This window comes from Azoarcus sp. CIB, assembly GCF_001190925.1.
GTDB lineage: Bacteria > Pseudomonadota > Gammaproteobacteria > Burkholderiales > Rhodocyclaceae > Aromatoleum.
Genome location: NZ_CP011072.1, coordinates 3,871,081 through 4,099,037 on the forward strand (window position 1 = coordinate 3,871,081; position 227,957 = coordinate 4,099,037).

General features: G+C 66.1%; 211 protein-coding genes, 4 tRNA genes, 1 other RNA gene, 2 pseudogenes and 1 riboswitch (2 of these 219 only partly in view). Of the genes and pseudogenes, 99 read left to right on the plus strand and 119 right to left on the minus strand.

What is annotated here, in order from left to right; all coding sequences use genetic code 11:
* On the minus strand, positions 1-80 hold the 5' end (the start) of the coding sequence (locus AzCIB_RS17270) for an FUSC family protein (protein WP_050417013.1). The gene continues 1,015 nt to the left of window position 1, outside the view; only the first 80 of its 1,095 coding nucleotides appear in the window; it begins with the start codon at positions 78-80; its stop codon lies beyond the left edge, outside the window.
* A gap of 167 nt (positions 81-247) precedes the next feature.
* Here AzCIB_RS17270 and AzCIB_RS17275 point away from each other — a divergent pair, with 167 nt between their 5' ends.
* On the plus strand, positions 248-928 hold the full coding sequence (locus tag AzCIB_RS17275; RefSeq protein WP_050417014.1) for a hypothetical protein: 681 nt from the start codon (positions 248-250) through the stop codon (positions 926-928).
* 27 nt (positions 929-955) lie between these two features.
* Here the strand turns inward: AzCIB_RS17275 and AzCIB_RS17280 are convergent, their stop codons facing one another.
* Both AzCIB_RS17280 and AzCIB_RS17285 read right to left on the minus strand, forming a co-directional pair.
* Positions 956-2,035: a hypothetical protein gene (locus tag AzCIB_RS17280; protein WP_050417015.1), complete on the minus strand. Its 1,080-nt coding sequence runs from the start codon at positions 2,033-2,035 to the stop codon at positions 956-958.
* Between the two features lie 189 nt (positions 2,036-2,224).
* Positions 2,225-2,866: a LysE/ArgO family amino acid transporter gene (locus AzCIB_RS17285; protein ID WP_050417016.1), complete on the minus strand. Its 642-nt coding sequence runs from the start codon at positions 2,864-2,866 to the stop codon at positions 2,225-2,227.
* A gap of 96 nt (positions 2,867-2,962) precedes the next feature.
* Between AzCIB_RS17285 and AzCIB_RS17290 the strand changes: the two genes are divergently transcribed.
* Positions 2,963-3,922 carry a LysR family transcriptional regulator ArgP gene (locus AzCIB_RS17290; protein WP_050417017.1) on the plus strand — a complete coding sequence of 320 codons (960 nt, stop codon included), beginning with the start codon at positions 2,963-2,965 and terminating at the stop codon, positions 3,920-3,922.
* A gap of 31 nt (positions 3,923-3,953) precedes the next feature.
* Here AzCIB_RS17290 and AzCIB_RS17295 read toward each other — a convergent pair whose 3' ends face one another.
* From AzCIB_RS17295 to AzCIB_RS17345, 11 genes are all read right to left on the minus strand, one after another.
* On the minus strand, positions 3,954-4,832 hold the full coding sequence (locus AzCIB_RS17295) for a cache domain-containing protein (RefSeq protein WP_050417018.1): 879 nt from the start codon (positions 4,830-4,832) through the stop codon (positions 3,954-3,956).
* A 98-nt stretch (positions 4,833-4,930) separates the two neighbouring features.
* Entirely contained in the window at positions 4,931-6,271 is a 1,341-nt protein-coding gene (locus AzCIB_RS17300) for a TRAP transporter large permease (RefSeq protein ID WP_050417019.1), read from the minus strand.
* A gap of 25 nt (positions 6,272-6,296) precedes the next feature.
* On the minus strand, positions 6,297-6,845 hold the full coding sequence (locus tag AzCIB_RS17305; RefSeq protein WP_050417020.1) for a TRAP transporter small permease: 549 nt from the start codon (positions 6,843-6,845) through the stop codon (positions 6,297-6,299).
* Positions 6,846-7,040: 195 nt separating this feature from the next.
* Positions 7,041-8,039 carry a TRAP transporter substrate-binding protein gene (locus AzCIB_RS17310; RefSeq protein ID WP_050417021.1) on the minus strand — a complete coding sequence of 333 codons (999 nt, stop codon included), beginning with the start codon at positions 8,037-8,039 and terminating at the stop codon, positions 7,041-7,043.
* A gap of 77 nt (positions 8,040-8,116) precedes the next feature.
* Positions 8,117-9,553 carry an NAD(P)/FAD-dependent oxidoreductase gene (locus AzCIB_RS17315; RefSeq protein WP_050417023.1) on the minus strand — a complete coding sequence of 479 codons (1,437 nt, stop codon included), beginning with the start codon at positions 9,551-9,553 and terminating at the stop codon, positions 8,117-8,119.
* Positions 9,554-9,581: 28 nt separating this feature from the next.
* On the minus strand, positions 9,582-10,001 hold the full coding sequence (locus tag AzCIB_RS17320; RefSeq protein WP_050417024.1) for a nuclear transport factor 2 family protein: 420 nt from the start codon (positions 9,999-10,001) through the stop codon (positions 9,582-9,584).
* A 168-nt stretch (positions 10,002-10,169) separates the two neighbouring features.
* Positions 10,170-10,991, minus strand: coding sequence for a thiazole synthase (locus AzCIB_RS17325; protein WP_050417025.1), 822 nt, complete (start codon positions 10,989-10,991; stop codon positions 10,170-10,172).
* Between the two features lie 27 nt (positions 10,992-11,018).
* On the minus strand, positions 11,019-11,228 hold the full coding sequence (thiS, locus tag AzCIB_RS24480) for a sulfur carrier protein ThiS (RefSeq protein ID WP_050417026.1): 210 nt from the start codon (positions 11,226-11,228) through the stop codon (positions 11,019-11,021).
* Between the two features lie 13 nt (positions 11,229-11,241).
* A complete protein-coding gene (locus AzCIB_RS17335; protein ID WP_198149720.1) occupies positions 11,242-12,252 on the minus strand; it encodes a putative sulfate exporter family transporter in 1,011 nt (336 codons plus the stop codon).
* Positions 12,253-12,485: 233 nt separating this feature from the next.
* Positions 12,486-14,297: a sulfoacetaldehyde acetyltransferase gene (gene xsc / locus AzCIB_RS17340; RefSeq protein ID WP_050417028.1), complete on the minus strand. Its 1,812-nt coding sequence runs from the start codon at positions 14,295-14,297 to the stop codon at positions 12,486-12,488.
* 288 nt (positions 14,298-14,585) lie between these two features.
* Positions 14,586-16,013 (minus strand): amino acid permease, encoded by a 1,428-nt coding sequence (locus tag AzCIB_RS17345; protein WP_232299257.1) that lies wholly within the window; start codon positions 16,011-16,013, stop codon positions 14,586-14,588.
* 230 nt (positions 16,014-16,243) lie between these two features.
* Between AzCIB_RS17345 and AzCIB_RS17350 the strand changes: the two genes are divergently transcribed.
* From AzCIB_RS17350 to AzCIB_RS17365, 4 genes are read left to right on the plus strand one after another with little or no spacing between them, the layout of a single operon-like run.
* Complete coding sequence (locus AzCIB_RS17350) at positions 16,244-17,239, plus strand: AAA family ATPase (protein WP_050417030.1); 996 nt, start codon at positions 16,244-16,246, stop codon at positions 17,237-17,239.
* A complete protein-coding gene (locus tag AzCIB_RS17355) occupies positions 17,236-19,095 on the plus strand; it encodes a cobaltochelatase CobT-related protein (protein ID WP_083447051.1) in 1,860 nt (619 codons plus the stop codon). The genes AzCIB_RS17350 and AzCIB_RS17355 overlap by 4 nt, the downstream gene beginning before the upstream one ends.
* Before the next feature lie 52 nt (positions 19,096-19,147).
* Complete coding sequence (locus tag AzCIB_RS17360) at positions 19,148-19,501, plus strand: Lin0512 family protein (protein ID WP_050417031.1); 354 nt, start codon at positions 19,148-19,150, stop codon at positions 19,499-19,501.
* Positions 19,494-19,868 (plus strand): Lin0512 family protein, encoded by a 375-nt coding sequence (locus tag AzCIB_RS17365; protein ID WP_050417032.1) that lies wholly within the window; start codon positions 19,494-19,496, stop codon positions 19,866-19,868. The genes AzCIB_RS17360 and AzCIB_RS17365 overlap by 8 nt, the downstream gene beginning before the upstream one ends.
* Positions 19,869-20,070: 202 nt before the next feature.
* On the opposite strand, the gene AzCIB_RS24300 is transcribed toward AzCIB_RS17365, so the two are convergent.
* A complete protein-coding gene (locus tag AzCIB_RS24300; protein WP_157058523.1) occupies positions 20,071-20,724 on the minus strand; it encodes a hypothetical protein in 654 nt (217 codons plus the stop codon).
* 241 nt (positions 20,725-20,965) lie between these two features.
* On the opposite strand from AzCIB_RS24300, the gene AzCIB_RS17370 reads away from it, so the two are divergent.
* The gene (locus AzCIB_RS17370) at positions 20,966-21,460 is read left to right on the plus strand and encodes a tellurite resistance TerB family protein (protein WP_050417033.1); all 495 of its coding nucleotides are present in this window, start codon (positions 20,966-20,968) and stop codon (positions 21,458-21,460) included.
* Between the two features lie 31 nt (positions 21,461-21,491).
* Here the strand turns inward: AzCIB_RS17370 and AzCIB_RS17375 are convergent, their stop codons facing one another.
* The 3 genes from AzCIB_RS17375 to pta form a co-directional block, all read right to left on the minus strand.
* A complete protein-coding gene (locus AzCIB_RS17375; RefSeq protein WP_050417034.1) occupies positions 21,492-21,794 on the minus strand; it encodes a hypothetical protein in 303 nt (100 codons plus the stop codon).
* Between the two features lie 124 nt (positions 21,795-21,918).
* Positions 21,919-22,683, minus strand: a complete 765-nt coding sequence (locus AzCIB_RS17380; protein ID WP_050417035.1) for a sulfite exporter TauE/SafE family protein — start codon at positions 22,681-22,683, stop codon at positions 21,919-21,921.
* Between the two features lies 1 nt (position 22,684).
* On the minus strand, positions 22,685-23,719 hold the full coding sequence (gene pta / locus AzCIB_RS17385; protein WP_050417036.1) for a phosphate acetyltransferase: 1,035 nt from the start codon (positions 23,717-23,719) through the stop codon (positions 22,685-22,687).
* A gap of 352 nt (positions 23,720-24,071) precedes the next feature.
* Between pta and AzCIB_RS17390 the strand changes: the two genes are divergently transcribed.
* Complete coding sequence (locus AzCIB_RS17390) at positions 24,072-24,890, plus strand: IclR family transcriptional regulator (protein WP_050417037.1); 819 nt, start codon at positions 24,072-24,074, stop codon at positions 24,888-24,890.
* Positions 24,891-24,913: 23 nt separating this feature from the next.
* On the opposite strand, the gene AzCIB_RS17395 is transcribed toward AzCIB_RS17390, so the two are convergent.
* The 3 genes from AzCIB_RS17395 to AzCIB_RS17405 all read right to left on the minus strand — a co-directional run bounded on the left by AzCIB_RS17395 (position 24,914) and on the right by AzCIB_RS17405 (position 28,840).
* Positions 24,914-25,474, minus strand: coding sequence for a CDP-alcohol phosphatidyltransferase family protein (locus AzCIB_RS17395; protein ID WP_050417038.1), 561 nt, complete (start codon positions 25,472-25,474; stop codon positions 24,914-24,916).
* An 85-nt stretch (positions 25,475-25,559) separates the two neighbouring features.
* Entirely contained in the window at positions 25,560-27,422 is a 1,863-nt protein-coding gene (locus AzCIB_RS17400) for a sulfatase-like hydrolase/transferase (protein WP_050417039.1), read from the minus strand.
* Between the two features lie 122 nt (positions 27,423-27,544).
* Complete coding sequence (locus AzCIB_RS17405) at positions 27,545-28,840, minus strand: DUF445 domain-containing protein (RefSeq protein WP_050417040.1); 1,296 nt, start codon at positions 28,838-28,840, stop codon at positions 27,545-27,547.
* A 544-nt stretch (positions 28,841-29,384) separates the two neighbouring features.
* Between AzCIB_RS17405 and AzCIB_RS17410 the strand changes: the two genes are divergently transcribed.
* Positions 29,385-31,001, plus strand: a complete 1,617-nt coding sequence (locus AzCIB_RS17410; RefSeq protein WP_050417041.1) for a calcium-binding protein — start codon at positions 29,385-29,387, stop codon at positions 30,999-31,001.
* An 85-nt stretch (positions 31,002-31,086) separates the two neighbouring features.
* On the opposite strand, the gene AzCIB_RS17415 is transcribed toward AzCIB_RS17410, so the two are convergent.
* The 4 genes from AzCIB_RS17415 to AzCIB_RS17430 all read right to left on the minus strand — a co-directional run bounded on the left by AzCIB_RS17415 (position 31,087) and on the right by AzCIB_RS17430 (position 35,207).
* Positions 31,087-32,076, minus strand: coding sequence for a TerC family protein (locus AzCIB_RS17415; RefSeq protein WP_050417043.1), 990 nt, complete (start codon positions 32,074-32,076; stop codon positions 31,087-31,089).
* A 265-nt stretch (positions 32,077-32,341) separates the two neighbouring features.
* The gene (locus AzCIB_RS17420) at positions 32,342-33,733 is read right to left on the minus strand and encodes a sensor histidine kinase (protein WP_050417044.1); all 1,392 of its coding nucleotides are present in this window, start codon (positions 33,731-33,733) and stop codon (positions 32,342-32,344) included.
* Positions 33,723-34,412 carry a winged helix-turn-helix domain-containing protein gene (locus AzCIB_RS17425; RefSeq protein WP_050417045.1) on the minus strand — a complete coding sequence of 230 codons (690 nt, stop codon included), beginning with the start codon at positions 34,410-34,412 and terminating at the stop codon, positions 33,723-33,725. Before AzCIB_RS17425 ends, AzCIB_RS17420 begins: the two co-directional genes overlap by 11 nt.
* 231 nt (positions 34,413-34,643) lie before the next feature.
* Positions 34,644-35,207: an SRPBCC family protein gene (locus tag AzCIB_RS17430; protein ID WP_050417046.1), complete on the minus strand. Its 564-nt coding sequence runs from the start codon at positions 35,205-35,207 to the stop codon at positions 34,644-34,646.
* Positions 35,208-35,347: 140 nt separating this feature from the next.
* Here AzCIB_RS17430 and AzCIB_RS17435 point away from each other — a divergent pair, with 140 nt between their 5' ends.
* The 4 genes from AzCIB_RS17435 to AzCIB_RS17450 all read left to right on the plus strand — a co-directional run bounded on the left by AzCIB_RS17435 (position 35,348) and on the right by AzCIB_RS17450 (position 39,663).
* Positions 35,348-36,010: a response regulator gene (locus AzCIB_RS17435; RefSeq protein ID WP_050417047.1), complete on the plus strand. Its 663-nt coding sequence runs from the start codon at positions 35,348-35,350 to the stop codon at positions 36,008-36,010.
* On the plus strand, positions 36,007-37,317 hold the full coding sequence (locus tag AzCIB_RS17440) for an ATP-binding protein (protein WP_050417048.1): 1,311 nt from the start codon (positions 36,007-36,009) through the stop codon (positions 37,315-37,317). Before AzCIB_RS17435 ends, AzCIB_RS17440 begins: the two co-directional genes overlap by 4 nt.
* Before the next feature lie 103 nt (positions 37,318-37,420).
* Positions 37,421-38,884 (plus strand): DegQ family serine endoprotease, encoded by a 1,464-nt coding sequence (locus AzCIB_RS17445; protein WP_050417049.1) that lies wholly within the window; start codon positions 37,421-37,423, stop codon positions 38,882-38,884.
* 209 nt (positions 38,885-39,093) lie between these two features.
* Positions 39,094-39,663: a hypothetical protein gene (locus AzCIB_RS17450; protein WP_050417050.1), complete on the plus strand. Its 570-nt coding sequence runs from the start codon at positions 39,094-39,096 to the stop codon at positions 39,661-39,663.
* A gap of 6 nt (positions 39,664-39,669) precedes the next feature.
* Here AzCIB_RS17450 and AzCIB_RS17455 read toward each other — a convergent pair whose 3' ends face one another.
* From AzCIB_RS17455 to AzCIB_RS17470, 4 genes are all read right to left on the minus strand, one after another.
* The gene (locus tag AzCIB_RS17455; protein WP_050417051.1) at positions 39,670-40,284 is read right to left on the minus strand and encodes a cytochrome b/b6 domain-containing protein; all 615 of its coding nucleotides are present in this window, start codon (positions 40,282-40,284) and stop codon (positions 39,670-39,672) included.
* Positions 40,285-40,306: 22 nt separating this feature from the next.
* Positions 40,307-41,923 (minus strand): tetrathionate reductase family octaheme c-type cytochrome, encoded by a 1,617-nt coding sequence (locus AzCIB_RS17460; RefSeq protein ID WP_050417052.1) that lies wholly within the window; start codon positions 41,921-41,923, stop codon positions 40,307-40,309.
* Positions 41,924-41,939: 16 nt separating this feature from the next.
* The gene (locus AzCIB_RS17465; RefSeq protein ID WP_050417053.1) at positions 41,940-43,082 is read right to left on the minus strand and encodes a rhodanese-like domain-containing protein; all 1,143 of its coding nucleotides are present in this window, start codon (positions 43,080-43,082) and stop codon (positions 41,940-41,942) included.
* 77 nt (positions 43,083-43,159) lie between these two features.
* Positions 43,160-43,552, minus strand: a complete 393-nt coding sequence (locus AzCIB_RS17470) for a hypothetical protein (RefSeq protein ID WP_050417054.1) — start codon at positions 43,550-43,552, stop codon at positions 43,160-43,162.
* A 312-nt stretch (positions 43,553-43,864) separates the two neighbouring features.
* On the opposite strand from AzCIB_RS17470, the gene AzCIB_RS17475 reads away from it, so the two are divergent.
* Positions 43,865-44,923, plus strand: coding sequence for an RNA methyltransferase (locus AzCIB_RS17475; RefSeq protein WP_050417056.1), 1,059 nt, complete (start codon positions 43,865-43,867; stop codon positions 44,921-44,923).
* A gap of 7 nt (positions 44,924-44,930) precedes the next feature.
* Here AzCIB_RS17475 and AzCIB_RS17480 read toward each other — a convergent pair whose 3' ends face one another.
* Positions 44,931-46,091 carry an NnrS family protein gene (locus tag AzCIB_RS17480; protein WP_050418430.1) on the minus strand — a complete coding sequence of 387 codons (1,161 nt, stop codon included), beginning with the start codon at positions 46,089-46,091 and terminating at the stop codon, positions 44,931-44,933.
* Between the two features lie 357 nt (positions 46,092-46,448).
* On the opposite strand from AzCIB_RS17480, the gene AzCIB_RS17485 reads away from it, so the two are divergent.
* The 3 genes from AzCIB_RS17485 to miaA all read left to right on the plus strand — a co-directional run bounded on the left by AzCIB_RS17485 (position 46,449) and on the right by miaA (position 51,193).
* Positions 46,449-47,645, plus strand: coding sequence for an MFS transporter (locus AzCIB_RS17485; RefSeq protein WP_050417057.1), 1,197 nt, complete (start codon positions 46,449-46,451; stop codon positions 47,643-47,645).
* Positions 47,646-47,809: 164 nt separating this feature from the next.
* Positions 47,810-47,895: riboswitch (cyclic di-GMP riboswitch) on the plus strand.
* A gap of 56 nt (positions 47,896-47,951) precedes the next feature.
* Positions 47,952-50,132, plus strand: a complete 2,181-nt coding sequence (locus AzCIB_RS17490; protein WP_050417058.1) for a S8 family peptidase — start codon at positions 47,952-47,954, stop codon at positions 50,130-50,132.
* 113 nt (positions 50,133-50,245) lie between these two features.
* Complete coding sequence (miaA, locus tag AzCIB_RS17495; RefSeq protein WP_050417060.1) at positions 50,246-51,193, plus strand: tRNA (adenosine(37)-N6)-dimethylallyltransferase MiaA; 948 nt, start codon at positions 50,246-50,248, stop codon at positions 51,191-51,193.
* A gap of 134 nt (positions 51,194-51,327) precedes the next feature.
* Here the strand turns inward: miaA and AzCIB_RS17500 are convergent, their stop codons facing one another.
* The 4 genes from AzCIB_RS17500 to purM all read right to left on the minus strand — a co-directional run bounded on the left by AzCIB_RS17500 (position 51,328) and on the right by purM (position 58,093).
* Positions 51,328-52,566, minus strand: a complete 1,239-nt coding sequence (locus tag AzCIB_RS17500) for a hypothetical protein (RefSeq protein WP_232299258.1) — start codon at positions 52,564-52,566, stop codon at positions 51,328-51,330.
* A gap of 102 nt (positions 52,567-52,668) precedes the next feature.
* Entirely contained in the window at positions 52,669-55,743 is a 3,075-nt protein-coding gene (locus tag AzCIB_RS17505) for an efflux RND transporter permease subunit (RefSeq protein WP_050417061.1), read from the minus strand.
* 10 nt (positions 55,744-55,753) lie between these two features.
* Positions 55,754-56,899, minus strand: coding sequence for an efflux RND transporter periplasmic adaptor subunit (locus AzCIB_RS17510; RefSeq protein ID WP_050417062.1), 1,146 nt, complete (start codon positions 56,897-56,899; stop codon positions 55,754-55,756).
* 147 nt (positions 56,900-57,046) lie between these two features.
* Positions 57,047-58,093, minus strand: coding sequence for a phosphoribosylformylglycinamidine cyclo-ligase (purM, locus tag AzCIB_RS17515; RefSeq protein ID WP_050417063.1), 1,047 nt, complete (start codon positions 58,091-58,093; stop codon positions 57,047-57,049).
* 139 nt (positions 58,094-58,232) lie between these two features.
* On the opposite strand from purM, the gene AzCIB_RS17520 reads away from it, so the two are divergent.
* The 10 genes and pseudogenes from AzCIB_RS17520 (at position 58,233) to AzCIB_RS17565 (ending at position 66,137) form a co-directional block, all read left to right on the plus strand.
* Complete coding sequence (locus AzCIB_RS17520; protein ID WP_050417064.1) at positions 58,233-59,324, plus strand: AI-2E family transporter; 1,092 nt, start codon at positions 58,233-58,235, stop codon at positions 59,322-59,324.
* The gene (gene hda, locus AzCIB_RS17525; protein ID WP_050417065.1) at positions 59,321-60,025 is read left to right on the plus strand and encodes a DnaA regulatory inactivator Hda; all 705 of its coding nucleotides are present in this window, start codon (positions 59,321-59,323) and stop codon (positions 60,023-60,025) included. The genes AzCIB_RS17520 and hda overlap by 4 nt, the downstream gene beginning before the upstream one ends.
* Positions 60,026-60,060: 35 nt before the next feature.
* Positions 60,061-60,723 (plus strand): histidinol-phosphatase, encoded by a 663-nt coding sequence (locus AzCIB_RS17530; protein WP_050417067.1) that lies wholly within the window; start codon positions 60,061-60,063, stop codon positions 60,721-60,723.
* A gap of 157 nt (positions 60,724-60,880) precedes the next feature.
* On the plus strand, positions 60,881-62,245 hold the full coding sequence (pcnB, locus tag AzCIB_RS17535; protein WP_050417068.1) for a polynucleotide adenylyltransferase PcnB: 1,365 nt from the start codon (positions 60,881-60,883) through the stop codon (positions 62,243-62,245).
* Positions 62,242-62,755: pseudogene (gene folK / locus AzCIB_RS17540) on the plus strand (2-amino-4-hydroxy-6-hydroxymethyldihydropteridine diphosphokinase). The gene pcnB and the pseudogene folK overlap by 4 nt, the downstream one beginning before the upstream one ends.
* 24 nt (positions 62,756-62,779) lie before the next feature.
* Positions 62,780-63,142: a DMT family protein gene (locus tag AzCIB_RS17545; RefSeq protein ID WP_050417069.1), complete on the plus strand. Its 363-nt coding sequence runs from the start codon at positions 62,780-62,782 to the stop codon at positions 63,140-63,142.
* A 15-nt stretch (positions 63,143-63,157) separates the two neighbouring features.
* The gene (locus AzCIB_RS17550; RefSeq protein WP_050417070.1) at positions 63,158-63,799 is read left to right on the plus strand and encodes a deoxynucleoside kinase; all 642 of its coding nucleotides are present in this window, start codon (positions 63,158-63,160) and stop codon (positions 63,797-63,799) included.
* Positions 63,800-63,878: 79 nt separating this feature from the next.
* The gene (gene panB / locus AzCIB_RS17555; RefSeq protein ID WP_050417071.1) at positions 63,879-64,694 is read left to right on the plus strand and encodes a 3-methyl-2-oxobutanoate hydroxymethyltransferase; all 816 of its coding nucleotides are present in this window, start codon (positions 63,879-63,881) and stop codon (positions 64,692-64,694) included.
* A 29-nt stretch (positions 64,695-64,723) separates the two neighbouring features.
* A complete protein-coding gene (panC, locus tag AzCIB_RS17560) occupies positions 64,724-65,551 on the plus strand; it encodes a pantoate--beta-alanine ligase (RefSeq protein WP_050417072.1) in 828 nt (275 codons plus the stop codon).
* A gap of 133 nt (positions 65,552-65,684) precedes the next feature.
* A complete protein-coding gene (locus AzCIB_RS17565) occupies positions 65,685-66,137 on the plus strand; it encodes a CBS domain-containing protein (RefSeq protein ID WP_050417073.1) in 453 nt (150 codons plus the stop codon).
* 61 nt (positions 66,138-66,198) lie between these two features.
* On the opposite strand, the gene pepN is transcribed toward AzCIB_RS17565, so the two are convergent.
* The 5 genes from pepN to AzCIB_RS17590 form a co-directional block, all read right to left on the minus strand.
* Positions 66,199-68,895 (minus strand): aminopeptidase N, encoded by a 2,697-nt coding sequence (gene pepN / locus AzCIB_RS17570; protein ID WP_050417074.1) that lies wholly within the window; start codon positions 68,893-68,895, stop codon positions 66,199-66,201.
* Positions 68,896-68,968: 73 nt separating this feature from the next.
* Positions 68,969-69,484: an RDD family protein gene (locus AzCIB_RS17575; RefSeq protein WP_232299259.1), complete on the minus strand. Its 516-nt coding sequence runs from the start codon at positions 69,482-69,484 to the stop codon at positions 68,969-68,971.
* Positions 69,481-69,936, minus strand: coding sequence for a DUF3106 domain-containing protein (locus AzCIB_RS17580; protein ID WP_050417075.1), 456 nt, complete (start codon positions 69,934-69,936; stop codon positions 69,481-69,483). The genes AzCIB_RS17575 and AzCIB_RS17580 overlap by 4 nt, the downstream gene beginning before the upstream one ends.
* Positions 69,909-70,280 (minus strand): DUF3619 family protein, encoded by a 372-nt coding sequence (locus tag AzCIB_RS17585; RefSeq protein WP_050417076.1) that lies wholly within the window; start codon positions 70,278-70,280, stop codon positions 69,909-69,911. Before AzCIB_RS17585 ends, AzCIB_RS17580 begins: the two co-directional genes overlap by 28 nt.
* Positions 70,277-70,873: an RNA polymerase sigma factor gene (locus AzCIB_RS17590; RefSeq protein WP_198149724.1), complete on the minus strand. Its 597-nt coding sequence runs from the start codon at positions 70,871-70,873 to the stop codon at positions 70,277-70,279. Before AzCIB_RS17590 ends, AzCIB_RS17585 begins: the two co-directional genes overlap by 4 nt.
* A gap of 93 nt (positions 70,874-70,966) precedes the next feature.
* Here AzCIB_RS17590 and AzCIB_RS17595 point away from each other — a divergent pair, with 93 nt between their 5' ends.
* The 8 genes from AzCIB_RS17595 to AzCIB_RS17630 all read left to right on the plus strand — a co-directional run bounded on the left by AzCIB_RS17595 (position 70,967) and on the right by AzCIB_RS17630 (position 80,053).
* The gene (locus tag AzCIB_RS17595) at positions 70,967-72,676 is read left to right on the plus strand and encodes an acetolactate synthase 3 catalytic subunit (protein WP_050417077.1); all 1,710 of its coding nucleotides are present in this window, start codon (positions 70,967-70,969) and stop codon (positions 72,674-72,676) included.
* Positions 72,677-72,696: 20 nt separating this feature from the next.
* On the plus strand, positions 72,697-73,188 hold the full coding sequence (gene ilvN / locus AzCIB_RS17600; RefSeq protein WP_050417078.1) for an acetolactate synthase small subunit: 492 nt from the start codon (positions 72,697-72,699) through the stop codon (positions 73,186-73,188).
* A gap of 67 nt (positions 73,189-73,255) precedes the next feature.
* A complete protein-coding gene (gene ilvC / locus AzCIB_RS17605; protein ID WP_083447054.1) occupies positions 73,256-74,320 on the plus strand; it encodes a ketol-acid reductoisomerase in 1,065 nt (354 codons plus the stop codon).
* A 69-nt stretch (positions 74,321-74,389) separates the two neighbouring features.
* On the plus strand, positions 74,390-75,040 hold the full coding sequence (locus AzCIB_RS17610) for a phosphatidylserine decarboxylase (protein ID WP_050417080.1): 651 nt from the start codon (positions 74,390-74,392) through the stop codon (positions 75,038-75,040).
* 103 nt (positions 75,041-75,143) lie between these two features.
* Positions 75,144-75,947, plus strand: a complete 804-nt coding sequence (gene pssA, locus AzCIB_RS17615; RefSeq protein WP_050417081.1) for a CDP-diacylglycerol--serine O-phosphatidyltransferase — start codon at positions 75,144-75,146, stop codon at positions 75,945-75,947.
* Between the two features lie 164 nt (positions 75,948-76,111).
* Positions 76,112-77,992, plus strand: coding sequence for a sulfatase-like hydrolase/transferase (locus AzCIB_RS17620; protein WP_050417083.1), 1,881 nt, complete (start codon positions 76,112-76,114; stop codon positions 77,990-77,992).
* Between the two features lie 48 nt (positions 77,993-78,040).
* Complete coding sequence (locus tag AzCIB_RS17625) at positions 78,041-78,712, plus strand: response regulator transcription factor (RefSeq protein WP_050417085.1); 672 nt, start codon at positions 78,041-78,043, stop codon at positions 78,710-78,712.
* A 72-nt stretch (positions 78,713-78,784) separates the two neighbouring features.
* Positions 78,785-80,053 carry a sensor histidine kinase gene (locus AzCIB_RS17630; protein ID WP_050417086.1) on the plus strand — a complete coding sequence of 423 codons (1,269 nt, stop codon included), beginning with the start codon at positions 78,785-78,787 and terminating at the stop codon, positions 80,051-80,053.
* 72 nt (positions 80,054-80,125) lie between these two features.
* Here the strand turns inward: AzCIB_RS17630 and AzCIB_RS17635 are convergent, their stop codons facing one another.
* From AzCIB_RS17635 to AzCIB_RS17650, 4 genes are read right to left on the minus strand one after another with little or no spacing between them, the layout of a single operon-like run.
* Positions 80,126-81,076: a YcjF family protein gene (locus AzCIB_RS17635; protein ID WP_050417087.1), complete on the minus strand. Its 951-nt coding sequence runs from the start codon at positions 81,074-81,076 to the stop codon at positions 80,126-80,128.
* A gap of 56 nt (positions 81,077-81,132) precedes the next feature.
* The gene (locus AzCIB_RS17640; protein ID WP_198149555.1) at positions 81,133-82,491 is read right to left on the minus strand and encodes an ATP-binding protein; all 1,359 of its coding nucleotides are present in this window, start codon (positions 82,489-82,491) and stop codon (positions 81,133-81,135) included.
* The gene (locus tag AzCIB_RS17645) at positions 82,488-83,150 is read right to left on the minus strand and encodes a response regulator transcription factor (RefSeq protein ID WP_050417090.1); all 663 of its coding nucleotides are present in this window, start codon (positions 83,148-83,150) and stop codon (positions 82,488-82,490) included. The genes AzCIB_RS17640 and AzCIB_RS17645 overlap by 4 nt, the downstream gene beginning before the upstream one ends.
* Positions 83,150-83,485 carry a PepSY domain-containing protein gene (locus AzCIB_RS17650; protein ID WP_050417091.1) on the minus strand — a complete coding sequence of 112 codons (336 nt, stop codon included), beginning with the start codon at positions 83,483-83,485 and terminating at the stop codon, positions 83,150-83,152. The genes AzCIB_RS17645 and AzCIB_RS17650 overlap by 1 nt, the downstream gene beginning before the upstream one ends.
* 202 nt (positions 83,486-83,687) lie before the next feature.
* Between AzCIB_RS17650 and AzCIB_RS17655 the strand changes: the two genes are divergently transcribed.
* From AzCIB_RS17655 to AzCIB_RS17670, 4 genes are all read left to right on the plus strand, one after another.
* Complete coding sequence (locus AzCIB_RS17655; protein WP_050417093.1) at positions 83,688-84,101, plus strand: DUF1924 domain-containing protein; 414 nt, start codon at positions 83,688-83,690, stop codon at positions 84,099-84,101.
* Between the two features lie 20 nt (positions 84,102-84,121).
* Entirely contained in the window at positions 84,122-84,637 is a 516-nt protein-coding gene (locus AzCIB_RS17660; protein WP_050417094.1) for a diheme cytochrome c, read from the plus strand.
* Positions 84,634-85,218, plus strand: coding sequence for a cytochrome b/b6 domain-containing protein (locus tag AzCIB_RS17665; RefSeq protein ID WP_050417095.1), 585 nt, complete (start codon positions 84,634-84,636; stop codon positions 85,216-85,218). The genes AzCIB_RS17660 and AzCIB_RS17665 overlap by 4 nt, the downstream gene beginning before the upstream one ends.
* A 271-nt stretch (positions 85,219-85,489) precedes the next feature.
* Complete coding sequence (locus tag AzCIB_RS17670; RefSeq protein WP_050417096.1) at positions 85,490-87,025, plus strand: 2-isopropylmalate synthase; 1,536 nt, start codon at positions 85,490-85,492, stop codon at positions 87,023-87,025.
* A gap of 94 nt (positions 87,026-87,119) precedes the next feature.
* Here the strand turns inward: AzCIB_RS17670 and AzCIB_RS17675 are convergent, their stop codons facing one another.
* Both AzCIB_RS17675 and wrbA read right to left on the minus strand, forming a co-directional pair.
* Complete coding sequence (locus tag AzCIB_RS17675) at positions 87,120-87,479, minus strand: DUF2069 domain-containing protein (RefSeq protein ID WP_050417097.1); 360 nt, start codon at positions 87,477-87,479, stop codon at positions 87,120-87,122.
* Positions 87,476-88,078: an NAD(P)H:quinone oxidoreductase gene (gene wrbA / locus AzCIB_RS17680; RefSeq protein WP_050417098.1), complete on the minus strand. Its 603-nt coding sequence runs from the start codon at positions 88,076-88,078 to the stop codon at positions 87,476-87,478. Before wrbA ends, AzCIB_RS17675 begins: the two co-directional genes overlap by 4 nt.
* A 68-nt stretch (positions 88,079-88,146) precedes the next feature.
* On the opposite strand from wrbA, the gene AzCIB_RS17685 reads away from it, so the two are divergent.
* On the plus strand, positions 88,147-89,370 hold the full coding sequence (locus AzCIB_RS17685; RefSeq protein WP_050417099.1) for a YihY family inner membrane protein: 1,224 nt from the start codon (positions 88,147-88,149) through the stop codon (positions 89,368-89,370).
* Here the strand turns inward: AzCIB_RS17685 and AzCIB_RS17690 are convergent.
* A complete protein-coding gene (locus AzCIB_RS17690) occupies positions 89,367-90,893 on the minus strand; it encodes a cyclic-di-GMP receptor FimW-related protein (RefSeq protein WP_050417100.1) in 1,527 nt (508 codons plus the stop codon). The two genes, AzCIB_RS17685 and AzCIB_RS17690, sit on opposite strands and share 4 nt — an antisense overlap.
* A gap of 197 nt (positions 90,894-91,090) precedes the next feature.
* Between AzCIB_RS17690 and rpsP the strand changes: the two genes are divergently transcribed.
* The 4 genes from rpsP to rplS all read left to right on the plus strand — a co-directional run bounded on the left by rpsP (position 91,091) and on the right by rplS (position 93,126).
* Positions 91,091-91,342, plus strand: a complete 252-nt coding sequence (gene rpsP / locus AzCIB_RS17695) for a 30S ribosomal protein S16 (protein ID WP_050417101.1) — start codon at positions 91,091-91,093, stop codon at positions 91,340-91,342.
* Between the two features lie 21 nt (positions 91,343-91,363).
* Positions 91,364-91,870 carry a ribosome maturation factor RimM gene (gene rimM, locus AzCIB_RS17700; RefSeq protein ID WP_050417102.1) on the plus strand — a complete coding sequence of 169 codons (507 nt, stop codon included), beginning with the start codon at positions 91,364-91,366 and terminating at the stop codon, positions 91,868-91,870.
* A 7-nt stretch (positions 91,871-91,877) separates the two neighbouring features.
* A complete protein-coding gene (gene trmD / locus AzCIB_RS17705) occupies positions 91,878-92,666 on the plus strand; it encodes a tRNA (guanosine(37)-N1)-methyltransferase TrmD (protein WP_050417103.1) in 789 nt (262 codons plus the stop codon).
* Positions 92,667-92,748: 82 nt separating this feature from the next.
* The gene (gene rplS, locus AzCIB_RS17710; RefSeq protein ID WP_050417104.1) at positions 92,749-93,126 is read left to right on the plus strand and encodes a 50S ribosomal protein L19; all 378 of its coding nucleotides are present in this window, start codon (positions 92,749-92,751) and stop codon (positions 93,124-93,126) included.
* A gap of 111 nt (positions 93,127-93,237) precedes the next feature.
* Here the strand turns inward: rplS and AzCIB_RS17715 are convergent, their stop codons facing one another.
* The 3 genes from AzCIB_RS17715 to AzCIB_RS17725 form a co-directional block, all read right to left on the minus strand.
* Complete coding sequence (locus tag AzCIB_RS17715; protein ID WP_050417105.1) at positions 93,238-93,432, minus strand: NF038104 family lipoprotein; 195 nt, start codon at positions 93,430-93,432, stop codon at positions 93,238-93,240.
* Between the two features lie 209 nt (positions 93,433-93,641).
* Positions 93,642-93,735: transfer RNA gene (locus AzCIB_RS17720), tRNA-Ser, on the minus strand.
* A 51-nt stretch (positions 93,736-93,786) separates the two neighbouring features.
* The gene (locus AzCIB_RS17725) at positions 93,787-95,013 is read right to left on the minus strand and encodes an aspartate kinase (RefSeq protein ID WP_050417106.1); all 1,227 of its coding nucleotides are present in this window, start codon (positions 95,011-95,013) and stop codon (positions 93,787-93,789) included.
* 260 nt (positions 95,014-95,273) lie between these two features.
* On the opposite strand from AzCIB_RS17725, the gene AzCIB_RS17730 reads away from it, so the two are divergent.
* Entirely contained in the window at positions 95,274-95,576 is a 303-nt protein-coding gene (locus AzCIB_RS17730; protein ID WP_050417107.1) for a helix-turn-helix domain-containing protein, read from the plus strand.
* 24 nt (positions 95,577-95,600) lie between these two features.
* On the opposite strand, the gene AzCIB_RS17735 is transcribed toward AzCIB_RS17730, so the two are convergent.
* Positions 95,601-96,455 carry a radical SAM protein gene (locus AzCIB_RS17735; protein ID WP_050417108.1) on the minus strand — a complete coding sequence of 285 codons (855 nt, stop codon included), beginning with the start codon at positions 96,453-96,455 and terminating at the stop codon, positions 95,601-95,603.
* 105 nt (positions 96,456-96,560) lie between these two features.
* Between AzCIB_RS17735 and queD the strand changes: the two genes are divergently transcribed.
* On the plus strand, positions 96,561-97,016 hold the full coding sequence (gene queD, locus AzCIB_RS17740; protein ID WP_050417109.1) for a 6-carboxytetrahydropterin synthase QueD: 456 nt from the start codon (positions 96,561-96,563) through the stop codon (positions 97,014-97,016).
* Between the two features lie 13 nt (positions 97,017-97,029).
* Here the strand turns inward: queD and AzCIB_RS17745 are convergent, their stop codons facing one another.
* The 5 genes from AzCIB_RS17745 to purN are packed head-to-tail and all read right to left on the minus strand — an operon-like array spanning position 97,030 to position 102,071.
* The gene (locus tag AzCIB_RS17745; RefSeq protein WP_083447055.1) at positions 97,030-98,352 is read right to left on the minus strand and encodes a mechanosensitive ion channel family protein; all 1,323 of its coding nucleotides are present in this window, start codon (positions 98,350-98,352) and stop codon (positions 97,030-97,032) included.
* A complete protein-coding gene (locus tag AzCIB_RS17750; protein WP_050417110.1) occupies positions 98,349-98,939 on the minus strand; it encodes a phospholipase D family nuclease in 591 nt (196 codons plus the stop codon). The genes AzCIB_RS17745 and AzCIB_RS17750 overlap by 4 nt, the downstream gene beginning before the upstream one ends.
* Entirely contained in the window at positions 98,926-100,209 is a 1,284-nt protein-coding gene (locus AzCIB_RS17755; RefSeq protein ID WP_157058525.1) for an RsmB/NOP family class I SAM-dependent RNA methyltransferase, read from the minus strand. The genes AzCIB_RS17750 and AzCIB_RS17755 overlap by 14 nt, the downstream gene beginning before the upstream one ends.
* A gap of 9 nt (positions 100,210-100,218) precedes the next feature.
* Positions 100,219-101,412 (minus strand): DUF3108 domain-containing protein, encoded by a 1,194-nt coding sequence (locus tag AzCIB_RS17760; RefSeq protein WP_050417112.1) that lies wholly within the window; start codon positions 101,410-101,412, stop codon positions 100,219-100,221.
* Positions 101,391-102,071, minus strand: a complete 681-nt coding sequence (purN, locus tag AzCIB_RS17765) for a phosphoribosylglycinamide formyltransferase (protein WP_050417113.1) — start codon at positions 102,069-102,071, stop codon at positions 101,391-101,393. Before purN ends, AzCIB_RS17760 begins: the two co-directional genes overlap by 22 nt.
* Before the next feature lie 231 nt (positions 102,072-102,302).
* Between purN and mutL the strand changes: the two genes are divergently transcribed.
* The 6 genes from mutL to AzCIB_RS17795 all read left to right on the plus strand — a co-directional run bounded on the left by mutL (position 102,303) and on the right by AzCIB_RS17795 (position 112,936).
* Positions 102,303-104,201 carry a DNA mismatch repair endonuclease MutL gene (gene mutL, locus AzCIB_RS17770; RefSeq protein WP_050417114.1) on the plus strand — a complete coding sequence of 633 codons (1,899 nt, stop codon included), beginning with the start codon at positions 102,303-102,305 and terminating at the stop codon, positions 104,199-104,201.
* A 418-nt stretch (positions 104,202-104,619) separates the two neighbouring features.
* Positions 104,620-105,591, plus strand: a complete 972-nt coding sequence (locus tag AzCIB_RS17775; RefSeq protein WP_050418434.1) for a hypothetical protein — start codon at positions 104,620-104,622, stop codon at positions 105,589-105,591.
* 140 nt (positions 105,592-105,731) lie between these two features.
* Complete coding sequence (locus tag AzCIB_RS17780) at positions 105,732-107,705, plus strand: DNA topoisomerase IV subunit B (protein ID WP_050417115.1); 1,974 nt, start codon at positions 105,732-105,734, stop codon at positions 107,703-107,705.
* Between the two features lie 87 nt (positions 107,706-107,792).
* A complete protein-coding gene (locus tag AzCIB_RS17785; RefSeq protein ID WP_050417116.1) occupies positions 107,793-108,584 on the plus strand; it encodes a TIGR01458 family HAD-type hydrolase in 792 nt (263 codons plus the stop codon).
* A 125-nt stretch (positions 108,585-108,709) separates the two neighbouring features.
* Positions 108,710-111,088 carry a DNA topoisomerase IV subunit A gene (gene parC, locus AzCIB_RS17790; RefSeq protein ID WP_050417117.1) on the plus strand — a complete coding sequence of 793 codons (2,379 nt, stop codon included), beginning with the start codon at positions 108,710-108,712 and terminating at the stop codon, positions 111,086-111,088.
* A gap of 141 nt (positions 111,089-111,229) precedes the next feature.
* Positions 111,230-112,936, plus strand: coding sequence for a cation:proton antiporter (locus tag AzCIB_RS17795; protein WP_050417118.1), 1,707 nt, complete (start codon positions 111,230-111,232; stop codon positions 112,934-112,936).
* A 24-nt stretch (positions 112,937-112,960) separates the two neighbouring features.
* Here the strand turns inward: AzCIB_RS17795 and motD are convergent, their stop codons facing one another.
* The 11 genes from motD to rlmD form a co-directional block, all read right to left on the minus strand.
* Complete coding sequence (gene motD / locus AzCIB_RS17800) at positions 112,961-113,830, minus strand: flagellar motor protein MotD (protein WP_050417119.1); 870 nt, start codon at positions 113,828-113,830, stop codon at positions 112,961-112,963.
* Between the two features lie 10 nt (positions 113,831-113,840).
* Positions 113,841-114,581, minus strand: a complete 741-nt coding sequence (locus AzCIB_RS17805) for a flagellar motor protein (RefSeq protein WP_050417120.1) — start codon at positions 114,579-114,581, stop codon at positions 113,841-113,843.
* Positions 114,582-114,606: 25 nt separating this feature from the next.
* On the minus strand, positions 114,607-115,386 hold the full coding sequence (locus AzCIB_RS17810) for an RNA polymerase sigma factor FliA (protein ID WP_050417121.1): 780 nt from the start codon (positions 115,384-115,386) through the stop codon (positions 114,607-114,609).
* 110 nt (positions 115,387-115,496) lie between these two features.
* Entirely contained in the window at positions 115,497-116,312 is an 816-nt protein-coding gene (locus AzCIB_RS17815; protein WP_050417122.1) for a MinD/ParA family ATP-binding protein, read from the minus strand.
* 1 nt (position 116,313) lies between these two features.
* On the minus strand, positions 116,314-117,780 hold the full coding sequence (gene flhF, locus AzCIB_RS17820; RefSeq protein WP_050417123.1) for a flagellar biosynthesis GTPase FlhF: 1,467 nt from the start codon (positions 117,778-117,780) through the stop codon (positions 116,314-116,316).
* Between the two features lie 133 nt (positions 117,781-117,913).
* The gene (gene flhA, locus AzCIB_RS17825; RefSeq protein ID WP_050417125.1) at positions 117,914-120,016 is read right to left on the minus strand and encodes a flagellar biosynthesis protein FlhA; all 2,103 of its coding nucleotides are present in this window, start codon (positions 120,014-120,016) and stop codon (positions 117,914-117,916) included.
* Between the two features lie 38 nt (positions 120,017-120,054).
* Complete coding sequence (gene flhB, locus AzCIB_RS17830) at positions 120,055-121,194, minus strand: flagellar biosynthesis protein FlhB (protein WP_050417126.1); 1,140 nt, start codon at positions 121,192-121,194, stop codon at positions 120,055-120,057.
* 169 nt (positions 121,195-121,363) lie between these two features.
* Entirely contained in the window at positions 121,364-121,819 is a 456-nt protein-coding gene (locus AzCIB_RS17835; RefSeq protein ID WP_232299260.1) for a DUF192 domain-containing protein, read from the minus strand.
* Positions 121,820-121,882: 63 nt separating this feature from the next.
* Positions 121,883-122,491, minus strand: coding sequence for an rRNA large subunit pseudouridine synthase E (locus tag AzCIB_RS17840; RefSeq protein WP_050417127.1), 609 nt, complete (start codon positions 122,489-122,491; stop codon positions 121,883-121,885).
* Between the two features lie 60 nt (positions 122,492-122,551).
* Positions 122,552-122,639, minus strand: a tRNA-Ser gene (locus tag AzCIB_RS17845).
* A 35-nt stretch (positions 122,640-122,674) separates the two neighbouring features.
* Positions 122,675-123,976, minus strand: a complete 1,302-nt coding sequence (gene rlmD, locus AzCIB_RS17850) for a 23S rRNA (uracil(1939)-C(5))-methyltransferase RlmD (protein WP_050417128.1) — start codon at positions 123,974-123,976, stop codon at positions 122,675-122,677.
* Between the two features lie 143 nt (positions 123,977-124,119).
* On the opposite strand from rlmD, the gene AzCIB_RS17855 reads away from it, so the two are divergent.
* Positions 124,120-124,608, plus strand: a complete 489-nt coding sequence (locus AzCIB_RS17855) for a DUF7931 domain-containing protein (RefSeq protein ID WP_157058526.1) — start codon at positions 124,120-124,122, stop codon at positions 124,606-124,608.
* Positions 124,609-124,762: 154 nt separating this feature from the next.
* The gene (locus AzCIB_RS17860) at positions 124,763-125,050 is read left to right on the plus strand and encodes a hypothetical protein (protein ID WP_050417131.1); all 288 of its coding nucleotides are present in this window, start codon (positions 124,763-124,765) and stop codon (positions 125,048-125,050) included.
* Between the two features lie 162 nt (positions 125,051-125,212).
* Here the strand turns inward: AzCIB_RS17860 and bamC are convergent, their stop codons facing one another.
* The 3 genes from bamC to AzCIB_RS17875 all read right to left on the minus strand — a co-directional run bounded on the left by bamC (position 125,213) and on the right by AzCIB_RS17875 (position 128,294).
* On the minus strand, positions 125,213-126,352 hold the full coding sequence (bamC, locus tag AzCIB_RS17865) for an NlpB/DapX family lipoprotein (RefSeq protein ID WP_050417132.1): 1,140 nt from the start codon (positions 126,350-126,352) through the stop codon (positions 125,213-125,215).
* 24 nt (positions 126,353-126,376) lie between these two features.
* The gene (gene dapA, locus AzCIB_RS17870; RefSeq protein WP_050417133.1) at positions 126,377-127,255 is read right to left on the minus strand and encodes a 4-hydroxy-tetrahydrodipicolinate synthase; all 879 of its coding nucleotides are present in this window, start codon (positions 127,253-127,255) and stop codon (positions 126,377-126,379) included.
* Between the two features lie 112 nt (positions 127,256-127,367).
* On the minus strand, positions 127,368-128,294 hold the full coding sequence (locus AzCIB_RS17875) for a histone deacetylase family protein (protein WP_050417134.1): 927 nt from the start codon (positions 128,292-128,294) through the stop codon (positions 127,368-127,370).
* A gap of 135 nt (positions 128,295-128,429) precedes the next feature.
* Between AzCIB_RS17875 and AzCIB_RS17880 the strand changes: the two genes are divergently transcribed.
* The 4 genes from AzCIB_RS17880 (at position 128,430) to mltB (ending at position 133,294) form a co-directional block, all read left to right on the plus strand.
* The gene (locus AzCIB_RS17880) at positions 128,430-129,347 is read left to right on the plus strand and encodes an AAA family ATPase (protein WP_050417135.1); all 918 of its coding nucleotides are present in this window, start codon (positions 128,430-128,432) and stop codon (positions 129,345-129,347) included.
* 101 nt (positions 129,348-129,448) lie between these two features.
* Positions 129,449-130,345: a DUF58 domain-containing protein gene (locus AzCIB_RS17885; protein WP_353611523.1), complete on the plus strand. Its 897-nt coding sequence runs from the start codon at positions 129,449-129,451 to the stop codon at positions 130,343-130,345.
* Positions 130,338-132,287 carry a transglutaminase TgpA family protein gene (locus tag AzCIB_RS17890; protein ID WP_050417138.1) on the plus strand — a complete coding sequence of 650 codons (1,950 nt, stop codon included), beginning with the start codon at positions 130,338-130,340 and terminating at the stop codon, positions 132,285-132,287. The genes AzCIB_RS17885 and AzCIB_RS17890 overlap by 8 nt, the downstream gene beginning before the upstream one ends.
* Positions 132,284-133,294, plus strand: coding sequence for a lytic murein transglycosylase B (gene mltB, locus AzCIB_RS17895; protein ID WP_050417140.1), 1,011 nt, complete (start codon positions 132,284-132,286; stop codon positions 133,292-133,294). The genes AzCIB_RS17890 and mltB overlap by 4 nt, the downstream gene beginning before the upstream one ends.
* Before the next feature lie 29 nt (positions 133,295-133,323).
* Here the strand turns inward: mltB and rpoS are convergent, their stop codons facing one another.
* The 25 genes from rpoS to AzCIB_RS18020 all read right to left on the minus strand — a co-directional run bounded on the left by rpoS (position 133,324) and on the right by AzCIB_RS18020 (position 155,003).
* Positions 133,324-134,259 (minus strand): RNA polymerase sigma factor RpoS, encoded by a 936-nt coding sequence (gene rpoS / locus AzCIB_RS17900; protein ID WP_050417142.1) that lies wholly within the window; start codon positions 134,257-134,259, stop codon positions 133,324-133,326.
* A 10-nt stretch (positions 134,260-134,269) separates the two neighbouring features.
* On the minus strand, positions 134,270-135,217 hold the full coding sequence (locus AzCIB_RS17905; protein ID WP_050417143.1) for a peptidoglycan DD-metalloendopeptidase family protein: 948 nt from the start codon (positions 135,215-135,217) through the stop codon (positions 134,270-134,272).
* The gene (locus AzCIB_RS17910; protein WP_083447056.1) at positions 135,214-135,870 is read right to left on the minus strand and encodes a protein-L-isoaspartate(D-aspartate) O-methyltransferase; all 657 of its coding nucleotides are present in this window, start codon (positions 135,868-135,870) and stop codon (positions 135,214-135,216) included. Before AzCIB_RS17910 ends, AzCIB_RS17905 begins: the two co-directional genes overlap by 4 nt.
* Positions 135,867-136,610 carry a 5'/3'-nucleotidase SurE gene (gene surE, locus AzCIB_RS17915; RefSeq protein ID WP_050417144.1) on the minus strand — a complete coding sequence of 248 codons (744 nt, stop codon included), beginning with the start codon at positions 136,608-136,610 and terminating at the stop codon, positions 135,867-135,869. The genes AzCIB_RS17910 and surE overlap by 4 nt, the downstream gene beginning before the upstream one ends.
* A gap of 166 nt (positions 136,611-136,776) precedes the next feature.
* A tRNA-Pro gene (locus AzCIB_RS17920) sits at positions 136,777-136,853 on the minus strand.
* 48 nt (positions 136,854-136,901) lie between these two features.
* The gene (locus AzCIB_RS17925; RefSeq protein WP_050417145.1) at positions 136,902-137,282 is read right to left on the minus strand and encodes a MerR family transcriptional regulator; all 381 of its coding nucleotides are present in this window, start codon (positions 137,280-137,282) and stop codon (positions 136,902-136,904) included.
* The gene (locus AzCIB_RS17930) at positions 137,263-137,574 is read right to left on the minus strand and encodes an integration host factor subunit alpha (protein WP_050417146.1); all 312 of its coding nucleotides are present in this window, start codon (positions 137,572-137,574) and stop codon (positions 137,263-137,265) included. The genes AzCIB_RS17925 and AzCIB_RS17930 overlap by 20 nt, the downstream gene beginning before the upstream one ends.
* Before the next feature lie 7 nt (positions 137,575-137,581).
* The gene (pheT, locus tag AzCIB_RS17935; protein WP_050417147.1) at positions 137,582-139,960 is read right to left on the minus strand and encodes a phenylalanine--tRNA ligase subunit beta; all 2,379 of its coding nucleotides are present in this window, start codon (positions 139,958-139,960) and stop codon (positions 137,582-137,584) included.
* Between the two features lie 7 nt (positions 139,961-139,967).
* The gene (gene pheS, locus AzCIB_RS17940) at positions 139,968-140,999 is read right to left on the minus strand and encodes a phenylalanine--tRNA ligase subunit alpha (protein WP_050417148.1); all 1,032 of its coding nucleotides are present in this window, start codon (positions 140,997-140,999) and stop codon (positions 139,968-139,970) included.
* A 67-nt stretch (positions 141,000-141,066) separates the two neighbouring features.
* A complete protein-coding gene (gene rplT / locus AzCIB_RS17945) occupies positions 141,067-141,426 on the minus strand; it encodes a 50S ribosomal protein L20 (RefSeq protein ID WP_018988925.1) in 360 nt (119 codons plus the stop codon).
* 12 nt (positions 141,427-141,438) lie between these two features.
* On the minus strand, positions 141,439-141,636 hold the full coding sequence (gene rpmI, locus AzCIB_RS17950; protein ID WP_015437124.1) for a 50S ribosomal protein L35: 198 nt from the start codon (positions 141,634-141,636) through the stop codon (positions 141,439-141,441).
* 140 nt (positions 141,637-141,776) lie between these two features.
* Positions 141,777-142,301 carry a translation initiation factor IF-3 gene (gene infC / locus AzCIB_RS17955; RefSeq protein WP_083447057.1) on the minus strand — a complete coding sequence of 175 codons (525 nt, stop codon included), beginning with the start codon at positions 142,299-142,301 and terminating at the stop codon, positions 141,777-141,779.
* A gap of 28 nt (positions 142,302-142,329) precedes the next feature.
* On the minus strand, positions 142,330-144,246 hold the full coding sequence (thrS, locus tag AzCIB_RS17960; RefSeq protein ID WP_050417150.1) for a threonine--tRNA ligase: 1,917 nt from the start codon (positions 144,244-144,246) through the stop codon (positions 142,330-142,332).
* Positions 144,247-144,415: 169 nt separating this feature from the next.
* A tRNA-Val gene (locus AzCIB_RS17965) sits at positions 144,416-144,492 on the minus strand.
* Positions 144,493-144,594: 102 nt separating this feature from the next.
* The gene (locus tag AzCIB_RS17970; protein WP_083447058.1) at positions 144,595-146,187 is read right to left on the minus strand and encodes a nitrite reductase; all 1,593 of its coding nucleotides are present in this window, start codon (positions 146,185-146,187) and stop codon (positions 144,595-144,597) included.
* 12 nt (positions 146,188-146,199) lie between these two features.
* Positions 146,200-147,405, minus strand: a complete 1,206-nt coding sequence (gene nirJ, locus AzCIB_RS17975; protein WP_050417151.1) for a heme d1 biosynthesis radical SAM protein NirJ — start codon at positions 147,403-147,405, stop codon at positions 146,200-146,202.
* Between the two features lie 105 nt (positions 147,406-147,510).
* Positions 147,511-147,837 carry a plastocyanin/azurin family copper-binding protein gene (locus AzCIB_RS17980; protein WP_050418438.1) on the minus strand — a complete coding sequence of 109 codons (327 nt, stop codon included), beginning with the start codon at positions 147,835-147,837 and terminating at the stop codon, positions 147,511-147,513.
* A 93-nt stretch (positions 147,838-147,930) separates the two neighbouring features.
* A complete protein-coding gene (locus AzCIB_RS17985) occupies positions 147,931-148,800 on the minus strand; it encodes an ethylbenzene dehydrogenase-related protein (RefSeq protein ID WP_050417152.1) in 870 nt (289 codons plus the stop codon).
* Between the two features lie 47 nt (positions 148,801-148,847).
* Positions 148,848-149,456: a NapC/NirT family cytochrome c gene (locus tag AzCIB_RS17990; protein WP_050417153.1), complete on the minus strand. Its 609-nt coding sequence runs from the start codon at positions 149,454-149,456 to the stop codon at positions 148,848-148,850.
* 71 nt (positions 149,457-149,527) lie between these two features.
* The gene (locus AzCIB_RS17995) at positions 149,528-151,159 is read right to left on the minus strand and encodes a nitrite reductase (protein ID WP_198149725.1); all 1,632 of its coding nucleotides are present in this window, start codon (positions 151,157-151,159) and stop codon (positions 149,528-149,530) included.
* Between the two features lie 247 nt (positions 151,160-151,406).
* Entirely contained in the window at positions 151,407-151,913 is a 507-nt protein-coding gene (gene ahbB, locus AzCIB_RS18000; RefSeq protein ID WP_050417155.1) for a siroheme decarboxylase subunit beta, read from the minus strand.
* Complete coding sequence (locus AzCIB_RS18005) at positions 151,910-152,392, minus strand: Lrp/AsnC family transcriptional regulator (RefSeq protein WP_050417156.1); 483 nt, start codon at positions 152,390-152,392, stop codon at positions 151,910-151,912. The genes ahbB (AzCIB_RS18000) and AzCIB_RS18005 overlap by 4 nt, the downstream gene beginning before the upstream one ends.
* Positions 152,389-153,450, minus strand: coding sequence for a siroheme decarboxylase subunit beta (ahbB, locus tag AzCIB_RS18010; RefSeq protein ID WP_198149556.1), 1,062 nt, complete (start codon positions 153,448-153,450; stop codon positions 152,389-152,391). The genes AzCIB_RS18005 and ahbB (AzCIB_RS18010) overlap by 4 nt, the downstream gene beginning before the upstream one ends.
* A gap of 1 nt (position 153,451) precedes the next feature.
* Complete coding sequence (locus AzCIB_RS18015; RefSeq protein ID WP_050417157.1) at positions 153,452-154,639, minus strand: cytochrome D1 domain-containing protein; 1,188 nt, start codon at positions 154,637-154,639, stop codon at positions 153,452-153,454.
* 46 nt (positions 154,640-154,685) lie between these two features.
* The gene (locus AzCIB_RS18020) at positions 154,686-155,003 is read right to left on the minus strand and encodes a c-type cytochrome (protein WP_050417158.1); all 318 of its coding nucleotides are present in this window, start codon (positions 155,001-155,003) and stop codon (positions 154,686-154,688) included.
* A gap of 283 nt (positions 155,004-155,286) precedes the next feature.
* On the opposite strand from AzCIB_RS18020, the gene cobA reads away from it, so the two are divergent.
* Together cobA and AzCIB_RS18030 are read left to right on the plus strand one after the other, a co-directional pair.
* Positions 155,287-156,105 (plus strand): uroporphyrinogen-III C-methyltransferase, encoded by an 819-nt coding sequence (gene cobA, locus AzCIB_RS18025; protein WP_232299451.1) that lies wholly within the window; start codon positions 155,287-155,289, stop codon positions 156,103-156,105.
* A 69-nt stretch (positions 156,106-156,174) separates the two neighbouring features.
* Positions 156,175-157,905: a nitrite reductase gene (locus AzCIB_RS18030; protein WP_198149557.1), complete on the plus strand. Its 1,731-nt coding sequence runs from the start codon at positions 156,175-156,177 to the stop codon at positions 157,903-157,905.
* A gap of 81 nt (positions 157,906-157,986) precedes the next feature.
* Here AzCIB_RS18030 and AzCIB_RS18035 read toward each other — a convergent pair whose 3' ends face one another.
* From AzCIB_RS18035 to gyrA, 13 genes are all read right to left on the minus strand, one after another.
* The gene (locus AzCIB_RS18035; RefSeq protein ID WP_050417160.1) at positions 157,987-158,229 is read right to left on the minus strand and encodes a GlsB/YeaQ/YmgE family stress response membrane protein; all 243 of its coding nucleotides are present in this window, start codon (positions 158,227-158,229) and stop codon (positions 157,987-157,989) included.
* A 13-nt stretch (positions 158,230-158,242) separates the two neighbouring features.
* Positions 158,243-159,037 carry a 3'-5' exonuclease gene (locus tag AzCIB_RS18040; RefSeq protein ID WP_050417161.1) on the minus strand — a complete coding sequence of 265 codons (795 nt, stop codon included), beginning with the start codon at positions 159,035-159,037 and terminating at the stop codon, positions 158,243-158,245.
* Positions 159,038-159,059: 22 nt separating this feature from the next.
* Complete coding sequence (gene cysM / locus AzCIB_RS18045; protein ID WP_050417162.1) at positions 159,060-159,950, minus strand: cysteine synthase CysM; 891 nt, start codon at positions 159,948-159,950, stop codon at positions 159,060-159,062.
* Between the two features lie 114 nt (positions 159,951-160,064).
* Positions 160,065-161,387 carry a UDP-glucose dehydrogenase family protein gene (locus AzCIB_RS18050; protein ID WP_050417163.1) on the minus strand — a complete coding sequence of 441 codons (1,323 nt, stop codon included), beginning with the start codon at positions 161,385-161,387 and terminating at the stop codon, positions 160,065-160,067.
* Positions 161,388-161,461: 74 nt separating this feature from the next.
* Complete coding sequence (lapB, locus tag AzCIB_RS18055) at positions 161,462-162,637, minus strand: lipopolysaccharide assembly protein LapB (RefSeq protein ID WP_050417164.1); 1,176 nt, start codon at positions 162,635-162,637, stop codon at positions 161,462-161,464.
* A 5-nt stretch (positions 162,638-162,642) separates the two neighbouring features.
* Positions 162,643-162,960, minus strand: coding sequence for a LapA family protein (locus AzCIB_RS18060; protein WP_050417165.1), 318 nt, complete (start codon positions 162,958-162,960; stop codon positions 162,643-162,645).
* A gap of 92 nt (positions 162,961-163,052) precedes the next feature.
* On the minus strand, positions 163,053-163,337 hold the full coding sequence (locus tag AzCIB_RS18065; protein ID WP_050417166.1) for an integration host factor subunit beta: 285 nt from the start codon (positions 163,335-163,337) through the stop codon (positions 163,053-163,055).
* A 12-nt stretch (positions 163,338-163,349) separates the two neighbouring features.
* On the minus strand, positions 163,350-165,026 hold the full coding sequence (gene rpsA, locus AzCIB_RS18070; protein ID WP_050417167.1) for a 30S ribosomal protein S1: 1,677 nt from the start codon (positions 165,024-165,026) through the stop codon (positions 163,350-163,352).
* A 141-nt stretch (positions 165,027-165,167) separates the two neighbouring features.
* Positions 165,168-167,102, minus strand: coding sequence for a bifunctional 3-phosphoshikimate 1-carboxyvinyltransferase/cytidylate kinase (locus AzCIB_RS18075; protein ID WP_050417168.1), 1,935 nt, complete (start codon positions 167,100-167,102; stop codon positions 165,168-165,170).
* A gap of 2 nt (positions 167,103-167,104) precedes the next feature.
* Positions 167,105-168,007: a prephenate dehydrogenase gene (locus AzCIB_RS18080; protein ID WP_050417169.1), complete on the minus strand. Its 903-nt coding sequence runs from the start codon at positions 168,005-168,007 to the stop codon at positions 167,105-167,107.
* Positions 168,008-168,120: 113 nt separating this feature from the next.
* Complete coding sequence (gene pheA / locus AzCIB_RS18085; protein WP_050417170.1) at positions 168,121-169,185, minus strand: prephenate dehydratase; 1,065 nt, start codon at positions 169,183-169,185, stop codon at positions 168,121-168,123.
* 40 nt (positions 169,186-169,225) lie between these two features.
* Positions 169,226-170,323: a 3-phosphoserine/phosphohydroxythreonine transaminase gene (gene serC, locus AzCIB_RS18090; protein ID WP_050417171.1), complete on the minus strand. Its 1,098-nt coding sequence runs from the start codon at positions 170,321-170,323 to the stop codon at positions 169,226-169,228.
* A gap of 25 nt (positions 170,324-170,348) precedes the next feature.
* Positions 170,349-172,961 (minus strand): DNA gyrase subunit A, encoded by a 2,613-nt coding sequence (gene gyrA / locus AzCIB_RS18095; RefSeq protein ID WP_050417172.1) that lies wholly within the window; start codon positions 172,959-172,961, stop codon positions 170,349-170,351.
* A gap of 258 nt (positions 172,962-173,219) precedes the next feature.
* Between gyrA and AzCIB_RS18100 the strand changes: the two genes are divergently transcribed.
* The 4 genes from AzCIB_RS18100 to ssrA all read left to right on the plus strand — a co-directional run bounded on the left by AzCIB_RS18100 (position 173,220) and on the right by ssrA (position 176,670).
* On the plus strand, positions 173,220-174,539 hold the full coding sequence (locus AzCIB_RS18100) for a TRZ/ATZ family hydrolase (protein WP_050417173.1): 1,320 nt from the start codon (positions 173,220-173,222) through the stop codon (positions 174,537-174,539).
* A gap of 102 nt (positions 174,540-174,641) precedes the next feature.
* Positions 174,642-175,364 carry an OmpA family protein gene (locus AzCIB_RS18105; RefSeq protein ID WP_050417174.1) on the plus strand — a complete coding sequence of 241 codons (723 nt, stop codon included), beginning with the start codon at positions 174,642-174,644 and terminating at the stop codon, positions 175,362-175,364.
* Between the two features lie 105 nt (positions 175,365-175,469).
* The gene (gene ubiG / locus AzCIB_RS18110; protein ID WP_050417175.1) at positions 175,470-176,171 is read left to right on the plus strand and encodes a bifunctional 2-polyprenyl-6-hydroxyphenol methylase/3-demethylubiquinol 3-O-methyltransferase UbiG; all 702 of its coding nucleotides are present in this window, start codon (positions 175,470-175,472) and stop codon (positions 176,169-176,171) included.
* 122 nt (positions 176,172-176,293) lie between these two features.
* Positions 176,294-176,670, plus strand: a transfer-messenger RNA (tmRNA) gene (gene ssrA / locus AzCIB_RS23900).
* A gap of 127 nt (positions 176,671-176,797) precedes the next feature.
* Here the strand turns inward: ssrA and AzCIB_RS18115 are convergent.
* On the minus strand, positions 176,798-177,328 hold the full coding sequence (locus AzCIB_RS18115) for a hypothetical protein (RefSeq protein ID WP_050417176.1): 531 nt from the start codon (positions 177,326-177,328) through the stop codon (positions 176,798-176,800).
* A 259-nt stretch (positions 177,329-177,587) separates the two neighbouring features.
* Between AzCIB_RS18115 and AzCIB_RS18120 the strand changes: the two genes are divergently transcribed.
* Genes AzCIB_RS18120 through AzCIB_RS18145 form a run of 6 tightly spaced genes read left to right on the plus strand, consistent with a single transcriptional unit; the run spans position 177,588 to position 185,729 of the window.
* Positions 177,588-178,430 (plus strand): M15 family metallopeptidase, encoded by an 843-nt coding sequence (locus AzCIB_RS18120; RefSeq protein ID WP_232299261.1) that lies wholly within the window; start codon positions 177,588-177,590, stop codon positions 178,428-178,430.
* Positions 178,431-178,481: 51 nt separating this feature from the next.
* Positions 178,482-178,748 (plus strand): PAAR domain-containing protein, encoded by a 267-nt coding sequence (locus AzCIB_RS18125; RefSeq protein ID WP_050417177.1) that lies wholly within the window; start codon positions 178,482-178,484, stop codon positions 178,746-178,748.
* A gap of 17 nt (positions 178,749-178,765) precedes the next feature.
* A complete protein-coding gene (locus AzCIB_RS18130) occupies positions 178,766-180,196 on the plus strand; it encodes a hypothetical protein (protein WP_050417178.1) in 1,431 nt (476 codons plus the stop codon).
* 3 nt (positions 180,197-180,199) lie between these two features.
* Positions 180,200-183,970, plus strand: a complete 3,771-nt coding sequence (gene tssM, locus AzCIB_RS18135; RefSeq protein ID WP_050417179.1) for a type VI secretion system membrane subunit TssM — start codon at positions 180,200-180,202, stop codon at positions 183,968-183,970.
* Entirely contained in the window at positions 183,967-184,950 is a 984-nt protein-coding gene (gene tagF / locus AzCIB_RS18140; RefSeq protein WP_050417180.1) for a type VI secretion system-associated protein TagF, read from the plus strand. The genes tssM and tagF overlap by 4 nt, the downstream gene beginning before the upstream one ends.
* Complete coding sequence (locus tag AzCIB_RS18145) at positions 184,947-185,729, plus strand: OmpA family protein (protein WP_050417181.1); 783 nt, start codon at positions 184,947-184,949, stop codon at positions 185,727-185,729. The genes tagF and AzCIB_RS18145 overlap by 4 nt, the downstream gene beginning before the upstream one ends.
* A gap of 15 nt (positions 185,730-185,744) precedes the next feature.
* Here AzCIB_RS18145 and tssA read toward each other — a convergent pair whose 3' ends face one another.
* The 6 genes from tssA to ffh form a co-directional block, all read right to left on the minus strand.
* The gene (gene tssA, locus AzCIB_RS18150; RefSeq protein WP_050417182.1) at positions 185,745-186,809 is read right to left on the minus strand and encodes a type VI secretion system protein TssA; all 1,065 of its coding nucleotides are present in this window, start codon (positions 186,807-186,809) and stop codon (positions 185,745-185,747) included.
* A 74-nt stretch (positions 186,810-186,883) separates the two neighbouring features.
* Positions 186,884-187,267 (minus strand): lactoylglutathione lyase, encoded by a 384-nt coding sequence (gene gloA, locus AzCIB_RS18155; RefSeq protein ID WP_050417183.1) that lies wholly within the window; start codon positions 187,265-187,267, stop codon positions 186,884-186,886.
* A 14-nt stretch (positions 187,268-187,281) separates the two neighbouring features.
* On the minus strand, positions 187,282-188,055 hold the full coding sequence (locus AzCIB_RS18160; protein ID WP_232299262.1) for a M48 family metallopeptidase: 774 nt from the start codon (positions 188,053-188,055) through the stop codon (positions 187,282-187,284).
* The gene (locus AzCIB_RS18165; RefSeq protein WP_050417185.1) at positions 188,052-188,804 is read right to left on the minus strand and encodes a competence/damage-inducible protein A; all 753 of its coding nucleotides are present in this window, start codon (positions 188,802-188,804) and stop codon (positions 188,052-188,054) included. The genes AzCIB_RS18160 and AzCIB_RS18165 overlap by 4 nt, the downstream gene beginning before the upstream one ends.
* Positions 188,805-188,807: 3 nt before the next feature.
* Positions 188,808-189,578, minus strand: a complete 771-nt coding sequence (locus tag AzCIB_RS18170; RefSeq protein WP_050417186.1) for an EI24 domain-containing protein — start codon at positions 189,576-189,578, stop codon at positions 188,808-188,810.
* A gap of 13 nt (positions 189,579-189,591) precedes the next feature.
* A complete protein-coding gene (gene ffh / locus AzCIB_RS18175) occupies positions 189,592-190,950 on the minus strand; it encodes a signal recognition particle protein (protein ID WP_050417187.1) in 1,359 nt (452 codons plus the stop codon).
* Positions 190,951-190,992: 42 nt separating this feature from the next.
* Between ffh and AzCIB_RS18180 the strand changes: the two genes are divergently transcribed.
* From AzCIB_RS18180 to nudB, 11 genes and pseudogenes are all read left to right on the plus strand, one after another.
* The gene (locus AzCIB_RS18180) at positions 190,993-191,820 is read left to right on the plus strand and encodes a cytochrome C assembly family protein (protein ID WP_050417188.1); all 828 of its coding nucleotides are present in this window, start codon (positions 190,993-190,995) and stop codon (positions 191,818-191,820) included.
* A 103-nt stretch (positions 191,821-191,923) separates the two neighbouring features.
* On the plus strand, positions 191,924-193,639 hold the full coding sequence (gene pilB, locus AzCIB_RS18185; RefSeq protein WP_050417189.1) for a type IV-A pilus assembly ATPase PilB: 1,716 nt from the start codon (positions 191,924-191,926) through the stop codon (positions 193,637-193,639).
* Between the two features lie 16 nt (positions 193,640-193,655).
* Positions 193,656-194,887 (plus strand): annotated as a pseudogene (locus AzCIB_RS18190) (type II secretion system F family protein).
* Between the two features lie 54 nt (positions 194,888-194,941).
* On the plus strand, positions 194,942-195,793 hold the full coding sequence (locus AzCIB_RS18195) for a prepilin peptidase (protein ID WP_050417190.1): 852 nt from the start codon (positions 194,942-194,944) through the stop codon (positions 195,791-195,793).
* Between the two features lie 126 nt (positions 195,794-195,919).
* The gene (locus AzCIB_RS18200) at positions 195,920-196,183 is read left to right on the plus strand and encodes an FmdB family zinc ribbon protein (protein ID WP_050417191.1); all 264 of its coding nucleotides are present in this window, start codon (positions 195,920-195,922) and stop codon (positions 196,181-196,183) included.
* Positions 196,184-196,198: 15 nt separating this feature from the next.
* On the plus strand, positions 196,199-196,825 hold the full coding sequence (locus tag AzCIB_RS18205) for a DUF502 domain-containing protein (RefSeq protein ID WP_050417192.1): 627 nt from the start codon (positions 196,199-196,201) through the stop codon (positions 196,823-196,825).
* Between the two features lie 45 nt (positions 196,826-196,870).
* Entirely contained in the window at positions 196,871-198,670 is a 1,800-nt protein-coding gene (aspS, locus tag AzCIB_RS18210) for an aspartate--tRNA ligase (RefSeq protein ID WP_050417193.1), read from the plus strand.
* A gap of 177 nt (positions 198,671-198,847) precedes the next feature.
* Positions 198,848-200,470: a response regulator gene (locus AzCIB_RS18215; protein ID WP_050417194.1), complete on the plus strand. Its 1,623-nt coding sequence runs from the start codon at positions 198,848-198,850 to the stop codon at positions 200,468-200,470.
* Positions 200,471-200,528: 58 nt separating this feature from the next.
* Complete coding sequence (locus tag AzCIB_RS18220) at positions 200,529-200,894, plus strand: guanyl-specific ribonuclease (RefSeq protein ID WP_157058527.1); 366 nt, start codon at positions 200,529-200,531, stop codon at positions 200,892-200,894.
* A gap of 14 nt (positions 200,895-200,908) precedes the next feature.
* Positions 200,909-201,352 (plus strand): barstar family protein, encoded by a 444-nt coding sequence (locus AzCIB_RS18225; protein WP_050417195.1) that lies wholly within the window; start codon positions 200,909-200,911, stop codon positions 201,350-201,352.
* Between the two features lie 8 nt (positions 201,353-201,360).
* Positions 201,361-201,816, plus strand: a complete 456-nt coding sequence (gene nudB / locus AzCIB_RS18230; RefSeq protein ID WP_050417196.1) for a dihydroneopterin triphosphate diphosphatase — start codon at positions 201,361-201,363, stop codon at positions 201,814-201,816.
* 22 nt (positions 201,817-201,838) lie between these two features.
* On the opposite strand, the gene AzCIB_RS23905 is transcribed toward nudB, so the two are convergent.
* Positions 201,839-202,048: a cysteine-rich CWC family protein gene (locus AzCIB_RS23905; protein ID WP_232299263.1), complete on the minus strand. Its 210-nt coding sequence runs from the start codon at positions 202,046-202,048 to the stop codon at positions 201,839-201,841.
* Positions 202,049-202,167: 119 nt separating this feature from the next.
* Between AzCIB_RS23905 and AzCIB_RS18235 the strand changes: the two genes are divergently transcribed.
* Positions 202,168-202,587 (plus strand): Hsp20/alpha crystallin family protein, encoded by a 420-nt coding sequence (locus tag AzCIB_RS18235; protein WP_050417197.1) that lies wholly within the window; start codon positions 202,168-202,170, stop codon positions 202,585-202,587.
* Positions 202,588-202,702: 115 nt separating this feature from the next.
* The gene (argB, locus tag AzCIB_RS18240; RefSeq protein WP_050417198.1) at positions 202,703-203,605 is read left to right on the plus strand and encodes an acetylglutamate kinase; all 903 of its coding nucleotides are present in this window, start codon (positions 202,703-202,705) and stop codon (positions 203,603-203,605) included.
* A gap of 70 nt (positions 203,606-203,675) precedes the next feature.
* Here the strand turns inward: argB and cysN are convergent, their stop codons facing one another.
* Positions 203,676-205,583, minus strand: coding sequence for a sulfate adenylyltransferase subunit CysN (gene cysN, locus AzCIB_RS18245; RefSeq protein WP_050417199.1), 1,908 nt, complete (start codon positions 205,581-205,583; stop codon positions 203,676-203,678).
* Entirely contained in the window at positions 205,583-206,482 is a 900-nt protein-coding gene (cysD, locus tag AzCIB_RS18250) for a sulfate adenylyltransferase subunit CysD (RefSeq protein WP_050417200.1), read from the minus strand. The genes cysN and cysD overlap by 1 nt, the downstream gene beginning before the upstream one ends.
* A 98-nt stretch (positions 206,483-206,580) precedes the next feature.
* On the opposite strand from cysD, the gene cysQ reads away from it, so the two are divergent.
* Together cysQ and AzCIB_RS18260 are read left to right on the plus strand one after the other, a co-directional pair.
* Positions 206,581-207,378: a 3'(2'),5'-bisphosphate nucleotidase CysQ gene (gene cysQ, locus AzCIB_RS18255; protein WP_050417201.1), complete on the plus strand. Its 798-nt coding sequence runs from the start codon at positions 206,581-206,583 to the stop codon at positions 207,376-207,378.
* Positions 207,375-209,102 carry an SLC13 family permease gene (locus tag AzCIB_RS18260; RefSeq protein WP_050417202.1) on the plus strand — a complete coding sequence of 576 codons (1,728 nt, stop codon included), beginning with the start codon at positions 207,375-207,377 and terminating at the stop codon, positions 209,100-209,102. Before cysQ ends, AzCIB_RS18260 begins: the two co-directional genes overlap by 4 nt.
* A 6-nt stretch (positions 209,103-209,108) precedes the next feature.
* Here AzCIB_RS18260 and AzCIB_RS18265 read toward each other — a convergent pair whose 3' ends face one another.
* Positions 209,109-209,360 (minus strand): acyl carrier protein, encoded by a 252-nt coding sequence (locus AzCIB_RS18265; protein WP_050417203.1) that lies wholly within the window; start codon positions 209,358-209,360, stop codon positions 209,109-209,111.
* A gap of 153 nt (positions 209,361-209,513) precedes the next feature.
* On the opposite strand from AzCIB_RS18265, the gene AzCIB_RS18270 reads away from it, so the two are divergent.
* Both AzCIB_RS18270 and AzCIB_RS18275 read left to right on the plus strand, forming a co-directional pair.
* Positions 209,514-211,115, plus strand: a complete 1,602-nt coding sequence (locus AzCIB_RS18270) for an acyl-CoA ligase (AMP-forming), exosortase A system-associated (protein ID WP_050417204.1) — start codon at positions 209,514-209,516, stop codon at positions 211,113-211,115.
* Between the two features lie 44 nt (positions 211,116-211,159).
* Complete coding sequence (locus AzCIB_RS18275; RefSeq protein ID WP_050418443.1) at positions 211,160-212,365, plus strand: pyridoxal-dependent decarboxylase, exosortase A system-associated; 1,206 nt, start codon at positions 211,160-211,162, stop codon at positions 212,363-212,365.
* On the opposite strand, the gene AzCIB_RS18280 is transcribed toward AzCIB_RS18275, so the two are convergent.
* A complete protein-coding gene (locus AzCIB_RS18280) occupies positions 212,362-212,775 on the minus strand; it encodes a hypothetical protein (RefSeq protein WP_050417205.1) in 414 nt (137 codons plus the stop codon). The genes AzCIB_RS18275 and AzCIB_RS18280 overlap by 4 nt on opposite strands.
* Before the next feature lie 222 nt (positions 212,776-212,997).
* Between AzCIB_RS18280 and AzCIB_RS18285 the strand changes: the two genes are divergently transcribed.
* From AzCIB_RS18285 to AzCIB_RS18335, 12 genes are all read left to right on the plus strand, one after another.
* Positions 212,998-216,582: a VanZ family protein gene (locus AzCIB_RS18285; RefSeq protein ID WP_083447062.1), complete on the plus strand. Its 3,585-nt coding sequence runs from the start codon at positions 212,998-213,000 to the stop codon at positions 216,580-216,582.
* A gap of 167 nt (positions 216,583-216,749) precedes the next feature.
* Positions 216,750-217,565, plus strand: a complete 816-nt coding sequence (locus AzCIB_RS18290; RefSeq protein WP_050417206.1) for an ABC transporter permease — start codon at positions 216,750-216,752, stop codon at positions 217,563-217,565.
* A 2-nt stretch (positions 217,566-217,567) separates the two neighbouring features.
* A complete protein-coding gene (locus tag AzCIB_RS18295; RefSeq protein WP_050417207.1) occupies positions 217,568-218,824 on the plus strand; it encodes an ABC transporter ATP-binding protein in 1,257 nt (418 codons plus the stop codon).
* A 47-nt stretch (positions 218,825-218,871) separates the two neighbouring features.
* Positions 218,872-219,933, plus strand: coding sequence for a class I SAM-dependent methyltransferase (locus AzCIB_RS23910; protein ID WP_232299264.1), 1,062 nt, complete (start codon positions 218,872-218,874; stop codon positions 219,931-219,933).
* Between the two features lie 77 nt (positions 219,934-220,010).
* Positions 220,011-220,943 (plus strand): hypothetical protein, encoded by a 933-nt coding sequence (locus AzCIB_RS18300; protein WP_050417208.1) that lies wholly within the window; start codon positions 220,011-220,013, stop codon positions 220,941-220,943.
* Positions 220,944-220,993: 50 nt separating this feature from the next.
* Positions 220,994-222,844 carry a hypothetical protein gene (locus AzCIB_RS24485; RefSeq protein WP_198149561.1) on the plus strand — a complete coding sequence of 617 codons (1,851 nt, stop codon included), beginning with the start codon at positions 220,994-220,996 and terminating at the stop codon, positions 222,842-222,844.
* On the plus strand, positions 222,841-224,004 hold the full coding sequence (locus AzCIB_RS18310) for a glycosyltransferase family 4 protein (protein WP_050417210.1): 1,164 nt from the start codon (positions 222,841-222,843) through the stop codon (positions 224,002-224,004). The genes AzCIB_RS24485 and AzCIB_RS18310 overlap by 4 nt, the downstream gene beginning before the upstream one ends.
* Positions 224,001-224,954, plus strand: a complete 954-nt coding sequence (locus tag AzCIB_RS18315; RefSeq protein WP_083447065.1) for a glycosyltransferase family 2 protein — start codon at positions 224,001-224,003, stop codon at positions 224,952-224,954. The genes AzCIB_RS18310 and AzCIB_RS18315 overlap by 4 nt, the downstream gene beginning before the upstream one ends.
* Complete coding sequence (locus AzCIB_RS18320) at positions 224,951-225,748, plus strand: polysaccharide deacetylase family protein (RefSeq protein ID WP_050417211.1); 798 nt, start codon at positions 224,951-224,953, stop codon at positions 225,746-225,748. Before AzCIB_RS18315 ends, AzCIB_RS18320 begins: the two co-directional genes overlap by 4 nt.
* A complete protein-coding gene (locus AzCIB_RS18325) occupies positions 225,745-226,716 on the plus strand; it encodes a glycosyltransferase (protein WP_198149562.1) in 972 nt (323 codons plus the stop codon). Before AzCIB_RS18320 ends, AzCIB_RS18325 begins: the two co-directional genes overlap by 4 nt.
* A gap of 28 nt (positions 226,717-226,744) precedes the next feature.
* Entirely contained in the window at positions 226,745-227,701 is a 957-nt protein-coding gene (locus AzCIB_RS18330; protein ID WP_050417213.1) for a sulfotransferase family protein, read from the plus strand.
* Positions 227,685-227,957, plus strand: partial view of a glycosyltransferase family 2 protein gene (locus AzCIB_RS18335; RefSeq protein WP_050417214.1) — the start only. It continues 633 nt past the right edge of the window; only the first 273 of its 906 coding nucleotides appear in the window; its start codon is at positions 227,685-227,687; its stop codon lies beyond the right edge, outside the window. Before AzCIB_RS18330 ends, AzCIB_RS18335 begins: the two co-directional genes overlap by 17 nt.

The following is a 227,957-nucleotide window of genomic DNA, read 5'->3' on the forward strand; positions in this document are numbered from 1 at the left end:
CTCGGCTTGATCGTCATGAGCTGGCGCAGTTCTTCACGGAGCAGCGCCGCGAGCCTGCTCCACCTACCGGGGACTGTCATGAGTCGGGCTTTTCGAGTGCGGACGTAAGGGTGCAAGGGTAGCGCAATTCCAGCGTTAAGCTGATGCCGCCGCCGGGGCACTGCAATACGCCCATGCACATGTCCCGCGAACCGATCCGAAGACATTCCATCTAAATGCTTCCACCAACCCCAGGAAGGAGGAATTCATGCAAAACACGAAGAAGACGGTGAGGATTCTGGCGGGAACCCTGGTCATGTTGGGCGCGTCGCTGCCTGCCGCGGCGATCGACATGTCCTTCTTCGTCACCAGCGCGGGCCCCGGCAATGGTGCGAATCTCGGTGGCCTGGAAGGTGCCGACCGGCATTGCGAGAAGCTCGCCGCGGCGGCCGGTGCCGGAAAGCGCAGCTGGCGCGCCTATCTCAGCACGCAGGCCCCGGCGCTCAATGACACCAATGTCGTGCACGCGCGCGACCGCATCGGCACCGGCCCCTGGTTCAATGCCAAAGGCGTGCTGATCGCGCGCAATGTCGACGAACTGCACTCGCCGCATTCCAACCTGACCAAGGCCACCCTGCTGGATGAGAAGGGACAGATGGTGAACGGCCGCACCGAGAAGCCCAACCGCCATGACATCCTCACCGGCTCGCGCCCCGACGGGACGGCCTTCCCGCCCAGCCCGCCGTTCGATGACATGACCTGCGGAAACTGGACGAAGGGCGGCGACGAGGGCATGGCGATGACCGGCCACCACGACCGCGCCGGCCCGACCGGAGACGCGTGGGCGACATCGTGGAACTCGGCCCACCCGACGCGCGGCGGCTGCAGCCAGACGGCGTTGCAGAGCACGGGCGGCGACGGGCTGCTCTACTGCTTCGCGGAGAAGTGAGCGCAGCGGCAGGCTGACGGCCAGCGCCTACGGGCACAGGCAACCGGGGATGATCTGCTCTTCGTAAGTGCAGCATCCCCGGTCGGTCGTCCCGTCTGCCAATAGGCAGAAACGCCCGCCAAAGCCGATTCTTGCCCGCAGCCGGGCATTGTCTGCGTTGCTACCGCAACCCACGGACGACAGCCTGCCCGCCGCGATGTCCGACGGCGAGCCGTCGCCGTTCAGGCACGCGCGGTTGGCAATGACGGCGCTCACGGCACATTGTTCCCACGACGGCCGCTCCGACTCCGCCGCCAGCAACGCACACCCCCGAAGTTCCTCGCGCCGCATCACGTCCACGTCGTCGCGCTCGGCGCGGGTCGCCTGAGTGCACCATTCCCGGTGCACGGCGGGATTGCCCTGCCAGTGCGCTCCCGAGAAGCCACAGCTACGCGCGGCCATCTCGTTGTAGCGGGCAACGGCCTCCTCGGCATAACGGTCGCACGCCCCGCCGAGCGTGCGCGCGCGTGTTTCGTACGCGCGATTGTCGGCATCGGCCTGCTCCCGCTCCGCCGGCTCGACGCACACGTGGTCGGTTGGCGATGCTTCGCGCCACACGTATCCGGGCAGGCAGGCACGGCTGCCACGCGTGTTCGCGGCGTTGGCGTTCTCGTCGCGCACGCGCTGCCGCGCGGCAGGATCGACGCAGACGAAATCCGTCGGCGACGCCTCGCGCCACACGAAGCCCGGCAGGCAGGTGTCCAGGCCGTCGGGTCCGCCCCTGCGGTTGCGGCGCCTGTCGGCCAGTTCGTTTTCACGGCGCGCCCTGTCGCGCCCGGACGGCGTGACGCAGGTGGTGTCGCCGGCATAGGCCTCGCGCGCGACGAAGCCCGGACTGCAGGCCCCCGGATTCAGGCTTCCCGGCGCCCGACGCGAGGTCGCGAGGTCGTTGTCGCGCCGCACGTTGTCGCGCACGTCTGGCGTCACACACACGTAGTCGCCGGGGAAGGCATCGCGCCATACGTATCCGGCATCGCATTGCCAGTCGGCCGCCGCTGCCGTCGGGACGGCAAGCGGGCACAGTGCCAGGCACGCAGCGATGCGCACCACCAAGCGCAGGCTCGCCAAGGAATCCCCTCCTCGTAGTCGCACAGATGTCGCGGCGGGGGCGTACGCGTCACGCCGCCGTCGGATTCATATCGAAGAATAGACGACTGGCATGAAATGTAATCCGCCCACCGTGGAAATCCCGGCACCGCGCCACGAAGCGTAAGTTTGTCGCCGGCAACGAACCAGCACGCCCCCAACGCCGCGCCCCTATCGCCCGGCGCCGACCTCAGCGATGGCCGCAACGCCGTTTTCCTGCAGCAGGCTGGCCGCCAGCACGAACATGACCAGCGCCATCAAGGCGTCGAGCACGCGCCACGCCAGCGCGCGTTCGAAGAGCGGGGCCAGCACGCGGGCGCCGTAGGCCAGCGCGAAGAACCACAGCAGGCTGGCGGCGGCCGAGCCGGCGCCGAAAACCCAGCGCCCCTGCTCGCCGTGCTGGTTCGCGAGGCCGCCGAGGAGAACCACCGTATCGAGGTACACGTGGGGGTTCAGGAAGGTGAAACCGAGGCAGGTGACCACGGCCGTCGCCAGCGGCACCGGCGCCCCCGCCTCGACGTGCAAGCGCTCACCGTGCCACGCGCGCCGGGCGGCGAGCGCGCCATAGATGAACAGGAAGGCCGCACCGCCGTAGCGCGCAAGGGCCAGGAGGGCCGGGCTGGACTGGATCAGGGCGCCCAGGCCCGCAATCCCGGCACCGATCAGCAGCGCATCGGACAACGCGCAGATCAGCGTGATCGGCAACAGGTGCTCGCGCCGGATGCCCTGCTGCAGCACGAAGGAATTCTGCGCGCCGATCGCGACGATGAGCGCCAGCGAGGCGAGGAATCCGGCCAGAAATTGGGTTTCCATGAAACGGGCTCGACGAAGGTTGTCGAAGCCACTCTAGCGGGCGACAATCGATCAGAAAAACTAAACTTTTTACGTTATCGTTAATTTTTCTAAATCATGAACATCGACAACGCCCAGCTTGCGGCCTTCGCCATGGTGGTCCGCGAAGGTTCGTTCGAAGCGGCCGCCCGCAGGCTGCACGTCACGCCCTCGGCGGTGAGCCAGCGCATCAAGCTGCTGGAAGAGCGCCTCGGGCAGGTGCTGATCCGGCGCGCCACCCCCTGCCAAGCGACGGATGCCGGAAAAACGCTGGTGCGCTACACGGAAGAGCTGGCGTTGCTCGAGTCGGAAATGCTCGGCATGCTGGGCGGCGCGGACACCACAATACAGGCGCCCCTGCGGATGCCCATCGCGGTCAATGCCGACTCGCTGGACAGCTGGTTCCTGGCGGTCTTCGACGCCATGCCGGCCGAGCCGCCGATCAGCTTCGACCTGCGCGTCGAGGACCAGGACCATTCGGCCGCGCTGCTACGCGAGGGCACCGTGATGGCAGCCGTGAGCGCCAACGCGGCGCCGATCCAGGGCTGCACGGTCGAGCCCCTCGGCGTGATGCGCTACCTCGCGGCGAGCTCGCCGGCATACGTTGCCCGCCATTTCCCGACCGGTGTCGATGCCGCCACCCTCGGCAGCGCGCCGATGCTGCGCTTCAACCTGAAGGACGCGCTGCAGCAGCAGTTCATCGAACTCTTCACGACGGAGACGCTGCAGCCGCCGACCCACATGGTGCCGTCGGTACATGGCTTCGTCGCGCTCGCGAAGCGCGGGCTGGGCTGGGGCATGGTGCCCGAGCATTTCGCGCAGTCGGCCATCGCGGCGGGCGAACTCACCGAGATCGCGCCCGGCCACTACCTCGACGTGCCGCTCCACTGGCACCGCTGGCGCCTGGGATCACAGGCCCTGAATGCGCTGACGTCCGCGGTGCGGGCGGTCGCCCGGAATGCCTTGCGCCAGCAAGCGCGCGAGATCACGGAATGCGAGCTGTCACCCGACGGAGGCCGGCCGTCACCGTCGTCGTAACCTATCCGGCACGGGCGGCGTCAGGTCATCCTCAGCGTTGGAAATAACCGACGCCGACCAGCTTTCCATCCACGGTGCGGAAGTAGCTGTGCTTCTTTTCGATCTTGCCCGTGGTCGGGTTTCGCCAACTGTAGTCGAGTTCGCCCTCGCCCTTCTTCGCCGCGAGCCTGACCATCTCGGTGACGACAGGCTTGCCGTTCGGGTCGCGCACCTCGAAGCCGTTGCTGCCCACCAGCGCGGGGGTGGCGCCGTGCGCAAGAAAGCGGCCATCCGCCGTGTCGATGACGAAGACGTAGAGGTCGTCATGGACGAATGGTCCGTCGAGACGCTGGAACTGAGCCAGCGCGCCCTTCACATCCGCCGTCATCGCCTTGACCGCATCCTTGAGCAAGGCCCTGGCCTGCACCGGCGTGGCACGAGGCGGGTAGAAACCGACGGCGACGACAATCTCGCCGACCTTGCGGAACATTGTCATCTTCGGCTCGCCGCGGCTGTCGGCGGGATTGAACCAGCGGTACTCGACCTGACCGCCCCCCTTCGCTTTCGCCAGTTCGATCATCTCGCGAAAGAACGCCTTGCCTTCGATGTCCGTGTAGTCGAGCACGTTGTCGCCAATCAGCGCAGCCGACGATCCACCGCTGGCGAGGAAGCGGCCATCCATGCGCACGGCGTAGGCGTAAAGATCGCGATCGACGAAAGCCGCCTGGCGACTGAAGTCGGCGGCACCTTTTTCGCCCGTTTGTTCGATGTGCCTGACCGCGCGTTCCAGCAGCGCGGTGGCACGCTTGCCGAGTTCGCTGTCGAACAGGCGGATCGATTCGGCGTCGGCCGCACATGCGGCTGACGGCAGTAAGCCCGTGCCCAGGGCAAGGCCTAGCGTAAGAACGAGTACGCGGACTGGAGCAGACATCGTCGAACCTCTTGAGAATGCCGTTTCGGTTGTTGTGTTCGCCCGGCAACGCAGGCGTGCGCGATGCATTCTTGCGTTGCCGGGCGGAAGGGACTCGCTCAGTAGCCGAGCAGTTGCGGCAGCCACAGCGAGAGTTGCGGCACGAAGGCGATCAGGAAGATCGCGGCCGTCGAGGCGAGCACGAAGGGATGGATGCGCGCGACGATTTCCTCGACCGTCGAACCGCCGATTCCGGATGCGACGAACAGGTTCTCGCCCAGCGGCGGCGTCTGGAAGCCGACCGACAGCGTGCAGATCACGACAATGCCGACGTGGGTAGGATCCGCGCCCATCATGTACATCACCGGCAGCAGCACCGGCACCAGGATCATGATCGCTGCGAGCGTTTCCATGAACATGCCGACGAAGAGCAGGAACACGATGATCAGTGTCCAGATCATGTAGACGTTGTCGGTGAGGCTCAGCAGCGATTCGGCGATCGTCGCCGGGATGCGCTGTTCGACCAGCAGACGCCCGAACACCACTGCCGCGAACAGGATCAGCAGCACCCGCCCGGTGATCCACGTCGTGGTCTTCAGCGAGTTCAGGATCGCGGCGAACTTGAGCTCGCGGTGCAGCACGAGGCCGACGAAGAGCGTGTAGAAGATCGCGACGATGGCCGACTCGGTCGGGGTAAACAGGCCGGTGTAGATGCCGCCGAGAATAATCACCGGCGCCAGCACCGACCATATCCCCCTGCGCAGCGCCTGGCCGATGTCACCGTACGACCATTTCTCGGTCAGCCCGCGGTAGCCGCGCTTGTTCGAGATCAGGTAATTCGTGATCAGCAGGGCGATGGCCATGATGATGCCGGGGATGACGCCGGCCACGAACAGCTTGGGAATCGACAGCGACGCGAACTCGCCGTATTTCTCGATGGCGTCGGACGGAGGGGCCATGCCGAGCGCCGAGATGCCGAAGATCACCATCGGGATCGACGGCGGGATGATGATGCCCAGCCCCCCCGAGGCAGCCGTGACCGCCGAAGCGTAGCTGCGCTCGTACTTGCGGTTGACCATCGCCGGGATCATCAGCATGCCGACAGCGGCGGTCGTGGCCGGCCCCGAGCCCGAGATCGCGCCGAAGAACAGGCACGCGAGCACCGTCGCCGCCCCCAGGCCGCCGGTGATCGGCCCGGCCAGGGATTCGGCGATGTCCACCAGTCGCTTCGAGATACCGGCGGCCTCCATCAGCGCACCGGCGAGCACGAAGGCCGGCAGCGCCATCAGCGGGAAACTGCCCACCGACGTGAAGGCGATCTGCACGAAGGCGATGGGGTTCTTCCCCAGCACCAGGAAGGCGACCATCGCCGCGCCGGCCAGCGACACCGTGATCGGCGCGCCCAGCAGCAGCAATGCAAAGAAGCCGCCGAACAGGATTTCTACCACATACGCTTCCATTGTCTTGTCTCCGCGGAGGTCCGTGTCAGGCATTCGCCGCGGCGGCGGCACGCTTCAGGTTCTCGATTTCCTCGGCTTCCGGATCGAGGATCTCGACGCCCTTGAACAGCGACAGGTAGTTGTTCCAGACGATGCGGATCGACATCAGCGTGAAGGCGATCGGCAGGATCATGTAGAAGTACTTCATCGGCAGACCGATGGTCTGCGACTTCCAGAACAGGTTCATGCGGTTGAAGACGAAGTCGTAGCTCAGGAAGACGAAGTAGAGGTTGAAGCCGACCCACAGCAGGTCCGCGATCGCTTCACTGACCTTCTTCACGATCGGCGGGAAGAACTTGAAGTGAAAGGCCACGCGGTTGTGCGCCGACATCTTGGCCGCGACGCAGGCGCCGAGGTAGGCGAACCAGACGAAGAGATAGGTTGCGAGTTCTTCACCCCAGGGCAGCGAGTACTGGAAGAACTGGCGCAGCAGGATCTGAACGAAAAGCAGCACGACGAAGAACGCGAGCAGCGCCTCGCACAGATACTCTTCGATGTTGCTGATGAATTTGAGGAAGATGCGCCCTACGGCCATGACAAACTCCAGAATATCCGGTGCGCCCGATTACGCCGGGACGGCCCCTGCCGCCAGCTGGAGTCGTCCGGAATCGTAGCGACGTGTTGTGCGCGAGATCGGCGGTCGTCGCGGCTCAGGCGTCGGCATGCGGCATGAGCCGTGGCTCGTGCACCGCATGCCTTGCTGCCGGAAGCCGCCTCCGCCCGCGGTGGTTCAGCGGCCGAGCACCTTCTGCGCGCGGTCGAGCTTTTCCTTGCCGCCGATGCTCTTGTAGTACTTAGGCCACACCGTGGTGGTCGCCTTGGCAATCCACGCCTTCTCGCCATCGGCCGGGTCGGTGATCTGCATGCCGCGCGCCGCGAGATCCTTCTTGATCTTGTCTTCGGTTTCGAGCAGGTACTTGAAGCTGTGCTCGGTGGCTTCCTGGCCGGCTTCGAGAATGGCCTTCTGCACGTCGGGCTTCTGCGACTTGAAGACCGACTCGCTGACCACCAGCGGCTCGAGCGAGAAGATGTAGCGGATGTTGGTGATGTACTTCTGCACTTCGTAGAACTTCATCGCCGACACGGTGATGTAGGGGTTGTCCTGCCCGTCGACGACGCGCTGCTGCAGGCCGGTGAAGGTTTCCGACCACGACATCGGGGTCGGGTTGATGCCCCACGCCTGATACGACGAAATCATGATCTCGTTCTTCGGTACGCGGATCACCAGGCCCTTGAGATCTTCCAGCGTCTTGACGGGACGCTTCGAATTGGTGAGCACGCGGAAGCCCGAATAGGCCCAGCCGACGATGCGTACGCCGGCGTCGCGCACCGTGTTGTCGGTCAGTTCCTTGCCGACTTCACCCTGGGTCAGCTTCTTCGCTTCGTCGGCGCTCTGGATCAGGTAGGGCATCGTCAGCAGACCGACCGTCGGCGAGAACGGCGTGATGTTGTTCACCGCCAGGATCGAGAAATCCAGCGTCCCCATCGCGGCGTTGTTGATCGTGTCTTCCTCGCTGCCGAGCTGGCCGTTGGGGAACAGGTCTACCTTGTGCTTGCCGCCGGTCTTTTGCTGGAACAGCTTGGCGAAAGTCGTGCCGAGCTCCCACTGCGTGCCGCCCGCGGCGTCGCCAACGGCCATCTTGAAAGTCTCGGCGAGCGCGACAGGCGCGGCCACCAGCAGGCTGGCGGCGGTGACGAGCGGCATCAGTACGTTCTTGCTGAATTTCATTTTTGTCTCCTCGATCTCGTTATGTTTTGGCAGGTCGTGCTGCCGAGGGGTATCAAGGTGCTGCTTACAACGGTTTGTTACAGGACTTCATCCTTCATGTGGTACCAGCGGTACAACCACCACTGGCCGAAGCGGCGGAAGGGCGCGAACATTTCCGATTCGACCATCTCGCGCACGTTCGGGAAGGGCAGCTTCGAGCGGAAGATCGGCAGCTCCGGCGTGCGGATGCCGGCGATGTTCTCCGCCAGCCGCCGGCCGGCCTGCGCCGAATACATGACGCCATTGCCGCCGTAGCCGAGCGCGTAGTAGATCGTTTCCTTCGGGTCCGGCTGGTAGATGCGCGGCATCATGTCGTGGCTCACATCCACCCAGCCCCACCACGAGTAGTCGATCTGGATGCCTCCGAGCGCCGGGAACTTGCGGTGCAGGTCGCGGATGAGGAACTGCTTGTACTTGTCCTCGGGCGCGTCGCGGCCGCTGATCGCGCTGCGGCTGCCGATCTGCACGCGGCCGTCGGGCATCAGGCGGTAGTAGTGGCGCAGGATGCGCGTGTCGGTGATGACCTGGGTCGTGCGGAAATTGCACGCGTCGATCTCGGCCTGGGTCAGCGGGCGCGTGACGATCGAGTTCGACAGGATCGGCAGCAGGCGATTCTTGAGCTCGCGGTGCAGGCCGTTCGACGTGTAGCCCCCCGTGGCGATGCCGACCGCGCGGGCGCGTACGATGCCGCCGGGCGTGCGCAGGTAATGCACGCCGTTCTTCGTCTCCCAGCCCATCACCGGGCTGGCCGGGTGCACCTTCACGCCCAGCGCGCGCGCCTTCTTCAGGTAGCCGAAAGCGAGCTTGCCGGCGTGGATGCCGATGCCTTCGGGTTCGTGCATCGCGCCCGCGGCTTCCTTGTCATCGACGTATTCGCGCTTCACGGTGTCGGCATCGAGGATGCGCGCGTCGTACTTGAAGACCTCGCGCAGGATCTTGGCTTCTTTCTCCAGCACCGGCATGACCTTCGGGCGATGCGCGATGTAGAGATGGCCGCCGGGCTGCGGCTCGCAGTCGATGTCGCGGATCATCTCCTTGAAGTACGCCATCGCATCGCACACTTCTTCGTGCAGGCGCAGCGCGGTGTCGAGGCCGTAGCGTGCGATCCACTGCGAGCGCTTCAGTCGCCCGGAGGCGCACTGCGCCTGGCCGCCGTTGCGCGTGCTGCAGCCCCAGGCCGTGCGGTTGGCTTCGAGCACGGTGGCCTTGATGCCGTGCTTTTCCGCGAGCGAGATCGCCGCGGTCAGGCCGGTGAAGCCGGAGCCGATGATCGCGACATCGACGTCGATGTCGTGGGTGATCGGACCGTCGTCGGCGGGCGGCGCGCCGGCGGTGCCGATCCAGTAGGTCGGCGCATAGTCGCGCCCCTGCCCCGGCGTGGTCGATACCAGCGGGTCGTAGGCCGGATCGTAAGGCTGCGCCGGCGCCGTGGCGCGCTCGCTCGTTACGGTCCGCTTTTCTGCAATGGCTTCCATGTCCCGACTCCTGATGTGTCCGGGGGGCTCAGTTGCTTCCCGTGGCGACCGGCGGGCGGTCCTTGCGGTAGGCGTTCTTGACCGCGATCTTGCCGTCGCGGAAGGTGAAGACATCGACCATGCGCGCCTCGATGCGCGTGCCGTCGGCCTTGGTGCCGCTGAAGGTCGATTCCGATACGCCGCGGTCGCCGCAGACGAAATGGTCGCCGTCGAGCCAGGCCGCATCGGGGAAGGTCTGCCACGCGAGCTGGAAGCCGGCGCGTACCACTTCGCGGCCTTCGAAACTCTTGCCGAGGAGGTCGGGGCCGGCGACCGCATGGAATACGCAGTCCTCGGCCATGAAGCTCATCAGGGCCTCGATGTCGTGACGGTTCCAGGCGTCGGCGAAGGCCTTCAGCGTGTCGACGGTGGCTTCGCTGCGGATCGGGGTGGCGGTGAGGCTGCTCATGAAAGTCGGTCTCCGAATATCTGTTTTTTGGTTAATACGAAACGTCTTGTACCGTTTTTTGAAACTTGATTTACATTAGGACTGCGCCGATACGCTGTCAAGCAATATTTCGAATATCGGTACGAATTTCTATATTTTTTGAAATTCAATCGACTTTGCGCGCAGCGCTCACGCGATGCGACCGGCCATCGGCGACGACGGCGAGGCGGCGAAGCGGCGCGGCATGCGTCCCGCGAGGAAGGCCTCGCGCCCGCCCTGCACCGCCAGGCGCATCGCCCGCGCCATGCGCACCGGCTCGCGCGCATGGGCGATCGCGGTGTTCATCAGCACCCCGTCGCAACCGAGCTCCATCGCGATCGCCGCATCGGACGCGGTGCCCACGCCGGCATCGACGATCACCGGCACCCGCGCCTGCTCGATGATGAGCGACAGGTTCCACGGGTTGAGGATGCCCATGCCCGAGCCGATCAGGCTCGCCAGCGGCATCACCGCGACGCAGCCGATGTCCTCGAGGATGCGCGCCTGGATCGGGTCGTCGCTGCAATACACCATCACCTGAAAACCGTCCTTCACGAGAGTCTCGGCCGCCTTCAGCGTCTCGGGCATGTTCGGGAACAGGGTCTTGTCGTCACCGAGCACCTCGAGCTTGCACAAGCTGTGGCCGCCGAGCAGTTCGCGCGCGAGCTGCAAGGTGTAGACCGCGTCCTTCGCGTTGTAGCAGCCGCCGGTGTTCGGCAGGATCGTGAAACGGTCGGGCGGCACGGCGTCGAGCAGGCTCGGCTCGTGGGCGTGCTGGCCGATGTTCACGCGGCGGATCGTCACGGTGACGATGTCGGTGCCGCTCGCGTCGACCGCGGCGCGGGTCTCGTCGAAATCGCGGTACTTGCCGGTGCCCACCAGCAGGCGCGACGCGTAGGTCCGCCCGGCGATCGTGAGCCCCGCGTCGGTCGCGGCGGGCCGGGTTTCATCCGGGGTGTCGTTCAAGTTCATTCCGTTCGCTCCTCATCTAATTGCTTTTTAGCCGCCGCCGATCGCGACGACGACCTCGACGCGATCGTCCGGCTTCAGGATCCGGCCCGGCCAGCGCGGCGACGGGACCACTTCGCGGTTGATCGCGACGGCGACGCGCTTGCCCAGCAGGTCGAGGCTCGCGATGAGGTCGTGCAGCGTGCGGCCGGCGCGCAACACATGCGCAGCGCCGTTCAGTTCTATCGTTACGCTTACCACGGTCAGTCCTCCGTCATTGCACCGCGATCAGGCGGGCGGCGAAGACCACTGCCAGCATGTAGGCAGCGACGAACAGCGCTTCGCCCGACAGCAGCACGATCGGCTTCCAGCCCAGTTCGGCGAGCTTCTCCAGCGACGTCTTCACGCCCAGCGCGGCGATCGAGATCACCAGGCACCAGCGCGACAGCGTCGAGCTCGCCTCGACCACCTCGTGCGACAGCAGGCCCAGGCTGTTGAGCGCCGCCAGCGCCGCGAAGGCGACCAGGAAGAGCGGCAGGATCGGCGTCTTTCCGGCCTTGCCGCCGTTTTCCTTCTTGCGCTCGGCGTGGAACACCAGCGCAAGCACGACGACCACCGGCATCAGCATCGCGACACGGAACATCTTCGCCAGCGTCGCCGCGTCGCCCACTTCCGGCGAGATGATCAGGCCCGCGCCGACGACCTGCGCGACGTCGTGGATCGAGCCGCCGAGGAAGAGCCCCGCCTCGCTCACCGAGAGGCCCGCGGCCTTCACGACCAGGGGGTACAGCACCATCGCGACAGTCGAGAAGATCGCCACGCCGATCGCGGTGAGCAGCGTGTAGCGCTCGGTCTCGCGGGTGGCGGGCAGGGTCGAGGAGATCGCGAGCGTCGCCGAGATGCCGCAGATGCCCGTACCGCCGCCCGACAGCAGGCCCAGCAGCGGCGGCAGCCCGAGCACGCGGGCGAGCAGCAGGCCGAAGCCGATGGTCAGCACCACCGCGCCGACGAGCGCACCGACGCCGATCAGACCCAGGTCGCTGACGTCGCTCGCGACGATGCGCGCCCCGAGCAGCGCGACGCCGAAGCGCACGAGCTTCTTGGCGGAGACCTCGATGCCGGGGATGCACTTGTCGTTGTCGGAGAGGAAATGGAACGCGATGCCCAGCAGCAGCGCGTAGAGAAACTGCGGTCCGCCGTAATGCTCGGACACGAAAGTTGCCGCGACCGCGATCACGGCGCACAGCATGAATCCCGGCATCAGCACACGCACCTCGCTGAACATCGCGGGCGGCGCAATTGTCGTTTGAGTGGTCATTGGATCGGGGTCCGGTGGGGAGTCAGTTTGAGAGCTGCGCGTGCTCCCTCCCCTTCAAGGGGAGGGCTGGGGTGGGGATGGGTTACGCAGGCGTCGGCCGAAACCCATCCCCCTCCTGACCTCCCCCTTGAAGGGGGAGGAACGCCATGCCCGGCAGACTCACATCCTTGTTTGCCGGGTCAGTCGTCAGGCTCTACGAATCACACGTAGTCCTTGTACTTATCCAGGAACCGCACCGGCTTCGACAGCGCGTCGCGGCGGAACGGGTCGCCCAGTTCGCGCGTGCACATGATCTCGATGATGCAGGTCTTGCCGTGGTTCATCTGCAGGTCGATGGCCTTCGTCAGCGCCGGGCCCACGTCCTCCAGCCGATCCACGGTGATGCCTTCGGCGCCCATCGCCCGCGCGATCTCGGCGAAGCTCTGGTTGTCGAGCTCCCCGGCAACGAAGCGGCGGTTGTAGAAGTCCACCTGGTTCTTCTTCTCCGCGCCCCATTGGCGGTTGTGGAACACCACCGCCGTCACCGGGATGTTGTGCCGCACGCAGGTCATCGTCTCCATCAGGCTCATGCCCCAGGCGCCGTCACCGGCGTAGGACACCGCCGGACGATGCGGCGCAGCCACCTTGGCGCCGATGATCGTCGGGAACGCATAGCCGCAGTTGCCGAAGCTCATCGCGGCAAAGAAGCTGCGCGGCTTCTCGAAACGCAGATAGCTGTTGGCGACCGAGTTGATGTTGCCGATGTCGGTCGACACCATCACGTCGGGCGGCATCGCCTTTTCGAGCTCGCGCAGCACCTGGCGCGGATGCAGGTATTCGCCGCCGGAGAAGGGCTTCTCCTTGGCGTTCTCCTCGATCATGTCGAGACTGAAGGGGTCGCGCTCGTGCGTCCACTCGTCGAGCTCGCGCTCCCAGGCTTCCTTCTCGGCCTGCACCTTGGCGAAGCGCTGCTCGCGCGTCGCATCGCATTCCAGCGTGCGGCCGGTCAGGCGCCAGGTCAGCGCCTTGGCCGCGGCCTTGGCGTCGCCGCAGATGCCCACCGAGATCTTCTTCACCAGGCCGAGCATCTTGTTGTCGGCGTCGATCTGGATGATCTTGGCGTTCTTCGGCCAGTAGTCCATGCCGTGCTGCGGCAGCGTACCGAAGGGGCCGAGGCGCGAACCGAGCGCGATCACGACGTCGGCTTGCGCCATCAACTTCATCGCCGCCTTCGACCCCTGGTAGCCGAGCGGGCCGCACCACAGCGGGTGGCTCGCGGGGAAGGAGTCGTTGTGCAGGTAGCTATTGACGACCGGCGCGCCCAGGCGCTCGGCGAGCGCCTTGCACTCCTCGATTGCGTCGGCCATCACGACGCCGCCGCCGGAGATGATCACCGGGAACTTGGCGGTTGCCAGCAATTCGGCCGCTTCGTTGAGGCTCGCTTCGCCACCGGCACCACGGTCGAGGCGGCTCGGCTTGGGGATCTCGCAGGTGATCTCGCCGTAGAAGTAGTCGCGCGGGATGTTGAGCTGGGTCGGGCCCATCTCGCTCATCGCGCGGTCGAAGCAGCGCCCGGTGTATTCGGCCATGCGCGCCGGGTGGGTCACGTGACCCTGGTACTTGGTGAACTCCTGGAACATCGGCAGCTGCTTGCATTCCTGGAAGCCGCCGAGACCCATCGTCATCGTGCCGGTTTCGGGGGTCACGATCACCACCGGGCTGTGCGCCCAGTAGGCCGCCGCAATCGAGGTCACGCAGTTGGAGATGCCCGGGCCGTTCTGGCCGATCACCACGCCATGGCGGCCCGACACGCGCGAAAAGCCGTCGGCCATGTGGCCGGCGCCCTGTTCATGCACCACCGGGATCAGGCGGATGCCGGCCGGCGCGAAGATGTCCATCGCGTCCATGAAGGCCGAGCCCATGATCCCGAACATGTCGGTCACGCCGTTGGCCACCATGGTTTCCACGAAGGCTTCGGACGGGGTCATCTTGTGCGGGCCGCTGACGACGGTGCGGCGGTCTTGTTCGCTCATTGCTGCTGTCTCCTTGTCGAGTATTCGCGAGGGCAAGATATCGTTTTCGGTACGTTTTGTTCCGATTTTCGATACTTGAATTCAATGTACGTCGACATTTTCGAGACGTCAACACGAATTTCGTTTTTCTGAACTTTTTGTCTCTTTTATTGAAATTAATTCGATCGCAGCAAAATCTGCGCGGCGCAGACGTGAAAACGGCATCCGTGCCGATCGGCGCCGGATGCCGTTTTCCGCGGGTGCGGCGACGTGAGGCCGGTGGCGGCCCCTGCCCCGCGCGCGAGGGGATCAGGACTTCTCGAAGGCCTGTGTATCGATCATGACGGATGTGAGATCTGGTTTCGCCCTCCACAGGCTTTTCATGCCGTACAGGGCGAGCAGGATGGCCAAGCTCACGACGCCCAGCAGGAGCGGTGTGCGCTGCTCGGGGATGAAGGCCATCGCGACGACGATCGCGAGCATGCCGACGATCGCGACCCAGGTGAGGTAGGGGTAGCACCACATCTTCACGCGCAGCCGGCTGGGGTCTTCCTTCTCCAGTCGCGCGCGCAGGCGCAGTTGCGAGATGGCGATCGACACGTAGACAAAGATCGCGACCGTGCCGTAGGAATTGACGAGGAAGGCGAATACCGTGTCGGGCGAGACGTAGGACATGACGACCGCCACGTACCCGAACAGCGTGCCGAGGAGGATCGCGCGCACCGGTACGCCGTTGCGGCTCACCTTTGCAAGGCCCTTGGGCGCGTCGCCGCGACGCGTCAGCGCGAAGAGCATGCGCGAGGAAGCGTAGAGGCCCGAATTCAGCGCCGAGAGCACGGCCGTCAGGACGATTGCGTTCATGATCTGCGCAGCCGCCGGAATGCCGATTGCGTTGAGCGCGCTGACATAGGGCGTCGCCATCGCGGCGGAATTCCACGGTACGAGACATACGACCAGCAACACCGAGCCGACGTAGAAGAACAGCACGCGCGTGATCACGGAGTTCGTCGCCTTCGCCACGGCACGCTCGGGCTCTGCCGTTTCGGCCGCTGCGACCGTGACGATTTCGGCGCCGAAGTAAAAGCCCGTCGCTGCAACCGCTCCGGTCAGCACCGGTACGATGCCGTTCGGCATGAAGCCGCCGTGCTCGGTCAGGTTGGCGAGGCTGGCCGTGGCGTCCGGCCACATCCCCAGCACGTACAGGCCGCCGAGGAACAGGAACACGACGATCGCCGCGACCTTGATCGACGCGAACCAGAACTCGAACTCGCCGAAGGACTTCACCGATATCAGGTTGGTCATCGTGAGGGTTACGAGCAACACCAGGCTGATGATCCAGGCAGGCACGTCGGGCAACCAGTAGCGCACCAGGTCTGCGCCGGCAACGGCTTCGAGCGCGACGACGATGACCCAGAAGTACCAGTACATCCAGCCCGTGAGGAAGCCGGCGAGATCGCCGACGGCCGGCCTGTCCGCCCAGGCGGTGCGCGCGAACTCATAGAAGGCGCCGACTGAAGGCATCGCGACGGCCATCTCGCCGAGCATGCGCATCACCAGCACCACCAGCCCGCCGGTGATCAGGAAGGACAACACCGCGGCCGGACCGGCCGACTTGATCACCACGCCGCTGCCGACGAAGAGGCCGGCGCCGATCACGCCGCCCAGCGCGATCATCGTCATGTGCCGCTGCTTGAGGCCGTGCTGCAGCCCGCCTGAATTTCCAGATTCCGCTTTCACGTCCGTCTCCTCCGTTGGCGCGGCCATCTCGGCCACGACAGGTGCTTGTCGTCTTGTTGTGCGTCCGGTTGTGGCCCAGCCCATCCAGCCTTATGCACCGATTCGCTGTTTTGATCTGAATGTAGGATCAAGCCTCGACGACGTCAAGACTTATTTACGTTTCCGGAACTCCTTGTATCTTTTATTGGAACATGTCTATCATGAATTGCACAAAACCCAAGGAGACTGCCGTGACGGAACTCGCGCTCGACACCCCGGACCAGCTGGTTCCGGTCCGCTCGCTGTTCGGAATCGATTCCGACCTGAAGGTGCCGGCCTTCGCTACCCGCGACGACCACGTGCCCGAGATCGACGCGGCCTACCGCTTCAATCCGGACGTGACGCTCGCGATCCTCGCCGGCTTCACGCGCGACCGCCGCGTGATGGTGCAAGGCCTGCACGGCACCGGTAAATCGACCCACATCGAACAGGTCGCCGCACGCCTGAACTGGCCTTGCGTGCGCGTGAACCTCGACGGCCACATCAGCCGCCTGGACCTCGTCGGCAAGGATGCGATCGTCGTGCGCGACGGCCGGCAGGTCACCGAATTCCAGGAAGGCATCGTGCCGTGGGCACTACAGCGCCCCGTCGCGCTGATCTTCGACGAGTACGACGCCGGCCGCCCCGACGTGATGTTCGTGATCCAGCGCATCCTCGAGCGCGACGGCAAGTTCACGCTGCTCGACCAGAACCGCGTGATCCGCCCGCATCCCTTCTTCCGCCTGTTCGCGACCTCGAACACGGTGGGCCTGGGCAACCTCACCGGCATGTACCACGGCACCCAGGTGCTCAACCACGCGCAGATCGACCGCTGGAACATCGTCGCGACGCTGAACTACCTGCCGCGCGACGAGGAGGTCGCGATCGTGCTCGCGCGCGTGCCGGCGAAGAACTACGACAAGGGCCGCCAGCTCGTCGCGTCGATGGTCGCCGTGGCGGCGCTCACGCGCCAAGGCTTCGCCGCGGGCGACCTGTCGACGCTGATGTCGCCACGCACCGTGATCACCTGGGCCGAGAACTGCGAGATCTTCCGCAATCCCGCGCTCGCCTTCCGTCTCTCCTTCCTCAACAAGTGCGACGAGGTCGAACGCCCCATCGTCGCCGAGTACTACCAGCGCTGCTTCGGCGAGGAGCTCGACGAATCGTGGAGCGGTGAATCAAGAATCGGCGAAGCGGCGGCGAAGTGACGCAGAGCGCGCAACAGAAGGCGAGGCGCCAGCAGAAGGTCGAGGAACTGTGCGCGGCGACGCTGCGCGCGCTCACCGGCCGGCCCGCCCTGCACTACCGCGGCCGGCGCCTGTACGCCGGCGAGCGCCTCGTGCCGCAGCACGCGCCGCACCTGCGCGTCGATCCCGGCGAAGACAGCTTCGCGGACTGCCGCGCCGCCGCCGACGGCGCCGCGCTGCGCCTGCTGCACTCCGACGCCGGCCTTCACGCGCGCCTGTGCCCCGACGACCCGGTCGAGCGCCTGGTGTTCGAGCTCCAGGAACAGCTGCGCGTCGAGACCCTCGCGCCCGCCGACATGCCCGGCATGGCGGCGAACCTGCATCATCGCTTCGAGAACTGGTCGCGCGCCTTCTACCGCTCGGGCCTCACCGAGGGCAGCGTCGGCATCCTGCTGTACACGGTCGCGCAGATGTGCTGGTCGCGCCTCACCGCGCGGCCGGTGCTGGAAGACACCGAGGACTACATCGAGAGCACGCGCATGGGACTCGTCGCGGCGCTCGGCACCGCGCTCTCCGGCATCCGCCGCCATCGTCACGAACAGCACGCCTTTGCGCGGCACGCGCTGGAGATCGCGCGCGTCGTCGGCGACCGCGTGCGCGCCGAGCGCGCGGCGCAGGACGACGAATCCGGCGAGAAGGACGACAAGGACGCCGACGCACAGGCCGGCTTCGCGCTGCTGCTGGACTTCGACGACGCCGCGGACGGCGGCGACGGCATCGCGGCCGCCACGACCGGCGCCAGCAAAGTCTTCACCGACGCCGCCCTCGCCTACCGCGTCTACACCACCCGCTTCGACACCGAAGTCGCCGCCGGCACGCTGGTGCGCCGCGCGCTGCTGCGCGAATACCGCGAACGGCTCGACCGCCGCGTCGCCGAACAGGGCGTGAACCTCTCCCGCCTCGCGCGCCAGCTCGCCACCGTGCTCACCCGCCCCGCCCCGGACGGCTGGCGCTTCGGTGAGGAGGAAGGCCACATCGACGGCCGCCGCCTCGCCCAGCTCATCAGCTCGCCCGCCGACCGCCGCGTGTTCCGGCAGGAGCGCCACGTCCCGCAGGCCGACTGCGCGGTGAGCTTCCTTGTCGACTGCTCGGGCTCGATGAAGGGGCACATCGAACCGGTCGCCGTGCTGCTCGACCTGCTGATGCGCGCGCTGGAGACGATCGGCGTCGCCACCGAACTGCTGGGCTTCACGACCGGCGCGTGGAACGGCGGCCGCGCCTACCGCGACTGGATGAGCCGCGGGCGCCCGCCCCACCCCGGCCGCCTCAACGAGGTCTGCCACCTCGTGTTCAAGGGCGCCGACCGCCCGTGGCGGCGCGCGCGCGCGGACATCGCCGCGCTCCTCAAGGCAGACCTCTTCCGCGAAGGCATCGACGGCGAGGCCGTCGACTGGGCGTGCAACCGCCTGCTCGCGCGCAGCGAGGCGCGCCGCATCCTGATCGTCGTCTCCGACGGCTGCCCCTCCGACGGTGCCACCGGACTCGCCAACGCCCCCTTCTATCTGGACAATCACCTCAAGGACGTCGTCGCGCGGCGCGAACGCGAGGGCGCGGTCGAGATCCTGGCGCTGGGCGTCGGGCTCGACCTGAGCCCCTTCTACCGCCGCAGCCTCGCCACCGACATGACGCAGGGGCTGGAGAACTCACTATTCACCGAAATCGTGCAGCTCATCGGCGGCACCTGGTTCCTCCCCCTTCAAGGGGGGAGGTTAGGAGGGGGATGGGTTTCTGCGGCGCATGCTAAACCCATCCCCACCCCAACCCTCCCCTTGAAGGGGAGGGAGCAAACGTACATGACTCAACCTGACATCGCGTAATTGATTGTCGGGCTAATAATTCCGCCAATTTCGCACAGGAGGAACACACGCAATGGCCAAGACCCGCATGGCCGTGCAGTTCGGCATGGGGACCTCGATCCGCAGCCAGGACTACACGCAGGCTGCAGCGCGCGCAATCCGCGACGCGTTGTGGCACAACTCCCTCAATATCGCGAGCGCCTTCGGCTTCCCGAAGGAGGAAATGCTGATCGACGTCGAGATCGGCATCCAGAAGCCCGAAGCGGTCGACATCGCCCCGCTGCTGGAGGTATTCCCCTACGGCAAACCCTCGATCAAGGTCGTCCGCGGCGGCCTCGACATTCCCAAGCACGACGGCACCGGCGTCACCGTAATCGCCAACGCCGCCGTCATCGTTTCCTTCGACCTGGAGCCCGGCCATGCCTGAAAAGCGCCTGATCCTCGAAATGGGCACCGGCAACGACCTCCTCGGCGGCGACTACACCAAGGCCGCCTGCCGCGCCGTGCAGGACGCCCTGCATCATTCCGTGCTGTCCTTGTTCCGCTCTCTCGCCTACGACACGCAGGACATGCGTGTGCAGGTCACCATCGGCGTGCAGCAACCCGACCAGGTCGACGCCGAGGTCGTGCGCGCCGAGTTGCCGCGCGGCAGGCCCGAGGTAAAAGTGGTCTTCGGCGGGCTCGACGTGCACGACCCCGAGCAGGGCACGAAGCACGTCATCGCCACCGCTGCGATCGAGGCCTGGCTGCCGATCGAATCGGATGCGTGGCGGTTGGCTCCAGCGCAGACTTAACGGCGGGCGTCCGGCGGCGGGGGTTGCCGGTGCCCGCCGGCTGCTCGCTCCTGACGACCCCGAGCGGTCATTCCGGCCTGTCGAAAGCTGACGCCCAACTCGTCGGCTAACCAGCGCGAGGCGCGCACCACTTGATGTCCAAGCGCAACGGACAGTTACGTCACGCCCCCATCGTAAGTGTCTTTCTCCTATTGGAATTAATTTAGTGACCGTTGCACATACGCAAGTACCACTGCGGTTCCATGCGACGATAGATACACTGGAACTCACGCCAGCGAATTGGAAATCGATTTAGCGACGCCCGCACTGGGCTGCGGAAGGTATACTCTCCGCCACTATTGACGGGCCCCAGCAACTCTCCATTTTCTATACGAGGCACTTCGGGAAAGAAATGGAAATCCTTCCAAACCCAGCCATGTCGGAGCGTAAATGCGTAATAGAGATTGGACGGTTCAGGCTTAATGCGCAGCGATCCGTATTTGTGCAATCGCGAAAGATCACCTCGATCACCTTCTACGCGCTTTCCTGTCTCCATCAAATAGGGATTTGAATACCACGGATACCCGATTGCGCTGTAGGAAACGTCGTAAACCTTGGCCCGCGTAATCAACCCCCTAGTATCTCCCTGTTCCAGCCAACCGGTATGCGATTGATTGGAAGGGGGTTCAAACTCGCGATAACGTCGCACTATTTCTTCCAGGTCGCTGCGATTTTCGTGGAAAGTGGAAATCATCGATTCGTCAGACGGTAATGGGTTTCGGGTCCAGGCCAACCATCCAACGGTAAGCAAAAAAACGACGATCAGTATCGTCCGCGCCAAATTCCGTTTAATCGCACCTTGAATGTACATCATCATTCCGCCACACGGACATCGAAGAAATGCGCCTTTGTCGCGCGGTTCTCACATTCTAACCGATCAGCATGTGCACTTCGTGCGCGGATGGCTGCTTCGGGCGCTCTGCCTGACCGACTGCTCGTGACCGATAACGGCCCCGCAACATCACTCGCCACATGGCCGCCGCAATGAAACAGGAACTCTTCACCGCCCGCGCTACACTCATCCCTCAATCGCATTCGAATTTGGATGATCCGCAACGATGTTTGCCAGCCTGAAGGACTTGTTCAACGCCCTCACCGCTACGCCGGCCGGTGGCGCAACGACGTCGGGCGGTGCGGATCACGCTCTCCAGCTCGCGGCCGCGGTGCTCTTGGTCGAGGTGATGCGTGCGGATGCGGACTACTCGGCGGCCGAGCGCACCACCGTGGTCCAGGCCCTGCGCGACAAGTTTGCCCTTCGCGACGACGAGGTCGCGCGTCTGGTGGAACTCGCCGAGACCACCTCGCGTGATGCGCCGGATCTCTACAGCTTCACATCACGGCTCAACAAGGGCTTCAGCGTCGAGCAGAAGCTGCGCATGGTCGAGTACCTGTGGCAGGTGGCGTATGCAGACGGCACACTGAGCCATCATGAGAACCACCTGATGCGCAAGCTCGGCGGCCTGCTCTACATTCCCCGCGCGGACTTCATCGCGGCAAAGCAGCGGGGACGGACGGCAGCCGGGGCGAGCGCACCGGGCAACCCGGCGCCCTAGCCCCGCCGCCAGCGCTTGCCCGCGCGCAGCGCTAACGCAAACGCGCGAGCGCGCCGCGATCCTCCGCCGACAGCCGCAGCCCGAGGGGCGCGAGGCGGCGCAGCGTCTCCTCGACCTCCCACGGCGCGGCCACCATGCGCTTGCAGCCGTTTCGGAACTCCACGTGCAGCCAGTAGGCATCCACGTCCGAAGCCCGCCTCAGGTAGAGCCGCGCGACGTCCTGCGGCCGGCTCTCCAGCCACGCCAGCCCTTCCTGCTTGCGCGCGCGACCGAGCACGTACGCGGCGGACACGAAGGTGAGCGCTGCTGCAGCGACGACGACGAGTTCGGACATAGCGGGACCTCCACGAGCGATGAAACATCGAAGTGGAGGATACCCGCTCCGGGGTTATTAGAACCCCATATCCTTATTGCCAATTACCATATAAGCATTGACCTGCGAGCGCGCCGCACGGACGCTACCAACCCACTACGATCGCCGGCAGGGCCGACATCACCAGATAAGCGCCGATCGCCATCAACAGCGCGAAGACGAGGCGGCGCATCGTACGGGCGGCGAGCGGCGGCGGATACCGGCGCCCGATTACGGTCGCGAGCGCCACGACGGGCACCGCCACGGCGAACAGCGTCCAGATCTCCGCATCGAGCCGCCCCTGCACGCCGAGGTAGAACGAGCGCGCGGCCGAGGTGATCGTGAACAGCAGCAGCAGGATGTTGCGCACGCCGACCGGGTCCATCGGCTGGCGATAGAACTGGAAGATCAGCGGCGGGCCGGCAACACCGAAGAGGCCGCCGCTCAGGCCGGAAAAGAAGCCGCTCGCGGCGAAGCTGATGTCCGACGAACGTTCGTCGAGCTGCACTGGACGCAGCGCGAAGCCCACGCTGCCCTGCACGATCACGATGCCGAGGATCAGCTGCAGCACCCCGGCCGCCGCACTGCTGAGGTATTCCAGCAGCATCACCCCGCCGACGATGGCCGGCAGGCTGCCGAGCGTCGCCGCCCGCGCCGCGCGCCAGTCGATGCCGTGCAGGCGTCCGGGCAGCGCGACGGCGCTGTTGGCGAGCGTCACCAGGCTCACGATCGCGGCAACGGTCGCCACCGGCAGGAGGTTCATGCCGCTGGTCGCCCCCATGACGATCATGCCCAGGCCGAAACCCGTCACCGTCTGGAAATAGGTCGCCGCCGCCAGCACCAGGATCAACGGCAGAGCCTCGGCGCTCATGTCACACCGACACCGCAGAAGAGGCCAGGCGGGCCTCGGCGGCGGCCTGCGCCTGCACCACCGTCACCGCGATCACGTAGAACACGTCCTCGGCGCTGCAGCCGCGCGACAGGTCGTTCGCCGGCTTGTCCAGCCCCTGCAACAGCGGCCCGATCGCGACCGCGCCGCCGACGCGCTCGGCCAATTTGTAGCCGATGTTGCCCGCCTCGAGGTTCGGGAACACCAGTACGTTCGCCCGCCCCTTGACCTGCGAATCCGGCAGCTTGCGGTTCGCGATCTCGGCGACGATCGCCGCGTCGAGCTGCACGTCGCCGTCGATCGCGAGTCCGGGGCGCATCTCGCGCACGCGCTGCGCGGCGGCCACCACCTTGTCCACGGCCGCATGCTTCGCGCTGCCGCTCGTCGAGAACGACAGCATCGCCACGCGCGGCTCCTCCATCAGCAGGCTGCGCGCGCTGTCGGCCGCCGCCATCGCGATCTCGGACAGCTCCTCGGCATCCGGGTCGACCACCAGCCCGCAGTCCGAGAAAACCAGGCCGCCCTTCAGGCTGTGGAAGGGCTCGCACAGCATCATCAGGAAGAAGCTCGACACGAGCTTGAACGCCTTGTTCGGGCCGATGATCTGGATCGCGGTGCGCACCACGTCGGCGGTCGTGCGCACCGCGCCCGACACTGATCCGTCGGCATGTCCCAAGCGCACCATCAGGTTCGCGAAGCACAGCGGGTCGAGCACGTCGCGCTGTGCCTGCTCCAGCGTCATGCCCTTGTGCGCGCGCAGGCGCAGCAGCACCCGCACGAACCCCTCGGTGAGATGCGAACGCGCCGGATCGACCAGCTCGATGCCCGCCAGATCCAGCCCCTCACGGAAGGCACACGCCTCTATCGCGGCGCAGCTGCCGACGAGGATGATCTTCGCCGTGCCTTCGCGCGTCGCGCGTACCGCGGCCTGCAGCACGCGCGGGTCGTCGCCCTCGCTGAGCACGATCCGTCGGGGTTCCGCGCGTGCCGTCTCGATGATGCGGTTGATCGCTTTCATTCCATTCACCAAAAAAATGCCGGAACCGCAGGGGTTGGGAGAAGACGCGGTTCCGGCCAGGTAACGGCCCCGTCCGGGTAAGCGGGGCCGTGGAGGGAAATGCCAAGGATGGAGCACCGCCGGAGGAGCGACGCAGGTCACGCGCCCGCCGGCGTCGCCGCCCACATGCCGGTCAGGCGCGGGGGCGGCAACACGCATCAAGGACTTCAGATACAATCAATTTCGATACGATTCGTTCCGTTATTCGAAACTTGATCGAACTCTAGATGCAAAACCGGGCACGGTCAACTAGTATTCTTATAAACCGGTACGTGGTGTATTATTTATCGAAATCCATCTCAGCGAGGTCACCATGAAGATCACCCGCAGCTCCGGATCGGAGCCCGCCCGCATCGATGGAGACACCCCGACCATGCGGCTTTTCAGCCTGCTGGAAGTCATCGCGGCCAAGGACCAGACCTTCTCGCTGCAGAGCCTCGTCGAGGAAACGGGACTGCCCAAGCCCACGCTGCACCGCATGCTGCAGCAGCTCGAGTCCGAGGGCCTGCTGCACCGCGAAGGTGACGGCCGGCACTACAGCACCGGGGTACGCCTGCGCCGCCTCGCGGAGAACCTGCTCCTCAACAGCACCACCCACGGCGCGCGCCATGTCGTCCTGCGGCAGCTGGTCGAAGAGGTCGGCGAGAGCTGCAACATCACGGCCTTCTCGGGCAGCGAAGTGATGTACCTCGACCGCCTCGAATCGACCGCGCCCCTGCGCTTCTACCTGCATCCGGGTTCGCGCGTGCCGGCCCACTGCTCCGCCACCGGCAAGCTCTTCCTCGCCCAGATGACGCCCGCCCAGCGCCGGCGCCTGCTCGCCTTCGCGCCGCTGGAAAAATTCACGCCGAACACGATTACGGATCTCGATGCGCTCGAACGCGAGATCGAGGACGTCAAGCGCAACGGTTACGCGCTCGACAACGAGGAATTCCTGCCCGGCCTGCTGTGCATCGGCGTACTCGTTCCGACGCAGCGCAAGCAGTCCAACATGGGGCTTGCGATCCAGGCCCCGATCATGCGGCTCACGCGCGAAAAGGCCTTGCAGTTCCTGCCCGCCCTGCAGCGCGCCGCGACGGCGCTCGCCAGCATCGAAGGAAACGAACCGGATGCGCAGGAGGCCGAAGCCTGAGGCCTCTCCCGCGGGCCGGACGGTCAGTATCGCGCGGATCGATGGCGTCGCACCTGCGACGCCCGTCGGCTCCACACGAACACGTACTGGGTGCCCGACCACACGATGGTGACGAAGGTCGCCAACGTCAGGACGGTGATCCACATCCCGCCGTCCACGAAGCCCGCACCAATCGCGAGGATGCTCGCGAGCAACAAAAATTCCAGCGCGGTATTGAGCTTCGACACCGCGCTCGGCGCCATCTCCACCGCCCCGATCAGATAGTGATAAGCCAGCGCGCCGCCGACGATCAGCACGTCCCGTGTCACCACGGCCGCGGCGAGCCACCACGGCAGCCGCCCGTCGAAGGCCAGCAGCAGCGTCACCGTGAGCATGGTCAGCTTGTCGGCGACCGGATCGGCGATCGCGCCGAAACGCGTGCGCAGGTTCCAGCGGCGCGCGATCACACCGTCGGCGAGATCCGACAGCGCCGACACGATGAACAGCAGCAGCGCGATCCCGAACTCGCCCTGCCGCAGCAGCGCGGCAAGCGGCAGGATCAGCGTGACACGCAGCAGCGTGATGGTGTTGGGGACGTTGGGCATGTGGCCGGACCACCGTGGGCTCGTCGCCCACATTATGCATGGTCCGCCGGCGCACGCTTCTGATGCAGCGGCGCGGTCCCCGGTACTAACGCACGAAGCGCCTGCTCTCGCGCACCACGTCGTCCAGCAGCGCCTGCTTGTCCGCCAGCACCTGCTTGCCTTCCTCGCGCGCAACCGGGTGATCCTGCGCGTCGAACACGCTGTAGCGGAAGAAGGAGCTGCGCGTGTAAGGGAATGAGATCTTGTGCTCGCCGTCGAAGATGCCCATGAAGTCGTACTCGCCCAGCACGAGGTTGTCCGCGGTGTGATCGAGCGTATCGGCGGAGCTGTAACTGCGCGACGGCGCGGTGACACCCAGGTATTCCAGCAGCGTCGGCGAAATCTGCAGATGCGAGGTGCGGTGCGTGACGACCTGCGGCTGCTGGCCCGGCAGGCGGATCACCAGCGGCACGCGGATCTGCTCCTCGGGGAAGGTGTTGCCGTGGCCGTGGCCCCAGTGGCCCTTCTCCATGAATTCCTCGCCGTGGTCACCGGTGAACAGGATCACCGTGTTATCCAGTTCACCCTGCGCCCGCAGATGGTCCAGCAGGCGTCCGATCTGCGCGTCGACATGATGCGCGGCGTTGATATAGCGCGCGTGGATCGCGTCGATGTTGTCGCGCAGGTCGAGCTTCATGTAGTCGAGCTGGCGCAGGTAGTCCTGGCGCAGCGCGGTTTCCTCCGGGAAGGTGTAGGGCGCGTGCGTGGACTCGAAGAACATGAAGCCGTAGAAGGGCTTGTCGGCATGGCGGTGGTCGAACTTACCGATCAGGTCGTCGATGTTCTGCGCGTCGCGCCGCCACGGCTCGCCCTTCTGCAGTTCCTGCAGGTTCGCCTCGGGCACGCCGGTGAACACCGTATGGCGCAGCTCCGGGTAGTCGAAGCTCTGGCTGGTGTGGATCGCGAGCTGGTAGTCGTGGTCGCGCAGGAAGTTCATCAGCGCGGGGGCGACCCGCTGCTGCTCGAAGCTGTACCAGTACGGCGCATACAGGCCGTAGAACATCGAGAACAGGCCCATGCGCGTGCGGTTGCCGCCGCTGTAGTGCTGCTCGTAGCGCGTACCCTGCTGCGAGAGCTTCCACAGGTTGGGCGTGATCTCCGGGCTCAGCAGATCCCAGCGGAACGATTCGCCGACCAGCATGATCACGTTGGGCCGCTTCGCGACCTCCTTCGCGGGGAGATCGTGGCCGGGATAATCGACGGTGCCGCCCGCGAGACGCAGCTCCTTCACCGCCGCCTGCTCGATGCCCATGCGCTTGAACACCTTGCGCGCGCCGGTGTGCAGGTGGAAGGGGATCGCCTCCGCCGCCTGCAGGTAGTCCTCCTTGCCGACGTGCTCGCTGTAGGCATACACCACCTCCTCCACCGAGAGCACCGAAAACAGCACCATCACGGCGGTGACGAGGGTGCGCGGCGACGGCGCCCAGCCATGCGTCGCGTGGCGGTACAGCAGCACCAGCGCGGCGGCGCACAGGACCGGGAAGACGGACACCTGCATCGCCAGCGAACGCGTCGTCGCCTCGGTCGCGCCCAGCGCCTCGACGCCGCCCGGCGTCGTGAGCAGGTTCCACACGAAGGCGTTGAAGTGGAACTGGTACAACTCGTACAGACGGTAGTCCGCAAAGATCGCCAGCAGCACGGCGCTGCCGCCGACGAAGGCCACCGCGTAGGGCAACCGCACCCGCCATCCGGGGACGCTGCGCAGCAGCCGGGCCAGCGCCGAGCTGAGGATCCACAGTGGCGCAACGTACAAGGCCGCGTAGCCCGCCGTCGCCGCAACGAGGAACATGCGTGCGCTGGACGACGCCACTTCGGCATGCGGCCAGAAGAGCACGATCATCGCGAAAACCGCGACGTAGAGCAGCGCGTAGTAGCGTCGCAGCACGAGCTGGGTCTGGGTGAAAGGCATGTAGGGTTTCCCGGTACGTGGTTCGGACGGATTCACAATCGCAACAGGATGGAGCGGGCGCCGTCAAACGCCCGTCGAACCCATGTCAAGACATCGTGAAACTCGCCCGCACGGGACGCGCCCTATCCCGCCCCACCCGCCATCACTGTCAGCGCATGCAGCAACACCCCGATCGCCCCGCCCACCAGCGTGCCGTTGAGGCGGATGAACTGCAGGTCGCGGCCCACGCTCAGCTCCAGCTCGCGCACCAGGTCCTCGTCCTTCCAGCCGCGGATGGTCGACGCGATGTGGTCCGCCAGCCCGTCGCGGAAGTCGTCCGCAAGCGCAACGACGGCCGACTGCAGGTGGTCGTCGAGCGATTCGTGCAGCGCCGGATTGGCGGCGAGCGTCGCCCCGAAGGCCATCGCGGCGCCGCGCAGCCGGATCGCGAGATGCGAGTCGGCACGCTGCAGGTCGCTGCGCAGCCACGTCTTCATGTCGTCCCACAAACCGTTCAGGTACTCGGCCATCGCCGGGTGCGCGAGCATGTCGCGCTTGGCGGCCTCGATGCGCGCCGCCAGATCCGCGTCCGTCTTCAGGCGCTCGATGAATTCCGCGACCGATTCGTCGAACGCCTGCCGGCGCGGATGCTGCGGGTCGTCGCCGATGTCGTGCAGCCAGCCATTGATGCCGCGCACGAGGCTCCCCGCGATACGGCGCGAGAACTCGTCGGTGTCGGTCACCATACCCACCGTCCGCAGCACCTTCGGATACTCCTTGCCCGCCACCTCGACGATCATCGCCGCGAAGGCCGCCTGCACGTCCGCGTCGTCCAGCCAGCGCGCCAAGCGCGCGAGCGCCGCGTCCAGCACCTCCTGATGGCGCCCGTCGGCCGTCAGCGCGTCGAGGATCTTCCCCGACATCGCCGACAGGTCGACCTTCTTCAGCCGCCCGCGGATCGCCGCGGCGAGAAAGCGCCGCACACGCGCATCGTCGATGAAGTCCAGCCAACCGGCGAGCGCCGACGCCAGCTTTCCGGCGATCAGCGCGGCGTTGTCCGGCTGCTGCAGCCACAGCGCGAGGCGGCCGGCCGGATCGAAAGCGCGCAGCTTGCGCACGATGGTGTCGGTGGCGAGGAACTTGTCGCGGATGAAGGTCGCCAGGTTGCCCGCGATGCGGTCCTTGTTGGCCGGGATGATCGCCGTGTGCGGGATCGGCAGGCCCAGCGGATGGCGGAACAGCGCAACGACGGCGAACCAGTCGGCGAGCGCGCCGATCATCGCCGCCTCGGCGAAAGCGGCAACCCAGGCCCAGATTCCCGCGCCGTGCTGCAGGCGCGCCAGCACGAACAGGAGCGTCACCGTCGCCAGCAGCGCGAGCGCCACGCGCTTCATCTTCGCCAGCTCGCGGGCCTTGACCGCGGCCGAAGGCCCGCTCATTCCGCCGCCTCCGGCCCGATCCCGGAACACACTTTCACAGCCGTGGAAAGCACACCTGCCATACTTCCGCGCTCCATGCTCCGCACCATGCATTCAGCTTACACGCGCAAGCGCCGCACCGGACAGCAGCCCGGTTGCGCGACCCCGAAACGGATCACGCCGCCGCCCTTCCTTGCGTCGCGCGCCGCGCGCCATTCGTCGGCGGTGAAGTTGTAACAGAGTCCCTTCGCGCTACATAGCGAGCGCTGCAGGCCGCGCTCCACAGGTTTCTCACGCAGCCGGCACCGACGTCGGAGGGGGAAACCGTATGGTCGCAGGACGATTGAAACAATTACTCACAACCTCACCTACCCCCCAACGGAATGAGGATTACACTAGCACTTGCAAATACGCGGGAATTTTTACCACGCAGATGTGTTCACGGTATGGGGCCCGACCATTCGCCCCGCGCCAGAAACGCACAGGCTGCGCGAACGGTGAGCATTCCCGCAACGACGCAACGACGTCCCGAATTACCCTGTAGAAGCCCGTTAGGAGACTGCACATGGCAACGATTACTACCACCCTGACCCATGACCAGGTTGAAGACCTGGTCGGCGACATCAGCGCGACCACCGTCCAATCGGCCTCGACGACGGCGATCACCCTCGGCCTGACCTATCAGGGCGACGACCTGCCGCATGCGAGTACCCTCGTGATCACCGGCACCTTCCCGACGAGCGACCTCAGCAGCGGCACGATCGCCAGTCTGGACTTCCGCGATGCGGGCGGTGCCTCGCTCCTTCTGGTCGCCGACCTGTCGCTGTCGACGACTGATCTGAACGCAATGATTACCAACACCGAACTGTTCGAGGACTTCGTGGATCACATGGTCCCCGGCCTTGAATTCGACGATCACGGCGGCCAGCGCGACGACGACACTTACAACGGCACCGGCGGCGATGACACCGTCCACTACGACGACTCGGCGAAGAAAGTGACCGTTAACCTCACGAGCGGCAGTTCCCGCGGCCAGGGCAACGACACGCTTGTCGGCATCGAGAACATCGTCGGCTCGCGCGGCAGCGACAGCATCACCGGCAGTGACGACAACAACGAAATCGACGGCAACGACGGCAATGACAAGGTCTTCGGCCAGGCCGGCGACGACGACCTCCTTGGCGGCAAGGGCAACGACCAGCTCGATGGCGGCACCGGTGACGACGTCATCGAGGGCGACGACGGCAATGACAAGCTGTTCGGCCGCGAAGGCTTTGACGACCTGATCGGCGGCAAGGGCAACGACCACCTCGACGGCGGCGCCGATGACGACTTCCTCGACGGCGGCGACGGCAACGACAAGCTGACCGGCGGCGACGGCAACGACGAGATCCTCGGCGGCAGCGGCAACGACAACATCATCGCCGGCAGCGGCCTTAACGTGATCTCGGCCGACAGCGGCAACGACAAGATCACCGCCGGTGACGACGCCGACATCATCGACGGCGGCGACGGCAACGACGTTATCATGTCCGGCGGCGGAGATGACGAGATCCAAGGCGGCTCCGGCAAGGACAACATCAAGGCCGGCGCGGGCGATGACCTGATCGACGGCGGCGCCGATGCCGACAACATGGCCGGCGGCGCGGGCAACGACACCTACGTGGTCGATAACGCCAAGGACAAGATCGTCGAGAAGGCCGGCGAAGGTTCCGACACGGTCGTATCCTCGTCCGACTTCACCCTCGCCAAGCTGGTCAACGTCGAGAACATCACACTAACGGGTTCGGCGGACAGCGACGCCACGGGCAACGCCGGCGCCAACGTGCTGAACGGTAACGCCGGCTCCAACGTCCTGACCGGCGGCGCCGGCGCAGACGTCTTCGTGTTCGACGACCTCACCGGCACCGACACGATCACCGACTTCGTCCACGGCACCGACGAGATCTGGATCGACAACAGCGTGTTCACCGCGCTGACGACCGATGGCGCACTCGCGACCGGCAACTTCGTCAGCGGCGCAGGTGCCGTCGCCCTCGACGGCGACGACTTCCTCGTCTTCGACAGCGCCAACGGCGCGCTGTACTACGACGCGGACGGCAACGGCGCTGGCGCAGCGGTGCAAATCGCCAACGTGAACGTTGGTTCGGGCCTCGCCTTCGACGACGTCACCGTCATCTAAGTCGCATCAGGCTCACCCCGGGGCAAGCCCTCCCGCCGCATCCGGCGGGGCGCTTGCCCCGTTTCCGTTCACGCCGGCACCGTCCTCAGGCCCCGCGCCCCTCGGCCGCAGTCTTCGCCGCTGCCGCGCCACGGCGCAGCGACAGCACGATCGCGCCGCCGATGATCGCCGCCACGACGGCGAGCGACACCGTCGCCGGGATCTTGATCACATCGATGAGCAGCATCTTCGTGCCGATGAACACCAGCACCAGCGCCAGGCCGTACTTCAGCAGCGAGAAGCGGTCGGCCATGCCCGCAAGCAGGAAGTACATCGCCCGCAGGCCCAGGATCGCGAACACGTTGGACGTCAGCACGATGAAGGGGTCGGTCGTGATCGCGAAGATCGCGGGGATCGAATCGACCGCGAAGATCACGTCGGAGACCTCCACCAGCACCAGCGCGAGGAACAGCGGCGTCGCGTAGCGCACGAGGCGCCCGCCTTCATGGCGCATGACGAAGAAGCGTTCGCCCTCGAGATGCTCGGTGATGCGCATGTGCCCGCGCAACCAGCGGATCAGCGGGTTGTTCGCGAGGTCCGGCTGCGCCTCCGCGAACCACCACATCTTCACGCCGGTAAACAGCAGGAAGGCGCCGAAGACGTACAGGATCCAGTGGAACTTCGCGATCAGCCACACGCCGGCGAAGATCATCACCGTGCGCAGCACGATCGCCCCGATCACGCCGTAGGCCAGCACGCGCTTCTGCAGCTCCAGCGGCACGGCGAAGAAGCCGAACAGCATCAGCCACACGAACACGTTGTCGACGGCGAGCGATTTCTCGATCAGGTAGCCGGTGAGGAACTCCAGCGTCTTCTGGTTCGCCACCTCACGCCCGAGCGAACCGTCGAGATAGCCCCACAAACCGGCCGCAAACGCGAGTGAAACGGCCACCCAGACTGCCGACCACGTCCCTGCCTCGCGAAATCCCACCCGATGCTGCCGGCCGCCGCCGACGACGAACAGGTCCACCGCGAGCATCGCCAACACGATGCCGAAGAAGCCCGCCCACATCCACCATGTACCAATCGTTTCCATGAGGTTCCCTCCTAGTCGGATCCACCAGTCCGTCCTGCCGCGCCGCAGGCGCACAAAACAGAACGGCCCTTTGTCCAGCGAGGACGAAGGGCCGTGGATCTGACAAGGGGACCTCCGCCATCGCGGCAAAGGTCTTGCTCGCAGCCGTCAGGAACCGACTGCCCGGGCGCCGGGCAACCCCCGCACGGGGACTGCCGAATTGACGACGCCGCGGCGGAGAGCTACTCCCCCTTGGGACGTAGGAAAAATAGAACGTCCGGAGCCATCAGTCAAGGGGCGCCGCCAGCGCTCCGCCGACGGGAAGCTCCAGCTCGACGGCGAGGCCCGGATCGACATTGCGCACGGACACGCGCCCGCCGTGGGCTTCGACGATTCCCCGCACCAGCGCCAACCCGACGCCGGCCCCGTCGGCCGCGCTGCGGCTCTCGTCGAGGCGGAAGAAGCGCTCGAACAGCCGCGGCAGCGCGGCGTCGGGAACACCCGCGCCGTGGTCGCGCACGCTCAGCACGACGCTGCGCTCACCGGCCGCAAGATCCAGCGCGATACTCCCCGCCCCATGCTTGAGCGCATTCTCGATCAGATTCTGCAGCACCTGGAACAGCAGGTCGGGGTCGCCGCGCACGGTCGCCGGTGCCAGCGTGCCGACGAGCGCCCTGCCCTCGGCCGCGGCGAGCGGTTCGTAGAGTTCGATGGCATCGGCGGCGAGGGCGGCGAGATCCACCGGCCGCCACTTCGGCCCGAGCGCGCCGGCCTCGATGCGTGCCAGGCTCAGCAGCGCCGCGAAGGTGCGCAACAGGGCATCCGTCTGCGCCCCCAGCCCCTCGAGCCGCTCACCCAGGACCCGGTCCGCGGCAGCGGCCACGCGCGCCTCGTCAATCGCCCGTCGCAGTGCGATCAGGGGCCGGCGCATGTCGTGCGCGATCGCGCTGGAGACGTGCCGCGACGCGTCGACAAGCCGCTCGATCTCGTCGAAGGCGCGATTGAAGCGCCGCGCCAGCGCGTCCAGCTCGTCATTGCGCGCACTGAGGCTCAGACGCTGCGCGAGGTGGCCTTCCTGGATGCGGGCCGCCTCGCGCGCCAGCGTCTCGAGCCGGCGATGCAGGTGCTGCATGAAGAACCAGCCGATCGCAGCCGCGACGACGATGATCAGCACCGCGGATCCCCACAGGCGGGTGGTCATGTGCTCCTGGTAGGACTCCAGCGGCGAGTGGCGCCCGACCAGCAGGCGGTCGCCGCCGAACAGTACGAACACCTGCCCTTCCAGCGTACTGCCGTCGGCCGCGCCGACGTGGAACCACGCCTCGTCCACCACCGGCACGCCGTCGGGCCAGCCGGCCAGGTTGCCGACCACCACCCGCCCGTCGCGCTCGGTCAGCAGATACACGGCGTCGCGGTCCGCCGCGGCATCGACGCGGCGCTGCAGGGCGTCGCGCAGTCCCGCCAATCCGCGCTCGTGGAAGTGCTCATCCAGACCGTTGATCTCGAGCGCGATCGCCGCGCGCACTTCGTTGCGGATATGCCCTTCGGCCTCGCGGAAGAGCGGGTAGAACAGCGCCCCGACGATCAGCGCGATCGCAGTCGGCAGGGCGATGGCGAAGCGGTGGAACGGGCTGCCGAACCAGGCGCGCAGTCCGCCCGGCCGGGCCTCATGCGACATCGGCACTCAGGCGATAGCCGGCGCCACGCACCGTATGGATCAGCGGCGGCAGGCCCGGCAGGTCGATCTTCGCGCGCAGGTTGGAGATATGCACGTCGATGACATTGGTCTGGGGGTCGAAATGGTAGTTCCACACCGCCTCGAGCAGCATCGCGCGCGTCACGACCTGCTCCGAGTGGCGCAGCAGGAATTCCAGCAACTGGAACTCCTTCGGCTTGAGGTCGATCTTCCGTCCGCCGCGTGCGACGCTGCGGCGCAGGAGATCCATCTCCAGGTCGGCGACGGCGAGCCGCGTGTTCGGCGCCCCTTCCCGGGACACCGCCCCCCTGCGCGCCAGCGCCTCCAGGCGCGCGACGAGCTCGATCAGCGAAAACGGCTTCACGAGGTAGTCGTCGCCGCCCGCGCGCAGGCCGGCAACCCGGTCATCGACTTCACCCAGCGCGCTGAGGATCACGACCGGCGTCGCGACATTCGACGCGCGCAACGTGCGCAGCACCGTGAGGCCGTCCACGCGCGGCAACATGCGGTCGAGGACGAGGACATCGTAGCTTTCGGTGGTGGCGAGAAACAGCCCGTCGCGCCCGTCGGCGGCGACATCGACGATGTGCCCCGCTTCCTGCAGCCCCTTGCGGATGTAAGCGGCCTGCTGCGGATCGTCTTCGACGAGGAGTATCTTCATTGGCTTCTGCGCGGTCCGGCGTCGTGGATCAGGCGGACGACCACGCCACCGTCCGGGGTGATCGCACGCGCGCGCAGTTTATTCCGGTCGGCGCGCAACAGGCTATCGATCGCGCACTCGGCCGCAGGGAAAACCATCCAGTCAGGGGCACCTGCCTGAAGCACGAGCGCCCCCAGCAGGGCAAGCCTCGACGAGGCAGCCGTAAGGCGCTCATGATCCGGACGGCGGCATTCACTGCCGCCGGACCATCTCGCGGATGATCGCAGAAAACTGCTCGGCGGTTTCGTGCCGCACGAAGGACGGGCCCAGCAGCGGCGGCAGCCAGAAATCCGGCTGCACTTCGGCGTGGTAGCGCAGCAGCGTGCCGCCCGGTTCGGCCTCGAGCCGCATCAGGCTCTCCATGCGTTTCACGTTGCCGCCGACCCCCTGCGCGCGGATTTCTTTCGGCGGGGAGACGCGGATTTCGCGCACCGATTCGAAATTCGTCCAGAACACGCCGTAGCGCGCGACTCCGGTCTGGTGCACGCGCATGAAGGAATCACCGCGCTCGGTCACCCGGCTCGTCCGCAGGTTCGGCACGAAACTCGCCATATGGTCGAAGTCGGTCAGGACTTCCCACGCCAGCGCCGGGCTGACTGGCGCGTGGGCGAGCATATCGACGGTGAAGCCGCCCGCATTGCGTTCGACCCGCACGTCCTTGTCCGCGACCGCCGCCGCGTCGTCGACCGCCGGCGCACACGGCACCCAGGACAAGATCAGCACGAGCGGCAGCGAGCGACGGAAGAGACGGAACATGGCGGACGTCCGGTTGGAAGGTGGGCTGCCCATGACGCCGGGCATGGGGAAACACCGGCAAGCGTAGCGCAGTGCCTCGATGTGCGGCAGTACGATGGCTTAGAATATTCCAAACGCACCCGCCGCCCCCAATTGCGACCATGAGACTGCTGCTGATCGAAGACGACCCGATGATCGGTGCCGGCGTGCAGCAGGCGCTGCGCCAGGACGGCTATGCCGTCGACTGGGTGCGCGACGGCGTCGCCGGCGAACTCGCGGCACGCGACAACCCCTACGAGCTGCTGCTGCTCGACATCGGCCTGCCGCGCCGTGACGGCATCGAGCTGCTGCAGCGCCTGCGCACGGCCGGCCATGCGATGCCGGTGCTCGTGCTCACGGCGCGCGATGCCGTCGCCGACCGCATCCGCGGGCTGGATGCCGGCGCGGACGACTACCTCGTCAAGCCCTTCGACCTCGACGAACTCTCGGCGCGCGTGCGGGCGCTGCTGCGCCGCCAGCGCGGCCAGGCGAATCCGGTGCTGACGCTGGGCACGCTGCAGGTCGATCCCGCAAGTCACGCGGTGACGCTCGCGGGCGAGCCGGTGCGGCTCTCGGCGCGCGAATTCGCGCTGCTGTCGGCGCTGCTGGAACACCCCGGCCGGCCGCTGTCGCGCAGCCAGATCGAGGAGCGCGTCTACGGCTGGGACGAAGAGGTCGACAGCAACGCCGTCGAGGTGCATATCCACTCGCTGCGGCGCAAGCTCGGCGCGGACTGGATCCGCAACCTGCGCGGCGTCGGCTATTACGTGCCGGAGCGGCCATGAACTCGCTGCGCCGCACGCTGCTGTTCTCGCTGCTCGGTGCGTTGGTGCTGGTGTTCGCGATCGGCGGCATCGCGACCTACCGCATGGCGCACAACGAGATCGACGCGCTGATGGACTACAACCTGCGCCAGTTCGCGCTCTCGCTGCGCGACCGGCGCCTTGCCGGGCCGAACGTCGGCCCCCTCGCGCCGCCCGAGGAGTCCCTGGATCTGGTGATCCAGATCTGGGACGACACCGGCGTGCGCCTCTACCTCTCGCACCCGCACACGGCCCTGCCCGCCCGCGCGCAGCTCGGCTATACGACCGTCACGACGGCGGAGGGCGACTGGCGCGTGTATTCCATTCCGCTGCTCGACCACGTGATCCAGATCGCCCAGCCGATGGCCGTGCGCAGCCGTCTCGCAGCCCATGCGGCACTGCGCACGCTGATCCCGCTGGTGGCGCTGATGCCGCTGCTGGGCGCGTTGATCTGGTATCTGGTCGGCCGCGGCCTGCGCCCCCTGGAACGGCTGGCTCGGGAGGTCGCCACGCGCCGCGCCGATTCGCTCGACCCCCTGCCGCTCAAAGGCATTCCCGACGAGGCGCAGCCGCTGGTGCGGGCGCTGAACGAACTGCTCGAACAGCTACGGCACGCGATCAGCGCGCAACGCGCCTTCGTCGCCGACGCCGCGCACGAGCTGCGCACGCCGCTGGCGGCGCTGCAGATACAACTGCAGCTGTGCGAACGGGCCCGCGATGAAACCACACGCGCCGAAGCGCTCGGGGAATTGCGCACGGGCCTGACACGCGCAGCACATCTCGTGCAGCAGCTGCTGACGCTGGCCCGCCAGGAGCCGGGAGAGGGCGCTGCGGAGACGCACGAGCGCGTCGCGCTCGCCGACATCGCGCGCAAGTCGCTCGCCGACCACACCGTCCAGGCACACGAGCGGGGCATCGATCTCGGCGCCGACCTGCTCGACGACGACCTCGCAGCGCAGGGCGACCCGGCTGCGCTGCGCACGCTGGCCGGCAACCTGATCGACAACGCGATCCGCTACACGCCCCGCGGCGGCCGCGTGGACGTGTCGGTCGGCAAAGGGGAAGGCCGGTGCTGGCTGCGCGTCGACGACAGCGGACCGGGCATCCCGCCCGAGGAACGCGAGCGCGTGCTGGACCGTTTCTACCGCCCGGCCGGCCAGCAGGAATCGGGCAGCGGCCTCGGGCTGGCGATCGTCGACAGCATCGCCCGGCGCCATGATGCGCGCGTCGTCCTGAACGCCTCGCCGCTCGGCGGCCTGCGCATCGCGGTGGGATTCCCGCCCGCGTGACGCACGGCAATTTAAGCGCTTTCTTAAGTTTGGTTTAAGTCAGGCGCCGGTAGAGTGCCAACATCGTCCCGCACCGTGCATGCGGGATGGGAGGAACCGGATCATGTCATTACAGGCGCTCAAGTTACCCGTCATTGCCGCGGCAATCGCCGCGACGGTGTGGGGCGGTTATGAAATCGGCCGCTCCGTCGACCCGTCCCCTGCCGCGACCACCCCCACGGTCGCGCGCAAGGCGGGCCAGCCGTACGCGGCGACGTCGCTGCCGGACTTCGGCAGCATCGTCGAATCCTACGGCCCCGCGATCGTGAACATAAGCGTCGAGGGCACCGTGAAGACCGCCGCGCGCGGGCGCACGCCCTTCGGCCAACTCGACCCGGACGACCCGTTTTCGGAGTTCTTCCGCCGCTTCGCGCCACGCGGGCAGGGCAAGCCGGGTGAGCAGATCACGCACGGCCAGGGCTCGGGCTTCATCGTCAGCACGGACGGCATCGTGCTCACCAACGCGCACGTCGTCGCCAATGCCGACAATGTCACCGTGAAGCTCACCGACAAGCGCGAGTTCATCGCCAAGGTGATCGGCATCGACAAGCCGACCGACATCGCGGTACTGCGCATCGACGCGCAGGACCTGCCGACCGTGCCGCTCGGCGACCCCACGGATATCCGCGTCGGCGACTGGGTGCTGGCAATCGGCTCGCCCTTCGGCTTCGAGAACAGCGTCACCGCCGGCATCGTGTCGGCGAAATCGCGCTCGCTGCCCGACGAAGGCTATGTGCCCTTCATCCAGACCGACGTCGCGATCAACCCCGGCAACTCGGGCGGACCGCTGCTCAACCTCAAGGGCGAAGTCGTCGGCATCAATTCGCAGATCTACAGCCAGTCCGGCGGCTATCAGGGGCTGTCCTTCGCGATTCCGATCAGCGTCGCGGCGCATGTGAAGGACCAGCTGCTCGCGCAGGGCAAGGTCACGCGCGGGCGTCTGGGCATCGCGATCCAGGATTTGAACCAGGGCCTGGCCGATTCGTTCGGGCTGTCCGTCGCGCGCGGCGCGCTGGTGAGCCATGTCGAGCCGGGGAGCCCCGCCGCAGCGGCCGGAATCGAGCCGGGTGACGTCGTGCTGAAATTCAACGGCGAGGCGATCGCTTCGTCGGCCGAGCTGCCGCCGCGCGTCGCCCTCATCACCCCCGGCAAGCCGGCGAAACTGGAGATCTGGCGCAAGCGCAAGGCGCAGGAGATCACCGTCATGGTGGGCGAGCAGCAGCCCGAGAAGGTGGCGGCCACGGAAACGCCGCCCGACGACGGCGGCCGGCTCGGCGTGTCGGTGCGCCCGCTGACGGCCGACGAACAGAAAGAGGTGGAAACGCGGGGCGGACTTCTGGTGCTAGACTCGTACGGACCGGCGGCCCGCGCCGGCATCGAGGAAGGCGACGTGATCCTCGCGGTGAACGGCAAGCATGTGAATCGCGTGGACGAGCTGCGCAAGCAGCTCACCGACGCCGGCAAGCACGTCGCGTTGCTGATCCAGCGCGGCGACGCGCGCATCTTCGTGCCGATCGAACTAGGCTGATCCGCCACGATTGCCGACTGTCGCCCTGCGTCAGTGCCCCGGGGGACGACAGGCTGTCAGCCTGAGGGGCACCGCATGGACGGCCGGGCAGGCGTCGCCCCCCCTGACACCTGCCCGGCCGAGTCCTGCTGCTCGCGAGCGGACGGTGCGGGCAGGCGCCGGCACGGCGCCCCTCTTGCCCCCTACCCTCCTCCCATCCGATTTCCCCCATGTTCTTCGCCCGCATCGAGGCCCTGCTCTATCGCATCCTGCGCTTCGCCGAGGCCGGACATCGCCTGCTGCTCGCCTGCGTCGCGCTGTCCTTCCTCGGCACGCTGACGGCGGCTTGGCCCGTGACCGCGGTGGTCGTTCCGGCAACGCTGATGGCGGCGGGGCGCTGGCGCGCGATCACTGGAGTGTCGGCGCTGGGCAGCGCGATCGGTGCAACCGTGCTGATGCTGGTCTTTCACCAACTCGGCTGGACGCAACTCTACGAACACTTCCCGGACCTTGCGACCGATCCGTCCTGGGCGCGGGTCGTCGACTGGGGGACGCGCTACGGCACCGCCGCGCTGTTCCTGATCGCCGCATCGCCGCTGCCGCAGACCCCGGCGCTGATGTTCTTCGGCGCAATGCGCCCGGATTACGCCGGCGTGTTCGCCGCAATGCTCGCCGGCAAACTGCTGAAGTACGGCGCCTTCGCGTGGGTTTCCAGCCATTTCCCGGAGCGCGTCGGCAAGTCGCTCGGCGCCCTGCTGCGGCGCGGCCGCAAACAGGGCACGGACAACGGCGACGTATAGCGCGCCTCAGGACTTCGCGCCCTGCTGCGGATCCTCGATCTCCTCCCAGCCGGTGATCATCGCCTTGAGATGGCTGCTCCAGGTGTGGCCGGTGGTGATCACATACACATGCACGACGAGGAAGGCGAGCATCAGGAAGGCGCCGATCGTGTGCACAAGCGCGACGACGCCCAGCTCCAGCCCGAAACCGACGGCGTTGATCTCGTTGTAATAGAGATACGCGAGCCCGCTCAGCCAGATCAGCGGGTTGATCATCAGCTTCACCCCGAGGTAGGCGAGGCGCTGCAGCGGGTTGTGCTTCCGCAGCTGCGTCAGGCGGAACGGATGCGCCGCATGCGTGAAGATGCCGCTCATGTAGTAGCGCAGCATCGCGACGAGGTTCTCGGTCGTCGGGATGTACTGCCGCCATTCGCCGGTCGTGAAGTGCCAGAAGATCGCGAACACCCACAGCGCGATCAGCGCCCACGCCGCGCTGGTGTGCAGTTCGCTGGCGTCGCCGTAGCCCAGCAGGGTGTAGGTGCCGTGGATCTCGAAGCCGGTGACCATCATCAGGATGATCAGCAGCGCCTGCGACCAGTGCCAGAAGCGTTCGAAGCGCTTGAAGATGTAGATGCGTTCCATGGTGATCTCTCCTTGGCTGCGTTCAGCCGTTGCGCCGCACGATGCGCAGCCCGCCATGCACCAGCGCGCCCAGCAGCGCGCCGCCTGCCATCAGCCAGCCGAAAAGGTCGATGAGGGGGTTGGCGTCACGCCCCGGGATGTACACGCCCCCGATATTCTCGAGGCGGCCGCCCTTCATGTGGCATTCGCCGCAGCGCACCGCGTTTTCCTTCGGCGCGACCATGTGCGTGATCGGCCACGACATCTCGGTTCGGACGAAGTCCACCTGGCCCGAGAACGCCGAGCCCGACACCTGCATGCCGGTCTTGATCGCCTTCTCCCAACCGAAGTTCTTCCAGTAGGCGGTGTCATCGTTGCCTGCGGTGTGCGGGGTGACCAGCGTGCGGTTCACCGGGTCGTAGGGCTGCACGCCGACGAACACCTTCATCGGCCAGATCAGGGACTTTCCATCCTCCGCGCTGCCGCCGAGGCGGTTGATGCGCGTCACGCCCTCGCTCTTGTCGACCTTGTCGCCCAGCAGTGTGTAGGTGACCTCGCCGTTGAACCAGCGGTATTCGGGCACGACGTTCTCGCCGAGCACGAAGTCGCCCTTCTTCGAGTCGTAGATCACCCGCCCCGCCTCATCCTTCTTCAGCATCGGCTTGCCGTCGGGCCCCATCTGTCCCGCGGTCGACCAGTCCCAGCTCATCTTGGTCGCGACGCCGCCGCGCGCGATCTGCGGGATGTGGCAGGTCTGGCATGCGACAACGTCGGTATGGTCGTTGAGCTTCGCCGCATGCCCGCCACCCTTGTGCGGCGCCTGGCCGTGACACGCGGGACAGGTCGCCGGCAGCGAGTCGTCCTGCCGGCCCGGGATGTGCGCACCTTCGGTGTCGCGCGCGACCGGCGTGTAGCGGCTGCCCGGAACGTCGTGGCTCGACGTGCGGTGGCAGGTGCCGCAGGTGAAGTCGAGGCCCGTGGCGTCCATGTGCACATCCAGCTCCCGGTCGGGTGCCGCCAGCGACGAGTCCATGTCACCGTGCTTGACGCCGTCGCCGCCGCCGCCGAAGAAGTGGCACGCGCCGCAGGTGTCGCGGCTGGTCCGGCCGACCTTCTGCGCGACCTTGGTCAGGTCCACCGCCTTCGCGAACTTGCCCGATCCCGGCGGGATCTCGGTGTCCTGGTAGGGCGGATGGCCGGCAAGGCCCGGCAGCTTGCGGTAGCTGCCGGTGGTGTCGTGGCACACCAGGCAATCGACGTTCTCCTCGGCCGTGAAGTCGAAGTTCGCGTCCTTCCAGCCGTAGCCGACGTGGCAGCTCGTGCAGAAGGGGTAGTTCGACGGCACCGAGATGCAGAAGTTGTTGATGACGTTCTTCTTGCCAAGCTTCTGGTCGGTGGCGGGATTGAGGAATTCCCAGCTCCAGTGCTTGGTGCTGTGCACCTGCTTGGCGGCTTCAGTGTGGCAGATCAAGCAGGCCTTGGTGACCTCGGGGCCAGACGCGAAGCTCTGCTGCAGCTCCTTGAACTTGCCGTGATCGGCGGTGCTGGCCTTCCCCGCGGCGAGCGCCCCGCTCCCCGCGAGCGCAGCGCCGGCGAGCGCGACGGCGAGCACCAGGCCCCGCCACGGCGGGACGCGACGGATGGATCGATTCGTTGTCATGGCTGCTCCCCGCGGCTCAGTTCTTCTCGACGATCGTGTAACTGCCGTCGCGCGCCCACTTGATGTCGGCGTTGAGGAAGAAGGTCTTCAGCGCCGGCTTGTACAGCTGCACCATGTCGTGCGCCTCGCCGCTGCGCCCGCCGGCGCCGCAGAAGAACACGATCGGCTTGTCGGCCGGCAGCTCCTCGATGCGCTTCTCGAGCGCATTCACCGGGACGTTGATCGCGCCCTTGAAGGTGCCCGCGGCGAACTCGTTCGGCTCGCGCACGTCGACCAGATGGACCGTGGCGGGCGCCTCCTTGTAGATCTTCTCGAAGGACGCGACCGTGATCGTGCCGCTCTCCTTGCCCGCCTGGATGGCCGGCTTCGCCGCCGCGCCTGCCGCGGTCGGCCCGGCGCCGTACAGGCGCTCCCATTCGGGATAGCCTTCGGGCACCACCTTCACCTGCGTGTAGCCGAGCTTCACCGCCTTCGCTGCCGAATCCGAACTCAGCTTGCAGGTGAGGCCCTCGCAGTAGAAGTACAGCGGGCTCGCCTTGTCGGCCGGCAGGCGGTCGACGAGCTTGTCGAACTGCGAGTCAGGCAGGCTGATCGCACCGGGGATGTGACCCTTGTCGTACTTGCGCTCCTTCGGGCGCGAGTCGATCAGCGTCAGCGGTGCGCCTTCGTCCATCAGCTTCTTCAGCTGGGGCACCGAGATCGCCGCCATGTGGCCGGCATTGACCCAGTCCGGGAAGCCCGCCGCATACACGCGGATGTTCGTGTAGCCGAGCTTCTCCGCGCGGAAGGCCGAGTTGTGGCTCAACATGCATTCCAGCCCGTCGCAGTAGAAGATCAGCAGCGTGGCCTTGTCCTGCGGCAGCTTGTCGACGAGCTTGTCGAACTGGCTGTCGGGGATGCTGAGCGCGGTCGGGATGTGGCCCGGATCGTATTTGCGCGCGGTCGGACGCGAGTCGATGATCTGCACCCCTTCCGGCTTGGGCAGCACGGCATGGCGGGCGACGAACTCGGCATCGACGAGCTGGCCGTACCAGCCGGCCTTCGCCTCCGCGGCGGCCGGGGCATCCGCGGCGATCGCCACGCCGCTCGGGAACGGGGTCGGGGCGGCGCCAAGCGCCGCAAGCAGGGCCGCGAGGGCCAAGGTGCGTTGGAGTTTCATGATGGCTCCCTGAACGATGGCGGGCGCCTCCCGCGGCACGCGCGGGCGGACGTCCGAAGATGCGTTAAAGCGGGTGGTCAGCTGCAGCTGGCCGGGGCGTCGCCGTCCTTGGCGCCCTTGATGACGAAGGCCTTGACGTCCTCGAGCAGCTCGGCGTCGGGCACGTCGGCGAACTTGTCGGCCGCCTTGTTCTGCGAGCGGATGCTGGCGCGGTAGTCCTTGCCGACGTACTTCTTGAGCGAGTCCTTGCCGGCGGCGTGCTTGTCGGCCTTGAGGTAGCTCTCCCACTGCGCCATCGTCATGGTGCTGGGGGCGATGGAGCCGCCGGTCTGGGCGGCGTGGCAGGCCGTGCACACGCTGCGGTAGTAGATGCGGCCGCGCTTCCAGTCGGCGTCGTAGGCGGCGGCGCCGAAACTCGCGCCGATGAGGCCTGCCGCGAGGGCCGTGAGCAATAGTTGACGGGTTTTCATGACATGACACTCCGGTTTGCGGAAACTGTCTTCGCCTGCCCGTCGGCCCGCTTCCAGGTCGCAGCCCGGGGAACCCAAGGGCATACGAAATCTGGAATGATTCTATCAGCATTAAATTCGCATTTAATGATTCTCTTATTTAACTGTGACCCAGATCACTTCGCGGCGCGTTTTCGCGGCAAGCCCGGGGGATCAGGTGTAAACTTTCGGTTTCCCGTGCGCCGCAACGAGTCCGCCGGGGCGGCATCCCGGCACAGCCGGGCCCGACCCGATTCATCCGCGGCACCGGCCGTTCCCTGCTCCGCCCCTTCCATGCGTATCGAACAACTCCGCCAGCGCCTGCGAGACCTTGGCGCCAAGCCCTGCCACGAACAGGCGATCCTGCGCGCATGGGCCCAGGCGCGACCGCTCGACAGCGGCCGCAAGCGCGCCGACGGCTTCCTCTCGCCGCGCATCCTCGGCGCCCTGCCGGCGCTGAGCGAGGAACTGCAGGGGCTGGCGCGCGTGCTCTCGGAGCATCCCGGCGAAGACGGCTCGGCACGCCTGCTGGTGCAGCTCGCCGACGGCCAGTCGGTCGAAAGCGTCCTGCTGCCGCGCGACGGCGTGTGCGTGTCCTCGCAGGTCGGCTGCGCGGTCGGCTGCACCTTCTGCATGACCGGCCGCGACGGCCTCATCCGCCAGCTCGGCAGCGCCGAGATCGTCGCCCAGGTGGTGCTCGCGCGCGCCCGCCGCTTCGTCAAGAAAGTCGTGTTCATGGGCATGGGCGAGCCGGCGCACAACATCGACAACGTGCTGGAAGCGATCGACTTCCTCGGCACCGAGGGCGGCATCGGGCACAAGAACCTGGTGTTCTCGACGGTGGGCGACCACCGCGTGTTCGAGCGCCTGCCGCAGGGGCGCGTGAAGCCCGCGCTCGCGCTGTCCCTGCACACGACGCGGCCCGAACTGCGCGAAGCGCTGCTGCCGCGCGCCCCGCGCATCACCCCCGAGGAGCTCGTCGAGCGCGGCGAGGAGTACGCACGCGCGACCGGCTATCCCATCCAGTACCAGTGGACCCTGCTCGCCGGCATCAACGACACCGACGAGGAGATCGACGGCATCGTGCGCCTGCTCGCGGGCAAGTACGCGATCATGAACATGATCCCGTGGAACAGCGTCGAAGGTTTCGGCTTCGCGCGCCCCGAACGCGAGCACGCAGAGGCGATCGCCCGTCGGCTGCACGAACGCGGCGTGCTCACCAAGCTGCGCCAGTCCGCGGGGCAGGACGTCGACGGCGGCTGCGGCCAGCTGCGCGCACGCAAGGTCGTGCCGCGCACGCCGGCCGTGCTGCGGCGCTTTTCCGCATCGGACGCGGACCTGCGGGCGGACTGATCCGGCCTCAGTGCTCCTTGCCGTCGACGCGCGGCGCGAGCAGGAACGGGATGTAACGCCAGCCGAGGATCGCGAAGCACGCGGCCCACGCCAGGGCGGCAAGATGGATCCAGCCCGTGTAGGCAGCGGGCACGAGCTGCGGCAGCACGACGCGCGCGACGAAGGCGGCGATCATGATCCACAGCACGAGTTTGTCGCCCGCGTCGAACACGACCTTGCGCCCGGTATGCCCCTTGGAGATGCGCACCAGCATCGCGGGGATGATCAGCCCCATCACACCGAACGTGAACACGTGCACCGACAGGCTCCCGACCCAGGCCGGCGTCGCGCGCAGGGCGCTGAATTCGAGCAGCAGCTGCATGACGATCGCCGCGTAACCGAGGTACATCACCGCCAGATCCAGCCGGCGCATCGCGAGCTGCGGTTTCCAGAAGACCAGTCGCGCGACGAGCAAGAAGGCTAGCACGACCAGCAGGGCCCCGGCCATGGGCTTGGGCATCCAGGCGACAAAGACCAGCGACAGTGCGGTCAGCTTGATCGGGTTGTCCAGCAGCGGATGGCGCAGGATCTCCGCCTGGAACACGCCCTTCATGAACTGCGTCAGCGTGCGTTCGAGCATCACGAGGAAGGCGACGCGAAAGAGCCCGATCGCCATCGTCACGCCGGACTGGAAGCTGTCGCCTCCCAGCATCAACAGCTTCGCGGCGATGAAGAGCGGCAGCGCGACGAGGAAGAAGTAGTTGTCGCGGAAACTGTCCCGGCTGCGAAAGCGGATCAGCGTCCACAGCAGCATCGCGACGATGCTGCCGAGAAAGACCGTGTTCGACAGCCAGAACAGCGCCGCGGGCCATGCGCCGCCCCAGGCCATGCCGATGCGCTCGAACAGCCACGCCGCAACCAGCCACATCAGCGCCGGGCCGTGATAGCCGCGGATCTGCACCCAGTTCTTCGACGCCGTCAGCAGGAAACCGCCCATCACGGCCCAGCCGAAGCCGAAGAACATCTCGTGCGCGTGCCACTGCACCGGCGTGAACCGCCCCGCCGGCGCAGGCAGGGCGCCGCTGAACATCAGCGCCCAAATGAGCGGCAGGCTCAGCCCCGCAAGGCACGCGAGGCTGAAGAAGGGGCGAAAACCGACGAGCCAGAGGGGGTGGGAGACGAGCTTCATGTGCAGGGTAAATAAGGCGGCAAGCAAATACTTGAAGGCTGCACGGGACAGCGTTCCTCCCCCTTCAAGGGGGAGGTCAGGAGGGGGATGGGTTTCTGCAGCGCCTGCCTAACCCATCCCCACCCCAACCCTCCCCTTGAAGGGGAGGGAGCTATCGTGCGGCACTCAACCCGACATCACCTCATTGCTTGCCGGTTAATAAAAGCACCGAAAACGGATGACCGAACGAAACCGGGGCCGATTGTGGGCGAGGTCGGCAGGCATCTCCTTGATCTTCGACATTTCGCGCACCTGTCATTTCAACGCCCCGCAGCGCATGCCAGAATGCCGGCATCGGATTCGCCCCGGAACCGGACCATGAAAGACGCACCGCCAGCCCCACTCGTGGCCGCGGCCCGCCCGAAACTGCCAGCCGCGATCTGGATGCTCGGCTTCGTCAGCCTGCTGATGGACGTTTCGTCCGAGCTGATCCACAGCCTGCTGCCGGTGTTCCTCGTCACCTCGCTCGGCGCCGGCGCCCTCGCGGTCGGCCTCATCGAGGGCGCGGCGGAGGCGACGGCGCTGATCGTCAAGGTCTTCTCCGGCGCGCTCTCGGACTACTGGGGCAAGCGCAAGCCGCTCGCGGTGCTCGGCTACGGGCTGGGCGCGATCTCCAAGCCCTTGTTCGCGCTCGCGACGAGCTCCGGCATGGTGCTCGGGGCACGCCTGATCGACCGCGTCGGCAAGGGCATACGCGGCGCGCCGCGCGATGCGCTAGTCGCCGACATCGCCCCGCCGCAGATGCGCGGCGCGGCCTTCGGGCTGCGCCAGTCGCTCGACACGGTTGGGGCCTTCCTCGGCCCGCTGCTCGCGATGGGGCTGATGCTGCTGTGGGCGAACGACTTCCGCGCGGTGTTCTGGGTCGCGATCATCCCGGGCTTCCTTTCGGTCGCGCTGCTGTTCTTCGGCGTGCGCGAACCCGAACGCCCGCCCGGCATCCCGGTGCTCAACCCGATCCGCCGCGAAAACCTGCGCCTGCTGCCGCGCGCCTACTGGTGGGTCGTCGGCATCGGCGCGCTGTTCGCGCTGGCGCGCTTCTCGGAGGCCTTCCTCGTCCTGCGCGCGCTCGACGCCGGCCTGCCGGTCGCCTACACGCCGCTGGTGCTGATCGGCATGAACGTCGTCTATTCGCTCACCGCCTACCCCTTCGGCCGCCTCGCCGACGGCATGAGCCACGCGCGCCTGCTCGCGCTCGGGCTCGTCGTGCTGATCGGCGCCGACCTCGCGCTGGCCCGCGGCGCCGACTGGCCCTGGCTCGTCGCCGGCATCGCGCTGTGGGGCCTGCACATGGGCATGAGCCAGGGCCTGCTCGCGACGATGATCGCCGACACCGCGCCGGCCGCGCTGCGCGGCACCGCCTACGGCGTCTTCAACCTCGTCAGCGGTATTGGCCTGCTGCTCGCGAGCGCGTTCGCCGGCCTGCTGTGGGAGCAGTTCGGCGCCTCGTGGGCCTTCATCGCCGGGGCCGCGCTGGCGGGCGCGACGCTGCTCGTCGTGCTCATGCGAGTGCGCTGAAACGTCTGCGCCGATCCGCGTCCTGCCTGCGTCTCCAAGGGGCCTGAATTCGGCCCCCGCGCGCCCTTGACGACCATCAATATCCCTTTCCGAACAAGCCCCTACAGTTGCCGCACGACCTGCCGTTAATGCAGGAGTCGCAGCCTTTGCGGTGCGACGGTTTCGCGCGTCAAGGGCACACCCGTCGAAAGGCGGGGCCGCAAATCCTCCGGGCTAAATCCTCCACGGACATGCTAGCGGGGTTGCCGTAACGATCACCGGATCGAGCGCTCTTGGCGTTTCACGCAGCACCAGGAGACGCGCATCATGCAACACTGCCCCACCCTTCTCGCGATCGCGCTGGCGACCGCCTTTCCCCTGTCCGCGCTTGCCGAGGACGCCGTCCTGCAGGGGGCTCCGCTCACTTCGGGCGAGATCGCCTGGAACCGGGTCCATGTGCAGGTGAAATCGGATCTCGCCCACGCCGCCGGTCGCACCGGCCGCGGTGCGACGGTCGCGGTCCTCGACACCGGCGTGCAGGGCAACCACATCGAACTCGACACCCAGCTCTCCGGCACCCGCATGTACGACGCGACGATCCGCAAGTGGATCGCGCCGACCGACGGCGGCGGGCATGGCACCCACGTCGCCGGCATCATCGCCGGCTCGACCGGGACTGGCTACAGCTACGGCATCGCCCCCGATGCGAAGATCCTGCCGATCAAGGTGTTCGCCAGCGACACCGGGACGGCCAGCAGCACCTCCCTCGCGGCCGGCCTCAAGACCGCGGCGGGCACGCGTGCCGTGGCGGTGATCAACCTGAGCCTGGGCGCGGGCGGTCCGCTCGGCGGCAGCGTCGAGAACGCATTGCGCTCGGCGATCGCCGCCGACAAGCTGGTCGTGGCGGCAGCCGGCAACGAGGGCGGCAGCGCCCCGATCTGGCCCGCGCGCTACGCGAAGGAGAGCTGGGCGAAGGGCCAGATCATCGCCGTCGGCGCCGTCGACGCGAACAACCAGCTCGCGAGCTTCTCCAACCGTGCCGGCGACACCGCGAACTGGTACCTCGTCGCGCCGGGCGTGAGCGTGCTGTCGTCCTACAACGACGGCGGCTACGCGTTCATGAGCGGCACCTCGATGGCGACACCGGTCGTCGCCGGCGCGGCCGCGCTGCTCGAAGGCAGCTGGCCGCAGCTCAAGGCCGGCCAGGTCGCCTCGATCCTGTTCCAGACCGCCACCGATCTCGGCGATCCGGGCGTCGATGCGACATATGGCCGCGGCCTGCTCAACGTCGAGCGCGCGATGCAGCCGGTCGGCACGCTCGCCGTGCCGCTGGCAACTTCGTCGAAGAAGCCTCGGCGCTCGAGCGCCGCCCTGCGCGCCTCGGTCGCGTCGTGGAGCGGACTGCGCGCCGCGGTCGTCGACGGCCGCTTGCGCGGCATCGCGGTCGATGACTTCAACCGCGACTTCGCGACCGACTTCGGCACCGGCATCCGCGCGCCGGCCGTGGAACGCATCTCGGACGCGCTCGACATGGCCGGCCGCTCGCTGCAGTTCACCGAGCAGGTGCACGCCGACGGCTCGCGCTTCGTCGCCGCAGTCGAGGAGCGACGTCCCCAGGGGCTGCGCGCGGCGCACGACGCCCACCTCAGCCTGATCGCCAGCAGCGCGGTGTTCAGCCTTGCCGGCGGGCAGGAGCTGGCCTTCGCGACCGGCAGCCTTGCCGGCAGCTATTTCGGACTCGCCGGCACCGACCACAGCCTGGCGAATCCCTACCTCGGCCTCGCACGCACCTCCGCCCAACTGGCCTTCGGCCTCACGCGCGACGCGCTGAGCTTCAAGGCGGGCGTGCTCGACGCGGGACTCAACGCCGCAATGGTCCGCCAGCACGAATGGTCCGAAGTCAGCGGCGGCCGCGCAGCGATCACCGAGCTGAACTACGCCCTCGGACGCGACAGCCTGATCGGCATCCAGTACGCCGACGTCGCCGAACGGGAATCGTGGCTCGGCAGCGTCGCCGGCGATGCCCTGGCGCTGGAGCAGGCCGGGACGCGCACCGTCACGGCGCACGCGCGTTACCGCGTCGGCCGGGACACACTGCTCGCCGCACGCTACTCGGCCGGCCGCACCGCCGACACGCACGGCAAGGCCCTGCTCGGTTCGGCGGAGGGCGTCCGCTCCGAATCCTTCGCGCTCGGCCTGATCGGCCATGATGGCCTCACGCGCGGCGACCGCTTCGCCCTCACGCTGTCGAGCCCGCTGCGCATCACTGCCGGTACTGCGAGGATTTCGATGCCGGTCGCGATCACCGCCGCCGGCGACACGGTGTTCGAATCGCGGCGCATCGCGCTTGCCGCCACCAGCCGCGAATTGAAGCTGGGCCTCGACTACGTGCGTCCGCTGTCGGCCGCGTCCAGCCTGTCGGTGCTCCTGGCGACCCGCGACAACGCAAATCACGTCGCCGGCGAGCGCGACATGCAGGCCGGCGTCGTGTATCGCACGGCATTCTGACGCACGGCGTCCTGTCCGCGGAGCGCATCCGCGGGCTCGCCCGCGTTGCGGACATATCGGGGGCGACGGGCTTGTCGCTACAATCGCGGCCTGAATTCACGAGCCCCCGATCGATGCATCCGCCCGCCCTGCTCCTCCTCGGCCCCACCGCCAGCGGCAAGACCGCATCGGCGCTCGCGCTCGCACGCATGCTCCCGGTCGAGATCGTCAGCGTCGATTCTGCCCTCGTCTATCGCGACATGGACATCGGCACCGCCAAACCGACCACCGAGGAACGGGCGGCCTGCCCGCATCACCTGATCGACATCGTCAGTCCGGAAGAGAACTACTCGGCCGCGCAGTTCCGCGCCGACGCGCTGCGCCTGATGGACGAGATCACCACGCGCGGCCGCATCCCGCTGCTCGCGGGCGGCACGATGCTGTACTTCAAGGCGCTGCGCGACGGGCTGTCCGACCTCCCTGCCGCCGACGCGGCGCTGCGCGCGGAGATCGACGCGAACGCGGCAAAGCACGGCTGGCCCGCGCTACATGCGGAACTCGCGCGCCTCGACCCCGACGCCGCAGCGCGGCTCGAACCGACCGACTCCCAGCGCATCCAGCGCGCGCTCGAGATCGTCCGCCTCACGGGCCGCCCGCTCGCCGACAGCTACGCAAAGCGGGAGATGGCGCCGCCGCCCTTCCGCCTGCTGCCGATCGCGCTCGCGCCGTCCGACCGCGCGGTGCTGCACGCGCGCATCGAGCAGCGCTTCGACGCAATGCTCGCCGCCGGACTCATCGACGAGGTGCGCCGCCTGCGCGAACGCTACCGGCTCGATCTGTCGATGCCCTCGATGCGCTGCGTAGGCTACCGGCAGGCCTGGGAATACCTCGACGGCACGGACGACTACGCCACGATGCGCTTCAAGGGCATCGCCGCGACGCGCCAGCTCGCGAAGCGCCAGCTCACCTGGCAGCGCCAGTTCCGCGAAACCTGGCCGGAACTGATCGAACTCGACTGCCTGCGCCCCGACCTCGCCAAGGCCGTCGCCGCGACCGCGCAACGCCTGCTCGCCACCGCGTAGCAACCGCGGGCTCTGTCGTAGGGCGGAAAAGCGAAGCGCCTTCCGCCGCATGCAGGTCTACCGCTGTGGGAGCGGCTTCAGCCGCGAATGGGCGCCGATTCGCGGCTGAAGCCGCTCCCACACAGGACCTGCATTCACAGTATCCCCCTCCACGCCCCCACGACAATCAGCCACAGCGACGCGAGCACATAACTCGCCAGGCAATAGCGCAAATTTCCCCGCGCCAGCCCCAGCGCCGACAGCCCGAAGCGCCCCTGCAACGACAGATGCACGCCCGCCATCGGATTGAGCGCGAGGCCGATGCTCCAGGCCATCAGGAAGACCTGCGCCAGCAGCATCGGGTCGGGCGACAGCGGCGCGAGCCAGGTCGCCGCGATCACGATCGTGATCACCGTATGCACGCCGATCGCCGCGAGCGCCACCATCGCGCCCAGCACCAGCGCCGCCTCCACCGGACCGAAGCGGTCAAACGGCGTCCAGCCCGCGTCCCCCTGCATCAGCGCCTGCAGCCCCGTCGCGAACACCCCGGCAGCCAGGAACAGCATCAGCTCGCCCGACATCGCCGGCAGGCGGCGCAGCGCATGGGCGGACAGGCGTTCGACGCCATCGACCGGCCCGTTCGTCACCAACACCGACACGACGCTGATCGACAGCGCCGAGCCGCTGATCACCGCCAGCGATGACCAGCCGGGCAGCCAGACGAGCCCCGCCGACACCATCGCCGTCAGCACCAGCGGCAACCAAAGCGAGGACGCGCGCATCGGAAAGCCGACGAAGCCGCGCTCGTCCCCGTCCGCCGCCACCGGCAGGGTCCGCGTGACCAGCCAAAGCAGCATCGCCGCAAGAGGCAGGCCAGCCAGCACGAGATCCTCCAGTCGCGCGCCCGGCGCATAGGTCAGGGCCACCGCCATCGCGCCGAAGAACGGCGACCACAACGCCGCGAGGAGGAAGCCGCGCGCGAGCAGCGCCGCCTGCCCCGCACTCAGGCGCCCGCCCTGCGCGATGCGCTCGGCGATGATGAACACGACCGACATGTTGATGACCGCCCCGAGCACATGCACCCCTGCGAGGGTCTGCCACAGCGCCCGCCGCCCGCGCGGCAGGGGCCGGTCGCCGTCCTTGCCGAATCCCACCAGCTGCAGGAAGCTGACCGCGGCCAGCATCCCGAGCAAGGCGGTGTTCTGCGTCAGCAGCGCACTCCAAGCCGGCGCGGCTCCGCGCCACACCGCAGCGAGCAGGGCGAGAGCGCCCAGTCCGCACAGGATCAGCGCGAAGCGTCGCTGCTTGCCGTCGAGCCGCGGCCACAGCGCGACGCCCCCCCCCCCATGCGGCAAGCCCCGCCGGCCACGCCGGCAGCCCCGTGCGCGCGCCATGTGCGAACGACAAGAGCACGAGCCCCGCCATCAGCCAGGCGGCGAGGACCGTGCGCGGGCGGGAAAGCGTCTGGAGATGCGCGTCGGACACGTCGCGGACGATCAGGCCGAAGCGGGCGCGCCGTCCTCGACCGCGAGCCGGTTGCGCTCGCGCCGCGCGAGCAGGGTATAGACGGTCGGCACCACGAACAGCGTGAAGAAGGTCCCCAGCAGCAGGCCGCCGACGATCACCCAGCCGATCTGCTGGCGGCTTTCCGCCCCGGCGCCGGTCGCGAGCGCGAGCGGGATCGAGCCCAGCACCATTGCGCCGGTCGTCATCAGGATGGGACGCAGGCGCAGCACCGACGCCTCGACGACCGCGTCGCGCAGGGCCGTCCCCTGGTCGCGCAACTGATTCGCGAACTCCACGATCAGGATGCCGTGCTTGGTGATCAGGCCGACCAGGGTCACCAGCCCGATCTGGCTATACACGTTGAGCGTGCCCCCGGCCAAATACAGCGCCGCGAGCGCCCCGGTCATCGACAGCGGCACCGTCAGCATGATGATGAAGGGATCGCGGAAGCTCTCGAACTGCGCCGCCAGCACGAGGTAGATGAAGGCCAGCGCGAGCACGAAGGTCAGCGCGAGGCTCGCAGAGCTGGTCCTGAACTCGCGCGACTGGCCGTCGTAATCGACCGCGTAGCCGGCCGGCAGCACGCGCGCGGCGGTCGCGTCGAGCCATGCCAGCGCCTCGCCCATCGCGAAGCCGGGCGCGAGGTTCGCCGAGATCGTCACCGAACGCCGCTGGCCGAAGTGATTCAGTTCGCGCGGGCTGACGCGGTCATGCACCTTGACGACGTTCGCCAGCGGCACCATCTCCCCGTTCCTGGCGCGCACGTAGATCTCCCGGATGTCGCGCGCGACCGCCCGGCTCGGCGCCGCCACCTGCACGATCACGTCGTACTGCTCCGCATCCTGCTTGTACCGCGTCACCTGCCGCCCGCCCAGCATCGTCTCCAGCGTGCGCCCGATCACATCGACGGGGATGCCGAGATCGGCCGCCTTTTCGCGATCGACGTCGACCGCCAGCTCCGGCTTGGTCAGCTTCAGGTCGGTGTCCGGCGACACGAAGCCCGGCTGCGTACGCATCTCGTCGAGGATCAGGTCGGTGTAGCGCGCCAGCTCGTCGTAGGATTCCGACGTCGTGATCACGAAGCTGATCGGTCGCGTGCGCGGACTCTGGCCGAATGACGCCGGCAGCACCGGGAAGACCTGCAGGCCGGGAATCGCCGCAAGCTTCGGTCGCATCTCTCCGGCAATGGCGCTCGAATTGCGCTGACGCTCCTTCCAGTCCGTGAATCCCGCGAACGAGATGCCCTGCGACACCGTCGGATTGCCCGAGATCACGAGATAGCGGTCGACCTCGGCGGTTTGCGCGTAGATCGCCTCCAGTTGCGTCGCGTAGCGCGCCATGAAGTCGATCGTCGCCCCTTCCGGGCCGGAGAAGATGCCCACGACGCGCCCGCGATCCTCGACCGGGGCGAGCTCGGTCTTCAGCGCCTTCAGCAGCACCAGCGACGTGCCCGCGACCAGCGCGAAGGCGAGCATCACGAGCCAGCGCCGGTTCAGCGCGACCCCGAGCACGCGCCGATATCCCGCCGTCAGCCAGCCGAGGAAGTCCTCGATGGCGTTATACACGCGGCCATGCTTCTTCTCGTGGCGCAGGAGCTTCGAGCACATCATCGGCGACAGCGTCAGCGCGACGAAGCCCGACACGATCACGGCCCCCGCGAGGGTCAGCGCGAACTCCGTGAACAGCTTGCCCGTGCGCCCGGTCATGAACGCCACCGGCGCATACACCGCCGCCAGCGTGATCGTCATCGCCACCACCGCGAAGCCGATCTCCCGCGCGCCGCGGAAGGCCGCCTGCAGCGGCTCCATGCCCGCCTCGACGTGACGGTAGATGTTCTCCAGCACCACGATCGCGTCATCGACGACGAGGCCGATCGCCAGCACCAGCGCCAGCAGCGTCAGCGTGTTGATCGAGAAGCCGAACACCAGCATCAGTGCGAACGCCCCCACCAACGACACCGGGATCGTCACCAGCGGCACCAGCATTGCGCGCCAGTTGCGCAGGAAGAAGAAGCAGATCACCGCGACCAGCAGCACCGCCTCCCATATGGAGCTGAACACCGACGCGATCGAGCGGTCGATGAACACCGTCGTGTCGTTGGCGATGTCCATGCGCATGCCTTCGGGCAGTTCCGCCTGCAGCACCGGCAGCATCTCCACGAGGCCGCGCTTGAGATCGAGCGGATTCGCCACCGACTGCTTGATCAGCCCGATCGACACCGCCGGCTTGCCCATGAAGCGCACCAGCGTGCGCTCGTTCTGCGCCGCCACCTCCACGCGGCCGATGTCGCGGATGCGCACGGCGTAGCCGCCCGCCGTCTGCGGCTGGCGCACGACGATCGACTCGAATTCCTGCGGCGTGGCGAGATCGGTCTGCGCGACCACCGCGAATTCGCGCTCGCGGCTCTCGATGCGCCCCGCCGGCAGCTCCACGTTCTGCCGCCGGATCGCGTCCTCGACGTCCTGCGGCGTCAGGCGGAAGGCCGCCAGCCGGTCGCGGTCCAGCCAGATGCGCATCGAATAGCGGCGCTCGCCGAACATGCGCGCGTCGGCCGCGCCGGACAGCGTCTGCAGGCGCGGCTTGACCACGCGGCTGGCGAAATCGGAGAGTTCCAGCGGCGAATGACGGTCCGACGAGAACGCGATCCAGATGATCGGGTTCGCGTCCGCCTCGACCTTCGAGATCACCGGCTCCTCGATGTCGTCCGGCAGGCGCCGGCGCACGCGGGAGACCCGGTCACGCACGTCCGCGGCGGCGCTGTCGGCGCTACGCTCGATGCGGAAGCGCACCGTGATCTGGCTGCGCTCCTGGCGGCTGATCGACTGCAGCACGTCGACGCCCTCGATGCCCGCGAGCGAGTCCTCCAGCGGCTTGGTCACCTGCGACTCGACGATCTCCGCGCTCGCACCGGTATAGGTCGTGTCCACGGTCACGACCGGTTCGTCGATGTTCGGGTACTCGCGCACCGTCAGGCGCGAATAAGACATCAGCCCGATCAGCAGCACCAGCAGCGACAGCACGGTCGCAAACACCGGGCGCTTGATGCAGATTTCAGACAGGACCATCGCCCGCCCCTCAGCTTGCCGGTTTTGCCGATCCGGCTGCGGGGGCGGCCTGCGCTCCGCCCGCACCCACGATCCTCACGGCCGCACCGTCGCGCAGCTTCAGTTGCCCGGCCGTGACGACAACGTCGCCCGCCTGCACGCCCTTGACGATCTCCACGCGGGCGCCGCGCCGCGCCCCGGTCTTCACCTCGACGCGCTGCGCCTTGCCGTCGACCACGCGATACACGAACTGCACGTCGCCCGGTGCAGGCACCAGCGCCTCCTCGGGAACCACCGCAACGTTCGCGCGCTCCTCGAGGATCAGCCGCACGCGCGCGAACATCCCGGGACGCAGGCGCTGCCCCTCGTTCTGCAGCGTCGCGCGCATCACCACCGCCCGCCCCTGCTCGTCGACGAGCGGATCGATCGCGCTCACCACCGCCGCGAACAGCCGGCCCTCGACGGCATCGGACGCGAGTTCCAGCTTCTGTCCCGGCCGGATCTGCGCGAGGTAGGTCTCGGGCAACCGGAAATCCACCTTCAGCGTCGCGATGTCCTCCAGATTGACGAGATCTTCGCCTTCCTTGACGTAGTCGCCGACGCTCACGTTGCGGATGCCGACGATGCCGGCGAAGGGCGCGCGGATACGCATCTTGTCCAGCCGCGCCTCGGCGAGCGCCATGTTCGCGCGCGCCACCTCCAGCCGCGACGCTGCCTCGTCGCGCGCGCTCTGGCTCAGGAATTTGCGGTTGAAGAGGTCTTCGGTGCGGCCGAAATTGGCCTGCGCCAGCGCGAGGTTCGCCTTCGCCTGCTGCACCTCGGCCCGCTGCACGGCCGCATCGAAGTCGACCAGCACTTCACCGCGACGGACGGGGCGGCCCTCACTGAAGCGGATCGCATCGATGCGCCCCGCAACCTCCGGGCGCAGGACGACGGACTCGTTCGAGCGCAGCGTTCCCACCGCCGTCACATCGTCCGCCATCGCCTCGGCCAACACCGTCACCGTTTCGACCTCGGCAGGCCCCTGCGCGGCCGCCGCATTGGCGCCCGCCGCCGGCTTCGCGCCGAACACCGGCTGCACCGTGCCGACACTGCGGTTCGCGTAGTACGCATAGCCCGCAAGGGCGGCGATTCCGGCAAGGCTGACGGCGGCAATCAGGCGACGACGGACGGGCATGTTCGGCGAGCACTCAAGCTGGGACGGGATCCGGAAAAAAAACGAGCGCACCCCATTCGGTGCGCTCCCTGCATCCTGCTGACAACCCACCCGGCAACAAAGTTGCACGGGCGGCGGGGCCCCGCATCGCACGCGGCCCCGGAAAACTCAGGCGACCGTCGTCTGCGCCACGCCTTCCGCGCGCGCCTCGATGCGGCCGAGGCGATACACCGTCTCGCCCGCGGCCTCGAGATTCGCGACCGCTGCATCGGCCTGCTCCGCCGACACGATCACGACCATGCCGACGCCGCAGTTGAACACGCGGTACATCTCTTGGTCGGCGACGTTGCCTTCCTGCTTCAGCCACTGGAACAGCGGCGGCAGCGTCCACGACGACGCGTCGAGACGCGCGGTCAGGTTGTCGGCGAGGATGCGCGGCACGTTCTCCAGCAGGCCACCGCCGGTGATGTGCGCCATGCCCTTCACGACGCCCGGGATCGCGCGCATCAGGCCCAGCATCGACTTCACGTACAGGCGGGTCGGCTCCAGCACCACGTCGCGGAAGGGGCGGCCGTGGAAGTCCGCATCCAGGTCCGGGTTCGCACGCTCGATGATCTTGCGGATCAGCGAATAGCCGTTCGAATGCGCGCCGCTCGACGCCAGTCCCAGCACCACGTCACCCGGCACGATGCGCGAGCCGTCGATGATCTCGGACTTCTCGACCGCACCGACCGCGAAACCGGCCAGATCGTATTCGCCGTCCGGGTACATGCCCGGCATCTCGGCGGTCTCGCCGCCGATCAGCGCGCAGCCCGACAGCTCGCAGCCGCGCGCAATGCCGCCGACGACCGCAGCCGCGGTATCGACATCGAGCTTCCCACAGGCGAAGTAATCGAGGAAGAACAGCGGCTCGGCGCCCTGCACGAGGATGTCGTTCACGCTCATCGCAACGAGATCCTGGCCGACCGTGTCATGCTTGTTCAGCTGGAACGCGAGCTTCAGCTTCGTGCCGACACCGTCGGTGCCGGACACCAGCACCGGCTCGCGGTACTTCTTCGACAGCTCGAACAGCGCGCCGAAGCCGCCGATGCCGCCCAGCACCTCGGGGCGCATGGTGCGTTTCGCGAGCGGCTTGATGCGGTCGACGAGGGCGTCGCCGGCATCGATATCGACACCGGCATCACGGTAGGAAAGCGAAGGTTTTGCGGAGCTCAAGATCGTTCCTCAGGCTTGCGGAATGCGCGTTGGGGCCGGCCCGGCAGACGGCCGAACTTGAGACCGCAACGCCAAGTGGCTACATTTACGGGTTTCGCAGCCGCCCTGCGGCCGCGCCAAGTACTCGATTTTACTCGAAATGAACCCTTCTCGCGCCGACCGTCTGCAAACCGCCGCCTGGGCCGGCGTCGCCCTGGCGCTGGGGGCACTGTTCTACGCCCTGTCGCCCATCCTCGCGCCCTTCGCGATCGCCGCCGTGTTCGCCTACATCTGCGATCCGGCGGTGAACTGGATGGTCGCGCGGCGCATCCCGCGCCCGGCCGCCGTGCTGCTCGTGATCCTCGGCGCCGGCCTGCTGCTGGTGCTGCTGTTCCTGATCCTCGCCCCGATGATCTGGCGCGAGGCGATCGCGCTGATCCGCCGCCTGCCCGATCTCATCGAACTCCTCAACGCCCGCGTCGCCCCGGTGCTGCAGGCGCGCTTCGACATCGACGTCCAGCTCGACGCCGCCTTCGTGCGCACCTGGATCGCCGAACACTGGGACAGCGCGCAGGATCTCATCCCCGTGATTCTCGGCCAGCTCCGCCAAGGCGGCCTCGCGCTGCTGGGCGCCGCCGCCAGCGTGTTCCTCGTGCCGGTCGTGATGTTCTACCTGCTGCAGGAATGGCCGCGCATCCTCGACAGCCTGCAGACCGTGATCCCGCGCCCGATGCTCGAACGCACGATGCGCATCATCAACGACATCGACCGCGTGCTCTCGGAATTCCTGCGCGGCCAGCTCTCGGTGATGCTGCTGCTGGCCGTCTACTACAGCGTCGGCCTGTGGATCGCCGGCCTCAAGTTCGCACTCCCGGTCGGCGTCATCACCGGCCTGCTGGTCTTCATCCCCTACGTCGGCTTCGGCGGCGGCCTGCTGCTCGCGATCCTCACCGCGCTGCTGCAGGCCGAAGGCTGGTCGCCGCTGATCGGCGTCGCGATCGTGTTCGGCCTCGGCCAGCTCATCGAAAGCTTCGCGCTCACCCCCTACCTCGTCGGCGAGCGCATCGGCCTGCACCCGCTCGCCGTGATCTTCGCGCTGATGGCCTTCGGCCAGCTCTTCGGCTTCGTCGGCATTCTCGTCGCCCTGCCCGCCAGCGCCGCCATCCTCGTCGGCCTGCGTGAAGTGCGCACAGCCTGGCTCGCAAGCCGCATCTATCTCGGCGACACCCCTGCCGACGGCCCCCCGCAATGAAACAGCTCGTCCTCGACATCCGCCCCGACGCGCCGCCCACCCTCGACAACTTCGTCGTCGGCGGCAACGAAGAACTCGTCGCCGCGCTGGGCGCCCTCGCCGCGCACTCAGAGGCCCCCTCAGTGGCCCCCTCAGGCACTCCCCAGCCCGGCCACCTCTACCTGTGGGGTCCGGCCGGCAGCGGCCGCAGCCACCTGCTGCGCGGCACGCTCGCCGCCGCGGCCGGTCGGCCGACGGCCTGCATCGCCGCCGCCGAGGTCGGCCGCGAGCTGCCGCAGACTCCCGGACTGCTCCTCGCCATCGACGACGTCGACCGCCTCGGCGACGACGCCCAGATCGCCCTCTTCAACGCCTTCAACCGCTCGCGCGGCCTCGGCCAGACGCTGCTCCTCGCGGGCAAGGAAGCACCGCGCCAGCTCGCACTGCGCGAAGACCTGCGCACCCGCATCGGCCAATGCCTGATCTACGAGGTGCGCCCGCTCGACGACGAATCGCGCGCGGCCATCCTCGCGACGCTGGCTGCGCGCCGCGGCCTGCGCCTCGCCGACGAGGTCATCGATTTCCTGATGCGCCACGGCCGCCGTGACCTGCCCAGCCTGCTCGCGGTGCTCGACGCCCTCGACAACGCCTCCCTCGAACGCAAGCGCGCCGTCACGCTGCCGCTGCTGCGCGAAATGATGCAGGCCGGCCTCGACATCTGAGCCGGTCCGCACGCCCCACCCCCAAGGAATCACACGTGGATCTCGTCCTCTTCGACCTCGACAACACCCTGCTCAATGGCGACTCCGACTTCGCCTGGGCCCAGTTCCTCATCGCCAAGGGCGTCCTCGACCGCGAGGTGCAGGAAGCCAGGAACGTCACCTTCTACGAACAGTACAAGGCCGGCACGCTCGACATCTTCGAGTTTCTCGACTTCCAGCTCGCCCCGCTCGCGCGCCATTCGCGCGACCAGCTCGACGCCTGGCACCGCGAATTCATGGCGACAGCGGTCGCGCCGATGATCACCGACAAGGCGCGCGCGCTGGTGCGCGAGCACCTCGACAGCGGCGCGCTCGTCGCGGTAGTCACCGCCACCAACAGCTTCGTCACCGGCCCCATCGTGCGCGAATTCGGCATCCCGCACCTCGTCGCGACCATCCCCGCGCAGGAGAACGGCGCCTTCACCGGCAAGCCGCGCGGCATGCCCGCCTTCAAGGCCGGCAAGATCGAACGCGTGGACGCCTGGCTCGAATCCCTCGGCCTCTACACCGGCAGCTTCACCCGCTCGTGGTTCTACAGCGACTCGCACAACGACCTGCCGCTCATGTCGCGCGTCACCGACCCCATCGCGGTGGACCCGGACGACACGCTGCGCACCCATGCGCAATCGGCCGGCTGGCCGGTCATCTCGCTGCGCTGAGCCCGTCGCCTCGCGGGAGCGGCTTCAGCCGCGAATCGGTGCCCATTCGCGGCTGAAGCCGCTCCCACAGCGCGATCCAACCCACGATGCAATCCCTCCCGCAGCGCCGCATCGGTTATGATTCAGGGCTTATGTTGACCGTACCCCCTTTCATCCAATGATCCGCAAGCTGCTGCGCAAGGTCTTCCGCCGCGCCGCCTCGCCCATCAACACCGAACCTGCGCTGGTCCCCATCACCCAGCACGGCATCCGTCGCGAACAGATCTCGCCCGCCGCCCGCAAGGTGTGCACCGTGTTGCAGGAAAGCGGCCACAAGGCCTTCGTTGTCGGCGGTGCCGTGCGCGACCTGCTGGTCGGCCATCCGCCCAAGGACTACGACGTCGCCACGAGCGCGACCCCCGAGGAAGTGCGCGCGCTGTTCCGCCGCTCGCGCATCATCGGCCGCCGCTTCAAGATCGTGCACGTCATGAGCGGCCCGGAAACGATCGAAGTCTCGACCTTCCGCGCCAGCCAGACCGCCGAGGACGCCGACACCGACGAGCACGGGCGCGTGCTGCGCGACAACGTGTACGGTTCGCAGGCCGAGGACGCCACGCGCCGCGACTTCACCGTCAACGCGCTGTACTACGACCCGACCACCGAAACGATCCTCGACTACCACCACGGCGTCGCCGACCTCAAGCAGAAGACGCTGCGCATCATCGGCGATCCGCGGGCACGCTACCGCGAGGACCCGGTGCGCATGCTGCGCGGCGTGCGCCTCGGCGCCAAGCTCGGCCTCACGCTCGACCCGGCCGCGCGCAACCCCATCCGCGAGATGGCGGAACTCCTCGAGAACGTCCCCGCGGCGCGCCTCTTCGACGAGATGCTCAAGCTGCTGTTCTCCGGCTACGCGGTCAAATGCCTGAAACAGCTGCGCGAAGAAGGCCTGCACCACGGCCTGCTGCCGCTCCTCGACGTGATTCTCGAGCAGCCCATGGGCGAGCGCTTCGTGTGGCTGTCGCTGGAAAACACCGACGATCGCGTACGCGCCGACAAACCCGTGTCCCCCGGCTTCCTGTTCGCGACCCTGCTGTGGCACGAAGTGCTCGCCGACTGGGAAGCACGCAAGGCAAAAGGCGAACACACCCAGCCCGCGCTCTTCGCCGCGATGGACGAAGTGCTCGACAGGCAGGCCGGCAAGCTCGCGATCACCAAGCGCATCGTCGGCGACATCAAGGAAATCTGGGCCCTGCAGCCGCGCTTCGAGAAGTGCAGCGGCAAGGCGCCGTACCGCCTCATCGAACAGCCGCGCTATCGCGCCGCGTGGGACTTTCTGCGCCTGCGCGCCCAGTCCGGCGAGCTCGACGCCGCACTGCCCGACTGGTGGGACCGCTTCGCCCACGCCGGCCACGACGCACGCGAAGCGCTCCTCGCCGAGACGCCGACCGCCAGCGAGACCATCGAGCGCAAGCGCCGCCGTCGCCGCCGCAAGCCGTCCGCGGGCGCAGCGGAGGCCACGGCAAGCAGCGACGCATCATGACTGGTCGCCACCCGCCACCGGGCCCCGGCCCGGTGCGCGCGTTCGTCGCCCTCGGGCGCCAACCTGGGAGACGCCGCCGTGGCACTCGACAGCGCCTTCGCCGCGCTCGACGCCCTGCCCGGCACCTGCCTCGTCGGGCGCTCCAGCCTCTACCGCACCGCGCCGATCGGCGTCACCGGCCATCCCGACTACCTCAACGCCGTCGCTGCGATCGACACGACGCTGACCGCGCCGGACCTGCTCGCGGCCCTGCTCGGCCTCGAGAGTTCGCACGGGCGCCGGCGCGAGGCCGACCTCGCCCCGCGCACCCTCGACCTCGACCTGCTCCTCTACGGCGACGCGACGATCGCTTTGCCCGGCCTCGACGTCCCGCACCCGCGCATGCACCTGCGCGCCTTCGTGCTCGTCCCGCTCGCGGAGATCGCGCCCGACACCGACATCCCCGGCCGCGGCCGCGCGGCGGACCTGCTCGACACCGTGCGCGACCAGCGCATCGAGCGCCTTCCCTGATCCGCGCGCAACGCCGAATTGCCCATGACCGCCTGGATGCAGACCCTGCCCGCCTGGGTGCAGACCGCGATGCTGCTCACCGCATCGAACGTCTTCATGACCTTCGCGTGGTACGGCCATCTCAAGAACATGCAGTCCAAGGCCTGGTTCATCGCCGCCATCGTCAGCTGGGGCATCGCGCTGTTCGAATACCTGCTGCAGGTGCCGGCCAACCGCATCGGTGCGACCGAGCTGAGCATCGCCCAGCTCAAGATCATGCAGGAAGTGATCACCCTGCTCGTCTTCGTCCCCTTCGTCGTGCTGTACATGAAGCAGCCGATCAAGCTTGACTATCTTTGGGCCGCCCTGTGTATGCTTGGCGCGGTATATTTCATCTTCAGAAACTAAAGGCGACTTTCCTGCATGCTCGACAAGGCACGCTACATCGTGGTCGAAGGCCCCATCGGCGCGGGCAAGACCTCGCTCGCCCGGAGGCTTGCAGAACGCCTCGACGCCCGGGCGCTGTTCGAGCAACCGGAACTGAACCCCTTCCTCGGCCGCTTCTACCAGGACGCCGAGCGCTGGGCGATGTCCACCCAGCTGCACTTCCTGTTCCAGCGCTTCGACCAGCTCGCCATCGTCGCCGAGACGATGGATCAGCACCAACGCGTGGTGTCCGACTTCGTGCTGGACAAGGACCCCCTGTTCGCCGCGCTGAACCTCGCGCCCGACGAACTCGCGCTCTACCAGCGCGTGTTCGACGCGATGAAACCCGCTTCGCCGCCCAAGCCGGACCTCATCATCTACCTGCAGGCCAAACCCGAAACGCTGGTCGAACGCGTCCGCCGGCGCGGCCTCGACACCGAGCGGCGCATCACCGAGCAATATCTGGAACGCGTCGCCGAGCGTTACGCACGCTTTTTCTACCAGTATGATGCCGCGCCGCTGTTCATCGTCGATGCCGAAGTCCTCAACCCGGTCGACCACGATGATGACTTCGAACTCCTGCTCGATCGCCTGCGCAACATGCGCAGCTATCGCGAATTCTTCGGTTACGCCGCCTGAGCGAACGACCGGCGGACCACGAAACGGCTTGCACCTGCGCGGACTTCAAGAATAAACGCGCCTCTCCCGAGGAACCCCGATGAGCTACCTCCAGGACGAAAAACCCGTCACCCTGTCCGAGCTTGCCAAGATGCGCGCCGAAGGGCGCAAGATCGCCATGCTCACCTGTTACGACGCGAGCTTTGCCGCGCTGCTCGAACGCGCCGGCGTTGACGTCGCGCTGGTCGGGGATTCCCTCGGCAACGTCGTGCAGGGCCAGAAATCGACCCTGCCGGTGACGCTGGACCAGATGGTCTACCACACCGAATGCGTCGCCCGCGCCAACACCCGCCTCTTCATCGTCGCGGACATGTCCTTCGGCAGCTACCAGGAAAGCCCCGAGCAGGCCCTGCGCAACGCCGCACGCCTGATGGCGGCCGGCGCCCACATGGTCAAGCTCGAAGGCGGCGCCTTCATGGCCGAGACGGCCCGCTTCCTCGTCGAGCGCGGCGTACCCGTATGCGCACACATCGGCCTCACGCCGCAGTCCGTGAACCAGCTCGGCGGCTACCGCGTGCAGGGCCGCAGCGAAGCCGGTGCCGCACAGCTCAAGGCGGATGCGCTCGCGCTGGAGCAGGCCGGCGCCGCGCTGATGGTAATGGAGATGGTCCCCGCCGGCCTCGCCGGCGAAGTCACCGCCAGCCTCACCTCGATGGCGACGATCGGCATCGGTGCCGGCGCGTCCTGCGACGGCCAAGTCCTCGTGCTGCACGACATGATCGGCGTCTATCCCGGCCGCAAGGCGCGCTTCGTCAAGAATTTCATGCCCGGCGCCGCCAGCATCGAGGAAGCCGTCGCCAATTACGTCCGCGCGGTCAAGGACGGCAGCTTCCCCGCCGCCGAACACTGCTACTGACCGCCCGCCCCACCCGCAGGGAACACGCCATGCAGATCCACACCTCCATCGACAGCCTGCGCGCCGCGCGCAGGGCCGCCGGCAAGGTTGCCTTCGTTCCGACGATGGGCAACCTCCACGACGGCCACATCGACCTCGTGCGCCAGGCGGCCGAGAAGGCCGACAGCGTCATCGCCAGCATCTTCGTCAACCGCCTGCAGTTCGGCCCCAGCGAAGACTTCAACAGCTATCCGCGCACGCTCGTGGCGGACTGCGAACGGCTGGAGGCCGCGGGCGTCGCGCACGTGTTCGCCCCGGACGAGAAGGTGATGTACCCCGAACCGCAGCATTACCACGTCGACCCGGCGCCGGCGCAGATCAGCATCCTCGAGGGCGAATTCCGCCCCGACCACTTCCGCGGGGTCGCAACCGTCGTGCTGAAGCTCCTCAACATCGTGCAGCCCGACGTCGCGCTGTTCGGCAAGAAGGACTACCAGCAGCTGATGGTCCTGCGCAACATGGTGCGCCAACTCGCGATCCCCATCGAAGTGCTGCCGGGCGAGACCGTGCGCGCCGACGACGGCCTCGCGCTGTCCTCGCGCAACGGCTACCTCTCGCCCGACGAGCGTGCCGAGGCACCGCGCCTCTATCGCCAGCTCGCACGCATCTGCGACGCAGTGCGCCGCGGCGACCACGACTTCCTCAAGCTCGAGACCATAGCCGTCGCTGAACTCGCCGCACACGGCTGGAAACCCGACTACGTCGCCGTGCGCCGTCAGGCCGACCTGCAGCCCCCGGTCCATGCCGACGACCCGCTCGTCGTCCTCGCCGCGGCCAAGCTCGGTCGCACCCGCCTCATCGACAACCTCGAAATCTGACCCGTGCGGGGCCGGGACGGCCCTGCGGAGCACTGCACACTTGCATCCGCGCCCGGTTCGTTTCAAGCTATGCCAGCATGCTCCCGAACAAGCGGAGAGCCGCGTGAATGCCTAACACGAACGGAGGGACACGATGCTTGCGACAACTGTGACAGTGCGGCAGATTCTTGAACAGAAGGGCACGACGACGCACTCGGTGACGCCCGCCGTCAGCGTCCTCGACGCCCTGGCGATGATGGCCAAACACGATATCGGCTCGGTACTGGTGCTCGAGAACGATCGCTTGGTCGGCATCTTCACCGAACGCGACTACGCGCGAAAACTCGTCCTCAAGGGCCTCAATTCGCGCGAAGCCACCGTGGGCGACGTGATGACGCCCAATGTGTGCACGATCACCCCGTCGCTGGCGATCGACGCGGTGATGAACATCATGACGGAGAACCGCTTCCGTCACCTGCCGGTGGTCGAGCACGGGCACATCGTCGGCATCGTCACGATCGGCGACGTCGTCAAATCCATCATCGACCTGCAGGAAAAGACGATCAACCACCTGTCGAACTACATCGCCGGCGAGCTCACCACCTGAACATCCGGCGGGCCGCGGACACCGCGACCCGCCTGTCCTGTCGTGCCGATGCCGCGGGCACTCAGTCCGCAAGCGCCTTGCCGACGATCTCCGCGACGTCGGGCGACAGCCCCGGCGTCGCGGCGACCCGCGCGATCTGCGCGCGGATGCTCTGCCGCAATGCCGGCGTGAAGCGGCGCCAGTTCTCCAGCGCCCGCGCCATGCGCGCCGCGACCTGCGGGTTGCGGCTGTCGAGCGCGATCACCTGATCGGCCCAGAATGCGTGCCCGCTGCCGTCCGGAGCATGGAATTCGGCCGGGTTCGCACGGAAGAAGCTTCCCAGCAGCGCATACACCTTGTTCGGATTGGCGAGACTGAAGGCCGGGTCGTCCATCAGCGCCCGCACACGCTCCAGCACCGGCGCCGCCGCGGAATCCCAGCGCCAGGCCGAAGCCTGCAGCGCGAACCACTTGTCGAGCACCAGCGCATCGTCGCGGTAACGCTCATGGAAGCGCGACAGCGCCGCCTCACGCACGAGGCTCGCACTCTGCACCAGAGCCGCGAGCGCGCCGAAGCCCTCGGTCATGTTGCCGAAGCGCGCGAACTGCGTCTCCGCGCGCGCTAGCCCGTCGCTCACGCCACCGGCCGCGAGGTACTTCAGCGCGAGATTGGCCAGCGCACGCCGGCCCGCGTCGCCGGGCTGATAGCGATACTCGCCCGACACCTCCATCGCCACGCAGATCGCCTGCCAGTCCGGCGCCAGCCGGTTGCCCAGTTCGCGCATCAGATGCATCAGCGCAGCGCGCAGCGCGGCCGGATCGGCGGGCTCCATCCTTTCAAGGAGATAGGTCTCCGACGGCAGCGTCGCCGCCTGCGCGCGAAACGCCGGGTCGAGCGCCGCATCGTTCAGCAGCGTGCGGAAGGCCTGCGCGAAGGCCGCCGGCAACGCGAGCGCGCGCCCGGCGGCGGCGTCCACCGCGAGCGCGAGGATCACGCGCTCCGCATAGCGCTGCGCCGCGTCCCAGCGATTGAAGGCATCGGCGTCGTGCGCCATGCGGAAGGCGAGCCGCTCGTCGCTCTCGTCGAGCTCGAGGATCACCGGCGCCGAGAACCCGCGCAGCACCGAGGGCACGGGCTCGGCGACGAGGCCGACGAAGCGGAAAGTCTGCTCCGCTGCCGAAAGCACCAGCACGCGCGTCGTCGCGCCGCCGTGGTTTTCCCCGTCCAGACTCAGCGGCAGGTCCTTGCCGTCGGGCCCGATGAGGCCCACCGCGACCGGGATCACCAGCGGCGCCTTGTCGGCCTGCCCCGGTGTCGGCGGCGTGTGCTGCGACAGCGTCAGCGCGTAGCTGCCGCTCGCCGCGTCCCACGCGCCGGCCGCCTTCACGCGCGGCGTGCCCGCCTGGCTGTACCACAGCATGAACTGGTCGAGGTCGTAGCTGTTCGCTTCCGCCATGCAATCGACGAAGTCGTCGCAGGTCACCGCCTGGCCGTCGTGGTAGCTGAAGTACAGGTCCATGCCGTTGCGGAAGCCTTCCGCGCCCAGCAGGGTATGCAGCATGCGGATGACTTCGGCGCCCTTCTCATACACCGTCGCGGTGTAGAAGTTGTTGATCTCCTGGTAGCGCTCCGGCCGGATGGGGTGCGCCATCGGCCCCGCATCCTCGGGGAATTGCGCCGCACGCAGCACGCGCACGTCATCGATGCGCTTGACCGCACGCGCCGACGCCGCCCCCGCGTCGCCCGCGTCGCCCGCGGCGTGCGCGAGCATGTCCGCGGAGAACTGCTGGTCGCGGAACACCGTCAGGCCTTCCTTGAGCGTCAGCTGGAACCAGTCACGGCACGTCACGCGATTGCCGGTCCAGTTGTGGAAGTACTCGTGCGCGACGACGCTCTCGATGTTCTCGTAGTCGACATCCGTCGCCGTGTCGGGCTTCGCGAGCACGTACTTCGCGTTGAAGATGTTGAGGCCCTTGTTCTCCATCGCGCCCATGTTGAAGTCGCTGACGGCGACGATCATGAAGCGGTCGAGATCGAGCTCCAGGCCGAACACCTCCTCGTCCCAGCGCATCGCATGCACCAGCGAATCCATCGCGTGCGGCGTGCGGTCGAGATTGCCCTCCTCGACCCACACCTGCAGCAGCACCTCGCGCCCGGAAGCGGTCGTGACGCGACGTTCCTGCGCGACCAGCTTCGCCGCGACCAGCGCGAAGAGATAGGACGGCTTGGGGAAGGGGTCGACCCACTTCGCAAAGTGGCGACCGCCTTCGAGCGCCCCCTGCGCGACGAGGTTGCCGTTCGACAGCAGCACCGGGCACTCCGTGGCGTCGGCCTCCAGCGTCACGGTGAAGCGCGTCATCGCATCGGGGCGGTCCGGGAAGTAGGTGATACGGCGGAAGCCCTCGGCCTCGCACTGCGTGAAGAAACCGCCGCGCGACACGTAGAGGCCGGACAGCGTGGTGTTCGCCTGCGGGTTGATGCGCGTGACGATGCAGACCTCGGCCCTGGCGGCATCGAGCGCGATCTCGATCCAGCCCTCCCCCCGGGTGAGCTGCCCGGCCCCGGCCGGGACGCCGTCGATGCTCACACTCACGAGCTCGAGCTCCTCGCCCAGCAGGCGCAGGGGCTCCACTCGCGACGCGCGACGCGCACAGCGCAGCCGGCTCGTCACCAGGGTCGCCACAGGGTCGAGCGCGAAATGCAGCTCGATGTCGTCGATGGTCCACGCCAGTGGCGTGTAGTCGGATCGTTGAATGGTCGGGGCGTGTTCGCTTTTCATTATTTCTCCGGCTGTCCGGCCGCGTACGGGACAAACCGCGAGTATACGCCCCCCGCGCGGCCCGACGCCTGCGTCAGGGCAGCAGCACGATGCGCGTGCCGGCAAGGCGGTCGTGCAGGAACTGGCGATCGCGATCGATCAGCGCCCACGCGAGCCCCAGGCCGAAGCACAGCAGCGACGGCCACGCGAGCGTGTAGCGCAGCCAGCCGGTCGCCACGCCGGGCGCATGGCCATCCGCCGTCACCAGGCGCAGTTTCCAGGTCTGCATCGCGAGCGTCTGGCCGCGCCGGCGCCAGTACCAGATGAAATACGCACCCAGCACGACGTAGATGTGCAGCCATGCCACCCACCCCGCCGGCGCGATGCCGAACACGACGCCGAGCACGAGGTAGGGCACCAGGAAGGCAAGTGCGAGCACACCCAGCAGCAGCAAGCCCTCGTACAGCAGGCTCGCCAGCCGGCGGCGCAGGCCGGCGAGTTCAACGACCTGCGCGACGATCTGCGGGACGACCTGTGCGTGGTTTGCGGAACGGGATTCAGCGTTGCCGGACGGGGCCGGGGTATTGCGTCTGGGGTCTTGTTTCTTCATTCCTTGGAGCCGCGCACGGGCGGTCGCTGTAAGGGGCGCACGATGCGCGGGCCAGACTTGAGTTGGCGCTCTTGCGGCGGAATGCTGCGGTAGCGCTGCCATTGTTCCTGCAGCGACTCGCGCCGCTCGCGCGGAATGCTGCGCAACGCGCGGTACTGGTCACGCGCGCGCTCGCGCTGGTCCGGCCGCAGGTTCGCCCAGTCGCGCATGCGCGCACTGATGCGAGCCTGCTCTTCCGGTGTCAGGCGCGAGTAACGGTTGGCAACCCCCAGCCAGCGCTGGCGCTGGACTTCGCTCATCGCGTTCCAGTCGTCCGACAGCGGCGCGAGCACCGAACGCTGCCCGGCCGTCAGGCCGGACCACGACGGTGCGCCGATCGGCGCCACCGCGGCGGAGGCCGGACCGCTCAGGGCGGCCGCCAGGATCAGGATTGCGAGTCGTCCTGCAGCCATGCCTTGAAGTCCGAATCCAGATAGGCGTCGATCGGCAGGTCGTCGATCAGCAGCGCCGTATCGACCTCCTCCATCTCGCTCACGCGCAGCCAGGTGGTCCAGTAATCGCCCGCCAGCACCGCAACGAGGATCGCCGCCGCGACCGCCGCCGGACGCATCATGGGCGGAAACAGGCGCCGCAGCGCGCTGCCGATCTTCGCGCCGAACCCCGGCTGCGCCGGCCGATGCGCGGCGAGGGCGCGCTCGCGCGCGAGCCGCAGACGGTCCGCGACATCGCCGTCCACGCCGCGCGCCGCCGCCGACAGGTGGACCGCGACCCTGCGGGCAATAGCTTCGTCGTTCATAACTGGATTCCCTTCGCTTTCAGGGCCGCCGCCAGCGTCTGCGTGGCGCGCGAACAATGCGTCTTCACGCTCCCCTCGGAACAGCCCATCGCTGCAGCGGTCTCGGCAATGTCCATCTCCTCCCAGTAACGCATGAGGAAGGCTTCCCGTTGACGGGGAGGCAGCCGCTCGATTTCCCGCTCGATCGCGGCCATCGTGCGCGCACGCTCGTACTGCCCGTGCGGCGTGTCGGCCTTCGCTTCGTCGGGTTCCCCGGCAAGGGTGTCGAGCGGATCGTTGTCGCCGTCCTGCTCGTCGTCGCCGACGAAGGATGACAACAGCGTCGTCCATGTGTTGCGCACCTTCTGCCGCCGCAGCGCGTCGTAGATGACGTTCTGCAGGATGCGCTGGAACAGCATCGGATATTCGTTCGCAGGACGCTCGCCATAGCTGACCGAGAGCTTGAGCATCGCATCCTGCACCGCATCCAGCGCCGCGTCGTCGTTGCGCAGCGCGTACACCGCCTGCTTGAACGCACGCTTTTCGACACCCTGGAGAAATGCGGAGAGTTCTGCCCGGTTAGCCAGTTCTGGATCCTTATGAAAACCGGTTATTCAGGCCGTTGTGCGATGCCGCAGCAGCCTTGACCAAACTGCGCCTGACCGGTAACGTTCATCGTTTCGGACCGTAAGAATAGCGAGTTTGCGATGGTGCTGAGTGGAGCAGAAATTGTAATCAGGTGTCTGCAGGAAGAAAAGGTCGATTACGTCTTCGGCTATCCCGGCGGCGCGGTACTCTACATCTATGACGCGCTGTTCAATCAGGACAAGGTGCGCCACGTGCTGGTGCGCCATGAACAGGCCGCCGTGCATGCCGCGGACGGCTATGCCCGCAGCACCGAGAACGTCGGTGTCGCGCTCGTGACCTCCGGCCCCGGCGCCACCAATGCCGTCACCGGTATCGCCACCGCCTACTGCGATTCGATCCCGATGGTCATCATCAGCGGCCAGGTACCGACCGCCGCGATCGGCCAGGACGCCTTCCAGGAAGTCGACACCGTCGGCATCACCCGTCCCTGCGTGAAGCACAACTTCCTCGTCAAGGACGTGCGCGACATCGCCGTGACGATCAAGAAGGCCTTCTACCTCGCGAAGACCGGTCGCCCCGGCCCGGTGCTGGTCGACATCCCGAAGGATGTGAGCGCACACAAGTGCGAATTCGAGTACCCGAAAGAGGTCTCGATGCGCTCGTACAACCCGGTCGTCAAGGGCCACCAGGGCCAGATCCGCAAGGCCGTGCAACTGCTGCTCGAAGCCAAGCGCCCGATGATCTACACCGGCGGCGGCGTGGTCCTCGCGAACGCGGCCGAACAGCTCACCAAGTTCACGCGCATGCTGGGCTTCCCGATCACGAACACGCTGATGGGCCTGGGCGGCTATCCCGCCAGCGACCGCCAGTACCTCGGCATGCCCGGCATGCACGGCACCTACGAAGCGAACATGGCGATGCACTACAGCGACGTGCTGCTCGCCGTCGGCGCCCGCTTCGACGACCGCGTGATCGGCAATCCGGAGCACTTCGCCGAAGAGCCGCGCAAGATCATCCACGTCGACATCGACCCGTCGTCGATCTCGAAGCGCGTGCGGGTTGACGTACCCATCGTCGGCGACCTCAAGGACGTGCTCGAGGAGATGATCCGCCAGCTCGAGGCCAATGCCGCCCGCCCGAACCCCGACACGCTCGGCTCGTGGTGGAAGCAGGTCGATGAGTGGCGCAGCCGCGAGTGCATGAAGTACAAGAATTCGGACGAGATCATCAAGCCGCAATTCGTGATCCAAAAACTGTGGGAAGTCACCGGCGGCGACGCGATCGTGACCTCCGACGTCGGCCAGCACCAGATGTGGGCCTCGCAGTACTACCGCTTCGACAAGCCGCGTCGCTGGCTCAACTCCGGCGGCCTCGGCACGATGGGTGTCGGCATGCCCTACGCGATGGGCGCGCAGCTCGCGCACCCGGACAAGCAGGTGGCCTGTGTGACCGGCGAAGCCTCGATCCAGATGAACATCCAGGAACTGTCGACCTGCAAGCAGTTCCGCCTGCCGATCAAGATCTGCAACCTGAACAACCGCTACCTCGGCATGGTGCGCCAGTGGCAGCAGCTCTTCCACGGCGAGCGCTATTCCGAGTCCTACATGGACTCGCTGCCCGACTTCGCAAAGCTTGCGGAAGCCTACGGCCACGTGGGTCTGCGCATCGACCGGCCGTCGGACGTCGAGGGCGCGCTGCGCGAGGCCTTCGCACGCAAGAACGATCTGGTGTTCCTCGATTTCCAGATCGACCAGACCGAAAACGTGTACCCCATGGTTCAGGGCGGCAAGGGGCTCACCGAGATGATCCTGTCCGCCGAAGACCTATAAGCATCGACCAGAGACACACCATGAGACACGTCATCTCCCTGCTGATCGAGAACGAATCTGGCGCCCTGTCGCGCGTGTCGGGCCTGTTTTCCGCCCGCGGCTACAACATCGAATCCCTGACCGTCGCGCCGACCGAGGATGCCTCGATGTCGCGCATGACCATCGTCACCACCGGATCGGACGACATCATCGAACAGATCACCAAGCAGCTGAACAAGCTGGTCGAAGTGGTCAAGGTCGTCGATATCTCTGAGGCCGCGCACATCGAGCGCGAGCTGATGCTCACCAAGGTCCGCGCTACCGGCAAGGACCGCGAGGAGATGAAGCGCATGGCGGAGATCTTCCGCGCGCGCATCATCGACGTCACCGACACGTCCTACGTCATCGAACTGACCGGCAACCAGTCGAAGCTCGATGCCTTCATCAGTGCCATCGACCCGGCGCTGATCCTGGAAACGGTGCGCTCCGGCGTCTGCGGCGTCGGCCGCGGCGACCGCATCCTGAAGGTCTGACCCCCGGCCGCAGGCCACCCTTCCGGACAGCACCCAACCGTTTGCGACCGGCACGTCCGCCCTTATCATGGCGGCGGCCGGGCAACATCCCCACCGAAAGCGAAAAAGGAAAAGCATGAAAGTCTATTACGACAAGGACGCCGACCTCTCCCTCATCAAGGGCAAGAAGATCAGCATCATCGGCTACGGCTCGCAGGGCCACGCCCACGCCCAGAACCTGAAGGATTCCGGCTGCAAGATCACCGTCGGCCTGCGCAAGGACGGCGCGTCGTGGAAGAAGGCCGAAGCGGCCGGCCTGAAGGTCGAGGAAGTCGCCAAGGCAGTCAAGGGCGCCGACGTCGTGATGATCCTGCTGCCGGACGAGAACATCCCGGGCGTGTATTACAACGACATCGAACCGAACATCAAGAAAGGCGCAACGCTGGCCTTCGCGCACGGCTTCAACGTGCATTACAACCAGGTCATCCCGCGTGAGGATCTGGACGTGATCATGGTCGCCCCCAAGGGCCCCGGCCACACCGTGCGTTCGGAATACCTCAAGGGCGGCGGCGTTCCCTCGCTGATCGCGGTGCATCAGGACCGTTCGGGCAAGGCCAAGGACATCGCCCTGTCGTACGCTGCTGCCAACGGCGGCACCAAGGGCGGCGTGATCGAGACCAACTTCCGTGAAGAGACCGAGACCGACCTGTTCGGCGAGCAGGCCGTGCTGTGCGGCGGCGCCGTCGAGCTGGTGAAGATGGGCTTCGAGACGCTGACCGAAGCCGGCTACGCGCCCGAGATGGCCTACTTCGAGTGCCTGCACGAACTGAAGCTGATCGTCGACCTGATGTACGAAGGCGGCATCGCGAACATGAACTACTCGATCTCGAACAACGCCGAGTATGGCGAGTACGTGACCGGCCCCGAAGTCATCAACGCACAGTCGCGCGAAGCGATGCGCGCCGCCCTGAAGCGCATCCAGACCGGCGAATACGCGAAGATGTTCATCCAGGAAGGCAAGACCAACTACCCGTCGATGACGGCGCGTCGTCGCCTCAACGCCGCCCACCCGATCGAACAGGTCGGTGGTCAGCTGCGCGACATGATGCCGTGGATCAAGAAGAACAAGCTGGTCGACCAGTCGAAGAACTGAGCCGCGTCGGCATAACAGGCCGGGCTGCGCCGTGCGCGCGGGCCCGGCCTTTTTCATATCGGGTACGCCATGTCCAACAGCAACTATCCTCATCCCATCCTGGCACGCGAAGGCTGGCCGTTCATCGCGATCACGCTGGTCGTGGTGCTGGTGATCAACACCTCGGCCGGGTTCGGCTGGGCCCTTCCCTTCTGGATCCTGTTCGCGTTCGTCGTGCAGTTCTTCCGCGATCCGCCCCGCCCGATCCCGCAAGGGCCCAAGGATGTCCTGGCGCCGGCCGACGGCCGCATCGTGGCGATCGAGCCGGTGCGCGACCCCTACCTCGACCGCGACTGCGTGAAGATCAGCGTATTCATGAACGTCTTCAACGTCCATTCGAACCGCATTCCCGTCGACGGCGAAGTCAAGCAGCGCTGGTACAACGCCGGACGCTTCGTGAACGCCGCGCTCGACAAGGCCTCGGTCGAGAACGAACGCAACGCCCTGCACCTCGTGACGAGCGACGGCCAGGACGTGACCTGCGTACAGGTCGCCGGCCTCGTCGCTCGCCGCATCCTGTGCTACGTCGAACCGGGCGCCAAGGTCGCGCGCGGGCAGCGCTACGGCTTCATCCGCTTCGGCTCGCGCGTCGACCTCTACCTGCCGCCGGGAACGCGCGCACGCGTAACGATCGGCGACAAGGTCTCGGCCTCGAGCACCATCCTCGCCGAACTCCCCTGATCGCGCGCCACCGACGGGGTGGTCATCCCGGCCACCCCGCGCTGCGTTAGAATCGGCAACCGGCCACCACGCGCACCAGCCCTGCGCAGGAACGTCATCTTCCATGCCACTGATCTCGAACGAAAAACGCCGCCGCGGCATCTACATCCTGCCCAACCTGTTCACCACCGCTGCCCTGTTCGCCGGCTTCTATGCGATCGTGCAGGCGATGAATCAACGCTTCGAAGTGGCGGCCGTGGCGATTTTCGTGGCGATGGTGCTGGACGGCCTGGACGGCCGCGTCGCGCGCTTGACGCGCACGCAGAGCGCCTTCGGCGCCGAATACGACTCGCTATCCGACATGGTGTCGTTCGGCGCGGCGCCCGCGCTGGTGGTGTATGAATGGGCGCTCAAGGACACCGGGAAATTCGGCTGGATCGCGGCCTTCATCTATTGCGCGGGCGCCGCGCTGCGCCTGGCCCGATTCAATACCAACATCGACGTCATCGACAAGCGCTTCTTCCAGGGCCTGCCCAGCCCGGCTGCGGCTGCGCTGGTGGCCGGCCTGGTGTGGGTCGTCACCGACCTGGGGCTCGCCGGCCAGGACGTGCGCTGGCTTGCCGGCATGCTCACGATCTTCGCGGGCGTGTCGATGGTCAGCAACGTGCTGTTCTGGAGCGGCAAGGACATCAACCTGCGCAAGAGCGTGCCCTTCATCGTCGTGATCGCGCTGGTGATGGCGTTCGCGCTGGTGTCCAGCTACCCGCCGGGCGTGCTCTTCGGGCTCTTCCTCGTCTACGCCGGGTCCGGCTACGTCGTGTATGTGATGCGCTGGATGAAGAAACGGCGCGCGGGAGAGAGCGCTGCCGCGCCGGCCCCGCAGGCTGCAGGCAAGGGCGAGGACGAAGCGGACTCCGCTCCGAAGTAGGCACAGCAGGGTGGCGGACGCCCGACGTCCGCCTGTCCTCCCCGCCCGCATCCGCGGCTGGGGGCGCCCGGTTCCCGGGCTTTCACGAATTCTTCACCAGGCCTTGAGCGCCGCTTGACGGCCGGACTGCGAGCATCCTTGCCTGCCCGCATCCGGAGTCCTGCATGTCCGCCCTGCCCTCGTCCCGCAAGCTCAACGCCTATCTCCTGATCACCTGGCTGGTGGCGCTCGTGCAGCTGTTCTCGCAGCAGGACGCGGGCGACTACGCGAGCCCGGCGGTGGCCGGCTGGACGCTCGCCGCGACGCTGTCCTACGCCTTCATGTACCTGCTGCCGAGCGTCGCGATCGGACATGGACTGCGCGCGCTGCTGGACGGCCGAAAGACCTTTCGGCGCGGGCAGGCGATCCTCGGTGCGGCGGTGATCGTGGTGACGGGCTTCACGCAGGTGGTGCTCTTCGCGGACCGCGTGATCCACGAGATGTACGGCTTCCACATCAACGGCTTCGTCGTGAACCTGGTGTTCACGCCGGGCGGCATCGCGTCGCTCGGCGCCAGCCGCAGCACCGAAATCACCGCCGGCGCGATCATCCTCGCGCTGTGTGCGCTGCAGGCGGCGGCGTGGGTGTGGGTAGTGCGGAGCGACACGCGCGCAGGCGAGTGGAGGCTGCGCGGGGCGTGGGCGCTCGCGCTGTTCTTCGTGCTGACCACCGGCGAGCGCGTCGCCTACGGCTACAGCGAAATGTCGAACTACCAGCCCATCCTGTTCGCCAGCGAACGTTTCCCGCTGTACCAGCCGCTGACCTTCCGCAACTTCGCGCAGAACCTGGGCTTCAAGGTCGATCAGGCGACCGCGCGCAGCATGCAAGTGCGTGACGAGAGCCTGAGCTATCCGCAGCAGCCGCTGCGCGTGACTGCGCCCGACAAGCCCATGAACATCGTGTGGCTGGTCGCCGAGTCGCTGCGCTTCGACATGCTCGATCCGAAGATCATGCCGCGCCTGTGGACGTTCTCGAACGACGCCGTGCGCCTGGAAAAGCACTTCAGCGGCGGCAACATGACGCAGATGGGCGTGTTCTCGATGTTCTACGGCCTTTACGGCAACTACTGGTTCCCGATGCTGGCCGCACGCCGCGCGCCGGTGCTGATGGACGTGCTGCAGCATCAGAACTACCAGTTCAGCCTGAACACGAGCCAGCGCTTCACCTACCCGGCCTTCGACAAGACGGTGTTCGCCAACATGCGCCCGGAAGATCTGCACCCGCTCGAAGGCGGCGCGCCGGCCTGGCAGCGCGACGTGCGCAACATCGACGCGCTGATCGACTTCATCGACAGGCGCGATCCGGCCCGGCCGTTCATGACTTACATGTTCTTCGAGTCGACCCACGCGAACTACGACTATCCGCCCGAGGCGGAAATCGCCACCCCGGTGCTGCAGGACTTCAACTACCTGACGGCGGACTTCGGCGCGCAGATCGGGCAGATCAAGAACCGCTACATCAACGCGGCACACCATGTGGACAGCCAGATCGGGCGCATGATCGACCACCTGAACAAGCGCGGGCTGCTCGACAATACGATCGTGATCGTGCTCGGCGACCACGGCGAGGAATTCATGGAGCGCAGCCGCTGGGGCCACAGCGCGGAGTTCAACCGCTTCCAGACGAGCACGCCGGGGGTCATTCGCGTTCCCGGTCGCATGCCCGGCGTCGTCGCCGGCATCACCAGCCACCTGGACATTCCCGCGACCCTGATGCCGCTGCTGGGCGTGCAGAATCCCGCCGAGGACTACTCGCTGGGCCACGATCTGCTCGCCGCGGATTTTCACCGCGACTACGCCGTGGCCGCCGACTGGAACCGCCTCGCCTACATCGGCGACAACTACAAGGTGACCTTCCCGGTCAATGCGATCGGCGCCGTGCGCAACGAGGCGACCGACGGCGACGATCGCCCGCTCGCCCGCGCGGACGAGGCGATCGCTTCGATCCGTTCGGCGATGGTCGAGATCATGGCAAATCTGGCGCGATTCAGCCGACACCGCGGATAATGACGGGGGCGTGACGCCCCCCGCGTCCGACTGGAGACTGGAATCCGCATGCGGCTACTGTTGGTGGAAGACAACCGCGACATTCTTGCGAATCTCGCGGATTACCTCGCGCTGAAAGGCTACGAGGTGGATTGCGCGCAGGACGGGCTGACCGGCCTGCATCTTGCCGCGACCCAGCAGTACGACCTGATCGTGCTCGATGTGATGCTGCCCGGCATGGACGGCTTCACGCTGTGCCAGCGCCTGCGCGACAGCGAGCGCAACCACATACCGGTCATCATGCTGACCGCGCGCGACACGCTCGACGACCGTCTGCAGGGCTTCCGCACCGGGGCGGACGACTATCTGACCAAGCCCTTCGCTCTGTCCGAACTCGCTGCCCGCATCGCCGCGGTGCTCAAGCGCAGCCGGGGTGGCGGTCGGCGCGTGCTCAGCGTCGCGGACCTGCAGTTCGACCTCGACACGCTCGCGGTCACGCGCGCCGGGCAGACCCTGCACGTCGGACCGATCGGTCTGAAGCTCCTCGAACTGCTGATGCAGAAGAGCCCCAGCGTCGTCCGGCGCGAGGCGCTCGAGAGCGCGCTGTGGGGCGATTCTCCCCCCGACAGCGACAGCCTGCGCAGCCATATCCACACGCTGCGGCAGCAGATCGACAAGCCCTTCGGCTCCCCGCTGCTGCACACCGTGCACGGGATCGGCTACCGGCTGGCCGCGGCATAGGCTCCAGGATGAAGCGCTCCGGTGAACCCCCATGCGCTTGCCAGCGCGCGGCGACGCGGCGAAGGATCTGACATGGCGGCACCGCAGAGTCTCGCGTCGCGCATCGTCGCGGCTTTCGTCCTGATGGCCGCAGTCGTCGCGGGAGTCTTCGCGCTGATCGTCGTCAACGCGATCGACACGGTGGAAACTCGCCTCGTCAGCGACGCGATGAACCGCCAGCTCGACTTCATCCTCAAGGAATCGGATGAGGGACGGTTTCCGGCGCTTGGCCCCGGCCTGGACCTCTATGTCGCACCGGTCGGCGCCAGCGCGTCCCTGCCCGCATGGCTCGCGCCGTTGCAGGAAGGTCTGCATGAAACCGAGAACGACGACGAGGCCTATCACGTGCTGGTACGCGACCGCAGCGGCACGCGCCATGTCCTTGTGCTCGACCAGGAGGACTTCGAGCGGCGCGAGACCATGCTGTTCGTCGCGGTCACCGCCGGGGTCGTGATTTCCATCCTCGCCGCGGCCCTGCTCGGCCGGGCGCTCGCGCGCACCGTGATCTCGCCGGTCGTGCGCCTGTCGGGACAGGTGCAGCACCGCGACCAACTGCTGCCGCTCGCACCGCCACTCGCCGCCGAATACGCCGACGACGAGGTCGGCAAGCTCGCCGCAGCGTTCGATGAGACGCTCGGCAGCCTGCGCGCGGCGCTGGAACGCGAACAGCTCTTCACCAGCGATGTGAGTCACGAGCTGCGCACGCCGCTGATGGTGATCGCCAGCTCCTGCGAACTGCTCGAGGCGCAGGGCCTGGCACCGCCACAGCGCGCGCAGCTCGATCGCATCACCCGCGCGTGCGCCGAGATGCAGGAGCTGGTGGAGACTTTCCTGGGCCTCGCGCGCGCCCCGCAGGAGCGCGGCACGACGCTCGTGGGCACCTCGCTCGCCGCGGTGGCGACCGAGCAGTTGCACCGCTGGCAACCCGAGGCGGCGGGACGCGGCCTCGCGCTGGATTTCGTCAGCGAAAGCGTGGACGACGGGGTCTATCCGGCCCCCCTGCTGCGCGCTGTGCTGACGAACCTGGTGCGCAATGCGATCCACTACACCGACAAGGGGTTCGTGCGCGTGGTGCTGCGCGACGGTGGTTTTTCCGTGCTGGATTCCGGCGCGGGCATTCCCGAGGCGGAGCGTGCGCTGGTGTTCCGGCCGTTCGCCCGCGGCGGCAGCACGCGCGGCGACGGCATCGGCATCGGGCTGTCGCTGGTGCAGCGCATCTGCGACCGGCAGGGGTGGCGGATCACCCTGTCCCCCCGCGAGGGCTGCGGCTGCGAATTCCGGGTCGAGTTGCGCACCTCTTGAGGTGAGGCGGCCAGGGGCGCAGCTACCGCCCCTTAAGGCAAGCTCGGGCCGCCCCGCACCGGAGGCAGCCGCTCAGCGCGTGAGCTCGCCCGTCAGCTTCTTCAGATCCAGCGTGCGGGCACGCTCGGCAATTTCGGGCGCGTAGCGCTGCTGCAGCCCCTTGGCGTTGTCGAAGAGCTGGCCGAAGGCGGCCTTGAGCGCCGCCCCGTCGAGCCGCCGCCCGTCCGCGTAGTAGCGCTTCGCGACGTGCCCGAGCGCGTAGGTGGTCGCGAAGGAGAACGCCGACCCGGTGGCCTCGCTGCCAATCGTCCGACCGACGCGGCCGAGGACCTTGCCCAGCAGGCCGCCGACGAGCTTGCGGCCGAACTGCTCGACATACTGCGACGTCAGGCCGACGCCGACCGTCGCGAGGAAATCGGTGATGTGGCCGCGATCGAGCTCGAAGCCGTGGGCCTTGCCGACGCGATACACGAGGCGCGTCTGCAGCGGGATGATCGCCATCGACGCGAGCGACTCGGGCAGCAGTTCGAGCGCACCGTTGAGGATCGCGGCATTGAGAATCATCTTGTCGAGTTCGGCCTGGTCGGGCCCTGCGGGCGTCGCCGGCACAGGGACGGCCGGCATCTCCGGCAGAGGCTTGTCGACCGGCGCCCCGGCGAGCGCGTCGGCCGCGTTCACGATCGCGGCCGCGTCGCTGCGCCCGAGCTGCAGCAGGGCGCCGAGGCGCTCCAGGAAGGCCGTCTCGCCGGCATTGTGTACGCCGTCGGCATCGCACACGCCGACCGCCATCTCGAAGGCGAGCTGGCGCAGCTCGGGCGTATCCAGCCCTGAAACGGCCTGCTCGAGCGACACACGCTTCAGCAACACGTCCTGGTACAGCGACATGACGTCGAGGCCGGCACCGGCCGACAGCGACTCGGCCGTGCGCCGCACATGGTCGCGTTCGCGCGGGTCGTTGTGGCCGTCGGCGAAGGCCGCCATCAGGCAGACGGTGATCAGGGAGCGGTTCTGTTCGGGAGTCATCGTTTCTCTTCTCGCTACAACAATAAGGTTTTCAGTTGGGGGCAGGCCGGACGATCTCAAGCGGCGGGCAGGAACAGCGCAGCACGCAGCCCGCCAGCCGGCGCCTGCCCCAGTTCGATACGGCCGCCGTAAAGCTGGGCGAGGTCGCGCACGATCCCGAGGCCGAGGCCGGAACCGGGCATCTCTTCGTCGGCGCGTGCGCCGCGGGCGAACATCGCCTCGCGCGCGTCGGCCGGCAGGCCGGGGCCGTCGTCGTCGATGACGATCGCGACTTCACCTTCGCGCACGGAGACGGTCACCCCAACCTCGCGTCGCGCCCACTTGCACGCGTTGTCGATGAGATTACCGAGCATTTCCTGCAGATCCTGCTCCTCGCCGCGGAAGACCGCATCGTCGGGAATCGCTTCGATCGCGAAGTGCAGATTGCGTTCCGCATGCACGCGCTGCATCACGCGCACCAGCCCCTCGACGGCCGGCCGCAGCGCGCTGCGCAGCCCCGGTACCTGCGTCGCCGCGGCGGCACGCGCACGCGCGAGGTGGTAATCGACTTGGCGCTGGGCCGTCGCGACCTGCTCGACCACCAGGCGTGCGAGGGGCCCTTCCTCCCGCAGCGCGGCATTGCCCAGCACCGCGAGCGGCGTCTTGATCGCGTGCGCGAGGTTGCCGGCCTGCGTGCGCGCGCGCTCGACGACCTCGGCATCGTGCTGCAGCACCGCGTTGAGTTCGTCCACGAGCGGCCGGACCTCATTCGGGAAGGCGCCCGCGAGCCGCCGGCTGCGGCCGTCGCGCACCTCGGCGAGTTGCTCGCGCAGACGCTTCAGCGGGGCGAGACCCACCGACACCTGCAGCAGCACCGCGGCGATCAAGCCGGCCGCGAGCACGCCGAGCGCGATTACGAGGAGCCCGACGAACTCGCGCACCGGACTCGTCATGCCGCGCTCGTCGGCGGCGACGATCAGCCGCAGGGGCTGCGCGGCCGCTTCCTCCGGCCGCACGATGCGTTCCATCATCACCAGGCGTTCGCGATCCGGCCCGTCGATGCGATGCACATGCACCTCGCCGTCGCGCGGACCGTCGGCCGGAACGGCGAGCGTCGCATCCCACAGGGAGCGCGAGCGCAGCACGCCACGCGCGGCGTCCTCACCCTCGCGGTCCACCTGCCAATACAGCCCGGACATGGGTTTGCGCAGGCGCGGGTCGCTCAGGTCGGTGCGCAGGGCCAAGCCCGCGTCGGGGGCGAGTTCGACGCTCGCGGTGAGCTGGTCGAGGTGGATGCGCAGTTCCGCCTCGAAGCGATCCTCCACGTGGCGGCGGAAGAGATCGCCGAGCACGCAGCCGGTGACGGTCAGCGTTCCCAGGATCCACACCAGGCTGCCGGCCAGCAGCCGCGCACGCAGCGAGCTCCGTCCGCTCATTCCGGACATGCGAGGCGGTACCCCAGGCCGCGCACGGTCTCGATCAGGCCCGGCGGCAGCTTCTTGCGCAGACGTCCGACGAAGACCTCGATCGTGTTCGAATCGCGCTCGAAGTCCTGCGCATAGATATGCTCGGTCAGCTCGGCGCGCGAAACGACCTCCCCTTGGCGGTGCATCAGGTAGCTCAGCACGCGCAGCTCGTGGCTGGTCAGCGTCACCGCCTGCCCTTCGACCGTGACGCGCCCGCCGCGCGTATCGAGCAGCACCGGGCCGCAGCGCAGCTCCGGGCTCGCATGCCCCGCACTGCGCCGGATCAACGCACGCACGCGGGCGAGCAACTCCTCCATGTGGAAGGGCTTGGTCAGGTAATCGTCGGCCCCGGCGTCGATGCCGGCGACCTTCTCGTGCCAGTTGTCGCGTGCGGTCAGGATCAGCACCGGCATCGTCCGCCCCGCCGCGCGCCACTTCTTCAGCACCGTCAGCCCGTCCATCTGCGGCAGACCGAGGTCGAGCACGACCGCGTCGAGCGCTTCGACCTCGCCCATGAAATGCGCGTCGCGCCCGTTGTCGGCGCAATCGACCGCATAGCCCGACTCGCGCAGCGCCTGCGACAGCTGCTCCGCCAGCGTGGGCTCGTCTTCCACGACGAGGATGTGCATCAGCGCTTCCCTCCCTTGTCGTCGCGCGAACGGACGCCGAGCACGGTTCCGTCGCGCGCATCGACGTCCAGCCGCACCAGCGCGCCGCCACTGCGCAGCAGGCGGATCTCGTAGATCCAGCGCCCGTGCTCGCGTTCGAGCTCGACCTCGACGACTTTGCCCGGATGCTCGCGCTCGACCTTGTCGAGGATCGTGCGCAGCGGCAGCACCTCCCCGCGCTCGAGGGCCGCACGCGCGCGGTCGTGATCGTGGTCGTCACCGCCGGCCGCGACCGGACCGATCGACAAGGCTGCGACGACCATCCCCACGACAGCCGATGTCACAAGCGTGCGCATCGATTACTCCCTTCCATGCCGGGCGCACCGTGCGCGCAGCTTTCCGGCATCCGTTGTAAGGCCGCCGGACTGAACCGCAGCTGAACGCCGCCTTCACCGTGCGTTCAGGCTCTGCCGCGCAAAGTACGTCCTGCAGCCAGAGCGGACACTCCGGCGATCCGATTCCAAAGACATTGTTCCACCATCAGCACAAGGAGCAAACATGAAAAGCCACCCCCTGCGGATTTTCCTGGCCGGCACCGCCTTGCTCGCGAGCGGATTCGCCAGCGCGGAGACGCCCGCCGACTTCCTTGCCCGCTATCAGACCGAGGCGCGGCAATCCACGCCGGGCTTCAGCGCGTCGGCCGAACGCGGCGAAAAGTTCTTCACCGCCACGCACGGCGGCGAGTGGAGCTGCTCCACCTGCCACACCAAGAATCCCGCGGCACGCGGCAAGCACGCCAGCACCGGCAAGGCGATCGAGCCGATGGCGCCGGCAGCCAATCCCGAGCGCCTCGCAAGCACCCGCTCGGTCGAGAAGTGGTTCGGCCGCAACTGCAAGGACGTGCTCGGCCGCACCTGCACGCCCGCAGAGAAAGCCGACGTCGTCGCCTGGCTGATGAATTCCCCCCGCTGACCCACACGGAGCTCCACGACATGACCGCCACCTTCCCCGCCCGCGCCCTGCGCGCACTCGCCCTTGCCGTCGCCGCCGGCACAACCGGCCTCGCACTCGCCGACGACGACGAAAACAAGCGCCTGAACATCAATCACCCCGAGTATCGGAGCGAATGCGGCAGCTGCCACATCGCCTTCCCGCCCGCGCTGCTCGGTGCCGAGTCCTGGCGCGCGATGATGGCCGGGCTCGACAAGCACTTCGGCTCCGACGCCAGCCTAGACGCCGAAACCTCGGCCGCGATCACGAAGTTCCTCGTCGCCAACGCCGCGCGGCGCGACACCGCCGGCAGCGACGGCCGCCCGCAGCTGCGCATCAGCGACACCCCCTGGTTCCGCAAGGAACACCGCGACGGCCACGACGGCATCACCCCCGGCATCTTTCGCAGCGCGGCCGTCAAGAGCGCCGCCAACTGTGCCGCCTGCCACCGCAACGCCGCCGAGGGCGACTTCAGCGAACGCGACATCCGCATCCCCAAAAACGGAGCACGCTCATGAACACGAGCATCACCTCTGCAAGCGCCGCAGGCGGAGCATCCAGCGCCGCCGGCACAGCCGCCACCGTGCGCGTGTGGGACGTCCCGACGCGCCTCTTCCACTGGAGCTTCGCGCTGTGCTTCGCGGGCGCCTGGCTCACGTCCGACTCGGAACGGCTGCGCGACCTGCACGTGATGCTCGGCTACACCTTTGCCGGGCTCGCCGTGTTCCGCCTGCTGTGGGGTCTCGTCGGCACCCGCTACGCGCGCTTCGCGAGCTTCATCTATTCCCCGCGCGAGCTCGCCTCCTACCTGAAATCGCTGCTGGCGATGAAGCCCCGGCACTACCTCGGCCATAATCCCGCCGGCGCAATCGCGATCTTCGCCATGCTGGGACTGGGCGCGCTGATCGCCCTGAGCGGTTTCGCGACCTATCAGGACATCGGCGGCGAATGGCTCGAGGAATTGCATGAAGTGGCCGCCAGCACCATGCTCGCGATCGTCTTCGTGCATATCGCCGGCGTCATCGTCAGCAGCCTGCTGCACCGGGAGAACCTCGTCCGCGCCATGTTCACCGGCCGCAAGCCCGGCGCGCCCCGATAGTCGGCAGCAATCGCACCGATATCCGGCCGGGCGCCGCCGCGTCCTTGCGCTCGGCCAAATGCGCGGTTTATAGTCCCACGCATGAACTCCGTCAGCGGCCACCTCCTCCTGTCGCTACGCCTTCTCCCGGCGGACCTGCTGCTGCTCGGTCCGCTGCTGCGCCCCGCGCGCTAAATATACCCACCCACCTCGTGTTGCCCGACTTCCGCCAGCGTCCCAGCGCCGGCCGCTTGTCATATCCGGTTTTCCACCATTCCAGCAGGAGCCGACGATGAAAGACCAGTTGATCATTTTCGATACCACCTTGCGCGACGGCGAACAAAGCCCGGGTGCCTCGATGACGCAGGAAGAGAAGCTGCGCATCGCCCGCCAGCTCGAACGCATGCGCGTCGACGTGATCGAGGCAGGCTTCCCGGCGGCCTCCAACGGCGACTTCGAAGCGGTCCACGCGATCGCCGAGGCGATCAAGGAATCGACCGTGTGCGCGCTAGCCCGCGCCAACGAGAACGACATCCGGCGCTCCGGCGAAGCGATCCGCCCCGCTGCGCGCGGCCGTATCCACACCTTCATCGCGACCAGCCCGATCCACATGGAGAAGAAGCTGCGCATGACGCCCGATCAGGTCGTCGAGCAGGCGGTGAAGGCGATCGGCTGGGCCAAGGAATATACCGAAGACATCGAATTCTCGGCCGAGGACGCGGGCCGCTCCGAGATCGACTTCCTCGTGCGCATCTTCACCGCGGTCATCGAGGCCGGCGCGAAGACGATCAACGTCCCCGACACGGTCGGCTACAACGTCCCGACCCAGTACGCGAACACCCTCCGCACCCTGATCGAGCGCGTACCCAACTCCGACAAGGTGATCTGGTCGGTGCACTGCCACAACGACCTCGGCCTCGCGGTCGCCAACTCGCTGGCCGCGGTCCTGGCCGGTGCGCGCCAGGTCGAATGCACGATCAACGGCCTCGGCGAACGGGCCGGCAACGCCGCGCTCGAGGAAATCGTCATGGCCGTGCGCACCCGCCAGGACGTCTTCCCCTGCGACACGCGCATCGACACGACGCAGATCGTCCCCGCCTCCAAGCTCGTGTCCGGCGTCACCGGCTTCCCGGTGCAGCCCAACAAGGCCATCGTCGGCGCCAACGCCTTCTCGCACGAATCCGGCATTCACCAGGACGGCGTGCTCAAGCACCGCGAGACCTACGAGATCATGCGCGCCGAGGACGTGGGCTGGGGTGCCAACAAGCTCGTGCTCGGCAAGCACTCGGGCCGCAACGCCTTCCGCAGCCGCCTGCAGGAAATCGGCATCGTCGTCGCGTCGGAGGATCAGCTGAATCACGCCTTCGCGCGCTTCAAGGAGCTCGCCGACAAGAAGCACGAGATCTTCGACGAGGATCTCAACGCACTGATGAGCGACGAGGGGGTCACGCCCGAACACGAGCACTTCCGCCTGCTCGCCTCGCGCTTCCACTCGGAGACCGGAGAAACTCCGCAGGCCGAACTCACGATCGCCGTCGGCGGCAAGGAAGCCCGCACCAGCGCCCAGGGGTCGGGCCCGGTCGATGCCGCCTTCAAGGCAATCGAGGCAGTCGCCAAGAGCGGCACCGAACTGCTGCTGTACTCAGTGAACGCGATCACCACCGGCACCGACGCTCAAGGCGAAGTGACCGTGCGCCTGTCGCAGGACGGCAAGATCGTGAACGGCCAGGGGGCCGATACCGACATCATCGTCGCGTCGGCGAAGGCCTACCTCAACGCGCTGAACAAGCTGCACGGCAAGTTCGAGAAACTGAACCCGCAGCTCTGACCCGCGGCTCTGACCCGCTGCTCTGACCGGGCGCGACCGCGGGCAAGCTGTCCGCGGCCCGCTCTGCACGGGCTCCGGACGGCCCCCTGTCAGCTCAGACCGGCGCGCGCGCCTGCCGCGAAGGTGCGGACACCCGCGCGTACCACACCGCACAGGCGAAAAGCAGCGCCGCCAGCACCGCTTCCGCGAGCGCGAGAGTTCCGCCGAGCCCGGGGTCCATCGCGCGCACGACGCCTTCGACCAGATACAGCAGCACCAGCATCGTCAGCCACTGGTAGGTGTAGCGCCGCCCCTTCAGCACCCCGAGGAAGGCCCCCATCAGCGGCAGCGCCTTCAGGATCATCCACGAACCGCCCGGCCGCAGCGGCGCGAGCCACGCCTCCCACAACACGCACAGCGTGATCAGCGCGACGAGCAGCACCGTCGCCACAAGATTCAGCGCGCGCGCGCTCATGCCTGGCCTCCCGCGAGCGTCAGCGCGACCTGCGCGAGCCGACGGCCCTGCGCAATCGCGAGTTCGATCTCCTCCGCGCTCAGAGCCGGATTGCCGTCGGCGCCGGCGACATGGCTCACGCCGTAGGGCGTTCCACCGCTACGCGTGCGGTTCAGCGCCGACTCGGTGTAGGGCAGTCCCATGATCAGCATGCCGTGATGCAGCAGCGGCATCATCATCGACAGCAGCGTCGATTCCTGCCCGCCATGCTGGCTCGCCGTCGACGTGAACACCGACGCCGGCTTGCCGGCCAGGGTGCCATTCACCCACGGCCCGGCCAGTCCGTCGAGAAAGTACTTCATCGGCGCCGCCATGTTGCCGAAGCGCGTCGGACTACCGATCGCCAGACCGATGCACTCCTCGAGGTCGCGCACCTCGACGTAGGGCGGCCCCGACGCCGGAATGTCGTCCTCGACCGCCTCGCACACCGTCGACACCTTCGGCACCGTCCGCACCCGCGCCGCCACGCCCGGCACCTGGTGGATTCCCAGCGCGACCTGCTCCGCGAGCGCCCGGACCGAACCGCGATGGCTGTAATAAAGTACGAGAATTTCTTTCATCTGAACGGTCTGGATCGAATTGCGGCATTATAGCCGCCCCTTCAGCCCCGCCCGACCGCATCCCCAGCATGCCCGCCGTGTCGTTGAACTCCACGCGCGACTTCCTGCGCCTCGTCGCGCAACGCTTCGTCGCGACCCGCTGCCCGCAGGTCGCCGGAAGCCTTGCCTTCACGACGCTGCTCGCCCTCGTTCCCCTCGTCACCGTCGTCATCGCGCTCTTCAGCAACTTCCCGGCGTTCTCCGAACTCGGCACCTCGCTGAAAATTTTCCTGCTCGAAAACCTCCTGCCCGACCGTGCCGGCAAGATCATCGCGACCTACGCCTTCCAGTTCTCGCAGAAGGCCGCCAAGCTCACGCTGATCGGCACCGGCGCGCTGGTCGTCACCGCGCTGATGCTGCTGATGACGATAGACCGCGTGTTCAACCAGATCTGGGGCGTGCACCGCCCACGTCCGCTGCTCACGCGCCTGACCGTGCACTGGTCGACGCTCACGCTGGGCCCGGTCGCGCTCGGCGCCAGCGCGCTCGCGACCGGCCACCTCGTCGCCAGCTCCGTCGCACTGGCCGGCAAGGGATCGTGGGTTGTCGAATTCTTCTCGACGCTGGTGTCGGCGGGACTGCTGTGCGTCGTGTTCACCTTCCTCTACTACGCGATCCCCAACCACAAGGTGCGCCCGGCCCATGCGCTCGCCGGCGGCACCACCGCGGCGCTGGCCTTCCTGCTGATGCAGCAGCTCTTCGCCCTCTTTCTCGCGCGTATCCCGACCTACACGCTGATCTACGGCACCTTCGCAACGGTGCCGATCTTCCTGCTGTGGCTCTACCTGTCGTGGGTCGTGATCCTGCTCGGGGCGATCCTGTGCGCGGCGCTACCCGGCTTCTTCGAACGCACGCGCGTGCTCGCCCCCTTCGCCGGCGACCGCGCGTGGGCCGCGACCACGGTATTGACGATGCTCGCACGCGCGCAGGGCGAAGGTCGCACCGTAGCATTCGAACCGCTCATCGGGGCGGCCCGCCTCAACGGCAACGAAGGCGAAAGCCTGCTCGGCGACCTGTGCGAAGCCGGCTGGGTCGCCCGCACCGAGGACGGCAACTGGCTGCTCACACGCGACGCCACCAGCATCAGCCTCGCCGACGTGCTGTGCCGGCTCGCGCTGTCGCCCGCAGCGTGGCGCAAGGCCGGCCGCAACGACCTGTCGCGCGACACCGCAGAACGCATCGAGAACGCACTGCGCGCCGCGGACATCTCGATCGCGGCACTCGCCGCGGAGAGCCCCCAAGCGAACAGCTAAATCGGGTAAGGATCGACCTCGTACTGGAACAGCTCGACGTTCGCCGTCTGCATGTCGAGACTCAGCACGCGGGCCTGCGCCACATAGAGGTGCTCGCCTTCGTGCACCAGCACGAAACGGCGCGACGCATAGGTACCCGCCGGCGCAAGGATCGCCTGATTGCGGCGCAACGCGGGCAGCGGCGGCAGAATGAGCGCGTGCGTTGTGGAACTCACCTCGGCGCCGCGAAAGCCGATCGTCACCGGCGTGCAGGTCTGCGCGACGAGCTGCAGGCCGAGCTCGACCTGCCCGGGGCTGTCGCTGCGGATCCAGCGCACGATGCACACTGACCACGGATGCCCGGCATCCCGGCGCAGCGCGACCGCCATGCCGGCACTCAGGCTGCCCGTCACGCCCTCGACGGACATCAGCGCGTACCCGCCGGGGCTCTCGTTGTACACCATCCATTCCGAGATGCGTTCCGTCGCGCCATCGGACCGGGCGGCCTCCCACACCGCGCGCAGGCCCACACACACCTGCACCGAATAGCGGTACGCGCGGCGCGACTGACCGCGATTCGGCGGCAGCGCCCAGCGATCGCGCATGCGCTGGAGCAGCGAGACCATCTCGATCGGCGTGAGGCCGACCGGCAACCCGGACGCATCGGGTTCGAGCAGCTCGCCGTCGCGCTCCAGCCCCACCGCCTCGGCCTCGGCCATGCGCTCCTTGAGCCAGTCGAGCTGCCCCGCGAGCGCACGCGAGACGCCGAACGCGGAAAAATGGACGAGCCCCTCGGCCGCCGGCGCCGCGCTGCGGATCGTCGCAATCGGCGGCAGATCCTCACCCGGATTGATCCAGAACGACGACGCGGCCGGCTGCAGGCTTTCCACCGACAGCGCCCCTTCGTCCGCCACCCCCTCAAGGTAATCGTTTGCCCACACCAGCTCGCGCGCGGTCAGACTCTCCGGCTGCAGCACCGCCAAGGCAAGCAGGCGCTTCAGGGCATGCAGCGCGTCTGCGGCCGCCGTGTCGGGCCGCGCCGCTACCAACGCGTCGAAGCCGCCCCCCGCTTCGACGATTCCATATGCCGCAAGCCACAATCCGGGCGGCGTGACCGCCCCTCCCATCGCCGCGACAACGAAGGCCTCATGCACCAGGCCCAACGCTCGCGCCGTCATGGCCATCGGATCGCCGCGGCGCACCGGACGCCAGCGATCGCGCGCCGCTGCCGCCATTTCGCCCAGCTTTCCACCGACTTCGAGCAAGGCCTCGACGAGTTCGCCCGCGACCGCATGCAGCTCTCGCGAAAGCGGTAGCGCCGCATTGAGCAGGCGCGGCTTCAGGCGGCCGCACACGTCCACAACCCTTGCCTCGAACTCGTCGATACATTGCAGGAGCTGGGCCCCGCCAGCGGCCGGTTCGGGCAGTCCGCCCAGATGCCCCCGCAGGGCATTCAGCTCCGCGTGGGGATCGTCGGCCGGCTCGCTCGCCAGCCACTCCAGCACGGGAGCCAACTGTTCTGAGACCGGATCGGATGCAGGCATCGGGGTAAAATTTCCACTTGCGGACGTCCACGCATTCTATTCAAGAATCGCCCTCTTGAGCGGAACCCCTCAGCCCACGGGCCTTGCAGCCGGATCGGCACACCCCATTCGCCGACGAATCACGATCCGCACTTGTCTCACGCAGACGTTTGCCTTACACTCGCCTGCTTTTCGCATCCACTTTTCAGGACACCCTAATGGTCGTCATTCGCCTTGCCCGTGGTGGCGCCAAGAAGCGCCCGTTCTACAACATCGTTGCTGCCGACTCGCGCAACCGCCGCGACGGCCGCTTCATCGAGCGCGTTGGCTTCTACAACCCGATGGCAGCCGAGTCCGAGAAGGGCCTCGTGATCAACGCCGAACGTCTGGCCTACTGGAAGCAGAACGGCGCCCAGCTGTCCCCGACGGTCGAGCGCCTGGCCAAGCAGGCCGCGCAAGCCGCCGCCTGATCCTGCCGGACTCTCGCAGTCATGATAGTACTGGGGCGCATTGTCGCCCCTTTTGGCGTCCAGGGGTGGGTCAAGGTGCATCCCTTCGGGGATGACCCTCTCTCCTGGCGTGAAATGGCCCAGTGGTGGCTTGCCGACAAGGCCGAAGCCCCCGAAGAGGCATGGCAGCCGGTGAAACTGGCCGGCTTCCGCGCGCACGGCGCGAGCTTCATTGCCTCGTTCGAAGGAGTGGCGGACCGCAACGGCGCCGAAGCACTGCAGGGCCGCTACATCGCCGCGCCGCGCGAGGCGATGCCCGGCACCGGCGACGACGAATACTACTGGGGCGACCTGGTGGGTCTTTGGGTCGTAAACCAGTCGGGCGAATCGCTCGGCACGGTCGAGAGCCTGATGTCGACCGGCGCCCATGACGTACTGCAGGTTCGCGACGGCGACGAGGAGCGACTGATTCCCTTCGTCGCCGCCTACGTGCTGGACGTGGACCTGACGGGCCGGACGATCCGGGTCGACTGGCAAAAGGATTGGTGAGCACGGGGTGAGCGCACCAGCCGCCGCGAGGCGCTTCGACGTGATCACCCTGTTTCCCGAGATGTTCGCGGCGCTGACCGCCAGCGGCATCACGCGGCGCGCGCTGGATCGCGGTCTCTATGACATCGCGTTCCATAGCCCGCGGGATTTCGTGGACGATCCGCACCGTACCGTGGACGACCGCCCCTACGGCGGCGGCCCCGGGATGGTGATGATGGCCGAGCCGCTCGAAAAGGCAATCGGCCAGGCGAAGGCGGCGCAGCAGGCGCAGCTCGGCGCCGCGGGACGCGTGATCTACCTGTCGCCGCAAGGCCGGCCGCTGGATCATGCGAAGGTGCTGGAACTGAAGGAATTGCCGGCGCTCACGCTGCTGTGCGGGCGCTACGAAGGCGTCGATCAGCGGCTCATCGGGCGCTGCGTAGACGAAGACATATCGCTCGGCGACTTCGTACTGTCGGGCGGCGAATTGCCGGCAATGGTGCTGCTCGATGCAATCGTGCGCCAACTGCCGGGCGCATTGAATGACGCCGTATCGGCGATCGAAGACTCGTTCGTGGACGGACTGCTGGACTGCCCCCACTACACGCGACCCGAGATCTACGAAGGCGAGCCGGTGCCGGCGGTGCTGCTCTCCGGCAACCACGCCGCGATCCGTCGCTGGCGGCTGAAACAGGCGCTGGGCACGACCTGGCGCCGGCGCCCCGACCTACTGGAAGGGCGCACGATGACGAAAGAAGAATTGTCACTGCTTGGTGAATTCAGGCAGGAGCAAGCAGGGGCCGAAGGCACAGCCTGAAGCCCGAATACAAACCGCGCGCATCAGGCATGTCCTGCTCTGCCGCAAGGCCAAGTGCCATTGAATCGACAGGAGTCGCACAATGAACCTGATTCAGCAACTCGAACAGGAAGAGATCGCCCGCCTGAACAAGACCATCCCCGAGTTCGCCCCCGGCGACACCGTGGTGGTGCAGGTGAAGGTCAAGGAAGGCACGCGCGAGCGTCTCCAGGCCTACGAAGGCGTGGTGATCGCCAAGCGCAACCGTGGCCTGAACTCCAACTTCATCGTGCGCAAGATTTCGTCGGGCGAAGGCGTGGAGCGTACGTTCCAGACCTACTCCCCGCTGGTCGACAGCATCGAAGTCAAGCGTCGCGGCGACGTGCGCCGTGCCAAGCTCTACTACCTGCGCGACCGCTCCGGCAAGTCCGCACGGATCAAGGAAAAGCTCAACTACAAGGGCGGCGCGAAGCGGGACTGATCGCGCGATTCAGCCAGCAGCAAATGAAACGGGCCCCGCGGGGCCCGTTTTTTCATCCTCGACGACCGACAGCGCAATGCCGCGCGTGCGAGCACATCGCGCCGAATACGACTACTCCTTCGTCGCGTCCTCGTCGTCGTCGTCGTCGTCCGGGATCACCGCATCGACTCCGGCGCCAACAACCTTGGCGCCCACCTTGACCGTTGTCGCCACCACGGTGACCGCCGCATCGGCGACGGCAAACACCGCGCACCCACCCAGCATTGCCGCGCACACAGCAGCGAGCAGCAGATTCCTCACGCTCATTTGCACCCGATTCCTCCGATAGCCGCCGCGCAGCCGTCGCCGCTCGACATTTCCGCCTCAATGGCGTCGTCCTGCGATTATTCCTTCAGGCGAGCACCCCATGTGTATCGACTGGTATCCCCCCGCCAGAGAGCACCGACACCGCCCCTTCCGAACGGCGCGCACCAAAGAAAAAAGCCACCAAGAATCGGCGGCTTTTTCTTTATGGCTGGCGGAGAGTGAGGGATTCGAACCCTCGATACGAGTTTTAGCCCGTATGCTCCCTTAGCAGGGGAGTGCCTTCGACCTCTCGGCCAACTCTCCAACCTTTGAGCCCGCCATCATAGCGATGCCGGACCCTCAGGTCAAACTTAATTATGCGGCGACATCGAGGCCGAATGCCTTGTGCAGCACGCGCACGGCCAGCTCGAGGTACTTCTCCTCGATCGCGACCGAGATCTTGATTTCGGACGTCGAGATCATCTGGATGTTGATGCCCTCTTCCGCGAGCGTGCGGAACATCTGCGAGGCGACGCCGGCGTGCGAACGCATGCCGACGCCGACGATGGAGACCTTGGCCATGGTCCGGTCGGAGACGATCGTGCGGGCGCCGATATGCTCCTTGACGGCTTCGAGCACCTTCACGGCCTTGTCGAGTTCGCCGCGAGCGACGGTGAACGAGAAGTCGGTCGTGCCGTCCTTGCTCACGTTCTGGATGATCATGTCGACTTCGATGTTGGCATCGGCGACCGGCCCGAGGATCTGGTAGGCGATACCCGGCTTGTCGGGGACGCCGAGCACCGTGAGCTTGGCTTCGTCGCGGTTGAAGGCGATACCGGAGATGACGGGCTGTTCCATGTTCTGATCTTCCTCAACTGTGATGAGCGTGCCCTCGCCTTCCTCCTGGAAGCTGGACAGGACGCGCAACTTGACCTTGTACTTGCCGGCGAATTCCACCGAACGGATCTGCAGCACCTTGGAACCGAGGCTGGCGAGCTCGAGCATTTCCTCGAAGGTGATCGTGTCGAGCTTGCGCGCTTCCGGCACGACGCGCGGGTCGGTGGTGTACACACCGTCCACGTCCGTGTAGATCTGGCACTCGTCCGCCTTCAGCGCGGCAGCGAGGGCGACTCCGGTGGTATCGGACCCGCCGCGGCCCAGCGTGGTGATGGCGCCGTGCTCATCCACCCCCTGAAAGCCGGCGACGACGACGATGTTGCCCTCGTCGAGGTCCTTCTTGATCGGCGCCTCGTCGATATTCAGGATGCGCGCCTTCGTATGCGCGCTGTCGGTGAGGATGCGCACCTGGGCGCCGGTGTAGCTCTTCGCCTTGACGCCAATGTCCTGCAGCGCCATGCACAGCAGGCCGATGGTGACTTGCTCGCCGGTCGACACGACCACGTCCAGCTCGCGCGGATCGGGAGTACCTGCAACTTCCTTGGCGAGCGCGATCAGACGGTTGGTTTCGCCGCTCATCGCGGACACCACCACCACGACCTGATTGCCGGCCGCCTGGAACTTGGCGACCTTTCGGGCGACATTCTTGATGCGTTCCGGATTGCCAACGGAGGTGCCGCCGTACTTCTGAACTATCAGTGCCATCGTCGTATCCAAATAGCGGTGGATAAAACATGCGATTTTAGCGAAAGCCGGGGGACTTTGCAGTTCCGTGTCGTTTGTGCCGTCAAGCCCAATTTGGGCACTTATGGAATGCGGTTAACCCTAGTGCTTTTGATTTTCCCGTTGTATTTGTCCGGAATAGTAATCTATACTTTGGGTACCATATGACTTAAGTCGTATGATCGCCTCAGGGCGCAGCCAATCCTCATAGCACAATCGACTTCACAACAGAGGCCCAAGAGATGAAAAGCACTGAAACCTTTGATGTTCGCGAGATCCGCCGCAAACTCGGTCTGAACCAGTCGCAGTTCTGGTCAAAGATCGGCGTTACCCAAAGTGGGGGGTCCCGTTACGAGAGCGGCCGCAACATTCCGCGTCCCGTGCAGGCTCTGCTCCGCCTCGTTCACATCGAACAGATCGACATCAACAAGGTCAAGAAGGAAGACGTCGAAGTGGCCGAGTTTCTGAAGGCTTCGAACCCGGACCTGTTCAAGACGCTGAAGAAGGAGGCCCGTGCGAAGCGCAAGGAGCGCACGTCACGCTAACCCGGGCGGAGTAGCACATGGTCATCAGGGGCTGACGCGAACCGTCAGCCCCGTTTTTTTTATGCGCTCGGCGATCGCCTCCAGCTCGGCCTCGGTGAGTGGCGACAGGCGCGAGGCCTCGGACTGCATCGAGGGACGCGCGATGCCGTAGAGCAGCACCCCGGCGAGGCGTTCGACACCAGCCTTTTCCAACACGGCCAGATACGCGGCGATGTCTGCATCGGACGGTGCCAGCCCGTCCCAGCGGAACATGCAGGTCTGCACCCAGGTCGTGCAGCGCTCGGCGCTCGCCTGCAGGCGGCGCGCGACCGCATCGGGGTCGTGCCCGACGCCGTTGATGCGGCGCATGCCTGCCCGCGTGCCCGCATCGACCTTGAACCATACTTCGCCGTCCGCTTCGCCCAAGCGGCGCACGCCTTCGCGCACGGCCACCTGCCCCATCAGGCTGCCGTTGGTGATGAGGCGCAGCGGCACTTCCGTGCCGAATCCGAAGCGCGCCCGCAGGCGTACCGCGATCTCGACCGCATCCGCGAATTCGGCTGCGCTGGTCGGCTCGCCATTGCCGGAGAAGGCGATGTCGCGGACCTGGCGCAAGCCTTCAGGGACGTGCCGCTCGAGGTAGTCGCCATTGACGAGCGCATCGAGGAAGCCGGCGAGTTCGGCCTCCAATTGGGCGAGGTCGATGCGGGGGGCGCTGCCGCGCACGAGGTCCGGCACCTGGCAGTAGGCGCAATGCCAGTTGCAGGCGTTGTTGGGGTTCAAGTTGATGCCGACGGACACGCCACCGGCACGGCGCGACAGCACCGGATAGATGTAGGTGAGCCCCGCGAGATCGCGGTCGTGGTTGCGGATCGTGAGTTGTCGGTCGCTGGATGCCATCGCTGAAGGTGCCGCAAATCGCGGTCGAAGAAAGCAAGGGGTTGCCCGGAATGGGCGATCGGGGTCGGATGCTATAATCCGCGCCCTGCACTCCCGAGGTCAATCATGCGCATCACCCGCCGCCTGGAATTCGACGCAGGACACCGGATTCCGGACCACGCCAGCCAGTGCCGCCACCTGCACGGCCACCGTTACGCGATCGAGATCACCCTGTCGGGAGGAATCATCGAAGCCGCCGGCCAGCCGGTCAATGGCATGGTGATGGACTTCGGCGAGGTGAAGACGATCGCCAAGGCGCATGTCGTCGACGTTTGGGACCACGCCTTCCTGGTGTTCCGCGGCGATGCGCAGGTCATGCAGTTCCTCGGCTCGATGCCAGGCCACAAGACGGTCGTGCTCGACTGCGTGCCGACCGCGGAAAACCTTGCGCGCGAGGCCTTCCGCATCCTCGACCCGCGCTACCACGACAGCTACGGCAACCACCTGCGCCTTGAGCGCGTGCGCCTGTACGAGACGCCGAACTGCTGGGCCGACGCCGTGCGCGACGACGCCGGCCTCTGAAACACAGACGGGATTAGTCGGCCGCTGCGGCCTCGGCGACCGCCTGCGCCAGTGCGGCCTCGCTGTGTACCACGCGCACTTCCCGCTGCGGGAAGGGGATCTCGATGCCCTCGGCACGGAAGCGCTTCCACACTTCCAGGTTGATGTGCGAAATCACGCCGAGCGTGCCTTCCTGCGGATCGGCGATCCATACCGCGAGGCGCAGGTCGACGCCGCTCTCGCCGAAGGCGACGACGAAGGCCTTGGGCTCCGGCTCCGCGATCACGCGTTCATGCGTCTTCGCCGCCTCGACGAGGATCTGCATTGCGCGCTCCAGATCCGTGGCATAGCTCACCTGGATGTTGATCGGCACGACGATGCGCGTGTCGCTGTAGGTTTCGTTCTGCACGACCGAGCCGATCAGGGTCTCGTTCGGCACCAGCGATTCGATGCCGCTCGCCGCGCGCAAAACCGTGTAGCGGGTGTTGATCTGGGTGACCACGCCGCGCTCGGCGCCGACCGAGATCAGGTTGCCGATACGCAGGGAATGGTCGAGCAGGATGATGAAGCCCGAGACATAGTTCGCTGCGATCTTCTGCAGGCCGAAGCCCAGGCCCACACCCAGCGCCCCGCCGAACACCGACAGCGTGGTCAGGTCGATGCCGACCATGGGCAGCGCGATCAGCACGGCGACGACGATCAGGAGCGCCTTCGCGACGCGCATCAGCACGAGGCGCATGCTGTCGTCGAGGCCGGCGGCACCGCTCAGCCGGCGCTCCAGCGCCCCCGCCGCCCACAGCGCGATGAGCAGGGTGAACATCACCATGCCCACGCCCTGCAGCAGGGTCCATAGCGAGAGCTTCTGGCTGCCGACCTTGAAGGACACCCCGTCGAGCGCATCGATCACCTCGGGAAGCCACCCGAGGATATGCAGCGCGACCACGGCCCACGCGAGCGATGCGAAGACGCGCTCGAAGTTGCCCAGCCAGCTCGAGTGGCCTATGCCCTGCCGCACCGTGAAGACGACGAAGCGGATCGCGGCGAACGAAGTCAGCAGGGGCACAGCAAGATTGAGCAGGTGCACGCTCTGGTACTTGCCCAGCACCGCACGCGCGGCGAATACGAAGACGAGCGCCGACAACGGGAACAGCACGCGGCGCAGGCCGCTACGGCCGAAGCGCTGGGCGGCGGTTTCGGTGTCGCCGCGGGGGGCGACGCGCGCGAGCATCGCACGTTCGATCAGCCACGCGAGCAGGAGGCAGCCGACCAGGGCGCCGAGCTGCCACAGGATGGAGGGACTCTGCAGGTCGCTCCAGGTATCCATGAGCATGGCGGCGAAACGAATCTCTTCATTCACGTTCCGGGTTTCCAGGGCAGACGGGTGATACGGGTGGCGTCGGCGCGGTGGCGGCGCCAGTTGTCGAGGTAGATCTGCGTCAGCGTGCAGTTGTCGCGCAGCACGAGCAGATTTTCGGCGTTACGCTTGACGGCCGATTGCGTGAAATTGAACGAACCGGTGACCAGCGCGCAGGCGGGGCCGTCGGCGTCGGCAATCATGACCTTGTTGTGGGCAGCGGCAAAGCGCGTCTCGAGCGATACCGGAATGCCGGCCGCGAGCAGTTCGGGCAGCACGTTGCCCTTGCCGCGCTTGTTCATCTTCGCATCCGCGAGCACTTCGACGCGCACGCCGCGCTGGTGCGCATCAATCAGCGCGCGCGCGATCGGCTTGCTCGTGAAGGCGTAGGCCTGCACATGCAGCGTCTTGCGCGCGTCGTCGATGACGTCGATCAGCAGCGCCTCGGGGCGGTCGGCGGGGGAAAACGCGACCTCGACCGAGCCGCGCGCGGGAAGCCGCTGGCTCGCCGCGGCGACTTGCGTCGCCATGGCGATGAACGCTATTACGACGCCTGCGAGCAGCCGCCCCGATACATCACGCCCCTGCATCCACACGCTCCAGCACGGCCGCGAAGAAGCCGTCGGTGTCATGCACACGCGGCGTCAGGCGCAGGCGCTCGCCGGTATCGAGGATGATGCCCTGCTTGCCGAGCACGTCGGTGGCGCTCACCTGGCGGAACTCGGGATGGGCGGCGAGGAAGGCGTCGACGATGCCGTCGTTCTCCTCGGCGAGCAGGCTGCAGGTCGCATACACGAGACGGCCACCCGGCTTGACGAGGCGCGCGGCCGATTCGAGGATCGCGCCCTGCTTGGCGACCATCTCGGCGACCGACTCGGGCGTTTGGCGCCACTTGAGGTCGGGGTTGCGGCGCAGCGTGCCGAGGCCGCTGCACGGCGCATCGACCAGCACGCGGTCGGCCTTGCCGGCAAGGCGCTTCACCTTGGCGTCGCGCTCGTGCGCGATCAGCACGGGATGCACGTTCGACAGGCCGGCGCGGGCGCAGCGCGGCTTGAGCTTGGCGAGGCGCTTCTCCGACACGTCGAAGGCGTAAAGGCGCCCAGTCGAGCGCATCAGCGCGCCGAGCTGCAGCGTCTTGCCGCCGGCGCCGGCGCAGAAATCGATGACCAGTTCGCCGCGCTTGGGCTGCACGAGGAAGCCGAGCAGCTGGCTGCCCTCGTCCTGCACCTCGAAGGAACCGTCGAGGAATAGCGGATGCTTCTGCAGCGCGGGCTTGGCGGCGAGGCGGATGCCCTGCGGCGAGTAGGGGCAGGGAGCGGCAGCGATGCCGTTGACCTTGAGGGCGTCGAGCACCTTGTCGCGGTCCGTCTTCAGCACGTTCACGCGCAGGTCCAGCGGTGCGGCGCGGTTGAGGCTGTGCGCGAGTTCGAGCAGCGTGGCTTCGTCGTGCGTCGCCAGCAGGCGCTCGGCGAGCCAGTCGGGCATGTCGGCGCGTTCGCCGAGCGAGCCTTCGTCGAGTTCCTTGGCCTTGATCTCGCTGACCCAGTCGCGCTCGGTGGCCGACGCGAGACCTTCGAAGTTGCGCATCGGCCAGCCCTCACCGCGCGCGAGCCACGCCAGCAGCAGCGCGCGCGGACGCGCGTCCTCGCCGACGAGGCGGCGCAGCCAGCGCAGGCGCCGCACGATGCCGTAAACGGCCTCGGCGATGAAGCCGCGGTCGCGATGGCCGATCTCGCGGTTCTCGCGGAAGTGCCGCGACAGCACGACGTCGGCCGGATGTTCGAAGGTGAGCACCGCCCCGAGGACCTGGGCGGCGTGGATCAGCAGGCCGCGCGAGGCGGCCTCTTCATGTCTTGCCATAATTGTTCTTCAGTTTCCGATGGATGGATGGGCGAAGGCATTGTCCTCCGCCCGCAATTCGATCATGTCTTCTTCCGCCCCCTCGCGGCCGGTCCCCGCCACTGCGGGTTCGTCGCCGGCCGATCCGGGGGGCGACAGGCGCAGTTCGACGGCCTGCTGGTCGAGCACCTCGCCCTTGTCGTCGATGACGCGGATGCGCACCGGCAGCATGCCGTAGTTGCGCGCGAGCCAGATATCTATCGTCAGGCTGCCATTGCGCGCCTCGGCACGCACACGCACGGTATCCAGCAGCCCGATCGGCAGCGGCAGCTTCTCTGGGCCGACGACCTCGACGCTCGACGGCGTGGCCTCGCGTCCGGTGATAACGTTCAGCTCGGTCGATCCGCTGACCGCGCCGACGATGCCGATCTGGTGCCACAGGCTCAGAAGGTCCTGATCGCCCGGTCGCAGGTCCGCGACGCGCTCCTTGGCGCCGCGCTTCATCGTCACCTTGCGCGCATCCCAGTCGAACACCGCATTCGCCGGCGTCTTGCGCGATTGCTCGACGCTGAAGCGCTCCGGCTTCAGGCCTTCGCGTCCGACGCTGCCCGCGCTGCTCTGGGCGTAGTGGAAGGACCGGAACATGTCGACGACGCCGGTCGTGCGCACGGCGACCGACATGCGATAGCGTTTGCCGTCGTGCGACCACTCGTGCTGCGCCTCGCCGACGGCGAAACCGCCCTCGCCCAGATGCACGCGAAAGCGGATGCTGCCGCGCTCGGGCCAGCCGGCGATGTTGAAGCCCTTGAGGTCGGCGGCGGCGACGAGCTCCGGCGCGGCATCGGCGACGGGCGCCGCATCGACGGCCGGCGGCACCTCCGCCGCAGGCTGCGTCGCGACATCCGCAGGCGCCGCGACGGCGACCTCCCCGCCCTCTCCGGCCGGCGCCGTCAGCGGCACCACAGGCGGCGTTTCGGCCGCAGGCGCGGGCCTGGGCTTCGGCTTGGGTCGCGGTTTGGGCTTTTGCGGCACAACGGGCTGTGGCGGAGGCGTCACGACCGGCGCGAGGTCGACGACCGGCTTGGGCTCGGAAATCACGAGCGTCGCATGCAGGACCGGCGGCTCGATGCCGACGTGCGCAGACCAACCCGGCAGACTCAGCACGAGCGCATGTGCGAGCACCGAAGCGCCCGTCGCGAGGATCAGGATTGTCGGCTGTCGCACGCTCCGTCCCTGGGCTCCCGATCCAGCGACGGGATCGTCCACCCGGCCTCATCGACCGCTTCGTCGCGCACGCGCACCTGGCCCTGCGCGGTGATCGTCAGCCGGTCTTCGACGAACCAGCGCACCGCCTGCGGGTAGATGCGGTGCTCCTGCCTGAGCACGCGCGCCGACAGGCTGTCCTCGTCGTCATCGCGCAGCACCGGAACGACCGCCTGGATCACGACCGGTCCGCAGTCGAGCGCGGGGGTCACGAAATGCACCGTTGCCCCATGCGCCCGCACGCCCGCCTCGATCGCCCGCTGGTGCGTATGCAGGCCGGGAAAGGCAGGCAGCAGCGAGGGATGGATATTCAACAGGCGCCCCTCGTAGCGGCGTACGAAGGCGTCGGTGAGCACGCGCATGAAGCCGGCGAGCACAACGAGGTCGGCGCCGTGCGCGTCGATGCTCTCGGCGAGCGCGGCGTCGAAGGCTTCGCGCGACGCGAAGGCCTTGTGGTCGACGACGGCGGTCGCGATGCCGTGCGCCGCGGCGAATTCGAGCCCCTTGGCGTCGGCGCGGTTGCTGATCACCGCGGCGATGCGGGCGCCCGGAATGCCCGCGTTCACGATGGCTTCCATGTTGCTGCCGCGGCCGGAGATGAGGATGACGATGGACTTCATGAAGGTGTTCTTGGTATTCGGTTCGGACGCGAACTCGCGCGTCGGGGGAATCGGACAGGGACCGGCGCGCGATGTTCCGCAGACAATCCGGCACCGGCACACGGAGGATGGATTTTCGCCAATGATACCGGAACGGCGCCCCGGCCCCGAAACCCGGCCGGCGCAGCGGGGCGACCGGGGCCCGGGCGGACTCCGTATAATTGCACGTTGCGCCGCTTTTCCCCCGCCCCCATGCCCTCGATCCACCTGCTGTCCGACCTCCTGATCAACCAGATCGCCGCCGGCGAGGTCGTCGAACGGCCGGCCTCGGTGCTCAAGGAGGTGCTGGAGAACGCGGTCGACGCGGGCTCGCGCGCGATCGACGTGCAGCTCGAACAGGGGGGCGTGCGGCGCATCCGTGTAGCCGACGACGGCTGCGGCATCGCGAAGGACGAGCTGGCGCTCGCGCTCGAACGCCACGCGACGAGCAAGATTGCGAACCTCGACGATCTCGAGCGCGTCGGCACGATGGGCTTCCGCGGCGAGGCGCTGGCGGCGATCGCGGCGGTCGCGCGCACGACGCTCACCAGCCGCGCCGAAGGCAGCGCGCACGCGTGGCGCATCGACGGCTCCGACCGCAGCGTGGCGCCGGCGGCGCTCGGCGCGGGCACCGTCGTCGATGTCGCGGATCTGTATTACAACACCCCGGCGCGGCGCAAGTTCCTGAAGTCGGAATCGACCGAATACGCGCACTGCGACGAGATGTTCCGCCGCGTCGCGCTGGCGCGCCCCGACATCGGCCTGCAGCTCGCGCACAACGGCCGCGTCGTGCATCGCCTGCCCGCCGCGGACCACGCACGGCGCGTCGGCGCGCTGATGGGTGACGATTTCCTCGCGCAGGCGCGCGCGCTGGATGCCGATGCGGGGCCGCTGCGCCTGTCCGGTTTTGCATCGCTGCCCGCGTATTCGCGCGCGAGCCGGGACGCGCAGTACTTCTTCGTCAACGGCCGCTTCGTGCGCGACAAGCTGCTCACGCATGCGGTGCGCCAAGCCTACACGGACATCCTGCACGGCAACCGCCACCCGGCCTATGTGCTGTTCCTCGAACTCGACCCGGCGGGCGTCGACGTGAACGTCCATCCGGCAAAGATCGAGGTGCGCTTCCGCGAGGCGCGCGCGATCCACCAGTTCGTGTTCCATGCGCTGACGCGCACGCTCGCGGAGTCGGGCGCGAGTCTCGCGGGCCGCGACGAACCGATCGCGGAGGCGGCGACAACCGGCGCCGCGTCATCCACGCCGGAAGCGCGTGCTCAGGGCGAGCACCCGCACCACTTCGGCGGCTACGGCAGTGCGCCGCCCGTGCAGGGCCGCCTCGCGATGGAATCCGCGAGCCGCAGCTACTTCGACTTCGTCGGCACGGCGCGCGAACCCTCAATGGCCGCCGTCAATTCCGCTGCAGCGCCAATGACCGCCGCAGGGGCACCGGACTTCCGCCCGACCGCCTTCGCACCCGCCGCGGGCCGTCCGACCGGCGGAATCGCAACGGCGCTACCGCAGCACGCCGACGATTCCGCCCCGCTCGGCTACGCGCTCGGCCAGCTCCACGGCATCTACATCCTCGCGCAGAACGCCAAGGGGCTCGTGCTCGTCGACATGCACGCGGCGCACGAGCGCATCCTGTACGAGAAGCTCAAGACCGTGCTCGACGGTCGCCCCTCGGTTCAGCGACTGCTGATCCCGGCGGTGTTCTCGGTCAGCGCGAAGGACATGGCCGCCGCCGAGGAATGCGCCGAGGTCCTCGCGGGCATGGGCTTCGAGATCGCGCCCGCCGGCCCGCAGGAGCTTGCCGTGCGCGCGGTGCCGGTGCTGCTCGCGAACGCCCCCGTGGCGGAGCTGCTGCGGAAGCTTCTCGAAGAGTTGCGCGAATACCCGGCCTCGGAAGTCGTCACCGCGCGCAGGAACGAGCTCCTCGCGACGATGGCCTGCCACGGCGCCGTGCGCGCGCATCGCAGCCTGACCATTCCCGAGATGAACGCGCTGCTGCGCGACATGGAGGCGACCGAGCGCGCCGACCAGTGCAACCACGGCCGCCCGACCTGGACCCAGCTCACGATGGGCGACCTGGACCGCTTCTTCATGCGCGGGCAGTAGCTGCGCACGAGCGCCGGGGACGCATGCGCGAGCGACTGCGTCGAGCGTTCGGACATCCGGCTCGACGGCTGACTCGACAATCCATCCGGCATTTTCCATCCTGCATCGCCACCCGCTCTCGAGGCGCCCGAAGAGCCTGCCCATACCAGCATTTAGTTGCAACTTCGCCGGAGTTGGCGGCAGAAAATGATGGCACGCGGACGGCCGTCGGCCTATAACGGTACAGGAGCGGCCGAGCGGCACTCGCGCGTCTGCAGCCCCACTCATCCCGCCCGCATGATGCGAAAAGTGTGTCATCCAGGCTTGCTTTTCATTGGCGGAGGCCGGACGGAGCGAGCGATTCGGGGTTGGACCCACGCGACGGCAGCAACGACACCGACGGTATCTCACGTGGCGCAGCCCCGAGGGAGAAATGACCATGCGCATTCTATTGATGGTGTTGTGGCTACTGTTGGCCGCGGTCACGTCGGCAACGGCCTCGGTACAAATATCTATCGGGATCAACCTGCCGGTGTATCCGCAACTCGTGCGGGTGCCGGGCTATCCGGTGTATTACGCACCGCGGGTGGCCGGGAATTTCTTCTTCTACGACGGTCTGTACTGGGTTTTCCACGATGACGACTGGTACGTGAGCTCCTGGTACAACGGCCCGTGGACGATCGTCACGCCGGTAGCCGTGCCCGTGTTCATCCTGCGCATACCTGTGCGCTACTACCGCGAACCGCCGGTCTATTTCCGCGCATGGCGCCGCGATGCCCCACCGCGATGGCGCGAGCACTGGGGCGACGAATGGGGCGAGCGCCGCAGCGGCTGGGACCGCCGGGACCGCCGTGCAGCACCGCCGCCGGCACCGCTGCCGACCTACCAGCGGCAGTACTCGGGCGACCGCTATCCGCGTGAAATCCGCGACCAGCGGGAACTGAGCAGCCAGCATTACCGCTACCGGCCGCGCGAGGCGGCGGCCCGGGAGCTCCTGCCCCCGCCGGCGTCGACGAGAATGCGGGGACCGGACAGCGACGAACGCGAAAGCGCACGCCGCGAACGCAGCCCCCGCATGATGGAGCAGGATCGGCAGCGTTCCGCTCCCGACGCGGGCTCGCGGCAGGGCGGACCGAGTCAACGGCGGGCCGAGCCAGTGCCGATGGAGCCTCGGCAGATGGAACGCCGGCAGATGGATCCGCGCCAGATGGATCCGCGCCAGATGGAATCCAGACGCGAACACCAGATGCGAGAGCAGCAGATGCGTGACCGCCAGATGCCTGGCCCGCGCATGGACGAGCGCGCACCGCAGGACCGGGGAGGCCGCACGGACCAGCAGGGACGCAAACAGCCGCCGCAGGAAGAGGAACGCGGCAAGCGCGGCAGGAACGAGCAGCAGATGGAGCGATAGCGCGCCGCACCCGCAAAGCCCCATCTTAGCGGCCACAGCCGTCGCGCGGAATCGCATCACCGCCGTGCCAGATCGCCGCCCAGCAGGTATCCTTGCACGCCTCCCGGCGCTCGGCCGGACCGCAACACAGTGCAGACACCATGACAGGCAAGCAATACGACGAATCGTCCTTCCGCGTCCTCAAGGGACTCGAACCGGTGCGCGAGCGCCCCGGGATGTACACCCGCACGGACTCGCCGGCGCACATCATCCAGGAAGTCATCGACAACTCGGCCGACGAGGCGCTCGGCGGCTTTGCGAAGAAAATCCATGTGACGCTGCATCTGGACGGCTCGGTGAGCGTCGCCGACGACGGTCGCGGCATCCCGGTGGGCCTGCATCCCGAGGAAGGCGTGCCGGTCGTCGTGCTCGCTTACACCCGCCTGCACGCGGGCGGCAAGTTCGACAAGCGTGACGGCAACGGCGCCTATGCGTTCTCGGGCGGCCTGCACGGCGTCGGCGTCGCGGTGACGAACGCGCTGTCGACACGCGTCGAAGTCGAAGTGAAGCGCGAAGGCAAGATCCACCGCATCGACTTTGCCGAGGGCGGCGAGAACATCGGCGCGATCTCTGTTGTCGGCGACTGCGGACGGCAAACCGGCACGCGCGTGCGTGCGTGGCCGGACGGCAAGTACTTCGAGAATCCGCGCGTGCCGCAGAACGAGATCGAACGCCTGCTGCGCTCGAAGGCGGTGCTGCTGTCGGGTGTGTCGGTGCGGCTCGACATTGAGCAGGCGAGCGGCCCGGCACTGAGCAAGACCTGGTCCTATCCGGACGGCCTGGCCGGCTATCTGCGCGAACAGGCGGGCGACCTCGAGCCGGTCGCACCGCTCTTCACCGCCGAAAAGTACGCCGACAAGGACGACGCGACTTTCGCGCCCGGCGAAGGCGCAGCCTGGGTGATCGGCTGGTTCGAGCAGTCGGTGCCGTCCGAGTCCTTCGTGAACCTGATCCCGACGGTGGCCGGCGGCACGCACGAGAGCGGTCTGCGCGCGGGCGTGTTCGACGCGGTGAAGAGTTTCATCGAGCACCATGCGCTGCTGCCGCGCGGCGTGAAGCTGCAGCAGGAAGACGTCGCCGGACGCATGAGCTTCGTGCTGTCTGCGCGCCTGCTGGACCCGCAGTTCCAGGGTCAGGTGAAGGAGAAGCTCAACTCGCGCGAGGCGGTGAAGCTGGTGTCGTCGATGATCCGCGACCCGTTCGAGATCTGGTTGAACAATCACGTCGAGGCCGGCAAGGCGATCGCCGAATTGTCGATCAAGCAGGCGCTCGCGCGGCAAAAGAGCGCGCAGAAGGTCGAGAAGAAGAAGACCTCGGGCGTCGCGGTGTTGCCCGGCAAGCTCTCGGATTGCGAATCCGAGGACATTGCCGACAACGAGCTCTTCCTCGTCGAGGGCGACTCCGCGGGCGGCTCGGCGAAAATGGCGCGCAACAAGGAAACGCAGGCGATCCTGCCGCTGCGCGGCAAGGTGCAGAACTCATGGGAAATCGACCCCGACCGCCTGCTCGCAAACGCGGAGATCCACGATATCGCGGTCGCGCTGGGCGTCGATGCGCATGTGGCGGGCAGCAGCCCCGACCTCTCGGGCCTGCGCTACGGCAAGGTCGTCATCATGTCGGACGCGGACGTCGACGGCGCGCATATCCAGACCCTGCTGCTGACGCTGTTCTTCCGCCACTTCCCCGAATTGATCACGCGCGGCCACATCTACGTCGCGCAGCCGCCGCTGTATCGCGTCGATGTGCCGGCACAGGGCAAGAAGCGTCCGGCGCGGCGCCTGTATGCGCTCGACGACGGCGAGCTCACTGCGATCCGCGACCGTGTCGCGAAGGAAGGCTTCAAGCCGGAAGCGATCGAAGTCGGCCGATTCAAGGGTCTGGGCGAAATGAACCCCGACCAGCTGCGCGAGACGACGATGGACCCTGCGACGCGCCGCGTGTTGCCGGTCCATGTGCGCGCCGACGCGCTCGAGGACACGCTGAAGATGTTCACGCTGCTGATGGGCAAGGGCGAAGCCTCGGGCCGGCGCGCGTGGATGGAGGCGAAGGGCGACACCGTCGAGGCCGACATCTGAACTTGCGGACCCGATGACGGCGCCTTGCTGCGCCGCATCACGCCTCCTATAACGGAAAACGCCCGTCCCGTTTTCGAGTAGCCCCTCATGGCCGCGAATCCCTCCCCTCGCCTCGCGCGGCGCCCAGCCGCCGTACTGGTGGATCTGGCCGGCGTGCTGCACGTTGGCGAGCAGGCCATCCCCGGCTCGGTGGACGCGCTCGCCCGCCTGCGTGCCGCGGGGCTGCCGCTGCGCTTTCTCACGAACACGACCCGCACGCCGCGCCGCACGCTGGTCGCGAAGCTGCAAAGGATGGGCTTCGCGATCGCCGAGGACGAGTTGCAGACCGCCCCGCACGCAGCGCAGCAGCTCGTGCGCCAGCGCGGCCTGAAGCCGCTGTACCTCGTCCATCCCGACCTCGCGGCCGAAATCGGCCCGAGCGCGGAGGCCCCCGATGCGGTCGTGCTGGGCGACATGGGCCCGCATCTCGACTACGAGCGGCTCAACGCCGCGTTCCGCCTGCTGATGGGCGGCGGCGCCTTCATCGCGATGGCGAAGAACCGTTACTTCATGGAAGAGGACGGCCTGTCGCTCGACATGGGCGCTTTCGTGACCGGCCTCGAGTTCAGCAGCGGCGTCACGGCCGAGATCGTCGGCAAGCCCGCGGCGAGCTTCTTCCACACCGCGCTCGCCGAACTGGGCGTCGCACCGGCCGACGCGGTGGTGATCGGCGACGATCTGCACGACGACGTCGGCGCGGCGCTCGACGCCGGCATCCCCGGGATCCTCGTGCGCACCGGGAAATTCCGTCCTGGCGACGATGCCCACCCGACGGTGCGCCCGGATCTCGTCGCCGACGATTTCGCCTGCGCGGTCGACCGGCTGCTCGCGCTCCCCTAGCCCGACCACGCCACGGTGCCGGCCGGGTCCTCGGGCCTGCCGTGGCGTACAATGCGCCGCTCAAGAATTTCGTAGCGGAGGCCGATGCGCCATCCGCTCCCCGATACCGCTTTGCCAAGCCACACATGAGCAACGACACCCTCGACCTGTTCGGCGCCGCGGCCCGCCCCGCGGTGGCCACGCCAGACGACTCCGCCCCGCCCGCCCCGCCGCGGCCGCCCGCCGGCGGCAGCACGAACGGCGATGGCACGCTGCCGCTCGACCAGTACGCCGAGCGCGCCTACCTCGCCTACGCGATGAGCGTCGTGAAGTCGCGCGCGCTGCCGCAGGTCGAGGACGGCATGAAGCCGGTGCAGCGCCGCATCCTCTACGCGATGAGCGAGATGCGCCTGTCGGCCGCGTCCAAGCATGTGAAGTCCGCACGCGTCGTAGGCGACGTCATCGGCAAGTACCACCCGCACGGCGACTCCAGCGTCTATGACGCGATGGTACGCGTCGCGCAGGACTTCTCGCTGCGCTACCCGCTGGTCGACGGCCAAGGCAACTTCGGCTCGCGCGACGGCGACTCCGCCGCGGCGATGCGTTACACGGAATGCCGCCTGACGCCGATCGCCGAGTTGCTGCTCGCCGAGATCGACCGCGGCACCGTCGACTTCGTGCCGAACTACGACGGCGCCTTCGAAGAGCCGCAACTGCTGCCCGCGCGCCTGCCCTTCGTGCTGCTCAACGGCGCCTCGGGCATCGCAGTCGGCATGGCGACCGAGATCCCGCCGCACAACCTGCGCGAAGTCACCGACGCCACCTGCCACCTCATCCGCCACCCGGATGCCGGCCTCGACGACGTCCTGCCGCTGCTGCCCGGCCCCGATTTCCCCGGCGGCGGCCAGCTCATCTCCTCGCCCGAGGTGATCCGCGATGCCTACGCAAGCGGGCGCGGAAGCCTGCGCGTGCGCGCGCGCTGGCACGTCGAGGAGCTCGCCCGCGGCCAGTGGCGCGTGATCATCGACGAGCTGCCGCACGGCGTATCCGCCGCCGGCGTGCTCGCCGAGATCGAAACGCTGACCAACCCGCAGCCGCGCGCCGGCAAGAAGGAAGTCAGCCAGGAACAGAAGAACCTCAAGCAACTGGTGCTCGGCGTGCTGGAAACCGTGCGCGACGAATCCAGCGACAAGGCACCGGTGCGCATCGTGCTGGAGCCGCGCTCTTCCCGCCAGAGCCGCGACGAGTTCATGGCGGTCCTGCTCGCGCACACCAGCCTCGAAAGCTCGGCATCGGTGAACATGACGATGATCGGCCGCGACGGCCGCCCGCAGCAGAAGAACCTCGTGCAGATCCTGCGCGAGTGGATCGACTTCCGCTACGTCACCGTCGAGCGTCGCACCCGCCACCGCCTCGACGAGGTCGATCGCCGGCTCCACATCCTCGAAGGCCGCATGATCGCCTTCCTGCACATCGAGGAAGTGATCCGCGTGATCCGCGAGTCGGACGAACCCAAGCCCGCGCTGATTGCGGCCTTCGGCCTCACGGACGTGCAGGCCGAGGACATCCTCGAGATCCGCCTGCGCCAACTCGCGCGCCTCGAAGGTTTCAAGATCGAAAAGGAACTGGCCGAGCTCAAGGACGAGCGCAATGGGCTGCAGCACATCCTCGACAGCCGCGCCGCGATGACCCGGCTGATCCTCAAGGAGATCGAGGACGACGCGAAGAAGTACGGCGACAACCGCCGCACGGTGATCGAAGCCGTCGCCGCGGTCGCTCCGGCCGAGATCAGCGTGGCCGACGAACCGGTCACCGTGATCGTGTCGAAGAACGGCTGGGTGCGCTCGCGCCAGGGCCACGGCATCGACGCCGCGGCGATCAGCTACAAGGCGGGCGACTTCGCCTTCGCCGTGATCGAGACGCGCACGACCTGGCCGCTGGTCGTCATCGACACCAACGGCCGCGCCTACACCGTGCGCGTGTCGGACCTGCCCGGCGGGCGCGGCGACGGCGCGCCGATCGCGACGCTGGTCGACTTCCAGGACGGCGGCAAGATGGCGCAGGTGCTCACCGCCGAGCCCGAGTCGAGCTGGTTCTTCGCCAACTCCGGCGGCTACGGCTTCATCTGCACGCTCGCCGATGCGACCAGCCGCCAGCGCGCGGGCAAGGCCTTCATGACGTTGGAGAAGGGCGAGAAGGTGCTGGTGCCGGCGCGTGTCGTGGGCGAACGCATCGCCGCGGTATCGGAGCACGGCCGCATCCTGGTCTTCATGCGCAGCGAGATGAAGGTGCAGGCCGGCGGACGCGGCGTCATCGTGATGGCGCTCGACGACAAGGAGGCGCTGGTGGCGGTGGCCGTGCCGCCCGACGACGCGACGCTCCGGGTCGAAGGCACCGGTCGCGGCGGCAAGACCATCGTCGTCGAGCTCAAGCCGAGCCAGCTCGTGCCGCTGCTCCATCGCCGCGCGCGCAAGGGCATGGTGCTCACGCCCAAGGTCGCGCCCGCGGCCCTGACGACCGCCTGATTCGCCGGCCGCGCAACGGCGGCCGGAACCCATCCGTCCCGTCGCAGTCTTTCAGAAAGCGGCATCCCGACGCCCGCCGGTCTCGCACGAGACCGACGGGCGTCGTTGTTGCTGCCTCACCCCTCACAACCAAGACTCCGAATGGACCACGACATCTCCCTCATCACCACGGTCGCCGCAGCCTTCGGCTTCGCGCTGATCTTCGGCTTCATCGCCGAGCGCCTGAAAGTGCCGGCGCTCGTCGGCTACCTCGTCGCCGGCATCGCGATCGGCCCCGCGACCCCGGGCTTCGTCGCCGACATCCACACCGCCTCGCAGCTGTCCGAGATCGGCGTGATGCTGCTGATGTTCGGCGTCGGCCTGCATTTTTCGCTCGACGACCTGCTCGCGGTGCGGCGCATTGCGCTACCCGGCGCGGTCGTGCAGATGGGCTTCGCGACCGTGCTGGGCACGGGGGTCGCGTGGTGGTGGGGATGGACCCTGGGTGCAGCGCTGGTGTTCGGCCTGTCGCTGTCGTGCGCAAGCACCGTGGTGCTGCTCAAGGCGCTCGAAGCGCGCGGCGTGCTCGACACGATGAACGGTCGCATCGCGGTCGGCTGGCTGGTCGTCGAAGACCTCGCCACCGTCGTGATCCTCGTGCTGCTGCCGCCGCTCGCCGGCACGCTCGGGGCGCCAACCGCCTCGCCCGGCGACGCCGCCGACCCGCTGTGGCGCACCATCGGCAAGACCTTGCTGGAAGTCACCGCCTTCATCGCGCTGATGCTGATCGCCGGCCGGCGCGTCCTGCCCTGGCTGCTGTGGCAGGTCGCACGCACCGGCTCGCGCGAACTCTTCACGCTGTCGGTGATCGCTACGGCCATCGGCATCGCCTATGGCGCAGCCCAGCTCTTCAGCGTGTCCTTCGCGCTGGGCGCCTTCTTCGCCGGCATGATGATGCGCGAGTCCGAATTCAGCCACCGCGCCGCCGAAGAGTCGCTGCCGCTTCGCGACGCCTTCTCGGTACTGTTCTTCGTCGCCGTCGGCATGCTCTTCGATCCGGCCGTGATCGCGGACTATCCGCTGCAAGTGCTTGCCGTGGTGCTCATCATCGTGGTCGGCAAGTCGCTCGCCGCGATGGCGCTGGTGCTCGCATTCCGCTACCCGCTCAACACGGCGCTGACGGTCGCGGCAAGCCTCGCTCAAATCGGCGAATTCTCCTTCATCCTCGCCGGCCTGGGCCTCACGCTGGGCCTGCTGCCGCAGACCGGGATGAGCCTCGTGCTCGCCGGCGCGCTGATCTCGATCGCGCTCAATCCGCTGGTGTTCGCGACGGTCGGACCGATCCGCGTGTGGACGCTGAAGCACTCCGAGTTCGCGCGGCGGCTCGAGCGCCGCGAAGACCCGTACGCCGAGCTGCCGACGAGCACCGAGCGCAAGTACCTGGAAGGCCAGGTCGTGCTGGTCGGCTACGGGCGGGTCGGCCGACGCATCGCGCAGGCCCTCGCCGCGCGCGGCATCCCCTTCGTCGTCGCCGAACAGAACCGCGAACAGGTCGAACAGCTGCGCAGCGAAGGCGTGGTTGCGGTCGCGGGTGACGCGTCCGAGCCGGCGGTGCTGATCCAGGCTCACATCGCCAATGCGGCGATGCTGGTGATCGCAACACCCGACCCGATCAACGTCCGCCCCATGGTCGCCACGGCGCGCGCGCTCAACCCGGCGATCGAGATCGTCCTGCGCACCCACAGCGAGGACGACTCCCGGCTGCTGCGCAAGGAAGGCGTCGGCACCGTGTTCTACGGCGAAGAGGAGCTCGCCAAGGGCATGACGGGGCACGTGCTGGAACGCTTCGCGCCGCGCATGAGCGCCTGAACCGCCCGGAAACGATGGCGAACCTCAGCGGGCCGGCGGCGTTTCCTCGCGCTCCGTCACCTCGCCCGGTGGAAGGATAGCGCGGATCGGATCGCCGTCCCGGATCGACCCCGGCGCGCGCGGCGCCGGCTCGCCGACCATCGACTCGATCAGGATCGTCACGCGCCGGTTGCGCGCGCGGCCTTCCTCGTTGGTGTTGTCGGTGAGCGGTCGCTGATCCGCGTAACCGGCTGCGGTAAGACGGGCGCCGCGCATGCCCGACTCGATGAAAAGCCGCACGACCGTCGAGGCGCGCACCGCGGACAGCTCCCAGTTCGACGGGAAACGCCCGTTGCGGATCGGCAGGTTGTCGGTATGACCTTCCACCGTCACGGGAAACTCCGCGCGCGCGAGCACTTCCGCAACCGCCCGCAACGCGGCGACGGCGGACGGCGCGAGGACCGCATCGCCCGGCGCGAACAGCACCCGGGCGTTGATCTCGACCGAGATTCCGCGCGCCCCTTCGGACACGCGGACCTGCCCGCCCTGCGTGAGCGGATCCAGCACGCGACGGATGTCCTCAGCCATCGTCGTCATGCGCTTGTACTCGGCGCGGCGCCGCTTCTCGGCCTCTTCGTCGGGGGTCGGCGACAGCGGCGCGGGCTTGGGCGGGGCGACCGCCGGCGGCGGCGCGATGACCGGGTCGCCCGGCACATTCACGGTGATGTTACGGAAGGCGTTGATCAGCGAATCGGACAGGACGCGGTACTTGCCCTCGTTCACCGACGACAGCGAATACATCACGACGAAGAACGCGAACAGCAGCGTGATGAAGTCGGCGTAGGACACGAGCCAGCGATCCTGATTCTCGTGGTTCGCGTCGTCCAGCTGGCGGTGTCGGCGGTGGCGTCGCATCGCGGCACGCTCAGGCGATGTAGCCCTGCATGCGGCTCTCGATGATGCGCGGGTTGTCGCCGTTGGCGATGCCGACCAGCCCGTCGACGAGCATCTCGCGCTGCGACACTCCGTCGGCCACGTAAGCCATCAGCTTCTTCGACATCGGCAGGAAAACGAGGTTGGCGAAGCCCACGCCATACACCGTCGCGACGAAGGCCACCGCAATGCCGGCGCCCAGCTTCGACGGATCGGTCAGGTTCTCCATCACGTGGATCAGGCCCAGCACCGCACCGAGAATACCCAGCGTCGGCGCGTAGCCGCCCGCAGCCTCCCAGATGCGCGCGCCCTGGCGCATCTGCGCCGCCCAGGCGTCGATCTCGACCTCCAGCACCTCGCGCAGCCGTTGCGGCTCGACGCCATCGACAAGGAGCTGCAGCCCCTTGCGGGTGAATGCGTCGTTGATGCGCGGGATCTGCGCCTCCAGCGCCAGCAGCCCCTCCTTGCGCGCGATCTGGCTCCAGCTCGTCGCCTGGCGGATCAGCGCCGCATGGCTCGACGGCGGCGGCACGAAGACCCAGCGGGTCATGCGGATGCCTGCGCGGAAAACCTTCAGCGGGCTCTGCAGCATCACCGCACCCAGCGTGCCGCCGATCACGATCAGGAAGGCAGTGGGCTGCAGGAGCGATGCGATATGGCCGCCCTCGATCACCTGCCCCATGATCAGGGCGGAGATGCCGAGGGTGAGCCCGACGATGCTGATCTTGTCCATGTCCGCAGTCCCCCGGCCGGCCCGCTCAGGCGCCGGACGGCGGATTCTTGGGCGGCCGTCCGCGACGCGCCCCGGTCGTCGCGCCGGCCGGCCGCGCGGTCCCCAGGATGCGCGAGCGCAGGCGCGCCACAGCCTGGCTGTGGAGCTGGCACACGCGCGACTCGGAAACGCCCAGCACCTCACCGATCTCGCGCAGGTTGAGCTCCTCGTCGTAGTACAGCGCCATCATCAGTTTCTCGCGCTCGGGCAGATCTTCGATCGCCCGCACGAGCGCGTTACGCATGTCCGCCTTCTCGAGGATGTCGGCCGGATTCGACTCGTGCGCGCCGAGGTGGCGCTCGAAGTAGTCCTCGCCCTCGCCGTCGGTGAAGTCCTCGAAATGCACGAGCTGGTAGCCACGCGCGTCCTGCAGCATGCGCTGGTACTCGACGAGCGGCATCCCCAGTAATTCCGCGAGCTCCACCTCGCTCGGCTGGCGCCCGTTGCGCTGCTCGAGCTCGTGCACCGCCGACTCGATGCGGCGCATGTCGCGCCGCAGGCTGCGCGGCAGCCAGTCGTTCTCGCGCAGGCCGTCGAGCATCGCGCCGCGGATGCGCTGCACCGCGTAGGTCTCGAACTGCGCGCCGAGCCCATCCTCGAAACGGCTGATCGCATCCAGCAGGCCCATCATGCCGTTCTGGATCAAGTCATCCATCTGCACGCTGGCCGGCAGCTTCGCCATCAGGTGGTAGGCGATGCGCTTGACCAGGGGGGCATAAGCCTCCACGAGGTGGTTCTTGTCGAGATTACCAGCTGCGTCGTACATCCACTTCGCCTGTATTTTCTTCCGTCCTGGACGGGTTTCCGGGCATGGGGGCAAACCAGCGGATTTCCATTGTCCCCCTGCCGGACCGCTTTTGCCAAACGGGTACGCACTCAATCCCATGTCTGCCTCCCCCGGACTGGCGCCGCGCCGGCCCGTGCGTTGCCGAAAGCCGCGAGACGCCTCAGGAAGGCAGCCTCCGCGTCGCGCGGCAACGCTTCCGCGGCGCTGTGCCCCAGCCCCGCAACCAGCTCGTCGCGCTCGAGTTCGCCCAGCCAGGCGAGCGGCACGCCGACATGGCGGCGCACGAGTTCGCTGAGGCTGCGAAAGAAGGCCGCGGCGTCGGCACGGCCGCGCGCACCACACACCGCCACGTGCAGCGAGCCCGCCCCGGCGGCAGCGAGCCCCTTGATCACCTGGTAGGCGTCCGTCGCACCGCTGCGGCTCGCCTCGGCGACGACCAGCCGGCGCGGTGCCGCCAGCGCGAAGGGCGACGGATCTGCGGCGCTCTCGCACGCCGAATGGATCAGGATGAAGCTCGCGGGGCGCTGCAGCGTACGCAACGCATCGAGCACGCAATCGCGCCGCTCGCCGTCGAGCAGCGGCAACGCGAGGGCGCAAGCCCCCACCGGTACGCGCCCGAGCAGACCCGGCACCGGCTGCAGCAACTCGCGCGCCGAACTGCGGCCGCCGAGCACGCCCAGCAGATCGCCGCCCGGAGGCAGGCCGAGCACGCCGGCCAGCGACTCCTCGCCCTGCACCTCGTCGAGCAACAGCACGCGCTGGCTGTGCCCGGCAATGCGGTGCGCCGCCTGCAACGCGACATGCGCACGGCGGCGCCCGGTCGCGTACAGCGCGACAACCGTCGGAGGGGCGCGCCGGAACAGGCGCCGCAGCCCGGCCGCCTGGTCTTCCCGCGGGTCGATCATGTCAGACTCCGCCGGCCGCCAGCATCAGCGCCGCTTCGTCGCCCTGCAGCTTCCACGGCGACTCGGTCGCCTGCTCGCGCAGCGCGCGGTGCAGCAGGTAGGCGCGATTCGGCAGGTGCAGGTCCTCAGGCACGCGTTGGCCGTTGGCGACATAGAACACATTGAGCTCGTTGCGCACGGCCACATCGAGCGCCGGAGCGAGCGATGCCGCCTCGTCGACCTTGGTCAGCACGCAGCCGGCCAGGTCCGGTCCACTGTAAGCACGCACGACGTCGGCGAGCGTGTCGCCGCGGCAGGTCGAATTGAGCAGCAGCAGGCGGCGCACGTCGCCGGCACCGGTCAGCATCGCCGCCTGCTCGGCCACCATCTTGTCGCGCTGGCTCATGCCCATCGTGTCGATCAGCACCATGTGCTTGTTGCGCAGCTCGGCAAGCGTCTGGCGCAGGTCGGCGGCGTCGCGCACCGAGAACACTGGCACCCCGAGGATGCGGCCGTAGATGCGCAGCTGCTCCTGCGCGCCGATCCGGTAGCCGTCGGTCGTGATCAGTGCCAGCCGCTCGGCGCCGTGGCGCACGACGCAGCGCGCAGCGAGCTTCGCCGTCGTCGTGGTCTTGCCCACGCCCGTCGGCCCGACCAGCGCGAACACGCCACCACGATCAATGATGTCCGAATCCGACGCGACCGCACGCAAGTCGCGCGCGAGGGCGTTCTTCACCGCGGCGCGGGCGTCCTCCGGCGAAGCTTCTTCATCCACGGATTCGGCCAGCCGGCGTGCAAGCACGCTGGAGAACCCGGCTTCGAGCAGCTCGCCGACGATATCCGCCCGTGCGGGCGCCTTGCGCCGGGTCTCGCCCCACGCAAAGCCCGCGAGCTGGCGCTCGATCATGCTGCGGATCCCGGCCATTTCCTTCATCAACTGGACGTTCGCTTCCTGCAGCGAACGGATGCGTTCGTCCTCGAGCTCGCGTGCGGGCTCGGCGGCACGGACCTGCACTGCGACCGGGGCCGGCTGCTTCGGGGCAGGAACCGTCGTCGCGGCAAGCGGAGCGGGCGCGGCGTCGGGCGCACTCCAGTCGTCGATCGAGTACTGCTCGCTCAGTGCCGCGGCGCGCGTGCGCATCACGTAATCGGCCGTCTCCATGCGCGGCGGGTTGAACGGGCGGATGATCTTTGCCGGCTTCGGCGTCGCAGCCGGAGCCGCGGGCGCACGTCCCGACAGGCTCACCTGGAAGTCGTCGTCCTCGGCCGCCGGTGCCATGGGGGCCGACCGGGGGGCCGGCTGTGGCGCAGGCGCGGCAGCGCGCGGCGTCCCCGGCAGCGCTCCGACGTCTTCCGCCGGCAGGGCCAGGATCTCGACGCCGCCCTCGACCGCGCGGTTCGACAGCACGATGGCATCGGCACCGAGTTCGGCCTTCAGGGCACGCAGGGCCTCACGGGCGGAGGGGGCAAAGTAGCGCTTGACGTTCATGGTGGTTCTCCCGACTACCGCGCTCTGTGCGCAGCATGGAACCGATTATGGTGGCGGGGAGGCGGAGCGATAGCGCGGAATAGACCCGGTTTCCCCCCGCAAATCCGGCCCGCGACGGTTTCCGCAACAGCGCTCAGCGCGCGGCCCCGCCCACCATCGCCGTGACGCGGATCGTGCGCGTCTCGGGCACTTCCGAATTCGCGATGACCTTGAGCGAAGGCACCGCGCGGCGCAGGAAGCGCGACAGCAGCCAGCGCAGCTGCGGCGGCACCAGCAGCACCGGCGGCAGCCCCATATCTTCCTGCCGCTGCGACACCTCGGCCGCGTGCCGCAGCATGCCGTCGGCGAGGCTCGGCTCGATGACGCCGCCATCGCCGCCCCCCGTCGACATCGCCTGCATGAGGATGCGTTCGAGCGCCGGATCGAGGGCCATCACCTGGATATCGGCATTGCCCGGGAAGAGGCTCTGCAGGATCGAACGGCCCAGCGCCTGACGCACCCGCGACGTGAGCTCGAGCGGATCCTGGATACGCGGCGCGTTCTCGGCGAGCGTCTCGATGATCGTGCGCATGTCGCGGATATTGACCCCTTCTTCGAGCAGGTTCTGCAGCACGCGCTGCACCGTCGCGACCGGCAGCAGCGCCGGCACGAGGTCCTCGACGAGCTTCGGCGTCGTCTTGCCGATATGGTCGAGCAGCGCCTGCGTCTCCTGGCGTCCGAGCAGTTCCGCGGCGTGGTTCAGGATCAGGTGGTTGAGGTGCGTCGCGACCACCGTGCTCGCGTCGACGACCGTGTAGCCCAGCGCATGCGCCTGCTCGCGCTGGCTCGCGTCGATCCAGTACGCGGGCAGATCGAACGCCGGATCGCGCGTCTCGCGCCCGGCGAGCGGCCCGGTCACGCGCCCCGGGTTGATCGCCAGATACTGGCCCGGATAGGCCTCGCCCGAACCGATCTCGACACCCTTCAAGGCAATGCGGTACGCGTTCGGCTTGAGTTCGAGGTTGTCCCGGATATGCACCGGCGCCGACAGGAAGCCGACGTCCTGCGCGAACTTCTTGCGCAGCCCGCGGATGCGCTTCAGCAGCTCGCCGTCCTGGCCCTTGTCGACCATCGGGATCAGCCGGTAGCCGACTTCCAGCCCCAGCACATCCACTGGAGCGACGTCGTTCCAGCTCGCCTCCTGGCTCTCGGCCGGGGGCACCGCCGCCGCAGCCTCGGGCGCCACCCGTGCAGTCGCGGCCGCCTCCTGGCGCGTGATGCCGACGCGCCGCCAGGCGAGCCAGCCGAGCGAACCGGCCATCAGGATGAACACCAGGTTCGGCATGCCGGGAATCAGGCCCAGCACGCCGATGATTACCGCCGTGAGCATCAGCACCTGCGGATTCGAGAACACCTGATTGATCACCAGGCCGCCCACGTCCGCATCGTCGCCGACGCGCGACACGACCATGCCCGCCGCGACCGAGATGATCAGGGCCGGGATCTGCGCGACGAGGCCGTCGCCGATCGTCAGCAACGTATAGGTCTCGACCGCGACACCGGCCGGCATGTCGTGCTGCACGATGCCGACGAGCAACCCGCCGATGATGTTGATCAGCAGGATCACGATGCCCGCGACCGCATCCCCACGCACGAACTTCGACGCACCGTCCATCGCGCCGAAGAATTCCGACTCCTGCGCAACCTCCTTGCGCCGGCGCTTCGCTTCCGCCTCGTCGACCAGCCCCGCATTGAGGTCGGCATCGATCGCCATCTGCTTGCCGGGCATCGCGTCCAGGGCGAAGCGCGCGCTCACTTCGGCGATGCGCCCCGCGCCCTTCGTCACGACGACGAAGTTGATGACGACGAGGATCACGAACACCACCAGGCCGATCGCGGTGTTGCCGCCGACGAGGAAGTGGCCGAAGGCCTCGATGACCTTGCCCGCGGCGTCAGGGCCGGTGTGGCCCTCGAGCAGCACGATGCGCGTCGACGCGACGTTCAGCGCCAGGCGCAGCAGCGTCGTCACCAGCAACACGGTCGGGAATACCGAAAACTCCAGCGGCCGGCGCGTGTACATCGCCACCAGCATCACCATCACCGACACGGCGATGTTGAAGGTGAAGAACACGTCCAGCGCGAACGGCGGCAGCGGCAGCACCATCATGGACAGCACCATGATGATGAATATCGGCGCGCCCAGCATGCGCAGGTTGGTCGGCGTCAGCAGCGCACGCAGGTTGAGGACATCGTTCATTGCCAGCCTCTATCGCATCGTCCGTTCCGCACGCCCGCTCAGTCGGGCGCGCCGGGGTCCATGTCTGCGGGCACCGGCAGCTTGCCGGGCGCCGCGGGCGGAAGTCCGCCGTGAGCCATCCAGTGGTTGAGCTGATACACGTAGGCCATCACCTCGGCCACCGCCGTGTACAGCGCCCCCGGCACCGCCTGCTCCAGTTCGCAGTGCTTGTACAACGCACGCGCCAGCGGCGGCGCCTCCAGCATCGGCACCTTGTGTTCCTTCGCCAACTCGCGGATCTTCAGCGCGACCTCGCCGCGTCCCTTCGCGACGACGATCGGCGCGCGCATCTTGTCCGCGTCGTACTTCAGCGCCACCGAGAAGTGCGTCGGGTTCGTCACCACCACATCCGCCATCGGCACCTGCGTCATCATGCGGCGACGCGCCATCTCGCGCTGCATCGCGCGGATGCGCCCCTTCACCTGCGGATCGCCTTCCTGTTCCTTGCTCTCGCGCTTGACCTCTTCCTTCGTCATGCGCAGCTTCTTGTTGTACTGCCACAGCTGGAACGGCACGTCGATCAGCGCGAGGATCGCCAGCCCCATGATGATCAGCAGCGTCGCGAACAGCACCATCTCGAGAAAATCCGGCACCGCCGCTTCCACCGCCTCGCCCGTCAGGGCGAAAATGTGCTCGTGCTCGCGCCACACCGCGAAGACGCCCATCAGCCCGACCACCGCCGCCTTCAGAAGCGATTTCACCAGCTCGGCCAGCCCGTGCATCGAGAACATGCGACCGATGCCCTGGATGGGGTTCATGCGTTCGAGCTTCAGCCCCAGCATCTTGGGCGCGAACACGAAGCCCCCCATCAGGACCGGCGCCGCGATCGCCGCCAGCACCAGGATCCCGAACAGCGGCATCATCGTCAGCAGCGCATCGGTGAACAGATCGCCGAAGCTCTCCAGCATCAGCTTCGCATCGAAGGCACGTGCCCGCTCGATCGCGAAGCCGGCGCGCAACATGCCGAGGATGCGCCCCGAGATCCATTCCCCCATCATCCACAGCGCGCCGATGCCCGCGATCAGGACCAGAAAGGTCGACAGCTCGCGCGACTGCGGAACCTGCCCCTCCTCGCGGGCCTGTTCCAGCCTTCGTGACGATGGCTGTTCGGTTTTCTCGAGATCGCTGTCTTCGGCCACGGCCGACTCCTTGCCTGCACGCCGGATGCGACCCGCTCAGCACGGACACTCGGCGACGTGCGGCAATTATCGCCGCACACCGGCAAGCCCCGCCGCCGGATAAGCGCGGGAAAACAGCCCTAAATCGCGTCTTGAAAAATGCGGCGACCGACGCGCCGCCCTCGGCGCCTCAGCGTCCGGCAGGTAGCCGGCCGATGCCGCGGATCACCGTACCGGCGCCGATGCCGCGCGCGGCGAACCAACCGGCATTCATCTCCAGCGCGAAGCGCGCCGGCGCCGCGGCGCAATGGCTGACCTCCGATTGCGGCTGCATGTCGGCGATGTTCAGGATGCGTCCGTCGCGATCCATGAATGCCACCGACAAGGGGATCAGTGTGTTCTTCATCCACATGCAATGGCGCGCATCCTGTGTGAACACGAACACCATCCCGCGCTGCAGCGGCATCGCCTTGCGATTCATCAGACCGATCTGGCGCGCCTGATCGGTATGCGCCAATTCCGCCTCGATGCGGTGCATCCCCGCCCCCAGTTCGACCATCGGCAATTCCGCACGCGCAGCGGGCAGGCAGACAGCGATCAGCGTGACGATCGCCGCACAGCGACCGAAAAAGGACGGAAGACTCATCGCCGGCGAACCCTGAGGGAATAGATGGGGAAGCGCGATTCTACCGCGCACGCCGCACCGCGGTTAAGCGCGCCGGATGCGTGAGGAGCCGGCCGTGCGCGCCCGCCCTTCGCTGCCAAGGCGCCCGCCATCCACCTCCTCGGCGCGCCACGCCCCCGGCGCTAGGCCCGCGAGCGACCATTCGCCGATCGTCACCCGGATCAAGCGCAAGGTCGGGAAACCCGCCTTCGCGGTCATCCGTCGCACCTGCCGGTTCTTCCCCTCGCGCAGCACGATCTCCAGCCACGACGTCGGCACGCTCTTGCGGAAACGCACCGGCGGGTCGCGCGGCCACAACCAGTCGGGCTCCGGAATGGGCCGTGCCTCGCACGGCCGCGTCACGAAATCCCCCAGATCCAGCCCCCCGCGCAGCCGCGCCAGCGCGTCTTCGTCCGGCACCCCCTCGACCTGCACGACATAGGTCTTGGGCAGCTTGTGGCGCGGATCCGCGATCCGGTGCTGCAGCGCGCCGTCATCGGTCAGCAGCAGCAGCCCCTCACTGTCGGTATCGAGCCGCCCGGCCGCATACACGCCAGGCACCGGCACGAAATCCTTCAGCGTCGGCCGCCCCGGCTCCGCCGTGAACTGACACATCACGCCGAAAGGCTTGTTGAGAAGAATGACGCGGGACATGCGGAAAATGATGAGAGGAAGATCCCGTCGCCGGTAGATGCAGGGAACATGGACAGGATCTGGCGGAGGCGGTGAGATTCGAACTCACGAACGGTTGCCCGTTGCCGGTTTTCAAGACCGGTGCAATCGACCACTCTGCCACACCTCCGGAAGCGGCGGAGTATATCACTCCGCCTTTGCGTGTCAGCCCCGCTCGAACAACGCGATCGACTCGACGTGCGAGGTCTGCGGGAACATGTTCGCGATCCCCGCGCCACGCAGCACGTAGCCCTTTTCGCGCACCAGTACCGCCGCGTCGCGCGCGAGCGTTGCCGGGTTGCACGACACATACACGATGCGCGGCGGCATCTGCTGTTCGCTCAGCGCCTTGACCACCGCGATCGCCCCCTCGCGCGGCGGATCGATCAGCAACTTGTCGAGCCGGCCGAGCGCGGCAAGGCTGTCCTCGGTGGCCTCGAAAAGATTCGCCGCGTAGAACTCGGTCCGCTCCGCCAGGCCGTTGCGACGGGCATTCTTCAGCGCCCGCGCGACTAGCGTGTCGCTGCCCTCGACCCCGATCACATGCGCCCCGCGACGCGCGATCGGCAGACTGAAGTTCCCCAGACCGCAGAACAGGTCGGCGATGCGCTCGCCCGGCTGCGGGTCCAGCAGTTGCATCGAGCGGCGGATCAGCAGCCGGTTGATGTCGACGTTCACCTGCGTGAAGTCCGTCGGCAGGAAGTCCAGCGTCACGTCGAACTCGGGCAGCGTATACGCGAGCCCCGGCCCCTTCTTCGGATGCAGCGGCTTTGCCGTTTCCGGGCTGCCCGGTTGCTGCCACACCTGCACGCCGTGCGCGTCGGCAAACGCCGCCAGGTTCGCGATGTCCTGCGGCGTGAACGGCATCAGGTTGCGGAACACCAGCACCGTGATGTCCTCGCTCACCGCGATCTCGATCTGCGGCAGCCGGTCGGGGATCGACAGACCCGCGACCAGTTCGTGCAGCGCCGGCAGCAGCGCCGACACATGCGCGGGCAGCACCGCACAGCTCTGCATGTCGGCGATGTAGCTGCTACGACGCTCGTGAAAACCGATCAGCACCCCGCCCTTCGACGGCACCATCCGCACGCCGATGCGCGCGCGGTAGCGATAGCCCCATGCCGGTCCGTGGATCGCCGGATAAATCACGTCCGGCGTGACCTTGGCGATGTGCCACAGCGCATCCTCGAGCACGCGCTGCTTGGTCGCCGCCTGCGCCACCGAATCGAAATGCTGCATCGAGCAGCCGCCGCACGTACCGTAATGCGGACAAGGCGGCACCACCCGCTGCCCGCTGGGCTTGAGCACGCGCTCCAGTTCGGCCAGGTCGTAGCTCGGCCTCTGGCGCACCACCCGGTATTCGACCGTCTCGCCGGGCAACGCGCCATCGACGAACACCGCCTTGCCGTCCACACGGGTAAAACCGCGCCCTTCATGGTCCAGAGATTCGATGACAGCAACAGGCATCAAGCGTCCGCCCAAAAGAGCGTGATTTTACCTACTCGCAAAGTGCTTTACCCGCCGGGTTCTATAATTGCCACGATCGGGCGGCAAACAGGCGGTTGCATCCGGCCTCCGCCCCCGCCCGCCCCACCGTGCAGGCCCTGACCATGGATACCCCACGCGAACAAATTTTCGACAGCTACGGCGAATACCGCGCAGCACTCATCGGCGCCCTGGAGAACGCACAGCAAACGGTGATCGTCTTCGATCCCGATCTGCGCGAATGCGGCCTGGAGAGCCGGCAAGGCATCGCGCAACTGGAGCGCCTGTGCTCGCAGAGCACTCGCCGCGACACCCTGCGCATCCTGCTGCACTCCACCACCTGGCTGCAACAGGACTGCCCCCGCCTCACGCGCCTGCTCAGCCACTATGCGCACTGCGCCAGTGTTCGCACCGCGGACGCGGGAGCCCGCATATGGAGCCAACCTTTCCTGATCGCGGACGACTGCCACCTCGTAACCCGCTTCCACCAGGAGCTGCCACGGGGAAAGAGCAGCACCGACGCAGCGGGATCGCTCACGCACCTCGCTACGCAATTCGAAACATTCTGGATGAATGGCGAGGCGAGTGCAGTCGGCACGCCACTTGACCTTTGACCTGTCGCGCTTCCTTGTTGCGTTGCACCAACAAACTATTGGCACACCTGAATCACATGCTAGAATTTCCTGAGGTTCACCGGGCGGGCGGCTGTTTGCGTCCACCCGGCTGGAACTGATCATCCATCTAGCCCCACAAGAAAGGACATCCAACATGAAACAGTCGCTCCTCGTTGCTTCCCTGCTTGCCCTCGCCCTCGCCGCCTGCGGCAAGCCGGCCGAAGCGCCGAAGGTTGAAGCTCCCGCTGCCGCTCCGGCTGCTGCTGCTCCTGCTCAGGAAGCTGCCCCGGCGGCTGCTCCCGCCGCAGCCCCGGCTGAAGCCGCCAAGGAAGCTGCTGCAACCGCCGTCGAAGCCGCCAAGGACAGCGCTGCCGCTGCCGGCACCGCAGTCGACGCCGCCAAGGACGCAGCTGCTGCTGCCGCCGACGCTGCCAAGAAGTAACGCTCTTCCAGCGACGCAAAAAAGCCGGCTTTCGAGCCGGCTTTTTTGTTGCCTCGTTTCCAGATCTCGTCCGCTGCTGTTCAGCGCGACGCCACCCGGACAACGTCGCAGCCTCCGGCAACGGCCCGCCAGGAGCCGTCGCCACAGGCGCGACAGAACGTCTTACCGCAACTGCTCCTGCAGCAGCCCGAGGATCTTGCGGGCGGTTTCGGACGAATCCTCGCCCCCCTCGCGGGTCATCACGCTGACCACCGATTTATCCCCCTCGGCCCGGACGCGCAGGCGGTATTCGCCGCCCTTCTGCACCACCTGCTCGTTGCTGCGCCAGAAAGCGAGCTTGGACAGGATGCCCTCGGATTTCTTCGTCTGCAGGTCTGCATCCGGATCCACGTAGCGAACGAAGAAGAGTCCCTTCGAGCGGTCACGATCCTCGACCGTGAAGCCGATGCGGTCCAGCGCCAGACCCACGCGACGCCACGCCCGGTCGAAGGACTCGTCGATTGCCAGCGTCACGCTGCCGCCGGTCGCCCCCTTGAGGGCGGCACGCTCGGCCGCCGGTGCCGCCGCGACGATTGCCGCCGCGCGCTCTTCGGCCGCCCCGAGCCGGACCATCAGGCGACGCAGCATTTCCGCTTCGAGTTCGGGATCGGCCGGCCGCGGCTGCCACACGGTCGTATCCTTGGCCTCGTTGGGATAGATCTCCATCATGCCGCGATGGCTGATGTAGATCTCGACGGTATCGGGATCCTTGCCCGCCTCCAGCCGCGTGCGGAACTTGTCGCGCACCGGCGTCGAGAACACGCCGTCGAGCACCTTGCCCAGCGCCGAGCGGATGAAGTCCTGCGGGATCTTCGCACGGTCCTCTGCCCAGTCGGTCTCCATCACACCGACTTCAGGACGCTCGACGTTGAGGATGAACCCCGTTTCGAGCCAGAAGTCCTTGACCTTGGGCCACATGGATTCCGCCGAGCCCTGGACCACCAACCAGCGCTGGCTGCCTGCACGCTCGACGCGCATGCTTTCTACCTTCGGCAGCACCTGCTGCTGGCTTGCAGTCGGCTGGGGCTGTGCGCGGTCGGTCGCGTAGGCCGAATAGGTCGCCACGCCCTTGGGCGAGACGTCCGGCACGACATAACGGTCGTCGCGCGTCGGCGCCGTGAGGTCCGGCGGAATTTCCAGCGACGGCAGCTGCCGTGCGCTCTTGTAATCGATCTTCTTGGATTCGACGAGGGAGCCGGAACAACCCGACAGGGCGATGGCAGCGCCGAGCAGCGAAGCCGCAGTACGCAAGGTACGATTCATGAGTTTCGGTAATTCCAGGAAAAATCAGACGTTCACGCCGGCGCGACGCATCGCCGCACGTACCCGCTCATGCAAGCCCTCGGACAGCGGCGTGAGCGGCAGGCGGATACCGGACTTGATCAGGCCCATCTGCTCGACCGCCCACTTCACCGGAATCGGATTGGCCTCGCAGAACAGGTCGCGGTGCAGGCCGACCAGACGCACATTGATCTCGCGCGCCTTGATTGCGTCGCCGGCGATGGCCGCGGAACACATCTCGTGCATCGCGCGCGGAGCGACGTTGGCGGTCACCGAGATCGCGCCATGACCGCCCAGCAGCATGAAGGCCATGCCCGTCATGTCGTCGCCGGTATACAGCGCAAACCCCTTGGGCGCGCGCTCGATCAGGTCGCACGCGCGGTCGATGCTGCCCGTGGCGTCCTTGATGCCGACGATGTTGGGAATCTGCGCCAGCCGCAGCGCCGTGTCGTTGGACAGGTCGGCCACCGTGCGCCCCGGCACGTTGTACAGGATCAGCGGCAGCTCGACCGCCTCGGCGATCGAGCGATAGTGGCGGTACAGGCCTTCCTGCGTGGGCTTGTTGTAGTACGGCACCACCGACAGGTGCGCCACGGCGCCGGCCTTCTGCGCGAAGCGCGTGAGCTCGATGGCTTCGGCCGTCGAGTTGGCACCGGTACCGGCGATCACGGGGATACGCCCTGCCGCGTGTTCGACGGCGACGCGAATCAGCTCGCAATGTTCTTCGACGGTCACCGTGGGCGACTCGCCGGTCGTTCCGACGATGACGATACCGTCGGTCCCCTCGGCAACATGGAAGTCGATCAGGGCGCGCAGGCGCGGAATGTCCAGGCTGCCATCTTCGTTCATCGGGGTGACGATGGCGACAATCGATCCGGTAATCATGGAAGCGGCCGAAAATTAAAAGAATCGATTCTACCTGATCGACGCCGGACGGCCAGTGGCTTGCTCGACGGACTCGTCGCCGGATCTGGCTCGCGACCGCACGACTCGGCAATCAAAGGTCGGCAAGCGCCTTGACGTGCGCCACCACCGAACGCGCCAGCGATGAAAGCGAATAGCCGCCCTCGAGGATGGACACGATGTTCTTGTGCCCGCACTCCTCGGCTACCGCCTTGATCTGCTCGGTGACCCACACGTAGTCCGACTCCACCAACCCGACCGAGCCCATGTCGTCCTCGTAATGCGCATCGAAGCCCGCCGAGATGAAGACCATCTGCGGCTTGTGCTCCCTCAGCGCAGGCATCCAGCGCTCGGCGACGATGGTGCGGAAAGCGTCGCCGCGCGTCCCCGCGGGCACGGGCACGTTGACCATGTTCGGCGCCGTGCAGTCCGCACCGCTGTAAGGATAGAAAGGATGCTGGAAGATGCTCACCATGAGCACCCGCGGGTCGTCGCGAAAGGCGTCTTCCGTGCCGTTGCCGTGATGCACGTCGAAATCGACGATCGCCACGCGCTCCAACCCGTGCGCCTCGAGCGCGTGACGCGCGGCAATGGCCACGTTATTCAGGAAGCAGAACCCCATCGCCTTGCCGCGCTCGGCGTGGTGACCCGGCGGACGCACCGCACAGAACGCATTCTCGATTTCGCCCTTCAGCACGAGATCCGTCGCCAGAACACCCGCCCCGGCCGAACGCAACGCTGCCTTCATCGTCCCCGGACTCATCGCGGTATCGGGATCGAGATGGCGGATGCCGTGATCGGGCACGCTGGCGTTGAGCTCCTCGAGGTAGTTCGCCGGATGCACCCGGACGATCTGCTCGTCCGTCGCCAACGGGGCGTCATAGAACGAAAGGTACATATCGAGACCGGCGGCGATCAGCCGATCGTTAATGGCCGCCAGCCGATCCGGACATTCCGGATGGAAGGTTCCCATGTCGTGCAACCAGCAATCGCGGTGCGTGATGAACGCAGTCGTCGTCATACCCCCCCTCTCTCGCGTGCGGGCTAACCGCCCCGCATCCCTGTCTTCGAATCGGCGCGTCCTTGAAGGGCGCAGCCTGTCGGTCTTTGTTCTATTATCACCGCTTCCCGGTGAATTTCACAGTACGCTCGCGCCATGCCCCACCGTTACGCAATCCGCGTTCTCGAAGCCGCCAACTGCATCATCCTCGGCAAGGACCGCGAACTGCGGCTCGCCCTCGCCTGCCTCGTCGCACGCGGACACCTGCTGATCGAAGACCTCCCCGGCGTGGGCAAGACCACGCTGGCGCACGTCATCGCACGCCTCATCGGCCTGCACTTCCAGCGCATCCAGTTCACGAGCGACCTTCTTCCCGCCGACATCGTCGGCGTGTCGATATTCGACCGCGAAGCAAGCACCTTCCGCTTCCACCCCGGCCCCATCTTCAGCCAGCTCATCCTCGCCGACGAGATCAACCGTGCCACGCCCAAAACGCAGAGCGCATTGCTCGAAGCCATGGAAGAGCGCCAGGTCACGGCCGACAGCGAAACGCACCCGCTACCCGAGCCGTTCTTCGTCATCGCGACGCAGAACCCGTCTCACCAGATCGGCACCTTCCCCCTGCCCGAGAGCCAACTCGACCGCTTCCTGCTGCGCATCCGCCTCGGCTATCCCGACCGCAGCGCCGAACGGGCGCTGCTGATGGGCGAGGACCGGCGCGAACTCCTCGAACGCCAGCGCGCCGTGATCCAGCCGGACGATCTGCTGGCCATGCAGCAGGCCGCGCACTCGATCACCATATCCGAACGCCTCATCGACTACGTCCAGGCGCTCCTCGCCAGCACACGCCACAGCCCCGAGCTCGCCGCCGGCCTCAGTCCGCGCGCCGGCCTGGGTTTGATCGCCGCGGCCCGCGCCTGGGCGCTCATCGAGGGACGCGACCACGTCCTGCCCGAAGACATCCAGACCGTATTCCCGCACGTCGCCGCCCATCGCCTGCATACCGCAGGCGATGGGCGCAGCATCACGCCCGAGGTGCTCGGCCAGCTCGTCCGCGACGTGCCCGTGGTCTGATGCCTCCTCGCCCCGACGCTTCGCGTCGCCTTTCGACCACCTTGCGTCACCACCTCGATCGCTGGCTGTTTCGGGTCGGACCGCCCGAAACGGCCCCGATCGTGCTCGGCCAGCGGCGCATCTTCGTGTTGCCGACAACCGCGGGCCTGGCCTTCGCGGCCGCGCTCCTGGTCATGCTGATCGCATCGATCAACTACAACCTGAGCCTCGGCTATGCGCTGGTGTTCCTCCTCGGCGGAGTATCGGTCGCGAGCATCGTGCACGCCTTCCGCAACCTGTTGCATCTATCCTTCACACCGGGACGCGTCGAGCCGGTCTTTGCCGGTGAAAGTGCCTGTTTTCACATTGTCGTGACCAACCAGAGGCATGCGCGACGGCCTTCGCTACGTCTCAAGGCGCACGGAGCGATCGTGCCGTTCGAGATCGGGGCCGGGGACAGGGCCGACCTGACCGTTCCGGCCGTAACCGCGGGACGCGGCTGGATGGCACTCGGCCGCGTGCGCATCGAAACGACCTATCCGCTCGGCTTGATTCGCGCCTGGAGCGTACTGGTTCCTGATCAACGCTGCCTCGTGTATCCCGCCCCCGAGCCCATGCCCCCGCCGCTGCCGGAGGGCGCGTCCCGCAGCCCGGGGCAACGATCCGGTTCGGCCGGCGACGATGACTTTGCCGGCCTGCGCAGGCACCAGCCGGCGGACTCTCCGCGCCACGTCGCATGGAAAACGCTCGCGCGCGGCGGTCCCATGCTCACCAAGCAGTTCAGTGGCATGGACGGCGGGGAGATCCATCTCGACTGGAACGACCTCCCCGCGAACCTCGGCACCGAGGCCCGCCTGTCGCGCATCACCGCGTGGATCGTGGCAGCCGAACAACGAGGGCTCGCCTTCTCGCTCGCGCTGCCCGACGCAAGGATCGCGACAGGACGCGGACCACAACACAGCATGAGCTGCCTGCGGCGTCTTGCCCTCTTCGGAACGGACGTCGCCGCCGATGCGTGACACGCGCGCGCCCACTCCCGCGCAGTTCGGCTGGCTGCTCGCCGCGGTGACCGCGACCCTCGCGCCACACGCGATCGAACTCCCCAACTGGCTCGTCATCCTCTGCGCCAGCCTCATCGCCATCCGCGGCGCGCTGCTGTGGCGGCGCGGGAAACCGCCCCACCAGCTCGTCATCGTGCTGACTGCCGTCGCAGCGGGAATCGGCGTGCGGCTCGAATTCGACCATTTTTTCGGCAAGGATCCCGGCGTCGCGCTGCTCGCCGCACTGCTGTGCCTGAAACTGCTCGAATCGCGCACCACGCGCGACCTTCGTGCGGCCGTCCTGCTCACCTACTTCCTGCAGCTCGGCCTGTTCTTCTACAACCAGACGCCGGGCATCGCCGCGCTCGCGCTCGCGGGAGCGCTGCTGACCACGACGACCCTGCTAAGCCTCGAGGACGCCGCCGCACGGCCGGTCGCCCAGCTGCGAACCAGCGCAGCGCTCCTCGCGCAGGGCCTGCCCTTCATGCTGGCCCTGTTCGTACTGTTCCCGCGTGTGCAGGGTCCGTTGTGGGGCCTGCCATCGGATGCATACAGCGGCATGACCGGGCTCTCCGACACGATGACGCCCGGCTCGATCAGCCAGCTCGGCCTATCCGATGCCATCGCCTTCCGCGCGGAATTCGACGCCCCGCCGCCGCCGCCCTCTCAGCGCTACTGGCGCGGCCCGGTGCTCACCCGCTACGACGGGCGCAGCTGGCGGCCGGGCTTCAGCACGATCGCCGCGGCGCCCCGTTACGAACCTTCGGGCCGCGCGTACGAATACCGTCTCACCCTCGAACCGCACAATCAGCTCTGGCTCCTCGCCCTCGATTTCCCGGCCCCGAACATCCCGAAGGCGCGCTACGCCGGCGACTTCCGGCTACTCGCCGAACAGCCCGTGCGCACGCGCACACGCTTCGACTTGCGCTCATATCCCGCAACCGCGGTGGGCAAGGACGAGAACGCCATGGTGCTTGCCGAGGCGCGGCGGCTTCCGGCGAACGTTAATCCGCGCAGCAGGGCCCTGGCACTTGAAATCGCGGCAGTCGGCTCCGACCCTGCCGCGATCCTCGCACGCACCCTCGAACGCCTGCGCGGCATGGACCTGACGTACACGCTCAGCCCGCCCCTCCTGGGCACCCATGCAGTCGACGAATTCCTGTTCGACACCCGCCAGGGGTTCTGCGAGCATTTCGCGTCGGCCTTCGTGTTCCTGATGCGAGCCGCGGGCGTTCCGGCCCGCGTCGTCACCGGCTATCTGGGCGGCGAGATCAATCCGGTCGACGGCAGCCTGGTCGTGCGGCAATCCGATGCCCACGCCTGGGCGGAAGTATGGCTAGCCGGGCGCGGCTGGGTGCGCGTCGACCCCACCGCGCAGTCGGCCCCGTCCCGCATCGAATTCGGACTGAGCGCAGCCCTGCCGGACTGGGACGTCCTCCCGCTGCTGCGGCGCCCCGGCATGGACTGGCTGCGCGACCTGCGGCACCGCTGGGAAGCCCTGTCGAATACGTGGAACCAGTGGGTTCTTGGATACAATTCCGACCGGCAACGCGACCTGCTCGAGCGGCTGGGCTTTCCGCAGCCAGACTGGCGCACGTTGGCGATGCTCCTGGGCGTTTCCGCGACGGGCCTGATGCTGCTTCTCCTGGCATGGGCCTTTGCGCAGCGCCGCCGGCACGACCCGCTCGACGCCGCCTGGGCCAGCTTTTCCCGCAAGCTCGCCCGCCACGGTGCGGCCAGGCACCCGTGGGAGGGACCGCTCGATTACGGCAAACGGCTGGCGATGACCTTCCCTGAGCACGCCGAGCCGCTGCGCGCGATCAGCGATGACTACGCCAGGCTGCGCTACCGCGCCGGACCTGCCGACCCGCACAGCGTGCGCTTGCTCGCCCGACACATCCGGAGACTGAAGCTGAAATGAAACGTACCCTCGCCGCCGCAGTCATGAGCCTCGGACTGATCTCCCAGCCGGGCCTCGCCAGCGGCTCCTACGCCGAACACCCCGAAGCAATCCGCTTCGCGGACTCGATGCAGGAACAACACGGCTTCGACCGCGGCGCTGTGCTCGCTGCACTCGCACAGGCCCGCCACGAAGCTCGGGTCATCGACCTCATCCGCCCGCCCGCGACGCCCGGCACCCGCTCCTGGCAGCGTTACCGCGCACGCTTCCTCGACGGCAAACGGATCGAGGGCGGCATCGCATTCTGGCAGGAACACGCGGCCGCACTGCAGAAAGCCGCCGATCAGTACGGCGTCCCGCCCGAAATCGTCGTCGCCATCATCGGCGTGGAGACCTATTACGGGCGCAATACTGGCAATTTCGAGACCGTCTCCGCGCTCGCGACCCTCGCCTTCGACTACCCGCCGCGCGCGGCGCTCTTTCTGCGCGAACTCGAACAACTGTTCCTGCTCGCGCGCGACCAGGTCCGCGATCCGCTGTCGTACTACGGCTCCTACGCCGGCGCGCTCGGCTACCCCCAGTTCCTGCCCAGCAGCATCCGCAGCTATGCCGTCGATTTCGACGGCAATGGACACATCGACTTCGACGACGAGCCCGTCGACGCCATCGGCAGCGTCGCCAACTACCTTGCCCGGCATGGATGGGTTCGCGGCCAAACGGTCGCCATCCCCGCCCTCGTGCCACCCGAAACCGATGCGCAGGCACTCGTCGACGCCGGCATCGAACCCGCGCTCGCGCCCGAGACGATCGCCGCCGCCGGCATCGTCGCCGCCAGCGCCAATCCGCCGGCAGCCCCGGCGACCCTCGTCGACCTCGCGACCCCGGGCGCACCGACCGAATACTGGCTCGGCTATCGCAACTTCTACGTGATCACGCGCTACAACAAGAGCAGCTTCTACGCAATGGCCGTGTACGAACTGGCACGCGCACTGCGCGACCAGTACGCGGACCTCGCCGCACCGCAATAGGCACAGCCGCAATCAGCGGGAAAAAAGCGTCAGAGCAGTTCGTCGCGCGAAATACCGCGGCGCTTCACGGTGCGCCGCAACTGGCTCAGCGCCTCGAGCTGGATCTGGCGCACCCGCTCGCGCGTGAGCGACAGGCGCGCAGCCAGCTCCTCCAGCGTCATCACCTCGCATTCGTCGAGGCCGTAGCGGTGACGGATGACCAGGCGCTGCTTCTCGTTGAGCATCCCGATCCACTCGCGTATCAGCGCCTCGACCTCGGCATCCTGGATCGACAGATCGGGCGACGTCGCCTGGTCGTCGGCCAGCGATTCGCCGATCGACAGCGTAGGATCGATGTCCAGCGGCGCATCGAGCGACGCCGTGTGCTCGCTCAGGGACAGGATCGCGCGCACCTCGTCGACGGACTTGTCCAGCAGCGTCGCGACCTGCTCCAGCGTGAACTCCCCATTCCCTGCTGCCTCGAGGCTGCGCTGTGCGCGCAGGACCTGGTTGAGTTCCTTCACCACATGGACCGGGAGCCGGATCGTGCGCGACTGGTTCATGATGGCCCGCTCGATATTCTGGCGTATCCACCAGGTCGCATAGGTCGAGAAGCGGAACCCGCGCTCGGGATCGAACTTCTCCAGCGCGTGCATCAGGCCGAGGTTGCCCTCCTCGACCAGGTCGAGCAAAGGAATGCCGCGATTGAGGTAATGCTTGGCGATATTGACGACCAGGCGCAGATTGCGCTCTATCATCGTCTGGCGGGCCTGGAAGTCGCCCACCCTGACGCGGCGCGCCAGCGTCGCTTCCTCCTCAGCGGTCAGCAGCGGATTCGCGCCGATCTCGTTGAGGTAGATTTGGGTGACGTCGCTGAGAAACTCGTTCTCGAAAACTGGCGCGACGCGCTCGACAAAAACCTCCACCTCGAGGGGCAGATCCGGTTCCTGACTCTCTACATCGTCATGACTTGCCGGATCGTACATAGCCTCCTCGTCAGCGTGCAGGCAAATACTTCAGCGGATCAACCGGGCGGCCCTGCTTGCGGATCTCGAAATGCACCTTGGGACGATCCGCATCGGTGCTGCCAAGCTCCGCGATCTTCTGGCCTTTCGACACCGAATCGCCTTCCTTCACCAGCAACTGCTGATTATGCGCATAGGCTGTCAGGTAATTCGCATCGTGCTTGATGATGACCAGTTTTCCATAGCCACGCAAGCCGCTTCCGGAATACACCACCTTTCCGCCTGCGGACGCCACCACCGGATCGCCCGCCTTGCCGGCGATGTCGACGCCCTTGTTCGTGCCCTCGTCGAATGTTTCGATGACCTGCCCCGAGGCCGGCCACAGCCATGTGGTATTGCCCGGCGCCTTGTCCGGCTCAGGCGCGGCAGGGGCCGGAGTCGGGGCGGCAGGAACGGTCGCGCCCGCCCGCGGATTCAGCGAGGCCCACGCCTCGTCACTATAAGGCTGCTTGCCTCCACGGGGCTCCTGCTTGAACCCGCCCGCGACCGGCGGGGTGGTTTCGCCCGGGGTCTTGACCGGCTGGACGTCCACCGGCTGCGTGATCGCGATCGGCTGCGCCACCGCGCCGGCCGTCGCGCCACCGCCCGCAGCGGAAGCCGTTGCAGCGCCCACCCTCAGCGCCTGCCCGACATGGATCTGGTTGGGATCGGAGAGGCCGTTCCAGCCGACCAGATCCTTCACCGTGACTCCGTACTGCCGCGCGATCCCCAACAGCGTGTCCCCGGGGCGCACCACGTGAGTCGGAGCATCCGTCTTCGACACCACACCCGCTGCACCCGCGGCAGGCTCGGCGGCGGGCGGAGGGGTACCGTCCCTGACGGGGGCGGGCCGCGGGGTCGCACACCCCACCAGCACCGCGACGACGCCGCACAGCGTCAGCCAGCGGCACACATGACCAAGCTTCACTGAATCACTCATTCCGTACCAGTCAATAATGGGACGAACCGCACAGCATCGAGGCGACTCTCCCTGAAAACATTCCCCTGCCGCTCGATCATCACGAGCCTCTGGTCCGCGCCACCGACGGGCAGCATCAGCCGCCCGCCCGAAGCAAGCTGCTCTTTGAGGGACACCGGCACGCTCGCCGCAGCAGCCGCAACTATAATCGTGTCATACGGAGCGGCCTCGGGCAAACCCATCGTGCCATCGGCACATTTCAGCCGCACGTTGGGCAAACGCAGTGGGCGGAGATTTTCGCGCGCAACATCGAGCAACGGACGGATCCGTTCCACCGCATAGACTTCCTTGGCAACGAAGGACAACACCGCTGCCTGGTAGCCACAACCCGCTCCGACTTCCAGAGTCCGCCCGAGTTCGCGGCCGGCGCGCAGCGTCTCGATCATCTTCGCAACCACGAAAGGCTGCGAAATCGTCTGCTGATAGCCGATGGGCAGTGCCGTGTCGTCGTACGCGCTGTACGCCAGCCCCTCTTCGACAAATGCGTGCCGCGGCACCTGCATCATCGCCGCGAGCACCTTCTCGTCCCGGATGCCCTGAGCGCGCAGGCGCTCCACCATGCGAGCCCGCGCACGTGTCGCGGCCTGGCCCACATCGGGCCGGCGCAGGCTCATCGTGCCAGCCACTCCGAGACACCCGGCATCAGGTTGTAATGCGTCAGGTCGATCTGCAGGGGCGTAATGGAGACAAACCCTTCCGTCACGGCGTTGAAGTCCGTTCCTTCACCGGCATCGGCCGCCTGCCCGGCTGCACCGACCCAATATACCGTCTCGTTGCGCGGCGTCACGCTGCGGATCACCGGCTCGGCCTTGTGGCGCTTGCCCAGCCGTGTGATCTTCTGCCCGCGCAACTCCTCGTACGGTCGGTCAGGAACGTTCACGTTCAGCAACACGGGCTGGCGAAATGGATCACGCAGGAAACGTTCGGCCAGGTCGCGCGCCACACGCGCCGCAGCGGAAAAATCGCTCGCCTGCTTGCTCACGAGCGAAATCGCAATCGACGGCACGCCGAGCAGGTAGCCCTCCGTGGCCGCCGCGACCGTGCCGGAGTACACCGTGTCGTCACCCATGTTGGCGCCGTGATTGACCCCCGACACGACCATGTCAGGCAGATGATCCAGCATCCCCGTCACGGCCAGATGCACGCAGTCCGTGGGCGTACCGTTGACGAAATGGAAGCCGTTGGCCGCGCGACGCAGCGACAAGGGGCGATCGAGGGTCAGCGAGTTGCTCGCACCGCTGCGGTCGCGCTCGGGCGCCACGACGGTCACGTCCCCCACTTCGGAGAGGGCCGCTGCCAGGGCGGCGATGCCAGGAGCAAAATAACCGTCGTCGTTGCTGACCAGAATGCGCATGATTTTTCCGTTCGGAGGGATACAAACCACGATGCCGGGCCGGATGTATCACAGAAGCGGCGAAGCATCTTAGCACACCGACGCACCCCCGCCCGGTCACCCGGAGAGTCCGACGGAGTGCATAAAAGCAAAAACCGGCCAGCGGCCGGTTCTTGTTTGAATTTACTGGTCGGGGCGGCGGGATTCGAACTCGCGACCCCTTGCACCCCATGCAAGTGCGCTACCAGGCTGCGCTACGCCCCGACACAAGCCGCCATTATAGCAGCACTGTCGGATTTTGCCAGCCTAGAATCACGCTTTCAGCAGAGCAAGCGTCGCCACGATCTCCGCCCTCACGCCGGTGAGCATTTCGCGCAACCGATCGGACTCCTCCGCCTCCTCCTGCTCATGGATGGCGGACTCACCAAGCTTGTTGCGCGCACCCGAGATCGTGAAGCCTTCGTCGTACAGCAGCTCGCGGATGCGGCGCACCAGCAGCACTTCATGATGCTGGTAGTAGCGCCGATTGCCACGCCGCTTCACCGGCTTGAGCTGGGTGAACTCCTGCTCCCAGTAGCGCAGCACATGGGGTTTCACCGCGCACAACTCGCTCACTTCACCGATTGTGAAGTAGCGCTTGGCCGGAATCGGCGGCAGAGGCCCGGAGGCCTCGTTATGGCTGCTTGCCTGCATCGCTCAGCTGCTCCACGGCTGCCTTCAGCTTCTGACTGGCATGGAAGGTAACGACGCGGCGGGCGGTGATCGGAATTTCCTCGCCGGTCTTCGGGTTGCGTCCGGGCCTTTGCGGCTTGTCGCGCAGCTGGAAATTGCCGAATCCGGAAAGTTTTACGGACTCGCCCTTTTCCAGGGCCAGGCGGATCTCCTCGAAGAAGCCTTCCACCATGTCCTTGGCTTCACGCTTGTTGAGGCCGACACGCTCGAACAGCATGTCGGCCAGCTCTGCTTTGGTCAGGGTAATGTTCATTCTGGGACTATCCACGCAAGCGGGCGCCGAGCACAGTTTCGGCATGATGGACGATCGCCGTGACTGCGGCATCCACCTCTGCATCCTCAAGCGTGCGTTGAGTATCTTGCATCAACACCCTGAACGCAAGGCTCTTTTTCCCCGGATCGATGCCTTTGCCATGATACACATCGAAGAGCTCGACACCCTTCACGATGGCGGGCGCCGACTCACTCAGCACCTCGATCACGCGCGCGACCGGCAGCGCCTGCTCGACGACGAGGGCGAGGTCGCGGGTGACCGCGGGCTGACGCGAGATTTCCGCGTAGGCAGGCAAATCGGCCAGCAGCGCCGCATCCATGTCGAGCTCGAACACGACCGGTGCGGCACCGAGGTCGTAGCGTTGAACCCAGACCGGGTGAAGCTCGCCGACGACGCCGATGCGACGCCCGTCCAGCAGCACCGCCGCGGCGCGACCGGGATGAAGTGCAGGCTCCGAAACCGGCTCGAACTTCAGGGTGCGCGGCGCAAAGAGGGCCTCGACGTCCCCCTTCATATCGTAGAAATCGACATTGCGGGTCGGCGCACCCCATTGTTCGGGCAGCGCAGAGCCGGCCGCGAGACCAGCGACACGTACGGGCTGATGGAAGCCGGCGATCGGTTCGCCGTCGGCCTTGCGCTCGAAACAGCGGCCGATTTCAAACACGCGCACGCGGCTCAACTGCCGCTTGCGGTTCGCGACGAGATTGCCCGCGAGCCCAGGAATCAGGCTGCTGCGCATCACGCTCATCTGGCTGGCGATCGGGTTCGCGAGCCGGATCGGCGTGTCGCTGGAACAGAAGTCGCGCTCCCACGCCTCCTCGACGAACGCGTAGTTGACCACCTCCTGATAGTCGCGACCCGCCAGCAGATGACGGACGTCCCAGACGCTGCGGCCGGACTCGGAACGGTCCAACATCGCCAACCCACCCTGCGGCGGCAGAGCCGGGATGTTGTCGTAGCCGTAAAGGCGCGCGATCTCCTCAATCAGGTCTTCTTCGATCTCGATGTCGAAGCGGAAGGACGGCGGCACGACGAGCAGGTTCTCACCCTCGTGGGACACGCCGAGGTGCACGCCATTGAGCAGTTTAACGATCGCGGCATTGTCGGGATCGATGCCAAGCAGGCGACGCGCGCGCGCCGGACGCAGACGGACCGGCTTGCGTGCAGGCAGATGCTCTTTCGACACGGCCTCGACGACCGGCCCCGCCGCACCGCCGCAGATTTCAAGGATCAGCTGCGTCGCACGCTCGATCGCGCTCGCCGCCAGCTCGAAGTCCACGCCACGTTCAAAGCGGTGCGAGGCATCGGACACGAAGCCGTAGCTGCGCGCGCGACCCGCGATCGCGTCGGGCGCGAAGAAAGCGCTCTCTAGGAACAAGTCGGTCGTCTCGAGCGTGATCCCGCTCTCCTCGCCACCCATGATGCCGGCGAGCGCCAGCGCACGTGTCTCGTCGGCGATCAGCAGGGTGTCGGCCGCCGGAGTGACGGTCTGCTCGTTGAGCAGCAGCACCTGTTCGCCCTCGCGCGGATAGCGCACGTGGATCGCACCGGACAGACGCGCGTTGTCGAAGGCGTGCAAGGGCTGGCCGAGCTCCAGCATCACGTAGTTCGTGACATCCACGAGCGCACTGATCGAACGCACGCCGCAACGCTGCAGGCGCTGCTTCATCCAATCCGGCGTAGGGAGCTTCGCGTCGACGCTGCGCACGATACGCCCGCAGTAGCGCGGACATGCCGCTGGCGCATCGAGCACGATGGCACGCCGATCATCGATGGTCGGCTCGACTGCCACGACTTCCGGCACGGAAAGCGGCTGCCCCGTCAATGCTGCAACTTCGCGGCCGACGCCGAGCAGGCTCAGGCAATCCGAGCGGTTGGGCGTGAGCTTGATCGTGAACAGCGTGTCGTCTAGCGCCAGATACTCGCGCAGGTTCGTCCCGACGGGCGCGTCGACGGGAAGATCCATCAGACCGGCATGATCTTCCGAGAGACCCAGTTCGCGGGCCGAGCACAGCATGCCGAATGAGTCGACGCCCCGCAGCTTGGCCGCCTTGATTTCGAAGCCGGGCAACTTCGCACCGACGACGGCGCAGGGCACCTTCATGCCGACCGCCGCATTCGGCGCGCCGCAGACGATCTGCAGCAACTCGCCCTGCCCCGCGTCGACCTTGCACAGCTTCAGCTTGTCGGCGTTTGGATGCTTTTCCGCCTCGACGATCCGGGCGATGACGACGCCGGTGAAGGGCGGCGCAACGGGAGCTGATTCTTCCACCTCGAGGCCGGCCATCGTCATGAGATGTCCGAGCGCCTCGCTGTCGAGCGGAGGATTGACGAGGCTCCGCAGCCACTGTTCCGAGAATTGCATGTTTCGATTACCTGAATTGGCTCAAGAAGCGCAGATCGCCTTCGAAGAACAGGCGCAGATCGTTGACACCGTAGCGCAGCATCGTGAGACGGTCCGGCCCCATGCCGAAGGCGAAACCGGTATAGCGTTCGGGGTCGATGCCGCCGAACCGCAGGACGTTCGGATGCACCATGCCGCAGCCGGCGATCTCGAGCCAGCGCCCCTTAAGCGCACCGCTCATGAAGGCGACGTCGATCTCGGCGCTGGGCTCGGTGAAGGGGAAGAACGAGGGACGGAAACGCACCTGCAGGTCTTCGGTCTCGAAGAACTTGCGCAGGAAGTCGGCGATCACGCCCTTGAGGTCGGCAAAGCTGACGCTTTCGCCAACCCACAGGCCTTCGACCTGATGGAACATCGGCGAATGCGTGGCGTCCGAATCGACGCGGTACACACGACCCGGCGCAATGATGCGCAGCTCGGGCATGTGCTCGCGCCCGGCATGGCGGGCGGCATGATCGAGCATCGCGCGCACCTGCACCGGACTGGTGTGCGTGCGCAGCAGCACTTCGTCATTGCCTTCGAGGTAGAAGGTGTCGTGCATCGAGCGCGCGGGGTGGTTTTCCGGCGTATTCAGTGCCGTAAAATTATGCCAGTCGGTCTCGATTTCCGGACCGTCGGCAACCACGAAGCCGATCGAGCGGAACAAACCCTCGATGCGCTCGAGCGTGCGGCTCACCGGATGCAGGCCACCAACCGACGCGCCGCGGCCCGGCAAGGTCACGTCGAGAGCCTCGGCCGCGAGTTGGGCGAGCAGAACGGCTTCGCGCAGGGCAGTGCGGCGAGCTTCGAGCGCCGCCTCGATCGCATCCTTGGCGCGGTTGATCTCGGCGCCCGCCGCGCGGCGCTCTTCAGGCGCGAGCTTGCCGAGGCTCTTGAGCTGCTCGGTGAGCACGCCCGTCTTGCCGAGAAAGCGCGCCTTGGCCTGTTCGAGCTGGGCGCCGTCCGCCGCCGCTGCGAACTCGGCCGTAGCCTGTTGAACGAGTTGATCGAGCTTATCCATTTGCTTGCCGTGGAAAATTCAGGAAAAAAAAAGGAGGCCAGGCCTCCTTTTTTCGTGCTGCGTTCGATTACGCAGCGAGTTTGGCCCGGGCCTGATCTGCGAGCGCCGCAAAAGCGGGCTTGTCGAACACGGCCAGGTCGGCCAGCACCTTGCGGTCCACTTCGATCGCGGCCTTCTTCAGGCCGTTCATGAAGGTGCTGTAGGTCAGGCCCACTTCACGCGCAGCGGCGTTGATACGGGCGATCCACAGGGCACGGAACTGGCGCTTGCGCTGACGACGGTCGCGATAGGCGTACTGACCGGCCTTCATCACCGCCTGTTTGGCGATGCGGTATACGTTCTTGCGGCGACCGCGGTAACCCTTGGCCTGATCGAGAACCTTTTTGTGACGCGCGCGGGCGGTTACACCACGTTTAACTCTGGGCATTGTGGTCTCCTATCAAGCGTAAGGCAGCATGGCGCGGATCAGCTTCTCGTCGGCGGCGTGGACTTCCGTCATGCCGCGCAGCTGGCGCTTGCTCTTGGTGGTCTTCTTGGTAAGGATGTGGCGCTTGAACGCCTGGGACCGCTTGATCCCACCACTAGCGCGGACTTTGAACCGTTTGGCGGCTCCGCTCTTGGTCTTCATCTTCGGCATTGCTAACTCCAGGTTTATGAATGACGCCAGGTAGCGTCGCCATGCGGCGCGTTTTCAACCTGACATCACTTGTATTCCGGCAGACATACCCGCCGGGATTTGCCTCCAGCCAAGGGCCGGGGGCAGATTTTCGGTCGCGCTCAGCGGTTCTTCTTCACCGGCGCGATCACCATCACCATCTGACGCCCTTCCATCTTGGGCATCTGCTCGACCTGACCCAACTCCTCCAGATCGGCCTTGACCCGCTCGAGCTGACGCAGGCCGAATTCCTGGTGCGCCATTTCCCGACCGCGGAAACGCAGCGTCACCTTGCACTTATCACCTTCTTCAAGGAAGCGCTTGAGGTTGCGCAACTTGATCTGGTAATCGTTCTCGTCAGTTGCAGGACGGAGCTTGACTTCCTTGATCTGCACCTGCTTCTGTTTGAGCTTGGCTTCGTGGGCCTTCTTCTGCTCCTGATACTTGAATTTGCCGAAATCCATCACCCGGCAGACCGGGGGCTGCGCCATCGGCGCGATTTCGACAAGATCCAGCCCGGCTTCTTCAGCCGCATCGAGGGCCGCTCTCAGGGACACGATACCGATCGGTTCGCCGTCTTCACCGACCAGACGAACTTCGGGCGCGCTGATCTCCTCATTGACGCGCTGCTTTTTTTCTTGAGCGATGGTTCAGTTCTCCACGAATGCCAAAAAATCAAATCGAGGCCGACCGCGCTTCAACTTCGCGCTGCCAACGCTCGATCAGGGTATCGAGGGTCATCTGGCCAAGATCCTGGCCCCCTCTGGCACGCACGGCAACGAGGCCCGCAGCCTTTTCCTTCTCGCCAATGACGATCTGGTAGGGCAGCTTGTGCACGCTATGTTCTCGGATTTTATAGGTAATCTTTTCGTTACGCAAATCCGCCTCGACCCGGAAACCCGCCCGCTTCAAGCGTTTTGTAACTTCCGTCGCGTACTCGGACTGACCTTCCGAGATATTCAGGACCACGGCCTGGACCGGAGAGAGCCACAGCGGCAGCGCCCCCGCGAAGTGCTCGATGAGGATGCCGATGAAACGCTCGAGCGAGCCGAGGATCGCGCGATGCAACATCACGGGATACTTCTTGGCGTTGTCTTCGGCGACGTATTCGGCCCCGAGACGGACCGGCAGATTGAAGTCGAGTTGCAGCGTGCCGCACTGCCACACGCGGTTGAGGCAGTCCTTGAGCGAGAACTCGATCTTCGGCCCGTAGAACGCCCCCTCGCCCGGCTGCAACTCATACGCGAGCCCCTGCGCGTCGAGCGCGGCCGCGAGCGCGGCCTCGGCCGCATCCCACTGCTCGTCGGTACCGACGCGCTTGTCGGGGCGCGTCGACAGCTTGATCAGGATGTCGTTGAAACCAAAGTCGGCATACACCTTCTGCAGCAGACGGATGAAGGCGGCCGACTCGGCCTGCACCTGATCCTCGGCACAGAAGATGTGCGCATCATCCTGCACGAAGTTGCGCACGCGCATGATGCCGTGCAGCGAACCGGAGGGCTCGTTGCGGTGGCACGAACCGAACTCGGCCATGCGCAGCGGTAGGTCCCGGTAGCTCTTCAGACCCTGGTTGAAGATCTGGATATGACACGGGCAGTTCATCGGCTTGACGGCGTAGTCGCGCTTCTCCGACTGCGTCGTGAACATGAGGTCCGAATACATGCCCCAGTGCCCCGATTTCTCCCACAGCGAGCGATCGACGATTTGCGGCGTCTTCACTTCCTGGTAGCCGTTATCGAGGATGGTGCGGCGCATGTACTGCTCGACCTGCTGCCACAGCGTCCAGCCGTTGGCGTGCCAGAACACCATGCCGGGCGCCTCTTCCTGCAGATGGAAGAGATCGAGCAGCCGACCGAGCTTGCGGTGATCGCGCTTCTCGGCCTCTTCGAGCATATGAAGATAGCTCTCGAGGTCTTCCTTCTTCGCCCAGGCGGTGCCGTACACGCGCTGCAGCATCTCGTTCTTCGAATCACCGCGCCAGTACGCGCCGGCGAGCTTGGTCAGCTTGAAGACCTTGAGCTTGCCCGTCGAGGGGACGTGAGGACCGCGACACAGGTCGATGAAGTCGCCCTGACGATAGAGCGAGACATCCTCTCCCTGCGGGATCGAGGCAATGATCTCGGCCTTGTAGTTCTCGCCCTGCGACTTGAAGAATTCCACGGCCTTGTCGCGCGGCCACACTTCGCGCGTGACCGGGATCTCGCGCTTGACGAGTTCGGCCATGCGCTTTTCGATGCTTTCGAGGTCTTCCGGCGTGAAGGGGCGCTTGTACGAGAAGTCGTAGTAGAAGCCGTTCTCGATGACCGGACCGATCGTGACCTGAGCGTCCGGGAAAAGCTCCTTCACCGCATGCGCAAGCAGGTGAGCGGTCGAGTGCCGGATGACATCCACACCCTCTTCGGTCTTGTCGGTGACGATAGCGAGCGATGCATCACTTTCGATGCGATGCGAAAGATCGACGAGCTTGCCGTCCACCTTGCCGGCAAGCGAGGCTTTCGCGAGACCCGCTCCGATCGACGCCGCGACGTCGAGCACGGTCACCGGATGGTCGAAGCTGCGTACGGAACCGTCGGGGAGCGTGATGTTCGGCATGATCTCTAGGCCTCGAGAAGGGGTGACGAAAAGCTGGATGATGGAAAATGTGGACGAAAAAAAAGTGCGGACGGGCCGCACTTTTTTCCTGGAGCACTACAGCGGAGCCCGACTTTTCAGCTTCCGGCTTCAGTAGTAGTTCGGAAGATCATCTTCCAGCTCCATACGTTGGTAGGCGCGATTGGACTCGAACCAACGACCCCCACCATGTCAAGGTGGTGCTCTAACCAGCTGAGCTACGCGCCTGCTAAGAGCTGCGCATTATAGGCATCACTTTCGAGGTGCGCAACACCCTTTTCAAAATTTCTTCAAAAATCCTCCGGGCGCCCCAAACGGGAAACGTCCGCCTCAATGGCTAGTGCCTTCCTCGCGCGAGATCTTGTTCCACACGTTGTACTTGCCGACCGGTTTCTTCATCGGCAGGCGCTTTACTTCCTCGAGCGTCTTGGCGTCGTAGACGATCAGCGCACCGTCCATCTCCCACAGGCTCGCGAGCGCATAGCGGCCGTCGCGCGTGAACTCGATGTGCGCGAGCGTCTGGCCCGGCGCGGCCTTGAGCTCCTTGACGATCTCCAGCGTCTGCTTGTCGATGACCTGCAGCGTGTTCTTGGCCTCGCGACTCATCATCGAGTCGACGAAGGCGTAGCGGCTGTTCTCGTGGCTGCGCAGGAAGAAGCCGGGGCCGCGCGTGGGGATGCGCTTGACGACGCTCCAGTCCTTGAGGTCGATGACCGTGACTTCGGCGGCCTTGAGGTTGGTGCTCGCCATCACGCGCCGGCCCTGCCAGTCCCACGAGATGCCGGAGCCGAGATGCGGCATGCCGTCGAGCGCCAGGTCGGCGATCTTGCGGCGCACGTCGAGGTGCACGACCTGCCCTACGCCTTCGCGCGAGGCGCCGAGAACGGTTGAGTAGTCTTGGGTGAAGAAGAAGTCGTCGAGCGGATCGGCGAGCGTGGTGCGGCGCGGATTGAGGTAACCGGGAACGAAAGCGCCTTCGCGGTACTTGAAGTCGTGGACGAAACCGGTAGGGATGTCCTCGACGTGGCGGTCGTAGCTGATCTCCCAGATCTCGGGCACGTCCTTCAAAGCGGCGACGAAGCTGTTGCGTGGGGTGGCTTCATAGACCGCCGACACGCGCGAACTGGTCTTGCCGTCACGGTCGGTGACGGGGATGGATTTCAGCAGGTTGAGTTCGCCGTCGAGCAGCACCAGCGTGTGTGGCAGGTAGTTGGCGACGGCAACGTGCTTGCCGTCGGGCGACACGGCGACGTTGCGCGTATTGATGCCGGCGCGGACCTCGCTGACGACCTTGAGGTTCCACAGGTCGTACTTGGTGATCCAGCCGTCGCGCGAAGCGAAGAACACGAAGCGGCCGTCGGCCGTGAACTTCGGCCCGCCATGGAGCGCATGCCGGCTCGGGAAACGGTGGATGCGCTCAAGCTTGTCGCCGTCGAGCACCGAGACGTGATGGTCGCCGGTTTCGACGACGAGGAAGAGGTTCATCGGGTCGGCGTCGAACACCGGTTTCGCGGGCAAGGTCGCCGGATCGATGTGGGCGATGCGCGAGGCCCGGATGTCGGACTCGCTCCAGCTCGGCGCGGGCACGACCGGGGTATAGATCCACGCGACGAGAGCGGCGATCTGTTCCTGGGGAATCAGGGCGCCGAACGGCAGCATTTGCGTCGCAGTACGACCGTCGCGGATCACCGTTGCGGCCTCCTCCTTGCGCAGGCGCGCGAGGTTTTCGGGCAGCAGCGCGGGGCCGGTTGCGCCGAGGCGGTCCGGACCATGACAGGCGGCGCAGTGTTGCTGGTAGACCGCCGCGGGGCCCTCCGCGCCCCGCGAGTCGGCCGCATGCAGCGCGAGGGCCGCGCCGACGAGTAAGCCGGAAAGAACCAGGACGCGCCGGACGGGCGACGGCAGAGTGTGCGTGGATTTCATGGAATCCTCGGATCAGGCGGTGCGCCGACGGGAAACGAAGGGGGTGGTGACGACGCGCTCGCCAGCGACCTCGCCGGCTTTCACGCCGATTTCGTCGTCACTGAGGTAGCAGCCGGGGTCCTCGGCCCACGGATCGCCGGTGATCTGCTGTGCACGCACGCGCGAGCTGCCGTTGCAGATGTCGAGATGGTGGCAGGCACCGCAGCGCCCGGACAACGCGCGCGGATGCTGCTTGAGTCCGGCCATCAGCGGATTGGACAGGTCGCTCCATATCTCGGAGAACCTGCGCTCGCGGACGTTACCGAGGGGAACGTGCCACCACATCGTGTCGGGATGAACGACGCCGAGGTTGTCGATGTTGGCGACGTTTACCCCGCTGGCGTTGCCGCCCCATTGCGCGAGCTTGCCGCGGATGTGTTCGACATGCTCGGGGAAGCGCCGCGCGATCCAATGCAGCAGGTAGACGCCGTCGGCGTCATTGTTGCCGGTGACGAAGTCCTTTTCGATGCCGCGCCGGTGCAGGTCCAGGCAGGTTTCGAAGAGCAGGTCCATCGCGTCGCGCGTGGTCTGGTGGCGTGCGTCGTCGGCGCGGTGCTTGTTGCCGCGGCCGGCGTAGTTGAGGTGCGAGAAGTAGAACTTGTCGATACCCTCGTCCTCGACGAGGCGCAGCAGCGCCGGCAGGTCGTGGGCGTTGTCCTCGGTCATCGTGTAGCGCACGCCGACCTTGATGCCACGCCCGAGGCACAGGCGAATGCCGGCCATCGAGGCCTCGAAGGCGCCGTCGAGGCGGCGGAACTTGTCGTGGGTGGCGCCGATGCCGTCGAGGCTGACGCCGACGTAGTCGAAGCCGGTGTCGTCAATCGCGTCGATATTGGCGTCGTTGATCAGCGTGCCATTGCTCGACAGTCCGACATAGAAGCCCATCTCTTTCGCACGCCGGCCGATCTCGAAGATGTCGGGCCGCAACAGCGGTTCACCACCGGACAGGATCAGCACCGGCACGCGGAAGGACTTGAGGTCGTCCATCACCCGGAGGACGTCGGCAGTCGAGAGTTCGCCCGGGAAGTCCTTGTCGGCCGAGATCGAGTAGCAGTGCTTGCAGGTGAGGTTGCAGCGACGGATCAGGTTCCAGATGACGACGGGGCCAGGGGGATTGCGGCGCGGGGCGACGGGCGTCGGGTGGTCGAGTTCGCGGATGAAGTGCGAGATGCGGAACATGGGACTCTCCTCAGAGCTGCCATTACAGCGAACCGCAGCCTTCAGGGAAATGACGCCGGTCAAGGGCGGGCGGATGGCCGCAGGGACCGCCGGCGCGCCCGGGACTCACTCGCCGACGACGACGGCACCCTTCATCTCGGGATGCGGGCCGCATCGGTACTCGAAACGCCCGGCCCGCGGAAAGGTGCGGGACCATTTCTCGCCGGGGAAGAAGCGCTCGGACTCTTCACCGGTCGCTTCGAACAATACCGAATGGCTGGTCCGCTTTTCCCGATTGACCCACGTGACCGTGTCGCCCGCGCGGATCTCGACTACCGCGGGAGAATATTTGTAGTCGACGATGGACACTTCATGCTCGGCAGCGCAGACGATACCGATCTGCCACGCGCCGAGCAGGGCGACCACGGCCGCCGCGTTGGTCTTGAGACGCACGATCATCCCCCGCAAAAGGTACTTGTCGAACGGAACGAAGCCGCCTCCCCCGCGAACGGAGGAAGGCGGCTTGGGGCACAGGCGCGCGAGCGCTCACTTCGCCGCAGTGATGTCGGCGCTGGTGTCGATGCCGAGCTTGTAGCCGAGCGAAACGTGATGGAAACGACCGGCGGCGCTGTCGTCGTGGATCGCGAAGCCGAAGTTGTACGTCTTTCCGGACTCGAGGGCGACATCACCCTCCCCGCCCGCCAGCTTGCGCGCGAACACGACCGTCCAAGTGTCGCCGTCGAGTTTGCCGTCGGCACTCACGAGCGCTTGACCGCCTTCCATCACGCGCTTGTCCGCGACGTAGCCGTTGAAACCTTTCTTCTCTCCGCTGCGCCACTGGTACAGATCGTAGAACTTGCCTTCCGCCAGCGATCCGCCCTTGACGTATTTCAGCTTGGTCTCGGCGGCGCCCGGCATGGTGCGCGAGTCGACGTGGCAGGTGGACCAGCATCCGCCGAGGTCGGCGAGTTCGACCTTGCCGCCGGCTTCCAGCATGAAGGCGACCTTGACGGGGTTCTTCGCATCCATCTTCGCTGCACCGGATGCGGGCGGCTGCTTCCACGAGAAGCGCACGTACAGGTTGTCCGCGTCACGCGCGGCCTGCACCTTGACAGGAATGGCGGGCGCCTTGCCGGCGATCGGAGTCGGCTCGATCTTCTGCCCGCTCGCCATCTTCTTGCCCATGTCGGACGTTTCCGAATGGTGGCAGTCGGCGCAGGTTTCGCCCTTCTTCATGCCGCGCGCGCCGCCGTGTTCCGTGCCCTTGGTGATCCACTCGATCGGGGATACGCCCGGATAAAACACGGTGATGTCCTTCGCGGGGATCTTGCTCCAGTCGGGGGCCGCAGCCATCGCGGCGCCGGTCGCGCCTGCCAGAATTGCGCCGACAACGCCGGCAATTATCGTTTTCTTCATCGTCGATTCCTCAGTTGATTCAGTCGGAGGCCTGGGCCGCGGGCGGCTTACAGGTCGTCTTCCTCGGTCATCCCTTCGGGCTTCGTATGCGCAATGCCTTTGTGACAGTCGATGCAGGTCATGTTGTCCTCGCGCGCCATTTCGTGCTGCTTGCGCGCCCGCTGCTTTTGCGAGTCGGCATTCATGCTCTCGAGGCTGTGGCAGTTACGACACTCGCGCGAATCGGCCGCCTTCATGCGTTTCCACTCGTTGCGGGCGAGCTCGAGGCGCTTGGACGCAAACTTCTCGGGCGTATCGATGGTGCCGGTCAGCTTGCCCCAGACCTCCTTCGAGGCCTGCACCTTGCGGATCATCTTGTGCGTCCAGTCCTTCGGCACATGGCAATCGGGGCAGGTCGCACGCACCCCGGTGCGGTTCGTGTAGTGGATCGTCTTCTTGTATTCCTGATACACGTTGTCGTGCATTTCATGACACGAAATGCAGAACGCCTCCGTATTGGTCGCTTCCAGGACGGTGTTGAAGCCGCCCCAGAAGAGCACGCCGATCGCAAATCCCGCGACCAGGAGGCCCCCGAACGAATACTTCGCGCTCGGACGACACAACGACGCCCAGAATCCTCTCCGCCCTTCCGGCTGCTTGTCGTCTTTGTCTGTCATGACACTCTTTTCTCCCTTCCCGGCCCCCGCGCACGGGGCGCGGGGGACTCAGCAGGCGACCGGAGAACCGATCAATAAACGTCGTGCATCGTGTTGAAGACGTTGAACTTGCCCGTCGGCGTGACGATGGCCGGGTCGGTGATGACCTTCTTCAGCTTGAGGGTCTTGTCGTCATAGATGACGATCGCCGACTGGTCCGTCTTGCCACCCCACAGGGAGATCCACACCTCGTTGCCCGCTTCGTTGAACTCCGGGTGTGTCGCACGGCGGATCGCCTTGCTTTCGGGCAGGCCCGAATCCTTCGCAACGTCGAGACGGCTCGGCGCCTTGCTCAGGTCCTTCAGGTCATACACATAGACGGATTCGGCGATCTCGCGCTCGGGGTTCATCGGTGCATCGGCCCACAGGTGGGTCGACTTCGGATGGGTCTTCACGAACAGATTGCCCGCGCCCGGCATCTTCAATTCCTGCACGACCTTCCAGTTCTTGTCTTTGAATTTCGCGTGCTTTGGATTGTCGGAGGCCGTCGAGATCACCGAGATGACGTCGGCGCCAAGATGGCCGGTGGTCCACACCGGGCCGAATTGCGGGTGCATGAAGTTCGCGCCCCGCCCCGGATGCGGGATCTTCGCCGTGTCGATCAGGCTCGCGAGCTTGCCGGTCTTGGTGTCGACCGCGGCGACCTTGTTCGACGCGTTGGCGGCAACCATGAAGTAGCGCTTGGAAATGTCCCACCCGCCGTCATGCAGGAATTTCGCGGACTCGATCGTCGTGGACTTCAGGTTCTTGATGTCCGTGTAGTCGACCAGCATGATCTGCCCGGTCTCCTTCACGTTCACCACCCACTCGGGCTTGATGTGCGACGCGACGATCGACGCGACGCGCGGTTCCGGGTGGTATTCCCCGTCGACCGTCTGGCCGCGGGTCGAGACGATCTTGATCGGCTCAAGCGTCTCGCCGTCCATGATCGAGAACTGGGGCGGCCAGTAGGTGCCGCCGATCAGGTACTTGTCTTCGAAGCCCTTGAATTTCGACGTATCGACCGAGCGTGCGTCCGAACCAAGGCGCACCGTCGCGACCGTCTTCGGCTCTTCGTACCACATGTCGATGATCGTCGTCAGACCGTCGCGGCCAACGGTGTAGACGTAGCGGCCCGATGCCGACAGGCGGGAGATATGCACCGCATAGCCGGTGTCGAGCACCTTCCAGATCTTGTGCGTGTCGCCGTCGATCAGCGCGAGCTTGCCGGCATCGCGCAGCGTCACCGCAAACACGTTCTTCAGGTTGATGTTGTTCATCTGCTTCTTCGGACGCTCGGCAACCGGAACGATCAACTTCCAGCTGTCCTTCATGTCCTTGAGCGAGAACTCGGGCGGCACGTCCGGCGTCTGCTGGATGTACCGCGCCATCATGTTGATTTCTTCCTTGGTCAGGATGTCGTCATAGTTGACCATCCCGCCTTCGGTGCCGTAGGAGATGATCTTCTCGAGCCGGGCGGTGCCGAGCTTCAGCGTGCCGCCTTCGAGCTTGGTGCCATCGGCCGCGGTCTTCGCCCAGTGCGGTTCAAGGTTCTTGCCGGTGGCACCCTTGCGCAAAACGCCGTGACAACCGGCACAGCGCTCGAAGTAGATCTGCTTTGCCTTCGTTTTTTCGTCGGCAGTCATTTCAGGAGCTGATTGCGCCCACGCCGCGCCGACTGCCATCGGCAGCAGCGCCAGAGCCAGGGTCTTTCCGATCCAATTATGGTTTTGCACCTTTCTCTCCTTAAGCGACACGGAATGTCAAACAACTGGCGCGGAGTATTGACCTGATGACTTTGGGGATCTTTGATGTGTCTTAAATTTCCCCATGCGGCGCGGGGATATAGACATTCGACATACGTGCGAATCCGCTCCGACCGATAGCCGGAGGGACAATGACGGCATCGCCGTCATGCGGAAGGAAAGGGATTCAGCCCGCGTCGCGGATGCGCAGGCCGGTCTTCTTCAGGATCGCCGAGGAGAAGAGCACGTCGCGGGCGCGACACGCCGCGGGGAAGAGCGACTCGAGGCGGGCGGCGATGTCCTCGAGCTGTCCGCGCACGGCGTCGTGGCTGCGACCATGCACCATCGCGAACAGGTTGTACGGCCAGTCCGGAAGGCGACGCGGACGCCGATAGCAGTGCGTGACGGCGGGGAGCGCGCCGAGCCATTCGCCGACCGCATCGATCGCCTCGTCATCGATGTCCCACACACTCATGCCATTGGCCGTATAGCCGATCGCGTAGTGGTTCGGTACCGCCCCGATGCGCCGGATCACGCCTCGCTCGAGCATGGAGCGGATGCGTGCGAGCAATTCCTTCGGAGGGATACCCAGCTCACCGGCGACCGCGCCCCAGGGATCGGGAACCAGCGGCAGGCCGCCCTGGGTCGCGACGATGATGCGGCGTTCGAGGTCGTCGGCAGCCACGTCCGTCATGCCTCCAGCTTCATTTCGACGAAGTACTCGCGTTCCTTCGGAAAGAGGAACACGGGTAGTCCGGTTGCGGCTTCGATGCGCCGGGCGCAGTCGGTGATTCCGTCGGGTCGCTCGGTGGCGAGCACGAACCACATGTTGAGTGCGTGCTCGCGCCGGTAATTGTGTGCGACTTCGACGAACGCGTTGACCTGCGCGGTGACATGTTCGAAGGCATCGTCGGAAACACTCATCGCGGCGAGGCAGAACGCGCCACCGATGCGCTCGATCTGGAACATCGGACCGAAGCGGGTCAGCACGCGCGCGTCGAGCAGACGCTGCAGGCGCGCGAGGACGTCTTCCTCCGCGAGTCCCAAGCGCACGCCGACGTCCGCGAAGGGCTGGCGGGAGAGCGGAAAGTCGCCCTGCAAGGCGTTGATCAGCACACGATCGATGTCATCGAGGGCAACGGGACTGTCGACTGACGTGCGGCGACCGCTCATGTTCCGACGTCCGTCAGGTAACAGGCGCCCTGCTGCTTGAAGCGGCGGCAACTGAAGAGCACCTCGTGCGCCCATCGATCCAGGCCGAGGCGAGCGGCGATGTCGTCACGGGTCGCGCACACGGCTTCGCGCGAGCGTCCGTGGATCATGCAGAACAGGTTGTAGCGCCACCCCGGCAGCGCGCGGCGACGGCGGTAGCACAGGGTGACGGCCGGCTCCGCAGCCATCAGGCGACCGAGCCGGCTGACCTCCTCATCCGGCACGTCCCACACGCACATCGCGTTGGCGCGAAAGCCCAGCTCGTGATGCCGCACGACGATGCCGAAGCGCTTGACGATGCCGTCGGCGAGCCAGCGTTCGATCAGTTCTATAACCATGGCCTCGCTGATCCCGGCCTTCCGCCCCAAGGCATCGAACGGACGCGACTCCAACGGCAGCCCTTCCTGCAGCGCACGCATCAGGGCGCGCTCCAGCCCCGGCAGCGCACAGGCCGCCTCGGGGGCCGGCTGTGCCGGCGCGGCCGCCTCCTTGCATGCGGCGCGCGCAGTGCCGCCCCCGGCCAGATCGAAGCCCAGATCGATGTGGAACTCCTCTTCCAGCGGCAGCACGATCACCGGGCAGCCGGTGTCGTGCTCGATGCTGGCGACGATCTCACGGAGTCGTCCCGGTGACGCTGCGGTAACGACGAACCAGAGGTTATAGGCGTGCTCGCGCTGGTAGTTGTGGTTGACCTCGGCGACGGCGCTCACGCGTGCGGCAATCTCCTCTAGCCGTTCCGCGGGCGCGGCGAGGGCTGCAAGGGCGCTCGCGCCGATGCGCCGCGGCGCAAACACGGCGCCAACACGGCTGACGACGCCCGAAGCCTGCCAGGCCCGCAGCGCATCCAGCGCCTCGTTTTCGCCGAGACCGCATTCCGCCGCGATCGCGGCGAACGGTCGCGACACCAGCGGAAATGCGCGCTGGTATTCGTTGAGAAGACGGAAAGACCCCGAGCCGACCGCCGCGCCGGAAACTCCCGCCTCGGCAATATCCACGATGCGCGCGCCGTGACAGCTCATCTCAGAATCCCGTGCGGAACGCGCGGCTGGTGAAGAAGATGCCACTCGGGCTTGAGGCCGGCAGCTCGGCGAGCCTTTGTCGTGTGCGCGTGTCGTAGATCGCGACCTTGTTGTCGTCCCGCGCCGAGATCCACACCGCCTCGCCCTTGGGCGTGAACTCCATGTGCAGGATCGCCCGGCCAGGCTGGAAAGTGTCGACGAGACGGTTCGTGAAGGTGTCGATGACCTGCATCCAGCCGTTATCCGGGAAGGCGAAATTCACCCACACCTCGCGCCCGTCGGGCCGCGCCATCACGAACACGGGCTGGCTCTTGACCGCGATGCGCGCCACCTCCTTCCAGCTCCCGAGCTCGACGACGAGCACCTCGTGGCGGCCGATCGCCGGCAGGTAGGCGCGCCCGGCAGCGACCGCCCAGCCGCGCAGGTGCGGCATCTTGTATACAGGCAACGCCTGTTCGCCGCGACCGTAGCCGGGCAGGATGGTGCGCACGCCCTGCGCCGACTGCCACAGGTCGAGCATGGAGAGGCCGTCCTCGCCGAAGAGGCCGGCGATGTAGTAGCGGCCGTCGGGCGTAACGAGCGCGTCGTACGGCTGCTTGCCGGCGGGATAGCGTTCGGTCTTCGGGTTCTTCGGATCCGACAGGTCGGTGACGCGGATCTCGTTCGCATCGAACAGCGAGTAGATGAACCGGTTTCCCGGCAGATCCGCGAGCCCGACGACCTTCGAGCGCTTGCCCTCGGTGCCATAGTCGGCCGGCACGTCGGCAACGAGCTCCAGCGTATCCGCGTCGAAGGCCTTGATGCCGCCCGGCTCATAGTTCTGAGCCACCACCAGGCGACCGTCCTGCGAGACCGCCCCGCCGATCGAATTGCCCGCCTGCAGGATGCGTCCAGCAATCGTGGCGGTCAGCAGGTCGACCTTGGTGAGCCCGCCATCGCGCCCGAAAACATACGCGTAGCGGCCGTCACGCGAGAAGACCACCGACGCGTGCGACAGGTCGCCGAGGCCCGACACCTGCGCAAGCGACTTGCGGCCGGACGTCTCGATCACCTGCACCTGCCCCGTCGCGCGCTCGATCACCACCCCGAGATCCCCGGTGCCACGCAACGTCGGCTGCGGCGTCGCACACGCCGAAAGGAGCAGGACCGGGACGATCCACCACATGTATTTCACAATCAGGTGCAGCATTTGATCCTCATCTCATATCGAGCCGCACGGACGACGAAAACCCCGCTCAGCGCGAGGCGCCGGGATCCGCCGGAAATCCTTCAGCAAGCCGATCCACGATCCACGCGGCCTCGTCTTCCGCGACGATGCCGCGGAACGGCGGCATCGGCGTGCCGGGGCGACCGCCGAGGATTGTCGCGACGAGGCTCTCGCGTGGCTTGTCGCGCAGGGCCGGGGCCGTCAGCGCGGGCCCCAATCCGCCCTGCAGGGTCAGGCCGTGGCAGGAACCGCAATCCTGGCGCACCAGATGCACCAACTCGCGGATACGCTGGGGCTGCAACTGCGGGGACGCCTCCTGCGCGGCAGCCGGCAATCCCGCGACCATTGCGATAAATGCCATGAAAACCGCCCGATACGTCCCATACGACACACCGTCACCCCCCGAGTATTGAATCACCCGCCCCGTCAGCCACCGCGACGCATTCACGATGCCCGAATCCACGACGGCGCGACAAGTATCAAGCGCACAGCATTCTGCGCTCCTTGATATCGGTTAATTTCCCCGGCGACGAGTAGGGATACAGTGTCGGCGCGAATCAGCTGATTGCCACACAAGAACCAGCCGCGCTGGTACGTCCGCGCGGCGTCCTGGAGAGCCATCCATGAGCATGCACAATCGCGTCGCCGACCTCAGGCAGTGCAGCGCGGGGGACGCATCGCGCCCGACCGGCAAAGTGTATCTGGTGGGAGCCGGCCCCGGCGACCCGGACTTGCTCACACTCAAGGCGGCACGCCTGATCGGCAGCGCCAAGGTGGTCGTGTACGACCACCTCGTCGGCGACGGCGTCCTCGCACTGGTCGGCCCCAACGCCCGCATGATCTATGTCGGCAAGGAGGCCGGCAATCACTCCCTGCCTCAGGATCAGATCAACGGACTACTGGTCGAACTCGCGCGCGCCGGCCTCGACGTAGTGCGACTCAAGGGCGGCGACCCCTTCATGTTCGGCCGCGGCGGCGAGGAGATGGAGGAACTGCTCGAGCACGGCGTCTCGTGCGAAGTCGTGCCCGGCATCACGGCGGCCTGCGGCATCTCCGCCTGCACCGGGATGCCGCTCACGCATCGCGATCACGCTCGGTCGGTGATCTTCACCACCGGCCATCTCAAGGATGGCACCGTAAACCTCGACTGGCCTGCCCTGGCGCGCCCAAACCAGACGGTCGTGATCTACATGGGTCTCGGCGCGCTCGAAATCATCTGCCGCGAACTCATCGCCCACAGCCTGCCCGGCGACACTCCCGCGGCCGTCGTGCATGCCGGCACCACGGACCGGCAAGTCGTCCTCACGGACCGGCTCGACCGGCTCGCAACATCAGTCAAGCGCGCCCGACTCAAGTCGCCGGCGCTGATCATGATCGGCTCGATCGTTTCGCTCCACGCGCTGCTCGGCAAGGAACGACAAACGGAAGAACTTGCGCTGACGGCATGAGCACCCGTCGATAACGTACTTGGCAAACCTCGTGCACAAGTACTTTCTTGTCTTGAAAGGAGATCGGTCATGAGCATGAAGAGTAACTGGATCACCGGTGCATTCTTGGTCGCCAGCCTGCCGCTGGCCATCTCGCAGGCCTTCGCCCAGGACACCGACAAGCACGTCGGTGACACCGAGGCCAAGTACCACGCAGGTGGCTCGCCGATCGCCGACGTCGACCTTTACAAGGACACCAACCCCGAAGCACCGAAAATGAGCAAGGCCGAGTTCGACAAGGCCCGGAACATCTACTTCCAGCGCTGTGCGGGCTGTCACGGCGTGTTGCGCAAGGGCGCGACCGGGAAGCCGCTCACCCCGGACATTACGCTGCCGCGCGGCACCGAATACCTCAAGGTCTTCATCAAGTACGGCTCGCCGGCGGGCATGCCGAACTGGGGCACCTCGGGCGAACTCACCGACGACGAAGTCGACCTGATGGCCCGCTATATCCAGCAGACGGCGCCGACCCCGCCCGAATTCGGCATGCCCGAGATGAAGAACACGTGGAAGGTCATCGTCCCACCGGCGCAACGGCCGACGAAGAAGATGAACAACTACAACATCTCCAACATCTTCTCGACCACCCTGCGTGACAGCGGCGAAGTCGCCCTCATCGACGGCGACACCAAGAAGATCATCAACATCGTCAAGACCGGGTACGCGGTGCACATCTCCCGCATCTCCGCTTCGGGCCGGTATCTCTTCGTGATCGGCCGCGATGCTCGCGTCAATATGATCGACCTGTGGATGGAGAAACCCGACAACGTCGCCGAAATCCGCATCGGCCTCGAAGCGCGTTCGGTCGACACCTCCAAGTTCAAGGGATACGAGGACAAGCTGGCGATCGCCGGCGCCTACTGGCCGCCGCAGTTCGTGATCATGAACGGCGACACCCTCGAGCCGCTGAAGATCGTCTCCACCCGCGGCCTCACCGTCGACACGCAGGAATACCATCCCGAGCCGCGCGTGGCCTCGATCGTCGCCTCGCATTTCAAGCCCGAGTTCGTCGTCAACGTGAAGGAAACGGGCAAGACGCTGATGGTCGACTACTCCGACCTCACCAACCTGAAGATGACCGAGATCGGCTCCGCGCGCTTCCTGCATGACGGCGGCTGGGACCTGTCCAAGCGCTACTTCATGGTGGCCGCGAATCAGTCCAACAAGATCGCCGCGATCGACGCCAAGGAAGGCAAGCTCGCCGGCATGGTCGAAGTGGGCAAGATCCCGCACCCCGGCCGCGGCGCCAACTTCGTCCATCCGAAGTACGGCCCGGTGTGGGCGACCGGCCATCTCGGCGACGAAACGATCGCACTCGTCGGCACCGACCCGAAGGGCCACAAGCAGTATGCGTGGAAGCTGGTCGAAAACCTGAAGAGCCAGGGCGGCGGTTCGCTGTTCATCAAGACACACCCGAAGTCGAACCACCTCTACGTGGATAACCCGCTGCATCCCGAGGCCAAGGTCAGCCAGTCGGTCGCCGTCTATGACCTGAAGAACCTGCAGGCTGGCTACAAGGTCCTGCCGATCGGCGAATGGGCAGGCCTCAAGGACGACGGCGCCAAGCGCGTCGTGCAGCCGGAATACAACAAGGACGGCAACGAAGTGTGGTTCTCGGTATGGTCGGCGAAGGACAAGGAGTCGGCGATTGTCGTCGTCGATGACAAGACCCTGCAGCTGAAGACCGTGATCAAGGATCCCAAGCTGATTACGCCGACTGGCCACTTCAACGTGTACAACACGCAGCACGACGTGTACTGATCGAGCGGGGCGGCCCGTCCGCCCCCGTACCTCAACGCCGACGGCCAGCCTTGCGCTGGCCTTTTCATTTGTTGCAGATGGCTATTTCCTGAGGCGCGTGACGACAAACAAGATCACGATCGCGCCAACGATCGAGCCGACGAAGCCGGCGGGCTGACCCGGCCGATACAGGCCGAAAAATTGTCCACCGTAGCCCGCCAGCATCGCACCGGCGATGCCGAGTAGGGTCGTCATGATGATGCCCAGTCCGTCCCTCCCCGGATGCAGCAGTCGGGCGAGCACGCCGACGATGAAGCCGATGACGATGGTGGCGATCAGGGACATCTGAAATACCTCCCTACGGATTAGGCGCCGGCCAGGCGGCGAGAAACTCCTTCCAGTGCGGCGCGTCGACGCGCGCAAGCGACTGGCGCACCACGTCCAGCTCGGCCTCGTAGGCCGCCGAATCGAGTTGGCCGCGCATGCGTTGGAAACCAAGATACACGAGATAAGTGTTCACGACATCGGTCTCGCAGTAGTCGCGAATCTCCGCAATCCGCCCTTCCTGCCAGGCCGGCCACACCGCCGAGCCATCCATGCCGAGCTTGCCCGGGAAGCCCATCAGCTTCGCGAGCTCATCCAGCGGCGCATTCGCGCGCGGCTGGTACATCGCCAACAGATCCATCAGATCGAGATGGCGGCTGTGATAACGGCCGATGTAATTGTTCCACTTGAAATCGCGCGAGTCGTGATAATCGCCCTCGCCCTGGTCCCAGTAGCGCGGCGCCGACACGCCGTGCCGCAGGCCGCGGTAGTGCAGCACCGGCAGGTCGAAGCCGCCGCCGTTCCACGACACGATCTGCGGCGTGTAGCGCTCGATGCCGTCGAAGAAGCGCTGGATGATCTCCCCCTCGCCGCTGTCCGGCTCCGACAGCGAAAACACGCGGAACTGGTTCGCGTCGCGCAGGGCGCACGAAATCGTCACGACACGCTGCAGGTGATGCTGCAGGAAATCGCTCCCACCCGCGGCGCGGCGCTGCTGGAACGCGAATTCGGCGACCTCGTAGTCGCTCAGGTCCTCGGGCAGGCCATGGAGCACGCGGATACCGGCCACGTCCGGAATGGTTTCGATATCGAATACGAGGACCGGCATCCGCGAGTCTCCAGAAAGATCGTCAGCCGGGGAACACGCCCGTCGACAGATAACGGTCGCCGCGATCGCAAACAATCGACACAATCACGGCATTCTCCAGCTGCGCTGCAAGGCGCACCGCCACGTGCATCGCCCCGCCCGACGAAATGCCCGCAAAGATACCCTCCTCGCGCGCAAGCCGCCGCGTCATCTCCTCGGCATCAGCCTGGCTCACGTACTCCAGCGCATCAACACGGGGCTTCTCATAGATGCGCGGCAGGTAGGCCTCCGGCCACTTGCGGATGCCGGGAATCTGCGAACCCTCCTCAGGCTGGCAGCCGATGATGCGGATCGCCGGATTGCTCTCCTTGAGGAAGCGCGAACAACCCATGATCGTGCCCGTCGTCCCCATGCTGCTGACGAAATGGGTGATGCGGCCGCCGGTCTGCTCCCAGATCTCCGGTCCGGTCGCCTCGTAATGCGCGAGCGGATTGTCCGGGTTGGCGAACTGGTCGAGGATGATGCCCTTGCCCTCGTCGCGCATGCGCTCGGCGACATCGCGCGCCATCTCCATGCCGCCTTCGCGCGGAGTCAGCACCAGCTCCGCACCGAAGGCCCGCATCGTCTGGCGACGCTCCACGCTCTGGTTCTCCGGCATGACCAGGATCATGCGATAGCCGCGGATCGCCGCAGCCATTGCCAGCGCGATGCCGGTGTTGCCACTGGTCGCCTCGATCAGCGTATCGCCAGGGCGGATGTCGCCGCGCCGCTCCGCATGCACGATCATCGACAGGGCCGGGCGGTCCTTCACCGACCCCGCGGGGTTGTTGCCTTCGAGCTTGGCGAGGATCACGTTGTTGCGCCCCGCCCCGATGCGCTGCAGGCGCACCAGCGGAGTCTGACCCACATAATCGTCGAGCGTCTTGAAATCCATCTTGCCTTGTTCCGGAATGGTTGATCCGCCCCGATCTTAAGCCGCCGCCCCCCGAATCGATAACCTGCGCCGCGGTATAAGCTTATAGCGCAAGCGGTAGCCGGCGGCAGCGGATCAGCGCCGACCGATCCCGTGATACTCGAGGCCGGCCCGCTTCATCGTCGCCGGCTCGTACATGTTGCGTCCGTCGAACACCACCGGATGACGCAGGAGCTCGCGGATGCGCTCGAAATCGGGGCTGCGGAATTCCTTCCACTCCGTGACGATCACCAGCGCGTCCGCCCCATCGAGCGCAGCCATGGGACGATCGACGTAGCGCAGCCGCCCCTCGTCGCCGAAGATGCGGCGCGCCTCGCTCATCGCCACCGGATCGTAGGCCGATACCGTCGCCCCGCGGCGGAACAGCTCCCCGATCACCACACGGCTCGGCGCATCGCGCATGTCGTCCGTGTTGGGCTTGAACGCGAGCCCCCACAGCCCGAAATGCATTCCGGAAAGATCCGATCCGAAGCGCGCGACGATCTTGTCCACCAGCCTCAGCTTCTGCGCCTCGTTGGCCTGCTCGACCGAGTTCAGGATCAACAGATCGTGCCCATGCTCGCGGCCGGTGCTGACCAGCGCCTTGACGTCCTTCGGAAAGCAGGAGCCTCCATAGCCGCAACCCGCATACAGGAAATGCCAGCCGATACGCGGATCCGAACCAATTCCCTGGCGCACCAGCTCGATGTCCGCACCGAGCACTTCGGCGAGATTCGCCAGCTCGTTCATGAAACTGATGCGGGTCGCGAGCATCGCGTTCGCAGCGTACTTGGTCAGCTCGGCGCTGCGCACATCCATGACCAGCAGCTTTTCGTGGTTGCGCTGGAACGGCCCGTAGAGCTCGCGCATCAGCACGATCGCACGCTCGTCGTTCGCGCCGACGATGATGCGGTCGGGCCGCATGAAGTCCTCGACCGCAGCGCCTTCCTTCAGGAATTCAGGGTTCGACACCACGCTGAAAGGCAGATCGGCCCCCCTTGCCTTCAGCTCCGCCACGATCGCCTCGCTGACCTTGTCGCCGGTGCCGACCGGAACGGTCGACTTGTCGACCACCACACGATAACCGTCCATGTGACGCCCGATATTCCGCGCCGCCGCCAGCACATACTGCAGATCCGCCGATCCGTCCTCGTCCGGCGGCGTGCCGACCGCGATGAACTGTATCGCACCGAATCTCGCAGCGTATTCAACGTCGGTCGTGAATGAAAGACGTCCTGCCGCGACGTTGCGCCGCACGATCTCCAGCAGACCGGGCTCGTGGATCGGGATCCCGCCCTCCTCGAGGACACGGATCTTCGCCGGATCGACATCCAGGCACAGCACATCGTTGCCCACATCGGCAAGACAGGCGCCGCTGACCAGGCCCACGTAACCCGTACCCACCACGGTGATTTTCATGAATCAACCCCGCTCGAAATGAAAAACGGTCCGCATGCCGCGAACCGCCGAAAACCCGGATCAGCGCGTGGTGCTCACGGCGCGAGATCGTACTCTTCGGTACGCCGCGGCGGATAGGTCTCCCAGCCGCCGCAGGCCGGACAGCGCCACTGGAACTGCCGCGCCTTGAAACCGCATTCGGCGCAGCGGTAGCGTGCCACCCGGCGCGTATGGCCGTGGATGAGCTGTTTCACCAGCTCGATGTCTCCGCGCTGCTCGGCCGGCACATGCAGCAGGGCAGCCTCGAGCAGCTTGTCGAGACCCAGCAAGGTCGGATTACGCCGCAGCTCCTCACGCACCAGGTCGTACGCTGCGCGCGAGCCTTCCTTTTCCAGCTCCCAGTGAAAGACCTCGTCGAGGAGATCCAGCGAGGCATGCCGTTCGAGCCACGAGCGCAACAAGGTCTGCCCCTGCTCGACACGGCCCAGCTTCGAGTGCGCATCCATCACGCGCTCCGCGACCAGCGCGAGATAAATTGGATCCTGGCTCTCGACGCGCTTCCACACGTCGATCGCCTCCTCGTATTGCCCCTGCACCGCAAATAGATCACCCTGGACCAGGCTCGCACGCACACAGCGCCGATTGATCGAGAAAGCATCGTCGAGATACTTCTGCGTTTCCTCGTACTTCGAACTTGCCAGGGCCGACGTCGCAAGTTCGCAATAGAAGTTCGCCACCTCCTTGCGCCACATCAGGCTCTCGTGGTCGGGTAGCGCCTTGGCCGCCTCCACCGCCTTCGCCCAGTCCTTCTCCTGCTGATAGATCTCCAGCAGATAACGCATGGCGAGGTCATTGAGACGGGAATCGCGCAACTGCGCGAACACTGCCTCGGCACGATCGAGCAGGCCGGCCTTGAGATAGTCCTGCCCCAATTCGGCCATCGCCTGAAGGCGCTGCTCCTCCGACAGATCCTCGCGGTCGACAAGATTCTGGTGCATGCGGATGGCGCGATCGGTCTCGCCGCGCCGCCGGAACAGGCTGCCGAGTGCAAAGTGCAAATCGATCGTCTGGGGGTCGATCGTCACCGCCTCTATGAAGGCGTCGATCGCCTTGTCCTGCTGCTCGTTGAGCAGGAAATTCAGGCCAGAGAGATAGGAACGCGGCAGCGCCCGCGACTCGTGCACGACCTGACGGATGTCGATGCGCGCGGCCAGCCAGCCCAGCGCAAAAAACAACGGCAGGGCGAGAAACCACCAAAGTTCAATGTCCATCGGATTCAGAAGGTTTCCGGTGCCTGCATTTCGGGTGCAGGCGGGGCCGTGACGCCCGTAGGGGCCTGGCGGTCACGCTCGGTGCGGGCGAGCTGACGGCGCAGACGGCCGATCTCGCGGCGCTGGCGCAGCAGCGAGCCGAAGGTGGCCGTCACCCCCAGCAGCGCCCCGGCAGTGAAGGACACCAGGATCACGAACACAAGCGGCAACTGCCAGGCACTTCCGAAGAAGAACTGGAGGCCGACGAGATGATCGTTCTTCACTGCGAAACCGAACAGCAGGAAGAACAGCAGAAAGCGGAAGAACCACATCAGGATACGCATGGATCGGAATTATCCCCGAGCAAATGACAAAAAAAAAGGCGGCTCACGCCGCCTTCCCTGTCGATCACGAGGCAAATTCCGGAACTGCACGCTCAACCCGCGACATCCACGCGTTCGCGCAGTTCCTTGCCTGCCTTGAAATGGGGCACGTACTTCTCTGGCACGTGCACCTTGTCACCCGATTTCGGATTGCGCCCAACGCGCGGCGGGCGGTAATTCAACGCAAAGCTGCCAAACCCGCGGATCTCAATGCGATCCCCGCGCGAAAGCGCATCGGACATCGCATCGATCACCATCTTGACCGCGTAATCGGCATCCTTTGCGACGAGCTGCGGAAAACGCGCCGCGAGCCTCGCAATCAGCTCCGATTTGGTCATGACCGATCAGATTTACTGCTTCTGCTCGTTCAGCTTGGCCTTCAGCAGCGCACCCAGGTTGGTCGTACCGCTGGCGGCGGTATCCGAAGCCAGCTTCTGCATCGCATCGCTCTGTTCGGCCTGATCCTTCGCGCGGATCGAGAGGTTGATCGAACGGGTCTTGCGATCCACGTTGATGATCATCAGCTCGAGTTCCTGACCGTCCTTGAGCACCGTCGTAAGATCGTCGACACGATGGGCGGCCGCTTCCGAAGCCCGCAGGTAGCCTTCGACGTCCTCGTTCAGCGCGATGACGGCACCACGCGCATCGACCGACTTCACGGCGCCGCGCACGAGGCTGTTCTTCTCGTGGGTAGCAATGAAGTTGGTGAAGGGGTCGCCTTCCAGCTGCTTGACGCCCAGCGAGATGCGCTCGCGCTCGACGTCGATCGCCAGCACCACGGCCTCGACCTCGTCACCCTTCTTGAAGCGGCGCACGGCGTCTTCGCCCGTATCGCTCCACGACAGATCCGACAGATGCACCAGACCGTCGATGCCGCCGTCCAGGCCGATGAACACACCGAAGTCGGTAATCGACTTGATCTGGCCGCGGACCTTGTCACCCTTCTTGTGGTTGATCGCGAAATCATCCCACGGGTTCGACATGCACTGCTTCATGCCCAGCGAGATGCGGCGACGGTCTTCGTCGATCTCGAGGATCATCACTTCGACCTCGTCGCCCAGCTGGACAACCTTGGTCGGGTGGATGTTCTTGTTGGTCCAGTCCATTTCGGATACGTGGACCAGGCCCTCGATACCCTGCTCGACTTCAACGAACGCGCCGTAGTCGGTGATGTTCGTGACCTTGCCGAACAGGCGCGTACCCTGCGGGTAGCGGCGTGCGATGCCCACCCACGGATCTTCGCCCAGCTGTTTGAGACCCAGCGAGACGCGGTTCTTTTCCTGGTCGAACTTGAGCACCTTGGCGTCGATCTCGTCGCCGACGTTGAGCACTTCCGACGGATGACGCACACGACGCCAAGCCAGATCGGTGATGTGCAGCAGGCCGTCGATGCCGCCCAGGTCGACGAACGCACCGTAGTCGGTGATGTTCTTGACGATACCCTTGACGACGGTGCCTTCCTTGAGGTTGGCCAGCAGCTTTTCGCGCTCTTCGCCCATCGTCTCCTCGAGCACCGCACGGCGGGACACGACGACGTTGTTGCGCTTGCGGTCAAGCTTGATGACCTTGAATTCGAATTCCTTGCCTTCGTACGGCGTGGTGTCCTTGACCGGACGCATGTCGACCAGCGAGCCCGGCAGGAAGGCGCGGATACTGTTGGTCATGACGGTCAGACCGCCCTTCACACGACCCGAAATCAGGCCCTTGACCAAGGTGCCTTCGTTGAGCGCCTTCTCGAGATCGTTCCAGGCGGCGATACGCTTGGCCTTCTCGCGAGACAGGCGGGTTTCGCCGTAACCGTCTTCCAGGGCGTCGATGGCGACGTGAACGAAGTCACCGATCTGGACTTCGAGTTCGCCGCGGTCGTCGCGGAATTCCTCGATGGGAACGTAGCTCTCGGATTTGAGGCCGGCGTTCACGACCACGAAGTTGTGGTCGATGCTGACCACCTCGGCGGTGATCACTTCGCCAGGACGCATGTCCTGACGGGCCTCACTCTCGGCGAGCAGCGCGGCGAAATTTTCCATGGAATCGGAAACGGAGGAAACAGAGGTCATAAAGAGTTGAAATCCAAAAGCTGCCCGAAAGCGGCCACCAGCGGTAGATTGATAAGAACGGGTCGCCCCGGAATCCGGAGCCGGCGACCCACCTTCAGCAGAAACGCTCCGTCAGGAACGAACCCGGTCAAGCACAAAGCCGACGGCCTCCTCGACGCCCATTTCGGTGGTATCGAGAAGCGCCGCATCCGGCAGCTTCTGCAGGGGCGCTACGGGCCGGGCGGCATCGCGCGCATCCCGATCCTGAAGATCCTTCAGAAGACTTTCCATGTTAGCAGCCATTCCCTTTTCGATCAACTGCTTATAGCGGCGCTCGGCGCGCGCCTGCGCGGTGGCCGTGAGGAATATTTTGGTGTCGGCATCGGGAAATACCACGGAACCCATGTCCCGCCCCTCGGCAACCAGGCCGGGCGCATGACGATATTCACGCTGCCGGTCTAGCAAGGCAGCGCGCACCTCCGCCAGCACCGCCACTTTCGAAGCGCCGACCGAGGCTTCCTCGGTGCGGATCGCGTCCGTCACATCCTCGCCGTCGAGGAACACGCACCCCTCGGCGAAGCGCGCCGGCAGCGTGGCAGCCAACCCCGCAAGGCCGGGCCCATCGTCGAACGACACCCCCGCCCGCATCGCGGCGAGGGCGACAAGGCGATACAGGGAGCCGCTGTCGAGACAGTGGTAGCCGAGCGCTTCGGCCACCCGCGCCGCGACCGTGCCCTTGCCTGACGCCGACGGCCCGTCGATCGCAACGACCGGCACCGGGCGGGTAACCTCGGCGAAGCGTTCGAAGTAGGTTGGGAAGGTCTTGTTCACGCACTTCGGATCATTGATCCGCACGCGACAATCGGCCAGCGACACGAGGGAGAAGCACATCGCCATGCGGTGGTCATCATAGGTATCGATCGCGGCGGGGACTAGCCGCGCGGGCGGCGTCACGCACAGGTAGTCCGCGCCTTCCTCGACCCCGGCGCCGACCTTGCGCAGTTCGTTCGCCATCGCCGCGATGCGGTCGGTCTCCTTGACCCGCCAGCTTGCGATGTTGCGCAGGCGGCAGGGGCCGTCCGCAAAGAGGGCGGCGACCGCCAAGGTCATCGCCGCATCGGGGATGTGGTTGAGATCGAGATCGAAGGCCTTGAGGCGCCCAACGTCGGGGGCACGCGCCTCGATCCAGTTGTCGCCCATGTCGATGCGGGCGCCGAGCTGCCCGAGGGCCTCCGCGAAACGCACATCCCCCTGGATGCTGCTGCGCCCGACCCCCTCCACGCGTACCGGCCCACCTCCGATCGCCCCCGCCGCGAGGAAATACGACGCCGACGAGGCATCCCCTTCAACGAAGAGGACACCGGGACTGCGATAGCGGACACCGCCCGGCACGGTGAAGCGTTCCCAGCCCTGTCGCTGGACGACGACGCCGAAGCGCGCCATCAGGTCGAGCGTGATGCTGATGTAGGGCTTCGAGATGAGCTCGCCCACGACCTCGACCGTAGTCTCGACACCGGTGAGCGGCAGCGCCATCAGAAGGGCCGTCAGGAACTGGCTCGACACGTCGCCGCGCACGCGCACCACACCGCCCGGGCGGATGGCAGCCGGACGAATGTGCAGCGGCGGGAAACCGTCGTTGCCGGTGTAGCGGATATCGGCGCCGATCTGGCGCAGGCCATCCACGAGGTCGCCTATCGGGCGTTCGTGCATGCGTGGAACACCCGACAGCCGGTACTCGCCCCCGGACAGCGCCAGTGCGGCCGTCAACGGACGGAACGCGGTCCCTGCATTGCCGAGAAAGAGGTCCGCAGCCTTCACCGGGAAGGGACCGCCGACGCCGCGCACGCGATAGTTGTCGCTCTCGCCGTCACGCGACCATTCGACGCCGAGCGCCCGCAGCGCCTCGAGCATGCGTTCGACGTCGTCCGACGCAAGCAGATCGCGGATATCGGTTTCTTCATCGGCCAACGCCGCCAGCAGGAGGGTACGGTTCGAGATGCTCTTGGACCCGGGCAGGCGAACGCGCCCGCTCGCGCCGAGCAGCGGCGGCAAATCAAGAAATTCCATGGTCACTCCGACCTTGAAGCTGGATTGGCGGAATTGGCGAACTGCTCGCCCCACTCGTTGCGCGCGTGGCGGGCCTCGCTGAAGAGCTGCTCGAGGCGGGCCGCGTCGCCAGACAGGAGCAGGGCGCGCATGTAGGCGAGTTCGGCAAGGTACTGATCTAGCTCGGCGAGCAGCGCCTGACGGTTCGCAATGCAGATGTCGCGCCACATCTCGGGATGGCTCGCCGCGATGCGGGTGAAGTCGCGGAATCCGCCGGCAGCAAAACTGAAGAGCTGTTCGGCATTGGCCCGCCCCGCGAGATCATGCACGAGGCCGAACGCAAGCAGATGCGGCAAGTGGCTGACCGCGGCAAAGACCCGGTCATGCTCCTGCGGCGGCATCTCGTGGATCACGGCGCCGCAGGCCTCCCAGGCCTCGCGGACACGCAGGATAGCCGCCGGCTCGTTCTCGGGCAGCGGCGTGACGACGACCCGCCGTCCGTCATACAGACTCGCAAAAGCTGCATCGACGCCGCTCTTCTCGGCGCCGGCGATGGGATGTCCGGGCACCGTGTGCGCCAGATGCCCGGCAAGATGGCGATAAGTCGCCTCGATCACGTCGCGCTTGGTACTGCCCGCGTCGGTCACGACCGTACCCGGTTCCAGATGCGGCGCCATGGCCTCCATGACCGCATCCATCTGCCCCACCGGTGGGGCGAGCAACACGAAGTCGGCGCCGTCGAGTGCCGACGCCCAGTCTTCGCTCGCCTCGTCGATCACACCCAGTTCCACCGCGCGCGACAGCGACTCCTTGCTGCGCCCGATACCGACGACGCGCCGCACCATCCCGGCGCGGCGCAGGGCCAGTGCGAACGACCCTCCGATCAGGCCGACGCCGCACACCACCAGCTTGTCGATCACACCCATGCACGAAACTCCGGGGACCCGCGTCCCTCATCCATCCCTTGCCGACGAGACAGGAGCGCGCCGCACCGGTCGACCGGCACGGATGCTGCCCGCCTCGCGCCTACGGTGACGCGTCAGATCGCGGCCACCGGATAGGACCCCAGTATCTTGACGAATGCGGCCCGCTCATTGAGTTCCTGCAGCGCCGCCGCGACGCTCGTATCGTCGCGATGGCCGTCGATATCGACGTAGAACACGTACTCCCACAACCCGCCGCGCGCCGGGCGCGACTGCAATTTGGTCATGTCGACGCCGTGCCGGGCCAGCGGCTCAAGCAGCGCGTGCATCGCCCCGGGACGGTTCGATGCGGAACACACCAGCGAGGTCTTGTCGCACCCGGACGGCCCCGCGTCATGATCGCCGATCACGACGAACCGCGTCGTATTGTTGGGATCGTCCTCGATGTTCGCCGCCAGCACGTTGAGCCCGTACAACTCCGCAGCGGCCTCGCCGGCGATCGCGCACGACTCGGGATCCTCGGAGGCCATGCGAGCTGCCTCGGCGTTGCTCGCCACCGGGACGCGCGACAGGTGCGCGAGGTTGCGATTGAGCCACTCGTGGCACTGCGCGAGCGACTGGGAATGGGAATATAGCCGTTTCGCCGCGCCGATGCCTTCGGCCCTCGACAAGAGGTGCTGATGGATACGCAGATTCACTTCGCCGCAGATCTTCAGCGGATTCGCGAGCAGCAGGTCTAGCGCTCCGCCGACGGCTCCCTCGGTCGAATTCTCGACGGGCACGACGCCATAGTCGGCGTTCCCGGCCTCCACCGCACGGAACACGTCGTCGATCGCGGCAGTCGGCATCAGCGCCGCAGCGCCGCCGAAATGCTTGCGCGCGGCACTCTCGGAGAAAGTGCCCGCAGGCCCGAGATAGGCCACCTTTGTCGGATGCTCCAGAGCAAGGCACGCCGACATGATTTCGCGGAAGATCCGCTGCACCGCCTGGTCGGGCAAGGGCCCCGGATTCACGGAAGCGAGGCGTCGCAGCACCTGCGCCTCGCGCTCGGGACGATAGAGATTGCCCTGTTTGATCTCGCCGATGCGCTGCGCGCTGCGCGCACGCTCTGCAAGACGCGCGAGGATCTCCTCGTCGAGCCGGTCGATGTTGTTTCTGAGATTCGTCAGTTCGTCACTCATGCTCGCCTCTTCACTTCCCGTCGGGGCAGCTCAAGCCGTTTCAACCATGTTGCGCGGCAAATTCGCGCATGTAGTCCACCAGTGCCCGCACGCCTTCGATCGGCATCGCGTTGTAGATCGAGGCACGCATGCCACCGACCGACTTGTGCCCCTTCAGCTGCGTAAGCCCCGCGGCCTTCGCGCCGGCAAGGAAGGCGTCGTTCAGCGCGTCATCCCGCAGCAGGAACGGAATGTTCATGCGCGAACGGCTGCCGACTTCGACGGTGTTGCGATAGAAACCGCTGGCGTCGATGAAGTTGTATAACAGCGTCGCCTTCTCGATGTTGCGCTTCTCCATCGCCGCAAGCCCCCCCTGGGCCTTCAGCCACCGGAACACGAGTCCGGCGACGTAGATGCCGTAAGTCGGCGGCGTATTCAGCATCGAACCGTTGTCCGCCATGACCTTGTAGTCCATCACGGTCGGCGTCAGCGGGCGCGCGCGCCCCAGCAGATCGTCGCGCACGATCACAATGACCAGACCGGAGGGGCCGATGTTCTTCTGCGCGCCGGCGTAGATCAGGCCGTATCGGCTGACGTCGGTCGCCCGCGACAGGATATGCGAGGACATGTCGGCCACGAACGGTGCCACAGCCGGCGGCAGACCGTCGTCTCCGACCTCGACACCGTGGATCGTCTCATTGGTGCACAAATGCACATAGGCGGCCTGCGGGTCCAGCGCAAACTCATCCGCGCGTAAGGCGCGCGTAAAACCCTCCGCTTCGGTGCTGCCAACCAGTCGCACCGCGCCGCCAAGCGGCCCGGCGAGGCGTTGCGCCTCCTTGAACGCCTTTTTCGACCAGGTGCCGGTCACGAGGTAATCCGCCGAACCGGCACCCAACAGGTTCATCGGAATCTGTGCGAACTGCTGCGTTGCACCGCCCTGGAGGAACAGCACGCGATAGTTCTGCGGAATCGCCATCAACTCGCGCAGGTCCGCTTCGGCCTCCTCGATGATGGAGGTGAACTCCTTGCCGCGATGGCTCATTTCCATCACACCGCAGCCGGCACCGTGCCAGTCGAGCATCTCCTCGGCAGCCTGGCGCAACACCGGCTCCGGCAGGGCCGCCGGTCCGGCACTGAAATTGAACACCCGGGTCATGATCCAGTCACTCCTTGTGCACGTCTCATTCGGCCGGAGCGTCGTCGCCCGCCTCATCCGGAGCGTCCGGCGCATCCGTCTGCTCTTCGACCGTCGCATCGTCCGCTTCCGACTCGGCCACCTTCTCGATCCCCGCGAGCGTATCGCTGGCGTCGAGATTGATCAGCGTGACGCCCTGCGTCGCCCGCCCAAGTTCGCGGATGTCCTGCACCTTGGTGCGAATCAGCACCCCACCGGTCGAGATCAGCATCACCTCGTCCGTCTCCTCGACCAGACAGGCTCCGACGAGTCTGCCGTTGCGCTCGGATGTCTGGATCGCGATCATGCCCTTCGTACCGCGACCGTGGCGCGTGTACTCCGCGACCGGAGTGCGCTTGCCGTAGCCGTTCTCGGTCGCCGTCAGCACGCACAGATCCTCGCGCTTGGCGACCAGCATCGCAATCACCCGCTGCCCTTCCTCCAGCGTCATGCCTCGCACGCCGCGCGCCTCGCGCCCCATCGGCCGCACGTCGGACTCGGGGAAGCGCACCGCCTTGCCGGCATCGGAGAACAGCATCACGTCGCTCTCGCCGTCGGTGATCGCAACGCCGATCAGGCGATCGCCGTCGTCCAGGCTCGCGGCGATGATGCCGGCCTTGCGCGGATTGGCGAAGGCGGTCAGTGCCGTCTTCTTTACCGTGCCTTCGGCTGTCGCCATGAACACGAAGTGATTGTCGTCGAAGGTCTGCACCGGCAGGACCGCGTTGATCTTCTCCCCTTCCATCAGCGGGAAGAGATTCACGATCGGGCGCCCACGCGAATTGCGCGTACCTTCGGGCACCTCGTACACCTTCAGCCAATACACCCGTCCGCGGCTGGAGAAGCACAGAATGTAGTCGTGCGTGTTGGCGACGAAGAGATGGTCGATGAAATCGTCGTCCTTCATCCCCGTCGCCTGCTTGCCGCGCCCGCCGCGGCGCTGCGCGCGATAATCGGCAAGCGGCTGGCGCTTGAAGTAGCCGCCATGCGACAACGTGACGACCATGTCCTCGGGCGCGATCAGGTCTTCAATATTGATCTCGCCGGTGTTCAGTACGATCTCCGAGCGTCGGGGATCGCCGAACTGATTGCGGATCACACCCAGTTCCTCGACGATGATCGCAGTGATGCGCGCAGGATTCGCAAGGATGTCCAGCAGATCCGTGATGAGGTCCATAACCTCGCGGTACTCGGCGACGATCTTGTCCTGCTCGAGGCCCGTCAGGCGCTGCAGGCGCAGTTCCAGGATCGCCTGTGCCTGCGCATCGGACAAGCGGTAGCCCTGTGCCGACAACCCGAACTCGGCCGCAAGGCCCTCCGGCCGGTAGCTGTCGGCCAGCGCGCGCGCCAGCATCTCCTCGACCAGCGCCGAGCGCCACTGGCGCGCCATCAGCTCGCGCTTCGCATCCGCTGGCGCCGGCGCCGCCTTGATCAGCGCGATGATCTCGTCGACGTTCGACAGCGCAACCGCCAGGCCCTCGAGGATGTGTCCGCGCTCGCGCGCCTTGCGCAGCTCGAACACGGTGCGCCGTGTGATGACCTCGCGCCGGTGCGCGAGGAAGCAATCCAGCATCTGCTTCAGGTTCAGCGTGCGCGGCTTGCCGTCGACCAGCGCCACCATGTTCATGCCGAAGGTGTCCTGCAGCTGCGTCTGCTTGAACAGGTTGTTCAGCACGACCTCGGGCACCTCGTTGCGCTTGAGCTCGATCACGACGCGCATCCCGGACTTGTCCGACTCGTCGCGGATCTCGCTGATCCCCTCGATCTTCTTCTCGTTGACGAGCTCGGCGATCCGTTCGAGCAGCGTGCGCTTGTTAACCTGATACGGCAGCTCATCGACGATGATCGCCTGCCGGTTACCCCTCTCCAGGTCCTCGAAGTGCGTGCGCGCGCGCATCACCACGCGCCCGCGCCCCGTGCGGTAACCGTCATGCACGCCGGACAGGCCGTAAATCAGCGCCGCAGTGGGGAAGTCCGGCGCCTGCACGATGCGGATCAGATCTTCGATATCGGTCGCCGGCTCCTTCAGCAGCAGCAAGCAGGCATCGATCACTTCACCGAGGTTGTGCGGCGGGATGTTCGTCGCCATGCCGACGGCGATACCCGACGAACCGTTGATCAGCAGATTGGGGATCCTGGCCGGCAGGATCAGCGGCTCCTTCTCCGAACCATCGTAGTTCGGCCCGAAGTTCACTGTCTCCTTGTCGATATCGGCGAGCAGCTCGTGGCCGATACGCGCCATCCGGATTTCCGTGTACCGCATCGCCGCGGCGTTGTCACCATCGACCGAACCGAAGTTACCCTGCCCGTCCACCAGCATGTAGCGCAGCGAGAAACTCTGAGCCATGCGCACGATCGTGTCATAGACCGCCGAATCGCCGTGCGGATGGTACTTACCGATCACGTCGCCGACGATACGCGCCGACTTCTTGTACGCTCGGTTCCAGTCATTCGACAGCTCGTGCATCGCATACAGCACGCGTCGATGCACCGGTTTCAGACCGTCGCGGGCGTCGGGCAGCGCCCGCCCGACGATCACGCTCATCGCGTAGTCCAGATAGGAGTGCCGCATCTCGTCTTCAAGACTGATCGGCAGAGTTTCCTTGGCAAACGAAGTCATTTGGCGGCGACGGCAAAAACTGCGGGGTAAAAACGTTAAATCTTAGCACGCCGACCGTTCTTACCGCCCGCCGCATTCAGGAGCGCGATTGTCGCCCCCGGACCCATGTGCTTAAATTTGAAGCGCAACAAGGCGCACAGCCACCGAACAACCGCCCGCGCTCCGCGAAAACCGCAGCTTCCGCGATGCGTTTGCACACCCTGGCCCGACCGGCACACGGGCAACGCCCCCTTCCCGACCATCCCTGGAGACTGCACGGTGAGCCAACCCGCCGATCTCGTGATCAACGCACGCTGGATCATTCCCGTCGAACCGGCGGACGTAACGCTCGAACACCACGCAGTGGCCATCCAGGGCGGAACGATCATCGACCTGCTCCCCCAGGATCTCGCGCGCACCCGTTATCGGGCGAACCGGACGGTCAACCTGCCTGATCACGTGCTCATCCCGGGCCTGGTGAACCTCCACGCGCACAGCCCCATGGCCCTGATGCGCGGCATCGCCGACGACCTTCCCCTGATGCGCTGGCTGCAGGAGGCCATCTGGCCCGCCGAGGGGAAATACGTCTCGAGCACCTTCGTCCGCGAAGGCACCCTACTGGCGATTGCCGAGATGCTGCGCGGCGGCATCACCACCTGCAATGAAATGTACTTCCACCCCGATTCCGCAGCAGCCGCCTTCGACCTGCTCGGCATGCGCGCCGTCATCGGCCTCACGACGCTCGAATTCCCGACGCCCTATGCCAGCGACGCCGATGACTACCTGCGCAAGGGCCTTGCCGCACGGGACGCATGGCACGACCATCCGCTGATCGGCTTCGCGCTCGCGCCGCATGCCCCCTACACCGTCTCCGATGCCACCTTCATTCGCATCGCGACGCTTGCGGCGGAACTCGACATCCCGATTCACATGCATATCCACGAGACCGCACAGGAAGTCACGGACTCCATCGCGCAATACGGCAAGCGTCCGCTGGCGCGACTCGCCGGACTCGATCTCCTCGGCGACAATTTCATCGGCGTGCATGCAGTCCATCTGGACGACTCCGACATCGAATTGCTGCAGCGTCACCGCTGCAGCGTCGCGCACTGCCCCACCTCGAACATGAAACTCGCCAGCGGCATCGCACCCGTCGCAAGGCTGCTGACAGCGGGCATCCGGACCGGCCTCGGCACCGACGGCGCCGCAAGCAACAACCGCCTCGATCTCATTCAGGAGATCCGGCACGCGAGCCTGCTGGCCAAGGTATCGACGCTCGACGCCACGGCCGTCCCGGCACACTCCGCATTGCGCATGGCCACCCTGAACGGCGCACAGGCCCTTGGTCTCGGAGACCGCATCGGCTCCATTGAGACCGGAAAGGCGGCCGATCTGTGCGCCGTCGCTCTCGACACCTTCGAAACCCGCCCCTGCTTCAACCCCGCGTCCCATCTGGTGCACGTGGCGGGCCGCGAACATGTCTCGCACGTGTGGGTTGCGGGCGAGATCCGCGTGGATAAAGGGAATACAGTGTTGCAATTAAACGACACGGAATTGCTTGGGTTTGCCGCGCTGTGGCAAACTAGGCTTAGTAACTGAACTGGATATGTGCTGCGAGTTGCTGCCGCGGAAATTCACGCATCGCACTTGGCAGGCTTAATCGTTACCCCATTCATCCTCTTGCCAATCGACGAGGAAATTATGACCAAACAGACCAAAAAGCAGATGTTCGCACTGGCCGCCATCGCCTCGATCGGCCTCTCCGCATCCACTGTCTTTGCCCAGGTAAAAGACGTCGTGGTGGATGGCAAGGGTGAAATCCCCTACCTGATCGACGGCCGCAACGTCGTCGCCCGCAGCGGCACCGGCCTGTGCTGGCGCACTGGCTACTGGAGCCCGGCAGCTGCCGCCACCGCAATGGCCGGCCAACTGCCGGTCGGCTGCGAGTGCGACAGCGACATCGTTCCGAAGGACAAGTGCGGCGCACCGGCTCCGGCCGCGACTCCGACTGCAGCCCCGGCTCCCGCCGCCACGCCGAAGCCCACGGCTGACAAGATCAAGCTGTCTGCCGACGCCCTGTTCGACTTCGACAAGGCCGTGCTGAAGCCGGAAGGCAAAACCAAGCTTGACGACCTCGCCGCCAAGGCCAAGGGCATCAAGCTTGAAGTGATCCTCGCCGTCGGCCACACCGACCGCCTGGGCTCCGACTCCTACAACCAGAAGCTGTCCGAGCGCCGCGCCAACGCCGTGAAGACCTACCTGGTCAGCAAGGGCATCGAAGCCAACCGCGTCTACACCGAAGGCAAGGGCGAGCGTCAGCCGGTGACCGGCAAGACCTGCTCGGACAAGCAGAGCCGCAAGAAACTGATCGAGTGCCTGCAGCCCGATCGTCGCGTGGAAATCGAACTGGTCGGCACGAAGTAATCCCGCCTGACTCAGTCAAAGGCCCTGCTTCGGCAGGGCCTTTTCATTTCCGCATCACCTCTGCTCCAATTGCGGCTTCGCCCGATCAACGTCGAGACCCAAGCCATGAATACCAACGCCGACCCGGCCGAACTGCAAAAATTCAGCGACCTCGCGCACCGCTGGTGGGATCCCACGTCCGAATTCAAGCCCCTGCACGAAATCAACCCCCTGCGACTGCGCTGGATTGATGGCCATGCGGGCCTCGCCGGCAAGCGCGTTCTCGACGTCGGCTGCGGAGGCGGCATTCTGTCGGAAAGCATGGCGGCACTCGGAGCGCAGGTCACGGGGATCGATCTGTCCGACAAGGCACTGGGCGTGGCGCGCCTGCACTTGTTCGAATCGGGCAACAAGGTGGATTACCAGCACTGCAGCGCCGAGGAGTTTGCCTCCCGACATCCTGGCGAATTCGACGTCGTGACGTGCATGGAGATGCTTGAGCACGTACCGGACCCTGCCAGCACCGTCGCTGCCTGCGCTGGACTCGTCAAACCGGGCGGCCAGGTCTTTTTCTCCACCCTCAACCGCAACTTCAAGTCCTATCTGTTCGCCGTCGTCGGCGCGGAATACATCCTGAACATGCTCCCCCGCGGGACGCACGAGTACGCAAAGTTCATCAAACCGTCGGAACTTGCGCGCTTTTGCAGGAACGCTGGACTGGAAAGCGCAGAGCTCTTGGGGATGAGCTACAACCCCCTCACCCAGACCTATTCCCTGGGACAGGATACCAGCGTGAATTACATGCTTCAGACGCAACGCGAAGCCTGACGCAGGAACAACCACGCACTCGCGCGACCGAGAATCGAAAGACTCTGGCGAGAGGCGCAAAAAGTGCTAGACTTGCCATTGAAATCCGGTGCCCCGTCACCAGATTCGAACCGTAATACACAGGGGCCGACTTGGCTTCGACGTGGGTTGCAAAGCAGCGCAGTGCATACCGAGGACCAGTCACCTCGTAAATCCATCTGGAAATCAACAAACGCCAACGACGAACGTTTCGTTCTAGCCGCTTAATCCCGGTTAGCGCTGCACCGGCAGGTCTCTGGGCCGGGTGGTCTTAGCGTAAGCTGAGCCGCTGCAGTGTCATTTACAGAGACTCGCGAGTTGCGCCGGGTCACTTGGCGCAACAGCTAAAGGTAAGGTGACTCGCTCCTGTCCGGCCTGCCGACCGGCTAAGGCAGGAGCTAAACCAAATAGGTCGGCTAAGTATGTAGAGCTGTCTGTGGAGGGCTTGCGGACGGGGGTTCAATTCCCCCCGGCTCCACCAATTCAACGCCAAGACATTGATTGTCTTGGCGTTTTTATTTCGCCAGTCATACGGACCGCAGCCGGAATTCAGCCCCCCCCCCCTCGCGCCAAAGACGGAAGAGGCGATACCGGCCACGCGATCCATGTCAGCGCGAACGGGTCACGATCGCTTCGATCACCTGAACATCGGAATCGATCCGCTCTTCGACATCCTTCGCCACGGCCGATTGCCTGCGGACCTGCGGGGTAGCATGTTTTGAGTCCGCCGTGGAATCGCCGCCCCGCTTCCCCTGCGATTTTGCAGCAGAGTGCCGCACCGTCGCACCGTGCGACGCCCGCGCGTCCGCGACTCGCGTTACCCCCCTCGCCGGCCGGGTCTCTGTCCGACGGGCGCTCGCCACTCCCGGCCGCCTGACGGCCATCTCGGGCTTTTCCCCTTCCGGAGACGGCAACTCAACTATGGTCGCCGCCGGCACAGGTGCCTCTTGCTGCGGCGGCACAAACTCCTGCACTGCGGGCGCGGGCTCCTGACGGACTTCGGCCGCGACGGGGGCACTCATCGCAACCACATCCACGCCTTCGCCTTCGATTAGGCCGGAAGTCGCGCGCCAGCGCTCCCATATCACGAATGAGAGCGCCAATACGATCACCAGCACGGCACCCAAGACCAGCGCCATGCGCACCCGCCGCCCGCCTGCACCGACTCTTCTGCCGGCAGATAGCTCGCCGAGAATTTGAACATCACCATGACCAGGCTCGCACACAGTCGTTGCGAAGAGACTCGGTGCAGGTTGAGCACCCACCGCAGCAGCTGTTCCGGAAGAAGCATGAAGCATATACAAGCACCGATCCATTTGCCATATTCATATATAATAGTCGATTATAACGACATAGGCATTTCCTTGCCCAACCCCCGGCACCGTGATTTCGCCAATATTGTTTGTCACCCCGGTCGCATACTTCGCGCTCGTCTGCATCGGACTGGCGCTCATCCTCTATCCGGCGCGGCGACGCACGGTTCTCACGGGTGGTGCGGCACGCACTCATGCGGTCGCCGCCGCGCTGCGCGGCATGTTCCGCGACGCCACGAGGCGCGTATCGGCAAGCTTTCGCCTTGTGCGGGGCCACGGCGCCGAGATTTCCACCCGGCTGATCGAAAACCGCCCGGTGGCAATTTCCGCCATCGCGCTCGTCGTCCTTCCACCCTTGGTCGTGCTTGCGCTGTCGCAACGCGCGATCTTCGAGTTCGCTCCGGACAACACGCTCCCCGATCGCAAGATCGCCGCACTTCTGGCCGGAGAGCATCTCACCCCCCCTCCGCCGCTTCCGCCCGCCGTCTTTGCCACCACGGAAGTCGAAATGCTCAGACCATCGCTCGGGTCCGCCAGCCGGGACTGGAATCTGCTCGATGACCAGTTCCGGCAACGCCTGCTCACCGTGTTCACGCTGCTCGCGGAACAGCATGACTACCAGGCGGTACTGCTCGAAGGCTATCGCAGCCCCGAACGTCAGGCGGAACTGCTGCTGCGCGGCCCGGCCGTCACCCAGGCCGGCCCGAACATGAGCTATCACCAGCACGGCCTCGCCGCCGATGTCGCTTTCCTGCGCGACGGCAGGCTCGTCATCTCCGAGCGCGACCCCTGGGCCATGCGTGGCTACGAACTCTACGGCGCCCTTGCCGAGGCAGCGGGCCTGACCTGGGGCGGACGCTGGAAGATGATGGACCTCGGGCACGTCGAGCTGCGCCGGCGTGAAGCCCTTCCCGACGGGCACTCCTGAACCGCAGGTCCGTCAGCAAGACCCACAAGCAACTACGAGGAACCATTTCTCATGGCACGTCCGTTCATCGTCATCGGCGACCGGACCGATCACGGCGGCACTGTGATCGGCGCTTCGCTCAGCAGCGACTGCAATGGCAAAGGCATCGCACGCGTCGGGGATCAGGTGACCTGCCCCCGGAAAGGGCACGGCCGCGTGACGGTCATTGCGACGGGAGATCCGACTACCCTCATCGACGGACGTCCGGCCGCGCGCCATGGCGACAAGACGGCCTGCGGCGCGATCCTGATCGCCTCGCAGGCGCTCACCGTCGATTGAGACCGGGCCGCGATCCCATGTTCGCCTTCGCAATGAGGCCCATCGTTCTCGTCGTTCTTGCTACAACACTGGTCTGGACGCTCGTCCTCGGCTGGTGGCGGGCCGCGGGATATGAACCCAGCACGATCGACGTCGCCACGCATCTGGTCCTCTTGCCGGCAACACTTCTTGCCGGCTTCTGGCTCCTGCGAACCTTCATCGAACACCTTCGCCTGCCGCCCCACACGGCCGCGAACGCGCCCGCTCCCCAGGAAACGGCAACGCCCGGCCTCCCGGCGTCTGCAGCGTCCAGTCCGACACGCCGCCCGGATACGTTCCTGATCGCCTTCGCACTGCAGTGCGCGCACGGGACGGATCCGGCGCAAGTGCTCGATGCAAGCAGGGAAGGATGCACGCCCCCGCTCGACGACCACCTCCGCGACACGCACGGCTTTCCCGTGTTCGCCGCGCGCGTTGCCGATCTGTCGCCGGAGGAGCTCGACGAAGCACTGAACGACCATTCCGTCGACATGCGCCGGACGGACCGTGAAGAGGACGGGCGTGCGCTGGCGATGCTGCACACGACACTCCCCCGTGCCCTTGACGAAATCGCGGAATCCATCGCGCTCGATCCTGCGGCGATCCGGGACGTGTTCTGGCTTTCGGACCGGGACTGGCCGGACGAACACCAAGCCGGCCTCGTCGCCTGGCTGCGGCGCGAACACCTCGCTCCCCGCGGAATCGCCCCGGCAGAGGTTCGATTTCGCCACTTGCAGGACGACGCTCATGCCTTCGAGACCATCGACGAGTTGATCGCAAACCTGAACCGTCAGGAGTCCCCGGCAATCGTGCTCGTAATGGGCGCCGTGTCGCATGTTGGCGAGCGGACGATCGCGACCTGGGAGGCGGGATCGCAGCTGTTCACTGCGAACACGCAGGACGGCCGGATTCCCGGCGAGGCAGCCGCAGTGCTGTTGCTCGCGAATCCTGCCGGAGCCGCCTTTGTCGGGCGCCTGCCATCTCCCCGTCTATCGCATGCTGCCTCGGCCAGAAGCGCGCCCCCCGGGGCTGCCGGAGCGAAAACCGACGGATCTCTCCTGGGAAGCCTGATCGACGCCATCCTGGCCGATACGCGCCTCGACGCGGCACACATCGCGAATGTGCTTGCCGACGCCGACCATCGCGCCCCGGTCGCGAAGGAGCTCCTTCGGACGCTCTCGGAACGTTTCCCCGCGCTCGAACCACTGTCGGACACACTCAGCCTCGGAACCGCGACAGGCTTTGCCTCGCCTATCGGCGGACTCGTCACGCTGCTGTGCGCCGCCGAAGCCGCCAGCGCGGCCGACGGCGTCGCTCTGTGCCTGACCTGCCAATCCCCCCATGCCCGCGCGGCCATGATCGTCGACGCCAGTCCGCTGGCTTCCATGTCACCCCCGCAAACGCCAGTCTCCGCTCTTGACGCCACCTGACCGATGTATTCAATCCGCACCTTTCTGACCGACTCGCGCACGCTCTCCTTTATCGGCGTCCTGGCCCTTGCGGCCTTCTTCATGCTGGGCGCCGAAACGCTGGAACTCGCATTGACATGGGCAGCGATCGCCTCGTGCGCCCTCCTCGCAATCTGGATCGCGGTGTGGGCGTGGCGGCGACGGCGGGCCGGTCTCGCCGCTTCCGCTCTCGAACGGATGCTCGACCCGCGTACAGGCGATGGCGAAGGCCGGACGAAGGGAGAAATCGAAACCCTGCGCCAGCGCATGCAGGAAGCCATCCGCACGATCAAGACGTCGAAGCTCGGGCTGGTCTCCGGACGCGCCGCGCTGTATGAGCTGCCGTGGTACATCACGATCGGCAACCCGGCGGCAGGCAAGAGCACGGCCGTCGTCAATTCGGGCCTCACTTTCCCCCTCGGTGATGCGGCCGGCAGCGTCGTGCAGGGGCTCGGCGGGACGCGCAACTGCGACTGGTTCTTCACGACGGAAGGAATCCTCCTCGACACGGCCGGCCGCTACTCCGTCCATGAAGAAGACCGCGAGGAATGGCTGGGCTTTCTCGACCTGTTGAGAAGAAATCGTCCGCTCGCGCCGATCAACGGGATCATCGTCACGGCGAGCATCGGCGAGCTGCTCCGCAATCCCCCCGGCGTCGCAATTGCGCTCGCCAAGAACCTGCGACAGCGGGTTCAGGAACTCACCGAACGTCTGGAAGTGTTCGCGCCGATCTACGTGATGTTCTCGAAGGCCGATCTCATCGCGGGGTTCAACGAATTCTTTCAGGACGTGGACTGGAACGAGCGCGACCGCGTGTGGGGCGCCACGTTGCCCTACGAGACCAACGGAAGCAATGACGCCATAGGGCTGTTCGACCGCTACTTCGATGAACTGTACGAAGGGCTGCGCGAAATGAGCGTAGCGCAGATGTCGATTGCCCGCGGCGAGCGCATGGCGCCGGGGCTGCTCACCTTCCCGCTCGAGTTCGCGGCGATCAAGCCGGTCTTGCGATCCTTCATCGCCACGCTGTTCGAGGAAAACCCGTTCCAGTTCAAACCGATCTTCCGCGGCTTCTACATCACCTCGGCAATCCAGAGCGGAGAGACGCCCAGCAGCTCCAGCGAGCGAGTGGAAAAGCGCTTCGGGCTTTCCGGCGACGGTCCGGCCGCAGCCCGGATCGCCTCGAACAACGGCTTCTTCCTGAAGGACCTCTTCTCCAAGGTGATCTTCGCCGACCGTAACCTGGTACGGCACTATGCCAGCAGGAAAAAGAAACGCCTGCATCACGCCACCTCGCTGGCCGCGGCTGCACTGCTGGGCCTTTCGCTGGCCGGCTGGAGCTGGTCATACGCAAACAATCGCAGCCTCGTCGAAAATGTCCGAGCCGACCTCGACCGGGCTGTCCGCCTTCAGGAAGATCGCATCGATCTGCAGTCACGGCTCGAAGCGCTCGAACTCCTTCAGGATCGCATTGCGCAACTGGAGCGTTTCGAAACGGAGCCCTCCCGGTCGCTCCGGCTCGGTCTCTTCCAGGGCAAGGAGGTGAAATCCAGATTGCTCGAAGAGTACTACCGGGGTATCACCGAAATCATGCTCCGTCCGGTCAGCGAAAGCATCGAAGGCTTCCTTGCCGCAGTCAATCGCAACTCGGGCCGTCTGCGACAGACCGACAGTGCCGACCGGGGGACATCCGGCAACACATCTCCGAACGGGCAGCCGTACAAGGAAGCCACACCGACCAACGTCGAGGACGCCTACAACGCCCTGAAAACCTATCTGATGCTGGGCGACAAGTCACACACCGAGGTCGGCCATCTCTCCGATCAGCTAAGCCGCTACTGGCGCACCTGGCTGGACGCCAATCGCGGTTCCATGCCGCGGGAACAGATGATGCGCAGCGCAGAGCGGATCATCAGTTTCCACCTACGGCACGCGAACGATCCCGGCTGGCCGACGATCGCGGGCAAGCTGTCCGTGATCGACGAAACGCGCGGAACGCTGCGCCATGTGGTGCGCGGCATGCCCGCAATCGAACGCGTCTATGGGGACATCAAGGCGCGAGCGGCCACCCGATTCCCCCCGGTGACGGTAGCAAACCTCGCGGGCGCGGATGACACGGGTCTTGTCAGCGGCAGTCACGTGATATCCGGTGCATTTACCGCCGAAGCTTGGCGGAGCTATGTCGAAGTCGCCATCAAGAATGCGGCCACGGGAGAACTCCACAGTACGGATTGGGTCCTCGACACCAGCGCTAAGGACGACCTGTCCCTCGCCGGCAGCCCGGAGCAGATCCAGAAGACGCTCGTGGCGATGTACAAGAAGGAATACGTCCAGGAGTGGCAGAAGTTCGTCACCGGGATCGGCGTCAGCGGTTTCGACGGTTTCCCTGCCGCGGTGGCCGCAATGAATCGACTCGGCGACATAACCGCCTCCCCCTTGGGGAAACTGCTGCGCACCGTGCATGAGCAGACCGCTTGGGACAATCCGGGCGTAAGCCATGCCGTAGCCGCGCGCGCGCAGAAAGGCTTCATCGAGTGGTTCAAGCAGTCGATTCTGCGGATGTCGCCCGCTCCGGTCACTCTGGAAGTGTCCTCGACCTCGGCGACGATCGCCAGCCCGATGGGAGCCATCGGCCAGGAATTCGTCGGCGTCGGTCGTCTGCTCGCGCGGCGGGACAACGGGGAATCGATCCTGGACCTCTACCTGCGCCGCCTCTCCGGACTGCGGACCCGTCTCAATCTCCTCGCCAACCAGGGTGACCCGGGCCCGGGCGCGGTCAAGCTGATGAGCGAAACGATCGAAGGCGGCAATTCGGAGCTCGCAGACACGCTGCGGTTCGTGGACGAGCAGATGCTGACGGGCATGCCCGACAACCAGCGCGAGGTGCTCCGCCCGCTGCTCGTGCGGCCCCTGCTGCAGACCTTCGCGGCCCTGATCGGCCCGGCCGAGCGGGAACTCGACAAGAGCTGGATTGCGAACGTGTATGAGCCGTTCGGGCGGCAGCTTGCCGGAAAATACCCGTTCGATGCCAAGTCGGGCATAGAAGCAACACCGGCCGAGATCGCGCAGATCTTTGGTCCGGAGGGCGCAATTTCGAAGTACGCGGCGACAAGCATCGGGCCGCTGATGGTGCGGCGCGGCGACTATATCGAACCAAGGACCTGGGGCGATCTCGGCATCCGCCTGCGTCCCGATTTCCTCGCCGCGTTCCCGGGCTGGGTCGCGCCGCTGGACGGCAGCAGCGCCACACAAGCCGCGGCGGTAGCGCAAACGAGCTTCAGAGTACTGCCGCTGCCGTCGCCGGGCACGACCGAATACACGATTGAGATCGACGGACAAAGACTGCGCTACCGCAACGGGGCCGCCCAGTGGGCAACCTTCGTGTGGCCGAATCCGGCGGGAACCCCAGGCGCGCGAGTCATCGCAACGACCTTCGAAGGACAGGAACTCGAGGTCGCGAATTTCAGCGGGCGCTTCGGACTCGAAAAGCTGATCAACTCCGCCACCCAAACCCGCAATGCCGACGGCTCCTTCAACCTCGCCTGGCAAGCGGGCGAAGTCTCGGTTCCGGTCACACTCAAGATCGTAAGCAGCCCGGACATGCAGACGGGCAAGAGCGCCAGCGCCAAGGGCAGCCGCAATGCTCCCCTCCCCTCCAGCGTGGCCGGCGAGGCAGTAAAGGCACGCGCCGACGCCGAAACCGGAAGCCCGGCGACGCTCGCAGCCACGAATCAGGAACGGGGGAACCGGCCATGAGGGGCCCCACCATTCACGCCACCGGCTATTTCGGCAAGCTGCCCGCGCGCGGCGATTTTGTGAAGGGAGGCGGATCGGCGCAACTGATCGCGATGCTCGACCGCTGGATATCGGAAAGCATGAACCTGCTGTCGACCGATCCCCGTTGGCGCATTCCGTACGACAGCATGAGCCCAGTCCACTTCGCCTTTGTCGGCCCGCGCAGCCGCCTCTCGGTCGTCGGCCATCTCCAGCCGAGCCACGACGCATCCTCGCGACGCTTTCCCTTCCTCGTCGCATCGACCATCGAGTCGGAGGCCGGGCATGCCCACCCCGGGCCGCTGGCCCTGTCGTCCCTTTGGGAAAAGTTCGGGCACCTCGTCGGTCTTGCCCGAACCGCCGACGAACCGGCCTCCATGCTGCACGCGCTCGCGCGCATCGACTGCGCACAGGAACTCGCACACATGGCACAACCGTCCGGCGCCGACGCGGTGCCCGATTCAATCACCATTGCGGACATCGACCGCCTGCTCGAGCACGATGGCCACGCCGGAAACGCGCGCCGCACCATCTTGTCCCTCGGTGTGCTGCTGCGACCGCTGCTCGGCAGCAACAGACCGACGATCGAACGCGGCCTGCGCTTGCCCTTGCCGAGCGACGTCGGGCTGCGGGACGCGCTGGCACAAGTCTGGCTGAACGTCATCAGCGGTTTCCTTAGGAATACCCCTTGCGAACTCCAGCTGCTGCAGGCGTCGGTTGCCGGACGCAATACGCTCGTTGTCGGATTCAACGGCGCGTCGCCACTGCCGCTCGTCAGCCTGATCTCGCCGGGGAGTGCGCCCGACGCCGTCGTGAGCCTCGAAGCCCCCGAATGGATCGACACGCACCCCGACCTCGTCGGCGACTACGGAATCGCCAAGCTGTCGAGTTATCTCGCGCAGCCGGGGACGACCCTCGCCACAGCGCTCGCCACCTTCAGGGAAGTATTTTTCGGAGAATGATCTTGAAACTCACTTCCGCACTCGCGGCGGGGCTGCTCTATGCTGCTGCAGGCATGGGCGCACAGCCCCAGCAAGCCTCTGCGCCGGACGGCATGGTGTACGTCACCGGAACGGTCCCCGACGAAAGCGCGCGCGTAGCCATCATTTCCCGCCTGCGCGACCTCTATGGGGCCGACAAGGTCGTCGACCGCCTCGATTCGGGGGGCGTCGTCGCCCCACCCGACTGGACCGGCCACGTTGTGAAGACGCTCGGCAACGGCATCCGCAACGTGCGCCAGGGGCAGCTCGAGGTTAACGGAACCCAGGTCACGATCAGCGGCAATGTCACCAACGAAGCCCGCCGGCAGCAAGTGGCCAGCGAAATTGCAACTGCGCTCAACCCGACCTACACCGTGAATAACGGTCTGCGTGTACCTGCCGGCTCCCAAGCGCTGCTCGATCAGACGCTCGCGGATCGTGTGGTCGAGTTCGAAAGCGGATCCGCGATCCTGACGCCAACCGGCATTTCCATTCTTGACGAGATGGCGGCAGCCATTGCCAGGCTCGATCGCCCGCGCGTCGACATCATCGGGCATACGGACTCCACCGGAAACCGGATGGCCAACGTCGCACTGAGCCTCGCCCGAGCCGACGCGGTCAAGACCTATCTTGCCGGCAAGGGTATCCCGGCGGCAAGTCTGAGCGCGCTGGGTGCGGGACCGGACCGGCCGGTGACGCCGAACGACACGCCGGAAGGCCGCGCGCGCAATCGCCGAATAGAATTCCGGCTCGCCGAGTGAGCCCTGCCGGGCCGTTCAGCGTCCCGGCGGGGGCTGGGTCACGAGTCCGAGCAATTCCTCGACGTGGGAGAGCGCCCCGTCGTCCCTGACCACAGTCCGCAGCCACTCGTGCAGCGACATCTCGCCCCAGCGTGCGGCCTTGTCGGCGAGATAGGCCACCGGGCTGTGGGGCTCGGTGCGCCGGAAGAAATCCGCCACCTCACGTAGCTGCGCGATCGCATCGGCCCGCGTTGCGATCGACCCGGGGCTTGCTCCGCCCGGCGCGCGCTCGCCTCCTGCAGTCCGCCCGCTTTCCCCGGGTGAAACCGCGCGCAACTGCGAGGTCGGCGCAGGCACATCGCCACCGAAACGCCGCAAGGTGTCGCGCACCTCTATCAGGGCCTGGCGCGCGTCTTCGAAACCCGGGCCGTCCAGACCGAGCCTGGCATCCACGACCCGTTCGAGTTCGGCCAGTGCCAGGCGTGCTGCTTCCGCCTCCGCGGCAATACGGGCGAAAAAGTCGCGGGGCGTGTCCCGGCGTGCCGCCTCGAACTGGTCGAGCGTCACCGGCGCCGCACGCATGAGGAATTCCGCGTCCTGCGGATTACGCTCCAGGCTGGCCGCCAGATTGCGTGCGGATTCCAGGTCTGCCGTCGAGAAGCGCCCACGCGACGAATCGGTCACGGGCATATCGCGAATGATGCGGCGGGACTGGGTCACTAGCCAGTCGAGATTGCCGGCACGCATCTCCTGGTCGCCATCGTCGGGAAGCGGATGGATCTCGTCCCAATACGACTCGCACAGTCCGGCCACCAGCCGATAGCCGTCGGCAAGGCCGGAAAATCCGCGAGTCCTCGCCACGGCTTCGGTCAACCAGACGGCGACACGGACGTCCTTCGCTCGGGACGCCAACGCATCCTCGCACAGACGCGCGACTCGCGCCCAGTCCGCCTCCTTCAGCGGTCTCACCCATTCGCCCTGACTCACCGAAGGGTCGTCGAAGCGGCGCGCCTCCTGGATCTCGTCGAAAAGCGCGGAAAAGGTGAGATCCTCGCCGCAGCGATTGCCGGCTAGCGGTCGAAGCAGTGCATCCAAATCCATGAGTGGTTCCGATTGAGGTCAAACCGCCATTTTACATGACGAAGAAATAACCCCTACAGCATGCCAGAGCGTTTTCAGGCGTGCTGGATAAGCTCGATTTTGTAGCCGTCCGGATCCTCGACGAAGGCGATGACGGTCGTGCCGTGCTTCATCGGACCGGCCTCGCGCACCACCTTCCCGCCGCGCGCCCGGATCTCTTCGCACGCACGGTACGCATCGAGAACCGCCAGCGCGATATGGCCGAAGGCATTGCCCATCTCGTAGGAATCGACGCCCCAGTTCCAGGTAAGCTCGATGACAGCCCCTTCGGACTCGTCCTGGTAACCGACGAATGCCAGGGTGAACTTCCCCTCGGGGTAATCATGACGGCGCAGCAGCCGCATTCCGAGCACCTCGGTGTAGAACTTGATCGAACGATCGAGATCGCCGACACGCAGCATGGTGTGAAGCAGTTTCATTTCGGCAGTCCTCTTCAGTCTTCGGCAATGAGCGTCGCATCCGCGCCATCGATGACGGGCAACGCACGCCCGGCATCCCGCAGGCGCACGCGCGCGGACTTCCAGTCCGGATACAGCGCGGCCACCACGGCCCAGAAACGCGGCGAGTGATTCATTTCCGCGAGATGCGCCACCTCGTGGGCAACGACGTAGTCGATGAGCGCCGGCGACAGATGGATCAGCCGCCAGTGCAATCGGATACCGCTGCGGCTGCTGCAACTCCCCCAGCGCGTGCGCGCCGACGACAGACGCACCGCAGGCACCGCATGACCGAGGCGGAAACAGAACTCCGCCACGCGCTCGCCGAACCACGGCAGGGCGCGAGCGCGCAGGGCACGAACGAGCGCCTTGCGGGCGCCGGGGCCGTCGGGTAACACGAGCTCTTCGACGCCGTCCGCACCGAGGCGCCAACGCGCTGAGCGGCCACTCTCCCCGAGGCGCACACGGCAAAACTCGCCCAGAAGCGGAAACAGGGCGCCATCCTCGACCGTCATCACGGCTGGCTGCACCCTTACGGCAAGCTTCCCGAGCAGCCAGTCATGGTGGCTGCGGATGAAACGTTCGATCTCCGGCTGCGTCGCGGGCCAAGGCGCGGCGACACGGACGCCGCGATGATCGACCAGCAGCGCGAAGCTGCGTCGCGGAGAACGCCGCAGCACGTATTCAAGATCCCGCTCGCCCAGACGGATCCGGCGGGATTCCTCGGTCGCCGGCCGTGGCTGACGCAACAGGCCCGCCAGTGTGCTCACACCGTCTCCTGCCATGCGTATCCGCGCGCTCCGACCTCTGCGCGGATGCGCGCCATCGCCGCCGCCACGCTCGCCGCGGGGCCTTTCACGCCGAGCTCGATGGTCCGGACCTCCCCCGGCGCAGTCGGCACGCTCGGCAGGCTGAACAGCTCCAGATCGGGAAACTCGGTCGACACGGACTCCATCAGATCGACCAGCTTCCCTTCCACCGCGTCCAGCACCGTGATCGCCGCTTCGGTGTAGTCGTCGGCATGGTGCAGGTGGCGAAACTGCGTATCGAGCACCCATTCGATCATCGGCCAGGCCATCACCGGGAACCCGGGCACGAAGTAATGCCCGCGGATCGAAAAGCCCGGCACCTGGTTATACGGGTTCGGAATGATCGCACTGCCTTGCGGATAGGTGCCGAGTTCCAGGCGATGCGGCGTAATCTCGGCGCCGAACTTCTCGCGCAGGATCGCCTCGGCCTCGGGATGCAACGCGAGTTCCACGCCGAGCGCGGCCGCCCCGCACTGGCGCGTGCGGTCATCCGGCGTGGCGCCGATGCCGCCGAAACTGAACACGACATCGCCAGAGGCGAAGCTTTCGCCCAGCGTCGCGACGAGCCGCTGTGCGTCGTCACCAACATAACGCGCCCAAGCAAGCCTGAGTCCGCGCGCCCCGAGCATCTCGATGAGCTTCGCCAGATGCTTGTCGTTGCGCCTGCCGGACAGGATCTCGTCGCCGATGATGATAGCGCCGAACGCCATCCCTTACTCCCGCGGCTGAGGCACGGGCAGGGCATCGAGGACGGTTACACCCCGTTCGATGCGCTCGCGCCGCAACGCCTCGAGCATGAAATGGACGAACGCGAGGCCGCAGAACGCGGGCGCCACGAGATTGACGAAGGGCACATAGGCAAGCAGTGCACAACCTCCTCCAAGCAGGAGCATGGACGTCCGCTGCACCCGCGGCAGCCGCTTGAGTTCCTCGCGGTCGGCATGCAGCATCAGCGCGTCATAACCGAACGCACGCTGGTTCAACCACGCGGTCAACACGACAGACGCGACCAGCCCCGCCCCGGGTATCAGCCACAGCGGCAAAGAAACGACCATGCCGAGCAGGAACAGCAAGCCCGCGATGATCGCATTCCACGCACTGCCCAGGTTCGAGCCGCCGCGACGTAATTCCAGCTCGCCATAATCCTTCAACGCCACCCGCTCGAGCATCAGCGGCAGCGCGAACACGGCCACCAGCAGGGCCGCGGTGACGTAGATCAGCGGCAGGAGCGCCAGCGCGAGGCCGATCTCGACGACGATCAGCGTCGCAGCCGCACCGATCTCGGACGTCGCGAGCCATTCGCCGACAAAAGCCCATCCCTGGATCCAGCTCACGATCGTCTCGACCAGCGTCGTCCATGACAGGACGGCAATCGTCATCCACACGGCCAGGGCAACCAGACTGGGCCACACGAGGTGGACGAACACTCCCTTGCGCCCGAGACTGCGCAACGCCCGACCGAACGCAAGCAGGATCTCGCGCATCGCCCTTCTCCGCTCAGCGCATCATGCCGGGCAGCGTGCCCTTCATGCCGCGCATCATCTTCTGCATGCCGCCCTTGGAGAACTGCTTCATGACCTTCTGCGTCTGCTCGAACTGATTGAGCAGGCGATTGACTTCCTGCACGGTCACGCCTGCCCCCGCGGCAATGCGCCGCTTGCGGCTCGCCTTGAGGAGTTCCGGCTTGGCGCGCTCCAGCGGCGTCATCGAATTGATGATGCCCTCGATCCGCCCGATCGCCTTCTCCTCGACACCGCCCTGCAGCTTTCCGGCCATCTGCGAGAACTGCGCGGGCAGCTTGTCCATCATCGAAGCAAGACCGCCCATCTTGCGCATCTGCCCGATCTGCTCCTTGAAGTCGTTGAGGTCGAAGCCCTTGCCGGTCTTGAGCTTCTCCGCGAAGGCACGCGCCTTCTCCTCATCGACCCCGCGCCGTGCGTCCTCCACCAAGCCGAGGATATCGCCCATGCCGAGAATCCGACTGGCCATGCGCTCGGGGTGGAATTCCTCCAGGCCGGTGAGCTTCTCGCCCACGCCGGCGAACTTCAGCGGCTTGCCGGTGACGTGGCGAACGGACAGCGCCGCACCGCCGCGCGCATCACCGTCGAGCTTGGTCAGCACGACACCGGTGAGGGGCAAGGCCTCGTTGAACGCCCGCGCCGTATTCACGGCATCCTGGCCGAGCATCGCGTCGACCACGAACAGCGTTTCCACGGGATTGATCGCAGCATGGATCGCCTTGATCTCGTCCATCATCGCCTGATCGATCGCGAGCCGGCCGGCCGTGTCGAACAGCACCACGTCATAGTAGTGGCGCCGCGCATGATCGATGACCGCGAGAGCGATATCGACGGGCTTCTGGTCGGGCGTCGTCGGGTAGAAATCGATCCCGGCCTGCGCAGAGACCGCCTTCAACTGCTCGATCGCAGCAGGCCGATAGACGTCGGCCGAGACTGCGAGGACCTTCTTCTTCATCCGCTCGTGCAGCAGCTTGCCGAGCTTGCCGGTGGTGGTCGTCTTGCCCGCACCCTGCAGGCCCGCCATCAGGATCACGGCCGGCGGCTGCGTCGCGAGGTTCAGACCGATGTGGGCTCCGCCCATCAGGGCCTTCAGTTCATCGTGCACCACCCCCACAAGGGCCTGGCCGGGCGTCAGCGAGCCGACGACTTCCTGGCCGACCGCCTTCTCCTTCACCCGCGCGATGAAGTCCTTGACCACGGGCAGAGCCACGTCCGCCTCCAGGAGCGCAAGGCGTACCTCGCGCATTGCATCCTGGATATTGTCTTCGGTGAGGCGTGCCTGGCCACGTAGGGTCTTGACGACCCTGGAGAGGCGTTGAGTGAGATTGTCGAGCATATTGGCTGGGGCCCTAGGCCTTGGAGTAAACTGCAGGGAACTATGCAAACCATTCTACTTCATCTGTTCGCCGCGACGCTCTACGCGGTTCTGGGCGCCCACTTCTGGCGAGTCACGGCACAGGCAGCGCCGAACCAGCCGAGGCGCAGCATGTCGACCGCGGAACGGCTCACGATGTTCGGCGCGATACTTGCCCATGGCTGGGCACTGCAGGGAGAACTTTTCCCCGGCGAAGGCATGCGTTTCGGCTTCGGCTTCGCCGTATCCCTGGTCATCTGGCTGGCGGTGTGCTTCTACTGGATCGAGACTTTCTACGCCCGCCTCGACGGCCTTCACGGCGTCGTCGTCGCCGCCGGCGTGGCAGGCAGCCTGCTGCCCCTCGGCTTTCCGGGGCAGCATATCCTCGTGAATGCCGGCAGCCCCGGATTCCGCGCCCACTTCATCATGGCGATGCTGGCCTACAGCGTATTCACGTTGGCAGCCCTGCACGCGATGCTGATGGCCATCGCGGAGCGGCAGCTGCACAGCGGACGACTGACCAGGACCTTCGCGAACCTGCCCCCGCTGCTGACGATGGAGACGCTGCTGTTCCGGCTGATCGGAATCGCGTTCATCCTGCTGACGCTCACGCTGAGCTCGGGCGTCGTGTTCTCGGAAGCGCTGTTCGGACAAGCCTTCCGCCTCGACCACAAGACGCTCTTCGCAATCGTTTCGTGGCTGCTTTTCGGCGCCCTTCTCGTCGGACGGCGCGCTTGGGGCTGGCGCGGACGTGTCGCGCTGCGCTGGACACTGGCCGGCTTCATTGCGCTGGTGCTCGCGTACGTCGGCAGCCGTTTCGTGATCGAGGTGCTGCTCGGACGCACCGCCTGATCGCGGGCAGGCGGCCCGGAGTGCCGCCAGACGTATCGACCGCGGCCTTTACAATTCATTACGCGGCGGGCAAGATCGAATGTCAGTTAGCTAAGACCGGGACATGGCAGCAAACCCCCAGACCGCCCTGAGCGGACTCGCGCGAGCACTGATCCAGCACGGCCGGCTCTCCGAAGCCGATGCGATTGCGTGCACCAAGAGCGCGGCAGCCGTCCCGAACGGCTTCATCCTCGAACTTGCGCAGCGCAAGCTCCTGAACACCAAGGCCGTAGCCTGGTTCGCAGCCGAAACGTTCGGCTATCCGCTGCTCGACATCTCGTCCGTGGATCGCGCCAGCATCCCCCGCGATGCGATCGACCGCAAGCTGATGGCCAAGCATCAGGTCGTCGCGCTGGGCAAACGCCAGAACCGCCTCACCGTTGCGACGGCCGACCCGTCCAACATGCGCGCGCTCGACGAGATCCGCTTCCAGACCGGGATGCAGGTCGACCTCATCGTCGTCGAAGCCGACCGTCTGGCACGCCTTGCGGAAGCGCTGTCCGAATCGACCGAAGACACGCTCAAGGATCTCACGGGCGAAGAGTTCGACATGGACCTCCTGCAGGACCAGGAGGCCACGGAGCAGGCGAGCGAGGACGCCTCCGCGGAAGTCGATGATGCCCCCGTCGTCAAATTCATCCAGAAGATCCTGATCGACGCGATCAACGAAGGCGCGTCCGACGTCCACTTCGAGCCGTACGAAAAGTACTACCGCATCCGCGTCCGTACCGACGGCATCCTGCGGGAAATCGCCCAGCCGCCGTTGATCCTGAAGGAAAAGATCGCCGCGCGCATCAAGGTCATCTCGCGCCTGGACATTTCCGAGAAGCGCGTCCCGCAGGACGGACGCATGAAGCTCGTCCTATCGAAGAACAAGTCGATCGACTTCCGCGTGTCCTCGCTGCCGACCCTGCATGGCGAGAAGATCGTCATGCGTATTCTCGATGCTTCCTCGGCAATGCTGGGGGTCGACGCACTCGGTTACGAGCCGGAACAGAAAAAAGTGCTGCTCGACGCGATCGAGCGTCCGTACGGAATGATTCTCGTGACCGGACCGACCGGCTCGGGCAAGACCGTGTCGCTGTACACCTGCCTGAACATCCTCAACAAGGCGGGCGTCAACATCTCGACCGCGGAGGACCCCGCGGAAATCAACCTGGCCGGCATCAATCAGGTCAACGTGAACGACAAGGCCGGTCTGACCTTCGCCGCGTCGCTGCGCGCCTTTCTGCGCCAGGATCCGGACGTGATCATGGTCGGCGAAGTTCGCGATCTCGAGACCGCCGAAATCTCGATCAAGGCGGCGCAGACCGGCCACCTGGTGTTATCGACGCTGCACACCAACGACGCCCCGACCACGCTCGAGCGCCTGCGCAACATGGGCGTCGCACCGTTCAACATCGCCTCCTCGGTGATCCTGATCACCGCCCAGCGCCTCGCGCGGCGCCTGTGCACGTGCAAGCAACCGGTGGACATCCCGGTAGAAGCCTTGCTCGAAGCGGGATTCAGCGGCGAAGACCTCGACGGCAGCTGGCGCCCGTACGGCCCTGTCGGGTGCGAACGCTGCAAGGGCAGCGGCTACAAGGGGCGCCTGGGTATCTACCAGGTCATGCCCATTTCCGAAGAAATTGCCCATATCATCATGACCAACGGCAATTCGATGGACATCGCGGCTCAAGCTCAGCGCGAAGGCGTGCGCGACCTGCGCCAGTCCGGTCTGCTGAAAGTGAAACAGGGTGCGACCTCGCTTGAGGAAGTGCTCGCCACCACCAACGAATAGGGAACATCGACAGCTCATGGCGACCACCACCCGAGCCAGAGGCGCCGCCGCCGGCCCCAAGGAAACCCTCTACACGTGGGAGGGCAAGGACAAGAACGGCAAGCAGGTGCGCGGCGAAATGCGCGCGAGCGGCGAATCGGTCGTTCAGGCCACGCTGCGCCGTCAGGGCGTGCAGGTCCTCAAGGTCAAGAAGGCCAAGATGTCCCGCGGCCACAGGATCACCGACAAGGACATCGCGCTGTTCACGCGCCAGCTGGCGACGATGATGAAGTCCGGCGTCCCGCTGCTGCAGGCCTTCGACATCGGCATCAAGGGATCCGGCAACCCCAGCCTGGCGCGCCTGCTGAACGACGTACGCAACGACGTCGAAACCGGATCCAGCCTCTCCCAGGCCTTCAGCAGACATCCGGTGTATTTCGACAAGCTGTTCTGCAACCTGGTCGGGGCCGGCGAGCAGGCGGGTATTCTCGACAGCCTCCTCGACCGCATCGCGACCTACAAGGAAAAGATTCTCGCGATCAAAGGCAAGATCAAGTCCGCGATGTTCTACCCGATGGCGGTCATTGTGGTCGCGGCGATCGTCGTGACCGTGATCATGCTGTTCGTGGTGCCCGAGTTCAAGAAGGTGTTCGCGAGCTTCGGCGCAGAGCTTCCTGCCCCGACAATGGTAGTGATCGGAATCTCCGACGCCTTTGTCGAGTACTGGTACGTCGTATTCGGCATCATCGCGGGCGTCATCACGGGGATCAGCTACACTTACAAGCGCTCGACGGCGATGCAGATCGCGCTCGACCGGATAATACTCAAGCTGCCTGTCGTCGGCGATATCGTCCTGAAGGCAACGATCGCGCGCTGGACGCGCACGCTGTCGACGATGTTCGCGGCCGGCGTGCCGCTCGTTGAAGCGCTCGACTCGGTCGGGGGCGCCGCAGGCAACTACGTGTACCTGACGGCGACCAAGCAGATCCAGACTGAGGCAGCACCGGCACCAGCCTGACCGTGGCGATGCAGAACTCGAACGTTTTCCCCAGCATGGTGGTGCAGATGGTCTCGATCGGCGAGGAGTCGGGCCAACTCGACGCGATGCTCGGAAAGGTCGCCGATTTCTTCGAACAGGAAGTCGACGACGCCGTCGCCGGCCTGTCGACCCTGCTCGAACCGATCATCATGGTCTTCCTCGGCGTGGTCATCGGCGGCCTCGTCGTCGCGATGTACCTACCGATCTTCAAGCTCGGCCAAGTCGTCTGACCCCTCCCTGCCGTCCGGCGCACACGTGCCGGGCGGCACCACGCAAGCCCTCCCATGCCCGATTTCCTCAGCGACCCGATCGTCTTCACCTTCCTCGCAACGCTTCTCGGCCTTTTCGTCGGCAGTTTCCTGAATGTCGTGATCCATCGCCTGCCGCAGATGATGGAGCGCGAATGGCATGCGCAGGCCGCGGAACTGCGCAACGAGCCGCCCCCGCAGCAGGACACATTCAACCTCGCCACCCCGCGCTCGCGCTGCCCGCACTGCGGGCACATGATCACGGCGCTCGAGAACATCCCGGTCGTCAGCTACCTGATGCTGCGGGGGCGCTGCCGCCATTGCAGCGCGCACATCAGCCGCCGCTATCCCGTCGTCGAGATGCTGACGGCCGTCCTGTCGGGCTACGCCGCCTGGCATTTCGGTTTCGGCCTTGCTGCACTCGGCGCCCTGGCCTTCGTGTGGACGATGATCGCGCTCGCCTTCATCGACCTCGACACCCAGCTTCTGCCCGACAGCCTGACGCTGCCCCTGCTGTGGCTGGGACTCGCGCTCAACCTCGGCGGCACTTACTCGGACATTTCGGCGAGCGTGATCGGCGCGATGGCCGGCTACCTTGCGCTGTGGTCGGTGTATTGGCTCTTCAAGCTCGCGACCGGCAAGGAAGGCATGGGCTATGGCGACTTCAAGCTGCTTGCCGCCATTGGGGCGTGGCTGGGATGGCAGATGCTGCCACTGACGATCCTGTTCTCGTCGCTGGTGGGTGCAGCGGTCGGCATCAGCCTGATCGTGTTTGCGCGCCACGGCCGCAACGTCCCCATCCCCTTCGGCCCCTATCTCGCAGCGGCGGGCGTGCTGGCGATGTTCTGGGGGCAGACCCTGACGGAACTCTACCTCGGCAACTTCTGACGCGGGCTTGAAGGCCTGCCGGGCGCCCCCATATCGCAACAGCTGCCATGCCCGCGCGGCCGGCGGCTCCCTTCTCGCCAATGCTGCGTTGCGCTAGACTTAGATGCTTGATTTCCGGAGGTTGCCATGCCCATTTACGAATATCGTTGCGACAGCTGCGGGTTCCAGAAGGAACACCTCCAGAAGATGAGCGACGATCCGCTCACCGTCTGCCCGTCCTGCAACGCAACCAGCTATCAGAAGCAACTCTCCGCAGCCGGCTTCCAGCTGAAGGGCACCGGCTGGTATGCGACGGACTTCAAGGGCTGCGGTTCGTCCGCACCGGCGAAGAGCGAACCCGCCGCTGCGCCGGCCGGCTGTGGCGGCGCATGCGCCTGCCACCCGGGCTGAGGGCGACCGCGGCACGTGAAAAAGTATTTCATCACCGGACTGCTGATCTGGATCCCGCTGTCGATCACCTTCATGGTCCTGGCGTGGATCGTCGGCACGCTCGACCAGATCATCGAATGGCTGCCTGACGGCCTTCAGCCGCGAAACCTGCTCGGCTTCGACATTCCCGGCGCCGGCCTCGTGCTCGGCCTGGTCATCCTGCTGAGCACCGGCCTCGTTGCGGCCAACGTCATCGGGCAGAAGGTCGTCCGCTACTGGGAGGCGCTCCTTGCCCGCATCCCGGTGGTCAAATCGCTCTATTACGGCGTAAAGCAGGTTTCGGACACCCTGTTTTCCAGCTCCGGCCAGGCTTTCCGCAAGGCACTGCTCGTCCAGTACCCGCGCCAGGGCTCTTGGACGATCGCCTTCCTTACCGGCAAACCCGGTGGCGACGCAGCCACTCACCTCAAGGGTGAGCATGTCAGCGTCTATGTGCCGACGACACCGAACCCCACCTCGGGCTTCTTCCTGATGATGGCCAGGGAAGACGTGATCGAACTCGACATGAGTGTCGATGAAGCCCTGAAGTACATCATCTCGATGGGCGTGGTGGCACCCCCCGCGCACGTCGCTCCAGTGCGCTCGGCGCTCCTGAATGAGTAACCTCGCGGCCCGCAGCGGCTGCGCCTTAGTTTCGGAACTGAACCCATGCGAACCAAGTACTGCGGACAGGTAACCGCCGCCGACCTCGACCAGACCGTGACCCTGTGCGGCTGGGTACACCGCCGCCGCGACCACGGCGGGGTCATCTTCATCGATCTTCGCGACCGTGAAGGACTCGTGCAGGTGGTGTGCGACCCCGACCGCGCCGAAACCTTCCGCACGGCGGAAACGATCCGCAACGAGTACGTGATCAACCTGACCGGCAAGGTCCGCCGCCGCCCGGCGGGCACCGAAAATGCAAACCTCGTGTCCGGCGAGATCGAGGTGCTATGCCACACCATCGAGGTGCTCAACGCGTCCGCGACGCCGCCCTTCCAGCTCGATGACGACAACCTGTCCGAGAACGTGCGTCTCGTGAACCGGGTTATCGACCTGCGCCGTCCGCAGATGCAGAAGAACATGATGCTGCGCTACAAGGTTGCGATGGCGTTCCGCCGCTTCCTCGACGCGCAGGGGTTCATCGACATCGAAACGCCGATGCTCACGAAAAGCACGCCGGAAGGCGCCCGCGATTACCTCGTGCCGTCGCGCGTCCATCCGGGGCAGTTCTTCGCGCTGCCCCAGTCGCCGCAACTCTTCAAGCAGCTGCTGATGGTTGCCGGCTTCGACCGCTACTACCAGATCACCAAGTGCTTCCGTGACGAGGATCTGCGCGCCGACCGCCAGCCGGAGTTCACCCAGGTCGATATCGAGACGTCGTTCCTGAACGAAACCGAAATCACCGCAATCATGGAAGACATGATCCGCTTCGTGTTCAAGGAAGCGCTTGCAGTCGACCTGCCGAATCCTTTCCCGCGCATGACCTACACCGAGGCGATGCGCCGCTTCGGCTCGGACAAGCCGGACATGCGCGTGACGCTGGAACTGACCGAAGTCACCGATGCCGTGCACGACGTGGCGTTCAAGGTGTTCAGCGGTCCGGCGACCAGCGGCGGCCGCGTTGCCGCACTGCGCGTACCGGGCGGCGCCTCGCTGACGCGCGGCGAGATCGACGAGTACACCAAGTTCGTCGGCATCTATGGCGCGAAGGGCCTCGCCTACATCAAGGTCAATGACGCCGCGCAGCCGAACGAGGCGGGCCTGCAGTCGCCCATCGTCAAGAACCTCCACGAGACCGCGCTGCGCACCATCCTCGAGCGTACCGGCGCACAGTCCGGCGACCTGATCTTCTTCGGCGCAGACAAGACCAAGGTCGTCAATGACGCTCTCGGCGCCCTGCGCATCAAGCTCGGTCACGAGAAGGGTTACGTCACGGGCGATGCCTGGCGTCCGCTGTGGGTGGTCGACTTCCCGATGTTCGAGTACGACGAGGAGGACAAGCGCTGGGTCGCCTGCCACCATCCGTTCACGAGTCCGAAGGACGACCATGTCGAAATGCTTGAATCGAACCCGGGCGAGTGCCTGGCGAAGGCCTACGACCTGGCGCTGAACGGCTGGGAGATCGGCGGGGGCTCGGTACGTATCCATCGTGCCGAGGTTCAATCACGCGTGTTCGAGGCGCTCAACATCGGCCCCGAGGAGCAGCAGCTCAAGTTCGGCTTCCTGCTCGACGCGCTCAAGTTCGGTGCCCCGCCGCACGGCGGCCTCGCGTTCGGCCTCGACCGCGTCGTCACCCTGATGACCGGCGCCGAGTCGATCCGCGACGTGATCGCCTTCCCGAAGACCCAGCGTGCGCAGTGCCTGCTCACCGACGCGCCGAGCGCGGTCGACGAGAAGCAGTTGCGCGAACTGCATATCCGTCTGCGTCAGAAGGTCGAGACGCAGGTCGAAGTCGCCAAAACCTGACGATTCACGTAAACGGCATAGACGGAGGGCAGATGGGCGACCATCTGCCCTCTTTGTTTGACCGATGCACGCCGTAGGCCACGGGATGCACCGAAAAGCTACAGAATTTCCCCGGCATTGCCGTAAGCTTGGGAAACGCCCCGACGTGGCGTCACCTGTACAGCCGGCAATGGAACCATGGCAGACCTCGAACGCCTGAACCTCCTCATCGTCGAAAGCAACCAGGGCATGCGCAGCCAGTTGCGGTCGATGCTCAACAGCTTCGGGATTGCCAACGTCAAGTTCGCACCCTCGGCAGGCGCAGCCATCAGCCGCCTGCGCGACCGCCGCTACGACGTCATCCTGAGCGAATACAGCCTCGGCGATGGCCAGGACGGCCAGCATCTGCTGGAAGATCTGCGCAATAACGAGATCATTCCGCTCGACACCCTGTTCATCATGATCACGGGCGAACGCAACTACGAGCGCGTGATCAGTGCGGCCGAACTCGCGCCGAACGACTATATCCTGAAGCCGCTCACCCCCGACATGCTGCACATGAGGCTGCTGCGGGCGCTGGAGAAGCGCGAGACCTTCCTGCCTGTCTATCGGCTCATCGAAGCCGGCGAAACGCAGCGGGCCATCGAGGCCTGCACGGCCCGAGCGGATACGCACCCGCGCTATCGCATCGATTTCCTGCGCCTCGAAGCGGAGCTGCACGCCGCGCTCGGACATTCGGAGCAGGCGGAAGTCATCTACCGGGAGATCCTTGCCGCAAAGGTAGTGCCGTGGGCGCGGCTGGGCCTGGCCAAGATGTTGTTCGCGAAGAAGGACTACGCGGCCGCGGAAGAGATCCTGAGCGCACTGGTGGCTGAGAATAGCCGCTACATCGATGCCTACGACTGGCTCGCACGCACGCGGGAGGAAACGGGGCGCATCGAGGAGGCGCGAGACGTCCTGACCAGCGCGGTGGCCCTTTCCCCTCACCGTCTGGGGCGCCTGCGTCATCTCGGCAGCGTCCAGCTTGCCGCCGGAGACGCTCCCGCCGCCGAGCGGACCTTGGCGGAGGTCGTGCGCAAGGGCAAGTACTCCGATTTCCGCAACCCGGAGGACCATGTGACCTTGGTCCGGGCGCAACTCAGCCAGGGCCGTACCGAGGAGGCGCAGGCGACGATCCGCGACCTGGAGGCGAGCATGGGAGGGATGGCGACGACGCCGGTATGCGCCTCGCTGTCGAAGGCGCTCTATCACACCAGCACCGGCGCAGCCGAGCTCGCGCAGGCCGCGCTGCAGAACGCGCTGCAGGCCGGAGCCGCCCTGTCGTCCCTGTCGACCGACATGAAGCAGGAGTTGGTGAAGGCCTGCCTGGACAATCACATGGAGGCCGAAGGCAGTCAGCTGGTGATCGACATCCTGCGCAATGCCGCAGACGAACGCACGGTGGAGAAAACCCGCGCGATCCTGCAGGAGCGAGGGCATGGCGATCTGTCGAACGAGCTCGAGGAGCGCGTGCATGTCGAGGTGCGTGGGTTGATCACCGCCGGCGCCGACATGGTCAAGGCGGGCGACTTCGACGGCGCTGTACGGGAGATGATGGCCGCGGTGCAGAAGATGCCGGGAAATCCGCACGTGCTCTTCAACGCGGCGCTCGCCCTGTTGCGACACATCGAGAACCGCGGCTGGAACGAGCGCCTTGCGGCTCAGGCTCGTGGCTTGATCGCGCGCACACGGCGGCTGGACCCCAGCAACCCGCGCCTTGATGCGCTGAGCGGCTTCATGCAGCAACTGGTCCGCAAATACAATCCGCGTCAGGAAAGCTGACCTCTGGAAGACGGGGCCGGCCGAACCTTGCCGGACCGACCAGCATCAGGAGTTTCACTTGCGGGCATTGATACTCAGATTCGCGCTGTTCGCTGCAACGGCGCTCGCAGCATTGCCGGGATGCGGCCGCGGGCCGGACAACTCCACGACAGCGGACGCACTCCCGCGCGAGGCGACGGCCACGCTGGCGCTGATCGACCGCGGCGGCCCCTTCCCGTATCGCAAGGACGGCACGGTGTTCCAGAATCGCGAACGCCTGCTTCCCGAAAAGCCTCGCGGTTACTACCGCGAGTACACGGTGCCGACACCGGGCGAGAACGACCGCGGCGCACGCCGGATCGTCACGGGCGGAAATCCCCCCGAGGTGTATTACTACACCGCCGACCACTATCGCAGTTTCCGCCGGATCGATCCGCGGCGCTGACGCGGGAGAAAGCGATGGACGACCTGAATCGACTGGCAGACAGGCTACGCAAGGCCTCTGGCGCCGGGGTATACCACTTGCCCGCCGACGGCGGGATCGCCATCGCCGCGGCAGCCGCGTCCGGCGGCCTGGGCGTGGCGCGTGCCGACCTGACGGATTGCCAGGACAAGGCCGAGTTCCTGCGTCGCATCGCTGCGGCACTGCGCTTTCCCGCGTGGTTCGGACACAACTGGGACGCACTCGCGGACTGTCTGGCCGACATGAGCTGGTGGCCGGCTGAGGGCCACGTGCTGATCCTCGAGCACGCGGATCGTTTCCGCACCGCCGCCGAGAAGGACTTTCTGGAGGCTCTCGAGATTTTCGGGGAGGCCGCCGGCGAATGGGCCACGGAAGACGTGCCCTTCTGGATCTTCGTCGGCCTGACCGCCGACGGCGTCGCGCACCTGCGCCGCTTCTGACGCGAGCGATGACCTACAAACTGCCGGTGTCGGTGCTCGTCGTGGTGCATACGGCGGCATTCGACATCCTGTTGCTGCAACGCGTGTCACCGCCGGGATTCTGGCAGTCGATCACGGGGAGCCTGGAGCCGGGCGAATCGCCCGCGGAAGCGGCGCTGCGGGAGATTCGCGAGGAAACCGGCATCGGAGCCCGGCCGCAACACCTCGTCGACTGGCGCCACTGCAACCGTTTTGCGATCCGCGACGAATGGCGTCACCGTTATGCACCGGACGTCTCGCACAATACGGAACACGTGTTCAGCTTGTGCGTGCCGGACGGTCAGCCGGTCACGCTCGCGCCCGACGAGCACGATGCCGCGCTGTGGCTGCCTTGGGAAGCGGCTGCAGAGAAGGTCTTCTCGTGGACCAATCGCGACGCGATCCTTCAGCTGCCCGATCACTACCCGGCAGACGGCAGACGCTAGCGGCGTCCGCTGTTCGATCCGTTCAGCCCCCGGAGACCTCAAGCATCGCCTTCAGGCAGGCCGGGCAGTAGCAGCCTGCCCCTTCGTCGGGAACCGTGGGGAGGGGCGGCAAGACCGCACACCAGCACACCGGCTCACCCGCCTGCATTCCACAGGTGAAGGCGGCCCCGCAGCGCGGACAGGTTGGTGCGACGCGCATCGCGTCGGCAGCAGGCGGCGGGTTTTCGGTCATCGGGGATCCGCTCCAGTGAGCCGTCGATTGTACTCCCGGGCACCTCTTCGGTCTTGAAATGCTCCATTCCGAATCTATATTTGGGTTGGGAAGACCATGTTGCGAGAAAGGAGAAAGCCATGAGCAACCTGATTCGTCGCGATCCCTTCGATGACCTGCTGCGCGGTTTCTTCGTCCGCCCGGTCGATTTCGGCGGCGGTAGCGCCAGCGAAGCTCCCCAGATGCGCGTGGATGTGAAGGAGGACAACGACACCTACCAGGTTCACGCTGAACTGCCGGGCATCAGTAAAGAGGACATTCATGTCCATATCGATGGTCCGGTGGTGTCGATCAGTGCCGAACGCAAGCAGGAGAAGGAGGTCAAGGAAGGCGAGCGGGTGCTGCGTACCGAGCGTTATTTCGGCAAGGTGTCACGCAGCTTCCAGCTCGGCCAGGAAGTCGATGAGGCCAAATCGAGCGCCAAGTTCAAGGATGGGGTGCTCGAATTGAGTCTGCCCAAGAAGGCGCATGAGCAGGCAAAGCGGCTGACAATCGACTGACGTCCGCGCTGTTTCGCGTCCGGCAAGCCGCAATCCTCCGGGAAGGGGGATTGCGGCTTCTGCTTTGCAGCACGACTCTTTAGAATGGCGGCGCTCAATCATCCAGGAAGCTGCCATGTCCGACACCCCCGATACCGGTAAGGTCACGCCCGCGCTGAAGGCGGAAATCCTCGCGGAGGCCCTGCCCTACATCAAGCGTTTCTTCGACAAGACGATCGTCATCAAGTACGGCGGCAACGCGATGACCGATCCGAAGCTGAAGGATTGCTTCGCGCGCGACGTCGTGCTGCTGAAACTGGTGGGATTGAATCCGGTCGTGGTGCACGGCGGCGGGCCGCAGATCGAGAACCTGCTCGCGCGGGTCGGCAAGAAGGGTGAATTCGTCCAGGGGATGCGCGTGACGGACGCCGAGACGATGGAAGTCGTCGAGATGGTGCTGGGCGGGCAGGTCAACAAGGAGATCGTCAGCCTGATCAACCAGCACGGCGGCAAGGCGGTGGGTCTCACCGGCAAGGACGCGAGCTTCATCCGCGCGAAGAAGCTGATGATGCAGAAGAAGGACGCGCCGCCGGGAGATCTCGTCGATATCGGCCAGGTCGGCGAGATCACGCAGATCGATCCGAGCCTGATTTCCTTCCTCGACCAGGGCGACTTCATCCCGGTGATCGCGCCAATCGGTGTCGGCGAGGAGGGCGAGACCTACAACATCAACGCCGATGTGGTCGCCGGCAAGCTCGCCGAGATCCTGAAGGCCGAGAAGCTGGTGCTGCTGACGAACACGCCGGGCGTGCTGGACAAGGACGGCAACCTGCTGACCGGCCTCACGCCGCGCCAGATAGACGGCCTCGTCGAGGACGGTACGCTGTCGGGCGGCATGCTGCCGAAGATCGCCTCGGCGCTGGACGCGGCGCGCAACGGCGTGAAGTCCGTGCACATCATCGACGGTCGCGTCGAGCACTGCCTGCTGCTGGAGATCCTGACCGACCACGGCGTCGGCACGATGATCAAGAGCAAGTAATTCGCGAATCGCGCAAGAAAGCCGGAGCGGCTCGCAAGGCTGCTCCGGCTTTTTCTTGTCCTCGCGCGCCTCAGTCGCCCAGTCCGCCGCGGCGCTGCAGCTCCAGCACGAGGTAGGTGGCCGCCTCGTCGGCGCTCATCGTCACGGTGTTGATGCGCACGTCGGGCGCTTCCGGCGCCTCATACGGCGAATCGATGCCGGTGAAGTTCTTGAGCTCGCCGCGCCGCGCCTTCTTGTACAGGCCTTTGGCGTCGCGCCCTTCGGCGACTTCGAGCGGCGTGTCGATGAACACCTCGATGAGCTCGTCTTCTGCCATCAGGCTGCGCGCCATCTGGCGCTCGGCGCGGAACGGCGAAATGAAGGCGGTGATGACGATGAGACCGGCATCGACCATCAACTTCGCGACTTCGGCCACGCGGCGGATGTTTTCGACGCGGTCGGCCTCGGTGAAGCCGAGATCCTTGTTGAGGCCGTGGCGCACGTTGTCGCCGTCGAGCAGGTAGGTGTGATAGCCGTGTGCGTGCAGCTTCTTCTCGACGAGGTTGGCGATGGTCGACTTGCCTGCGCCCGACAGGCCGGTGAACCACAGCACGCACGGCTTCTGGTGCTTCAGCGCAGCGCGTGAAGCCTTGTCCACGTCGACGTGCTGCATGTGGATGTTCTGGCTGCGACGCAGCGCGAAATGAATCAGCCCGGCGCCGACGGTGTTGTTGCTCAGGCGGTCGATGAGGATGAAGCCGCCGGTGTCGCGGTTCTCGGCGTACGGATCGAAGGCGATCGGGCGGTCGAGACTGAGGTTGCACACGCCGATCGCGTTGAGCTCCAGCGTGCGCGCGGCCACATGCTCCAGCGTGTTCACGTTCACCTGGTACTTGATGTGGGTGACGGTCGCGGTCACGGTCTTCGCGCCGATCTTGAGCAGATAGGGCCGGCCGGGCAGCAGCGGCTCGTCGTGCATCCACACCAGGGTCGTCTCGAACTGATCGGCCGAGCCGGCGGGCGCGTCGGCGGTCGAAATGACGTCGCCGCGCGAGATGTCGATCTCGTCGGCCAGCGTGAGCGTGATCGACTGGCCGGCGACGGCCTGCTCGAGGTCGCCGTCGCGCGTGACGATGCGCTCGACCGTGCTCTCCTTGCCCGAAGGCTGGACGCGGATGCGGTCGCCCGGCTTCACGATGCCACCGGCAATGGTGCCGGCGAAGCCGCGGAAGTCGAGGTTCGGGCGATTGACCCACTGTACGGGCAGGCGGAAGGGCTGCTTCTGCAGGCGTTCGTCGTCCACCTCGACGGTTTCGAGGTAGCCCATCAGCGTGGTGCCGTGGTACCAGGGCATGTTGGCGCTGGGCTCGATGATGTTGTCGCCCTTGTAGGCCGACATCGGGATGAAGGTCACGCCATCGAGGCCGATCTGTTCGGCGAAGCTGCGGTAGTCGTCGCAGATGCGCCGGAACACGGGCTCGGCGTAGTCGACAAGGTCCATCTTGTTGATCGCGACGATGATGTGGCGGATGCCGAGCAGCGACACGAGGTAGCTGTGGCGGCGCGTCTGCGTGAGCACGCCGCGGCGGGCATCGACCATCAGCACCGCAGCGTCGGCGGTGGAGGCGCCGGTCACCATGTTGCGGGTGTATTGCTCGTGGCCCGGGGTGTCGGCGACGATGAACTTTCTCTTGTCGGTAGAAAAGAAGCGATAGGCGACGTCGATCGTGATGCCCTGCTCGCGCTCCGCGGCGAGGCCGTCGACGAGCAGCGCGAAGTCGAGGTTCTCGCCCTGCGTGCCGTACTTCTTCGAATCGGCCTCCATTGCGGCGAGTTGGTCCTCGAAGAGCATCTTCGATTCGTACAGCAGGCGACCGATCAGCGTGCTCTTGCCGTCGTCGACGCTGCCGCAGGTGATGAAGCGCAGCAGGCTCTTCTTCTCGTGGGCCTGCAGGTATTGCTCGATGTCGGTGGCGATCAGGTCGGAGATGTGTGCCATCAGAAGTACCCTTCCTGTTTTTTCTTTTCCATGGACGCGGCGGAGTCGTGGTCGATGACCCGCCCCTGGCGCTCGGACGTCTTCGTCAGCAGCATTTCCTGGATGATCGCGGGCAGCGTGTCGGCTTCGGACGCGACCGCGCCGGTGAGCGGGTAGCAGCCGAGCGTGCGGAAGCGCACCTTCTTCATCATCGGCACTTCGCCCGGATGCAGCGGCATGCGCCCGTCGTCGACCATGATCAGCGCACCGTCGCGTTCCACGACCGGGCGCACGGCGGCGAAGTAGAGCGGCACGATGGGCACCTTCTCTAGGTAGATGTACTGCCAGATGTCGAGTTCGGTCCAGTTCGACAGCGGAAACACGCGCATCGACTCGCCCTTGTCCTTGCGGGCGTTGTAGAGCTTCCACAGCTCCGGGCGCTGACTCTTCGGGTCCCAGCGGTGCTGGGCGGTGCGGAAGGAGAAGATGCGCTCCTTGGCGCGCGATTTTTCCTCGTCGCGGCGGGCGCCGCCGAAGGCCGCATCGAAACCGTACTTGTCGAGCGCCTGCTTGAGGCCCTCGGTCTTCATGATGTCGGTGTGGATCGCGGAGCCGTGGGTGAAGGGGTTGATGTCCTTGGCGACGCCCTCGGGGTTGATATGCACGATCAGGTCGAGCCCGAGCTTGCTCACCATCTCGTCGCGGAAGGCGTACATGTCGCGGAATTTCCAGCGCGTATCGACGTGCAGCAGCGGGAACGGCGGGGGTGCCGGGTGGAAGGCCTTCATCGCGAGGTGCAGCATCACCGCGCTGTCCTTGCCGATCGAGTACAGCATCACCGGGTTTTCCGCTTCGGCGACCACCTCGCGCATGATGTGGATGCTTTCGGCTTCGAGCCGCTGCAGGTGGGTAAGAGACATCGAGGTCCTCGTGATGACGATGAATTGCACAGTCGGCCCGCGTGATCGGACCTACAATGCCGGGTCGCCAAGTATACCAACCGGCTGGAGTGGCACCTGTGTCAGATAACCGTCCCCTTTTCGATCTCCTCGAGCGCCTGCTGCCGATCGCGCGCGCGGCGGGCGAAGTCGTGATGTCGGTGTATGCGACGGATTTTTCGGTGCGCGGCAAGGACGACGCGTCGCCGGTTACGGAGGCGGACGAACGCGCCGAGGCGGTGATCCTTGCGGGGCTCGCCGCACTTACGCCGGACCTTCCGGTGGTGGCCGAAGAGGCGGTTGCGGCGGGGCGCATTCCGACCATCGGCACGCGTTTCTGGCTCGTCGACCCGCTCGACGGCACCAAGGAGTTAATCAAGCGCAACGGCGAGTTCACGGTCAATATCGCCCTGATCGAAGACGGCCGGCCGCTGCTGGGCGTGGTTCTCGCGCCCGCACTCGACAGGCTCTACGCAGGGGCGGTCGGCGTCGGTGCCTTCGTCGAGGATGCCAACGGTCGCCATGCGATCCGCTGCCGCGTGCCGCCGGCCGAGGGCCTCACCGTGGTCGCCAGCCGCTCGCACGGCGACGCGGCGGCGCTCGACACCTTTCTCGCGGGACGCAAGGTCGCGAAGCTCGCGAGCGCCGGTTCGTCGCTCAAGCTGTGCCTGATCGCAGCCGGCGAGGCCGACCTTTACCCGCGGCTCGGACGCACAATGGAATGGGACATCGCCGCCGGCCATGCCGTGCTTGCCGCCGCAGGCGGACGTGTCACCGGGCTGGACGGACGACCGCTCGGCTATGCCAAGCCGGGTTTCGAGAACCCCCATTTCGCCGCCAGGGGCTTTGAAGAAGGCGTCGCGCCCCACGCCCGATGATGGCCTACGCAGTCCTGCTGTCCATCATCGCGCTGCTGGCGCTCCTCGTCCGCGGGCGCACCGCACCCGCCATCCTGTTCACGGTATGGGCCGCGGCGTATTACCTGGCCGGATTCGTCAGCGAACGCGAGTGGCTCGCCGGCTACACGAATTCCGCGTTGATCACCCTGATCCTGCTGTTACTGGTGTCGGTGGCGCTGGAGCGCTCGCCGCTGCTGGACCGCTTCTCGGATCTCGTCCTGAAGGGCGGGCCGGCGCGCGCGATCCTGCGCCTGTCCGTCGTGACGACGATGTTTTCGGCGGTTCTCAACAACACGGCCGTCGTCGGCGCCCTGCTCGGGGTGGTCTCCAAGCAGCGCCGCGTGGCACCGTCGAAGCTGCTGATTCCCCTTTCGTACGCAGCGATCCTGGGCGGCGTCACGACTCTGATCGGCACCTCGACGAACCTCGTCGTGAATTCCTTCGTGATCGATGCAGGGCTGCCGCCGCTGGAGATGTTCCAGTTCAGCCTCGTCGGCATTCCGCTCGCGCTCGCGTGCATTGCGGTGATGGTGCTGTGCTCGCGCCTGCTGCCTGCGCACGAACCCGCCGAACGGGAAAACCGCCAGACCTACTTTCTCGAAGCGCAGATCACCCCCGATTCGCCGCTGGCCGGCCGCAGCATCGAGCAGAACCGACTGCGCAACCTCGACGGCCTGTTCCTGCTGGAACTCGAACGCGAAGGACGGCTGATCTCCCCGGTGGGGCCGGACGAGATCCTCGAAGAAGGCGACGTCCTCGTGTTCACCGGGCAGGTCGAAAAGATGCAGGCGCTGCAGCAGATTCCCGGCCTGCAGGTGTTCGGCACGCGCGCCGACGCGCTGCTGGGGTCCAATCTCGTCGAGGTGGTGATCTCGAACGAGTCGATCCTGCCCAACCGCACGCTGCGGGAAGTGGATTTCCGCTCGCAGTTCGACGCCGGCGTCGTCGGCATCCGGCGTGGCGACAAGCGCCTGACGGGTCAGCTCGGACGGATCCCGCTGCGCGTCGGCGACGCGCTGCTGCTCGCCGTCGGCCCGGATTTCGCCCAGCACCGCAACATCGACCGCAACTTCCACCTGCTCGACACGGGGGTGCTGCGACCGAAGCTGACGCCACGCCAGAGCACGCTTGCGCTGACCGGCTTCGCGCTCGCCATTGCGGTGTCCGCCGTCGGCGTGTGGCCGCTGCTGAACTGCCTGCTCGTGCTGCTCGCGATCCTGCTCGCGACGCGCATCCTGTCGGTGAGCGAGATGCGCCGGCGCTTTCCCTTCGACCTGCTGGTGACGATCGGCTCGGCCCTCGCGATCGCGAAGGCGCTGGAGTCGTCCGGTGCGGCGGAACTGGTCGCCGACGCGATGCGCAGCCTGTTCGACGGCCACGGCGTGGTCGGGGCCTTCGTCGGCGTATACCTGATCACCGTCGTGCTGACGGAAGTGATCACGAACAACGCCGCCGCGGCGCTGGCGTTTCCGATTGCGCTGTCGACCGCCCGCGCCTTCGACGTCGATCCGATGCCCTTCGTGATGGCGATCGCCTACGGCGCGAGCGCGGGCTTCCTGATCCCCTTCGGCTACCAGACCCACCTGATGGTGATGTCGCCGGGCCGATACCGCACGCTGGACTTCTTGCGCATCGGCCTGCCGGTCAGCCTGACCTATTCGGCCGCCGTCCTGCTGCTGGTGCCGGTATTCTTCCCGTTCTGAGACGTCTCAGCGGGCGCTGAGACGGGTGACGAAATCGACGACGGTACCGACGGTCGCAAACGAGCTGCCGTCGATCTCGTCGTCCGGCACCTCGATGCCGAAGCGTTCCTCGATCGCATGGATGACCGCGAGCACGGCCATCGAGTCGAGCTCGGGCACGCTGCCGAGCAGCGCCGTATCGGCATCGAATTGCAAACCGCGGCCATCAAGGCTCAACACTTCGTCGAGCAGGGCCAAGACCTGTTCCTGGATGTTCAAAGCAAAAACCTCACACCACCTACCAACACACTTTACGATCACAACCGTCCGCACGCTGCGGGCCCGGAGTCGCGCATTATACTTCCGGTCTGCACTCGCCCGCCTCGCTTCGCCGCGATAAAGAATGCGCAACGCCGAGCCAAGACTACCGCAATGATGCCGACCGCCCTGCTCCACGACCTGATCCGCGCCGCCGTCGCACGCAATCCCGCGCAGGCGGCACTGAGCCGCAGCGCACAAACCTTATCCTACGCGGAACTCGACGCGCAATGCGACGCGTTCGCGGCGGGACTGCTCGGACTGGGCCTCGCACGGGCCGAACGGGTCGCGATCTACCTCGAAAAACGCGTCGAGTTCGTCGCCGCCGCCTTCGGGACGAGCACCGCCGGCGGCGTGTTCGTGCCGATCAATCCGCTGCTGAAGGGCGAACAGGCCGGGCATATCCTGCGCGACTGCAACGTGCGCGTGCTGGTCACGAGCGCCGAGCGCCTGCCGCTGTTGCAATCGGTGCTCGCGCAGTGCCACGACCTGCGCCAGATCGTGCTGGTCGGCACTCCGGCGGAGCTGCCAACGGTAGAAGGCGCGACCGTGCATCGCTGGAGCGATCTTGCGACCGCCCCCGCACGCAGCGGACACCGCGTGATCGACACCGACATGGCGGCGATCCTGTACACCTCGGGCAGCACCGGGCGCCCCAAGGGTGTGGTGCTGTCCCATCGCAACCTCATCACCGGCGCGCGCAGCGTTGCGCAGTACCTCGAGAACCATGCCGGCGACACCCTGCTCGCGGCGCTGCCGCTGTCCTTCGATGCCGGCTTCTCGCAACTCACGACGGCCTTCCACGCCGGCGCGCGCGCGGTGCTGATCGACTACCTGCTGCCGCGCGACGTGCTCAACGCGGTCGTGCGCGAGCGGGTGACCGGGCTCACCGCGGTGCCGCCGCTGTGGATCCAGCTCGCGGGACTCGAATGGCCGGAGTCGGTCGCCGAGCACCTGCGCTACATCGCCAACACCGGCGGACGCATGCCCTTCGAGACGCTGAAGACGCTGCGCACGAAACTGCCGCGCACCCGCCCCTTCCTGATGTACGGGCTCACCGAAGCCTTCCGCGCCACCTACCTGCCGCCCGAGGAGGTCGACCGCCGTCCCGACTCGATCGGCAAGGCGATCCCGAACGCCGAGGTGCTGGTGCTGCGCGAGGATGGCAGCGAATGCGCGCCGAACGAACCCGGCGAACTGGTGCAGCGCGGCGCACTGGTCGGCATGGGCTACTGGAACGACGCGGAAAAGACTGCCGAGCGCTACAAGCCGCTGCCCGCCGGCGTCGGCGGACGTGATGCCGGACTGATGATCCCCGAGATCGCCGTGTTCTCGGGAGATACCGTGCGCCGCGACGAGGATGGCTTCCTGTACTTCATCGGCCGGCGCGACGAGATGATGAAGACGTCTGGCTACCGCGTGAGCCCCACGGAGGTCGAGGAAATCGTCTATGGCACGGGCCGCGTCGGCGAGTGCGTCGCCTTCGGGCTGCCGCATCCGGCGCTCGGACAGGCGATCTGCGTCGTCGCCACGCCCGCCCCGGGAACGACGCTGGACACGACGGCGCTGCTCGCCGACTGTCGCAGCCGCATGCCGGCGTACATGGTGCCCGCGCGTATCGAGGTACGCAGCGGCCCGCTGCCGCGCAACCCCAACGGCAAGATCGACCGCAAGCTGCTTGCCTCCGAAACCCAGCAACAGGAATCCGCGCAGTGAACACCGCCGCCAAATCTGCTTCCGCCGCCCCCGTTCACGCACCGATGTCGCAGTTCCCGATCCGCAACGGCGAACTGATCGTCGGCGGCGTGCCGCTCACGCGCCTGGCGGCGCGCGTCGGACAGACACCGTTCTACGCCTACGACCGGCACCTGCTGGGCGCACGCGTGGGCGAACTGCGGGACGCGCTGCCCGATGCGATCGACCTCCACTATGCCGTGAAGGCAAACCCGATGCCCGCGCTGGTCGGGTTCATGGCCGAACTCGTCGACGGCCTCGACGTGGCGTCCGCAGGCGAGTTGCGCGTGGCGCTCGACGCCGGCTGCCCGCCCGCCGACATCAGCTTCGCCGGCCCCGGCAAGCGCGACACCGAGCTCGAGCAGGCGGTCGCGGCCGGCGTGCTGCTGAACGTCGAATCGGCGGGCGAGCTGCGTCGGCTTGCGGACATCTCCGCCCGCCTCGGCTGGCCGGCGCGAGTCGCCCTGCGCGTGAATCCGGACTTCGAACTCAAGAGCTCGGGCATGAAGATGGGCGGTGGCCCCAAGCCCTTCGGTGTCGATGCCGAGGCGGCGCCGGAGCTCCTCGCCGAGCTCGGACGGCTCGGGCTCGCCTTCGAGGGCTTCCACCTCTTCGCGGGCTCGCAGAACCTGCGCGCGGAGGCGATCGTCGAAGCGCAACAGAAGAGCTTCGAGCTCGCGTTGCGCCTCGCCGACGCAGCGCCTGCGCCGGTGCGCGTGCTGAACCTCGGCGGAGGCTTCGGAATCCCCTACTTTCCCGGCGAAACGCGCTTGGATCTTGCCCCGATCGGCGCGAATCTCGCCGAAACCGCGCATGCAGCGGAAAGCCGGATGCCGGACGCGACGCTCGTCATCGAACTGGGGCGCTATCTCGTCGGCGAGGCGGGCGTCTACGTCAGCCGCGTCGTCGACCGCAAGGTGTCACGCGGGCAGGTCTTCCTCGTGTGCGACGGCGGCCTGCACCACCACCTCTCGGCCTCGGGCAATTTCGGCCAGGTCATCCGCAAGAACTATCCGACGGCGATCGGCAACCGCGCGGACGCGCCCGCCTCCACGGTGTCGACGGCGGTCGGTCCCCTGTGCACCCCGCTCGATCTCCTGGCGGAGCGCATGCCTCTGCCGGAAGCGCAGGTCGGCGATCTCGTCGTGATCTTCCAGTCCGGCGCCTACGGCGCGAGCGCCAGCCCGCAGGCCTTCCTCGGGCATCCGCCGGTGGTCGAGGTGCTGGTCTAGCAGGGCCCCTGGCCTGGGCGGATGGTAACGACGAGGTCCTCCGTCCCACTGCACAGGCTGTAGCTGGCATTCTGGACGATCGTGTGCACCTTGTACGTGTAGTTCTGGCCCCGACCGTAGTCGTAGCGAACCTGGGTGCCGGCGCCGTTGCCCGTCACCATCCAGGTACCCACCTGCTTGCTCGGATCGACCTTGTCGTTCGGCCCCATCTTGTAGTCGATCAGAGCGCCCCCCGCCTGGTGATATTCCTGCCATCGGTCGGTGCCGCGCAATGCGCAGAGTGTCTTGCCCTGCAGAAGCGTCGTCAACGTGGTGGCACCGGTGACCTGGGAAGCCGCCGTACACGCGGCGCCGGCGGTAGTGGGCATCAACGCAAACGACAGGACGGCAGCGGCTAGCAGGCACTTCATGACGATCCTCCGGAAACGAATGCGGCCCGATCGGCGGGTCGCGGCAGGGAAAGAACGAAATCAGTCTAGACCCACATTTCGTGCCGCGCTTGCGTGATATCCAACACGCGTGCATTCAGTCACATTGATTGTCCGCGTCGCCCCGCATCACATAATAGGGCTCTGCCTTGACGCGGCGACAGTGGCGCCCGCCCCTGCGCCAGCCCTCCGCCGGAGCACGCCTTGTCAGCTTCTGCCCCTGTCGTCGCGCAAAATCGCCATGCCGCAGCGACGCTCGCATGGGCGCTCTTCATAGTCTACGGAAGCCTCGTCCCGCTCGACTTCCGTCCGCACCCGGACGCCTGGCAGGCCTTTCTCGCCACTCCCTACCTTTCGCTCGGCGTCGGATCACGCGCCGACTGGGTCGCGAACATCCTGCTTTACCTGCTGCTGGCGTACTTCGCGACCGGCGCAATCCAGGCGAACCAACGGAGCCCGCGAATCTTCAGGCTTGCGGGCGCCCTGGGTGCGTGTCTTGCGCTCGCCCTGGGAATCGAGTTCCTGCAGCTCTACTTTCCCCCGCGCACCGTTTCACTCAATGACCTCATTGCTGAATTCCTCGGCACCGGACTGGGTTGTGCACTGTGGTTCGCGTCGGGGCGTCGATTCGCGGCGATGTGGGCACGCTTCGTCGGCGGCGGCACGCATAGCCTTCGCGCCCTGCTCGCGCTCTACGCCAGCGGCTACCTGGCGTTCAGCCTCTTCCCCTACGACTTTCTCGTTTCCGCCACGGAGCTCACCGCCAAGTTGGCCAACGTCGGGGCCATCGCCTTCGGCCCCACCGCCAGTTGCGGCGCGGGCCTGAGCTGCGCAACCAAGCTGGTCGCCGAGGCCGTGCTGGTGATGCCGTTCGGTGCGCTGTTGGTGATCGGTGCGGGTACGCCGCAAGCGCGGCGGGCAGGCGCATTCGCGGGTCTTGCCTTGGGGATCTGTCTCGGCCTGGCGATCGAACTCCTCCAGATCCTGCTCGCGTCGGGCACGACTCAAGGGATATCCGTGCTCACGCGCGGACTCGGCGTGGCGTGGGGTGCAGCCCTTGCGCGCAGCGCCATCGCGGGCGGACTACGGATCGAACCAGGCGCTACCCGGCGCGTGGTGATCCTCGCCGTGCCACTTTACCTCCTCCTGGCGCTCGCACTGAACGACGTGCTGCCCCTGCGCCTCCAGCCGCTCTGGGCTGCAAGTGAAAAGCTCGCCGAGCTGCGCTTCCTGCCCTTCTACTACCACTACTACACTTCCGAAACCGCTGCCGTGCGCAGCGTGCTGGCGATTGCCGGGAGCTATGCACCGATCGGCCTCGCGGCCGCGCTCGCGTTTCCGGGCAGGCGGCACGCGGTCTGGGCTGCGATCCTGCTTGCGATCGCCTTATGCCTCGGCATCGAAACCCTGAAACTCTTTACCGCCGGTAAGCACCCCGATCCGACCAATCTCCTGATCGCAGCGACAAGCGTGTGGCTCACCCAATTACTGGCAAGCCGGGTGCTACGCCGCGTGCAGGACGCAAGCACGACAACCGCGCGACCTCCCCCCCGCCGGCCCGCGACCCTGCGGCGGCTCGCCTGGGGGGTCGCGCTACCCGTCGCTGCGCTCGGCGTCGTAGTCGCCGCGACCCGCCCTCCTGCATCCTGGTCGCCCAGTGACAACGGAGCCCACACCACCTTCCCTCCGCCCGCGGCCCTGCCGGCCGTGTCGCTGCCCGGCTTCCGCGAGCCCCATCCCCGGCTTCCGCACCCGTCGGCGACCGATCTGTCGCAACTCGCGGCGCACAATCCGGGCTATGTCGCGGCCCGGCGCAATGCTGCAGGCGGAGGCAAAGGCCCGGTCGATGCCGTCGCCTTCACCGCCCTCGCCGAACCCGGCAGCCAGGACCTCGGCCTGCTGCACCGCCGTCTGATGGAAATGCGCTTCACCGACCGCGGCGACGACCAGGTCAAGGCGCTGGCGCTCGCCTACGACTGGCTGCACGCCCAGTGGAGCTACGCCGAACGCATCGCGCTCCAGGACAAGCTCGGCGAGGGCTGCCAGTACGTCATCGACTTCATCCGCCGCGAACGCCTCTCGCCGTACAACGCGATCCTCTACAACAGTCCACTTCAGGCGCTGATGGCCTGCTCCATTGCGCTGTACCGCGAACACCCGCGCGGGGACGCCTTCATGTCCTTCACGCACGACCTGTGGACGCTTCGCGTGCTGCCGGTGTGGCGTCAGGTCTTCGGCACGCACGGCGGCTGGCACGAAGGCGGCGAATACGTCGCGGTCGGCATCGGCCAAGCCGTCTACACGCTGCCGGCGATGTGGCTCGCCGCGACCGGCGACGACCTCTTCGCGTCCGAAGCCGGGCTGCGCGGCTTCCTCGACTTCCTCGTCTATCGAATGCGCCCGGACCGCACCCAGTTCCGCTGGGGCGATGCGACCAACCTGCAGCGGCACCCGCCCGACGCCGCGCCGCTCGCGCTGCACTACCGCCACGCCGCGGCCTACAGCCTTGCCGCAATGCCTGGGGCTCCGACGCCCACCGGCTGGCCTTGGGGTCCGCTCTCCGACACGACTCTTAGCGATCCGCGCGCAGTCACGACGCTCCCCCTTTCGCGCCGCTTCGACGGCATCGGCATGGTTGTCGCCCGCAGCGACTGGACACCCGATGCCACCTACGTCACGTTCAAGGCCGGTGACAACTTCTGGTCCCACACCCATCTGGACCAAGGTGCCTTCACGATCGACAAGGGCGGGCCTCTCGCGATCGACAGCGGCATCTACGGCCCGCGCTACGGCTCGGACCACCACATGAACTACGCCTATCAGACAATCGCCCACAACACGATCACGGTCACCGACCCGCAAGACCACGCGCCGCTACCCGGAGCGGAAGGCCCCCGCCCCATCGCCAACGACGGCGGCCAGCGCCGCATTGGCTCGGGATGGGGCTTTACGCCCGGCCCCATCGACCGCGCCGAATGGGAACGCGAACGCGAGCTCTACCACACCGGAAAGATCGCGCACTACCTCGAACAGGACGGGCTCACCGTCGCCGTCGCCGACCTCACCCCCGCCTACACCAACGCCCGCTCCGGCAAGGGCCAGCCCTCCGACCGCAGCCGCCGCGTCGAACGTGCATGGCGGGTGTTCGGCTACGACCGGATCGACGATGTCGTCGTGGTCTACGACGACATCCGCGCTACAGACCCCACCTTCCGCAAGCGCTGGCTGCTCCACACGGTCGACGCGCCACAACTCGGCGACGCAAACTTCCTCGTCACAATCCCGCCGCAGGCCGCCAGCGGGCGTGGCGGCGGACGCCTCGACGGACGCATCCTGCTGCCGCAGGGGGCGCACCTGCTGCCCATCGGCGGGCGCGGATTCGAGTTCCTCGTCGACGGCCGCAACTACGACGAAGGCGCCACGCTCAACGCCGCTCCGCAACCGGGAAGCGCCACCCCCGAAGCCGGCCGGTGGCGCATCGAGATCACACCCGCGCGCGAAGCCCGCGACGACCAGTTCCTCGTCGTCATGCTGCCCACGCACATCGACGCCCAGCCGCAACACCGCGTCCGGCTCCTGCGCGAAGGCGCCGACGTCGGCTGCGAGATCATTGGCCCGCAGCGCACCACGCGATGGTGGTTCACCCCGGGCCGGACCGACGTGCGCATCGAGATCGAGCGCGACGGCGCCGTCACGACACACCGCCTGCGCAGCGAATACCCCGCCCCAGCCTCACCCGAGCACGGCTGGGCAAGCAGGCTGCGCGCGGCGCTGGGATTCGATCGCTGAATTGCCGCACCGCCGCAGCGAAGGCACGGTGACAGTGCGAAATTTCACCGATCCGCCCTGACATCCCTGCCAGAATCGGGACTGCCATAGCCGTGCGGCCCCGCACGGCAGCCGCACGCCGATGCTCATCAGCTGGAATGGGGTTTCACCCGGAGTTGATTGAATCCATGAATGGCCTGACGAACCTCTACAGCTACCGCGAGCTGATCGCGGCGCTTGCATGGAAGAACATCGCGGTGCGGTACAAGCAGTCCTACATGGGCATCCTGTGGGCGGTGCTCAAGCCCGTTGTGCTGGTAATCATCTTCGTCATCCTGCGCAGCATCGTCGGCATCGACAGCGGCACCATCCCCTATCCCGTGCTGACTTATTGCGCCCTCACGATCTGGATCTTCTTCCAGGAGTCGGCCTCGGAAGGGGTCAACAGCGTGGTCGGCAACACCAACCTCATCCGCAAGATCTACTTCCCCCGCGAAGTCTTCCCGCTGACGAGCGTCGTCACCAAGCTCGTCGAGCTGTGCATCGGCCTCGTGATCCTCGCCGGCCTGATGGCTTGGTACGGGATGGCGCCCAACTGGCAGATGCTATGGATCCCCGTGCTGGTGCTGTACGCGGTTCTTGCCGCGCTCACCATCGCCTTCGTCGGGGCCGCGCTCAATGTCTATTACCGCGACATCGCGGCGGCTCTTCCCGTGCTGTTGTCGCTGATGATGTACATGTCGCCGGTGATCTACCCGCTGCAACTCGTCAAGGACAAGCTCCTCGTTCAACACGCAGGCGGCGATTGGTCGCAAGCGCTCTATCTCGTCTTCACGCTCAATCCGTTGGCCGGGCTGATCGACGCATTCCAGAACGTCACGCTGCGCGGACTGCCGCCCGACGCCGAAGCGATCCTGCCGGGCCTTGTGCTGACGCTCGGGCTGCTGCCGTTCAGCTATCTGTACTTCAAGCGCGCTGAAGCGTATTTCGCGGACGTGATCTGACCATGCCGATCATCGAAGTCGATCACGTCACGAAGGAATTCCGGCTGGGGCAGCTCACGAGCCTCAAACAAAGTGCGCTCAATGCCCTGAACCGCCTTACCGGCCGGCCCGTAGAACAGCGTCAGCCGTTCAAGGCCCTCGACGACGTCACCTTCTCCGTCGAACAGGGCGAAGTGCTTGGAATCATCGGCCACAACGGCGCCGGCAAGAGCACGCTGCTGAAACTGCTCGCCAACATCTCGAAGCCGACGGCAGGGCGGATTGCCGTAAGGGGCAAGGTCGCACCGCTGATCGAAGTCGGCGCCGGCTTGGTCGCCGACCTGACCGGCCGCGAAAACATCTACCTGAACGGCGCGATCCTAGGCATTCCGAAAGCCGAAATCCGCCGCAAGTTCGACGAAATCGTCGCCTTCGCCGAACTGGAGCAGTTCATCGATACGCCGATCAAGCGCTACAGCTCGGGCATGCAGGTGCGGCTCGGGTTTGCGGTCGCCACCAGCGTCGAATCCGACATCCTGATCGTGGATGAAGTATTGGCGGTAGGCGACCTGGCGTTCCAGCGGAAGTGTTTTGACCGGATGGAGGATCTGATCAAGTTCCAAGGGAACACGATTCTCGTCGTGAGCCACAATATCAGACAGATAGAACGCATGTGCAAGAGAGTCCTACTTCTCGACCATGGCCATCTAATTGCGGACGACGACCCGAAAGTTGTCTGCGATGAATTCTATGCCCGAAGTCAGTCGAAAATCGCAGAAACATCAGCCTCAAGATCTGCCCATCGAGGACGCGTCGAATCAACAGGTGAAATCGACCTGTTAGAAATGTCGATCGAGGATGCAAATGGCAAAACTCTCGACCAAGTAACGACAGGTTCAACGTTCTCAATTCACCTTAGACTGCGGTGCCATGAGAGAGCCGAGAACATCACGATTGGTCTAGGAGTGCACACAACCGACTTTGTGTACCTCACGACCCACAACAGCGAAATAACCCAGTCGCGTGTCGATCTAGGCGCCGGCGATCACGACATCTATCTGAGAATAAGCCACTTTCCCTTGCTCCCAGGCCTCTATATGTGGCGAATGGGTATAACCTGCGGCGATACCTATCGGACAGCTTTTTATGGAGAGAACCTCCTGAGCATCTCTGTCCTCAAACCACACGAAAGGCATGTTCCGGCTTCCATGCGCGACGGCTTCTTTGCGTTGGACGGCGTATGGGAATTCGCATCACACCCCGAAAGCTCCGTCACATAGCCACATATAAGGTGGCTCATAAATTGACGACCGAGAGCGCACAAGCCATGCAAATTGCAGAACGCATCAGCGTCGAGAATCGCTGCAGAATTTGCAACGAGCCAGGCGACCACGAAGTCTTCCGCGTCCGAGAGATGATGTTCGGAACCCGAGACACATTCGAGTACTTTCAATGCAAGCGCTGCGAATGCCTGCAAATTTCAGAGATCCCTGACAATCTTTCATCGTATTACCCGGAAAACTACTACTCCCATCAAAACATCACCACTGAAAACAAGAAATGGATCCTGACGTCAACTCTTGAGAAATTACTCATTGACACGGCGCTATTCAATAAAAAATACAAACTTTCGAGCATTGCGAGGCGCTTTGTTTCATTGCCAAATTATTTTTTTCGAGCGCGCCCAACCCTGCTCCAACGAGCGCGAATTAATGATTACCGCGCGCGGATTCTCGATATAGGATGCGGCACACAGGCGTTGTGGCTACAAGATTTGCAGCGAGTTGGCTTTGCCAATCTAACTGGCATCGACCCATTTGCGAAGGGCAATTTTTCTATCGGACGAATTAAGATCCTCTGCATGGACGCATCTGAACTCGCACACAATACAGATCACAAATTCGATTTGATCGCCCTGAACCACTCGCTCGAACACATCCCCGACCAGTTCGGAACGCTTGCGTCCATCAACAGACTCTTGTCTCCGACCGGCACGTGCGTTATCCGCATCCCTACAATTTCATCCATATCATGGAAAGTCTATGGTGTGGACTGGGTTGAACTCGACGCACCTCGCCATCTATACATTCACTCGAAAAAAAGCATCCGAGAATTAGCACGGCGCGCGGGCCTTGAACTCTTCGACACTCAATACGACACAACGGCGTTTGAGTTCTATGGAAGCGAACAATACAGGCTCAATATCCCGCTTACCTCTCCTGAATCGTTATGGGCAAACCGGGAGAGCACCGTATTCACTAGAGAAAAACAAATTGAATTCGCGGAACGTGCCGAGAAGGCGAATGCAGACGGCACGGCGGGACGAGCATGCTTCTTCTTTCGTCACGCCAGACCATCAGACCCGTCGACTGACATTGAATTATTTTAATCAGTAGCAGACGGTTCAAGCTCCTGCACATCTTCACCCCCAACCACACGTACAATTGACTTGAACCTGAAACCAAAATGACTGAACTTCAGTCCCACTCCACCAGGGCGGTCGTTTGCATGACGACATTCAATCGCGTGGACTGCGCCAGAATCAATCAGGAAATTATTAAGCTTAATTACTCCACAACTCTCCCGATCGTCCACGCATGCTCCAGCGAAACTTACGCAAAGCACCTTGAGGACGTATTAGTCGCCTGCGAGCAGCCGTCATCGAAAGCAGCACAAGAATCGCCCATTGAGGCATTACAGCGCGGCGCGCTAAATCTGCTAAAGCAATCACTCTCGGCCGCACTGGAGACATACTCACCCGAATATCTTGTGCATCTTGAGGGTGACACATGGATCATGGACGAGCAAGTAATCTGGAATATCATTTCCAGAATGGATCAGAACCGGGAACTGATGATCTGTACCTCCGCCTGGGACGAGGACCTGCTTGCATTCCGCTATTTGAAAAGGCGCTCCTTTGCAACGAGGCTGCACCTCCAGCTTGCGGGCGTCTTGCGGAAGTTTGGCCACCCCTACAATTTGACGTGCAGGGATAGTCTCGCCACTCAATTCTTCGTAATCCGCGCCACCCCGGAGCTGCTTGAATCCATTTTGTCCCTGGAGCCGATCCACGGCCTCGACCTGGAGCAAGCTTTTTACCGTTCATTCATGGCGCAATTCGGCGAGAAGAATATTCTGCGGCAAACAGTCAGGGAGCCAATACACCCATTCAATCGCTTTGTTTGCGAGGGGCTGTCGCTATTTTCCCAGCACTGGCCGGCTCGCGGGACTGCCAATGACGGGCGAGACCCGAGCCATCCGCGCTACATCGCACCTACGGTCGATGGAAAAAAGGAAACACTTCTGCGCTTTACCTCGATCCGTCGCGGGGAGCACCTTCAAAGGCTGCTTAACGCTGACACGTTCGACTATTACAACGCCGGGGCCAGCAGAACATAGGAAGGCCAGTTGATGCATAGCGCTCTCGTCAGTACCCGATCGACCACACCATGAACCGGCTAGACTTGTCCGAATTGCCAGTGGGTGAGGTGCGAATTCTGGCGGCCTGCGGAGCACGGCGTCGCGTCGATGAACACAGTCTGCACAGCCTGAGCGACGCCTTCGATGGCGCTGACTGCCTGTTCGTTCGGGCGACGACAACTGAGCGCGTCTGGCTTGGAGGCGACTTCCGCCTCCTGCGTTGTCCTGCGGGAGGCTGGTTACTTCAATCCCGTACTCCTGGAAGCGCGAGCTATTGGGCGCCAACACCCGTGAGACAACGGAAGCTCGACGACCAAGGCCATATCCTCGACGAACGGCCGGACGAATGGGCGGGCTTCGAACTCGACGGGAGCGGGATCGGGATCAGCTTCCCGACCGTTGCGGACGGCTGGGTACTGGATGCCGTGCTGTGGAAGCTGGACGATCCGATGCTGGTTGACGAGTTATCGGAGCTGGCAGCGGTCGAAACCCAGGGCTACTTCCTCCTCGGGTCGCATACGCGTTACGGACGACCGGGGGATCTGTACCGGCACCTGATCCATGGTCAGGTGTATGAGGACCGTTACGCGTGGCCGCACAAGCGACGAATCTGTTCGGAAAACGACGCACATGCGCTACATCTGGTGTTCAGCGGATTGCAGCGGGCGACCGGCAAACGCATCTACGCCCTGCTGAAGGGGCAGTTGCTGCTGTCGCTGCTGTCGCGACAGTCTGAGGACGGCGGGTTTCGCCACGGCGAATGGAGCGACGGGATGGAGTCGCACTTCCGACTCCACTGTTCGGCGATGCACCTGATGATGGATAGTCTGGACGAACGCAGCGATCCGGTGGTGCGCGAGGCGCTCGGACGGGCGGCGGACTTCATCGCCGGCAAGCACGATGTGACCGCCGCCGGCGCCTGGTTTTATCACGACGAACTGGAGTGCAGCGCGGACGGCATGGCGCAGGGACCGTTCCGGTGGTGGCCGAGTACGGCGCTCGGCAAGTCCCCGCAGAACATGCTGGTGCTGAACACCCATCTCGATGCGCTGGTGGCGCTGGACCGCTACCGTCGACTCACCGGCGACGAGCGTTTCGCCTCGCTCGTGGAGTCTGGCTTCGGGGCCGCGCAGGCAGTACTGGAGTTGCGCCCGATGGAGTGGCTGTATCGCATTCTGTTCTCTGCGATCGAACTGGGCCTGATGCCGACAACGCAGGCGGCCGCCCTCCCTGCCTGGAAACGCACGTGGAAACGCATCGGCTGGAAGGTGTTCGTACCCCGACTGCCGCGCATCAAGACGCGCTACCCGCGCCTGACCATGCCCGGCGGTTACATCGACCGCGAGCTAAGCCTGCAGGGCTGGGCCAACGATTACCTGGCGGTCAATCTGATGGACCTGGTCCGCAGCGCGTGCGACAGCCGGCGCTCGGTGTTCATGCCTTTTGTCGAAGGGATCGTCGCGTTTTGCGCGCGCACGCAGATTGCCTTGCGCTGGCTGGAACAGGGCCACCGGGCCTATGCGGTCGGCTTTCTGGCCGAATCGTTGTATCTGCTTTGTCGCCGCGAATCCCGCCCCGCGTTCGACGCGATGCTGGCGGAGAGTCTGGTGCTATGCGTCCGTCACGGGCTCGGACTGCCGCCGTCGCTGCTCGGGGCGAATATGGAAGCGCAGCAGGCAGGGACCACCCGCGTGCCGCGGACCGCGACGGCGGACCTTGTCGTCGCAGATCTGTCGGGCGCGGGTCGGGCGGCCTGTCTCGTCGTGAATGCGGGCACGAGCTCCGTCTCGCTTGCCGCGGCGCTCGACCTCGTCCCGCCAGGCTGGCGTGTTCCGCCCGGCGATCTCGCGCCCGGCGCATGGCTGCGGGTGGAGCCATGACGCTCCGCGTGGGCTTGGTCACGTCCGAGTTCCCGCCGGATCTGGGCGGTGTCGAGACCTACTCATGGCAGCTCGCGCGCGAACTGGCGAGCCGCCGCGACGTCGAGGTGACGGTCTATGCGCCGCCGACGGCGCGAGGGCTTGCACCGCCGCCGGGGGTGACGATCCGTCCTGTGCTGACGAGCTGTATGGAACTGGACTGGGCGCGACTGGCCAGCGAGCCGATCGATGTGTGGCACGCCTTGTCGGCGGCACACTGCTGGCTCGCGCAGAAAGACCGCCCGACGGTGGTCTCGGTGCATGGCAACGATTTTCTCGTGCCCTACCCCGCAACGATGCGGCCTGCGCTTGCGATACCCGCGCTATGGCGGCTGCGCGGGTTTGCATGGAAAGAGTTCGAACCGTTGTGGCGGCGCGCGACCGCGCAGATGCTCAGACGGGCGCTGCCGCGCTGCGGCGCCGTGATCGCGAACAGCCGGTATACCGCCGACGTGCTGCAGGCCCTGGTGCCGGGCTGCGGTGATCGTATCGAGGTGGCGGGGGTGGGGGTCGATGGCGCGTTTTTCGACGTGGCGCGCACGCCTGGACACGGGCGACCGCGGCTGCTGACAGTGTGCCGGCTTTCCGAGGCGCGCAAGAACGTCGAACTCGTGCTGCGCGCGCTGGGAGCCCTCAAGGAGCGTTTCGACTTCGAATACGTCGTGGCGGGCGACGGGGCGCTGCGCGAGGGACTCGAACGGCTCGCGGCAGAGCTGGGCCTGGGGGCGCGGGTTCGCTTCGCCGGACGCGTCAGCGATGCGGAGCTGAGACAGCTCTATGCGACGGCCGACCTGTTCCTGCTGACCGCGTCGGTGAGTCCGGCCAGCCACGAGGGATTCGGCATTGTCTATCTGGAAGCGGCCGCCAGTGGCGTGCCGAGCCTTGCGGCGCGGCTGGCGGGTGCAGTCGAGGCGGTGGCCGACGGCGAGTCGGGCTATTTCGTGGAGACGCCGAATGTCGAGGCGATCGAAGCGGCCCTCGCTTCGTTCCTGTCCGGCCGGATCCGCTTCGATGTCGACGACTGCCGCAGTTTCGCGCGCCGCTTCACTTGGGCAAGGGTGGCGGACGTCGCGATGAAGTCTTATCGTCAAACATTGTCGATGCCTGCCTCCATGCCATGAGCGAAGCGATCATCCCCGGCCTCGTGTCCGTCATCATGCCTTGCTTCAATGCCGCCCCCTTCGTTGCCGAAGCGATGGCATCGGCGCTGCGGCAGACCTACGGCAAGCTCGAGATCGTCGTTGTCGATGATGGTTCGAGTGATGGCAGCGCCGAGATCGCGGAAAGACTGATGGCGGAGCATCCCGAGCGCGTTCGGCTCTACCGCCAAGAGCGCAAGGGCCCGTACCCGGCGCGAAACCTCGCCCTGCGACATGCACGCGGCGAATTCGTCGCCTTCCTCGACGCAGACGACTACTGGGACGCGGATTGCATCGAGAAGCTGCATCACGCGCTGATTTCCGCTGCGGCCGAGATTGCCTATTGCGGCTGGCAGAACGTCGGCGAGGGGATCCAGTCCCCGCCACATGTGCCGCCGGAATACGAACGCGAGGATCCGGTCGCGCATTTCCTGCGCACCTGCCCGTGGCCGATCCACGGGGCACTGGTCCGGCACGCTCTGGTGGATTCACTGCAGGGCTTTTCGGAGCAGCGCTTTTCGTCGATGGATTACGACTTCTGGCTGCGGGCGCTCGCCGCGACGCGCAAGATCGTGCGCGTGCCGGAGGTGCTCGCGTACTACCGCTGGCATGGCCAGGGGCAGGTGTCGGCGGTGAAATGGCGACAAGTGCTCGACGCCCTTGCCGCACAGCAGGGCTTCATCCGCGCGAACCCGCAGCTCGTCGCCCATTTGCCGCAGGAACGACTGCGCGCGCTCACCGAAGGGCGCGTGCTTGAACAGGCCTACCGGGCATTCTGGAAGCGCGACCTGGTATCGGCGCAACACCTCTTCCGCCATGCCGCCGCATCGCGCGCGTTCGGCAGCGGCGATCTGCGCCATGTCATCAGCGCGCTGCTGCCGCTGCCGCTCTACCGCTGGGTCACCCGGCTTGCCGATCGGGGAGGCGCATGAACACCGCCGCGCGTGTACCGGTGCTGATGTACCACCGCGTCGGTGACATCCGCGATGCACGGGAGGCCCGTTATGCAATCTCGGCCGCCAATTTCACTGCCCACATGAGGGCGGTCGCGCGCGCGGGCTTCCGGGCGATCGGCATCGACGCATTCGTCGCGTGGCTTCAAGGGGGGCCGTCGCTTCCAGAGGGGGCGCTGCTGATCACGTTCGACGACGGTTTCCGGGGGGTGCGCGAAGACGCCCTGCCGGTGCTCGAACAATTGGCCTGGCCCTTCACCGTGTTTCTCGTCAGCGACCAGACCGGCGGGGAGAACGCATGGATGCGTGGATCGAATCCGGACGCCGGAACCTACCCGCTGCTCGACGCCGACGAAATCCATGACATGCAGCAACGCGGCTGCAGTTTCCAGTCGCACACGCGCAGCCATCGCCGCCTGCCTGAATTGGACGACGAGGCACTGAGGGACGAGTTGCGGGGATCGCGCGAAACGCTGTCGGAACTGCTACGCGAGGAAGTGCGCTATCTCGCCTACCCCTTCGGACAAGTCGATGAACGTGTCGAAGTCGCCACCCGCAACGCCGGGTACATAGCGGCCTTCGCCACGCAACCGGGGTTCAACCGGCCGGATGTCGATCGCTTCCGTATCCGTCGCCTGGATGTGTCCGGCACGGACTCGGCTGCGATGCTGCTGCGCAAGATCCGCCTCGGCAGCAACGATGGCAGTCTCGGCAACATTCTCGGTTATCGCTTGCGGCGAGTGGCGAGCCGACTTCCGGGGATGGCGCGATGAGTCCCGCACCGGCGGCCCCGGAGCCGGACACCGACGCCCCGCACATGGATGCTTCGGTGATCGTCTGCACCTACAATCGCGCCGCATCGCTGCGCGACACGTTGCGGGCCTTGCGCGCGCTGCAGGTGTCCGCAGGCCGGCGCTGGGAAGTAGTGGTCGTCGACAACAATTCCAGCGACGGCACCCGCGCGGAAGTCGAAGCCGCTCAGCGCGATTGGCCGCAGTTGCGCTACGAGTTCGAACCGCAGCAGGGGCTATCCCACGCGCGCAATCGCGGTATCTCGGCCGCTCACGGCGATGTGCTGCTGTTTACCGACGATGACGTGCTGCCCGAAGCGGACTGGCTGGAGGCAACGCTGGACGGCCTGGGGCGGCATCGTGCCGACGCGTGCGGCGGATATGTCGCGCCGATCTGGGGCGCCCCGCCGCCGCCCTGGCTGACCGAGCGTTTTCACGGTTTTCTGGCGATCCGCGCCGCGCGCAACGACGAGTACCCGATTACGCAGGCGGCCGATGCGCCGTTCGGGGCCAACATGGCCGTCCACCGGAGCGTGTTCAATCGCATCGGCGGATTCGACACCGGGCGCGGGCGCAAGGGCGCCGTGCTCGCGGCTGGAGAAGATGGCGAACTTTTCGCGCGGATACTGCAAGCCGGCTGCAAGGTCGTGTTTCTCGGTGGTTCGCGCGTGCATCACAAGGTCGAAGCCTTCCGCCTGACGAAGCGCTATTTCCGCCGCTGGCGGCTGCATAACAGCCGCAATCAGGCGATCCACCTGGGCATGCCCGGCACCCGCAGGCTGTTCAATATTCCGCTCTACCTGTTTCCGCAATTGCTGCGCGCCGTCGGGCGCGCCGTCGCCGGCCACTTTACCGCCAGCGGCGACGAGGCCTTCAATCGGGAGATCGTCGTCTGCCACTTTCTCGGCGTGTTTCAGGGCCTTTGGCAGGCACGGCGTCACCGGAATTGAGTTCGCAAGCGCAACGGACGATCACGCCATGCCCCATCTGAGCAGCCTGCCCAAGCTCCTCGACCGCGAGATCCGCGACAAGAACCTGCGCCTGCTCGGCTGGCGGGCGAAGGAGTTCGCGTGGTCGGTGCTGCGGCCGGCGATGCCCGATCCGGTGTTCGTCATCGGCTGCTCGCGCTCGGGCACGACAGTCACTTTCCAAACCATCGCCGCGTCGGGCCACTTCCTGCATTTCGACTACGAGATTCCGCAGTTCTGGAACAGCCTGTACGGTCCGCTGAACAACGGCTGGAAGTCCGAGGCGGCCGATGCGGAGGACGCCCGTCCCGAGCACCGCGACCGCGCGCTGGCCCATTTCTATGCTCGGCTCGGCGCCGGTCCGGTGCTCGACAAGACCTGCATCAACACGTTGCGCGTGCCCTATCTGCATGCACTGTTCCCGCAGGCGAAGTTCGTCTTCATCCAGCGCGACGGGCGCGACAACGTGAGCTCGATGATCGACGGCTGGCGCCTCGGGCGCGTCGATGGGGGATTCGGTCTGGAGCGCAACTTCGGGCCGTCGCCGGTGCCGGTAGCGATCAACGGCGGCGAGTTCCATGAATGGCATTTCTTCATCCCGCCCGGCTGGCGCGACTACAACACCGCAAGCCTGGAGGAGGTGTGCGCTTGGCAATGGGTGACGGCGAATCGGCTGGCGCTCGACGCTTCGCGCGCGATCCCGCCTGCACAATGGATACGGCTGCGCTACGAGGATCTGTTCGAACGCCCCGTGGAGATGTTTCGCGAGGCCTTCGCGCGCCTCGACATCCCTTTCGACGAACCGATGCAGGCGCGCTGCGCGAGTCTGGCAAGCCGTCCGACGAGCATCGTGAAGGGCGCGCCCTGCCCGCAGAAGTGGAAGGAACACAACCCGGAGGCGATCGAGCGCATCCTCCCGCTGATCTCGCCGCTGATGCGGGAAATGGGCTATGACCCGAACGACTGAGACGCCGACCGTCAGCGTGGTCATCCCGGCCTGGAACGCCGCATGGTGCGTCGGCAGGGCTATCGACAGCGTTTTCGCGCAGGCGTATCGCGACTTCGAGCTGATCGTCGTGAATGACGGCAGCACGGACGATACGGCCGCAGTGCTGGCGACGTACGGGGACCGCCTGCAGGTCGTCACGAAGCCGAACGGCGGCATGAGCAGCGCGCGCAACGCAGGCATACGCGCAGCACGGGGACACTACCTCGCGTTTCTC

Bases quoted from the DNA above. Each gene is read 5' to 3' on its own strand.
- AzCIB_RS17275 (WP_050417014.1), top strand. From the start codon at position 248: ATGCAAAACACGAAGAAGACGGTGAGGATTCTGGCGGGAACCCTGGTC.
- AzCIB_RS17285 (WP_050417016.1), bottom strand. From the start codon at position 2,866: ATGGAAACCCAATTTCTGGCCGGATTCCTCGCCTCGCTGGCGCTCATC.
- AzCIB_RS17290 (WP_050417017.1), top strand. From the start codon at position 2,963: ATGAACATCGACAACGCCCAGCTTGCGGCCTTCGCCATGGTGGTCCGC.
- AzCIB_RS17295 (WP_050417018.1), bottom strand. From the start codon at position 4,832: ATGTCTGCTCCAGTCCGCGTACTCGTTCTTACGCTAGGCCTTGCCCTG.
- AzCIB_RS17300 (WP_050417019.1), bottom strand. From the start codon at position 6,271: ATGGAAGCGTATGTGGTAGAAATCCTGTTCGGCGGCTTCTTTGCATTG.
- AzCIB_RS17305 (WP_050417020.1), bottom strand. From the start codon at position 6,845: ATGGCCGTAGGGCGCATCTTCCTCAAATTCATCAGCAACATCGAAGAG.
- AzCIB_RS17310 (WP_050417021.1), bottom strand. From the start codon at position 8,039: ATGAAATTCAGCAAGAACGTACTGATGCCGCTCGTCACCGCCGCCAGC.
- AzCIB_RS17315 (WP_050417023.1), bottom strand. From the start codon at position 9,553: ATGGAAGCCATTGCAGAAAAGCGGACCGTAACGAGCGAGCGCGCCACG.
- AzCIB_RS17320 (WP_050417024.1), bottom strand. From the start codon at position 10,001: ATGAGCAGCCTCACCGCCACCCCGATCCGCAGCGAAGCCACCGTCGAC.
- AzCIB_RS17325 (WP_050417025.1), bottom strand. From the start codon at position 10,991: ATGAACTTGAACGACACCCCGGATGAAACCCGGCCCGCCGCGACCGAC.
- AzCIB_RS17335 (WP_198149720.1), bottom strand. From the start codon at position 12,252: ATGTTCAGCGAGGTGCGTGTGCTGATGCCGGGATTCATGCTGTGCGCC.
- xsc (WP_050417028.1), bottom strand. From the start codon at position 14,297: ATGAGCGAACAAGACCGCCGCACCGTCGTCAGCGGCCCGCACAAGATG.
- AzCIB_RS17360 (WP_050417031.1), top strand. From the start codon at position 19,148: ATGGCCAAGACCCGCATGGCCGTGCAGTTCGGCATGGGGACCTCGATC.
- AzCIB_RS17365 (WP_050417032.1), top strand. From the start codon at position 19,494: ATGCCTGAAAAGCGCCTGATCCTCGAAATGGGCACCGGCAACGACCTC.
- AzCIB_RS24300 (WP_157058523.1), bottom strand. From the start codon at position 20,724: ATGATGATGTACATTCAAGGTGCGATTAAACGGAATTTGGCGCGGACG.
- AzCIB_RS17370 (WP_050417033.1), top strand. From the start codon at position 20,966: ATGTTTGCCAGCCTGAAGGACTTGTTCAACGCCCTCACCGCTACGCCG.
- AzCIB_RS17375 (WP_050417034.1), bottom strand. From the start codon at position 21,794: ATGTCCGAACTCGTCGTCGTCGCTGCAGCAGCGCTCACCTTCGTGTCC.
- AzCIB_RS17380 (WP_050417035.1), bottom strand. From the start codon at position 22,683: ATGAGCGCCGAGGCTCTGCCGTTGATCCTGGTGCTGGCGGCGGCGACC.
- pta (WP_050417036.1), bottom strand. From the start codon at position 23,719: ATGAAAGCGATCAACCGCATCATCGAGACGGCACGCGCGGAACCCCGA.
- AzCIB_RS17390 (WP_050417037.1), top strand. From the start codon at position 24,072: ATGAAGATCACCCGCAGCTCCGGATCGGAGCCCGCCCGCATCGATGGA.
- AzCIB_RS17395 (WP_050417038.1), bottom strand. From the start codon at position 25,474: ATGCCCAACGTCCCCAACACCATCACGCTGCTGCGTGTCACGCTGATC.
- AzCIB_RS17400 (WP_050417039.1), bottom strand. From the start codon at position 27,422: ATGCCTTTCACCCAGACCCAGCTCGTGCTGCGACGCTACTACGCGCTG.
- AzCIB_RS17405 (WP_050417040.1), bottom strand. From the start codon at position 28,840: ATGAGCGGGCCTTCGGCCGCGGTCAAGGCCCGCGAGCTGGCGAAGATG.
- AzCIB_RS17410 (WP_050417041.1), top strand. From the start codon at position 29,385: ATGGCAACGATTACTACCACCCTGACCCATGACCAGGTTGAAGACCTG.
- AzCIB_RS17415 (WP_050417043.1), bottom strand. From the start codon at position 32,076: ATGGAAACGATTGGTACATGGTGGATGTGGGCGGGCTTCTTCGGCATC.
- AzCIB_RS17420 (WP_050417044.1), bottom strand. From the start codon at position 33,733: ATGTCGCATGAGGCCCGGCCGGGCGGACTGCGCGCCTGGTTCGGCAGC.
- AzCIB_RS17425 (WP_050417045.1), bottom strand. From the start codon at position 34,412: ATGAAGATACTCCTCGTCGAAGACGATCCGCAGCAGGCCGCTTACATC.
- AzCIB_RS17430 (WP_050417046.1), bottom strand. From the start codon at position 35,207: ATGTTCCGTCTCTTCCGTCGCTCGCTGCCGCTCGTGCTGATCTTGTCC.
- AzCIB_RS17435 (WP_050417047.1), top strand. From the start codon at position 35,348: ATGAGACTGCTGCTGATCGAAGACGACCCGATGATCGGTGCCGGCGTG.
- AzCIB_RS17440 (WP_050417048.1), top strand. From the start codon at position 36,007: ATGAACTCGCTGCGCCGCACGCTGCTGTTCTCGCTGCTCGGTGCGTTG.
- AzCIB_RS17445 (WP_050417049.1), top strand. From the start codon at position 37,421: ATGTCATTACAGGCGCTCAAGTTACCCGTCATTGCCGCGGCAATCGCC.
- AzCIB_RS17450 (WP_050417050.1), top strand. From the start codon at position 39,094: ATGTTCTTCGCCCGCATCGAGGCCCTGCTCTATCGCATCCTGCGCTTC.
- AzCIB_RS17455 (WP_050417051.1), bottom strand. From the start codon at position 40,284: ATGGAACGCATCTACATCTTCAAGCGCTTCGAACGCTTCTGGCACTGG.
- AzCIB_RS17460 (WP_050417052.1), bottom strand. From the start codon at position 41,923: ATGACAACGAATCGATCCATCCGTCGCGTCCCGCCGTGGCGGGGCCTG.
- AzCIB_RS17465 (WP_050417053.1), bottom strand. From the start codon at position 43,082: ATGAAACTCCAACGCACCTTGGCCCTCGCGGCCCTGCTTGCGGCGCTT.
- AzCIB_RS17470 (WP_050417054.1), bottom strand. From the start codon at position 43,552: ATGAAAACCCGTCAACTATTGCTCACGGCCCTCGCGGCAGGCCTCATC.
- AzCIB_RS17475 (WP_050417056.1), top strand. From the start codon at position 43,865: ATGCGTATCGAACAACTCCGCCAGCGCCTGCGAGACCTTGGCGCCAAG.
- AzCIB_RS17480 (WP_050418430.1), bottom strand. From the start codon at position 46,091: ATGAAGCTCGTCTCCCACCCCCTCTGGCTCGTCGGTTTTCGCCCCTTC.
- AzCIB_RS17485 (WP_050417057.1), top strand. From the start codon at position 46,449: ATGAAAGACGCACCGCCAGCCCCACTCGTGGCCGCGGCCCGCCCGAAA.
- AzCIB_RS17490 (WP_050417058.1), top strand. From the start codon at position 47,952: ATGCAACACTGCCCCACCCTTCTCGCGATCGCGCTGGCGACCGCCTTT.
- miaA (WP_050417060.1), top strand. From the start codon at position 50,246: ATGCATCCGCCCGCCCTGCTCCTCCTCGGCCCCACCGCCAGCGGCAAG.
- AzCIB_RS17500 (WP_232299258.1), bottom strand. From the start codon at position 52,566: ATGGCGCGCGCACGGGGCTGCCGGCGTGGCCGGCGGGGCTTGCCGCAT.
- AzCIB_RS17505 (WP_050417061.1), bottom strand. From the start codon at position 55,743: ATGGTCCTGTCTGAAATCTGCATCAAGCGCCCGGTGTTTGCGACCGTG.
- AzCIB_RS17510 (WP_050417062.1), bottom strand. From the start codon at position 56,899: ATGCCCGTCCGTCGTCGCCTGATTGCCGCCGTCAGCCTTGCCGGAATC.
- AzCIB_RS17520 (WP_050417064.1), top strand. From the start codon at position 58,233: ATGAACCCTTCTCGCGCCGACCGTCTGCAAACCGCCGCCTGGGCCGGC.
- hda (WP_050417065.1), top strand. From the start codon at position 59,321: ATGAAACAGCTCGTCCTCGACATCCGCCCCGACGCGCCGCCCACCCTC.
- pcnB (WP_050417068.1), top strand. From the start codon at position 60,881: ATGATCCGCAAGCTGCTGCGCAAGGTCTTCCGCCGCGCCGCCTCGCCC.
- AzCIB_RS17545 (WP_050417069.1), top strand. From the start codon at position 62,780: ATGACCGCCTGGATGCAGACCCTGCCCGCCTGGGTGCAGACCGCGATG.
- AzCIB_RS17550 (WP_050417070.1), top strand. From the start codon at position 63,158: ATGCTCGACAAGGCACGCTACATCGTGGTCGAAGGCCCCATCGGCGCG.
- panB (WP_050417071.1), top strand. From the start codon at position 63,879: ATGAGCTACCTCCAGGACGAAAAACCCGTCACCCTGTCCGAGCTTGCC.
- panC (WP_050417072.1), top strand. From the start codon at position 64,724: ATGCAGATCCACACCTCCATCGACAGCCTGCGCGCCGCGCGCAGGGCC.
- AzCIB_RS17565 (WP_050417073.1), top strand. From the start codon at position 65,685: ATGCTTGCGACAACTGTGACAGTGCGGCAGATTCTTGAACAGAAGGGC.
- pepN (WP_050417074.1), bottom strand. From the start codon at position 68,895: ATGAAAAGCGAACACGCCCCGACCATTCAACGATCCGACTACACGCCA.
- AzCIB_RS17575 (WP_232299259.1), bottom strand. From the start codon at position 69,484: ATGAAGAAACAAGACCCCAGACGCAATACCCCGGCCCCGTCCGGCAAC.
- AzCIB_RS17580 (WP_050417075.1), bottom strand. From the start codon at position 69,936: ATGGCTGCAGGACGACTCGCAATCCTGATCCTGGCGGCCGCCCTGAGC.
- AzCIB_RS17585 (WP_050417076.1), bottom strand. From the start codon at position 70,280: ATGAACGACGAAGCTATTGCCCGCAGGGTCGCGGTCCACCTGTCGGCG.
- AzCIB_RS17595 (WP_050417077.1), top strand. From the start codon at position 70,967: ATGGTGCTGAGTGGAGCAGAAATTGTAATCAGGTGTCTGCAGGAAGAA.
- ilvN (WP_050417078.1), top strand. From the start codon at position 72,697: ATGAGACACGTCATCTCCCTGCTGATCGAGAACGAATCTGGCGCCCTG.
- ilvC (WP_083447054.1), top strand. From the start codon at position 73,256: ATGGCGGCGGCCGGGCAACATCCCCACCGAAAGCGAAAAAGGAAAAGC.
- AzCIB_RS17610 (WP_050417080.1), top strand. From the start codon at position 74,390: ATGTCCAACAGCAACTATCCTCATCCCATCCTGGCACGCGAAGGCTGG.
- pssA (WP_050417081.1), top strand. From the start codon at position 75,144: ATGCCACTGATCTCGAACGAAAAACGCCGCCGCGGCATCTACATCCTG.
- AzCIB_RS17620 (WP_050417083.1), top strand. From the start codon at position 76,112: ATGTCCGCCCTGCCCTCGTCCCGCAAGCTCAACGCCTATCTCCTGATC.
- AzCIB_RS17625 (WP_050417085.1), top strand. From the start codon at position 78,041: ATGCGGCTACTGTTGGTGGAAGACAACCGCGACATTCTTGCGAATCTC.
- AzCIB_RS17630 (WP_050417086.1), top strand. From the start codon at position 78,785: ATGGCGGCACCGCAGAGTCTCGCGTCGCGCATCGTCGCGGCTTTCGTC.
- AzCIB_RS17635 (WP_050417087.1), bottom strand. From the start codon at position 81,076: ATGACTCCCGAACAGAACCGCTCCCTGATCACCGTCTGCCTGATGGCG.
- AzCIB_RS17640 (WP_198149555.1), bottom strand. From the start codon at position 82,491: ATGAGCGGACGGAGCTCGCTGCGTGCGCGGCTGCTGGCCGGCAGCCTG.
- AzCIB_RS17645 (WP_050417090.1), bottom strand. From the start codon at position 83,150: ATGCACATCCTCGTCGTGGAAGACGAGCCCACGCTGGCGGAGCAGCTG.
- AzCIB_RS17650 (WP_050417091.1), bottom strand. From the start codon at position 83,485: ATGCGCACGCTTGTGACATCGGCTGTCGTGGGGATGGTCGTCGCAGCC.
- AzCIB_RS17655 (WP_050417093.1), top strand. From the start codon at position 83,688: ATGAAAAGCCACCCCCTGCGGATTTTCCTGGCCGGCACCGCCTTGCTC.
- AzCIB_RS17660 (WP_050417094.1), top strand. From the start codon at position 84,122: ATGACCGCCACCTTCCCCGCCCGCGCCCTGCGCGCACTCGCCCTTGCC.
- AzCIB_RS17665 (WP_050417095.1), top strand. From the start codon at position 84,634: ATGAACACGAGCATCACCTCTGCAAGCGCCGCAGGCGGAGCATCCAGC.
- AzCIB_RS17670 (WP_050417096.1), top strand. From the start codon at position 85,490: ATGAAAGACCAGTTGATCATTTTCGATACCACCTTGCGCGACGGCGAA.
- AzCIB_RS17675 (WP_050417097.1), bottom strand. From the start codon at position 87,479: ATGAGCGCGCGCGCGCTGAATCTTGTGGCGACGGTGCTGCTCGTCGCG.
- wrbA (WP_050417098.1), bottom strand. From the start codon at position 88,078: ATGAAAGAAATTCTCGTACTTTATTACAGCCATCGCGGTTCGGTCCGG.
- AzCIB_RS17685 (WP_050417099.1), top strand. From the start codon at position 88,147: ATGCCCGCCGTGTCGTTGAACTCCACGCGCGACTTCCTGCGCCTCGTC.
- AzCIB_RS17690 (WP_050417100.1), bottom strand. From the start codon at position 90,893: ATGCCTGCATCCGATCCGGTCTCAGAACAGTTGGCTCCCGTGCTGGAG.
- rpsP (WP_050417101.1), top strand. From the start codon at position 91,091: ATGGTCGTCATTCGCCTTGCCCGTGGTGGCGCCAAGAAGCGCCCGTTC.
- rimM (WP_050417102.1), top strand. From the start codon at position 91,364: ATGATAGTACTGGGGCGCATTGTCGCCCCTTTTGGCGTCCAGGGGTGG.
- rplS (WP_050417104.1), top strand. From the start codon at position 92,749: ATGAACCTGATTCAGCAACTCGAACAGGAAGAGATCGCCCGCCTGAAC.
- AzCIB_RS17715 (WP_050417105.1), bottom strand. From the start codon at position 93,432: ATGAGCGTGAGGAATCTGCTGCTCGCTGCTGTGTGCGCGGCAATGCTG.
- AzCIB_RS17725 (WP_050417106.1), bottom strand. From the start codon at position 95,013: ATGGCACTGATAGTTCAGAAGTACGGCGGCACCTCCGTTGGCAATCCG.
- AzCIB_RS17730 (WP_050417107.1), top strand. From the start codon at position 95,274: ATGAAAAGCACTGAAACCTTTGATGTTCGCGAGATCCGCCGCAAACTC.
- AzCIB_RS17735 (WP_050417108.1), bottom strand. From the start codon at position 96,455: ATGGCATCCAGCGACCGACAACTCACGATCCGCAACCACGACCGCGAT.
- queD (WP_050417109.1), top strand. From the start codon at position 96,561: ATGCGCATCACCCGCCGCCTGGAATTCGACGCAGGACACCGGATTCCG.
- AzCIB_RS17750 (WP_050417110.1), bottom strand. From the start codon at position 98,939: ATGCAGGGGCGTGATGTATCGGGGCGGCTGCTCGCAGGCGTCGTAATA.
- AzCIB_RS17755 (WP_157058525.1), bottom strand. From the start codon at position 100,209: ATGGCAAGACATGAAGAGGCCGCCTCGCGCGGCCTGCTGATCCACGCC.
- purN (WP_050417113.1), bottom strand. From the start codon at position 102,071: ATGAAGTCCATCGTCATCCTCATCTCCGGCCGCGGCAGCAACATGGAA.
- mutL (WP_050417114.1), top strand. From the start codon at position 102,303: ATGCCCTCGATCCACCTGCTGTCCGACCTCCTGATCAACCAGATCGCC.
- AzCIB_RS17775 (WP_050418434.1), top strand. From the start codon at position 104,620: ATGCGCATTCTATTGATGGTGTTGTGGCTACTGTTGGCCGCGGTCACG.
- AzCIB_RS17780 (WP_050417115.1), top strand. From the start codon at position 105,732: ATGACAGGCAAGCAATACGACGAATCGTCCTTCCGCGTCCTCAAGGGA.
- AzCIB_RS17785 (WP_050417116.1), top strand. From the start codon at position 107,793: ATGGCCGCGAATCCCTCCCCTCGCCTCGCGCGGCGCCCAGCCGCCGTA.
- parC (WP_050417117.1), top strand. From the start codon at position 108,710: ATGAGCAACGACACCCTCGACCTGTTCGGCGCCGCGGCCCGCCCCGCG.
- AzCIB_RS17795 (WP_050417118.1), top strand. From the start codon at position 111,230: ATGGACCACGACATCTCCCTCATCACCACGGTCGCCGCAGCCTTCGGC.
- motD (WP_050417119.1), bottom strand. From the start codon at position 113,830: ATGCGACGCCACCGCCGACACCGCCAGCTGGACGACGCGAACCACGAG.
- AzCIB_RS17805 (WP_050417120.1), bottom strand. From the start codon at position 114,581: ATGGACAAGATCAGCATCGTCGGGCTCACCCTCGGCATCTCCGCCCTG.
- AzCIB_RS17810 (WP_050417121.1), bottom strand. From the start codon at position 115,386: ATGTACGACGCAGCTGGTAATCTCGACAAGAACCACCTCGTGGAGGCT.
- AzCIB_RS17815 (WP_050417122.1), bottom strand. From the start codon at position 116,312: ATGATCGACCCGCGGGAAGACCAGGCGGCCGGGCTGCGGCGCCTGTTC.
- flhF (WP_050417123.1), bottom strand. From the start codon at position 117,780: ATGAACGTCAAGCGCTACTTTGCCCCCTCCGCCCGTGAGGCCCTGCGT.
- flhA (WP_050417125.1), bottom strand. From the start codon at position 120,016: ATGAACGATGTCCTCAACCTGCGTGCGCTGCTGACGCCGACCAACCTG.
- AzCIB_RS17835 (WP_232299260.1), bottom strand. From the start codon at position 121,819: ATGAGTCTTCCGTCCTTTTTCGGTCGCTGTGCGGCGATCGTCACGCTG.
- AzCIB_RS17840 (WP_050417127.1), bottom strand. From the start codon at position 122,491: ATGTCCCGCGTCATTCTTCTCAACAAGCCTTTCGGCGTGATGTGTCAG.
- rlmD (WP_050417128.1), bottom strand. From the start codon at position 123,976: ATGCCTGTTGCTGTCATCGAATCTCTGGACCATGAAGGGCGCGGTTTT.
- AzCIB_RS17855 (WP_157058526.1), top strand. From the start codon at position 124,120: ATGGATACCCCACGCGAACAAATTTTCGACAGCTACGGCGAATACCGC.
- AzCIB_RS17860 (WP_050417131.1), top strand. From the start codon at position 124,763: ATGAAACAGTCGCTCCTCGTTGCTTCCCTGCTTGCCCTCGCCCTCGCC.
- bamC (WP_050417132.1), bottom strand. From the start codon at position 126,352: ATGAATCGTACCTTGCGTACTGCGGCTTCGCTGCTCGGCGCTGCCATC.
- dapA (WP_050417133.1), bottom strand. From the start codon at position 127,255: ATGATTACCGGATCGATTGTCGCCATCGTCACCCCGATGAACGAAGAT.
- AzCIB_RS17875 (WP_050417134.1), bottom strand. From the start codon at position 128,294: ATGACGACGACTGCGTTCATCACGCACCGCGATTGCTGGTTGCACGAC.
- AzCIB_RS17880 (WP_050417135.1), top strand. From the start codon at position 128,430: ATGCCCCACCGTTACGCAATCCGCGTTCTCGAAGCCGCCAACTGCATC.
- AzCIB_RS17890 (WP_050417138.1), top strand. From the start codon at position 130,338: ATGCGTGACACGCGCGCGCCCACTCCCGCGCAGTTCGGCTGGCTGCTC.
- mltB (WP_050417140.1), top strand. From the start codon at position 132,284: ATGAAACGTACCCTCGCCGCCGCAGTCATGAGCCTCGGACTGATCTCC.
- rpoS (WP_050417142.1), bottom strand. From the start codon at position 134,259: ATGTACGATCCGGCAAGTCATGACGATGTAGAGAGTCAGGAACCGGAT.
- AzCIB_RS17905 (WP_050417143.1), bottom strand. From the start codon at position 135,217: ATGAGTGATTCAGTGAAGCTTGGTCATGTGTGCCGCTGGCTGACGCTG.
- AzCIB_RS17910 (WP_083447056.1), bottom strand. From the start codon at position 135,870: ATGAGCCTGCGCCGGCCCGATGTGGGCCAGGCCGCGACACGTGCGCGG.
- surE (WP_050417144.1), bottom strand. From the start codon at position 136,610: ATGCGCATTCTGGTCAGCAACGACGACGGTTATTTTGCTCCTGGCATC.
- AzCIB_RS17925 (WP_050417145.1), bottom strand. From the start codon at position 137,282: ATGCAGGCAAGCAGCCATAACGAGGCCTCCGGGCCTCTGCCGCCGATT.
- AzCIB_RS17930 (WP_050417146.1), bottom strand. From the start codon at position 137,574: ATGAACATTACCCTGACCAAAGCAGAGCTGGCCGACATGCTGTTCGAG.
- pheT (WP_050417147.1), bottom strand. From the start codon at position 139,960: ATGCAATTCTCGGAACAGTGGCTGCGGAGCCTCGTCAATCCTCCGCTC.
- pheS (WP_050417148.1), bottom strand. From the start codon at position 140,999: ATGGATAAGCTCGATCAACTCGTTCAACAGGCTACGGCCGAGTTCGCA.
- rplT (WP_018988925.1), bottom strand. From the start codon at position 141,426: ATGCCCAGAGTTAAACGTGGTGTAACCGCCCGCGCGCGTCACAAAAAG.
- rpmI (WP_015437124.1), bottom strand. From the start codon at position 141,636: ATGCCGAAGATGAAGACCAAGAGCGGAGCCGCCAAACGGTTCAAAGTC.
- thrS (WP_050417150.1), bottom strand. From the start codon at position 144,246: ATGCCGAACATCACGCTCCCCGACGGTTCCGTACGCAGCTTCGACCAT.
- AzCIB_RS17970 (WP_083447058.1), bottom strand. From the start codon at position 146,187: ATGAAATCCACGCACACTCTGCCGTCGCCCGTCCGGCGCGTCCTGGTT.
- nirJ (WP_050417151.1), bottom strand. From the start codon at position 147,405: ATGTTCCGCATCTCGCACTTCATCCGCGAACTCGACCACCCGACGCCC.
- AzCIB_RS17985 (WP_050417152.1), bottom strand. From the start codon at position 148,800: ATGAAGAAAACGATAATTGCCGGCGTTGTCGGCGCAATTCTGGCAGGC.
- AzCIB_RS17990 (WP_050417153.1), bottom strand. From the start codon at position 149,456: ATGACAGACAAAGACGACAAGCAGCCGGAAGGGCGGAGAGGATTCTGG.
- AzCIB_RS17995 (WP_198149725.1), bottom strand. From the start codon at position 151,159: ATGGCAGTCGGCGCGGCGTGGGCGCAATCAGCTCCTGAAATGACTGCC.
- ahbB (WP_050417155.1), bottom strand. From the start codon at position 151,913: ATGACGGACGTGGCTGCCGACGACCTCGAACGCCGCATCATCGTCGCG.
- AzCIB_RS18005 (WP_050417156.1), bottom strand. From the start codon at position 152,392: ATGAGCGGTCGCCGCACGTCAGTCGACAGTCCCGTTGCCCTCGATGAC.
- ahbB (WP_198149556.1), bottom strand. From the start codon at position 153,450: ATGAGCTGTCACGGCGCGCGCATCGTGGATATTGCCGAGGCGGGAGTT.
- AzCIB_RS18015 (WP_050417157.1), bottom strand. From the start codon at position 154,639: ATGCTGCACCTGATTGTGAAATACATGTGGTGGATCGTCCCGGTCCTG.
- AzCIB_RS18020 (WP_050417158.1), bottom strand. From the start codon at position 155,003: ATGGTCGCGGGATTGCCGGCTGCCGCGCAGGAGGCGTCCCCGCAGTTG.
- cobA (WP_232299451.1), top strand. From the start codon at position 155,287: ATGCACAATCGCGTCGCCGACCTCAGGCAGTGCAGCGCGGGGGACGCA.
- AzCIB_RS18030 (WP_198149557.1), top strand. From the start codon at position 156,175: ATGAGCATGAAGAGTAACTGGATCACCGGTGCATTCTTGGTCGCCAGC.
- AzCIB_RS18035 (WP_050417160.1), bottom strand. From the start codon at position 158,229: ATGTCCCTGATCGCCACCATCGTCATCGGCTTCATCGTCGGCGTGCTC.
- AzCIB_RS18040 (WP_050417161.1), bottom strand. From the start codon at position 159,037: ATGCCGGTCCTCGTATTCGATATCGAAACCATTCCGGACGTGGCCGGT.
- cysM (WP_050417162.1), bottom strand. From the start codon at position 159,950: ATGGATTTCAAGACGCTCGACGATTATGTGGGTCAGACTCCGCTGGTG.
- AzCIB_RS18050 (WP_050417163.1), bottom strand. From the start codon at position 161,387: ATGAAAATCACCGTGGTGGGTACGGGTTACGTGGGCCTGGTCAGCGGC.
- lapB (WP_050417164.1), bottom strand. From the start codon at position 162,637: ATGGACATTGAACTTTGGTGGTTTCTCGCCCTGCCGTTGTTTTTTGCG.
- AzCIB_RS18060 (WP_050417165.1), bottom strand. From the start codon at position 162,960: ATGCGTATCCTGATGTGGTTCTTCCGCTTTCTGCTGTTCTTCCTGCTG.
- AzCIB_RS18065 (WP_050417166.1), bottom strand. From the start codon at position 163,337: ATGACCAAATCGGAGCTGATTGCGAGGCTCGCGGCGCGTTTTCCGCAG.
- rpsA (WP_050417167.1), bottom strand. From the start codon at position 165,026: ATGGAAAATTTCGCCGCGCTGCTCGCCGAGAGTGAGGCCCGTCAGGAC.
- AzCIB_RS18075 (WP_050417168.1), bottom strand. From the start codon at position 167,102: ATGGAATTTCTTGATTTGCCGCCGCTGCTCGGCGCGAGCGGGCGCGTT.
- AzCIB_RS18080 (WP_050417169.1), bottom strand. From the start codon at position 168,007: ATGGGTGTGATCGACAAGCTGGTGGTGTGCGGCGTCGGCCTGATCGGA.
- pheA (WP_050417170.1), bottom strand. From the start codon at position 169,185: ATGAGTGACGAACTGACGAATCTCAGAAACAACATCGACCGGCTCGAC.
- serC (WP_050417171.1), bottom strand. From the start codon at position 170,323: ATGACCCGGGTGTTCAATTTCAGTGCCGGACCGGCGGCCCTGCCGGAG.
- gyrA (WP_050417172.1), bottom strand. From the start codon at position 172,961: ATGACTTCGTTTGCCAAGGAAACTCTGCCGATCAGTCTTGAAGACGAG.
- AzCIB_RS18105 (WP_050417174.1), top strand. From the start codon at position 174,642: ATGACCAAACAGACCAAAAAGCAGATGTTCGCACTGGCCGCCATCGCC.
- ubiG (WP_050417175.1), top strand. From the start codon at position 175,470: ATGAATACCAACGCCGACCCGGCCGAACTGCAAAAATTCAGCGACCTC.
- AzCIB_RS18115 (WP_050417176.1), bottom strand. From the start codon at position 177,328: ATGGCGCTGGTCTTGGGTGCCGTGCTGGTGATCGTATTGGCGCTCTCA.
- AzCIB_RS18125 (WP_050417177.1), top strand. From the start codon at position 178,482: ATGGCACGTCCGTTCATCGTCATCGGCGACCGGACCGATCACGGCGGC.
- AzCIB_RS18130 (WP_050417178.1), top strand. From the start codon at position 178,766: ATGTTCGCCTTCGCAATGAGGCCCATCGTTCTCGTCGTTCTTGCTACA.
- tssM (WP_050417179.1), top strand. From the start codon at position 180,200: ATGTATTCAATCCGCACCTTTCTGACCGACTCGCGCACGCTCTCCTTT.
- tagF (WP_050417180.1), top strand. From the start codon at position 183,967: ATGAGGGGCCCCACCATTCACGCCACCGGCTATTTCGGCAAGCTGCCC.
- AzCIB_RS18145 (WP_050417181.1), top strand. From the start codon at position 184,947: ATGATCTTGAAACTCACTTCCGCACTCGCGGCGGGGCTGCTCTATGCT.
- tssA (WP_050417182.1), bottom strand. From the start codon at position 186,809: ATGGATTTGGATGCACTGCTTCGACCGCTAGCCGGCAATCGCTGCGGC.
- gloA (WP_050417183.1), bottom strand. From the start codon at position 187,267: ATGAAACTGCTTCACACCATGCTGCGTGTCGGCGATCTCGATCGTTCG.
- AzCIB_RS18165 (WP_050417185.1), bottom strand. From the start codon at position 188,804: ATGGCGTTCGGCGCTATCATCATCGGCGACGAGATCCTGTCCGGCAGG.
- AzCIB_RS18170 (WP_050417186.1), bottom strand. From the start codon at position 189,578: ATGCGCGAGATCCTGCTTGCGTTCGGTCGGGCGTTGCGCAGTCTCGGG.
- ffh (WP_050417187.1), bottom strand. From the start codon at position 190,950: ATGCTCGACAATCTCACTCAACGCCTCTCCAGGGTCGTCAAGACCCTA.
- AzCIB_RS18180 (WP_050417188.1), top strand. From the start codon at position 190,993: ATGCAAACCATTCTACTTCATCTGTTCGCCGCGACGCTCTACGCGGTT.
- pilB (WP_050417189.1), top strand. From the start codon at position 191,924: ATGGCAGCAAACCCCCAGACCGCCCTGAGCGGACTCGCGCGAGCACTG.
- AzCIB_RS18195 (WP_050417190.1), top strand. From the start codon at position 194,942: ATGCCCGATTTCCTCAGCGACCCGATCGTCTTCACCTTCCTCGCAACG.
- AzCIB_RS18200 (WP_050417191.1), top strand. From the start codon at position 195,920: ATGCCCATTTACGAATATCGTTGCGACAGCTGCGGGTTCCAGAAGGAA.
- aspS (WP_050417193.1), top strand. From the start codon at position 196,871: ATGCGAACCAAGTACTGCGGACAGGTAACCGCCGCCGACCTCGACCAG.
- AzCIB_RS18215 (WP_050417194.1), top strand. From the start codon at position 198,848: ATGGCAGACCTCGAACGCCTGAACCTCCTCATCGTCGAAAGCAACCAG.
- AzCIB_RS18225 (WP_050417195.1), top strand. From the start codon at position 200,909: ATGGACGACCTGAATCGACTGGCAGACAGGCTACGCAAGGCCTCTGGC.
- nudB (WP_050417196.1), top strand. From the start codon at position 201,361: ATGACCTACAAACTGCCGGTGTCGGTGCTCGTCGTGGTGCATACGGCG.
- AzCIB_RS23905 (WP_232299263.1), bottom strand. From the start codon at position 202,048: ATGACCGAAAACCCGCCGCCTGCTGCCGACGCGATGCGCGTCGCACCA.
- AzCIB_RS18235 (WP_050417197.1), top strand. From the start codon at position 202,168: ATGAGCAACCTGATTCGTCGCGATCCCTTCGATGACCTGCTGCGCGGT.
- argB (WP_050417198.1), top strand. From the start codon at position 202,703: ATGTCCGACACCCCCGATACCGGTAAGGTCACGCCCGCGCTGAAGGCG.
- cysN (WP_050417199.1), bottom strand. From the start codon at position 205,583: ATGGCACACATCTCCGACCTGATCGCCACCGACATCGAGCAATACCTG.
- cysD (WP_050417200.1), bottom strand. From the start codon at position 206,482: ATGTCTCTTACCCACCTGCAGCGGCTCGAAGCCGAAAGCATCCACATC.
- AzCIB_RS18260 (WP_050417202.1), top strand. From the start codon at position 207,375: ATGATGGCCTACGCAGTCCTGCTGTCCATCATCGCGCTGCTGGCGCTC.
- AzCIB_RS18270 (WP_050417204.1), top strand. From the start codon at position 209,514: ATGATGCCGACCGCCCTGCTCCACGACCTGATCCGCGCCGCCGTCGCA.
- AzCIB_RS18275 (WP_050418443.1), top strand. From the start codon at position 211,160: ATGTCGCAGTTCCCGATCCGCAACGGCGAACTGATCGTCGGCGGCGTG.
- AzCIB_RS18280 (WP_050417205.1), bottom strand. From the start codon at position 212,775: ATGAAGTGCCTGCTAGCCGCTGCCGTCCTGTCGTTTGCGTTGATGCCC.
- AzCIB_RS18290 (WP_050417206.1), top strand. From the start codon at position 216,750: ATGAATGGCCTGACGAACCTCTACAGCTACCGCGAGCTGATCGCGGCG.
- AzCIB_RS18295 (WP_050417207.1), top strand. From the start codon at position 217,568: ATGCCGATCATCGAAGTCGATCACGTCACGAAGGAATTCCGGCTGGGG.
- AzCIB_RS23910 (WP_232299264.1), top strand. From the start codon at position 218,872: ATGCAAATTGCAGAACGCATCAGCGTCGAGAATCGCTGCAGAATTTGC.
- AzCIB_RS18300 (WP_050417208.1), top strand. From the start codon at position 220,011: ATGACTGAACTTCAGTCCCACTCCACCAGGGCGGTCGTTTGCATGACG.
- AzCIB_RS24485 (WP_198149561.1), top strand. From the start codon at position 220,994: ATGAACCGGCTAGACTTGTCCGAATTGCCAGTGGGTGAGGTGCGAATT.
- AzCIB_RS18310 (WP_050417210.1), top strand. From the start codon at position 222,841: ATGACGCTCCGCGTGGGCTTGGTCACGTCCGAGTTCCCGCCGGATCTG.
- AzCIB_RS18315 (WP_083447065.1), top strand. From the start codon at position 224,001: ATGAGCGAAGCGATCATCCCCGGCCTCGTGTCCGTCATCATGCCTTGC.
- AzCIB_RS18320 (WP_050417211.1), top strand. From the start codon at position 224,951: ATGAACACCGCCGCGCGTGTACCGGTGCTGATGTACCACCGCGTCGGT.
- AzCIB_RS18325 (WP_198149562.1), top strand. From the start codon at position 225,745: ATGAGTCCCGCACCGGCGGCCCCGGAGCCGGACACCGACGCCCCGCAC.
- AzCIB_RS18330 (WP_050417213.1), top strand. From the start codon at position 226,745: ATGCCCCATCTGAGCAGCCTGCCCAAGCTCCTCGACCGCGAGATCCGC.